This is a genomic window from Amaricoccus solimangrovi, assembly GCF_006385685.1.
Classification (GTDB): Bacteria; Pseudomonadota; Alphaproteobacteria; order Rhodobacterales; family Rhodobacteraceae; genus Amaricoccus; species Amaricoccus solimangrovi.
Genome location: NZ_VFRP01000001.1, coordinates 166722 through 390916 on the forward strand (window position 1 = coordinate 166722; position 224195 = coordinate 390916).

Sequence of the window (224195 nt, forward strand, 5' to 3'; positions counted from 1 at the left end):
GCGCCTGCACCCCGCTCCAGAGCGCGGTCGCCACCATGAGGCCGACCAGCAGCGTCGCGAGTTCGAGCGGATGGCGCCGCCAGTAGCTTGCGAGCGCCTGGGCGAGCGCGGCGGTCATGCGACCGGCTCCGCCCCGATCCGGCCGGCGTGGAGATGGGCGCGCGCGTCGAGCCGGGCGGCGAGCCGCGCGCTGTGCGTGACCATGAGCAGCGCCGCGCCGCTTTCCGCCACCAGCGCGAGCAGCAGGTCGAGCACCGCGTCGCCGGTCGCCTCGTCGAGATTGCCGGTCGGCTCGTCCGCGAGGATGAGGCGGGGCCGGGCGGCGAGCGCGCGGCCGATCGCGACACGCTGCTGCTGCCCGCCCGAAAGCTGCTCGGGGTAGCGGGCGAGAAGCGGGGCGAGGCCCAGCCGCTCGGCGAGCACCGCCTGCCAGTCCGGATCCGCCCGCCCCGCGAGCCGCGCCTGGAAGGCGAGGTTGCGGCCGACGTCGAGGCTCGGGATCAGGTTGAACTGCTGGAAGACGATGCCCACGGTCTCGCGCCGGAGCCGGGCGCGGCCGGCGTCGTCGAGGCCGGTGACCGGCGCGCCGTCGATCGCGATATGCCCCGAGTCGGCCTTCTCGAGTCCGGCGGCGAGATGGAGCAGCGTGCTCTTGCCGCTGCCCGACTCGCCGGTGAGCGCGAGGCTCGTCCCGCCGGCGAGGTCGAGCGACACCCCGCGCAGCACCGCGAGCGGTCCCTGGGCGGTCGGATAGGTCTTGGCGATGTCGCGGATCTCGAGCATGGCCCTGCTACCTAGCACGCCGAGGCGACCCGGACAGCGCCCCCGGGGACGGGGTGCGCGAAACCCTTCGTGAACGCCCCGGTTGGGACTTGCGGCGGCGGGGCGGCGCGGCCAGCATGCGCCACCCCGGACAGGAAGGCGCCGATGACGATCGCTCCGACAGAGCCCTACAAGCCGCTGCCGCGCAGCCTCGTCGCGCTGGTCGTGGTGATCGCCGCGATCGAATGCCTGCTCTCGGCGGCCGACGCGGGGCTGATCGCGGATCCGACGCTGCGCGCGCGGCTCCTCGGGACCGGGGCCTTCTGGACGCAGCTCCTCCATGGCGCGGAACCGGTCTTCGCGGCCCAGCCCTACACGATGTTCCTGAGCCACGCGCTGCTCCACGGCGGCTTCACGCATATGACGATGAACATGGTGATGCTGCTCGCGCTCGGGCGTTTCGTCTCCGACCGCTACGGGAGCGGGACGATCCTGCCGCTCTTTCTCGTCGGCGCGGTGGCGGGGGGCGCGGCCTACGGGCTGCTCGCCACGGGCGGGGCGCCGATGGTCGGCGCCTCCGGCGCGGATTTCGCCTTCATCGGCGTCTGGACCGTCTGGGACCTGCGCCGCCACCGCGCGGCGCGCGTCCCGACGAGCCCGGTCTGGCGCCGGGTCGCGGTCCTCGCGCTGCTCAACGTCGTGATGTACTGGTGGCTCGGCGGCATGCTCGCCTGGCAGGCGCATCTCGGCGGCTTTCTCGCCGGCTGCGCCTTCGGCGCGGCGCTCGAGGCGCGGGCCTCGGCCCAGGCGCTGCGCGCGCGGGCGGAGGCGCGCCGCGCCCGGCGGGGGGGAGCCGAGTAGCCTCCCGCGCCAGCCCGCGCCCGACGGGTGCCCCGCGACGGGCGCCCCACGACGGCGCCCGACGACGGCACCCGACGACGGCACCCGACGACGGCGCGCGCTTTTTCGCTCTTTTGCAGGTATGCTGGATCGGCACGCCGCTTTGGGCGTTGAGGGAGCGTGCGCCGCTTCGAGGCGCGGAGGGAGAGATCGACATGCAAGGATTTGGCTGGCTCAGCTTTCTGCTCATCGGGCTGATCGCGGGATGGATCGCCGAACAGGTGATGAACCGCAGCCACGGGCTCTTGACGAACCTCATCGTCGGGGTGATCGGGGCCTATCTCGGCGCCTTTCTCTTCAGCCTGCTCGGGCTCGGCGCCAGCGGCTTCATAGGCGCGCTCGTGGTCGCGACGATCGGCGCGATCGTGCTGCTCGCGATCGTGGGTTTCGTGCGCGGCCGAACCTGATCCGATGGCCGGGACCGGCCCGTCCGCCGGCGGCGCGCCCGCCGGCGGAGCCTACGGCGCCGACGCGCCCGCGATCCTCGAGACGGCGCTCTACGCCGAGGATCTGGGCGCGGCGGAGGCCTTCTACGGCGGGCTGATCGGCCTGCCGGTCGTGGCCCGCGTCGCTGGCCGGCACGTGTTCTTCCGTGTCGGCGCGGGCATGCTTCTCGTCTTCGATCCGCGCGCCACCGCGACGCCGGCGCGCTCCGGCCCGCCGGTTCCCGTCCATGGCGCGCGGGGGTCCGGGCATGTCTGCTTCGCCGCCGACGCCGCCGGGCTCGACCGGCTGGCGCGCGCGCTTCCGGCGGCGGGAATCCCCCTCGAGGCCGATTTCGACTGGCCGAACGGCGCGCGCTCGATCTATGTCCGCGATCCCGCGGGCAATTCGGTCGAGTTCGCCGAACCCCGCCTCTGGCAATAGGCGGTTCTTCACTCATTTTCATCACGGGCGCTGACAGGGGCTTGAGGCGGCGATAGTGTCGCGGCAAGTCAAGGGAGCCCTTCGCCTGAATATACGGCGACGGGGATCATGTATCAGCGAGTTGCGACCCTCGGCGTCGTCCGTGGTAACAAAAGTTAATATTCAATTAACGGATGTGTAATCTGCTTCCAGTGCGACTAATTTCGTATCCTTGAGGTGCCGTGTCATCAAAACCTTATCAGATCGGTCCAGCGATGGTAAAAGAAATCACTAATCGTAAAAATACAATCGCAGAGGTCGTCCGGGTCGGCGTCACCAATGAAGACCGCGGAACGATAGAACTCGCGACGGAGGAGGGGGATCTGATCTCTCTCGATCTGTCGGTGGCGACGATCGCGCCGGTGATCATGGCGCTGTTCTCGGCCGCTTCGGCGTTGCAGGACCGGCGTTACGCGGCGACGCGGGAGCGCACGGTCCTGGCGCTGCCGGTGCGGGAGGCGGCGGCGACGGCGGTGGCGGCGGGCGGGGCGCGACACGTCGTCGTGTCGCTCCGGCTCGGCAACGAGGCGATCTTCCGATTCTCGCTCCCCTCCGGGACCGCCGCCGAACTCAGCCGCTCGCTCGCCGAGGCGGTGGGATCGGGGCTGAACTGAGCCGGGGCGGAGGCCCCGCGCGGGGCGGAGCGGCATGATGCCGCCGGAGGGCGACGAAAACGTGATCCGAAGACGTTTTCGGGCCGCCCGCGCGCGATCTTGGTTGATCCGCGCGGAGACCTGCCTATATCTGCCCTACCGAAGGCAAGGCCGCCTATTCGATTGACGCATGACTGCCATGTGATATTGGCACTCCCCGAATGTCGCGAAATCGTCATAGTGCGCCGAAAATTCGACGGATCGAGAGGAAGAAGGAAAAGCGTAATGTTCGATTACGTGGATCAGGTCGCGCTGACGAATGACCAGGGAGCCCGGGCGCAGAAGCTGTTCGCCGCGGTCGTGCTGGCGGCGCTTGACGATGCGATCGCGGATGACAAGAAGTATGGGAACGGCGCCGAGGTGATCGCGCGCTGGGCGCGGTCGCGCGACGGCCGCGAGGTGCTGATGTGCGCGGGCATCGACCCGAACGAGCGCTGCGTGAACGGCATGATGGAATTCGTCCGCCGCGGCGTGCGGACCTCGGTGGCGCTGAGCCGCGAGGAGAGCGAGCGCCAGGCGCATCGCGCCGAGGCCGAGGCGGCCTGATCATCGGAACGGCCTGACGGGATCGCGGTCCCGTTCATCGCAAAGGGGCATCGCGGTGCGATGCCCTTTTTCGTTGGCGGCTCACCCGCCGAGCGCCGACAGCCCGTCGCCGAGGACCTTGGCGCCGATGACACCGAGCAGCACGATCATGATGACGTGGTTGTTGCGCAGCATGAAGCGCTTCACCGCCTCGAGCCGGCGCGCGCCCCCGGCCCCTCCGGTCCGGCGCAGGATCAGCGCCGCCAGCACGCTCGCCGACGACAGAAGCACGAAGACGAGGCCGGCGAGGAGCGCGCGGCGCCCCTCGAGCCCGCGCTCACCGATCGTGGCGGCGGCGGCGAAGGCGAGCGCGAGGCTCTTGGGATTGACGCCGCCGAGCACGGCCCCGACCAGCGCCGCGCGCGCCGGCGAGGCGCGGTCGAGCGCGGCGGCCCAGCCTGGCAGCTTCGCCGGCGCCCCGCCGCGCGGGCGCCCGCGCCATTTCCCCGCGGCGGCGGCGAAGAGCCCGAGGCCGAGCAGGATCCGGAGCCCCGCGCCGAGCTCGAGCGAGGTCCGTTCGATCTCGCCCACCACCAGCACGAGGAGCAGCGTCACCGCGCCGAGGCCGCCCAGCCAGCCGATCGCGAAGGCGGTGCCCGCGCGCCCCCCGTCGGGGCGGCCGAGCAGCATCACGATCGCGATGATCGGGAAGGGGCTCAGCGCCAGCGCCATCGCCAGCGGGAGAAAGTCGCCTATCGCCCCGACCATGCCATCCCTCCGCGCGCGCCCGGCTCAGAATTCCTCGACTAGCACCACGCCCGAGACCGACTTGACCGCGCCGATCACGCGCGGCGAGACCGGGTACGGATCCTTCAGCGCGAGCACGGTCTCCCCCGGCAGGTCGGGCGCCATCACCACGATCTCGACCGGCCCGGGCCGCGCGCCGCCGTCGCGCGCGATCGCGCCGAGGCGGGTCGCGAGCGAGGGCGCGGCGCCGGCGTCGTTGACGAAGATCCGCAGGCCCGCGGCCGCGGCCCCCGCCACGGCCTCGTCGACCGGCTGGGCGCCGCGGGCGAGCAGCTTCATCTCGTCGCCGTCGGTCTCCGCCTCGACCGTGAGCACGACGTTGCAGCCGGGTTCGAGCCATTGCCGCGCCGCCTCCAGCGTGTCGGAGAAGACGGTGACCTCGAAGAGCCCGGTCGGATCCGAGAGGCGGACGAAGGCGAAGCGGTTGCCGCGGGCGGACTTGCGTTCCTCCTTCGCCGCGACCGAGCCCGCGATCCGCGCGCTCGCCGCCCGGTTCTCGCGTGCGCGGCGCAGGAGTTCGGCATGGGTGAGCACGCCCTGGCGCCGGAGCGCGCCGGCGTAGTCGTCGAGCGGATGGCCGGAGAGATAGAAGCCGATCGCCAGATGCTCCTGGCCGAGCCGCTCGACCGGGGTCCAGTCGTCGGGCGCGGGCAGGCGCGGCGCGGGTAGGCTGTCCGCCGCCTCGCCGAAGAGGCTGACCTGGGCCGAGGCGCGCTCCTGATGCGCGGCCGCGGAATGGGCGACCAGCGCCTCGAGGCTCTCGAAGACCTTGCGCCGGTTCGAATCGAGCCCGTCGAGCGCGCCCGCCCGCGCCAGCATCTCGAGCGCGCGCTTGCCGACGCGCTTGAGATCGACGCGCGCGGCGAAATCGAAGAGGCCGGTGAAGGCCCCGCCCGCCGCCCGCGCGTCGGTGATGAGGCGCATCGCCTCGACACCGACGTTCTTGAGCGCGCCGAGCCCGTAGACGATCTCGCCGTCGCGCACGGTGAAGGTCGCCTCGGAGCGGTTCACGCAAGGGGGCACGACGCCGATGCCGAGCCGGTCCACCTCCTGCTTGTAGGCGCCGAGCTTGTCGGTGAGATGGATGTCGCAGTTCATCACGGCGGCCATGAACTCGACCGGATGGTTGGCCTTCAGCCAGGCGGTCTGGTAGCTCACCACCGCGTAGGCGGCGGCGTGGGACTTGTTGAAACCGTAGTTCGCGAACTTGTCGAGCAAGTTCCAGACTTCCTCGGCCTTCGCCTTGGAAACCCCGTTCTTCGCCGCGCCGTCGAGAAAGAGCGGCTTCTGCGCGTCCATCTCGGCCTGGATCTTCTTGCCCATCGCGCGGCGCAGCAGGTCGGCGCCGCCGAGCGAATAGCCCGCCATCTTGCGGGCGATCTCCATCACCTGTTCCTGGTAGACGATGATGCCCTGCGTCTCGTCGAGGATGTCGTCGATCGAAGGATGGAGGTTGTCGCGCTTCTCCCGACCGTTCTTCACGTTGCAGAACTTCGGGATGTTCTCCATCGGCCCGGGCCGGTAGAGCGCGACGAGCGCGATGATGTCCTCGATGCAGGTGGGCCTCAGCTGCCTGAGCGCGTCGCGCATGCCCGAGCTTTCCACCTGGAAGACCGCGACGGTCTGGGCGCTGGCGTAGAGTTCGTAGGTCTTCGCATCGTCGATCGGGATCGCGGAGATGTCGACGCTCTCGCCGCGCAGCGCCAGCAGGTCGAGCGCGTTCTGGATCACGGTCAGCGTCTTCAGCCCGAGGAAGTCGAACTTCACGAGGCCCGCGTCCTCGACCCATTTCATGTTGAACTGCGTCGCCGGCATGTCCGAGCGCGGGTCGCGGTAGAGCGGCACGAGTTCGACGAGCGGCCGGTCGCCGATCACCACGCCCGCGGCGTGGGTGGAGGCGTTGCGCAGCAGCCCCTCGATCTGCTGGGCGATGTCGAGGAGCCGCTTGACCTGCGGCTCCTTGCGCGCCTCGTCGCGGAGCCGCGGTTCCTCGGCGAGCGCCTTCTCGACCGAGACGGGCTTCACCCCCTCGACCGGGATCAGCTTCGAGAGCCGGTCCACCTGACCATAGGGCATCTGCAGCACCCGGCCGACATCGCGCACCGCCGCCTTGGAGAGCAGCGCGCCGAAGGTGATGATCTGCGCGACGCGGTCGCGCCCGTAGCGCTCCTGCACATAGGCGATGACCTCCTCGCGCCGGTCCATGCAGAAGTCGATGTCGAAATCGGGCATCGAGATGCGCTCTGGGTTCAGGAACCGCTCGAAGAGAAGGCCGTAACGCAATGGATCGAGGTCGGTAATCGTCAGCGCGTAGGCGACGAGGGAGCCGGCGCCGGAGCCCCGGCCCGGGCCGACCGGGATCGAATGCTCCTTCGCCCACTTGATGAAGTCGGCCACGATCAGGAAGTAGCCGGGAAAGCCCATTCCCTCGATCACGCCGAGTTCGAATTCGAGCCGGGCGCGGTATTCCTCCTCGCTCGCCGCCTTCGGGATCACCGCGAGCCGGGCGGCGAGCCCCTCGCGCGCCTGGCGGCGGAGTTCCTCGACCTCGTCCTCGGCGAAGCGGGGCAGGATCGGCTTGCGCTTCCTCGGGCGATAGGCGCAGCGGCGGGCGATCTCGACGGTGTTCTCCACCGCCTCGGGCAGGTCGGCGAAGAGCGCGACCATCTCGTCCTGGGACTTGAAGTAATGCTCCGGCGTCAGCCGCCGCCTCGGCGCCTGCTGGTCGACATAGGCGCCCTCCGCGATGCAGAGCAGCGCGTCATGCGCCGGATACATCGCCGGCTTCGGAAAGTGCACGTCGTTGGTCGCGACCAGCGGCAGGTCGAGTTCGTAGGCGAGTTCGACGAGGGTTGGCTCGGTCGCCGCCTCGGCCGGGGTGCGGGGCGCGCCGTTCTCCGGATGGCGCTCGATCTCGACGTAGAGCCGGCCGGGAAAGAGGCCGGCGAGCCGGATTAGCAGGTCGCGCGCCTTTCCCGGCTGGCCGTCGCGGATCATCTGCCCGACCGCGCCCTCCGCGCCGCCGGTGAGGCAGATGAGCCCGGCCGCGCGCGCCTCGAGCAGGGCGAGCGGAACATGCGGCTCCAGCGCGCCGGCGTCGAGGTAGTTGGCCGAGGTGAGCCGCAGCAGGTTGCCGAATCCCTCGGCGTTCTGGGCGAGCAGCACGACGGGCCGGGGCCGCGGCGCCTTTTCCCCCGGGGCGGGAGCGGCATGGGCGATCGCGAGCTGGCAGCCCATGATCGGCTGGATGCCCTCCTTCGCGAGGACGTTGGAAAATTCCTGCGCGGCGAAGAGGTTGCCGGTGTCGGTCAGCGCGACCGCGGGCATGCCGGCGGCGGCGCAGAGGCCGGGCAGCTTCTTCACCTGGATCGCGCCCTCGAGCAGCGAATAGGCGGAATGGAGGCGGAGGTGGATGAATCGCGGCTCGGTCATCGGCGATCTCTAGCACCGGCCGCGGGCCGCGGCCAAGCGCGCGTCGCGCCCCCGCGCCCGCGTCCGCGAAATGGCGCGAACTTGGGCAGCGCGGCCGGCGCGGGGCGGGCAAACGCGCATTGGCGCGGCGGTTAACGATGAGTTGCGTGTCGCGCTTGCGTCGCCGCCGGTTTCCATGCCTGTTACCGAGGCGAACCAGAAGGAGCCCCGCCGCGATGCCGTTTCGCGCCGCGACCTGCAAGACCTCCGGGACCCCGCCCGCATGACGCCGCTGATCGAGATCGACGGGCTGTCGAAATCCTATCCGGGCGTCAGGGCGAACGAGGATGTCCGCTTCTCGATCGCCCCCGGCGAGGTCCACGCGCTTCTCGGTGAGAACGGGGCGGGGAAGTCGACGCTCGTCAAGATGATATACGGCCTCGTGCGGCCCGACGCCGGGACGATGCGGCTCCGGGGCGAGCCCTACGCGCCGCCGAGGCCCTCGGTCGCGCGCGAACGGGGCGTGGCGATGGTGTTCCAGCACTTCTCGCTCTTCGACGCGCTCGACGTGGCGGAGAATGTCGCGCTCGGGATGGAGAACCCGCCGCCGATGCGCGCGCTGGCGAAGCGGATCCGCGAGGTGAGCGAGGAATACGGCCTGCCGCTCGATCCCGCCCGGCTGGTCGGCGACCTCTCGGCGGGCGAGCGGCAGCGGGTCGAGATCGTGCGCTGCCTGCTGCAGGATCCGAAGCTCCTGATCATGGACGAGCCGACCAGCGTGCTGACGCCGCAGGAGGTCGAGATCCTGTTCCGCACGCTGCGCCAGCTTTCCGCCGAGGGGACGGCGATCCTCTACATCAGCCACAAGCTCGAGGAGATCCGCGCGCTCTGCGACGGCGCGACGATCCTGCGCCGGGGCAGGGTGGTCGGAAGCTGCGCGCCGAGGGAGAAGACGGCGCGCGAGCTCGCGGAGATGATGGTCGGCCAGACGCTGACGCCGCCCGCGCGGGCGGAACGGGCGCGGGGGCCGATCGCGCTCGAGGCGGCGATGCTCGACCTCGACTCGCCCAACCCGTTCGGCGTCGGGCTGCGCGGGGTGAGCTTCCAGGTGCGCCAGGGCGAGATCCTCGGCGTCGCCGGGGTCGCGGGCAACGGGCAGGACGAGCTGCTGCTGGCGCTCTCGGGCGAGATCCGCTCGCCGACCGACGCGGTGCGGATCGACGGGCATGGCGTCGGCCATCTCGGCCCGGTGGCGCGGCGGCGGCTCGGCCTCGTCGCCGCGCCGGAGGAGCGGCTCGGCCACGCGGCGGCGCCGGACATGAGCCTGACGGAGAACGCGCTGCTCTCGGGCGGGCCGCGCCGGGGTCTCGTCGCGCGCGGGCTGATCGACTGGGCGAAGACGAGGATCTTCGCCCGCGAAATCGTCGAGCAATACGATGTGCGCACCCCGGGGATCGAGGTCGCCGCGCGCTCCCTCTCGGGCGGCAATCTGCAGAAATTCGTGATCGGGCGGGAGCTGTCGCAGGACCCCTCGGTCGTCGTGGTGAACCAGCCGACCTGGGGCGTCGACGCGGCGGCGGCCGCGGCGATCCGGCAGGCGCTGCTCGACCGCGCGGCGGCGGGGGCGGCGGTCGTGGTGATCAGCCAGGATCTCGACGAACTGCTCGAGGTCGCGGATCTCTTCGCCGCGCTGAACGGCGGGCGGATGACGAAGCCGCGCCCGACCCAGGGCCTCACGGTGGACGAGATCGGACTGATGATGGGCGGCGCGCACGGGATGGAGGAGGCGCATGCTCATCACGCTTGAGAAACGGCCCACGCCCTCGCGCGGCTGGGCGATCGCGACGCCGGTCCTCGCGGTGATCCTCACGATGATCGCCGGGGGCGTCATGTTCGCGCTCCTTGGCAAGAACCCGGTCGAGGCGATCCGGACGATCTTCTGGGATCCGCTCTTCAACCCCGACGTCGCGAGCTATTCGCGGCCGCAGCTGCTCGTGAAGGCGGCGCCGCTCATCCTGATCGCGACCGGGCTCTCGCTCGGCTTCCGCGCCGGGATCTGGAACATCGGCGCCGAGGGGCAGTACATCATGGGCGCGATCTGCGGCGCCGCGGCCGGGCTCGCGCTCTATCCGCTGGAGGCGCGCTGGATCGTCTTTCCGCTGATGATCCTCGCGGGCGCGCTGGGCGGCCTGCTCTGGGCGATGATCCCGGCGATCCTGAGGACGCGGTTCCGCACGAACGAGATCCTCGTCTCGCTGCTCCTCGTCTATGTCGCCCAGGCGCTCATGGCCTCGATGGCGCTCGGCGCGCTGCGCAACCCGGAGGGCGGCGGCTTTCCGGGCTCGCGCAACCTCTCGCAGTGGCCGGCGGCGGCGAACGGGGAGCTCGTCGCGAACACCGGACTCCACTGGGGCGTGATCGCGGCGATCCTCGCCGTCATCGCGGCGGAGTTCCTGCTGCGCCGGCACATCCTCGGCTTCGACATCCGCCTGACCGGGCTCGCGCCGCGCGCCGCGCGCTTCGCGGGCGTCAATCCGGACCGGCTGATCCTGCTCTGCATGGGAATCTCGGGCGCGCTCGCGGGGCTCGCCGGGCTCTTCGAGGTGGCGGGGCCGGCGGGGCAGATCTCGATCGATTTCGCCTCCGGCTACGGCTTCACCGCGATCATCGTCGCCTTCCTCGGCCGGCTCTCGCCGGTCGGCATCCTGCTCGCGGGGCTCCTGATGGCGCTCACCTATATCGGGGGCGAACTCGCGCAGTTCATGCTGAGCCTGCCCTCCGCGGCGATCCAGGCCTTCCAGGGGATGCTGCTCTTCTTCCTGCTCGCGGTCGACGTGCTCTCGAACTACCGGATCCGGCTTGCGACGAAGGGGGCCGCCTGATGCTCGGAGGAATCAATCTCGCGACGCTCATCGCCTCGCTCATGGTCGCGGCGGTGCCGATCCTGATGGCCGCGACCGGCGAACTGGTCGCGGAGAAGGCCGGGGTGCTCAACCTCGGCGTCGAGGGGATGATGATCATCGGCGCGGTCTGCGGCCTCGTCGCCGCCGTGCACAGCGGCAGCCCGGCGCTCGGCTTCCTCGCCGCGGCGGCGGCCGGGGCGGCGCTCTCGCTCGTCTTCGCGCTGCTCACCCAGGTCTTTCTCGCCAACCAGGTCGCAACGGGGCTGGCGCTGACGCTCTTCGGGCTCGGCCTCTCGTCGCTGATCGGCCAGGGCTATGTCGGGGTCAAGCCGCCGCCGACCGGGCGGCTCGAGATCCCGGGCCTTTCCGACATGCCGGTGCTGGGGCCGATCCTCTTCCATCACGACGTCTGGGTCTACCTCTCGATCGCGATGGTGGCCGTCGTCGCGGCGGTGCTGCGCCGCACCCGCGCCGGGCTGATCCTGCGCGCGGTGGGCGAGAACCACGACGCGGCCCACGCGCTCGGCTACAAGGTGACGCGGGTGCGGCTGCTCGCGATCCTCTTCGGCGGCGCGATGGCGGGTCTTGGCGGCGCCTATGTGAGCCTCGTGCGCGTGCCGCAATGGACCGACGGGATCACCGCCGGCGCGGGCTGGATCGCGCTCGCCATCGTCGTCTTCGCGAGCTGGAAGCCCTGGCGCGTGCTGATCGGCGCCTATCTCTTCGGCGGCATCTCGGTGCTGCAGTTGAACCTGCAGGCGGCGGGCGCGCGCATCCCGGTCGAGTATCTCGCGATGTCGCCCTATGTCGTGACGATCCTCGTGCTCGTCCTCATCTCCGCCGAGCGGGGCGGCCGGGGCGGCAACGCGCCCGCCGCGCTCGGCCGCAACTTCCACGCCGCGCGCTGACGGGCCGCGGCATCCGGTGAACCATGGAGTCCATCACATGAAACGCAGAACCCTTCTCGCGGGCGCCGCGCTCGGCCTCGGCCTCGGCCTGTCGCTCGGGAGCGCGGCCTTCGCCCTCGACAAGGTGAAGGCCTGCTTCATCTACGTCGGGCCGATCGGCGACGGCGGCTGGAGCTTCCAGCACGACCAAGGCCGGCTCGCGCTCGAGAAGGAGCTCGGTGACAAGGTCGAGACGGTCTATCAGGAGAGCGTCCCGGAGGGCGCGGATTCCGAGCGGGTGATGACGCAGATGGCGCTGTCCGGATGCAACATCGTCTTCGCGACCTCCTTTGGCTACATGGACGCGGTCAACAACGTCGCGAAGAAATTCCCGAAGGTGATGTTCGAGCACGCGACCGGCTACAAGCGCGACAGCCCGAACGTCTCGACCTATGACGCGCGCTTCTACGAGGGCCGCGCGGTGATGGGCACGATCGGCGGGCTGATGACCAAGTCGAACAAGATCGGCTACATCGGCTCCTTCCCGATTCCGGAGGTGATCCAGGGGATCAATTCGAGCTATCTCGCGGCGAAGAAGGTGAACCCGGAGGTCACGATGTCGGTGGTCTGGGCCTATACCTGGTTCGATCCGGCGAAGGAGGCGGACGCCGCCAAGGCGCTGATCGAGCAGGGCGTCGACGTGATCCTGCAGCACACCGACTCGACCGCGCCGCTCGCGGAGGCGGCGAAGACGCCGGGCGTGATCGGCTTCGGTCAGGCCTCCGACATGGCGGAGTACAAGCCGAGCCCCCGGGTCTCGGCCATCATCGACAACTGGGGTCCGTACTACATCAAGCGCGTGGGCGAACTGCTCGACGGCACCTACGCGCAGGGCGCGACCTGGGCCGGGATCGGCGACGGCGAGGTGAAGATCGGCGAGATCACCGAGGCGGTGCCGCCGGAGGTGAAGGCCAAGGCCGAGGAGGTGCGCGACGCGATCGCGGCCGGCACGCTGCATCCCTTCACCGGACCGATCAACAAGCAGGATGGCACGCCCTGGCTCGCGGACGGCGAGACGCCGGATGATGCCACGCTCGCCGGGATGAACTTCTACGTCGAGGGGATCGAGGGGGTGATCCCGCAGTGACGGGCGCCCCGGCCCGGTTCCGGCCGGGCCGCCGCCTTCCACCCGCGGGCCGTCCGCGCGACCTGGGCGCGCCCTCCCTTGCGGAGGGCCGCGGCCGCGGTGCAACATCGGGGACATGACCGAGAAGCTCAGCATCGCCGTCGTCGAGCAGGATCACGAGCGCGCGCTCATGATCATCGACGGGCTGCGCGACGCGGGCGATTACGAGATCAGCGTGATCGGCGACGTGACGGGACTCGCCCGGCGGCTCGCGGCGCTCGCGCCCGATGTCGTGCTGATCGACCTCGAAAGCCCCGACCGCGACGTGGTGGACGCGCTGACCCTCGCCTCGGCGCCGGGGGACCGGCCGGTGGCGATGTTCGTCGACCGGTCCGACAGCGGCGTCATGCGCGCCGCGATCGAGGCCGGGGTCAGCGCCTATGTCGTCGCGGGATTGAGCCGCGAGCGGATCAAGCCGGTGCTGGAGGCCGCGATCGCGCGGTTCCACGTCGTGGCAAGGCTCCGGACCGAACTCGCCGCGACCAAGGCCGCGCTCGAGGAGCGCAAGACCGTCGACCGGGCCAAGGGCATGCTGATGAAGGCCAAGGGCATCGGCGAGGAGGAGGCCTACGCGCTGCTGCGCAAGACCGCGATGGCGCAGGGGCGCAAGGTCGTGGAGGTGGCGCGGGCGCTCATCACGGCGGCGGATCTGCTCAAATGAGCCGGGCGGTCAACTGCGGCTTCGTGCCGCTCGTCGACGCGGCGCCGCTCGTCATCGCGGCCGAGATCGGCTTCGCCGCCGAGGAGGGGCTGAGCCTCGCGCTGCACCGCGAGGTCTCCTGGGCGACGCTGCGCGACAAGCTGATCTGGGGCGGCTACGACGCGGCGCACATGCTGGCGCCGGTCATCGTCGCGCAGAGCGGCGGCGTCGGCGTCGGGGACGAGCCGCTCGACGCGCTGATGATGCTCTCGGTCAATGGCCAGGTGATCGGCGTCGGCCCCGATCTCGCGGCGGGAATGCGCGCCCGCGCGCCGGGCTTTCTCGACGCGCGGGCGACCGGCGCGGCGCTGCTCGCCGCCTCCGAGGGGCGGCGGCTTCGCGTCGGCGTGCCGTTTCCCTTCTCGACCCACGCGCTCCTGATGGCGCGCTGGTTCGAGGGGCTCGGCGCGGGGCGGGTCGAGCTTGCCACCGTGCCGCCGCCCCGGATGGCGCGGGCGATGGCGGCGGGGGAGGTGGACGCCTTCTGCGTCGGCGAGCCCTGGGGCAGCGTCGCGGTCGAGCAGGGGACGGCGGAACTGATCCTGCCCGGGGCCGCGATCTGGCAGTTCGCGCCCGAGAAGGCGCTCGCGATGCCGCGCGCGGCGGTCGAGGCGGAGCCGGAGATCGCCGCGGCGCTGATGCGCGCGGTCTGGCGCGCGGCGCGCTGGCTGGGCGATCCGGCCAATCTGATGACGGCGGCCGAACTGCTCGGGCGGCCCGCCTGTCTCGACCTTTCGCCCGAGATCATCGAACGCGCGCTGCGCGGCCGGCTGGTGATCGACCGGGACGGGGCCGAGGCGCCGGTGCCGCGCCTTGTCGAGTTCTTCGACGCCGCCGCGACCTTTCCGTGGCGGAGCCAGGGGCTGCTGATCGCCGACTGGCTGGCGCGGCTCACCGGCGCGGACCGCGCGCGGCTGCGCGCCGCCGCGCGCGCCGCGTTCCGCACCGATCTCTACCGCGCCGTCCTGGGCCCGATCGGCGCCGACCTGCCCGGCGCCTCGGAGAAGCTCGAAGGCGCGATGGCGGTGCCCACGGCGGTCGCCTCCACGCTCGGCGGGCTGGTGCTCGGGCCGGACCGCTTCTTCGACGGAACGGTGTTCGATCCGTCGGACGCGTGAATCGCGCGCGAAGGGCGGGGGTTCGCGCGCAAATTCTGGTCAGTCGCGCCGCGGAACTGCCTCACGTGTGAGCAGACGCGCATAAACGCGGCCTCCGGAGCTTTTCCGGGATTGCGCGGCGGAAACGATTCGGACTAACCAGGAATCACAGGCGGCCCAACGAGGGGCCTGCCTTCAGAGATACCGCCCCGACGCGGGGGCACAGGCAAAGCCGCCTGATCCGTGCGAAGCAACGCGCAGGATCGGCGGCTTTTTTCGTTTCTGCCCAGCCCTCGGAGTCCGGCAAGGCCCGGATCCCGATCCAGCCATACGGGACAGCCATGCGCCATATCCTCCCGGGCACAGCCCTTGTGCTCATCACCGCCCTCGCCGCGCGCGCCGAGCCGCTGCCGGTCGAGAAGGACGAACTCACGCTCGGTTTCATCAAGCTCACCGACATGGCGCCGCTCGCCATCGCCTACGAGAAGCATTTCTTCGAGGACGAGGGGCTCTACGTGCGTCTGGAGGCCCAGGCGAACTGGAAGGTGCTGCTGAACCGCGTCATCTCGGGCGAGCTCGACGGCGCGCAGATGCTCGCGGGCCAGCCGCTCGCCGCGACCGTGGGCTACGGCACCAAGGCCCATATCGTGACGCCGTTCTCGATGGACCTGAACGGCAACGCGATCACGGTCTCGAACGCCGTCTGGGACCTGATGGCGCCGGAGATCCCGGCCGGCCCCGACGGCAAGCCCGCGCATCCGATCTCGGCCGCGGCGCTCGCCCCGGCGATCCAGGCGGCGCACGAGGCCGGCAATCCGTTCAACATGGGCATGGTCTTTCCGGTCTCGACCCACAATTACGAGATCCGCTACTGGCTCGCCGCGGGCGGGCTGAACCCGGGCTTCTACGGCAAGGGCGATGCGAAGGGGCAGATCGGGGCCGAGGTGCTGCTCTCGGTCACGCCGCCGCCGCAGATGCCGGCGACGCTCGAGGCGGGCACGATCGCGGGCTATTCGGTGGGCGAGCCGTGGAACCAGGCGGCGGTGTTCAAGCGCATCGGCCGGCCGGTGATCACCGACGAGGAGATCTTCGAGGACAATCCCGAGAAGGTCTTCGGGCTGACGGCGGAATTCACCGAGAGATATCCCAACACCACGCTCGCGCTCACCAAGGCGCTGATCCGCGCGGTCGAATGGCTCGACGCCGACAATGGCGCCAACCGCGCCGAGGCGGCGGAGATCCTGTCGCATTCCGCCTATGTCGGCGCCGACGAGGAGGTGATCGCCAATTCGATGACCGGCACCTTCGCCTTCGGCGCGGATGACGTGCGCCCGGCGCCGGACTTCAACATCTTCTTCCGCGACCACGCGAGTTATCCCTACTATTCCGACGCGGTCTGGACGCTGACGCAGATGCGCCGCTGGGGGCAGATCCCCGAGGCGAAGCCCGACGCCTGGTACGACGAGACCGCGAAGGCGGTCTACAAGCCCGCGATCTACGAAGAGGCGGCGCGGCTGCTGATCGGGGAGGGCCGGGCGCGGGCCGAGGACTTTCCCTTCGGCACCGACGGCTACAAGCCGCCGAGCGCGGCCTTCATAGACCATGTCGAATACGACGGCCGCCTTCCCAACGACTACCTCGCGAAATTCCCGATCGGGCTCAAGGGCGGGCAGACCGTCACCAGCGCCGGCGTGCAGGGCTGATGGAGATCTGACATGACCCTCGTTCTCGACACCACCGAAGCCGATCACCGCCGCGCCCGGCGCGTGGCGCGGGCGGCCAGGATCGCCGGCGTGCTGGAGACGCTCGGCCTCGGCTTCCTCGCCCCGCTCGTGAAGGCGCTCGCCGGCGACGATCCGGCCGGCAACCTCAGGAGCTTCGCCCGCCTGCTCGGCATCCCGCTGATCGCGATCGCGCTCTTCCTTCTCGCCTGGGGCCAGCTCGCGCCCCGGGTGCAGACCTCGCTCGGCGCGCTGCCGGGGCCGGGGGCGGTCTGGGAGCAGGCGGTCGCGCTGCACGGCGACTACCTGATCGACCAGCAGAAGCGCGCCGAGTTCCACGCCCGCGAGGCCGCGCGCAACGCGGAGCTCGCGGCGGCGGGCAAGCCGGTCAAGACCCACGCCTATACCGGCGCGCCGACCTTCTACGCGCAGATCTGGACCTCGATCCGGACCGTGCTCTTCGGCTTCGCGATCGCCACGCTCTTCGCGGTGCCGGTCGGCATCCTCTGCGGCCTCTCGCCCACGGTGAACCTCGGGCTGACGCCGCTCATCCAGATCTTCAAGCCGGTCTCGCCGCTCGCCTGGCTGCCGATCGTCACGATGGTGGTCTCCGCGCTCTACCACACGACGAGCGGCGGGCTGCCGAAGAGCTTCCTCGTCTCCGCGATCACGGTGACGCTCTGCTCGCTCTGGCCGACGCTCATCAACACCGGGGTCGGCGTCGCCTCGATCGACAAGGATCTGCTGAACGTCAGCCGCGTGCTCCGTCTCTCGACCTGGACCAAGATCACCAAGCTCGTGCTGCCCTCGGCGCTGCCGCTCATCTTCACCGGGCTCAGGCTCTCGCTCGGCGTTGGCTGGATGGTGCTGATCGCCGCGGAAATGCTCGCGCAGAACCCCGGTCTCGGCAAGTTCGTCTGGGACGAGTTCCAGAACGGCAGTTCGAACAGCCTGGCGCGGATCATGGTCGCGGTGCTGACGATCGGCATCATCGGCTTCCTGCTCGACCGGATCATGTTCGCGATCCAGTCGGCGGTCTCCACCTCGACCCGGCGGTGAGCGCGATGGCGATCCTCGAATTCCGCGGCGTTTCCAAGGGCCACGGGGGAACCCCGGTCCTCAGGGACATCTCCCTCTCGGTCGAAAAGGGCCAGTTCGTCGCGATCCTCGGCTTCTCGGGAACCGGCAAGACCACGCTCATGAACCTCGTCGCCGGCCTCACGGCCCCCGACGCCGGCGAGGTGCGCTTCAAGGGCGCGCCCGTGACCGAACCCGCCCCCGAGCGCGCGCTCGTGTTCCAGTCCTACGCGCTGATGCCCTGGCTCTCGGTCGCCGACAACATCGGCCTCGCCGTCGACGCGGTGCACAAGGGCAGGCCGAAGGCCGAGCGCCGCGCCCTCGTCGACCGCTACATCGCGATGGTGGGCCTCGCCCACGCCCGCGACCGCAAGCCATCCGAGCTTTCGGGCGGCATGCGCCAGCGCGTCTCGGTCGCCCGCGCGCTCGCGATGGAGCCGGAGATGCTGCTGATGGACGAGCCGCTCTCGGCGCTCGACGCGCTGACGCGGGCCAATCTCGCCGACGAGATCGAGCGGATCTGGGAGGCGGAGCGGCGCACGGTCGTGATGATCACCAACGACGTGGACGAGGCGCTGATCCTCGCCGACCGCGTGCTGGTGCTGAACCCCGACGGCACGCTCGGCCCGGACGTGACGGTGACGCTGCCCCGGCCGCGCGACCGGATGGCGCTGAATGACAACCCGGTGTTCAAGGCGATGCGGGCCGAGATCACGCAGTATCTGATGGACGTGGGCATCGCCGCGAAGGCGCCCGCGGTCCGCCAGCTTCCCGTCGTCACCCCCCGGCACGCGCTCCCCGCGGCCTATGCCCAGGCGGCGAAGGGCGTGGCGGACGAGCGCTATCTCCAGTTCTCCCAGCTCTACAAGACCTATGCGACGCCGAAAGGGCCGCTCACCGTCGTGAAGGACTACAACCTCACGATGAAGAAGGGCGAGTTCGTCTCGGTCATCGGCCATTCGGGCTGCGGCAAGTCGACCGTGCTGACGATGGCCGCCGGGCTCAACGCGATCTCCTCCGGCGCGATCATCCTCGACGGCACCCACGTCCAGGGCGCCGATCCCGAGCGCGCGGTGGTGTTCCAGAGCCCGAACCTGATGCCCTGGCTGACCGCGCGGGAGAATGTCGCGATCGGCGCCGACCGGGTCTATCCGAAGGCGAGCCGCGCCGAGCGGCAGGAGGTGGTGGAATACTATCTCGAGAAGGTCGGCCTCGGCGATGCGATGAACCGGCTCGCCTCGGACATGTCGAACGGGATGCGCCAGCGCGTCGGCATCGCCCGCGCCTTCGCGCTCTCGCCGAAGCTCCTGCTGCTCGACGAGCCCTTCGGGATGCTCGACAGCCTGACCCGCTGGGAACTCCAGGAAGTGCTGATGGAGGTCTGGAGCCAGACCCGCGTCACCGCGATCTGCGTCACCCACGACGTCGACGAGGCGATCCTGCTCTCCGACCGCGTCGTGATGATGACGAACGGGCCGGAGGCGACGATCGGGCGGATCGTCGAGGTCGACCTCGCCCGGCCCCGCACCCGCAAGGCGCTGGTCGAGCATCCCGACTACTACCGCTACCGCGCCTCGGTGCTCGGCTTCCTCGAGGAATACGAGCATGGCGCCCATTCGAAGAAGGAGGTGGCGTGATGGCCCCGCTCGATGCCCGCGTCACGGGGGCGTTCCTCCAGGCGGCGGAGGTCTGGATCCCGGATCCGGCCGGCGAATATCTGGTCCGGGCCGAGGGCGCCTATGGCCCGCACGAGAGCTTCGGCGGCGTCAGCGGCGAGCATGGCTTCGCCCGGGGCGAGGGGCTGCCGGGCCGGGCCTGGGCCGAGGCGCGCCCCTTCGTGCTGACCGATCTCTCCGACCCGCGCTTCTTCCGCGCCGAGGCGGCGCGCTCGGCCGGGCTCGGCGCGGCGGCGGCGCTGCCGGTCTTCTCGGACGGCGCGCTCAAGGGCGTGCTGGTGCTCTTCTGCGGCGCCGATCCCGGCCATGCCGGGGCGCTCGAACTCTGGCACGCCGGGGATGCCCCGGACGCGGTGATGCGGCTCGAGGGTGGCTATTACGGCGCGGACGACACCTTCCGCGAGGTTTCGGAGCGGACCACCTTCGCCCGCGGCAAGGGCCTGCCGGGCGGGGTCTGGGGCGCGCGCGCGCCGATGCTGATGCGTGACCTGAGCGCCGCGCGCGGCTTCCTGCGCGCGGAGAGCGCGGCGAAGGCCGGGCTTACCACCGGCCTCGGCATCCCGGTATTCACGCCCGGGAAGGACGCCTGGGCGGTGACGCTCCTCTCCGCCGCCCGCTCGCCTGTGGCGCGCCGGTTCGAGATCTGGGACGTCACCGCCGGGCGCGGCGGCCAGAAGGCGGTCGCGACGCTCGTTGACGGGCTCTGCGACACCGAGGGCGCGCTCTGGACGCGCGAGCGGCGGATCGAGCCCTGGCAGGGTCCGGTCGGCCGCGCGCTCGCCACCGCCGCGCCGGTCGTCGAGGCCAATCCCGCCACCGCGCCGGCCGGTGTCCGCTACGAGGGCATGGTCGCGCTTCCGATCCATCCGCAGGGCGAGGTGGCGCGCGTCGTCGCCTGGTTCTTCTGACATCCGAGGGAAACTGACATGACGGAGAAACTCGTCGTCATCGGTGCCGGCATGGCCTCGGGCCGCGCGCTGGAGCACCTGTTCGAGACCGATCCCGGCGCCTACGAGGTGACGCTGTTCAATGGCGAGCCGAGGGGCAACTACAACCGCCTGATGCTCTCCCCCGTGCTCTCGGGCGAGAAGAGCTACGAGGAGATCGTCACCCATGACGATGCCTGGTACGCGGAGAACCGGGTCACGACCCGCTTCGGCGAGGCGGTGACGAAGATCGACCGCGAGCGCAAGGTCGTCGTCTCGAAGGGCGGCGAGACGCCCTATGACAAGCTCCTGATCGCGACCGGTTCCTATCCGTTCATCCTGCCGCTGCCGGGCAAGGATCTCGACGGGGTGATCGCCTTCCGCGACATCGACGACGTGGGCAGGATGCTCGGCGCCGCGGAACTGCCGGAGGCGAAGGCGGTGGTGATCGGCGGCGGCCTCCTCGGCCTCGAGGCCGCGGCCGGACTCCGGCTGCGCGGCATGGAGGTCACGGTCCTGCACGTGATGGGCCATCTGATGGAGCGCCAGCTCGACCCCTCCGCCGGCTATCTGCTGGCGAAGGATCTGGAGCGCCGCGGCATCCGCGTGCATTGCAAGGCGCAGACCAAGGCGATCCTCGGCCAGAACCGCGTCGAGGGCGTGCTGCTCGAGGACGGGACCGTCTACGAGGCCGACATCGTCGTGATGGCGGTCGGCATCCGCCCCGAGACCCGGCTCGCCCGCGACGCCGGGATCGAGATCGAGCGCGGCATCACCGTGGACGACGCGATGCGCACCTCCGATCCGGATATCCTCGCGATCGGCGAATGCGTCGAGCACCGGGGCATGCTCTACGGGCTGGTCGCGCCGCTCTACGATCAGGCGAAGGTGGTGGCCCGGACGCTGCTCGCGGACGAGGCGGTCTTCCTGCCGGTCGAGCTCTCGACCAAGCTCAAGGTCACCGGCTGCGACCTCTTCTCCGCCGGCGATTTCTCGGAAGGCCCCGACCGCGAGGAGATCGTGTTCCGCGACGCGGCCCGCGGCGTCTACAAGCGGCTGGTCCTGAAGGACAACACGATCATCGGCGCGGTCATGTACGGCGATACCGCCGACGGTTCGTGGTTCCTCTCGAAGATCAAGGCGAAGGAGGACATCGCCGCCGAGCGCGACACGCTGATCTTCGGTCCCGCCTACGCCGGGGGGGCCGCGCTGGACCCTATGGCGGCCGTTGCAGCCTTGCCGGATGAGGCGGAGATCTGCGGTTGCAACGGCGTCTGCAAGGGCAAGATCGTCCAGGCCATCACCGGAAGCGGCCTCTCCACGCTCGAGGAGGTGCGCTCGGCCACCAAGGCGAGTTCCTCCTGCGGCCAGTGCACCGGCCTCGTCGAGCAGGTGCTGGCCTCCACGCTCGGCGACGGCTTCCAGCTTCCGACCGCGAAGCCGGTCTGCAAGTGCACCGACTTCACCCATGAGGACGTGCGCCGGCTGATCAAGGCGGGCGAGCTGAAGTCGATGCCCGCCGTCTGGCAGGAACTCGGCTGGAAGACCTCCTGCGGCTGCCACGTCTGCCGGCCGGCGCTGAACTTCTACCTGCTCGCGGACTGGCCCGACGACTACGTGGACGACGCGCAGTCGCGCTTCATCAACGAGCGCGCGCATGCCAACATCCAGAAGGACGGCACCTTCTCGGTCATGCCCCGGATGTGGGGCGGCGTCACCACGGCGGCGGAACTGCGCGCCATCGCCGACGCGGCCGACAAGTTCGACGTGCCGATGGTGAAGGTCACCGGCGGCCAGCGCATCGACCTGCTCGGCGTGAAGAAGGAGGACCTGCCCGAGATGTGGGCGGATCTCAACGCCGCCGGCATGGTCTCGGGCCACGCCTATACCAAGGGGCTCCGCACGGTGAAGACCTGCGTCGGCACCGATTTCTGCCGCTTCGGCACGCAGGATTCGACCGGGCTCGGCATCCGGCTCGAAAAGCGGCTCTGGGGCTCCTGGACGCCGCACAAGGTGAAGATGGCGGTCTCCGGCTGCCCGCGGAACTGCGCCGAGGCGACCTGCAAGGACGTGGGCATCGTCTGCACCGACGCCGGGTTCAACATCGGCGTCGGCGGCGCGGCGGGTCTCGACCTGAAGCAGACCGAGGTCATCCATACCGCGCGGACCGAGGAGGAGGCGATGGATGTCACGGTCGCCTTCGTCCAGCTCTACCGCGAGAACGCGAAATATCTCGATCGGCCCTACCGCTGGATCGAGAAGGTCGGGCTCGACTGGGTGAAGAGCCTCGTGGTGGACGACCTGCAGAGCCGCATGGCGCTGGTCGCGCGGTTCGACCACAGCCAGTCGATCTACCAGAAGGATCCCTGGGCGGAACGTGTCGAGGGCGAGAAGCGGCGCGAATTCGAGCCGCTGGCGGATCTGAGGCTCAAGGCGGCGGAGTGAGGCGGGGGGGGCGGACAGATGTCCGCCCTACGCCATCCCGCGCGAGGGACAAACGGAGAGACCATAGCCATGAACGCGATGACCGACGACTGGCTCGACATCGGCGCCCTGACCGACATTCCCGCCCGCGGCGGCCGGGTGGTGAAGACCCCGCGCGGCTGCCTCGCCGTGTTCCGCGCCGCGGACGACACCGTCTTCGCCCTCGACGACCGCTGCCCGCACAAGGGCGGGCCGCTCTCGGACGGGATCGTGCACGGGCACAACGTCACCTGCCCGCTGCACAGCCTTGTGATCTCGCTCGAGACCGGCGCGGCGGCGAACCCCGAGGAGGGGCGGGTCCGGACCCATCAGGTGCGCGTCGCGGAGGGCCGCGTCCTGCTCGATCCCGCGGCGCTCCGGAGCTGAGGCCGATGAGCGGCGCCCCCATCCGCACGACCTGCCCCTATTGCGGTGTCGGCTGCGGCGTGCTCGCCACGCCCGACGGCGCGGGCGGCGTCGCGATCGCAGGCGATCCGGAGCATCCGGCCAATTTCGGCCGGCTCTGCTCCAAGGGCTCCGCGCTCGGCCAGACCGTCGGGCTCGACGGGCGGCTGCTCGCGCCCCGGATCGACGGGGCGGAGGCGGGCTGGGACACGGCGCTCGACCTGATCGCCACGCGCATCGGGGCGGCGATCGAGACGCGGGGGCCGGAAAGCGTCGCGATCTACGGCTCGGGCCAGATGCTGACCGAGGATTACTACGTCGCGAACAAGCTGATGAAAGGCTTCATCGGCGCGGCGAACATCGACACGAATTCGCGGCTCTGCATGGCCTCCTCGGTCGCGGGGCACCGCCGCGCCTTCGGGAGCGACACCGTGCCCGGCACCTACGAGGACCTCGAGGAGGCCGATCTCGTCGTCCTCGTCGGCTCGAACCTCGCCTGGTGCCACCCGGTGCTCTACCAGCGCCTCGCCGCCGCCAAGGCCGCGCGGCCCGCGCTCCGCGTCGTCACGGTCGATCCGCGCCGCACGGCCACGACCGATCTCGCGGACCTTCACCTTCCGCTCCGCGCCGATACCGACGTGGCGCTCTTCAACGCGCTGCTCGCGGAGATCGCCCGGCGCGGCGCGGTCGACGCCGATTACCTCGCCGCGCATGTCGCGGGGTTCGACGCCGCGCTCGACGCCGCCCGCGCGACCGACGCGGCCGTGACCGGGCTCGCGGCGGAGGACCTCGCGGCCTTCCTCGACCTCTGGATCGGCACCGAGCGCGTGGTGACCGTCTACAGCCAGGGCGTGAACCAGTCCGCCGCCGGCACCGACAAGGTCAATGCGATCATCAACTGCCACCTCGCGACCGGCCGGATCGGCCGTCCGGGCATGGGGCCGTTCTCCGTCACCGGCCAGCCGAACGCGATGGGCGGGCGCGAGGTCGGCGGGCTCTCGAACATGCTCGCCGCGCATCTCGATCTGGAGAACCCGACGCACCGCTTCCTCGTCGGCCAGTTCTGGAACGCGCCGCGGCTCGCTGCGACGCCGGGGCTGAAGGCCGTCGATCTCTTCCGCGCCTGCGGCCGGGGCGAGATCGAGGTGCTCTGGATCATCGGCACCAACCCCGTCGTCTCGCTGCCGGAGGCCGACGCGGTCGCGGAGGCGATGGGCCGCGTGCCGCTCGTCATCGTCTCCGACATGTTCGCGACCACCGATACCGCGCGGCGCGCCCATGTGCTGCTGCCCGCGCTCGGCTGGGGCGAGAAATCGGGCACCGTCACCAATTCCGAGCGCCGCGTCTCGCGCCAGCGGCCTTTCCTGCCCGCGCCGGGAGAGGCGAGGCCCGACTGGTGGGCGCTCGCCGAGGTGGGCCGCAGGCTCGGCCATGCCGAGGCCTTCGCCTACGAGAGCCCGGCCGAGATCTTCCGCGAATACGCCGCGCTCTCCGCGCTCGCCGCGGCCGAGGGGCGTGATTTCGACATCTCCGCGCTCGTCGAGGCCGATTACGACGCGATGCCGCCCGCGCAATGGCCGGTGGGCGGACCGGCCCGGTTCTTCGCCGGGGGCGGGTTCTTCACCCCCGACCGCAAGGGCCGGATGATCGCGGTCGCCCAGGCCGCCCCGGAGGCGCGCGCGCCGCGTTTCCCCTTCACGCTCAACACCGGCCGCGTGCGCGACCAGTGGCACACGATGACCCGGACCGGGCGCTCCTCCCGGCTCGGCCAGCACATCTCCGAACCCTTCGCCGAGATCAATCCGGAGGATGCCGGGGCGCTCGGGATCGGTGCCGCCGATCTCGTCGAGGTGACGAGCCCGCACGGCACCGCCCTCCTGCGCGCGCTCGTCACCGACCGGGTGCTTCCGGGCGATGTCTTCGTACCCATGCACTGGTCGGGCGAATTCGCCGCCCGCGCGCGGGTCGACGCGCTGGTTCCGGCGGTGGTCGATCCGCATTCCGGCCAGCCCGCCTCGAAGATGGGCCGCGTCGCGCTCCGCCGCCACGCCGCCGCCTGGTACGGTTTCGCCGTGTCACGGGCCCGGCCGGAGGCTGCGACCGACTACTGGGCGCTCGCGCCGACGCCGTTCGGCTGGCGGGCCGAACTCGCGGACGCGGCGGCGCCGGACGACTGGGCCGCCTTCGCCCGCGCGCTCTTCGCCGCGCCCGAGGCCGAGGTGGTGATCTCGGAAGACCGCGCCCGGGGGACGGCCCGCGTCGCGCTGGTCGGGGAGGGCGGGGTGATCGCCGCGCTCTTCGCCGCGCGGGAGCCTGTCGAGGTCGCGCGCGCGCACATCGTCTCCGCCTTCGGGACCGAGGATCCGCCGCGCCTGCTCGCCGGCCGTCCCGGCGCGGCGCAGGAGGACCGGGGTGCCATCGTCTGCGCCTGTTTCGACGTCGGCGTGAACACGATCACCGCCTCCATCGCACGGGGCGAGGCGACGAGCGTCGAGACGATCGGCGCGCTGCTCCGGGCCGGCTCGAACTGCGGCTCCTGCCGCCCCGAACTGAAGTCGCTGCTCGCCACCCATGCGCCGCGCGTCGCGGCGGAATAGACCGCCTACCCGAAGGAGATCCGTGATGAAGACCTTCCCGATGTTCCTGAAGATGGCCGGCCGCCGGGTGGTGATCCTCGGCGGCGGCGAGGAGGCGGCGCGGAAGGCGCGGCTGATGCTCAAGACCGAGGCCGAGATCGTGCTCTGCGCGCCGGCGCTCGAGCCCGAACTCGCGGCGCTCGTCGCGCGCGGCCGCGCCACCCATGTGACGAAGCCGACGCCCGATCTCTTCGCGGGAGCGGCGCTCGCCTTCGTCGCGACCGGCGCGCCGGAGGAGGACGCGCGCCTCGCGGGGGTCTGCCGCGAAGCCGGCGTGGTGACGAACGTCGTCGACGCGCCCGAGCTTTGCGACGCCTTCACGCCCTCGATCGTCGACCGCGACCCGCTCGTGGTCGCGATCGGCACCGAGGGCGCGGCGCCGGTGCTGGCGCGGCAGGTCAAGACCGCGGTCGAGACCATGCTCGAGCCCCGGCTCGGCGATCTCGTGGCCCTTGCCGGGCGGCTCCGCGACGAGGTGGCGGCGCGGGTCGCACCGGCGAAACGCCGCGCCTTCTGGGCCTGGGCCTTCCAGGGCGGGCCGCGGCGCGCACATGCGCGGGGCGCCGAGGACGAGGCGGCGCGGCTCCTGAAATCCGCGATTGCCCGGGGCGGCGCGGGCGAGACCGGCGGTTTCGTCAGCCTCGTCGGCGCGGGGCCGGGCTCGCGCGATCTCATCACGCTGCGCGGCGTCCAGCGGCTGCAGGAGGCGGATGTGATCTTCTACGACCGGCTGGTCGATCCCGACCTGCTCGAACTCGCCCGCCGCGACGCGGAGCGCGTCTATGTCGGCAAGGCGCCGGGCGCGCATTCCTGGCCGCAGGACCGGATCAACGGGGTGATCACCGCCGCCGCCCGCGCCGGCAAGCGCGTGGTCCGGCTCAAATGCGGCGATCCCGGCGTCTTTGCCCGGGGCGCGGAGGAAGGCGCGGCCTGCGAGGCGGCGGGGATCGCCTGGGAGATCGTGCCCGGCGTCACGGCGGCCTCGGCGGCGGCGGCGGAACTCGGCGGCTTTCTGACCGAGCGCGGGCTCTACGACAGCCTCGTGCTGACGACGGGCGTGGTCCGCCCCGGCGATCCCGCGCCCGACTGGGGCGGGCTCGCCCGGCCCGGCACCACGCTCGCGCTCTACATGAGCGTCGGCGCCGCGGGGGCGATCCGCGACGCGCTGATCGGCGCCGGCGCGCCGGAGGGGAGCGCGGTCGAGATCGTGAGCGGGGCGGGAACGGCGGAGGCGCGGATCTGGCGGACATCGCTCGGCGGGCTCGCCGAGACGGTCGCGGCGGAGCGGGTGGAGAACCCGGCGATCATGCTGGTCCGCCTGCCGAAGGCCGCCGTCGTCGCGGCGCGCGCGGCGGCCTGAGCGGCCGGTCTCAGAAGACGTGCAGCAGGTAGAGGATGATGATGATCGGGATCGGAATGCCGATCAGCCAGGCCAGGACGCCTTTCATGCGATGATCTCCCCATGGGCCCGGACCTGCGCGTCCGGGCCTGCCAAGTCCTTGTGTTGCTTCGTGCTTTCAGAACGCGGATCGGCCCGCCGGGTTCCGGAGGGGCGCCGCCGCGGCCAGTCGCTCGCGCCCTCGTCTCGTCAAGGTGACCGGCGTGTGCGTTGCTCCGCCGCCACAGTCCGCCTAGTTCCTGGGTAGTACGACCATTGCCCCTCTGAGCCGGAAGGGTGAGTCGGGCGTAGCATGATCTCGCCGCCGCCGGGAAAGGACGGGGCGGCCCGAGGGGTGGATGTGGAGTGACCGCGATGGAACGCGCGAAGACGGGTGAGACGAACAAGGAGGCGGAGCCTCCGTCCAAGGGCGCCCCCGCGCCGGCGAAGCCGGACGGGTGGCGATTCAGCGACTGGGCAGCGATCTGAGGGGCCCCGGGACCCCGCGCGCCCGGTGGGGTGGCACCCCGGGCGCGCGGCGCCTCATTCCGGTGCCAGCGCCTCGAGTTCCGGCAGCAGCACGACGCTTTCCTGCTCGTTCGGATCGGTCCGGGCGATGACCGCGACCGCGGGCTCCGGTCCCCGGTTCATCGGCAGATGCGGCATCCCGGCGGGGATGTAGAGCATTTCTCCCGCCTTCACGATCATGTGCCGCTCCAGCCGCGGCCCGTAATACATCTCCGACACGCCCGAGAGCATGTAGATCGCCGTCTCGTGGCGCGCGTGCAGATGCGCCTTCGCCCGGCCGCCGGGCGGGATCGTCAGCAGATGCATGCAGATCCCCGTCGCCCCCGCGCTCTCGGCGGTGATGCCCGAGGCATAGTCGAACCCCTGCTTGCCGTGGTAGCTCTCCGCCCCCGGCCGGAACAGGCGGCAGTCCGGTTCATCCGTCATCAAGGGCCTCCCGTCGCTCACGGGGCGCAGCATACGCCAGGGCGGCGCGCGGCGCGAGCGGCCAGACCGGAGGGAACCGGGGGCGGTGTCGGCGGTTCGATCCTGAGAGGAGAGCGGCGCGCGGGGACGCGACGCGTCGCTCCGCACCGAGAGCAAGGAGAAGAGCCATGGCGAATGCGAGCCGCAAGCAGCACGGCGAAGGTGTGCAGGGCAAGGGAGACGGCACGGGCGCGATGAGCGACATTCCCGCCGACCTGCCGGAGAACATGGTGCTCTCGAACCGCGACAAGAAACAGCACAGCGACGCGCGCGGGCTCGACAGCAAGCATGTCGAGACCGAGCAGCGCCACGACCACGCCGCGAACCGGCAGCCGGAACTCGAGAAGGAGAGCCGGCGGGATCGGGAATGACGAAGGAGCCGAAGGTCGGCGAAAGGGTCGCCTGGAACACGAGCCAGGGCGAGACCCGGGGCACGGTCGAGAAGAAGCAGACCAGCCGGACCCGGATCAAGGGCCATGACGTCGTGGCTTCGGAGGAGGATCCCCGCTACATTGTCCGAAGCGAAAGATCGGGCGAGAAGGCCGCGCACAGGCCGGAGGCGCTGAGAAAGGCCTGAGCGCGCGGGACGGGGAGCGGGACGGAGCATGACGCTCGCGCAGGTGACCGCCGTTTTCGGATGGATGACGGTGATCAACCTCGCCGTCTACGCCTTCGCGGCCGCCTGCGTGATCCTCGGCGGCGACCGCCTCGCCGCGTTCCAGTCCCGCCTCATGGGCGTACCGCCCTCGGACTGGCCGCGGCTCTACGTCGATTATCTCGGCCGCTACAAGATCGCGATCATGGTGTTCAACCTCGCCCCCTGGCTGGCGCTCCGGATCGTCGGTTAGGCGAGGGACGATTTTGGCCGCCGGGAGGCTTCCGGCCGCGCCGCGGGCCGCCTATCTGAGGGCGGAACAGGCGGAGGGCGGGCGATGACGAAACTGACGTGCCTCGAATGCGGACAGGTGAACCGGGTGCCCGACGCGCGGCTCGGCGCCGGTCCGAAATGCGGAACCTGCGGCACGCCGCTTCTCGACGGCAAGGCGCGGGCGATCGATCCCGCGATCCTCGACAAGGCCACGCGCAACGACGACCTGCCGCTCGTCGTCGATTTCTGGGCCTCCTGGTGCGGGCCCTGCCGGATGATGGCGCCGGAATTCGCGAAGGCCGCCGCCACGCTCCGCGCGAGCGCGCGCTTCGCCAAGCTCGATACCGAGGCGCATCCGGCGGTCTCGGCCCGCTTCGGCATCCGGGGCATCCCGCTCCTGATCGCCTTCCGGGGCGGGAGGGAGGCGGGGCGCCAGGCGGGCGCGCAGCCCGCTTCGGGGATCGAATCCTTCGTGCGCGGGGTGGCCGGGGCGTGACGCCGCGCCCCCGGTGGGTGGATCGGGCGATCCTTCGCTGTTATCGTGAAGGTCCGGGCGGCGGTGACGGCTGGCGTTTTCAGGCCCCGCGCCGCCTTGACCCGAGGGTTAAGAGGGGGAGTCTGACATGGCCGGATTTGCGCGGAAAACGGTTGGCGCGGCGCTGCTGCTCGCCTCGCTGGCGGGCGGCGCCCTGGCGCGGGACGCCAGTTGGCCGATGAGCCCGGACCAGGTCCTGCTCGACAATTCCTCCGACCGCGAACTGGTCTATTCGGTCCGCGCGCCCGGCGGCGGCTGGGCGGATTTCCGGATCGGCGCCGGGAAATCGGTGATCGTCAGCTGCCGCGGCTGCTACTCGGCCATCTTCAACTTCTCGATCAAGTCCGAGACCAAGACGATGAATTACGACTTCGTCGGCGGCCGCCACTACCGCATCTTCTGGAACACCTCCGCCGACGCCTGGGACGTCGGCCGCGTTCTCGAATACTGGGATACCGGCAGCTTCTTCGAATAAGGGGGCAGGTGGATCGGGGCGCGGCGCCACTGGGGCTTCGGAGTCTGGGGGGAGATTCATCAACGCCGCCGACGCCGCGCGCCATGTTGCCTTATCGCCGCGCCGCCGTTCCCGGAGCCATCTGCTCCTTCACCGCCGTGCTGGCGGACCAGCGGTCGCGGGCGCGGCCCGTGGCAGCGGCGTTACCGGGAACACCCGAGCCGCGACGGCGAGGATTGGCGGCGGCATGTCGAATATTGCTGGATCAACCCCGTGAAGCACGGCCCTGTCCGCCGCGTCGCCGACTGGCCGCGGTCGTCGTTCCACCGCGACGTCCGGCGCGGCCTGGTGCCGGAGGATTGGGCCGGCGAGATCCCGGAGGGCGATTTCGGAGAGTAGGGTGGGCAATCCGCCCACCCTGGCATGGAGTGTCGGAAGCGGTGGGCAGATTGCTCACCCTACTCTTGCTAACGCGTCGCATCGATAAGAGCGTCCACAACGATTTTTGCATCAAAGAATCTCTGTTGCAGAGTGGAGCTACCGATGCCCATTGTTCCTCCGTGGGCCACAGAGTTTCTGACACTGTAGATCGACTTGAGCGACTCGCTTGCCGCCTCATTCGACTGTATCGCGCGCTCGAAACGCGCCTTCCATTCACCATCGAAGCGTTCGAGGAGCGATCCAATTGCAGCACAGTCGTAGTTTGTACCACGCTTGAAATGAGATTTTATAAAGGCTAGAACTTGTGGCTGCGCACGGTTGCGAAGCCGTTCTAAAACAACAATTTCCACCGACCTCTCTACAAACCCGCAAATCAGAACAGCTGCGAATTTACGAAGGGTTGCCTTCTGCTCATCATCTGGTCTTCCAGTACAAACTTCTCGCACGAATTTGTTGAGTTCTTGGTAACGATTATCTATCTGTAGCATCTATGAAGCATCGATCGCCTGCGAAGCTACTTCTAATCTCTTTTGGACGCTTTCCTCGTCAGAAGTTGCTCTCTCCCACCCTTCTCGGAACCTTGCGTCTTTCATAAGAGAGTTGTAAGCACTTCGGACTTGATCAACACTTAGGTCTTCGCCCGCTGCAAGATGGCGAGCAAGCGCTGCCATGAACCCATCCAGCACAGCGGCATTGAGCGTTCGAACCGGACGGAAGGCGGATTGGCCCAAGGCATCCCAAGAAAGTTGCACTGTACGCTTAAATATTTTTGCAAGACGGTCGAGATCTTTGTCCGAAGATTTGTTCATCTTTTCGGAAAACTTTGTTAGAAAAGTGGCCATCGGGCGCTCGTATTTGTCACCATCTTCAGAAAGAGCCAGAACGCGGATTATGAGTTCTTGATCTTTTGCTCGGCCGCTTTCCGGTCCATATATGTGGCGCCAAGAGGGATCTTTGTTCAACGCCACGGTCAGGTCCGTGAATTTCCCGGAGGTGATGCAGTTCCTTATCTCTTGAGGTGATAGTCTAATACCTCCAGAGTTAACCCTCTCAAATACAAAATGGATGCTATCAACATCATCCTTAGGACTTTTCTGGCTAAATATTATTGTATGAATAATCGAGTCGTCGAGTCGAAGCTGATCATCTGCATCGAGTTCATCGTAAGCTAAGCCATTCCACGGCTCACGAACTCCCGTTAGCCTGAACTTAGATTCCCCAAAAAGTCCATTGTAGTAGGCTTGCAGGCTCTTTAGCCGCTGTTGGCCGTCGATCACTAGATGCTTGCTATCCTCTGTCCTCTTGTAAAGGAATATCCCAGGCACGGGCAGTCCGAGCAGCAGTGACTCTATAAAGCGGGATGCATGCGTCCTGGACCAGACAAACTTTCTTTGAAACGGTGGAACAATAAATGCGCCCTGATTCATCCGTTTTACTAACGTATCTACCGTATAATCTGCCCCATAGCTGTCTATCTGGTATCTTTTTTTCGAAAGAGGTTCGGATTCTGTCTCGTCATCAACCCCCTCCGCAAGACTGAGATCGGTGTCATCTTCCGATGGCAGCTGGTCGTTATGGGCGCTGTTGTCATGTGCCATCGATTTACCGCGCGAACTTCTTGTACTTGATCCGCTTCGGCTCCACCGCGTCCGGCCCCAGCCGCCGGATCTTGTCCGCCTCGTAATCCTCGAAATTCCCCTCGAACCACTCGACATGCGCGTCGCCCTCGAAGGCGAGCATGTGGGTGCAGATGCGGTCCAGAAAGAACCGGTCGTGCGAGATCACCACGGCGCAGCCGGCGAAATCCACCAGCGCGTCCTCGAGCGCGCGCAAGGTCTCCACGTCGAGGTCGTTGGTCGGCTCGTCGAGCAGCAGCACGTTGCCGCCGGCGCGCAGCAGCTTCGCGAGGTGGACGCGGTTGCGCTCGCCGCCCGAGAGCATGCCGACCTTCTTCTGCTGGTCGGAGCCCTTGAAGTTGAAGGCCGAGCAATAGGCGCGGGAGTTCATCTCGGCGTCGCCGAGCTTCACCACGTCGAGCCCGTCGGAGATCTCCTCCCAGACGGTCTTCGCGGGGTCGAGCGCGTCGCGCGACTGGTCGACGTAGGAGAGCTGCACGCTCTCGCCGTATTCGATCGCGCCGGCGTCGGGCTGCTCCTGACCGGTCAGCATCCGGAAGAGCGTGGTCTTGCCGGCGCCGTTAGGGCCGATCACGCCGACGATGCCGCCCGGGGGGAGCTTGAAGGTGAGGTCCGAGATGAGTTCGCGGTCGCCGTAGTGCTTCTCGATCCCCTCGACCGAGATCACGTTCTGCCCGAGCCGGGGGCCGTTCGGGATCACGATCTGCGCGGTGGTGATCTTCTCGCGCTCGGATTTCGAGGCGAGGTCGTTATAGGCGTTGACGCGGGCTTTCTGCTTCGCCTGGCGCGCCTTGGCGCCCTGGCGGATCCATTCGAGCTCGCGGGCGAGCGTCTTCTGCCGCGCCTTGTCCTCGCGCGCCTCCTGCTCGAGGCGCTTGGCCTTCTGCTCGAGCCAGGCGGAATAGTTGCCCTCGTAGGGGATGCCGCGGCCCCGGTCGAGCTCGAGGATCCAGCCGGTGATGTCGTCGAGGAAGTAGCGGTCGTGGGTGACGATCAGGATCGTGCCCTTGTACTCGATCAGGTGCTTCTGCAGCCAGGCGATGGTCTCGGCGTCGAGGTGGTTCGTCGGCTCGTCGAGCAGCAGTACGTCGGGGTTCTCGAGCAGGAGCTTGCAGAGCGCGACCCGGCGCTTCTCGCCGCCCGAGAGCGAGTCGACCTGCGCGTCGTCCGGCGGGCAGCGCAGCGCCTCCATCGCGATGTCGACCTGGGAGTCGAGATCCCAGAGGTTCTGCGCGTCGATCTGGTCCTGAAGGGCGGTCATCTCCTCCATGAGCTCGTCCGAGTAATCCTCGGCGACCTTCATCGCGACCTCGTTGTAGCGCTCGATCAGGCCGCGCTTGGCGGCGACGCCCTCCATCACGTTGCCGCGCACGTCGAGCGCGGGGTCGAGTTCGGGCTCCTGCGGCAGATAGCCGACATGGACGCCCTTCGCCGCCCAGGCCTCGCCCTGGAAGTCCTTGTCCTGGCCCGACATGATCCGGAGCAGCGAGGACTTGCCCGAGCCGTTGACGCCGACGACGCCGATCTTGACGCCGGGCAGGAAGGAGAGGCGGATGTTCTCGAACACCTTCTTGCCGCCCGGATAGGCTTTCGTCAGCCCGTCCATGTGGAAGACGTATTGCGGCGTGGCCATGGCGGGATTCCTCGGTGGCAAGAGTCGCGGGGTCCGAGGGATGTAGCGGTTCGGGCCACCGGGTGCAATCGAGGGCGCGGCGGCGGGCTCCGCCACGGGCGGAGTTTCCGAAGCGCGCCGCGGGCGCGGCGCCGGCCAGCGGCGCGGCGGGGGACGCGGCGCCCCCGCCCGGAGGGCCAGCCTCCACCTTCGGGTACGGGCCGGCGCGGCCTTGAGGCTCGGGGCGCGGCGTGGCAAACCCGGGCCCGCCCGGAGCCTCGCAGGAGACATGAGATGACCCCGCTCGCCGCGCCCTTTCCGCATGGCCGTCCGCGCCGGTTGCGCCGCGCCCCCTGGATCCGCGATCTCGTCGCCGAGCACCGGCTGACGGCGAAGGACCTGATCTGGCCCATCTTCGTGCGCGAGGGCGTCGATCTCGAGGAGCCGGTGGCCTCGCTCCCCGGCGTGTCGCGGCTCTCGGTGGATCGGGCGGCGCGGGCGGCCGAGCAGGCGGCGGAGCTCGGCATCCCCTGCGTCGCGCTCTTTCCCTATACCGAGGCGGCGGACAAGAATCCCGAGGCGACCGAGGCCTGGAACCCGGAGAACCTCGTCAACCGCGCGACGCGCGCGATCAAGGCGGCGGTGCCCGAGGTCGGCGTGCTGCTCGACGTGGCGCTCGATCCCTACAATTCGGACGGGCATGACGGGCTGGTGCGCGACGGGGTGATCCGGAACGACGAGACGCTGATCGCGCTCGGCAAGATGGCGCTGGCCCAGGCCGAGGCGGGGGCGGACATCCTCGGGCCCTCGGACATGATGGACGGGCGCGTCGGCTACATCCGCCAGCTGCTCGAGGAGCAGGAGTTCCAGGACACGCTCATCATGTCCTACGCGGCGAAATACGCCTCCTGCTTCTACGGACCGTTCCGCGACGCGGTCGGCGCCACCGGCGCGCTCGGCGCCGGGGACAAGAAGACCTACCAGATGGATCCGGCGAATGGCGACGAGGCGCTCCGCGAGGTCGCGATCGATCTCGCCGAGGGCGCGGACATGGTGATGGTGAAGCCCGGCATGCCCTATCTCGACGTGATCGCGCGGGTGAAGGCGGAGTTCCGGGTGCCGACCTACGCCTATCAGGTCTCGGGCGAATACGCGATGCTCCAGGCGGCGGCGCTGAACGGCTGGCTCGACGGGGACAGGGCGGCGGTCGAGAGCCTCCTCGCCTTCAAGCGCGCCGGCTGCGACGGCATCCTCACCTATCTCGCGCCGCGCGTCGCCGGGTTGATCGCGGGTTGATCGCGGGCCGAGGCGGTTTTTCCGCGGGCCGCCGGCATGAGCCCGCTTGGCCCGCTCGCGGGTTTCGTCTAGTGTTTCGCCTCGGGAAACCGGCGTGCGACCGGTGAGGCCGAGGCCCGAGCAGAAGGATCCCTGCATGACGTCGCTAACGAGACGCGGCTTTCTCGCGGTGGGCGGGGTCGCCCTCGCCGCCTGCACCTCGCGGACGCCCGAGGACGCGGCCGAGCGCCGCCAGGCGCTGAACGCCGAGATCGAGGCGGCGCGCCAGCAGCTCCTCGGGATCCGGGGGGCGCCCGAACTCATCGCCGCCGCGCAGGGCGTGCTGATCATTCCGAACGTGCGCCAGGTCGGTTTCTTCGCCAGCGGCGCCTATGGCGAGGGGGCGCTCTTCATCGGCCCGGCGATCGTCGAATACTATTCGCTGTCGCTCGCCTCGGTCGGCTTCACCTTCGGCGCGGCCGCCTACAACCAGGCGCTCTTCTTCATGACGAGCCAGGCGCTGCAGGATTTCCGCCTCGCCGACGGCTGGCAGCTCGGCGCGGGCGTGCAGGTCGTGGGCGGCGAGGATGGCGTGTCGGCGGGGGTCACCACGACCCGGATCAACCGTCCGATCCAGGAACTGGTCTTCGGTCAGCGCGGCCTGATCGCCGACGCGAGCTTCGCCGGGGCGAAGTACAACCGCATCGTGCGCTGAGGGAGGCCCTCCGGGCGGGGGCGCCGCGTCCGGCGTCGCGCCCGTGGCACGGCTCCGCCCGCGGCGCGCTTCGCGACCTTCGCCCGTGGCACCCGCCGGCTCTTCGCCCGGCCGGCTGGTCCGCCGGAAGCTCGCTTCTACCCGTGTTTCATATGGGCATGAAATCTATCGGGCAGTCCGCGCAGGCCCGAGGGGCCGGAGCGAGGGGCCCCGCCAACAGGCGGGGAGAAAAGGGACTCGCGGGCAACGGCCCGCTCCGCCGCGTCCCGGAGGGACGCGCCCGCTCAGTGCCCGACGCTCTTCGAGAGCAGGTTGACGACCAGGATGCCGGCGATGATGAGGCCGAGGCCGATCATCCCGGGCATGTCGAGCCGCTGCCCGTCGCGCGCCCAGGCGAGCGCCGCGACCAGCACGATGCCGAGGCCCGACCAGATCGCATAGACGATGCCGGTCGGCAGCGTGCGCACGGTGAGCGATAGCAGATAGATCGCCACCGCGTAGCCGACCAGGCAGAGAAGGCTCGGCAGCGGACGGGTGAAGCCGTCCGCGGCGCGCAGGGCGGATGTCGCGACCACCTCGCAGAGGATCGCGAGCCCGAGCATCAGGGCGATGTTCATGGATAACTCCCGGTTGCGCGCCATTTTATCAGGGCGGCGGCCCCGGCGGCAAGGGCGGGCTGGACTTGGCGCGCCGCCTCGGCGAAGGCTTGGGGGACGGAGCAGAGCAGGCGGAGGCGCATGGAAGAGGCCCTGAGGCGCGCGGTCGCGGCCCGCCGCGCGGAGACGATCGGGCGGGCGGGCGCGCTGATCCGCGTGCCGACCCTGAACCCGCCCGGCGATCGCTATCGCGAGATCTGCGAGCTGATCGCGGGCTGGCTCGAGCCGATGGGATTCGACTGCGCCTTCATCCGCGCCGAGGGCACGCCCGGCGACGGCGCGCGGCATCCGCGCTGGAATCTCCTCGCCCGGCGCGAGGGGACGGGCGCCGGGCCATGCGTCCATTTCAACGGCCATGTCGACGTGGTGGAGGTCGGCCGTGGCTGGACCCGTGACCCGTTCGGCGGCGAGCTCGTCGACGGGCGGATCTACGGGCGGGGCGCCTGCGACATGAAGGGCGGGATCGCGGCGGCGATCACCGCCGTCGCGGCCTTCCTCGCCGTCCGGCCCGACGCGCCGGGCGCCATCGAGATCTCGGCGACGGCGGACGAGGAGACCGGCGGCTACGGCGGCGTCGCCTATCTCGCCGAGCGCGGCGTCTTCGCGCGCGTCGATCACGTGATCATCCCCGAGCCGCTGAACAAGGAGCGGATCTGTCTCGGCCACCGCGGCGTGTGGTGGGCGGAGCTCGAGACCCTCGGCCGGATCGCGCATGGCTCGATGCCCTTCCTCGGCGATTGCGCGATCCGGCACATGGGCGCGGTGCTGGCGGAGATGGAGGAGAGCCTCTATCCCGCGCTCGCCGCCCGTCGCACGGCGATGCCGGTGGTGCCGGAACCCGCGCGCGCCTCGACGCTCAACGTCAACTCGATCCATGGCGGGCAGGCCGAGCCGGAGCCCGGTTTCGACGGGCTGCCGAGCCCCGTGGTGGCGGACAGCTGCCGGATGATGATCGACCGCCGCTTCCTCGCCGAGGAGGAACTCGGCGCGGTGAAGGCGGAGTTCCGCGCGGCGGTCGAGCGGGCGCGGGCGCGGCGGCCCTTCGACTACCGGCTGCGCGACGTGCTCGAGGTGCGGCCCAGCATGACCGACCGCGACGGCCCGGTCGCGCGGGCGCTGGCGGAGGGGATCCGCGCCGTGCTCGGGCGCGAGCCCGATTACGTCGTCTCCCCGGGGAGTTACGACCAGAAGCACATCGACAGGATCGGGCGCCTGCGCGACTGCGTCGCCTATGGCCCGGGACGGCTCGATCTCGCGCATCAGCCGGATGAATATGTCGAGGTCGAGGACATGCTGGAGAGCGCGCTGGTGATGGCGCTGGCGCTCGGGCGGCTGCTCGGTCCGGGGGACGAGGTTGGCGGCGCGCGCCGCGGGTGACGGAGGACACATGAAGCGGTTTCTGTTGGGTCTGGCGCTGGCGCTCGCCGCCGGCGCGGCGGGCGCGGCCCCCCGCGCGGATATCGTGATCGGCATGCAGCTCGAACCGCCGCATCTCGATCCGACCGCCGGCGCGGCGGCGGCGATCGACGAGGTGACCTATGCGAACGTGTTCGAGGGGCTGACCCGGTTCGGCCCGGACGGCGAGGTCGAGCCCGATCTCGCGGAAAGCTGGGAAATCTCCGACGACGGGCTGTCCTGGGTGTTCCACCTGCGTCCCGGCGTGAAGTTTCAGGACGGCACGCCCTTCAGCGCGGACGACGTGGCCTTCTCGATCGAGCGCGCGATGGAGGCGGAGTCGCAGAACGCGCAGAAGGGCCTCTTCGACGGGATCGCCTCGGTCAACGTGATCGACGACCAGACGGTGGAGATCGCGCTCGACGTTCCGAAGTCGTCGCTGCTCTCGAGCCTCGCCTGGGGCGACGCGGTCATGGTCTCGCCCGCGACGGCGGAGAAGAACAGGACCGAACCGGTCGGCACCGGCCCGTTCAGCTTCTCGAACTGGGTGCAGGGCGACCGGATCGAGCTCGTGAGGAATCCCGACTACTGGGGCGCGCCCGCGAAGCTCGACAAGGTGACCTTCAAGTTCATCTCCGACCCGACGGCGGCCTACGCGGCGGTGATGGCGGGCGACGTCGATGCCTTCCCGGTCTTTCCGGCGCCGGAGAATCTCGAGCAGTTCAAGGCCGATCCGCGGTTTCTCGTGATGGTCGGCACGACCGAGGGCGAGACGATCCTCGCGATGAACAACGCGCGCGCCCCCTTCGACGACATCCGCGTGCGCGAGGCGGTCGCCCATGCGATCGACCGCGCCGCGATCATCGACGGGGCGATGTTCGGCTATGGCGTGCCGATCGGCAGTCATTTTCCGCCGCATAACCCGGCCTACGAGGATCTGACCGCGCTCTCGGCCCACGACCCGGAGAAGGCGAAGGCGCTGCTCGCCGAGGCGGGCCACGCCGGCGACATCTCCGTCACGCTGACCCTGCCGCCGCCCTCCTACGCGCGGCGCGGCGGGGAGATCGTCGCGGCGCAGCTGCGCGCGGTCGGGATCGACGTCGCCATCGCCAATGTCGAATGGGCGCAGTGGCTGGAACAGGTCTTCACCAACCACGACTACGACCTGACCATCGTCGCCCATACCGAGCCGAACGACATCGATATCTACGCCCGCGACGACTACTACTTCGGCTATCACGACCCGGTCCTGAAGGCGCTCTGGGACGGCTACCAGCAGGTGACCGACGCGGCGGACCAGCGCGAGCTTCTGCGCGCGATGCAGGAGCGGATCGCGGGGCGCTACGTCAACGGCTTCCTGTTCCAGCTCGCCAAGACCGGCGTGGCGGACAAGCGGATCAAGGGCCTGTGGATCAACGCGCCGACACCGGCGAACGACATGACGGCGGTGGAATGGACCGAATGAGACCCTTCGGAACCGCCGGCGCGTCATGAGCCGGCGCGGGGGCGGGCGCCGGCATCTCGGCCGGCACCTGCGCTTCTACGTCGCCGTGCTCGGCGGCGCGCTCGCCTTCGCGGCGGGCGGGGAACTGCGCGCGCCCGCGCGGATGCTGCTCGCGGGGGACGCGTTCTTCCTGCTCTACCTCGGCCTGATGCTGCGCCTCGCCCTCGCGACCACGCCCGCGATGCTCCGGACGCGGGCGGCGACCGAGGACGAGGGAATGCCGATCATCCTCGGCCTCACCGGCTTCGCGGTCGTATTCGTGCTCGGCGCGGTCTTCGTCGTGGTGAACGATCCGCGCCACGGGGCGCCGGTGATCCGGGGGCTCGCGGTGCTGAGCGTGCCGCTCGGCTGGGCGGTGGCGCATCTGCTCGCGACCTTCCGCTACGCCGATCTCTACTACACGCCGGCCGAGCGCCGGCGGGAGGGGGACCGGGACGAGGGCGACGCGGGCGGGCTCGACTTTCCCGGGACGCCGGAGCCCGGGATCGGCGATTTCGCCTATTACGCCTTCGTCGTCGGCATGACCGCGCAGGTCTCGGACGTGGCCGTCTCCTCCGGGGCGCTGCGCCGGGCGACGCTGGCGCACGGGATCTTCTCGTTCTTCTACAACACGGTGCTGATCGCCTTCACCGTGAACGCGGCGGTCAGCTTCGCGAACTGACGCGGCGGAGCGCGATTGTAGGGAGCCGGGCGAGGGTATAGACTGTCGCGATTATCACGACCGTGCCTGATTTGATCCCGCCGGCCTCCTCGCCGGATCCTTGAAATCCCATGCTTTCACTCTCCGGCCGCGCGCCGGATTTTCAGGGACGTGCTCCGATGGGCGTCTATATCGATATCGCTCTCTCCCTCGTCTTCGTCTACCTCGTGCTGAGCCTCGTCGTCAGCGCGGTGAACGAACTGATCTCGATGTGGATCAGGAAGCGCCCTGCGATGCTCGCGAAGTCCATCCTGTCGCTGATCGACGATCCCGGACTCTGGCGCTCGTTCTACGATTCCGGAGTGCTCGTGAATCCCCGTCTCGCATCGCAAGGCGCCGCGCAGTCGCGCTGGACCTCTTCGGAGGAGGCGTCGCCGGGGCCGGGCGCCGACGCGCCCGCCTTCGGTCGTGGGCTCGACTGGAAATGGAAATGGTATCTCTTCCCGACGCGGAGCACGACCGAGGGACACCCTTCCTTCATAGATGGAACGACTTTCGCCCGGGCGCTCACCATGGGTGTGCTCAAGCAAGCAGCCGGCGGTAAGCTTCCGGGTAGCTATGTCCTCGACGATGTCAGGAAGGCGGTTGGGAAGCTCGATCCGGTCAGTGGCCGGGGCAGCCAGATCAGGGAAGTTCTCATCTCGGCGCTCTCGAACGCGGAGGGAGAACTGCGCCTTTTCGAGAAGGAAGTCGGTGCCTGGTACGACCGCGCCCAAGACCGGCTTACCGGCGAATATACCCGCTGGGCCAAGATCGTGACGCTCATCATCGGCGCGGCGCTGGTGTGTCTCATCAACGTCGATACCGTCCGCATCGCTCGGGAGTTGCGGCTCGATACGGACACACGCGAGAAACTTGTCGCAAGCGCGCTCGATGCTGCCCGCCCCGGGTCCGACAGCCCGGTGAGCGAGAACTGCGAGCCGCTGACCGCCGTCCCGGCGGCCACGCCCGACGAGCAGCGGATCGAGGCAGAGAAATGCCAGTTGCTGCGCGCGCAGCGCCTGATAGCCACGCTGGGTCCCGACCTGATTGGCTGGCAGAATGATGATCTGAGGCGAACCGCGCTCCGATGGCCCTTGCCGGCCGAGGTCGTGGGTCATGCGTTCAACAAGCTTCTCGGGCTGCTCATCACGATCTGCGCCATCTCGCTCGGCGCGCCGTTCTGGTTCGACATGCTGTCGAAGGTGGTGAATATCCGCGCGGCGGGGCTGAAGCCGGAGAGCAGTTCCGGAGCGAAGCCCTGACGGGGTTGGCAAGGGCCTCGGCGCGGGGATAGGGTCCGCGCAGCGGAAGGACTGACCGGACCCGTGATACGCTATCTCGCCACCCGAGGCCTGTCGCTGGCGCTGAGCCTGCTCGTCGCCAGCCTCGTGATCTTCCTCGTGCTGAACGTCGTGCCCGGCGATCCCGCGCGCTACATGCTCGGCATGAACGCCCGGCCCGACACGGTGGCCGCGCTCCGGGCCGAGCTCGGGCTCGACCAGCCGGCGGCGGCGCGCTACCTCGCCTGGCTCGGCGGCATGGCGCGCGGCGATTTCGGCACCTCCTACACCTATCGCACGCCGGTCGCGGGGATGATCCTCGACCGCGTCGGCGTCTCGCTGCCGCTCGCGCTCTACGCGCTCGCGCTCTCGACCGCGATCGCGATCCCGCTCGGGCTCTTCGCCGCCGCGCGGCGGGGCAGGGCGGCGGATACCGGCGTGATGGCCGCGACCCAGCTCGGGATCGCGGTGCCGAACTTCTGGCTCGCCATGCTGCTCGTCCTCGTCTTCGCGGTCCGGCTGCGCTGGTTCGCGGCGGGCGGTTTCCCGGGCTGGGGGGCGGGGATCCTCGCGGGGATGAAGGCGCTGACGCTGCCCGCCATCGCGCTCGCCGCGCCGCAGGCGGCGATCCTCGCCCGCGTCGCCCGCGCCGCGCTGATCGAGACGCTGGGCGAGGATTTCATCCGCACCGCGCGGGCCAAGGGGCTGACGGGCGGGCAGGCGCTGACGCGCCATGCGCTGCGCAACGCGATGATCCCGGTGCTCACGATCATCGGGCTGCAATTCTCCTTCCTGCTCGCGGGGGCGATCATCATCGAGAACGTCTTCTTCCTGCCCGGCCTCGGCCGGCTGGTCTTCCAGGCGATCAGCCAGCGCGACCTCGTCGTGGTGCAGTCGGTCGTCATGCTGCTCGTCTGCGCGGTGATCCTCGTCACCTTCCTCGTCGACATCGCCTATGTCCTCGTCGATCCGAGGCTGCGCCGGACATGAGCCGGGGACTCGTGACCGGCGGCGCGCTCTGCGCGCTCTTCCTCGGCGCGGCGCTGCTCTCGCTCGTCTGGACGCCGCATGACGTGGCGGCGATCGACATCGCGGCGAAGCTCCGGGGGCCGTCCGCCGCCCACTGGCTCGGGACCGACCATTTCGGCCGCGACCTCTTTTCGATGATCCTGGTCGGCGCGCGGGTCTCGCTCGCCGTGGCGCTGGTCGCGGTCGGCATCGGCGCCGGGATCGGCGTGCCGCTCGGCCTGCTCGCGGCGGCGCGGCGCGGCGGGGTGGTGGACGAACTGGTGACGCGGGCGAACGATCTCGTCTTCGCCTTCCCCTCGCTCCTGATCGCGATCCTGATCACCGCCGTCTTCGGCCCCTCCGCGATCAACGCCATCGTCGCGATCGGGATCTTCAACATCCCCGTCTTCGCCCGGCTGACCCGGGGCGCCGCGCTCGCGCTCTGGCAGCGCGATTTCGTGCTGGCGGCGCGCGTCGCGGGCAAGGGCGAGGTCCGGATCTCGGTCGAGCACATCCTGCCGAACCTCGCGGACCTCCTGATCGTGCAGGCGACGATCCAGTTCTCGCTCGCGATCCTCGCGGAGGCCGCGCTCTCCTATGTCGGGCTCGGCGCGCAGCCGCCGACGCCGTCCTGGGGGCGGATGCTCGCCGAGAGCCAGACGATGATCGCGATCGCGCCGCGCCTCGCGCTGGTGCCGGGGCTCGCCATCGTGCTCGCGGTGCTGGGGCTGAACCTGCTCGGCGACGGGCTGCGCGACCTGCTCGATCCCAGGGTCAGGCGGGCGCGCGCGTGAGCGGGGGGCTCGTGATCGAGGGGCTCGCGGTCACCATCGCGGGCCGCCGGGTACTCGGCGGGCCCGAGGGGGTCTCGCTCGCCGTGGGTCCGGGGGAGATCCTCGGGCTGATCGGGGAGAGCGGCTCGGGCAAGTCGATGACGGCGCTCGCCGTCTCGCGCCTCCTGCCGAGGGGCGCGGTCGCGACGGGCGCGGCGCGGCTCGACGGGCGCGAGCTGATGGCGCTGTCGGAGCGCGAGATGTGCGGCGTGCGCGGGCGCGACATCGGCATGATCTTCCAGGAGCCGATGACGGCGCTCAATCCGCTGATGCCGATCGGCGATCAGGTGGCGGAGACCGCGCGCGTCCATGGCGGCGCCTGGCGGGCGGAGGCGGGGCGGCTCGCGCGCGCCGCGCTCGACCGCGTGGGGCTCGGGGAGATCCCGGCCTCCCGCTTTCCGCACGAGCTTTCGGGCGGGCAGCGGCAGCGGGTCGGGATCGCGATGGCGATCGCGCTGCGGCCGAAGCTCCTGATCGCGGACGAGCCGACCACCGCGCTCGACGTGACGAGCCAGGCGCGCGTCCTCGACCTGATCCGGCGGCTCGTGCGCGAGGACGGGATGGGCTGCCTGATGATCACCCATGACCTCGCGGTGGTGGCCGAGATGGCCGACCGGCTCGCGATCATGACGGAGGGCCGGATCGTGGAGACCGGGCCGACCGCCTCGGTGCTCGGCGCGCCGATCCATTCCTATACCCGCGCGCTCATCGAGGCCGCGACCCATCGCCCGGCGATGCCGGAGCGCGCGCGGGGCGCCGTGCTGGCCGAGGGGAAGGGCCTCGTGCGCGACCATCCCGCCGGGCCGCGCCGGCTCCTCGGCGGGCGGGCGCGCTTTCACGCGCTGAAGGGGGTGAGCTTCGAACTCGCGGAGGGCGAGAGCCTCGGCCTCGTCGGCGAGAGCGGGTCGGGCAAGTCGACGCTCGGCCGCGCCGTGCTGGGGCTCGAGCGGCTCCGAAGCGGCGTGGTGCGGATCGACGGCGCGGAGATCGGGCCGCATGCGCGCATGGCGCCGGAGACGCGGCGCGCGGTCCAGGCGGTGTTCCAGGATCCCTACGGCAGTTTCGACCCGCGCCACCGCGTCGCCCGGCTGGTCGCGGAACCCTTCCACCTCGTGCCCGGCGCGCCGAAGGGGGCCGCGCGGCGCCGCGCGGTGGAGGAGGCGCTGGGCGCGGTCGGGCTCGCGGCCTCGGACGCCGGGAAATACATCCACGAATTCTCCGGCGGGCAGCGGCAGCGGATCGCCATCGCCCGCGCGCTCATCACACGGCCCCGGCTCATCGTGCTCGACGAGGCGGTCTCGGCGGTCGACGCGCGGGCGCGGGCGCGGATCCTCGATCTGCTCGCGGAGCTCGCCGGGCGCTTCGGCCTCAGCTATCTCTTCATCAGCCACGACCTGACCGTGGTCCGCGCGATCACCGACCGGGTGATGGTGATGAAGGCGGGCGAGATCGTGGAACGCGGGCCGACGGAGGCGGTGCTGACCCGCCCGGCCCATCCCTATACGCGCGCGCTGATCGCGGCGGCGCCGAGGCTGGAGACGACGCGATGATGAGCCCGGGGCCGAGGAACCTGATCACCGACGTGCCGGGGCTCGTCGTCGGCAACGCCTCCGACGCCGGGCTGAAGTCGGGGGTGACGGTCCTGACGGCCGAGGCGCCCTTCACGGCGGCGGTCGACATCCGGGGCGGGGCGCCGGGCACGCGGGAGAGCGCGCTGCTCGAACCGGGACGGCTGGTCGAGACGGTGGACGCGCTCGTGCTCTCGGGCGGCTCGGCCTTCGGCCTCGACGCGGCCTCGGGCGTGATGGAGGAGCTGCGCGCGCGGGGGCGGGGCTTCGCCGTCGGCGACACGCGGGTGCCGATCGTGCCGGCGGCGATCCTCTTCGACCTGCTGAACGGCGGGGCGAAGGACTGGGCGGAGAACCCCTATCCCGCGCTCGGCCGCGCGGCGCTCCGGGCGGCGGGGGAGGATTTCGCGCTCGGGACCGCGGGCGCGGGCACGGGCGCCACGACGGCGACGGTGAAGGGCGGGCTCGGCTCGGCCTCGCTGGCGCTGCCGGGCGGGGCGACGGTGGGCGCGCTGGTCGCGGTCAATGCGATGGGCGGCGTGCTCGTGCCGGGCACGCGGAAGTTCTGGGCGGCGCCCTTCGAGATCGGCGACGAGTTCGGCGGGCTCGGCGCCCATCCCGATCCGGTGCCGCCCTTCACCGCGCGGCCGATGAAGCCGGGGCCGGAGGAGGAGCCGGCGCGCGCGAACACGACCATCGCCATCGTCGCGACCGACGCCGGTCTCGACAAGGCCGGCGCGTTCCGGCTGGCGGTCGCGGCCCATGACGGGCTGGCGCGGGCGATCGTGCCCGCGCATACGCCCTTCGACGGCGATCTGGTCTTCGGCGTCTCGACGGGCGCGCGCCCGGTCGAGGGGCCGCTCGAACAGATGCGCCTCTGCCACGCGGCGGCGGTCTGCCTCGCCCGGGCGGTGGCGCGCGCGGTCCACGCGGCGGCGCCGGAGCGGGGCGACCGGATGCCCTGCTGGTCGCGGCTTCCGGACTGAGGTCCGGCGTGGTTGCCGGAAGCTGAACGCGATCGCGCGCATTCTCGCTACATGGCGCGACGGTGGTAAGAGCGGGTTCAGCATGGCCGGGTTAGGCAGTCCCCGGGGAATGGGGGACATGATGGACAAGGCTGCGAACATCACGATCATCAAGCGGCGCAAGGTCGTCGGCGAGGAGCACCATGGCGGCGCGTGGAAGGTCGCCTACGCCGATTTCGTCACGGCGATGATGGCGTTCTTCCTGCTGATGTGGCTTCTGAACGCCACCGACGCGGGCACGCGCAAGGGGCTCGCGGACTACTTCAGCCCGACGGTGCCGATCCACCGGATCAGCGGCGGCGGCGACGGCCCGTTCGAGGGCGTGAGCATGTTCGGGCGCGAGGCGGCGGTGGTCGCGCCGGAGACGGAGCCGGGCCGGCCCGAGGCGCGGGGCGAAGGCGGTGACGCGCGAAGCCTCGCGGAGATCCGGAAGGCGCTGGCGGCGACGAGCGGCGACGCCGCGCGCGCCGATCCGCTGCTGCGCCACATCGCGACCCGCGTCACCGACGAGGGGCTCATCATCGACATCTTCGACGTGCCGGGCTCGCCGCTCTTCGACGCGCGGAGCGCGCGGCCGAACCCGATCCTGGACCGGCTGCTCGGCATGATCGGCCGCGTGGTCGCGCGGACGCGCAACGCCGTCGCCGTGACCGGCCATCTCGCCCCCGGCGACGCGATGGGCGAGGACGGCGGCGCGGGCACCGACCCCTGGGTGCTGAGCGGGGACCGCGCCCAGGCGGCGCGCCGGCTTCTCGTCGCCGCCGGCGTCGCCGAGGACCGCCTCGCGCGGATCACCGGCAAGGCCGCCCGCGCGCCGGCGACGGACCGGCCCGACGACCCGCGCAACCGCCGGATCGAGGTCACGCTGCTGCGCGCCTTTCCGCCGCGTTAGCCCCTTCTTAAGGGCGCGCGCCCCATGGTGGCCCCGGACGGCGCCGCGCCGCGCATCTCCGAGGCTTGCCCCCGAGGGATGGCGCCCGACCCCGGCCCGGGCGATTCCCAACGGCTAGCAGGAGCATTCATGGGCATTTCTTCCTCGATGAACGCGGGCGTGTCGGGGCTCAACGCGAATGCGAACAAGCTCTCCACCATCTCGGACAACATCGCGAACGCGCAGACCAACGGCTACAAGCGCGCCGACGTGGATTTCTACGCGCTGACGGTCGGATCCGGTTCGGGCGGCGGCTATTCGGCGGGCGGCGTCACCACCTCGGCCATCATCGACATCGAGGGGAAGGGCTCGATCACCGGCACGACGAACGCGACCGACATGGCGGTGGCGGGCCGCGGGCTGCTGCCGGTCACCTCGCTCGCCTCGGTCGAACCCGGCGCGGGCGTGCGCGACCTGCGGCTCACCTCGACCGGATCCTTCGCGCTCGACGCCGACGGATACCTGACCACCTCCTCGGGCCTCGTCCTGCTCGGCTGGGCCGCGGACGGTTCCGGCAAGGTTCCGGAGGTCGCGCGCGACACGGTCGCGCCGCTGACGCCGGTGCGGGTGAACCTCGCGGGCGCCGCCTCGCAGCCGACATCGAGCATCACCCTCGGCGCGAACCTGCCCGCGACCGCGACCATGGCGGGCGCGGATGGCGCGGCCAAGACCGTGACGGTCGAGTATTTCGACAATCTCGGCACGTCCAGAAGCCTCTCGATGCAATTCACCCCGACCGTGCCGGCCTCGGGCGCCAGCAACGCCTGGACGCTCGAGATCACCGACCAGGCCACCGGCCTGCCGGCGGGCACCTACGAACTCACCTTCGGCGCCGCCTCCGGCAATGCCGGAAACCTCGCCTCCGTCGCCATGGTCTCCGCCGGCTCCGCCCCGCCTTCGACGAGCTACGACGCCGCCTCCGGCACGATGACGCTCGACCTCGGCGACCAGACGATCGCGATGGGGCTCGGCTCGACCGACCCCGCGGGGCCGCGCTACCTGACGCAGCTTTCCTCCGGCTTCTCGACCTCGGGCATCACGAAGGACGGCAGCGCGGCGGGCACCTTCACCGGGCTCACCATCGACGAGAAGGGGATGCTGAGCGCGAACTATTCGACCGGCTTCACCCGCGTCCTCTATCAGGTGCCGGTCGCGGACGTGCCGAACCTGAACGGGCTGCGCGTACTCGGCGGCCAGACCTTCGGCGTCTCCGCCGAGAGCGGGCCGGTCTTCTTCTACGACGCGGGCTCGGGCCCCGCGGGCGCGATCGAGGGTTTCGCGCTCGAACAGTCGACCGCGGACACGGCGGCGGAACTGACCCAGCTCATCCAGACCCAGCGGGCCTATTCGTCGAATGCCAAGGTCATCCAGACCGTCGACGAGATGATGCAGGAAACCACCAACCTCAAGCGGTGACCGCCCAGGAGAAGGCCCGGCCATGAGCATATCCAGTGCGCTGAACAACGCCGCCTCCGGTCTGCGCGCGGCGTCGAAACTCGCGGGCACGATCTCGGGCAATGTCTCGAACGCGCTCACGGCGGGCTACGCGGCCCGCGCGACCGAACTCTCCTCGCTCTCCGCCGGCGGGCTCGGCTCCGGCGTGCGGGTCGTCGCGACGACGCGGGCGGAGAACGCCTATCTCACCTCGGAGCGGCGGCTCGCCCAGGCGTCGGCGGCGGCGAGCGGCGCGCGCTCGGACGCCGAGGCGCGGCTCGTCGCGGCGATGGGCGAGGCGGGCGCGCGCGGATCGCTCTCGGCGAGCGCCACCGCGCTCGAGACCGCGCTCATGTCCGCGAGCGCCTCGCCGCAGTCGACCACGCTCCTCACCGCCGCCGCGGACGCGGCGCGGACACTCGCGGGATCGCTCGCCGCGGCGGCCGCCGAGGCGGCGGAGACGCGTACCGAGGCGGACAGCGGGATCGCCCGGCAGGTGGCGGCGCTGAACGAGACGCTCCACCGCGTCGAGGATCTCAACGGCCGGATCACCAGCCTCTCGCTCCAGGGCGTCGACACGCTCTCGCTTCAGGACCAGCGCGCGACGCTGATCGACCGGATCTCCACCATCGTCCCGGTCAGGACGGTCAACCGCGAGAACGGCGCGGTCGCGATCCATACCCAGGGCGGGGCCACGCTGCTCGACGGGGTGGTCTGGGAACTGGGCTTCACGCCCACGCCGAACGGCGTGACCGCGGAGATGACGCTCGGGAACGGCGCGCTCTCCGGGCTCAGCCAGAAACAGGGCACGGCCATCGTCGGCCTCGCGGCCGGCACCGGAAGCGGCGCGCTCGATGGCGGCTCCCTCGGCGCGCTCTTCGAGGTACGCGACACGATCGTGCCCGGCTTCACGGGCGAGCTTGACCTCTACGCCGCCGATCTGATGTCCCGCTTCCGCGATCTCGCCCCGGCGGGCGCGCTCGACGCGGGCGGGGAGGGGCTCTTCGTCGATGCGACCGGCGCGGGCGGAACAGCGGGGCTCGCGGGACGGATCGCGCTCAACGCGGCCGTCGATCCCGACCGGGGCGGCGCGGTCTACCGGCTCCGCGACGGGCTCGCCGCCGCCAGCCCCGGGGTCGAGGGAAACGGGAGCCTTCTCCAGGCGCTCGCCGATGCGATGGCGGCGGCCCGCGAACCCGCCGGCTTCGTCTCGCAGACCGCGAAGGCCGGTTCCGCCACGATGGCCTCCGAGATCTCGGCCTGGTTCCTCGGCCGTTCGGCCCGCACCGACGACGACCTCGCCTTCCAGACCGCGCGCGCGGATACGCTCGCCGAGGAGGAGTTGAACGCGGTCGGCGTCGACAGCGACGGCCAGCTCCAGTTCCTCACCGTCGTGGAGCAGGCCTACGCCGCCAATGCCAGGGTCCTGTCGGTGATCGACGACCTGATGCGAACCCTCCTGGAGATCTAGGACGATGAAAGTGACGGGAAGTTCGGATCTGGGCCGCCTCGCCGGGCTGAGGCGCGCCGCGGCGGAGACGCGCGCGGGGCTCGACCGGGCCGCGACGGAAATGACCACGGGCGAGAATACCAGCCGCTACGACGCGACCTCCGGCAACATCACCCGGATCTTCGCGATCGAGCGCGAACTCGACCGCAACGCGGTCTTCGCCGGCACGATCGCGCTCACCACCGTGCGCGTCGACACGGCGCAGAACGTGCTCGGCCTGATCCTCTCGCCGCTCCAGAGCCTTTCGAGCGACCTGCCGAGCGCGGTCAGCATCGGCGACGTTTCCTCGAGCCTCGTGCATGCGCGGGCCGCGCGGAACGCCTTCGCCGATACGGTGAACGCGCTCAACACCCAGACGGGCGGGCTCTCGCTCTTCGCCGGCGCCGCGACCGACTCCCCCGCGCTCGCCTCCGCCGAGACGATCCTCGGCGAACTCGACGGGCTCGCGACCTCGGCCGGCACGGCGGCGGAGGCGATCGCGGCGATCGACGCCTATTTCACCGCGCCGGACGGCGGTTTCTTTACCCGCGGCTATCTCGGCTCCACCGACGACCTCGCCGCGGTCGACATCGGCGCGGGGCGGCGCCTCGACTACGCGCCGCGGGCCGACGCGGCCGAACTCGTCGACGCGCTCCGGAGCGAGGCGCTCGCCGCCGTGGTCGCGGGCGGCGCCTTCGCGGGGGACGAGGCGGCGCGCATGACGCTGCTCGGCGCCGCCGGGACGGCGATGCTCGGCGCGAAGGAGGGGATCCTCGACCTGCGCTCGGCCGTCGGCGTCACCCAGGAGGCGCTGGAGAATGCGAAGGCGGCGCGCACCGCGGAGAAGGACACGCTCGATCTGGCGCGGAACGCGATCATGACCGTCGATCCGACCGAGGCGGCGGCGACGTATCAGGCGCTCGAGACGCAGCTTCAGGCGATCTACACCGTCACCGCGCGTCTGGGCGAACTGTCCTACGTCAGGTACATGTAGGCCCGCGCATGCGTCACCTGTTCTTCGCGGGCAGAATGCTCGCAACCTGCGCGGTCCTGCTCTGGATCTTCGGCGCGCCGGCCCCGGCCTCGCCCGCGCGGATCAAGGATCTCGTCGATATCGACGGGGTGCGCGGCAACGACCTGCTCGGCTACGGGCTCGTGGTCGGGCTCGACAACACCGGCGACTCGCTCCGGAACTCGCCCTTCACCGAGGATGCGATCGTCAACCTGCTGGAGCGGCTCGGCGTCAACGTGACGGGCGAGCAGATCCGCGCCCGCAACGTCGCGGCCGTGCTCGTCACCGCCGCGCTGCCGCCCTTCGCCCGCGCGGGCAGCCAGATCGACGTCACCGTCTCCGCGATCGGCGACGCGTCGAGCCTGCTCGGCGGCACGCTGGTGATGACGCCCCTGAACGCCGCCGACGGCCAGATCTACGCGGTGGCGCAGGGCTCGATCATCGCGGGCGGCGTCAGCGCGGAGGGGCAGGCGGCGAAGGTGACGCAGGGTGTGCCGACCGCGGGGCTCATCCCCTCGGGCGCGCGGGTCGAGCGCGAGGTGGCTTTCGATTTCTCCACCGTCCGCGATTTCCGGCTCGCGCTGCGCGACCCCGATTTCACCACGGCGGCGCGGATCGCCGCCGCGATCAACCGCGACGTCGGTGCCCGGATCGCACAGATGCTCGATTCCGGCACCGTCCGGCTCGATCTCGCGCGCGCGGGAATCGACACGCCGGCGCTCCTGATGGCCCAGATCGAGAATATCGAGGTGCAGACATCGACCCGGGCGCGGGTGGTCGTCGACCAGCGGTCCGGCACGATCATTCTCGGCTCGGATGTGCGGATCAGCCGCGTCGCGGTCACCCAGGGCAACCTGACGCTCCGCGTCGAGGAGGCGCCGATGGTGGTCCAACCCAATCCCTTCGCCGAGGGCGCGACCGTCGTCATCCCCCGCACCACGGCGGAGATCGCCCAGCAGCCCGGCAACGGCCTCGCCATCGTCGACAATTCCGTCGCGCTGCCCGATCTCGTCGCCGGGCTGAACGCGCTCGGCGTCTCGGCGCGCGACATGATCGACATCCTGAAGTCGATCAAGGCCGCCGGCGCCCTCCACGCCGAATTCATCGTCCAGTAGGGCGGACCTCGGTCCGCCTTTCCCGACCCGCGTAGGGCGGACCTCGGTCCGCCTTTCCGGCGCCTGAAGGAAGGCGGACAGATGTCCGCCCTACGGGAGCTGGATCTCGTCGAGGGGGAGGCCGATCATCTCGGCCAGCACCTCGACGATGAGCTTGTGGTCCTCCCGCTGGGGCAGGCCGGAGACGATCACCGCGCCGACGCAGAGCCCGCTCATCAGGAAGATCGGAAAGCCGCCCCCCGCCGTCGCGTAGTCGCGCGGGTCGAGGCCCAGGCGCTGGTGGATCGTGCCTTCCTCCGAGGGCGACAGGCCGACGCGGTAGCTGCTGCGCTCGAGCAGCGCGACCGTGTTCGCCTTGCGCCGGGCCCAGTCGGCGTTCTCGGGCGTCGTCCCCGGCATCGCGCTCAGGAAGACCGTCCGCCCGCCGAGCCTGACCTCGATCAGCACGGCGGCCTCGCGCGCCTCCGCGAGCGCGCGAAGCCGGGTGCCGAGTTCCCAGGCGGTGCCGAGGTCGAAGCTCTCGAACCGCAGCCGCAGTTCCTGCGCCTCGATGATATCGGTGTCGCCCGGTGCTTTCATCGCTGGCCTCCCGTCGCCGTGACCCCCGCCGCGCCCGTCGCCGCCGACCCCCTCCCGGCGTGAACCGGATCCTCGAAGGCGGCCGCGAGCAGGGCGCGGGTATAGTCCGTTTTCGGCGCCTCGAAGATCTCGTCGCCGGTGCCCGCCTCGATCACGTCGCCCTCGCGCATGACGAGCACGCGATGCGCGAGCGCGCGCACGACGCGCAGGTCGTGGCTCACGAAGATGTAGGCGAGGCCGAATTTCTCCCGCAGCCGGCGCAGCAGGTCGACGATCTGCACCTGCACCGTCATGTCGAGCGCGCTGGTCGGCTCGTCGAGCACGACGAGCCGCGGCTGGAGGATCATCGCGCGGGCGATGGCGATGCGCTGGCGCTGGCCGCCGGAGAATTCGTGCGGATAGCGGTGCCGCGTCTCTGGATCGAGCCCGACCTCGCGCAGGATCTCCACGACCTTGCCGCCCGGATCGCCCGCGTGGCCATGGAGCCCGAGCCCCTCGGCCACGATCTGCTCCACCGTCATGCGCGGGGAGAGCGAGCCGTAGGGATCCTGGAACACCATCTGCATCTCGGCCCGGACCGGGCGCAGCGCGCGGTTGCGCAGACCCTGGAGGTCGCGGCCGAGAAAGACGATCCGCCCCTGCGACGAGATGAGCCGCAGGATCGCGAGCGCGAGCGTCGTCTTGCCCGATCCGCTCTCGCCGACGATGCCGAGCGTCTCGCCCGCGCGCACCGAGACGTCGGCGTGGTTCACCGCCTTCACATGGCCGACGGTCCGGCGCAGCAGCCCCGCCTTGATCGGGAACCAGACGCGCAGCGCCTCGGTCCGGACGATCTCCTCCGCCCCCGCCGGGACCGGGCCGGGCGTGCCCGACGGCTCGGCGGCGAGAAGCGCCCGGGTATAGGCGTGTCTCGGGTCGTCGAAGATCGCCTCGGTCGGGCCGGTCTCGACCACCTCGCCGGATTTCATCACCGCGACGCGGTCCGCGATGCGCCGCACGATGCCGAGGTTGTGGGTGATGAAGAGCATCCCCATCCCCTCCCGCGCCTGGATCTCCGCGAGCAGCGTCAGGATCTGCGCCTGGATCGTCACGTCGAGCGCGGTCGTCGGCTCGTCCGCGATCAGCACGTCGGGGCGGTTCGCGAGCGCCATCGCGATCATCACCCGCTGCCGCTGGCCGCCCGAAAGCTGGTGCGGATAGGCGCCGAGCCGCTTCTCGGGATCGCGGATGCCGACTTGGGTCAGCAGTTCCACGATCCGCGCCCGTGCCGGCTCGCCGGTCAGCCCCTGGTGCAGCGCGAGGCTCTCGCCGATCTGGCGGGCGATCGTGTGCAGCGGGTTGAGGCTCGTCATCGGCTCCTGGAAGATGAAGCTGATGTCGTTGCCGCGGATCCGGCGCAGCACCCTGTCCGGCGCCGCGCCGAGGTTCTCGCCCCGGTAGAGGATGTCGCCCGTCACCTCGGCGTTCTCGGCCAGGAGCCGCACGGTCGAGAGCGCCGTCACCGACTTGCCCGAGCCGGATTCGCCGACGATGGCGAGCGTCTCCCCGGCATGGAGGTCGAAGCTGACGCCCCGGACCGCCTCGAACCGGTCGCCGCCCTGGGAGAAGGCGACGCGCAGGTCGCGGACCGAGAGCAGGGCGCTGTCCGTCGCGCCGCTCATTTGAACGTCTTCCGGGGGTCGAACGCGTCGCGCACGCCTTCGAAGATGAAGACGAGCAGCGACAGCATGATGGCGAAGGTGAAGAAGGCGGTGAAGCCGAGCCAGGGCGCGTTCAGCCGGTTCTTGCCCTGGAGCGCGAGTTCGCCCAGCGAGGGATAGGAGGCGGGCAGGCCGAGCCCGAGGAAGTCGAGCGCGGCGAGCCCGCCGATCGCGCCGGTGATGATGAAGGGCAGCAGCGTCAGCGTCGCTACCATCGCGTTCGGGAGCAGGTGGCGGAACATGATCGTCACGTCGCCCACCCCGAGCGCGCGGGCGGCGCGCACGTATTCGAAGTTGCGCGCGCGCAGGAATTCCGCGCGCACCACATGGACGAGGCTCGTCCAGCTGAAGAAGGCGATCAGCAGCGTCAGCAGCCAGAAGCTCATCGTGAACATCGCCGAGAGGATGATGATGATGTAGAGGCTCGGCATGTTCTGCCAGATCTCCACCAGCCGCTGGGCGGTGAGGTCGATCCAGCCGCCGAAATAGCCCTGCGTCGCCCCGGCGGCGATGCCGATCGCGCTCGAGATCACCGCGACGACGAGTGCGAAGAGGACCGAGATCCGGAAGCCGTAGATCACCCGCGCCACCACGTCGCGCGTCTGGTCGTCGGTGCCGAGCCAGTGGACGCGGTCCGGCGCGGAGGGGGCGGAGGCGACGTCGTAGTTGATCGTGTCGTAGCTGAACGGGATCGGCGGCCAGAGCATCCAGCCCGGCGCCGCGACCGGCGTCCCGTCGACGGCGCCGGTCTCCGCGGCTTGGCGGTAGACGCCCTCGGGATCGTCGAGACAGGCCTCGAGCCCGCCGGTCCGGATCAGGCAGCGCACCTCGGGCGAGTGGTATTCCGCCTCGGTCTCGAATTCCCCGCCGAAATCCGCCTCCGAATAGAAGGAGAGGACCGGGAAGCGGAACTCGTCCTGGTAGCGGACGACGAGCGGCTTGTCGTTCGCGACGAATTCGGCGCAGAGCGTCACGAGGAAGATGACGAGGAAGATCCGGAACGACCAGAGGGCGCGGCGGTTCGCCCTGAAATTCGCGAGCCGGCGGCGCTGGAGGGGGTTGAGCTTCATCAGGTTTCGCGGCTCTCGAAGTCGATCCGGGGATCGACCCAGACATAGGTGAGGTCGGAGAGGAGCCCGACGACGAGGCCGAGCAGGCCGAAGACGTAGAGCGTGCCGAAGACCACCGGGTAGTCGCGCTGGATCGCGCTCTCGTAGGCGAGCCGTCCGAGCCCGTCGAGCGAGAAGATCGTCTCGATGATCAGGCTGCCGCCGAAGAAGACGCTGATGAAGATCGCCGGGAAGCCCGCGATCACGATCAGCATCGCGTTGCGGAACACATGGTCGTAGAGCACGCGGCCCTCGGTCAGCCCCTTGGCGCGGGCGGTGATCACGTACTGCTTCTTGATCTCGTCGAGGAAGGAATTCTTCGTCAGCAGCGTCATCGTCGCGAAGGCGCCGATGGTCGAGGCGGTGACCGGCAGCACGATGTGCCAGAGATAGTCGAGCGCCTTGCCGATCAGGCTGAGATCGCTCCAGTCGTCGGAGGTGAGCCCGCGGAGCGGGAAGATCCGCCAGTAGGATCCGCCGGCGAAGAGGACGAGCAGCATGATCGCGAAGAGAAAGCTTGGGATCGCGTAGGCGACGATGATCGTCGCCGAGGTCCAGGTGTCGAAGGTCGAGCCGTCCCGCATCGCCTTGCGGATGCCGAGCGGGATCGAGATCAGGTAGGCGAGCAGCGTCGACCAGAGCCCCAGCGTGATCGAGACCGGCATCTTCTCGAGGATGAGGTCGAGCACCGAGATCGAGCGGAAATAGCTCTGGCCGAGATCGAATGTCAGGTAGTTCCGGAGCATGAGCAGGAAGCGCGTCAGCGGCGGCTTGTCGAAGCCGAACTGCTTCTCGAGCCCGGCGATGAACTCGGGCGGCAGGCCCTTCGCGCCGTGATAGCCGCTGTCGTCGCCGGTGCCCCCGCCGCCGCCGCCGATCCGGCCGGGCTGGTTCGCCGCGTCGTCCTGGACCTGGGCGATGATCTGTTCGATCGGTCCGCCCGGCATGAACTGCGTGAGCGCGAAATTGACGAGCAGGATGCCGACGAGCGTCGGGATCATCAGCGCGACGCGGCGGAGGATATAGGCGCCCATCTCAGCGCAGCGCGCCCTGCGCCCTGAGCTTGTCGAATTTCGCCTGGTCGAACCACCAGAAGGCGTCTCCGCGCGAATAGGGTGGCGGCTGGTCCGGGCGCCCGTAGATGTCCCAGTAGGCGATCAGGAACTTGCCCGAATACCAGTTCGGCACCCAGATCTGCTTGGAGCGCAGCACCCGGTCGAGCGCCTGCGCCCGCGCGTCGAGCTCCTCGCGGCTCTTCGCGGCGATCACCTGCTCGATCAGCGCGTCCACCACCGGATCGGCGAGCCCGGTCAGATTGGCGGTGCCCTGCGCGTTGGCGGCGGCGGAGCCGAAGATCTCGCGCAGCTCGATCGAGGGGCTCATCGACATGACGAAGCGGGTGGGGATGATGTCGTAGTCGAAGGTCTTCAGCCGCTGCTGCATCTGCGCCGCGTCGATCCGGCTGAACCGGGCGTCGACGCCGATCCGGCGCAGGTTCGCGACATAGGGGTTGATGATCCGCTCGAAGGTCGGCGCGTCGTCGACGAATTCCACGCCGAGCGTCGCGCCCCGCGCGTCGCGCCGGAGTCCGTCCTTTCCGACCGGCCAGCCCGCCTCGTCGAGCAGTTTCGACGCGCGGCGCAGCGCGGAACGGTCGATCTGCTGCTCGCCGCTGACCGGCGGGGTATAGGGGGGCTCGGTGAAGATCTCGGGCGGAAGCCGGTCGCGGAACGGCTCGAGCACCGCCAGTTCCTCGCCCCCGGCCACGCCCTCCGCCTGCATCGGGGAATTCTCGAAGAAGGAGTCGGTGCGCTGGTAGAGGCCGTAGAACAGCGTCGCGTTCGTCCATTCGAAGTTGAACATCAGGCCGATCGCCTCGCGCACGCGGGGATCCTGGAACTTCTCGCGGCGCAGGTTGAACCAGAACCCCTGCGTTCCCGAGGGCGTGTTGTCCGGGATCTCCTCGCGCTTCACCCAGCCCTCGTCCATGGCCGGGAAGTTGTACCCGGTCGCCCAGAGCGCGGAGTAGAATTCCTGATGGAACTGGTAGTCGCCGACCTTGAACGCCTCGAAGGCGGCGTTGTCGTCGCCATAGTATTCGTACTGGTAGCAGTCGAAATTCGACGAGCCGATATTCACCGGAAGATCCTTGCCCCAGTAGTCGGGATTGCGGCAGTAGCGGATCGAGCGGCCGGGCTGGGCGTTCTCGACGTGATACTGCCCCGACCCCACCGGCGGGGTCATCGTGGACTCGCCGAAATCGACCTCGTCGTAATAGTGCTTCGGCAGGATGGCGAGCCCGCCGACCATGGCCGGCAGGTCGCGGCTCGGCACGCCGGGCCTGAAGGTGAACTTGACCCGATGCGGATCGAGCGCCTCGACCGAGGCGATGTCCCTGAGCGTGATCTGGTAGGAGGGCTGACCCTTCTCCATCAGCGCGTCGTAGGTGAAGACGACGTCCTCGGCCGTGATCGGCGCGCCGTCCGAGAACTTCGCCTCCGGCCGCATGTCGAAGATCACCCAGGAGCGGTCCTCCGGGTATTCGATCCCGCGCGCGATCAGCCCGTAGCTGGCGTCGGGCTCGTCCGGGGCGCCGGTCAGCAGGCTGTCGTAGAGCAGACCCAGCCCCTGCGCCGGTTCGCCCTTCAGGATGAAGCTGTTCAGGCTGTCGAAGGTCTTGCTCGCGCCCGTCCCCCGGAACACCATCGTGCCACCCTTCGGCGCGTCGGGATTGACGAAGTCGAAATGCGCGAAGTCGGGGGGATATTTCAGATCGCCGAAGGTCGAGATCCCGTGGCTCCGGATGATCGTCCCGCCCCCGGCGGTCTCGGCGGTAGCGGTCTCGGCGGCGGCGGTCTCCTCGGCCCGCGCCTCCGGCGAGAGGAAGGCCGCGCCGAGCGCGAGGCCCGCCGCGAGGCCGAGCATCCCGCGTCGCGTCCCGCGAAGCCCGGCCCGATCGTCCGGGGTTCCGGCGGGGGAGGGATCGGCGGAGACCCCGGGGAGCGGGGGGCGGGTCGGGCCTGCGGTCATCGCGTCGTCCTGTCGTGGCGGCGTCTCGTCACCGTCACTTTACTTGCCCGCGGCCGGCGGTAAAGGCCCGGCCCGCGCGCGAAGACCGCGGGAAATCGTGATCGGGATCGCGCGACTGTCGCGCGACCCCGCGGGAGGGTCCGGGTCGCAGTCGCGGGGATCGCGGCCGGCCCCTACTTCTCGAGCGACTCGAGATAGGCGATCACGTTCGCCCGGTCCTCCGGCTTCGGAAGGCCGGCGAAGGACATCTTGGTGCCGGGCACGAAGGCCGAGGGCTTCTGCAGGAAGTGGAACAGGTTCTCGGGCGTCCAGTCGCCGCCGTGGCCCTTCATCCCGTCCGAATAGGAGAAGCCGTCGACCGAGCCGACCGGCCGGCCGACCACGTTCTCGAGATGCGGGCCGACCGCGTTGGAGCCGTCGATCTTGTGGCAGGCGGCGCATTTCTTGAACACGCCCTCGCCCTTCGCGGGATCGGCCGCGGCGACCAGCGCGGCCACGTCGACCTCGGGCTGCGCCTCGCCGCCGCCTTCGCCCGCGCCGGCCTCCGGCACGTTGATGACATAGGCGACTTCCTCGCTGTGGGTATTGAAGATCTCGCCCGCGAAGAAGTTCAGGAGGAGCAGGACCAGCAGGCTGCCGCAGAAGGCGCCGACGAGCTTGGTAATTTCCATCGTATTCATGAGGCGGTGGGCACCTTTCGCGGCGGCTGGGGGCCGGTTGTTCCGATCACGGGTGTTTTACCCGCATCCTCGCCGCGCGCGCAAGACCGGGCGCGCCCTTCCCGTGCGACGCTTCGTCCGTCGCGAAGGGCGGGGACCCGGCGCGCCCGCCCGCGGCTTTCCATCCGCCGCTTTCGCGCCTATGGTCCGCCGCCGATTCCAGATCCGCGGGGAGCGAGGGCCGATGCGCCAGAAGACCAATGTGATCTCCTTCCAGGGCACGCGCGGGGCCTATTCGCACCAGGCCTGCGCCGAGGTGCATCCGGAGATGGAGGCGATGCCCTGCGCGACCTTCGAGGATGCGATCGCCGCGGTCTGGGAGGGGCGGGCCGACCTCGCCATGCTGCCGGTCGAGAACTCGACCTACGGCCGCGTCGCCGACATCCACCACCTTCTGCCCGAATCCGGCCTTCACATCGTGGGCGAGCATTTCCTGCGCGTGCACATCAACCTGCTCGGCGTGCCGGGGGCGCGGCTCGAGGATGTGAGATCGGCGATGAGCCATACCGTGCTGCTCGGCCAGTGCCGCGCCTTCCTGCGCGAGCACGGCATCGCGCCGCGCACCGGCGCCGACACCGCCGGCTCCGCAGAGATCGTCGCCGCGACGGGTGACAGGAGCCTCGCCGGGCTCGCCTCGGAACTCGCGGGCCGGATCTATGGGCTGAACGTGCTCGCCCGCCACATCGAGGACCACAAGAACAACACCACCCGCTTCCTCGTCATGGCGCCCGAGCCCCGGATCGCGCCGCGCGGCGGCGACGTGCTGACCACCTTCGTCTTCCGCGTGCGCAACATTCCCGCCGCGCTCTACAAGGCGATGGGCGGCTTCGCGACCAACGGCGTCAACATGATCAAGCTCGAGAGCTACATGGTCGACGGCCATTTCACCGCGACGCAGTTCTACGCCGACATCGAGGGGCATCCCGAGGATCCCGCGGTCGCGCGCGCGCTCGAGGAACTGCGCTACTTCACGTCGAGCCTCAGGATGCTCGGCACCTATCCCGCGCATCCCTACCGCCGGGAGCAGGAGCGGACGGAGCGCGAGCGCCTGGCCCAGACGGTCGCCTGACAAGGCCGCCTGAGAAGGCCGCCGCCCGGAGCGGGCGGCGGCCCCTTTCGTACCGGCGCCGCCGTTACGGGACGAGACGCGTCACGCCGTTGCCGCTCTGGACCACCTGCACGCGCTGGCCGACCGCGAAGGCGGGCGAGGCCTGGATGACCGAGATGTTCTGGCCGCTGTCGAGGCGCACGAACCATTCGGTCGAGGCCTGCTGCGTCGCGGAGCCCGCGACGCGGTTGCCGACCGCCGCGCCAGCGGTCGCGCCCGCCCCGGTCGCGAGCACGTTGCCGGTGCCCTTGCCGATCTCGTTGCCGAGCAGGCCGCCGACGATGCCGCCCGCGATGGTGCCGACAACCTCTCCCGGCTTGTTGCCACCCTGCACGGTGACCGCCCGGCTGCCGGTGATCGTGCCCATGTTCACCGACTGCGCGACCTGGGCTTGGTTGGCGGAGACGACATCGCCGCTGTTGGGGGATGCGCAGGCCGTCAGCGCGAGGGCCGCCGCGGCGGAAAGGGCGAGGCCGCGAAGAATGTTTGTCCGCATGTCCTTCATATCCATATCTGTTCGGGCGCCGACCGCGCCCATCAAGTATCCGTGGTATAAGGGCTTCCCATTCCCGATGGGATAACGATTTCGCGGGAAACCGGCGTTTTCGCGCCGGCGCCGCGTCGTGGGGGTCCGCCTCAGCCCTCGATTTCCTCGCGCAGCGCCTCGAGGCGGAGCCATTCCTCCTCCGCCGCGTGCAGCGCGCCCTGCCGCGCCACCAGCGCGTCGGTCGCCTTCCGGAACTTCGCCGGCTCGCGCGTGAAGAGCGCGGGATCGGCGAGCAGCGCCTCGAGCTTGCCGATCTCGGCCGTGAGCCGGTCGATCTCGCCCGGCAGGGTCTCGAGCCGATGCGTCTCCGCGAAGCCGAGCTTGCCGCGCGGCTTCGGCTTCGGCGCCTCGCGGGGCGCGGCGCGGGCGGGTTTCGGCTCGGCCTTCGGCTCCGGGCCGGCGTCAGGGGGGCGCTGCGCCTGATAGTCGCTCCAGCCGCCGGCGTAGATCGTCGCGCGGCCGTCGCCCTCCATCGCCACCGTCGTCGTCGCGACCCGGTCGACGAAGTCGCGGTCGTGGCTGACGACGAGCACCGTGCCCTCGTAATCGTCGATCAGCTCCTGCAGCAGGTCGAGCGTCTCGACGTCGAGATCGTTGGTCGGCTCGTCGAGGATGAGCAGGTTCGAATCCTTCGCCATCAGCTTGGCGAGCAGGAGCCGCGCCCGCTCGCCGCCCGAGAGCGCGGAGACCGGGCCTCGCGCCTGGATCTCGGGGAACAGGAATTCCTTCAGATAGCCCACGACGTGGCGCGGCCTGCCGCGCACCATCACCTGGTCGTTGCGGCCCGAGACGCCGAGTTCCGCGTCGCCGGTCAGCGTCTCCCAGAGCGAGACGTCGTCGCGAAGCTCCTGGCGGTTCTGGTCGAAGAGCGCGGGCACCAGATTGGTGCCGAGCCGGACCTTGCCGCCGTCCGGCGCGATCCGCCCGGTCAGGATTCCGAGGAGCGTGGTCTTGCCGACGCCGTTCGGCCCCACCAGCGCGATCCGCTCGCCCCGGTTCACCCGGATCGAGAAATCCCTCAGGATCACGCGTTCGCCATAGCCTTTCGAGACATGCTCGGCATCGACGACGAGCTTGCCCGAGCGCGTCGCGCTCTCGAACTCCATCTTCGCCGTGCCGGTCCGCGCGATCTGGGCCGAGCGTTCGGCCCGCAGGTCCGCGAGCCGGCGGACGCGCCCCTGGTTGCGCTTGCGCCGCGCGGAGATACCCTCGACCGCCCAGCGCGCCTCGGCCTTGATGAGCCGGTTCAGCTTGTGGCGCTGCTGGTCCTCCTCCTCGTAGACCTTGTCGCGCCATTCCTCGAAGGCGGCGAAGCCCCGGTCGAGCCGCCGGACCTCGCCCCGGTCGACCCAGAGCACCCGGTCGGTGAGCTCGCGGAGGAAGGCGCGGTCGTGGCTGATCACGACGAAGGCGGTCCGCGTCTCCCGAAGCCAGCCCTCGAGCCAGGCGATCGCGGCGATGTCGAGATGGTTCGTCGGCTCGTCGAGCAGCATCAGGTCGGGCGCCTCGGCGAGGATCTTCGCCAGCGCCGCCCGCCGCCGCTCGCCGCCCGAGGCGGCCTCCGGCGCGAGCGAGGGATCGAGCTTCACGCCCTCCATCGCCATCTCGACCCGCCAGTGCTCGGCGGGATCGACATGCGCCCCGGCGAAATCGCCGAGCGTCGCATAGCCGCCGAAATCCGGATCCTGCGCCATGTAGCCGACGGTGAGCCCGGGGCGCAGGAAGCGGGCGCCGCTGTCGGGCAGCGTCAGCCCGGCCATGATCCTGAGCAGCGTCGACTTGCCCGAGCCGTTGCGCCCGACGAGCGCGATCCGCTCCCCCGGATGCACCGAGAGCGCGAGATTGGAAAAGAGCGGGTCGCCGCCGAAGGTGAGCGCGATGTCGGCGAGGGTGAGGATGGGTGGTTCGGCCATGCCGCCCGCGTAAGTCGGCGCCGGCCGCGCGTCAAGCCGACAGGCCGCCGGCGGCGGAGCTTCGCAGCGCATCATCGGGGTTGATGCGCGGCGCAAGTCGATCACGGGATTTCGAATTTAAAGCAAATGGATATTCATGAAATTTATCGGATACGGAGAAAAATGCGGCGCAATATCATGAAATGAAACATTCTTATATATTGATATGAATTGCCAATTCGCAAAGCAGGCGTAAACTTGCCGTGCTCGGCACCGGGCCGCGGGATTGTGAGGTCCGCGAAAGCTCTCTGGTCCCCAGGCGTATCCCGAGCGGCGCATGTTTGTGTGAGGGGAAAGACGATGAACATCACTGGGACGCCGAACGGCGACACGCTCCCGGGTACGGGCGCGGCGGACGTGATCCGCGGGCTCGGCGGCGATGACGACCTGTCCGGGCTGGGCGGCGCGGACCGGCTCGAGGGCGGCGGCGGCGACGACTTCCTCGATGGCGGCGCGGGGAACGACACGCTGCTCGGGGGCTATGGCAACGACACGCTCTTCGGCGGCACCGGCACGGACTCGCTCGTTGGCGGGCGGGGTTTCGATATCGCGGTATATGACGTGAACTGGAGCCCGCTTTACGTCGATCTCTCGGCGGGAAGGATCACCTTTCCCGGTCAGTCCTGGTCGCCGGAACACCTCCGGTCGATCGAGGGCCTGATCGCCGGCTCGGGCTCGGACCACCTGGCCGGCAGTAGCAGGGCAAATCTGCTCGTCGGCGGTCTCGGGGACGACACGTTGCTCGGCGGCGACGGGAACGACACGCTGGCCGGCGGGCAATACGACCCGCACGGGAGGAACATCGTCTTCGATGATCCGTCCCTGCCTTTCGACGGCCGCGACGTGATCAACGGCGGGAAAGGGACGGACACGCTGGTCTACGCCAACTTCGTCGTAGGCGACGACTTTCCGAACGAATCGATCGCGCCCGACGTGCTGGTGGACCTCGGCGCCGGAAGGGCGCGCACGGCGGGCTTCGTCGGCAGCGACATCATCAGGTCGATCGAGAACGTCGTGACCGCCGACGGCGATGACACCGTCATCGGCAACGGGGCGGCCAACGACATCCGCGTCGCCTACGGGTTCAACACGGTCGAGGGCGCCGGAGGGAACGACACCATTCATGGGGGAGGGGGTATACGCTTCCTTGAGGATGATGGCAGCGAGCCCCGCCTCGGAATCTCCGACACGATCGAGGTCCTGCGCGGAGGCTCCGGAAACGACGTGATCGATTCCGGCGGCTCCCTCGCCTATTACGACTATTACATAACCAACGGCGACCCGACGGCGACATACTTCACGACGGACGTGCTCGGCGGTGGCGCGGGGGCCGATCGCCTCATCGCGGGGACGGGCAACTTCCTGATGACCGGCGGAAGCGGCGCGGACAGGTTCGAGTTCTCGACCGAGCTGCTCTGGACGGATTTTCCTCGTATCGACGACAGATACTCGCAGCATGCGACGATCACCGACTTCAGCCGGTCGCAGGGGGACAAGATCGTGATCGACGGGGCGGTGGACGATGGGGTGACCTTCGTCGGCCGGGATGCGAATCCGGACTTCCACGAACTGGCCTGGCACCACGTCTCGGACGGCGGTGAAACCGACACGGTGGTCGAACTGCCGCTGACTCATGATGACAGCGACATCGGGACGCTGACGCTGACCCTCGAGGACTATTCCGGCGCGCTGAGGGCGAGCGACTTCATCCTGCTCTGACCTCGGGGGGAGCCGGTGGCGCGCCGGCTCCCTCCGGTTCTCAGCGGGTCGCGGCGGCGAGCGCCTGGTCGAGGTCGCGGATCAGGTCGTCCGCGTCCTCGATCCCGATCGAGAGCCGCACCACGTTCGGCGCGGCGCCCGCGGCCTCCTGCTGGGCGGGCGAGAGCTGGCGGTGCGTGGTGGAGGCGGAGTGGATGATGAGCGAGCGTGTGTCGCCGAGATTGGCGACGTGGCTGAAGAGCCTCACGTTGTCGACGAGCTTCACGCAGGCGTCGTAGCCGCCCCTGACCGCGAAGGTGAAGATCGCCCCCGCGCCCTTCGGATAGAGCCGCGTCGCCCGCTCGTTCCAGGGCGAGGAGGCGAGCCCGGCATAGGTGACGAACTCGACCCGCGGATCCTTCTCGAGCCAGCTCGCCACGCGGACCGCGTTCTCGACATGCCGCGCCATCCTGAGCGACAGCGTCTCGGTGCCGAGCAGCGTCAGGAAGGCGTTCTGCGGCGACTGGCACATGCCGAGGTCGCGCAGGCCGATGGCGATGCCGTGGAAGGTATAGGCCATCGCGCCGAAGGTCTCCTGGAAGCGGAGCCCGTGATAGGCGGGCTCGGGCTCCGTCAGGCTCGGGAACTTGCCCGAGGCGGCCCAGTCGAAATTGCCGGAATCGACCACGACGCCGCCCATAGCGGTGCCGTTGCCCGAGAGGTATTTCGTCGTGGAATGCACGACGATGTCGGCGCCCATCTCGATCGGACGGCAGAGGAAGGGCGTGGCGGAGGTGTTGTCGACGATGAGCGGCACGCCGAGCCGGTGCGCGACCTCGGCGACGGCCGGGATGTCGGTCACGTAGCCGCCCGGATTCGAGACGCTCTCGCAGAAGATCGCGCGCGTGTCGTCGCAGGCCGCGTCCTCGATCGCCGCGAGATCGTCGAAATCGACGAAGCGCGCGTCCCAGCCGAAACGCTTCATGCTCTGCGAGAACTGGGTGACGGTGCCGCCGTAGAGCCGGGTCGAGGCGATCACGTCCTTGCCCGGCGCCATCAGCGGGAAGAGTGCGAGGATCTGCGCCGCGTGGCCCGAGGAGCAGGCGACCGCGCCGACGCCCCCTTCGAGCGCGGCGATCCGCTCCTGCAGCACCGAGACGGTCGGATTGGTCAGGCGGGAGTAGATGTAGCCCACCTCTTCCAGATTGAAGAGTTTCGCCGCGTGATCGGCGTCGCGAAAGACATAGGCCGTGGTCTGGTAGATCGGCGTCTGCCGCGCGCCGGTCGCCGGATCGGGCCGCGCGCCCGCGTGGATCTGCAGCGTGTCGAAGCCGAGCGTGGGTTCGGTCATCATTCTTCCTCCGCTTTCCGGCCGCGTCGGCCCGGGGCGGCGAGGCTAAGCCGGGCCGGGGCACGGGTGCAAGCGGGTGGCGGGCCGGCGCGCGCCTCAGCCTTCGTCCTCGAGGAAGGGAGTCATCTCGGCGACGATGACCGCGTTCTCGGCGAGGGCGCGCGCCATCAGCTTCCGCTCCTCCTCCGGAACCTCGTGGCCCTCGGCGAGCCGGTCCTCCAGCGTGCCGTAGCCCGTGACGTCGAGCGGCGCGAGATCGGCGGCCCTGAGCAGCGCCACGGTCTCGCGCACCGCCTCCTCCTCGTCGACGCCGGTCGCGTAGCAGAGGATCCCCGCGCCGGTCGCCCCCTTCGGCAGCCCGTCGCCGGGCTTGCGCCCGACCTGGACCAGCAGCGTGTAGACCTGTTGCGGGCGCTTCGGCTTTTCCGTCTCTGTCATGTGTCCTCGCTGCGGTGGCGGACCGGGTCCGCCCTAGGATTCGGGCGCGGTCCAGCGGTGGGAGGCGCAGTAGGGGCAGGCCCCGTCGGGCACCACCTCGGGCGCGGGCGAGAGGCCGCCGCAGATCACGCAGCAGGCCATTCCGCCCGGCGCCAGCGCCGGATCCTCGAGCGGCTGGGGCGGGTGAAGCTCGTGCGGCGGCGCGATGCGCAGGCCCGGCGCCGGTTCCGCGCGGCGGAAGACGCTGACGCGGCCGTCGGGCTCGATGAAGGCGGTCTCGATCTCGCCGAGGTTGCGCACCCCCTCGATGCGGAGCCGCGACAGGAATTCGTCGGGACCGAGCCCGTCGCGGTCCAGCGTCGCCACGTGGATGCGCCCGCCCTCGATGGCTATGACCGGCAGGCCGTCGACCAGGTTCTTGGCCCGCTGCCAGCGGATGATCGCGAGGTCGAGCCCCTTGTTGACGAGCACGACCACCGTCACCGCCAGAAGCGCGGGGACGAGCGGCACGTCGGGATAGAAGAGCGAATCACCGACCGCCGATCCGAGCGCGATGACGAGCAGGAACTCGACCATCGAGAGCTGCGCCACGGTCCGCCCGCCGATCCAGCGCAGGAGCAGCAGCGTGTAGCCGTAGACGATCAGCGTCCGGACCAGCACCTCCAGAAGGAAGAGCGGTTGCGCCTCCCCCATCAGGATCCGGCCGATGTCGAAGGCCTGGAAGGGCTGATCCACCGCCGCCGCCCCCGGGCGCCGCCTCCGCGCGCCCTAGTCGCGCAGCAGCTCGTTGATCGAGGTCTTGGACCGGGTGCGCTCGTCCACGCGCTTCACGATGACGGCGCAGTAGAGGCTCGGACCCGGCGTGCCGTCCGGGAAGGGCTTGCCGGGCAGCGCGCCCGCGACCACCACCGAATAGGGCGGCACTTCGCCATAGAAGATGTCGCCGGTCGCGCGGTCGACGATCTTCGTCGACTTGCCGATGAAGACCCCCATGCCGAGCACCGAACCCTCGCGCACGACGCAGCCCTCGACCACTTCGGAGCGCGCGCCGATGAAGCAGTTGTCCTCGATGATCGTCGGCCCCGCCTGCATCGGCTCCAGCACGCCGCCGATGCCGACGCCGCCCGAAAGGTGCACGTTCTTGCCGATCTGCGCGCAGGAGCCGACGGTCGCCCAGGTGTCGACCATCGTGCCCTCGTCCACGAAGGCGCCGAGATTGACGAAGGAGGGCATCAGCACCACGCCCGGCGCGATATAGGCCGAGCGGCGCACCACCGCGCTCGGCACCGCGCGAAAGCCCGCGGCGCGCCAGTCGGGCTCGGCCCAGCCCTTGAACTTCGAATCGACCTTGTCCCACCAGCCGCCGCCCTGCGGCCCGCCCGACTGCGGCCCCATGTCCTGCAGGCGGAAGCCGAGCAGCACGGCCTTCTTCGCCCACTGGTTGACGTGCCAGGCGCCGTCCGGCCGCGGCTCGGCGACGCGGATCTTGCCTTTGTCGAGCCCTTCGAGCACCGTCTCGATCGCGGCGCGGGTCTCGCCGCCGGTGCGCGGCGTGATCGTGTCGCGCGCGTCCCACGCGGCTTCGATCGCGGATTCGAGGGTCGCGGGGTCAAGATCGGTCAGGGTCATCACGGCGTTCCAGTTCCGGCTGGCGGGGATCGGCGGCAAGCTATAATTGCGTAACGCGGGGCTGGCAATCTCGCCGACACCGCCTTCGACCATTCGGCAGACCGGGCAGGAGTACATGGCAGGACCGAGCAAGACGCAGCGACGCTTCCCCGACGCGGCGGAGGATCAGGCGACCTGGGAGCGGCAGCTCGACACGCCGCAGACGCTGTCGCCGAGCTACCGGCTCGCCTTCGCCGATTTCGATTTCCTCAAGCGCGACGAGCTGCGCCCGGTCCGGCTGCAGCTCGAACTGCTGAAGCCGGAAATGGAACTCCAGGACCGCGGCATCGTCTCGACCGTGGTGATCTTCGGCGGCGCGCGGATCCCAGAGCGGCCCGAGGATGCCCGCCGGCCCGGCCTCGCCAAGCTCGCGCATTACTACGAGGTGGCGCGGGAATTCGCCCGGCTGGTCACGCTCACCTCGCTCGAGAGCGGCTGCGCCGAGAACGTGATCTGCGGCGGCGGCGGTCCCGGCGTGATGGAGGCGGCGAGCCGGGGCGCGGCCGAGGCGGGCGGCGTCTCGATCGGGCTCAACATCGTGCTGCCGCACGAACAGGCGCCGAACCTCTACGGCACGCCGGAACTGAGCTTCAACTTCCACTATTTCGGCATCCGGAAGATGACCTTCCTGATGCGCGCGAAGGCGGTCGCGGTCTTCCCCGGCGGCTTCGGCACGCTCGACGAGCTCTTCGAGACGCTGACGCTGATCCAGACCGGGCGGATGGAGCCGATGCCGATCCTGCTCTTCGGCGAGGAATTCTGGCGGCGGATCGTGAACTGGGAGGCGCTGGCGGAGGCGGGCACGATCTCGCCGGCGGATCTCGACCTCTTCCGCTTCGTCGAGACGGCGGAGGAGGCGATGGCCGCGATGCGCGACTGGAGGGCGGGGCCGGAGGGCGCGGCCGACTGAGTTCCGTGAGGGGAGCGGGGCGCCGCAACCCGCCGCGCCGCCCGCGCCCCGGACGTCAGGCCACCGAGCCGTGGACGATGAATTTCGGCATCCGGGGCGGCTTGCCGCGCCGGTCGGGATCGAACTCGCGCAGGATCCGCGCCAGTTCCGGGTCGCGCACCTTGCGCGCCGCCTTGCCGCGCTTGAACCATTTCACCCGCCGCTGTCCGGTCTCCGGGTAATGCCTCAGCCGCTCGCGCGCCTCGAGCGGGTAGACGCGCACGACGCAGGGCATGCTGAGCCCGCCCTTCACGCCCTTGCGGTATGTGTAGAAGCCGATGCTCTTCTCCGAGACGGTGCCGAGGATGCCCGCTTCCTCATAGGCTTCGCGCGCCGCCGCCCAGGCCTCGGAATGCTTGCGGGTGGGCCAGCCCTTCGGGATCACCCAGCGCCCGGTGTCGCGGCTGGTGATGAGCATGATGCGCACCCCCTTGCCCGCGCGGCGGAAGCAGATCGCGCCCACCTGGAGCGAGGGCGGGTGCTTGCCCCGGCAGAGGGTCAGCACGGTGCGCGGACTGGGCTTGAGCTCCTGTTTCTTCGGCATCGGGCGGTCGGGTGGCTCCGTCGCTGGAACGTGGCTGATCAAGGTCTAGTGCATCGGACGGCGGTGTAAACCCGTCGCCGGGATTAGCTGCGGGGGCGCGCGGCGCTTGGAGCCGCCGGCCCCGGGTGCTAGGGAGCCGGAGAGCGGACCGGAGTGGATCTTGGATACGAACGAAGCCCTCGCCTGGCTGGAGCGGCGCCCCGAAATCACCAGCCTGCGCGCCGCCGTCTGCGACCTGAACGGCATCCTGCGCGGCAAGCGCGTGCCGGTAGCCCAGGCGCGCAAGGTGCTCGAGGGCCAGACGCGGATGCCCTATTCGATCGCCTGCCTCGACATCTGGGGCGAGGACTGGAAGGGCAATCCGCTCGTCTACCAGATGGGCGACGTCGACGGGCTCTGCGCGCCGACGGGGCGGGGCTTCCTGCCGATGAACTGGCTCGGCTCGCCGACCGCGCTCCTGCCGCTCTGGATGGTCTGCGAGGACGGCGCGCCCTTCCTCGGCGATCCCAGGCGCGCGCTCGCGGAGATCTGCGCGCGCTACGCCGCGCTCGGGCTGACGCCGGTCGTCGCGACCGAGCTCGAATTCTATCTCGTCGACACCTCCGCCGAGGTGCCCTCGCCGCCGAAATCGCCGGTGACGCAGCGGCTGCTCGACGGCGACGGCGCGCTCTGCATCGACGATCTCGACCATTTCGAGGCCTTCTTCACCGATGTCTACGCCGCCTGCGACGCGCACGGGATTCCCGTGGACAGCGCGATCTCCGAGAATGGCGGCGGACAGTTCGAGATCAACCTGCTCCATGTCGCCGATCCGCTGAAGGCGGCCGACGACGCGCTCTATTTCAAGCGTTTCGTGAAGGGGATCGCCCGGAAATACGGGCTCGCGGCGAGCTTCATGGCGAAGCCCTTCCTCGATCGGGCCGGCAACGGGTTCCACGTCCATTTCAGCCTGCTCGACCGCGAGGGGCGCAACGTCTTCGACAACGGCGGGCCGGAGGGGTCCGAGACCATGCTCCACGCGGTGGGAGGGCTTCTCGACGCGATGCGCGGGTCGAGCCTTGTCTTCGCCCCGCATCTCAATTCCTACAGGCGGTTGCAGCCCGACGCTCACAGCCCGTCTCAGGTCTGCTGGGGCTATGAGACGCGCTCCGCCGCCGTCCGGATCCCGGGCGGCTCGGGCGCGGCGCGCCGGATCGAGCATCGCGTCGCCGGCGCGGATGCCAACCCCTATCTCGTGCTCGCCGCGATCCTCGGCGGCGCGCTCTACGGGATGGAGCGGCGGATCGCCCCGCCCGAGCCGCTGGTCGCCGCCGAGGACGCGCGGTCCGGCGCGACCCTGCCCGCCGACTGGAAGCTCGCGATCGAGGCTTTCGAGCAGTCCGGCAGCACCGGCCGGATCTTCGCCCCGATCCTGCGCGAGCAGTTCGTCGGCATGAAGCGCCAGGAGTTGCAGGTGTTCAGCCAGCAGATCAGCCCGTTCGAGCACGACACCTATCTGGAGACGGTCTGATGGCGGAGACCGACTACCCGCCGAGCTACTACGCGGCGAGCGCCAATCCCGCGCCCGCGCGCCCCGCCTTCGCGGGGGAGGCGGCGCCCGAGGTCTGCGTCGTGGGCGCCGGGTTCACCGGCCTCTCCGCCGGGATCGACCTCGCGGCCAAGGGCCACGAGGTCATGATCCTCGAGGCGGCGAAGGTCGGCTGGGGCGCGTCGGGGCGCAACGGCGGGCAGATCGTCAACGGGCTGAACGCCGGGCTCGACACGATCGAGCGGCGCTACGGCGCCGAGACCGCGCGCTTCGTCGCCTCGCTCGTCCGGGAGGGCGGAGAGATCATTCGCGAGCGCATCGCGAAATACGCGATCGACTGCGACCTGCGCGACGGCAATCTCTTCGCCGCGCTGACCGACAGGCACATGCGGATGCTCGCGGAGAAACAGGCGCTCTGGCGGCGCTACGGGCTCGACGATTTCGAGATGCTGGACGCGGCCGGGATCCGGAAGCACGTGGCGACGGACTTCTACGCGGGCGGCATGCTCGATCCGACCGGCGGCCACATGCACCCGCTGAACCTCGCGCTGGGCGAGGCGAAGGCCTTCGAGAGCGAGGGCGGCGTCATCCACGAGGAAAGCCGCGTGGAGCGGATCGAGGCGCTCGACGGCGCGCCGGTGCTCCGCCTCGCCTCCGGCGTGGTCCGGCCCCGGATCCTCGTCCTCGCCGGCAACGCCTATCTCGGGCCGGTGGCGCCGGCGCTCGACACGCGCGTCATGCCCTTCTCGACCCAGATCATCGCGACCGAGCCGCTCGGCGCGCGCGGCCAGGCGCTGCTTCCGACCGGGGTCTGCGTCGAGGACGTGCGCTACGTGCTCGACTACTACCGGCTGAGCGCCGACGGCCGGCTGCTCTTCGGCGGCGGCACGGTCTATGGCGGCGCGGATCCGGCCGACATCCGGGCGAAGATCCTGCCCAATCTCGAGAAGGTATTCCCCGATCTGCGCGGGGTCCGGATCGATCACGCCTGGTCGGGCAACTGCGCGATCTCCTTCAGCCGGGTGCCGCAGATGGGACGGCTGGGGCCGAACACCTATTTCGCCGCCGGCTACAGCGGGCACGGCGTCGTCGGCAGCCATCTCTTCGGCCGGATCATCGCGGCGGCGGTCGATGGCGACGCGGGCCGCTTCGACACCTTCGCCGCCGTGCCCTGGATCCCGTTTCCCGGCGGACAGCGTTTCCGCGTACCCTATTCCATGCTGGGATCCTGGTGGTACGGTCTGCGCGACCGCCTCGGCCTCTGACGGGGCCGCCCCCGCATCCAACCGACGAACAAGGAACCGTTGATGATCCGCAGTCTCAGCCTCGCAGGCTTACTCGCCGCGGCCGCGGCGCTCCCGGCGCTCGCCCAGGACAAGGTCGTGCATATCTACAACTGGTCGGACTACATCGCCGAGGACACGATCCGGAAGTTCGAGGCGGAGACCGGGATCAAGGTCGTCTACGACGTCTACGATTCCAACGAGACGCTCGAGGCGAAGCTGCTCGCGGGCCATTCGGGCTACGACGTCGTGGTGCCGACCTCGAACTTCCTGCAGCGCCAGATCGCCGCCGGGGTCTACCAGCCGCTCGACAAGTCGAAGCTGCCAAACCTCGAGAACATGGACCCCGAACTGATGAAGGCGGCCGCCGCCTACGATCCCGACAATACCTACGGGGTCATCTACATGTGGGGGACGAACGGCATCGGCTACAACGTGGCGAAGGTGGCCGAACGTCTGGGCGAGGACGCGCCGACCGACAGCTGGTCGCTGATCTTCGATCCGAAATACGCGGAAAAGCTCGCCGATTGCGGGATCACGCTGCTCGATTCCGCCTCCGAGGTGTTCCCGAGCGCGCTGACCTATCTCGGCCTCGACCCGCTCAGCAAGAAGCCCGAGGATCTGGAGAAGGCGGCGGGGGTGATCGAGGCGATCCGGCCCTACATCCGCTACTACCATTCCTCGCAGTACATCTCCGATCTCGCGAACGGCGAGGTCTGCGTCTCGCTCGGCTATTCGGGCGACGTCTTCCAGGCCGCGGCGCGCGCCGAGGAGGCGGGCAAGGGCGTCGAGATCGCCTATTCCGTGCCGGAGGAAGGCGCGCAGCAGTGGTTCGACATGATGGCGATCCCGGTGGACGCGCCGAATCCGGAGGCGGCGCTCGCCTGGATCAACTTCATCATGAAGCCCGAGATCACCGCCGACATCACCAACTACGTCTGGTACGCGAACGCGAACACGGCCTCTCTGCCTCTGGTGGATCCCGAGATCCGCGACGATCCGGCGATCTTCCCCGGACCCGACGTGCTCGCGAAGCTCTATCCGGCCCAGGTCTATGACGCGCGGACCGACCGGCTGATCACGAAGCTCTGGACCAGGGCGAAGACCGGCCAGTAAGCCGCTGGGAAACCTGGGGGCGCCGCCTTGGCCGCGGCGCTCCCGGAACGCCCGGGGGCGGGGCTCGTCCCCGGCCCGGAGGGCTTTTCCCGCGTCCGCGAAGGCTGGACAGGCGCGCGGCGCCCCGCCTAATCTCCGCCCGACCGGCGCGTCCGACGCGCCGCCCCCGTCGCGGAGCAGGCATGAACACTCCCGTCCCCGTCGCCACGTCCAAACCCTGGATCACCGGCGCCGAACCGCCGTTCATCCGGATCTCGAAAGTCACCAAGCGTTTCGGCGATTTCTACGCGGTCGACGACGTCAGCCTCGACATCTACAAGGGCGAGCTCTTCTGCCTGCTCGGCGGCTCGGGCTGCGGCAAGTCCACGCTGCTGCGGATGCTCGCCGGGTTCGAGACGCCCACCGAGGGCCGGATCGAGATCGACGGCCAGGACATGGCGGGCAAGGCGCCCTACGAGCGCCCGACCAACATGATGTTCCAGTCATACGCGCTCTTCCCGCACATGACGGTGGAGAAGAACGTCGCCTACGGGCTCTATCGCGACGGCATGAAGAAGGCCGAGGCGATGGAGAAGGTGGCCGAGATGCTGCGCCTCGTCCAGCTCACGCCCTTCGCCAGCCGCAAGCCGCACCAGCTCTCCGGCGGCCAGCGGCAGCGCGTCGCGCTCGCGCGCTCCCTCGTGAAGCGGCCGAAGCTCCTGCTGCTCGACGAGCCGCTCGGCGCGCTCGACAAGAAGCTGCGCGAGGAGACGCAGTTCGAGCTGATCAAGATCCAGGAATCGCTCGGCGTCACCTTCATCGTCGTGACGCATGACCAGGAGGAGGCGATGACGCTCGCCTCCCGGATCGGGGTGATGAACGCGGGCCAGATCGTCCAGGTCGGCGAGCCGCCGGAGATCTACGAACATCCGAACTCGCGCTTCGTCGCCGATTTCATCGGCTCGGTGAACATGTTCGAGGGCCGCGTGACCGAGGACGAGCCGGATTACATCCGCCTCGGCGTCGCCGATCTCGGCGGCTCGATCTATGTCGGCCACGGCGTCTCCTGCGTGCTCGACCAGCAGCTCTGGTACGCGGTCCGGCCGGAGAAGATCCGCATCTCGAGAACGCGGCCGGACAAGACCGAGAACGTCTTCCGCGCCGTGGTCGACGAGATCGCCTACATGGGCAACATCTCGATCCACCGGCTGAAACTGCCGACGGGGCGGCTCCTGAGCGCCACCAAGGCCAATCTGACCCGCCACGACGACGAGGCGATCACCTGGGGCGACGAGGTCTGGGTGACCTGGGACGACACGGCCGGCGCGGTGCTGACCCGATGAGCGCGGTGATCGAGCGCGTGGCGCCGCTGCGCTGGACCGCCGCGCTCCTCGCGGCGCTCGGCCTCCGCGGGCGGACGCTGGTGATCGCGGTGCCGATGCTCTGGCTCCTGATCTTCTTCCTCGTCCCGTTCCTCGTCGTCGCCAAGCTCTCGGTCTCGGAACCCGCGATCGCGATGCCGCCCTATCTCCCCCTCGTCGAGCGGGACGGGGCGCGGATGACGATCTCGCTCAGCTTCGAGAATTTCGGCTATCTCTTCGACGACCCGCTCTACATCAAGGCGTATTTCTTCTCGATCCGGCTCGCCTTCTTCTCGGCGGTGCTGACGCTGCTCATCGGCTACCCGATCGCCTATTACATCGCGCGCAGTTCCGAGGCGCGGCGCTCGGTCCTGCTCATGCTGGTGATCCTGCCGTTCTGGACCTCGTTCCTGCTGCGCGTCTACGCCTGGCAGGGGTTCCTGCGCTCGAACGGGGTGATCAACAACTTCCTGCTCTGGACCGGGATCATCGACCAGCCGCTCGTGATGCTGCAGACGAATTTCGCGGTCTATCTCGGCATCGTCTATACCTATCTGCCGTTCATGATCCTGCCGCTCTACGCCAATCTCGTGAAGCTCGACGAGGCGCTGCTCGAAGCCTCCGCGGATCTCGGCGGGCGGCCGCTGCCGACCTTCTTCCACGTGACGCTGCCGCTCTCGATGCCCGGCATCATCGCGGGGTTCATGCTGGTCTTCGTGCCGGCGATCGGCGAATTCGTGATCCCGGAACTGCTCGGCGGACCGGACACGCTGATGATCGGCCGGGTGCTCTGGAACGAGTTCTTCTCGAACCGCGACTGGCCGACCGCGAGCGCGGTGGCGATCGCGATGCTGATCGCCCTCGTGATCCCGATCATGATCCTGCGGACCGCGCAGCAGCGCGTCGAGGAGGAGTGAGGGATGCGCCGGAACGTCTGGCTGCCCGCCTTCGTCATCCTCGGCTTCGTCTTCCTCTACGCGCCGATCCTGTCGCTGATCGTCTTCAGCTTCAACGAGAGCAAGCTCGTCACGGTCTGGGGCGGTTTCTCGACCAAGTGGTACGGGGAACTGCTGCGCAACCCGCAGATCCTCTCCGCCGCCTGGATCAGCCTCAAGGTCGCCGTGACCTCGGCGACGCTCGCCACCGTGCTCGGCACGCTCGCGGCCTTCGTGCTGACCCGGTTCGGGCCGTTCAAGGGGCGGGCGCTGCTGACGGGGATGAGCGCGGCGCCCCTCGTGATGCCCGACGTGATCACCGGCCTCTCGCTGCTCCTGCTCTTCGTCGCGATGGAGCAGCTGATCGGCTGGCCGGCGGGGCGGGGCATGACCACGATCATCATCGCGCACACGACCTTCTGCATGGCCTATGTGACCGTCGTGGCGCAGAGCCGCTTCGCGAGCCTCGACGAGAGCCTCGAGGAAGCGGCGATGGATCTCGGCGCGCGGCCCGCGCGGGTGTTCTTCGACGTGACGGTGCCGGTGATCGCGCCGGCGCTCGTCGCGGGCTGGCTGCTCTCCTTCACCCTCTCGCTCGACGATCTCGTCGTGGCGAGCTTCGTCACCGGACCGGGCGCCTCGACGCTGCCGATGGTGATCTTTTCCAAGGTGCGCCTCGGCGTCAGCCCGGATATCAACGCGCTGGCGACGATCATCATCGCGATCGTCGCGGTGGGGGTGGGGATCGCCACCTGGCAGATGCGGCGGGGGGCGCGGAAGAATGGCGGATAGCGGCGATCAGGCGTTCCGGGCGCGGGAGAACCGCGCGCACTGGGCGGAGATGACCTATGGCGGCGCGCTCTCCTTCCTGCGCCGGCGCTACACGCGCGATCTGACGGGGGTCGACGTCGCGGTCTGGGGCGTGCCCTACGACGCCTCGGTGACCTATCGCCCCGGCTGCCGGCTCGGTCCCCGCGCGATCCGCGCGGCCTCGGTCCAGCTCGCCGAGCTCAGGGCCTTTCCCTTCGGCTTCGACCTCTTCGAGGAACTCTCGGTGATCGACCACGGCGATGCCTGGATCGATCCGCACCACCCGGAGACGGTGGCGCCCGCGATCGAGCGCCAGGCGGCGGAGATCCTCGCGACGGGGACGAAGCTCCTGACGCTCGGCGGCGATCACTTCATCGCCTGGCCGCTCCTCAGGGCGCACGCCGCGGTTCACGGTCCGCTCGCGCTCATCCAGGTCGACGCCCATGGCGACCTCTGGCCCGACGATCCGGGCCGGATCGACCACGGCACGATGATGGGCCGGGCGATCCGCGAGGGGATCGTCGATCCGGCGCGCTCGACCCAGGTCGGCATCCGCACCTTCCACGATTCCGACGAGGGGTTGCAGGTGCTGACCGCGCCCTTCATCCACCGCGAGGGGATCGGCGCCGCGATCGAGGCGGCGCGGGCGCGGGCCGGCGACGCTCCGGTCTATCTCTCCTTCGACATCGACGGGCTCGACCCGGCCTTCGCGCCGGGCACGGGCACACCGGTTCCGGGCGGGCTCGCGAGCTGGCAGGCGCTCGAATTCGTGCGCGGCCTCGGGGGGTTGAATCTCGTCGGCATGGATCTCGTCGAGGTCTCGCCGCCCTTCGACCACGCCGAGATCACCGCGCTCGCCGCCGCGCATCTCGCGCATGACTGGCTTTGCCTGCTGGCGGAGGCGGGTGGCGCCGCCCCGGTGCCGGTCGGCCGACTCTGAGGAACACAATGGCAACGGCGTCCCGCGACGAATTCCTGGCCCGCCTTCCCGAGACCTTCCGCGACTGGCTCGGCGGGCGGCGGATCGAGGAGGTCGAGTGCATCGTGCCCGACATCGCCGGCATCTCGCGCGGCAAGGCGATGCCGGCGGCGAAATTCGTGCGCGAGGACCGGATGTTCCTGCCGACCTCGATCTTTCACCAGACGATCTCGGGCGATTACGTCGACATGCACGACGTGATGCAGTGGACCGAGAGCGACATGGTGCTGAAGCCCGATTACGCGACGGCGACGGCCGCGCCCTGGGCGGACGACGTGACGCTGCAGGTGATCCACAATGTCGAGGATCTGAGCGGCCGGCGGGTTCCGGTCGCCCCGCGCAACGTGCTGAAGCGCGTGGTCGATCTCTACGAGAAGAAGGGCTGGCGCGCCGTGGTGGCGCCCGAGATGGAATTCTACCTCATCAAGCCCAATCTCAACCCCAACGAGCCGATCGAGCCGCCGGTCGGGCGCACCGGCCGGCAGATGGTCTCGCGCCAGGCCTATTCGATGTCCGCGGTCGACGAATACGGCAAGGTGATCGACGACATCTACGAATTCGCGGAGGCGCAGGGGTTCGAACTCGACACGATCATCCAGGAGGGCGGCGCCGGGCAGGTGGAGATCAACTTCCTGCACGGCGACCCGATCAAGCTCGCCGACCAGGTGTTCTTCTTCAAGCGCACGATCCGCGAGGCGGCGCTGCGCAACAACTGCTTCGCGACCTTCATGGCGAAGCCGATGCAGGACGAGCCGGGCTCGGCGATGCATATCCACCAGTCGGTGATCGACACGGGGACAGGGCGCAACATCTTCACCGGCGGCAACGGCGGGCCGACCGACGCCTTCCATGGCTTCATCGCGGGGCTGCAGCGCTACGTGCCGACGGTGCTCTGCATGTTCGCGCCCTATGTGAACAGCTACCGCCGCTTCGTGCCGGGGGGCGCGGCGCCGATCAACCTCGAATGGGGGCCGGACAACCGCACCACCGGGATCCGGGTGCCGATCAGCCATCCCGACGCCCGCCGGGTCGAGAACCGCGTCGTGGGCATGGACTGCAATCCCTATCTCGCGCTCGCGGCCTCGCTCGCCTGCGGCTATCTCGGAATGACGCAGGGGCTGCGGCCGCGCGAGGCGGTGGCGGGGGAAGCCTACCACCGGCCCCGCGCGCTGCCGCGCGACCTGCTCGCGGCGCTCGATCATTTCGACGAGGCGCCGGAACTGACCGAGGTGCTCGGGTCCGAATTCTGCTCGCTCTACCAGACGATCAAGCGCGACGAGGTGGAGACCTTCCTGCGCGTGATCTCGCCCTGGGAGCGCGATCATCTGCTCCTGAACGTCTGACGCGTGGCCCGGCTCGATCTCCTGACCGCCAACGACGCGCCCGGCGCCTATCCGGCGAGCTGGTACGCCGAGACCGCGATCGGCGCCGCGCCGCGCCCGGCGCTCCGGGGCGCGGAACGGGCCGATGTCTGCGTGATCGGCGGCGGCTACGCCGGGCTCTCGGCCGCGCTCCATCTGCGCGAGCGCGGCTACGACGTCGTCCTGATCGAGGCGCAGCGGCTCGGCTGGGGCGCCTCGGGGCGGAACGGCGGCCAGATCGGCTCGGGCCAGCGGCGCGATCAGGACTGGCTCGAACGGACCGCGGGCCGCGACCAGGCGCGGATGTTCTGGAACCTCGCGGAGGAGGCCAAGGCGACCGTCCGGGGCCTGATCGAGCGCCATGCGATCCCCTGCGACTACCGCGCCGGCGTCGCCCACGCGGCGCTGCGCCCCGGCGACGTGGCCGAGGCGCGCGCGGCGGCGGAGAAGCTCGCGCGCGACTACGGCTACGCGGACTGCGCGCCGCTCGACCGGGCGGGGATCGCGGAGCTGCTCGGCACCGACGCCTATCAGGGCGGCGATCTCGACATGGGCGCGGGGCATCTGCATCCGCTGAACTACGCGCTCGGCCTCGCCGGCGCGGCGGAGGCGGCGGGCGCGCGGGTCTACGAGCGGAGCAGGGCGGTCTCGGTCGAGGCGGGCCGCGTCCGGACGGCGGAGGGCGAGGTCAGCGCCGGGCACATCCTCCTCTGTTGCAACGGCTATCTCGGCGATCTCGTCCCCCGCGTCGCGGAGCGGGTGATGCCGATCAACAATTTCATCATCGCGACCGAGCCGCTCGGCCCCGAGCGCGCCGCCGCGCTGATCCCGACGGGGGTGGCGGCGGCGGATTCGCGCTTCGTGGTGAACTACTGGCGCCTCTCCGCCGACGGCCGGATGCTCTTCGGCGGCGGCGAGAGCTACGGCTACCGCTTCCCGCGCGACATCGCGGGCCTCGTCCGGCCGCGGATGCTCGGCGTCTATCCCGGCCTCGCGGATCTGCGCGTCACCCATGCCTGGGGCGGGACGCTCGGCATCACGGCGAGCCGGATGCCGGCCTTCCAGCGCCTGCCGGGCGGGATCTTCTCGGCGGCGGGCTTCTCCGGCCATGGCGTCGCGATGGCGACGCTCGCGGGGAAGCTCCTCGCCGAGGCGGTGGCGGGCACGGCGGAACGCTTCGACCTCTTCGCCGGGCTGCCGCCGCCGGCCTTCCCCGGCGGCGCCGCGCTGCGCTGGCCGCTGCTCGTGCTCGCGATGAGCTGGTACAGCCTGCGCGACCGGCTCTGAGCCGCGGGCTCGACAGGCCCGCCGGCCCACGCGATGGTGGGGAAGGGTTACGGAGGGGAGAGGCACGTGACGCGATCGGATGGTGACCGCCTGAAGATCCTGCTCCTGCTGGTGGCGCTCCTCGGCCTTCTCGCCGGGCTGGCATCGCGCATCGCGGGCTTCCCGGGCGCGGCCGGCATTCTCTGGACGATCGGGGTCCTGCCGGTCCTGGCCGCGCTCGTCGTCGAGATCCTGCGGAGCCTGCGCCAGGGCGAGGTCGGGCTCGACATCGTGGCCGCGCTCTCGATGTCGGCGGCGCTTCTCTTCGGCGAGACACTCGCGGCGGCCGTGGTCGCGGTCATGTATTCGGGCGGCACCTTCCTCGAGAGCTTCGCCGAGGGGCGCGCCCGGCGCGACATGAGCGACCTGCTGTCGCGCGTCCCGCGCAGCGCGACACGTCACCGGAACGGCGCGCTCGAGGAGGTGCCGCTCGACGGGATCGCGCCCGGCGACCGGCTGCTGATCCGGCAGGGCGACGTGGTGCCGGTCGATGGCCGCGTCGCCTCGCGCGCGGCCTTCCTCGATACCTCCGCGCTCACCGGCGAGTCGCTGCCCGTCCGGCTCGCCGAGGGGAGCGAGGCGATGAGCGGTTCGACCAACGCGGGCGACGCCTTCGACCTCGTCGCCAGCCACGCCGCGCGCGACAGCACCTACGCCGGCATCGTCCGCCTGGTCGAGGCGGCGCAGCGCTCCCGGGCGCCGATGTCGCGGCTCGCCGACCGCTGGTCGCTCGGCTTTCTGGCGCTCACCGTCGCGATCGCCGCCGCCGCCTGGGCGGCCACCGGCGATCCGATCCGCGCCGTCGCGGTGCTCGTCGTGGCGACGCCCTGTCCGCTCATCCTCGCCGTGCCCGTCGCCCTCGTCGCGGGGCTGTCGCGGGCGGCGCGGTTCGGCGTCCTGATCAAGGGCGCCGCGCCGCTCGAGGCGATGGCGCGCATCCGCGTGCTGATCCTCGACAAGACCGGAACCCTGACCGACGGGCGGCCGCGCATCGTCTCGATCGAGAGCGCGGGCGCGGCGCCCGACGAGATCCTGCGCTACGCCGCCGCGCTCGACCAGGCCTCGAAACATCCCGTCGCGCAGGCCATCGCCGCGGCGGCGCGGGAGCGGGGGCTCGACCTGCCCGCGCCGGAGGAGGTGGCGGAGATCCCGGGAGAGGGGGTGGCGGGCCTCGTCGAAGGCCGCCCCGTCCTCGTCGGCGGGCACGGGTTCGTCGCGCGCCGGCTCGGCGCCTCGCCGGAGGCCGGGGCGGCGCCGCCGGCCGGTTCGGTCGTGGTGGCGGTGGCGCTCGACGGCCGGCCGGCCGGGCGCCTCGTCATGGCCGACCCGCTGCGCGAGGGCATGCGCGACATGCTGGCGGGGCTTCGCGCGGGCGGGATCGAGCGGATCCTGCTCGCGACCGGCGACCGGGCCGATGTCGCGGAGCGCGTGACCGAGGGGCTCGGCCTCGACGGGCTGCGCGCGGGTCTGACGCCGGACCAGAAGGTGCTCGTGGTGCTGAGCGAGCGCAAGAACGGCCCGGTGATGATGGTCGGCGACGGGGTGAACGACGCGCCCGCGCTCGCCGCCGCGGATGTCGGCGTCGCGATGGGCGCGCGCGGCGCCGCCGCCTCGGCCGAGGCGGCCGATGTCGTGCTGCTCGTCGACCGCGTCGACCGGCTGGGCCCGGGGATCCACATCGCCCGCCGCGCGCGCGCGATCGCGCTCGAGAGCGTCGCCGCCGGGATCGGCCTCTCGGTGCTCGGCATGCTGGCGGCGGCCCTCGGCTACCTGACCCCGGTCCAGGGCGCCCTGCTGCAGGAGGCGATCGACGTGGCCACGATCCTGAACGCGCTCCGCGCCCTCGCCATCAGGCCGGCGGGCCTGACCGCGCCCCCGGCCGAGGGGGGCGGCTCCGCCGCGGCGGCGGCGTAACGCGTTCTGTTGTCTGGGATATCTGGTAGCGGAGGAGGGACTTGAACCCCCGACACGCGGATTATGATTCCGCTGCTCTAACCAGCTGAGCTACTCCGCCACTGGCGCGCTTCCTATAGGGGGGTCCGGGCGGCGTCAAGGCGGTCCGAAGGCAAAAAACGCGCCGGGCGGCGGGTATTTTCGCCGGGGGCGCGGAGGCGTTCCGGCGCCGGTCACATCGCGACGTACCAGTCGCGGCGGTGGTTGATCATGATGACGAGATTCATCGCCACCGCGCCGCAGAGCGACCAGAGCACCGAGGCGGCGGGCAGGGTGAGAAGGGCGAGGGCGAAGACGACCGCGTCGACGAGAAGCTGGGTCCAGCCGGCGCGGAAGCCGAAACGGTCCTGCAGGTAGAAGGCGACCACGCCGACGCCCCCGAGGCTCGCGCCGTGGCGGAAGACGCCGAGCAGGCCGAGGCCCATGCAGATCCCCGCGATCACAGCGCCGGCGAGCGGCTGGACATGGCCGAAGGTGATGAGATGGGGCCGCGCGATGGAGAGAAGCGTGAGACCCCCGACGCAGGCGAAGGTCTTAAGCGTGAAGCTCCAGCCCAGCCGGCGGATCGCGAGCCAGTAGAAGGGCAGGTTCAGCGCGAAGAAGACCGGACCGAACGGCAGTCCGGTCCAGGTCGCGACGAGGAGCGCGAGCCCGGCGATCTGGCCGGTGACGAGCCCGGTGCTCTGCAGGATCGCGAGGCCGAGGGCGACGACCGCGGTGCCGATGAAGAGCCCCTGGGCGTCGTCCAGCGCCGAGTGGCGCCGGACCGGGTCCGGCGCCCCCATGCTCAGGCCAGGGCCTTGTTGAGGTTCTCGTCGACCTTCTCGAGCCAGCCGGTCGTGGTCAGCCACTTCTGGTCCGGGCCGACGAGAAGCGCGAGATCCTTGGTCATGAAGCCCGACTCGACCGTGTCGACGACGACCTTCTCGAGCGTCTCGGCGAAGCGCAGCAGTTCCGCGTTGTCGTCGAGCTTCGCGCGGTGCTTCAGCCCGCCGGTCCAGGCGTAGATCGAGGCGACCGAGTTGGTCGAGGTCTCGTTGCCCTTCTGGTGCTCGCGGTAATGGCGGGTGACGGTGCCATGCGCGGCCTCGGCCTCGACGGTCTTGCCGTCGGGCGTCATCAGCACGGAGGTCATCAGGCCGAGCGAGCCGAAGCCCTGCGCCACCGTGTCGGACTGCACGTCGCCGTCGTAGTTCTTGCAGGCCCAGACATAGCCGCCCGACCATTTCAGCGCCGAGGCGACCATGTCGTCGATCAGCCGGTGCTCGTAGGTGATGCCGGCCTTCTTGAACGCGTCGGCGAATTCGGCGTCGAACACCTCCTGGAACAGATCCTTGAAGCGGCCGTCATAGGCCTTCATGATCGTGTTCTTGGTCGAGAGGTAGAGCGGCCAGCCGAGGTTCAGCGAGTAGTTCATCGAGGCGCGGGCGAAGTCGATGATCGACTGGTCGAGGTTGTACATCGCCATGGTGACGCCCGAGCCCGGCGACTTGAACACCTCGCGCTCGATCACCTCGCCATCCTCGCCGACGAACTTCAGGGTCAGCGTGCCCTTGCCCGGGAAGCGGAAGTCGGTCGCGCGGTACTGGTCGCCGAAGGCGTGGCGGCCGACGACGATCGGCTTGGTCCAGCCGGGCACGAGACGGGGCACGTTCTGGCAGATGATCGGCTGGCGGAAGATCACGCCGCCGAGGATGTTGCGGATCGTGCCGTTCGGCGACTTCCACATCTGCTTCAGGCCGAATTCCTCGACGCGGGCCTCGTCCGGCGTGATCGTCGCGCATTTGACGCCGACGCCGTATTCCTTGATCGCATTCGCCGCGTCGATGGTGATCTGGTCGTTGGTGCGGTCGCGTTCCTCGATGCCGAGGTCGTAGTATTTCAGGTCGATGTCGAGATAGGGCAGGATGAGCTTCTTCTTGATGAAATCCCAGATGATCCGGGTCATCTCGTCGCCGTCGAGCTCGACGACCGGGTTGGCGACTTTGATCTTGCTCATGAACCTTCCTTCCGGGCTTCCATCCGAACCAATTCCTTCGCTGCCTAGCCCATCTCGCGCCGCAAGAAAAGACGGTATACCGTGGCATACGTCATTCCGCCGCGCTCTTGTGGCCGGGGCCGGGCCCGCGTATGACCGCCGCTTGCGAGAGGGAGGCGTCGGGTGAACGCGGAGACGGAGCCAGGGGAAGAGCGCGCGGGACCGGTCTTCGTGCTGGTCGCGCCGCAGATGGGCGAGAACATCGGCGCGGCGGCGCGGGCGATGTGGAATTTCGGCCTCGACCGGATGCGGCTCGTGAGCCCGCGCGACGGCTGGCCGAACCCGAGGGCGGAGGCGATGGCGAGCGGCGCGGCGCGCGTGCTCGACCGGGTCTCGGTCTTCGAGGATACCAACGCCGCCTGCGCCGATCTCTCCTTCGTCTTCGCGACCACCGCGCGGGAGCGCGCGCTGACGCGCACCGTGATGACGCCGGCGCGCGCCATGGCCGAGGCGCGGGCGATGATCGCGGCGGGGGAGAAGGTCGGCGTGCTGTTCGGGCCGGAGCGCGCGGGGCTCGAGAACGCCGACATCGTGCGGTCGAACGCGGTCATCACCGTGCCGGTCAATCCGGAATTCGCCTCGCTCAACCTCGGCCAGACCGCGCTGCTCGTCGCCTATGAATGGATGCGCGCCGCGGACGAGACGGCGCCGGCCACCTACGCGCTGGCGGGCGCGAGCCGGGCGACGCGGATCGAGGTCGACAGGTTCCTCGAACATCTCGTCGCGAGGCTCGACGCGGTCGGCTTCTTCTTCCCCGAGCACAAGCGCGACAGCATGATCGTCAATCTCGAGAACCTGTTCCGCCGCGCGCCGCTGACGGACGTGGACATCCGCACGCTGCACGGGATCGTGCGCGCGCTCGCGGTCAAGGTTCCGGGGCGGAAGTAGGCGGAGGGGAGGCGCTCAGTCCGCCTCTCCGGACCGGGCCTCCTCCGGCGCGTCGGCGGGATCCTCGGCGAGCGGGTGGTGGTCGAGCACGAGGTCGCGCATCTTCGTCTCGAGCACATGGGTGTAGATCTCGGTGGTCGCGATGCTCGCATGGCCGAGCAGGGTCTGGATCACGCGCAGATCGGCGCCGTTGGCGAGCAGATGCGTCGCGAAGGAATGCCGGAGCGCGTGGGGCGAGACCGCGCCCGGATCGAGCCCGGCGAGGCGTGCGAGCTCCTTCAGCCGGATGAAGAAGGTCTCCCGGCCGAGATGGCCGAGCTTGCCGCGCGCCGGGAAGAGGAAGGGCGAGCCCGCGCGGCGCCCGGGCAGCGGGCCGTCCTGGGCCGCGTCGCGGAGTTCGAGCCAGGCGAGGATCGCCGCGCGCGCGGGGGGCGAGAGCGGCACCATCCGCTCCCGGCCGCCCTTGCCGCGCACGAGGATCATCCGCGGATCGCCCCTGACCGCGGCCACCGGCAGCGAGACGAGCTCGCTGACCCTGAGCCCGGTCGCATAGAGCAGTTGCAGCAGGCAGATGTCGCGCCGGCGCCGGGTCTCGTCGCGGCCATGGGCGTCGGCGGCCGCGATCAGCCTGTCGATCGCCTCCTCGCCCAGTTGCCGGGGCAGGGAGCGGGCGCGTTTCGGCCCCTTCACCGGCGCCGCCGGATCGTCCGGGCGCCAGCCTTCGAGATAGGCGAAGCGGTAGAGCTGGCGGATCGCCGAGAGCCTGCGGGCGCGGGTCGCCCGCGCCATGCCGCGGGTTTCGAGATCGACGATGTAGGATTCGATGTCCGCCCGGTCCGCCGTCGCGAGGTCGCGGTCGCGCGCGGTGAGAAAGGCCGTGAAATCCTCGATGTCGCGGGCGTAGGAGAGGACCGTGTTGCGGGCCGCGTCGCGCTCGGCCTGGATGGCTTCGAGAAAGCGGGGCAGCCAGCCGCGGGACATCGCCGGCTCCGTCAAGGCGCCGGCCGCGCGAGGAGGGTCTGGACGGCGATCTCGCGCGCCGCCTTCTCCTCGCCCGCCGCGCGGAGCGCGAAGAGCGCGGCGCGCAGCGAGGGCGGGTCGGCCTCGGCCCCGGCGGAGACGAGGTCGAGCGCCTCGAGGATCGTCTCGCCGATCTGGCCCGATTTCGCGAGTTCGGCGAGCCGCGTCTCGCGGTCGTCCGCCGGCGCGCCCGCCCCGAGCCCGGCGAGCGCCGCGCGGAAGCGTTCCGAAGGCGCGGGATCCTCGGGAACCGCCTCCGGCGCCCCGCCCGCGGCGACCGCGACCAGCGCGGTGAGCTGGCCGTTCCCGAGCGTGCGCGCCACCGCGTCCGCGGCCTCGGTCTCGCCCGCGAGGATCAGGAGTTCCGCGAGGCGCGCGCGGGCCGTCTCCGACAGCACCGCGGGATTGAGCACGCGCAGCGACTCCGCGTAGCCCTTGGCGAGCCCGACGCGAAGGCCGCGCGCGCTCATCGCGTCGTCCGCTGCGACGAGCGTGGCGCCGACGGTCTCGGCATAGCCCTTGGCAAGCGCGGCGTCGAAGGCCTGGATCGCGCGCGCGCGGTCCCAGACGCCCCCCGAGGCCGCCGGCTCGCCGCCGCGATAGGCGTCGAGCAGGCCGGAGGCGGTGAGCGAACCCGCGAGCCAGAGCCGTTCGGAGGCGTCGATGCGCGCGCGCATCGGCGCGTGCTCCTCGAGATCGCCGCGCAGGAAGGCGAGGGGCAGCGGCCCCGGGGGCCGGGGCAGGCCCACCGCCTCGCGCAGCAGGAAGTCGAGCGGGGTCAGCGGATCGGGGATCGGCGGATCCTCGGTCTCCTCGAACAGCACCGGATCGAGGAAGCGCGCCAGCAGTTCCTCCTGCGCGTCCGGGATCGAGCCCACGCCCTTGCCGAGCGTCAGCGTGATCTCCGCCGCGTTCCAGTCGCCGCCCCGCGCGAGGCAGAAGACGCGCGCGGGCAGGGTGGGCGAGAGCGAGGGATTGCCCTTCAGCGCGTCGCAGGCGGGCTCGGCCCGGTCGAGCAGCAGGCCGAGGTCGAACCAGCGCCGGAAGAGGTCGGGCGAATTGGGCCCCGCCGCCTCGACCAGCGCCTCGGCCTCGTCGAGCGCGCCCATGTCGAGCAGGCGGTCGATCCGCGCGATCAGGAGCGCGGATCCCGCGTCCGAGCCCGGCGGCGGATCGGCCTCGGCGAGCAGGATCTCGCGAAAGAGCGCGATCGCGGCGGGCACGCCCGACCCGCCCGCCCCGAGCACCAGGTCGCGCACCTCCGCGACCGCGCGCTCGCCCCAGAGGTCGCGGGGGAAACCCGTCCGTTCGGGCGGGAGCAGGCCGACCGCGTCGCGGCTGACATCGCCGAGCGGCGCGACGGTGATCGCGTCGGGATCGGCGGGCGCCTCGCCCCGGCCGGGCGGGGGCGGCGCCCCGGTGACGATGCTCTCGGAAAGCCAGGGAATGGCCGAGCGCGGCGCCTCCGCCATCGCGAGACCTGGCGCGAGGGCCGCGCAGGCGAGCAGCGGGAGGCATGCGCGGCGCGCGCTCACTTCGCCGTCACCGGCAGTTCGACCGGCCGCTTCGGCGCGGGCAGGTCGGAGAAGATCGCGTATCCGAGGATACCGATCACGCCAAGCACAAGGAGGCCCAGCACCGCCTTCAGCAATAGTCGCATGTCACCTGCTCGATCCCGCGGCTTCGGGGCCGCCGTTTTTCGCCGTCTGACCGGGTGCTGTCCCCGGCGCGGCCACCATGGACAATAGACCGGCCGAGGCGTTACAGCAATTCCGATGATCGAAGGACCCGGCCTGTTGCAGGAGCTGAAAGCGAAAATCCCGCGCTTGCGCCGCCCGCTGGTGCTGGTCGGACTGATGGGCGCGGGCAAGACGAGCGTCGGCAAGCGCCTCGCGCATCTGCTCGGCGTGGGCTTCGTCGATTCCGACGCGGAGATCGAGCGCGCGGCCGGGATGACCATCCCCGAGATCTTCGCGAAACTGGGCGAGCCGGCCTTTCGCGACGGGGAGCGGCGCGTGATCGCGCGGCTTCTCACCGAGCAGCCGGGCGTGCTCGCGACCGGCGGCGGCGCCTTCATCGAGCCGCGCACGCGCACCGAGATCGCGGCGCACGGCACCTCGGTCTGGATCCGCGCCGATCTCGAACTGCTCTGGGACCGGGTGCGCGACCGGCCGGGCCGGCCGCTGCTGCGCGCCCCCGATCCGAAGACGGTGCTGGGCGACCTGCTCGAGCGCCGCTATCCGATCTATGCCGAGGCCGACGTCGTCGTCGACAGCCGCCCCGGCGTGTCGCAGGAATGGATGGCGCGCGACATCGTGCGCGCCGTGCGGGAATGGGACGCGGGCCGTCCCGGAAGCCCCGCGACTTTCGAGGAGTGCGTGGGATGAGCGGACTGGCCGAGCGGGTCGAGACGGTCACGGTGCCGCTGGGCGCGCGCGCCTATGACATCCTGATCGGCCCGGGTCTGATCGACGCGGCCGGGGCGGCGGTCGCGCCGCTCCTGCGCCGGCCGCGGGTCGCGATCCTGACCGAGGAGCGCGTGGCCGCGCTCCATCTCGACCGGCTCGAAGCCGCGCTCCGCCGCGCGGGCATCGAGAGCGCCGCGCTCGAACTGCCGCCGGGCGAGGGCACGAAGGGCTGGCCGGGGCTGGAGCGCGCGGTCGAATGGCTGATCGCGAAGGAGGTCGCGCGCGACGATCTCGTGATCGCCTTCGGCGGCGGCGTCATCGGCGATCTCGGCGGCTTCGCGGCGGCGATCCTGCGCCGGGGCGTCGGCTTCGTCCAGATCCCGACCACGCTGCTCGCCCAGGTCGACAGTTCGGTCGGCGGCAAGACCGGGATCAATTCGAAACAGGGCAAGAACCTGATCGGCGCCTTCCACCAGCCCCGGCTCGTGCTCGCCGATACCGCGCTGCTCGGCAGCCTGCCGGAGCGCGACTTCCTCGCGGGCTACGGCGAGGTGGTGAAATACGGCCTGCTCGGCGACGCAGAGTTCTTCGGCTGGCTCGAGGCCAACGGCGCCGCGCTGGTGAGGGGCGATTCCGCGGCGCGCGCCCGCGCGGTGCGGCGGTCCTGCGAGATGAAGGCCGGGATCGTCGCCCGCGACGAGACCGAGCAGGGGGACCGCGCGCTGCTCAATCTCGGCCATACCTTCGGTCACGCGCTCGAGGCCGCGACCGGCTATTCCGACCGGCTGCTGCATGGCGAGGGCGTGGCGATCGGCTGCCTGCTGGCCTTCACCCTCTCCGCCCGGCTCGGCCTCTGCCCCCAGGAGGCGCCGAGCCGGGTCGCGGCGCATCTGGCGGCGATGGGCATGAAGCGCGACCTCGCCGACATCCCGGGCGAACTGCCCGACGCGGACGGGCTCGTCCGGCTGATGGCGCAGGACAAGAAGGTGCGCGACGGCCGGATCGCCTTCATCCTCGCCCGCGACATCGGCCAGGCCTTCGTCTCCCGCGCGGTCGATCCGGCGGCGGTCCGGGACCTGCTCGCCGAGGCGCTCGCGCGGCGGTGAACGCGCCTCCGCCCGCTCGGGTGGCGATCATGCTTGCGCCGGCGCGCGGCACCCGGCGATAAGGAATCCAGATCCTTGCGTGACTCGCGGAGCGATCGGCGTAGGATTGGCCGAGGAAGACCGAAGACCCCGGGGGGACACGCGCCTGCGAATGCTGTTCTGGACCGCCCCCGCTTCCACGGCCCTGGCCCGCGCGCTGGCACCCGCGGCGCGCGCCCTGATCCTCGGCGCGCTGCTCGCCGGGGCGGCGCGGGCCGAGGAGCCGACCCTGGCCGCCCCGCCGGCCGGCGGGGCGCCGGCGGTGGATCCGACGCCGGGAAGCTGGATCGGCACCGCCCATCCGCTCGATGATCTCTACGCGGACGTCTACGAACTGGTACGGCCCCCGGTCCTGGCACCGGGCGCGCGCACCACGGGGATCCTGCCCGCCTTCATCTACGGCAACGGGATGTTCGACGCGGAGCAGCCCGATTTCGTCGCGACGATCCGGGGCGGCGTGCGCTTCTCGCCGGCCTATTTCGGCTCCACCACGATCCGGAGCGGCCCCGACATCGGCCTGCGGCTCGACCGGCTCGAACTGCCCGGCGGGGTGACGCTCGGCTCGAACGACGCGGTGGGCTTCCTGCGCGGCTTCGGCCCCCGGCTCTCCGCGCGCTACATCCGCGCGCGGAACTCGGACGATTACGACGAGATCCGGGGGCTCGACGATGTGCCCTTCTCGCTGGAACTGGGCGGGGGCCTCGGCTACGAGCGCCACTACTATCGCGCCTATGCCGACCTGCGCTACGGCGTGATCGGCAACCATGCCTGGTCGGGCGAACTCGGCGCGGACGGGATCGCCTATCCCTACGAGGGGCTGACGCTGACGCTCGGCCCCCGGGTCTCCTTCGGCTCGCAGCGGTTCATGGACACCTATTTCGGCGTCTCCCCCTCCGAGGCCGAGACCTCGGGCCTGCCCGCCTACCAGCCGGGCTCGGGCGTCTACGGCGCCGGCATGGAACTCGGCGCGCGCTACCTCTTCAACGAGCGCTGGGGCATCGAGGGCGCGGCGCGCTGGACGCGGCTCACCAACGGGGCGGCGGATTCGCCGATCGTGGAGAACGGCTCGGACGACCAGTATACCGTGCGCTTCGACCTCTCGCGGCGCATCAGCCTGGATTTCTAGCGCGGCTCAGGGCGGCGCGTGACCGAGCAGCTTCCGCGTCCGGGCGACCGATTCCCGCACCTCGCCCTCCTGCTCCTCCGAAAGCGGCGCCGGCGGCGTGTTGAGCCGCCCGGCGAGCTCCGCGTCGAGCCGGATCACCGCCGCGATCGGGAAATGGTCGGAGCCGACGTAGCGCAGCCGTTCGAAGCCCACGACGGCCACGTCGGGCGTCGCGTAGAACTGGTCGATCGGGAAGCGCCAGAACGGCTTTTTCGCATCGAAACTCGCGAAGAAGCCGCGGCCGATCCGGGGATCGACATACTGCCCGACATGCTTGAAGAGCCGCGAGGTATCGGACCAGGCGACGTCGTTGAAATCACCCGTCACGATGAGTGGAACGCCGGATTTCGCGGCGAAGCGCGCGGCGTAGTAGATCTGGGCGTCGCGATCCCTGGTGCTCTGCCCGGGCATGGGCGGGCGGGGGTGCAGGCCGACGAAGCGGAAGGTCCGCCCGCCGGGGCCGGTCAGTTCGGCGAAGACCGAGGGCGTGTCGTCGGTGGTCAGCCGCGTGATCCGCGCCGCCTCGACCGGGAGCCGGGTCGCGAAGACCATGCCGTAGTGATTGTCCTTCGGCTCCCGCAGCACGGTGTCGTAGGTCTCCAGCACCGGCGCGAGCGCGTCGACCCATCTCTGGTCGGTCTCCATCAGGAGCAGGATGTCGGGCGCGCGCTCCCCGATCAGCCGCGCCACCGCGTCGTGGTCGCGGTTTTCCATCAGCACGTTCGCGGAGAGGATACTGACCGAATCCGGCGCGTCGGGGGCGAGGCCGATCTCGGTCGGGGCCAAGGGAGTATAGGGAAAGATCCGTGCGATCTGATAGCCGCAGGCGGCGATCATCAGCGCCGGGACGAGCCAGCGTCCCGGCCCGGGCAGCAGGAACAGCGCCGCGATCAGCATGGCGCCGCCGAGGATCGCGATCTGGAGCCGCGGGAAATCGAGGATCCGGACCCACCAGCGGTTGGAATCCCAGAGCGGGAGCAGCGTCGCCACGAGAATCGCGGACGTGGCGATCCAGATCGCGACCCGCGCGAGCCTCAGCGCCAGGTCAGCCATGCGCGCCACTCCGCCGGCGGCGTTCGGGGACGGGGGCCAGCACGGTCAGGCGCCCGCGCCGCGGACGTGCCGCAGGCTTTCGATCGGCCCGTCCGCTGTTCCGGTGACGACGCTGAGCGATCCGTCGGTCTCCAGCACCACGGCGCCGACCTCCGCGGGCGCCGACGCGCCCGCGCCGCGCATCGCCGCCAGGATCTCCTCCCGCGTGATCCGTTCGGCGCGGAGGGCCGAGTCGACGAAGGCGCCGCGGTAGAAGAGCAGGCTCGGCTCCGACTTCACCAGGTCCCGGAACCGGCGCGACCGGAGCGAAAGCGCGGCGACGCCGTATTGCAGCCCGCAGAGCAGCGCGAAGGCGAGAAGCGCCTCGGAGAGCGACACATCGCTGCTCAGGATCGCGGAGGCGAGCGTGGAGCCGAGCGAGACGGTGACGACGAGATCGAAGGCGTTCATCTTCGAGAGCGTGCGCTTGCCCGTCGTCCGGAGAAAAAGGATGAGCCCGGCATAGGCGAGGGCGCCGACGACCACCAGACGCAGCAGATCATACCACCCATCGAAGAACATCGCGCGCCTCCCCCTGGCAAGCCCTCCCGTTCGCGGATCGCATGCGCGCCCGCGCGGACCGGACCCCGGCTTGGCCAAAGCGCCGCCGGAGGTCAAGGGGGCTCGCGGAGCCCGGGACGGCGCGCGCCTTACCCCCGTTCCGCCCGCCGCCGCGCCAGCCCGCTCTCCTGATCGGAGACGCCGAGCAGGTTCGCCACGAGGCGCAGGACGCCGCGCTCCTCCGCGTCGATCCCGTCCGCGGCCGCGACGCGCCACAGCGTCTCGACCACGCCGACGCGCTCCTCGTAGGGCACGTCCTCCTTGACCACGCGCGTGAACTGCACCGTGTCCTGCGCGGAAGCCTCCGCCTCCTCCGCCTCGCCGCGGAGCCGGGCGACCTCCGCGGGTGGCAGGCGGTAATGCGCGGCGAGAAGCGCGTCGATGCGCGCGCGCTCGCGGTCGGAATAGCTGTCGTCGCTGCGGGCCACGCGCACCATCAGCGCGGCCATCGCGACGCGCGCGGAATCCGCCCCGAGCGGCCGGGCTCCGGGGATCGCGTTCAGGCGGCGCAGCAGATCGGCGAACATGGGCGTCTCGTCACGGGGAAGGGGTCCGCGCCAAGGAAAACCCGGAAGCGCGGGGAAAGACAAGAAAAGTCGCCGTGAACGCGCCGCGCCTCAGACGAGGCGCGACTGCTCGACCGCCGCGCGGATGAAGTCGGCGAAGAGCGGATGCGGGGCGAAGGGTTTCGACTTCAGCTCCGGATGGAACTGCACGCCGATGTACCAGGGGTGGCCCGGGATCTCGACGATCTCCGGCAGCCGCCCGTCCGGCGAGACGCCGGAGAAGCGCAGCCCGCAATCCTCGAGCTTCTCGCGATACTTTATGTCCACCTCGTAACGGTGCCGGTGGCGTTCGGAAATCGCCGTCGCGCCGTAGATCCCGGCGACCTGGCTCCCGTCCGAGAGCACCGCGTCATAGGCGCCGAGCCGCATCGTGCCGCCCTTGTCGTCGCCGACCTCGCGCTGGATGGTGCGGTTGCCCTCGACCCATTCCTTGAGATGGTAGATCACCGGCGTGAAGCGGCGCTGCCCGGCCTCGTGGTCGAATTCCTCCGACCCCGCGTTCGGCACGCCGAGCAGGTCGCGCGAGGCCTCGATCACCGCCATCTGCATGCCGAGGCAGATGCCGAGATAGGGCACCTTGCGCTCGCGCGCGAAGCGGGCGGCGTGGATCATCCCCTCGGTGCCGCGCACGCCGAAGCCGCCGGGGACGAGGATCGCGTGGTAGTCCTCGAGCAGCGGGGGGATCTCCTCGTCCTTCTCGAAGAGTTCGGAATCAAGCCATTGTGTGCGAACCTTCACCTTGTTCGCGATGCCGCCGTGGGTCAGCGCCTCGGCGATCGACTTGTAGGCGTCCTCGAGCTGGGTGTACTTGCCGACGATCGCGACCTTCACCTCGCCCTCGGGGTTGTGGATCCGGTCGACCACGGTCTCCCATTTCTCGAGATTGGGGCGCGGCGCCGGCGAGATGCCGAAGGCGTCGAGCACCGCCTGGTCGAGCCCCTCGCGATGATAGGCGAGCGGCGCCTCGTAGATCGACTTGAGGTCCTGCGCCGCGATCACGCTGTCGGGGCGCACGTTGCAGAAGAGCGCGAGCTTCTCGCGCTCCTTCTTCGGGATCGGTCCCTCGGAGCGGCAGACGAGCACGTCGGGGGCGATGCCGATGGCGCGCAGTTCCTTCACCGAATGCTGCGTCGGCTTGGTCTTGAGCTCTCCGCTCGCGGCGATGAACGGGAGCAGCGTCAGGTGCATGTAGATGCACTGGCCGCGCGGGCGCTCCTGGCCGAACTGGCGGATCGCCTCGAAGAAGGGCAGGCCCTCGATGTCGCCGACCGTGCCGCCGATCTCGCAGAGCATGAAATCGACCTCTTCCTCGCCGACCCGGAGGAAGTCCTTGATCTCGTTGGTGACGTGCGGAATGACCTGGATGGTCTTGCCGAGGTAGTCGCCCCGGCGCTCCTTCTCGAGCACGTTCGAATAGATCCGGCCGGAGGAAACGGAATCGGTCTTGCGCGCCGCGACGCCGGTGAACCGCTCGTAATGGCCGAGATCGAGGTCGGTCTCCGCGCCGTCGTCGGTCACGAAGACCTCGCCATGCTCGAAGGGCGACATGGTTCCCGGATCGACGTTGAGATAGGGATCGAGCTTGCGGAGCCGGACCGAATAGCCCCGCGCCTGCAAGAGCGCGCCGAGCGCCGCAGAGGCGAGGCCCTTGCCGAGCGAGGAGACCACACCGCCGGTGATGAATACGTATCGCGCCATGGAGATGAGGTTCCCGTGCCTTCGCTTCAGTCAGAATCAGGATGAAGCCGCGCTTCACGGGGCTCCATCCATAGGTGATCCGGCCCGCCTCCACAAGGGCGGCGGGCCGGATGGGGAGGGGTGTCGCAAGAGCCGGGGCCGGCCGCGGGCCCCGGTCGTGGCGGGCGCCCCGGCGCCTACCGCGCCGGGGGCGGAGTCGCCGGATCCTCGCCGGCCGGCGCCGGAGCGGGCGCGGCGGGCGTGGGCGCGGCGGGCGTGGGCGTGGCGGGAGCGGGCGTGGCGGGCGCGGGGGCGGCCGGCGTCGCCGCGCCATCCGCGTCCGGCGCCGGCGGCGGCGCGAGATCGGGGGCGGGCGCGGTCGGGGCGGGGGCCGGGGCCGGCACCTGGGGCTGCTCCGTCCGGAGCGGCGCCTCGACGCCGAGCCGGTCGAGCACCGATCCCGCGCCGCCCTCGCGCGCGGCGATGATCGTGAGCGCGATGCTCGTCACCACGAAGGCCGCGCCGAGCAGCCAGGTGACCTTGGAGAGCGCGGTGGCCGCGCCGCGGCTGGTCATCAGCCCGCCACCGCCGCCGCCGCCGACCCCGAGGCCGCCGCCTTCCGAGCGTTGCAGCAGCACGACGACGATCAGCGCGATCGCGATGATGAGGTGGATGGTCAGGATGATATTCTGCATCTCGCGGGCCTTCGCGCTCCGGGTCCGGGACCCTTTCCATACGCGCGGGCTTCTAGCGGAGGCTTCGGGGAATGTCGAATGTCATTTGCCACGCCGAAAACCGGTTTGCACCGGCCGCGCGGGAATGCTGTATCGGGGCGGGCGTGGAACGCGCGCGGCCCGGCCGGGTTCGGATCCCGGGGGCCGGTGCGATCCGGCGCCGCGGGGGAGGCGGGCGATGAACGGAATCGATGGCGATGTTCTGATCGCGGGCGGCGGCGTCGCGGGGCTGAGCGCCGCGGCGATTCTCGCCGCGCGCGGCTTCTCGGTGATCTGCGCCGATCCGGTGCCGCCGGTGACGAGCCCCGGCGCCGCGGGCGCCGATCCGCGCTCCACCGCCTTCCTCGGCCCCTCGGTCGCGCTGCTCCGGGGCTGCGGCCTCTGGGACCGGCTCGGAGGCGAGGCCGCGCCGCTTCGCGTGATGCGCATCGTCGACGCCGGGGGCGCGGCCGAGCGCCGGGCGGATTTCGACGCGGGCGAACTGGGGGCCGAGCCCTTCGGCTACAACCTCCCGAACTGGCTGCTGCGGCGGGAGATGGTCGCCCATCTCGAGGCGACGCCGGGCGCGCGGCTGCTGGCGCCGGCCCGGGTCGCGGGCGTCGTGGCGCGCGCGGATCGCGCCATGGTCCGGCTCGGCGACGGCGAAAGCCTGAGCGCGCGCCTGGTGATCGCCGCGGACGGGCGCGACAGCGGGCTGCGCGCGGCGGCGGGCATCGGCGCGCGGCGCTGGGGCTACGGGCAGAAGGGCCTCGTCTTCACCGCGCGCCACGACCGGCCGCACGACGGCGTCTCGACCGAGGTGCATCTCACCGGCGGCCCCTTCACGCTGGTGCCGCTGCCGGACGACGCGCGGGGTCATCGCTCCGCCGTGGTCTGGATGGAGCGGGGGCCGCGGGCGCTCGAACTCGCCGCGATGCCCGAGCAAGACTTCGAGGCGGAGATGAACGCGCGCTCGGCCGGCGTGCTCGGGCGGCTCACGCTCGAAGGCGGCCGCGCGGTCTGGCCGATCGTCGCGCAGATCGCCGACCGGCTCGACGCGCCCCGGATGGCACTGATCGCCGAGGCCGCCCATGTCGTGCCGCCGATCGGGGCGCAGGGGCTCAACATGAGCCTCGCCGACATCGGGACGCTCGCCGACCTGCTCGCCGCCGCGCGCGACGCGGGCGAGGATATCGGCGCGCCCGCCGTGCTCGCCCGCTATCACCGCGCGCGCCACGGCAGGGTGCTGGCGCGCATCCTCGGCATCGACGCGCTCAACCGCGCCGCGATGGCGGAGGCGCGGCCGCTCCGCCGGCTGCGGCGCCTCGGCCTCGGTGTGCTGAGCGGCGTCCCGCCGCTTCGCCACGCCGCGATGCGCCTCGGCCTCGGGTAGGGCGGACCTCGGTCCGCCTTCCGCTGCGGCGCCAGAACGCCCGCCCCCTCAGAGCGGCGGCGGCGCGTTCTTCTCCTCGCGCAGCATCACGTTCGACTCGACCTGGCCCACGCCCGGCAGCGTCATGATCCGCCGCCGCAGGATCCGCTCGAAATCGCTCAGGTCGCGGGCGACGACGCGCAGCCGGTAATCGTGGACCCCGATCACCTGCTGGACCAGCTGCACCTCGGGGATCGCCTGCACCGCGCGCTCGAAGGTCTCGAGATCGAGCCGGCCCTTGGCCGCGAGCTTCACGCCGAGAAAGACCACGACCCCGAAGCCGAGCTTCTCCCGGTCGAGGATCAGGCTCCGCCCCCGGATCACCCCCGCCTCCTCGAGCCGCCGGATCCGCCGCCAGGCCGCGGGCTGGCTGAGGCCGACCCGCAGCCCGACCTCCTTCGCGCCGAGCGCGCCGTCGGCGAGCAGGGCGCGCAGGATGGCGCGGTCGGTATCGTCGATTTCCGCCATGCTCTCCTCAGATCGGCAGCCGCGCGCTGTTCTTCAGCTCCGAGACCAGCATCAGCGCGTCGATCTCGGCGATGTGAGGCAGGGCGAGGATCCGGTCGCGGTAGATCTCCTGGTAATGCGCCAGATCGCGCGCGACCACGTCCATCCGGATGTCGACGCGCCCGAGCAGCGTCTCGATCGCGATCACCTCCGGCAGCGCGCGCGCGGCGGCGAGGAAGTCGTCGAAGGCATGGCTCGCCGCCTTGTCGAGCACGACGCGCAGGAAGACCCGCACCTCGTAGCCGAGCGCGCGCGGATCGATGTCGATCGCCCGGCCGAGGATCACGCGCGCGCGCTCCATCTTCTCGATCCGGCGCCAGCACGCCCCGGCGGAGACGCCGGCGCGCTCCGCGAGCTCGGTGACGGGCAGGCCCGCCTCCTCCTGCAGGAGCCGGAGCAGCCGGCGGTCGATGTCGTCGAGGCTGTGCATGGATTCTCCGGAGAACGCCGTTCCCGCGAATGGAATTTCCGGATTTCTAGCAGATGCCGCGAAAATAGAAACCCGATTGCGCGGGAGGCGCCTATGCTCCCGGCACGAAACCGAGAGTGGAGGGAAACCACCATGCGCGTCTATTACGATCGCGACTGCGACATCAATCTGATCAAGGACAAGAAGGTCGGCATCGTCGGCTACGGGTCGCAGGGCCACGCCCATGCGCTCAACCTGCGCGATTCCGGCGTGAAGAACGTCGCCGTCGCGCTGCGCGAGGGCTCGCCCTCGGCGAAGAAGGCCGAGGGCGAGGGGCTGAAGGTGATGGGCATCGCCGAATGCGCCGCCTGGGCCGACGTGCTGATGATGACCATGCCGGACGAGCTCCAGGCCGACACCTACCGCAAGTACATCCACGACAACCTGCGCGAGGGCGCGGCGATCGCCTTCGCCCATGGCCTCAACGTGCACTTCGGCCTGATCGAGCCGAAGAAGGGCGTCGACGTGATCATGATGGCGCCGAAGGGTCCGGGCCATACGGTGCGCGGCGAATTCGTCAAGGGCGGCGGCGTTCCCTGCCTCGTCGCGGTCGAGAACGACGCCTCGGGCAACGCGCTCGAGATCGCCAAGTCCTACTGCTCGGGCATCGGCGGCGGCCGGTCGGGCATCATCGAGACCAACTTCCGCCAGGAATGCGAGACCGACCTCTTCGGCGAGCAGGCGGTGCTCTGCGGCGGCCTGGTCGAGCTCATCCGCATGGGCTTCGAGACGCTGGTCGAGGCCGGCTACGAGCCCGAGATGGCCTATTTCGAGTGCCTGCACGAGGTGAAGCTGATCGTGGACCTGATCTACGAGGGCGGCATCGCGAACATGAACTACTCGATCTCGAACACGGCCGAGTACGGCGAATACGTGTCGGGCCCGCGCGTCCTGCCCTACGCGGAGACCAAGGCGCGGATGAAGGAGGTCCTGCGGGACATCCAGACCGGCAAGTTCGTGCGCGACTTCATGCAGGAGAACGCGGTCGGACAGCCGTTCTTCAAGGCGACGCGCCGCCTCAACGACGAGCACCAGATCGAGCAGGTCGGCGAGAAGCTCCGCGGCATGATGCCCTGGATCTCGTCGGGCAAGATGGTCGACAAGTCGCGGAACTGAGGCGCGGCGCTGGGCGGGCGTTTTACGCGCGCCCGGCTCGGAGACGGCGGACCGAGGTCCGCCCTACGGTCCGGTGGCGCATGCATCGCCCGCGCCCCCGAGCCGTGCCCGCGTAGGGCGGACCTCGGTCCGCCTTCCTTCGCGCCTCACGCCAGCAGCCGCAGGAACTCCGTCAGGTCGTCCGTCTGGTGGTGCACATGCGGCGCGATCTCGGCCGGGCCGACGAGCACGGTGCGCATGCCGAGGCGATGGGGAACCGCGAGATTGCGCGGGTCGTCCTCGAACATCGCCGCGCGCCGGGTGTCGAGCCCGTCGAGCGCGAAGACCGTCGCGAAGGCGGTGGCCTCCGGTTTCGGCACGTGGCGCGCATCCTCGAATCCGTAGAGCGCGTCGAAGGCGCCGTCGAGGCCGAGCGCCTTCGTCACCCGCCGCGCATGTTCGCGCGAGCCGTTGGTATAGACGATCCGCCGCCCCGGCAGCGCCGCGAGCGCGGCCCGGAGTTCCGGGCTCTCCGCGATCATCGAGAGGTCGATGTCGTGCACATCGGCGAGATAGGGTTCGGGGTCGAGCGCGTGCACCGCCATCAGCCCCGCGAGCGTCGTGCCATGTTCGCGCCAGTAGGTCGCGCGGAGCGTGTTCGCCCGGTCCCGGTCCACGCCGAGCGCGCGCATCACATAGGCGGTCATCCTCGCCTCGATCTGGTCGAAGAGGCGGATCCCGGGCGGATAGAGCGTGTTGTCGAGATCGAAGACCCAGGTCTCGACATGGGCGAAGAGGTCGCGTGCCATGATCCGGAATCTATCCCGCCCCGGCCGGCACCGCAATCGCATGGCTCGCTTTCGCCCGCGCGAGCGGATAGGGTCGGCGCGCAACTGCGGATGGAATGCATGGCGGGCTTTGCTCAGGGTCAGAAGGATGCCTTCTACCTGGTTCTGGAGGCGATCGATCAGGGCGAGTTCCGCCCGGGCGAGCGTCTGGTCGAGGCGGAACTGGCGGAACGTTTCGGCGTCTCCCGCACGCCGATCCGCGAGGCCCTGCAGCGGCTGGAGACCCAGGGCGTGCTCGCGCGCGACGGGCGCAGCCTCGTCGTCGCGAGCCTCAACCACGATCAGCTGGGCGAGCTCTATGTCGTGCGCGCCGAACTCGAGGGGCTGGCCGCCCGGCTCGCCGCGCAGCACGCGGCGCCGGAGGAGATCCGGGTGCTCTGGGAAATGGTGCGCAAGGACCGCGAGCTGATCGCGCGGCCCGAGCTGCTCGCCCGCGCCAACAAGCGTTTTCACCGCCAGATCCACATGGCGAGCCACAACCGCTACCTGATCCAGCAGCTCGACATGGTGCACCGGGCGATGGTGCTGATCGCGACGACCTCGCTGGTGGCGGAGGGGCGCGGCGAGAAGGCGCTCGAGGAGCACGAGCGGATCGTGCGCGCGATCGAGGCGCGCGACGGCGACGCGGCCGACCTCGCGCTCCGCGAGCACATCAGCCAGGCCTTCGAGACGCGGCTGAGGCTCGAGGCGGAGCGCTAGGGCGGGGCGCTAGGCGGGGCTCTCGGCGAGGGGCGCGGGGCCGAGCCCGTGCTCGGTCTTGTGCCAGTGGAACGGCGCTTGGAAGATTTCCAGCACCGCGCGATAGGCCGCGACCGCGCCGAGCGGCCAGTAGAGGCAGAGCGTCGGCACCCAGGGCAGCAGCCGGAGCCGGCCGGCGTCGCGCGCCGCGATGAAGGCGATCGCGAGCATGATCGCCTGCCCCGCGATCATCGAGACGAAAAAGGCGAGCCGGAGCGACCAGGGCAGCCCCTGCCAGACCGGGACGTGGAAGCCGTAGGTGAGCGCGCCGGTGAGCCAGAAGAGCGGGATCGCGAGGTAGGAGGTCAGCGCGCCGAGGAACAGCACCTGGAAGCCGAGAAAGCCGCGCGCGCCGAGATCGCGCCAGAGCGCCCAGGGGTCGCGCATGTGGCTCGCCCAGGTGATGGCATAGCCCTTCAGCCAGCGCGAACGTTGCCGGATCCAGGCGGGTACGGTCAGCGTCGCCTCCTCCATCGTGGTGGTCGGCAGCATTTCGCAGCGGTAGCCGAAACGGGCGAGCCGCATGCCGAGGTCGGCGTCCTCGGTCACGTTATGGGCGTCCCAGCCTCCCATCATCTCGAGCTGGGCGCGGCGGAAGAAGACGGTCGTGCCGCCGAGCGGGATCGGGATGCCGAGCCGCTGCACGCCGAGCAGGATCACCCGGAACCAGATCGCATATTCGAGCGTGAAGCAGCGCGCGAGCCAGCCCCGGTCGGTATTGTAGATGTCGAGATAGCCCTGCAGGCAGGCGACCTCCGGCGGCGCCTCGGCGAAACGCGCGACGACGGCGCGGATCTGGCCCGGATCGGGCCGGTCCTCCGCGTCGTAGACGCCGACGATCTCGCCCCGGCAGAGTGGCAGCGCGTAGTTCATCGCCCGCGGCTTCGTCCGGGTCGCGTCGGCGGGCACGCTCACCACCTCCATCGTCGGCGGCAGCGGCGTCTCCTCGATCGCGGCGCGGGTAAGGGTGTCGTGCTCCTCCAGCACCAGCTTGATGTCGAGGAGCGCGGGGGGATAGTCGAGCGCCTGGAGCCCGGCGAGCAGGCCGCGGGCGACCCGCGCCTCCCGGTAGAGCGGAACGAGCAGCGAGACCCGCGGCAGCCTGCGCGCGCGGATCCGGCGGATCCCGCCCGGCGGCGGCTCCAGCACGGTCGGGCCGAGCCTGTAGCGGGCGAAGAGCGCGGTCAGGCGCAGGGCCATCGTCGCCGCGTTCGCGATCAGCACCCAGACGAGCAGCAGCCGCAGCGCCACGAGGGGCGCGGCGCAGGCGGAGGCGGCGACCAGCCCGGCGGCGAGGCGTGGCCACCAGCGCCGCGAGGCGCCGAGCCAGTCGCGGCAACTGAACCGGGCGGGGCAGAGCTCGCGCGCGTCGTCGCGCAGCCGGTCGCGGAACACCTCGGTGATCGCCGCGCGGATCGCGGTGGGGGCGGCCAGCGCGACGGTCACCTCGCCGGCGCCCGCGCCGAAGGCGGCGGCGGCCTCCGCGCGCCGCCGCGGGTCGCCGATCACGATGACGCGGAGCGGCCCGAGATCGCGCCAGGGAATCGCCTCGAGCGCGAGGCAGAGATAGGGATCGAATCGCGCGACCAGGTCCGGATCGGCGGGCGCCGCGTCGAGATCGATCCGGCCGAGCCCGGACTGGCGCGCCAGCGCGTCGCCGAGAGCCTCGGCGCTGATCAGGCCGTCCGCGACGAGGATCCGGCCGAGTGGCGCGTCCTGCGTGCGCTGCGACTCGAGCGCGCGCGCGAGGGCCTCGGCGCCGATCGCGCCCGCGCCGACGAGCACGTCTCCGAGCCGCCCGGGAGGGGCGGGTTCCGCCGGAGAGGCGGCGGGTCCCGGCTCGGCCGGGGCGAAGGGAAGGACATGCGCCATGATCGGACGGGTTTGCCGCGGTCCGCGCAATCCCGCCAGTCCGGCGTGAAACTCCGGTTAACGCCGCCGTCCGCCGTCACCGCCGGCCGTTCGCCGCGCCGGACGCCCGCCCCCGGCGGGCGCATGGCTCATTTCATCGAGGCGACGAAGCGTTCGAAGAGATAGAAGCTGTCCTGCGGCCCCGGGCTCGCCTCCGGGTGGTGCTGCACCGAGAAGACGCGGCCATCGGTCGTCGCGATCCCGCAGTTCGACCCGTCGAAGAGCGAGATATGCGTCTCCACCACGCCCGCCGGCAGCGTCTGGCTGTCGACGGTGAAGCCGTGGTTCATCGAGGTGATCTCGACCTTGCCGGTGGCGATCTCCTTCACGGGATGATTCGCGCCGTGATGGCCGTGGTTCATCTTGATCGTCCGCGCGCCGAGCGCGAGCGCGAGCATCTGGTGGCCGAGGCAGATGCCGAAGACCGGGATGTCGGATTTCGCGAGCACTTCCTGGATCATCGGCACCGCGTAGGCGCCCGTGGCCGCCGGGTCGCCCGGGCCATTGGAGAGGAACAGCCCCTCGGGCTCGTGCGCGAGCACCTCGGCCGCGGTCGCGGTCGCGGGCAGCACCGTCACGTCGCAGCCGGCCGAGGCGAGGCAGCGCAGGATGTTGCGCTTGGCACCGTAGTCGATCGCGACCACGCGCCGCCCCGGCGCCTCGCGCCGCCGGTAGCCGTCGGGCCAGGCCCAGCGCATCTCGTCCCAGCGGTAGCTCTGCGCGCAGGTCACGTCGCGCGCGAGGTCCATGCCGGTCAGGCCGGGGAAGGCGCGCGCGCTCGCGACCAGCGCGTCGAGGTCGAATTCGCCGCGCGGGTCATGGGCGATCGCCACGTGCGGCGCGCCCTGCTGCCGGATCGCGCGGGTGAGGCGGCGGGTGTCGATCCCGCCGACGCCGATCCGGCCGCGGCGGGCGAGCCAGTCCGGCAGGTCGCCGGTCGCGCGCCAGTTCGAGGGCTCGGTCGGGTCCCATTTCACCACCATCCCGGCCGCGACCGGCTCGCCGGTCTCGTCGTCCTCGAGATTGACGCCGACATTGCCGACATGGGGGAAGGTGAAGGTCACGATCTGCCCGGCATAGGAGGGATCGGTCATGATCTCCTGATAGCCGGTCATCGCGGTGTTGAAGCAGAGCTCGGCGACCGCGGCGCCGATCGCGCCGAAACCCTTGCCATAGAAGACCTGGCCATCGGCGAGCACAATGCAGGCAGTGGCGCGGAGCGCGCCGTCGGGCGCGGCGGCCAGCGCCTGTTCGGAAGGGGCTGCACGTTCGGTCATCATCGAATCCTGATCGGAGGTCGCGCGCAACCTACGCCCGGCCGACATTGGGGTCAACCCGAAGTCTCCCGCGGGCAAGTGGCAGGCAAATCAATGGCTTGCTCCCCGCGCCGCGACTTGCGTCTCAGCGCGCGGAGGAGTATGAGGGCGGTTTACGCGGCGCTGGCCGCCAGAGACAGCAAGGTGTGCAATGCTTCGCACGAGGCTTTCGAGCGATCTGAAGGAGGCGATGAAGTCGAAGGACACGGTCCGTCTGTCGACGCTTCGCCTGATCTGCGCGGCGATCAAGGACCGCGACATCGATGCGCGCATCGCCGAGGGCGGCGACGCGGAAACCTGCGAGGGCTGTTCGGAATCCGAGATCCGGTCGATCCTCGCGCGCATGATCAAGCAGCGCCAGGAGAGCGCGCGGGCCTATGACGAGGCCGGGAGGCCGGAGCTCGCGGCGCAGGAACGCGCCGAGATCACGGTGATCCAAGGCTATCTGCCCAAGCAGCTGAGCGAGGCCGAGGTCGAGCGCGCGGTCGCCTCCGCCATCGCGGAGACGGGCGCGAGTTCGGTGCGCGACATGGGGCGGGTGATGGCGCATCTGAAGGCGCGCCACACCGGCCAGATGGATTTCGCGCGCGCCGGCGCCGCGGTCAAGGAAGCCTTCCGCTGAGGGCGGGCGGCGCTTCGCCCTTTGCCTCCGGCCGCCCGGCGGGCTAGCCTTCGCGCGTGTCCGCCGGGGCCGCCCGGGACGATCCGCTCGTACCGATGAAGCGGGGCGCGGCGCGACGCGCGTCTCGGACATCGTGAGGATCGGTAAGGCGGCATGAGAAAGAAGAAGTTCGGCGAACTCGAGGGGCGGAGCGTCGACGCGGTCACGCTCGAATCGGCCGACGCGGCGGTCACGATCCTGAGCTTCGGCTGCGTCACGCAGGACTGGCGCGTGGACGGCCCCGCCGGCAGCCTGCCGATGGTGCTCGGCTTCCCGGTCTTCGAGAGCTATCTGACCGCTTCCCGCTCGCATGGCGCGATCGTCGGGCGGATCGCCAACCGGACGAAGGATGCCCGGTTCGACTTCGACGGCCGGACCTGGGAGCTGACGCCGAACCACGGGCCCGGGCTCCGGCACCATATCCACGGCGGCGCCATCGGGCTCGGCAAGCGGAACTGGGCGATGGAGACCGACGGCGCGGCCGGGACGGTCCTGCTCTCCTACCGGAGCCCGGATGGCGAGGAGGGGTATCCCGGCGCGGTGGATTTCACCGTGACCTTCCGGCTCGACGGGCCGGCGCTGACCTGCGAGATGCGCGGCGTCCCGGACCGGCCGACGCCGATCAATCTCGCGAGCCACACCTATTACAACCTCGGCGGCGGCGGGAGCGTGCGCGACCATACCCTCTTCGTCGATGGCGCCGAGATCACGGTGCTCGATGCCGAGAGCATCCCGACCGGCGAGATCAGGGCCGTCGAGGGAACGCGCTACGACTTCCTCGAACCGCGCGAGATCGAGGCGAGCGATCCGGGCCGCGAAGGGCTCGACATCAACTACGTGCTTCGTCCCGGCCGGGACCAGAGCACGCCCGCGGGCTGGGCGCGCTGCCCCCGGACCGGCATGATGATCCGGGTCTTCACCGACCAGCCGGGGCTGCAGATCTTCGACGCGCCGACGATGACGGTCGCGGCGCCGGGGCACGGGGGCGAGCAATACCTCCCCTATGCCGGCCTCTGCTTCGAGGCGCAGCATTTCCCCGACACGATGCATCATCCGGACTGGCCGGGCATCGTGGCGACGCCGGAGGCGCCCTATTTCCAGCGCCTCGCGGTCGAGATCGCCAGGGGCTGAGCCCTCAGCCGGCCTCGATCGCCTCCAGCGCCGCGGCGAGCTGCAGGGCGAATTTCGCCGAGGCGACCGGCAGCGCGCGGCCCCGCATCTGCCCGAGCAGCAGCAGGCCCGGGCGGATGTCGCGCGCGGGCAGGGGGCGGACCACCAGACGCGGATGGGCGGGCGGCAGCCCGATCGGGATCTGGAAGCTCACCACCCGCTCCCGCAGCACGTATTCGCGCATCATCTCGAAACTGTCCGCCTCCAGCGCCGGGGCGAGGCGGCGCGAGCGGCCGTGGGTCGCGAGGTCGAGCAGATGGCGCACGCCGTATTCCTCCGACGGCACCACATGGGGCACGTCGAGGCAGTCGCGCAGCCGCAGGTCGGGGCGCTCCGCCAGCGGATGATCGGCGGCCATGATCGCGCAGACCGGCTGCGGGATCGCCTTGATCACCTCGAAATCCGCGAGATGGACCGGCTCGAAGACCAGCGCGAGATCGGTGGAGAAATTCGAGAGCTCACGCTCCGCCGCCGCGCGGTCGCGCACGCGCACCGAGAAGGTCACCGCCGGATGGTCGGCGCGGTAGCGCGCGATCTGCTCGGGCAGGAAGATCGGGTTCAGCGCCTGGGAGCAGGCGATGGAGACATGGCCGCGGCGGCTGCCGGCGAGATCGGCCACCTGCGAGCGGACGCGTTCCAGATCGCCGATCTGGCTCCGGATGTGATGCATCAGCAATTCGCCCGCCGGATTGAGCCGCACCCCGCGCGGCAGCCGTTCGAAGATCCGTGCGCCGAACTCCTCCTCGAAGGCCTGGATGCGCCGGTTGAGCGCGGAGGAGGTCAGGTTCATGTCCTCGGCCGCCTTCCGGATCGAACCGGCGCGCGCCACGTCCTGGATGAGCCGCAGGGTGCGAAGATGTCTCATGATCGTTCCGCAACTGGTTGAACGGATGGTGTTTCGCTACCGCCGTGGCGCCTCTCGTCGAAGCCGGCGGCTTGTGCGCTGCGAAAAACGCACCGGATCGCTGAAATCTTAGCAGTAGATGTCACCGCTCCGCGACCGCAATCTCGCAGCCGGCTGCCACGTCAGAGCGGAGAGGCAATGGAGCTTCCGGACGACCCGAGGACCGCTCCCGGCGCGCGAGACGGCGCGCCGCGCCCCCGGCCGGGGCCGGGGGGAGACGGAAAATGCCCGGGGCGTGCCGGGGCGGGGCGCTCAGCCGGCGGCGCCGAGGCTCACATGGGCCGAGGCGATGCGCCATCCCTCCGGCCGGCGAACCCAGACCTGGCTCTGCGCGCCGCGCCGGCCCGAGCCGCGGCGCCGGTATTCGGCGGTGGCGACGGCGACGTCGGGGCCGAGCGCGACGATGTCGACGCGCAGCAGGTCGCGGGCGATGTCGGAGACGTCGCGGCCCTTCCGGAAGGCGGCGATCGCCTCGATCCCGTAGAGCCCGCCCTCGGTCATCAGCCGGACGGCCTTCGGGCTCTGCCAGAAATAGCCGGTGAGCGCCGCGACGTCGTTGGCGCCCAGCGCCGCCTCGTAACCGTCGAAGGCGGCGCGAACCTCCGCCTCCACGGCGCCCGTATCGAATTCCATCCCGAACCCTCCGCGGTTTCCCGCCGCGAGCCTAAGCGAAAGGTGCGCGCATGAGCCAGACACTGGATGCCGAGCCGGGGCCGCTCTCCTTCGAGATCGGCAAGACGGCGCTCGTCGTCATCGACATGCAACGCGACTTCCTCGAACCCGGCGGCTTCGGCGAGACGCTCGGCAACGACGTCTCGCTGCTCCAGGCCGCCGTCGGCCCCTGCGCCGCCGCGCTCGCCGCCGCGCGGGCGGCGGGGATGCTCGTCATCCACACGCGCGAGGGACACCGGCCCGACCTTTCCGACGCGCCGCCGGCGAAGATCGCGCGCGGCGAGCCCTCGAGGCGGATCGGCGATCCGGGGCCGATGGGCCGCATCCTGGTCAGGGGCGAGCCGGGGCACGACATCGTCTCCGCGCTCTATCCGGCGGAGGGCGAGGTCGTGCTCGACAAGCCGGGCAAGGGCGCGTTCCACCAGACGGATCTGGAGCAGATCCTCAGAAACAACGGCGTCGACACGCTGCTCGTCTGCGGCGTGACCACGGAAGTCTGCGTGCATACCACGATCCGGGAGGGCAACGACCGCGGCTATCGCTGCGTGGCGATCGGCGACGCCTGCGCCTCCTACTTCCCGGAATTCCACCGCGTGGGCCTCGAGATGATCAAGGCCCAGGGCGGCATCTTCGGCTGGGTGAGCGACAGCGCCGCCCTGACCCGCGCGCTCGACGCCGCGCGGGCGGCGGCCTGACCGAAACAAGGGGATAGCGAAATGACCTCGACGACGCTGGGGCGGAGCGGCCCCAAACTCTGGGTTCCGGGCGACTGGAACGCCTTCTTCGGCTTCGGCACCAACATCCTCGTCAACCTCTTGGTGCTGACGGGGCTGCTGCAGTTCGTGTTGAAGATGCCGACCGAACTCATCTTCGGCCGCATTCTGCCCGCGACCGGGCTCATGATGTTCCTCTCGACCGGATACTACGCCTGGCTCGCCTGGAGCTATGCGAAGCGGACCGGGCGGGACGACGTCTGCGCGCTGCCCTCGGGCATCAGCGTGCCGCACATGTTCGTCGTCACCTTCGTCATCATGCTGCCGATCGCGATCGAGACCGGCGACCCGGTGATGGGCTGGGAGGCGGGCCTGGTCTGGGTGTTCTTCCAGAGCTTCATCCTGATGATCGGCGGCTTCATCGCGCCCTTCGTGCGCCGGGTGACGCCGCGCGCCGCGCTGCTCGGCGCGCTCGCGGGCGTCTCGATCGCCTTCATCTCGATGAAGCCCGCCTTCGACATGTTCCTCAACCCGGTGATCGGCATGGTCTCCTTCGGGATCATCCTCGTCGCCTGGTTCGGCGGCGTGCGCTACCCCCGCGGCATCCCGGCGGGCCTGATCGCCATCGCCTTCGGCATGGCCGTGGTCTGGATCGCGGCGATGTTCGGCTATTCGATCGCGGGCATCAGCCCGGAGGGCTTCCGCGCGGCCTTCTCGAACTTCGGCTTCTCCTTCCCGATCCCGGCGATCGACCATGTCCAGGACGGGTTCAAGTATCTCGGCGTGATCCTCGTCACCGCGATCCCCTTCGGCATCTACGACCTCGTCGAGGCGATGGACAATGTCGAGAGCGCGGAGGCGGCGGGCGACCACTATCCGACCACCCGCGTGCTGACCGCGGACGGCGTCGTGAGCCTGATCGGCTGCCTGATGGGCAATCCCTTCATCAACGCGGTCTACATCGGCCATCCGGGCTGGAAGGCGATGGGCGGGCGCATCGGCTATTCCTTCGCCACCGGCGTCATGGTCATCCTGCTCTGCTGGTTCGGGATCATCTCGGTCATGCTCGCGCTGATCCCGGTGGTCGCGATCTCGCCGATCCTGCTCTACATCGGCATGCTGATCGGCGCGCAGGCCTTCCAGAGCACGCCCGCGCGCCACGCGCCGGCCGTCGTGCTCGCGCTGCTTCCGAGCATCGCGGCCTGGGCCCAGACCATGGTCGACGGCGCGCTGGGCGCGGCCGGGGTCCAGGTCACGCCGGACCTCGTCGCCGCGATGGCGGGCAACGGCGTGCTCTACCAGGGGCTGCACATCCTCGGCGGCGGCGCGATCCTCTCCGGGCTGATCCTCGCCTCGATCGCGGTCTTCATCATCGAGAAGAAGCTCGAGACGGCGGCGGTCTTCGCCTTCGTCGGCGCGGCGCTCACCTTCTTCGGCTTCATGCATGGCTCGGCGATCGGCATCAACGTGACGCCGCTGGTGGCGCTCGCCTATGCGATGCTGGCGGGCTTCCTCTATCTCTGCGGCCGGCTGGAGACGGTGGAGACACCCGCGCCCCAGCCCGACGCGGCGCTCGAGCCGGCGGAGTGAGCGCGATGGGGCCGACCGACTGGGAGACCTACCTCGACGCCATGACCCCGGCGGTCGGCCTGACGCTCGATCCCGCCTCGCGCGCCGGGGTGATCCGCTTCCTCGGCCTCGCGGCCGAGATGGCGGCCCGGCTCGAGGCGGTGGAGTTCGCCCCAGACGCGCTCGATCTCGACGCGACGCTGGCGCTTCCGGAGCCTCGGCGATGACCGGCGCGCTCGATCCCTTCGCCTCGGCGACCGAGATCGCCCGGGCGGTCCGCGAGGGCGCGGTCCCGGCCGTCGCCATCGCCGAGGCGGCGCTCGAACGCGTCGCGGGGCGGAACGCGGAACTCAACGCCTATACCACCGTGACGCCGGCGCGGGCGATGGAGGAGGCGGCGGCGATCGACGCCGCCGTCGCCGCCGGGCGCCCGGTCGGGCCGCTCGCGGGCGTGCCCTTCGCGGTGAAGAACCTCTTCGACGTCGCGGGCCTGCCGACGCGCGCGGGCAGCCGGATCAACCGCGAGCTTGCCCCGGCGGCGGCCGACGCGGTGCTGGTCCAGCGCATGAACCGCGCGGGCGCCGTTCTGCTCGGAACGCTCAACATGGGCGAATACGCCTATGACTTCACGGGGGAAAACGCGCATGACGGCATCTGCCGCAACCCGCATGATCCCGCCCGGATGAGCGGGGGCTCCTCCTCGGGCTGCGGCGCGGCGACCGCGGCCGGCCTCGCGCCGGTCTCGCTCGGCTCCGACACCAACGGGTCGATCCGGGTGCCGGCCTCGCTCTGCGGCGTCTTCAGCCTCAAGCCGACCTACGGCCGGCTGCCCCGGGCGGGATCCTTTCCCTTCGTCGACAGCCTCGACCATCTCGGCCCCTTCGCGCGGACGGCGGAGGATCTCGCCCGCGCCTATGACGCGCTCCAGGGCCACGATCCGCGCGATCACGGCTGCGTCGCGCGGCCGCCCGAGCCCACGCTGCCCGGGCTGACCGCGCCGCGCCCGCTCCGCGTCGGCGTGCTCGGCGGCTGGTTCCGGGAGAACGCGGGCGAGGAGGCGCGGGCCGCGCAGGCGCGCGTCGCCGAGGCGCTCGGCCGCGACGCGGAGGTCGGCCCGCTCCGGCTCGACGCGGCGGAGGCGGGACGGGCGGCGGCCTATCTGATCACCAATTCCGAGAGTTCGGAATTCCACCTGCCGCGCCTGAGGGAGCGCGCGGCCGAATACGATCCCGACACGCGCGACCGCTTCCTCGCCGGCGCGCTGCTGCCCGCCGCCTGGGTCGCCCGCGCGCGGCGGGTGAGGCGCTGGTGGCTCGACCAGGCGCTGGCGGCCTTCGCGCGCTTCGACCTGCTCGTGGCGCCCGCGACGCCCGTTCCCGCGCCCGCGGTCGGCCAGAAGACGCTGGAACTCGGCGGCCGGACCGTGCCCCTGCGCCCGAGCCTCGGCCTGCTCGCGCAGCCCTTCTCCTGCGTGGGCCTGCCCGTCACCTGCGTCCCGGTCTTCGGGGAGCACCGGCTGCCGGTCGGAGTGCAGATCGTGGCCCCGCCCTGGCGCGAGGATCTCTGCCTGCGCGCGGCGCATCTGCTCGAACAGGCGGGCGTCGCCGTGGCGCGGCCCCCGGCCGACGCCGCGGAGCCGCGGACGGTGGCGACGCGGGCCTGAAGGATCGCCCGGCACCGGCCTTGGCCGGGCCGGGCGCGTCCCGAAGGCTCAGGCGAAGACGAAATCCGACGCGCCGAGCTCACGCAGGTCGTGGAGGCCCGTCAGCGTGACGCTGTCGCCGCTCGCGCCGAACTCGATCCGGGTGTCCGCGCCGAGGTCGGCGAGGGTCATGTCGGACAGTTTCGAGAACCCGTAGGCGCTGACGTCGATCTTGTCGCCGTCGCAGGTCCGGAAGTCCCAGATGTCGTCCTTCCCGCCGCCGGGCAGGAAGACGAAGGTATCGGCGCCGCCGGTGGCATGGCCGGACATGGCGTAGCCGTCGCCGACCATCAGGTCGCAGGACTCGCCCCCGACCAGCGTGTCGTCGCCGCCGGTGGCGTGGCCGGACAGGCGCTCGCCGTCGCCGTAGAGCCGGTTCTCGCCGCTGTTCGCGGCGAAGATCAGGTCGTCCCCGCCCCGGGCATGGCCCGAGAGCTTGTCGGCGTCCCCGAAGAGCAGGTTGAGCTTCGTCCTTTCGCCGCCGATGATCGTGTCGTCGCCGCCGCGCGCATGGTCCAGGAGATGGCCCGCGTCGCCCCGGATCGCGTTGACGCGGCCGTGCTCGCCGCCGAGCATGGTGTCGTCGCCGCCGCGCGCGCGGTCGTACATCCATTCGGCGTCGCCGAAATCGTCGGCGTAGGCCGCCCGGGCGCCGCCCTGCGTCACATCGTCGCCGCCCCGGCTCTCGCCATACATCCGCTCGCCTTCGCCGCGCAGCGTGTTGTGGGTCGCGTCGTCGCCGCCGACGAGGATGTCGTCGCCGCCCCGGCTCCGGTCGTGCATCTGCGCCCCGTCGCCGTTCAGGATGTTGTGCCCGGCATGGGCGCCGCCGGCGAGCCCATCCGCGCCGCCCTGGCTCCGGTCGCGCATCTCCGCCCCGTCGCCCGTCAGGATGTTGAGCCTGACATGGACCCCCCCGGCGAGCAGGTCGTCGCCGCCCCGGCTCTCGTCATGCATCGCGAAGGCGTCGCCGGTCAGGATGTCGCGCCTCGCATGATCGCCGCCGGCCAGGACGTCGTCGCCGCCGCGCGCGCCGTCGTACATCTCGGACGCGTCGCCGCTCAGGAGGTTGCGGTCCGCGTGCCCCCCGCCCGAGAGCACGTCCGCGCCGCCCCGGCTCCGGCCCGCCATCAGGAAGGCGTCGCCGGTCAGTTCGTTATGGCCGGCGCGCGCGCCGCCGCTCAGCACATCCGCGCCGCCGAGGGCGCGGTCGTACATCTCCGCGGCGTCGCCGGTCAGGACGTTGCGGCCGGCACGGTTCCCGCCGGCCAGCACGTCGTCGCCGCCCCGGCTCCAGGCGTACATCAGGAAGGCGTCGCCGGTCAGTTCGGTGCGATGGGCGTGAGTCCCGCCGGTCAGCACATCCGCGCCGCCCCGGCTCCGGCCGAGCATCTCGGAGGCGTCCCCGACCAGGATGGTCCGGTTCGCGTGATTCGCGCCGGTCATCACATCGTCGCCGCCCCGCGCCTTCTGCCGCAGGGCGGCGGTCGCGTCGCCATAGGCGATGGCGCTCATCCCGTCGGGCAGTGCCAGAACCTGGTCGCCGCCGCGTTGCCGCCCGATCAGATCGCCGTCGATGTCCCCGAAGAATAGCCGCATGCGTTTCCTCCCCTTTGCTTCTTGGCCGAGCCTGGTTCGTTGAGGCCCAACTTGAATTGAACCCGTTTCATTTGGCAAGGCTCGACGCATTGACACAGATCATTGCGTCGCCTCTAAAATCGGGAACGGTTCGCGGCCGGGCCGCGTGAGGAGCCCGCGATGGCGAAGCCGACCTTCAACGATATCGCGCTTCGCGCCGGGGTCGGCGTCGCGACCGTCGAACGCGTGCTGAACGGCCGGGGCGGGGTGCGGCCCGCGACCGTCGAGCGCGTGATCGCCGCCGCCCGCGCGCTCGACTATCCCCGCCGCCTGCCGGAGGTGCACCGCGGGCTCCTCCGGATCGAGATCCTGCTGGTGCGGCCCGAGACGGGGTTCTACGCCCGTCTCTCGCGCGCCTTCGAGCGGATCGCGGCGACGCTCGACCCGACGGTGCGCGTGCATCGCACCTTCCTCGACGAGGCCGATCCGGAGGGAATCGCGCGCCGCGTCGCTCAGCGCGAGCCGCGCCGCGCCGGGCTCATCCTCGCCGTGCCCGACCACGCCGCCATCCGCGCCGCCGTCGCCGGGCTCGGCCCGGACACGCCGATCGTGCATGTCGTCACCCGCGCGCACGAGAGCGTCGGGGAACTCGTCGCGATCGACAACCGCGCCGCCGGGCGCAGCGCCGCGATGTTCATCGCCCGGATGCGGCAACGGCCCGGCACCGTCATCGCGGTCTCCCACCACATCTACGAGGTCCACCGCGCCCGCCTGCGCGGCTTTTCCGACTATTTCGCCGAGCACGGGCCGGAGGGGCTGGCCTTCCGCTGGATCGGCTTCACCCGCGACGACCGGCGCGTGGCGGGCGACCTGCTGTTCCGCGCCTTCGACCTCTGGCCCGACCTCGTCGGGATCTACAACGCCGGCGGCGGGAACACCGGCCTCATCGACGCGCTGAGGCGCCACCCGCGCGGGCGCGAGCTCTTCTTCGTCGGGCACGAACTCAGCGAGGCGACGGAGGCGGCGCTGCGCGACGGGATCATGGACATCGTGCTCGACCAGGCGCCCGAGGCGCAGGCGCGGCGCGCGATCGACCTGATGCTGCGCCGGATCGGCCTGCTCGGGATGGAGCCCGACACGCGTCCCATCCGCTTCACCACGGTGACAGCCGAGAGCCTTTGATCTGATCTGATCAAGCGAGTCGTGGATCCCGGGCCGCGCGAGGCGTATCTCCATTCCCATCAACGAAGACAACGGGACGCGCCCCGAAGGGGACGGGCGGCAAAAAGCCGCGCGGCGGGCGCCTGTCTCCCGCACCGACGCGGAGGAGCACGCGATGGACGACCTCGAATACGGCAAGAGGAACAAGCGGGGCGACTGGTCCCCGAACGAGCCCGCGGCGCTCGCGCCGCTCTTCACGACGCCCTTCGACCTGAAGGCGCTCGCGAAGTGGCTGCCGCACTACTTCTTCCCTTGGAACATTCTCTTCGCGCTCTCGGCCGTCGCATACTGGGCCTGGATCATCCCGCCGGTCGAGACGATGGCGACGCTCTCCTGGGGCTGGGCGCTCTGGCTCTACGCGGTGAACGCGGTCGCGACCTTCCTCTTCTTCGGCGCCTTCGAACTGCATCTCTACGTGCTGCGGCGCCAGGCGAACCGCTTCAAGTACAATGGCAAGTTCCCCTCGGAACAGAAGAGCGGCGTGTTCTGGTTCCAGAGCCAGAACCTCGACAACATCCTGCGCACCTTCCTCTCCGGCGTGACGATCTGGACCGCGATCGAGGTCGTCACCCTCTGGGCCTTCGCCAACGGCTACGCGCCCTGGCTGGGCTTCGCCGACCATCCGGTCTATCTCGCCGCGCTCGCGCTCGTCGTGCCGGTGATCCACGAATTCCACTTCTTCTGCGTGCACCGGCTCATCCACACGCCCTTCCTCTACAAATGGGTGCATTCGGTCCACCACAACTCGGTCAACCCGTCGCCCTGGTCCTCGCTCTCGATGCATCCGGTCGAGCATCTGCTCTACTTCTCGACGATGTTCTACCACCTGATCATCCCGTCGAACCCGATCATCGCGCTCTACCAGCTGAACTACGCCGCCTTCGGCGCGATCCCGGGCCATGTCGGCTTCGACAAGGTCGAGGTGGGCGAGGACCACGTCGTCGACAGCCACGCCTATGCCCACTACCTCCACCACAAGTATTTCGAGGTGAACTACGGCGACGCGCTCATCCCGCTCGACAAGTGGTTCGGCACCTGGCACGACGGCTCCCCCGAGGGCGAGGCGCGCATGAACGAACGCTACCGCGCCCGCAAGGCGAAGCTCGCCGCGGCCGAGGCCCGCAGGGCCGCCCGTAATCCCCAGCCCCAAGTCAAGGAAGCCGCGCAGTGAGCACCCTCGCCGACACCTGGATCACCGTCTGCCGTCTCGACGACATCGAGCAGGAGGGCGCCTTCCGCTTCGACCACGGCGCGCGCACCTTCGCCGTCTACCGCGCCCCCGACGACAGCGTCTGGTGCACCGACGGGCTCTGCACCCACGAGGCGGTCCATCTCGCCGACGGGCTGGTGATGGGTTACGAGGTCGAGTGCCCGAAACATTCCGGCGCCTTCGACTACCGCGGCGGCGAGGCGATCCGCCTGCCGGCCTGCAAGGATCTCAACACCTATCCCGCCGAGATCGTCGGCGACGAGGTGCGGATCCGGATCGGCTGACCTCCACCTTCCGGGCCCTCCGGGGCCCGGCCTTTCGCATTCCCCTGGACCGACCCCGGCGCCGCGCGCCGGGATCATTGCTTTCCGAGTTCCTCCGCCCGCGCGAAGGCCGCCCGGACCGCCTCGGTCATCAGCCGGGTCAGCCGGTCCTCGCCCATCAGCACGTCGAGCGCCGCGGCCGTGGTGCCGCCCGGGCTCGTCACCGCCCGGCGCAGCGCCGCCGCGTCCTCGGGCGCGGCTTCCGCGAGCGCGGCGGCGCCGAAGACGGTCTGGCGCGCCGCCTCGGTCGCGACGTCGTCGGGCAGGCCGATCGCCCGCGCCGCGTCCGCCAGCGCCTCGATGAAGTGGAAGAGATAGGCCGGGCCGGAGCCGGAGACGGCGGTGATCCGGTCGATCATCGTCTCGTCGTCGAGCTCGAACACGCGCCCCGAGGGTTCCAGAAGCCGGCGCACCAGCGCCCGCTGCTCCGCCGTGACGGCGGCGTTCGCGGTGAAGCCGAAGACGCCGCGCCCGATCGCCGCCGGCGTATTGGGCATGCAGCGCACGATCGCGGCCTCCCCGAGCCCGCGGGCGAGCGCGGCCATCGTCGTGCCGGCGGCGATGGAGACGAAGCAGCCGTCGCGAAACCGCGCGTAACCGGGCAGGACCTGCTCCATCATCTGCGGCTTCACCGCGAGGATCGTCACGTCGGGCGCGAAGCCTTCCGGGATGCCGGAGTGGTCCGCGACCGCCAGGGCGCCCGTCGCCTCGGCCCGTTCCCGGAGCGGGGCGGCCGGTTCGACCACGACCACCTCGGGCGCATCGGCCATCTTCATCCAGCCCGCCAGCATGGCATGGCCCATGTTGCCGCAGCCGACGAGCAGAAGCCGGATCGTCATCTTGTTCCTCCCTCCGCGCCAAACGCGGGAAATCCCTGATCTTTCCCCGCGCGGCCGGGTCCGGCCGGTCCGCCCGGGACGGGGAGGGGATGGGCGAAAACGGCTGGCGCGTCAACGTTCCCGGGGCCGGCCGAGGCGATACACGTTTCGCGTGTGGTAGAAGGCGCGGGAGCTCCCGCCGCGCCCAAAAAAAAGCCAAAAATAAACCCTATTTGAGAAGTTTCCCTCGCAAGCGTTTGCGCGCTGCAAAAAAACGTTGACACAAAGGTGATCTGACGGAACCTTCGAGAGACGATCGATGGCTCCGTAGTTGAGATTTCGATTGAACAGCCGGATGGCCACGATCGGTGGGGGAGTGGTTCGGCTCGCATACCTGCTTGTCGCGCGGGAGCAAGATCGCCCGCGCGTGTGATGTCGGCTTCGCGCCGGCGCGCCGGTCACCGGAGGTGAGCGGACGGGGCGCGAATGAGTGAAGCGGCTGATGGATCAGAGGCCGGTGGTTCGCTGAGAGGGGATAGGTGGTATGGCGGATATCGTTGTTTTCGGTGGAGACGGTTACATTGGCTGGCCGCTGGCGCTCGAGCTGGCGACGTCCCATCCGCAGAAGAAAGTGCTGATCGTAGACAACTACCTGACGCGCGCCCATGCCGAGGCGCTCGAGGGGGGGTCGCTCCTGCCGATCCGGCCGCTGCCGGAGCGCGTCGCCGCCTACCGGGACGCCTTCGAACTCGACAATCTCGACTATCTCGAACTCGATTGCGCCAATTCGGACCAGATGACCGAGTTCATGCGGAGCATCTCGCCCGAGGTGGTCTATCACCTCGCCCATCAGCGGGCCGCGCCCTATTCGATGCTCGGCCTGAAGGAATGCGTCGAGACCATCACGAACAACGAGGTCGGTTTCCTCAACCTGATCTGGCTGCTCCGGGACTATCACCCGAACTGCCACCTCGTGAAGCTCGGCAGCTTCGGCGCCTATGCCAAGGCCGGGCTCGACATTCCGGAAGGCAACGCGGTCATGTCGTGCAACGGCAAGACCTCGGCCGGACCGATGCCCTTCCCGCGGGCGAGCGACGACTTCTATCACATCACCAAGATCAACGACGGCAACTTCGCCGGTCTCGCGGCCCGCAAATGGGGCTTGCGCGTGACGGACGTGATGCAGTCGACCGTCTTCGGCGCGATGACCGACAAGACGCTCGCGGACGAGCGGATGCACACCCGCTTCGATTATGACGAGATCCTCGGCACCGTGCTGAACCGGTTCTGCGCCCAGGCGCTCTGCGGCGTGCCGCTGACGGTCTACGGGCTCGGCACGCAGACCTCGGGCATCATGACGCTCGAACACTGCATCGCGGTGCTGGTCTCGCTCGCCGACGCGCCCTGCGCGCCCGGCACCCACCGGATCATCAACAACTGCCCGAAGGTCTATTCGATCAACGAGCTCGCGGAGATGGTCCGGCTCGAGGGCACGAAGCTCGGGCTCAACGTCAAGGTCGCGCGCAACCGCTACAATCCCCGGTTCGAGGACGGGGTCTCCCACGACTATTCGGTGGAGACGTCCTATCTCTCGAAACTCCCGGACCCGATGCCGATGCGGCTCGCGGTCGCGCGGAGTCTCGAGGTTCTCGGCCGGCACCGCGACCAGATCCGCGTCGCCTGCGTCGAGCCGAGGCACGACTGGATGGGCACCGGCGGCGCGGCGCAGGCCGAGGAGCCCGTCGCCCACAGCGGCTGAGTTCGCCGCCAGGAAACCCGTCGAGCACCGGAAACAGGAAGGCCAGCGCAACAGCGCTGGCCTTTCGGCTTGCCGCGCCCCCGGGGCGGGGAGTCTCGACCTCGGGACCGGCCGGGCACGCGCTCCGCCCGTCGGGGCGGGCGCCGTCAATCCGAGTCTTCGGAATGAGATCAAATTTAATAAACAAAAATAGCATATTGCGATCGTTTATTCATGCTATGTCCGGCCTCCCTTCCGGCTGTCGGGCCAGGACCGTGGCGCGGTCGCTTGCCGCGCTCCGGCGCCGCGGCCCGTCGCCAGCGCGGCGCCCCCCCGGCCTTGGTAGGGTATGGCCTCGGCGCGGCTTGGATTTTCCCGGGGCCTGCGCGAAACTCCGCCGCGATGTGGCGGGCCAAACCGATCCGGGGACGCCGGGGGCGATGTGAACGCGCCGCCGGTCCAACCTCCGGGCGCGGGAAGCCCCTGGAGGGAACGATCATGCCGACGACACCGTCTCCCTATGCGAGCGGCCTCGACAGGAACGCGGCGAATCATGTGCCACTGACGCCGACGAGCTTTCTCGACCGCGCGGCCGATGTCTGGCCGGAGCGGACGGCGGTCGTGCATGGCGCGGTCCGGCGGAGCTGGGCCGAGACGGCGGCGCGCTGCCGCGCGCTCGCCTCCGCGCTCCGGCGCCGGGGAGTCGCACCGGGCCAGACCGTGGCCTTCCTCGCCGCGAACACGCCCGAACTCTTCGAGGCGCATTTCGGCGTGCCCGGCATGGGTGGCGTCCTGAACGCGATCAACACCCGGCTCGACCCGGAGGCGATCGCCTTCATCCTCGGCCATGGCGAGGCGCGGATCCTGTTCGTGGACCGCGAATTCTCCGCCACCGCGCGCCGCGCGCTCGCGTTGCTCGGCCGGCGGATCCCGGTGATCGACATCGACGATCCGGCCTTCGAGGGCGGGGAGCGGATCGGGGAGACGGATTACGAGGCCTTCCTCGCCGAGGGCGACGCGGCCGAGCCCCTCGCCGGCCCGTCCGACGAATGGGATCCGATCGCGCTCAACTACACCTCCGGCACCACCGGCAATCCGAAGGGCGTCGTCTACCACCATCGCGGCGCCTATCTGAACGCGGTCTCGAACGCGCTCTCCTGGGAGCTTTCCGGCGCGCCGGTCTATCTCTGGACGCTGCCGATGTTCCACTGCAACGGCTGGTGCTTCCCCTGGACCATCGCCGCGGTCGCGGGCGTCGCCGTCTGCCTGCGCGCGGTGCGCGTCGAGCCGGTGCTGGAGCTGATCCGGACCGAGAAGGTCACGCATTTCTGCGGCGCCCCGATCGTGCTCAGCCTGATCAGCAACGCCCCCGCCGAACTGCGCGCGGGCATCACCCACAAGGTGAAGGCGATGGTCGCGGGCGCCGCGCCGCCCGCCGCGATCATCGCCGGGATGGAGCGGATGGGCTGGGAGGTCACCCATGTCTACGGCCTCACCGAATGCTACGGCCCGACCGTCGTCAACGTCTGGCACCACCGCTGGGACGGGCTCGACCTGACGGAGAAGGCCGCGATCAAGGCGCGCCAGGGCGTGCGCGGGCCGATGCTCGAGGCGGTGATGGTCGCCGATCCCGTCACGCTGGAACCGAGGCCGAAGGATGGCGAGACGATCGGCGAGATCCTGATGCGCGGCAACAACGTCAGCGCGGGCTACCTGAAGAACCCGACCGCGACGGCGGAGGCCTTCGCGGGCGGCTGGTTCCATACCGGCGATCTCGCGGTCTGGCACGAGGACGGCTATGTCGAGATCAAGGACCGCTCGAAGGACATCATCATCTCGGGCGGCGAGAACATCTCGTCGATCGAGGTCGAGGACGTGATCTACCGCCACCCGGACGTGCTGGAGGCCGCCGTCGTCGCGCGGCCGGACGAGAAATGGGGCGAGACGCCCTGCGCCTTCGTGACGCTGCGCGAGGGGGCGCGGGTGACGGAGGCGGAGCTCATCGCCTTCTGCCGGACGCAGCTCGCCGGATTCAAGATTCCGAAGGCGGTGGTCTTCGGGCCGCTGCCCCGGACCCAGACCGGCAAGGTGCAGAAATTCGTGCTGCGCGCCGCGGCGCGCGATCTCTCCGCGGAACAGGGCTGACGGCCCGCCCGGGTCTCGCCGAACAAGGACGCCATTCCATGACCGACTATACCCCGCCGCTCCGGGAGATCCGCTTCGCGCTCGACACGCTGGCCGGCCTGCCGGAGATCGCGGCCCTGCCGGGCTACGAGGAGGCGACGCCCGACCTGACCGAGTCCATTCTCGAGGAGGCGGCCAGGATCGCCTCGGGCGTGCTGGCGCCGCTCAACCGGGCCGGCGATCTCGACGGGGCGAAGCTGACCGGGGAGGGGGTCCGGACCACGCCCGGCTGGCGCGAGGCCTGGGCCACGCTGATCGAGGGCGGCTGGAACGCGCTGCCCTATCCGGCCGAATTCGGCGGCATGGCGCTGCCCGGCGTCCTGAACCTCGCGGTGCAGGAGATGTGGCAGACCGCGAACATGGCCTTCGCGCTCTGCCCGATGCTGACCCAGGGCGCGGCCAACGCGATCGCGCTCTACGGCTCCGATGACCAGAAGGCGCGGTTCCTGCCGCGCATGGTGACGGGCGAATGGACCGGCACGATGAACCTCACCGAGCCGCTGGCGGGCTCCGACCTCGCCGCGGTCCGGACCCGGGCGGTGCCGGAGGGCGGCGCGTACCGGATCACCGGGCAGAAGATCTTCATCACCTACGGCGACCACGACCTGACGGAGAACATCGTCCATCTCGTGCTCGCGCGCCTTCCCGACGCGCCGGCGGGGGTGAAGGGGATCTCGCTCTTCATCGTGCCGAAGGTCCTGCCCGACGGCGCGCCGAACGACGTCTCCTGCGTCTCGCTCGAGCACAAGCTCGGCATCCACGGCAGCCCCACGGCGGTCCTCGCCTTCGGCGAGAAGGGCGGCGCGCTCGGGGAACTGGTGGGCGAGCCGAACCGCGGGCTCGAATACATGTTCTCGATGATGAACCACGCCCGTCTGAACGTCGGCCTGCAAGGCCTTGCGATCGCGGAGCGTTCCTATCAGCAGGCCCGGGCCTACGCGCGCGGGCGCCAGCAGGGGCGGCCGGTCGGCTGGCAGGGCGGGCCGGTCGGCATCGTCGAGCACGCGGACGTGCGCCGGATGCTGATGAGCATGAAGGCGCGGATCGAGGCGATGCGCGGCCTGCTCTACCGCGTCGCAGCCGACTCCGATGTCGCGCATCGCCATCCCGATCCGGCGACGCGGGCCGAGGCACAGCGGCGCGTCGACCTGCTGACCCCGGTCGCCAAGGGCTGGTGCACCGAGACCGGGATCGAGATCGCCTCGCTCGGCGTGCAGGTCCACGGCGGCATGGGCTATATCGAGGAGACCGGCGCGGCGCAGCACTGGCGCGACGCGCGGATCACGACGATCTACGAGGGAACGACCGCGATCCAGGCCAACGCGCTGGTCGGCCGCGGCGTGCTGCGCGACGAGGGCGCGGCGGCGGGCGCGCTCATCGCGGAGATCGCCGCCGAGGGCCGCGCGCTCGCCGGCGGGCCGCTCGCCGCCGAGGGCGCCGCGCTCGCGGAGGCCGCCGACACCGCGGCGCGCGCGGTCGTGGCGCTGCTCGCCGCGAGCGAGGAGGAGCCGCGCCGCGCCTTCGCCGCCGCCGTCCCGTTCCTGACGATGCTCGGCACGCTCGCCGGGGCGCAGATGCTGCTGCGCGCCGCCGCCGCCGCGCTGGCCGAGACCGGGCGCGGCGACGCGGATCCCTGGTGGTCCGCCCGCGTCGGCCTCGCACGGTTCTACGCCGCGCATGTCCTGCCCCGCGTCGGCGCGGAACTCGCGGCGACGCGGGAAGGGGCGGGGGCGGTCTTCGCCTTCGACGAGGAGCTGCTCTGAGCGAAGGCCCGCGGCGGTCCGCCGTCAGGCGGCGCCGGTGAGCCGCGCCTCGACCAGCCGCGCCTCGATCAGCCGGGGGCCCGGCGTCGCCATCGCCTCGCGGAAGGCGTCGAGAAAGCCCTCCGCGTCCTCGACGCGCCGCCCCGGCACCCCGTGCCCGGCGGCGAGCGCGACCCAGTCCAGTTCCGGATCGTCCACGTCGAGCATGCGCGCGGCGTTGCGGCCCACCTCCGCGACGCCGAGGCTCGCGAGTTCGCCCCGCAGGATCCGGTAGCCGCGATTGGCCAGCACGACCACGGTCACGTCGAGCCGCTCCCGCGCCATGGTCCAGAGCGACTGGAGCGTGTACATCGCCGAGCCGTCGCCGGTCGGCGCGATGACCTTGCGCCCGGGACAGGCCACCGCCGCCCCGACCGCGAGCGGCAGCGCCGCGCCGATCGCGCCGCCGGGATTGGCCAGCCAGTCATGGCGCCGCGCGCACCGCGTCGCATCCGCGATCGGCTGCCCGGCGGTGATCGCCTCGGCGCAGAGGATCGCCCCCTCGGGCATCAGCGCCGCCATCGCCTGGCCGACCGCGGTGGGCGTCAGCGGCCCCGCCGGCGGCGGCGGGAGGTCGAGCGGCAGCGTCTCGGGCTCCGCGCCCGCCGCCCCGGTCTCCTCCGCCAGCGCGTCGAGCGTCCAGCCGATGTCCATCTCCGGGTCGCAGAGATCGAGGATTCGGCAGCCGGCCGGCGTCGGCGTCGAGGGCCTGTCGGGATAGGCGAAGAAGGCCACCGGCTCTCCCGCGCCGAGGAGCACCATGTGCCGGACGTCGCGCAGGATCGCGACGTTCTCCAGCACCGGATAGCGCAGGCATTCGATCGCCACCGCCCCCGCGCCGCGCTCGATCCGCGGCACGAAGAGATCGGTGACGAGCCGGCAGCCGGTCCGCCGGGCGATCGCGCCGGCCTTGCGCGCGAACGCCCCGTGGAGGACCGGCCCGTTCACGAAGAGCGCCGCCCCGGCTTCGCGAAGCGCCTCGGCCGCGGCGCGGACCTGATCGGGCCGGGGGCGGTGGAGACGCACGGGCGGAAGCATCGGCGCCGCCGCCTCCGCCGCCTCCCAGGCCGTATCGGCCGGCAGGATGAGCGTCGCGATCCGGCCGTTTCCCGCGCGCGCCGCCCGGATCGCCTCCGCGCCGTCGGTCGCGACGGCGCGCGCGTCCGCGCTCACCCGCCACCAGTGCGAGACACCCCGCGCGACGCTCTCGATATCGCCCCGGAGCGGCGCGTCGTAGCGCAGGTGATGGCTCGCATGCTCGCCCACGACATTGATCATCGCGCTCCGCGCCTTGCGCGCGTTGTGAACACTGGCATAGCCGTTGCCGAAGCCCGGCGCGAGGTGCAGGAGCGTCGCGGCCGGCCGGCCGGTCATCCGGTGATAGGCATCCGCCGCCCCGGTCACGCCGCCCTCGAAAAGCCCGAGCACGCAGCGCATCTCCGGGTTCCGGTCGAGCGCGGCGACGAAATGCATCTCCGACGTGCCGGGATTGGCAAAACAGACATTCACCCCGCCCGCGAGAAAGGTCTCCACGAGCGAGTCCGCGCCATTCATCATCCCTGCCTCCGGCCTGCACTGGGTGGTCCGGTGACCTTCCTAGTCCATGGCGCCGCCCGGCGCCACGGCGCGGAGAGGGAGGGGGATGGCTGGGGCGGCAGGATTCGAACCTGCGAATGACGGTACCAAAAACCGTTGCCTTACCGCTTGGCGACGCCCCAATCGGCCCGTGTTCTATTGCCCCGGAAGGCACGCCACAAGAGGAAAGGCGCCGCCCCGCGGGCCGGCTCAGACGGCGAGCGGATCGGCCTTCGCCAGCCGGTCGAAGGCGGCGAGGCTCGCGATCAGCGCGGGCATGCGCTCGAGATGGATCATGTTCGGCCCGTCCGAGGGCGCGTTGTCGGGATCCTCGTGCGTCTCGATGAAGATCGCGCCCACGCCGATCGCGGCGCCCGCGCGCGCCATCACGGGGGCGAATTCGCGCTGCCCGCCGGAGGTCGTGCCCTGGCCGCCCGGCTGCTGCACCGAATGGGTCGCGTCCATCACCACCGGATAGCCGGTGCGCGCCATGATCGGCAGCGAGCGCATGTCCGCGACCAGCGTGTTGTAGCCGAAGGAAGCGCCGCGCTCGCAGAGCAGGATGCGCTCGTTCCCGGTCGAGGCGATCTTGGCCGCGACGTTCACCATGTCCCAGGGCGCGAGGAACTGGCCCTTCTTCACGTTGATCGCCGCGCCCGTCGCGCCGGCGGCGAGCAGGAGGTCGGTCTGGCGGCAGAGGAAGGCCGGGATCTGCAGCACGTCGACGGCCTCCGCCACCGGCACGCAGTCGCTCGGCAGATGCACGTCGGTCAGCACCGGACAGCCGAGCCGGTCGCGCACGCCCTGCAGGATCGCGAGCCCCTCGTCGCGTCCGACGCCGCGCTTCGCGTCGAGCGAGGTGCGGTTGGCCTTGTCGTAGGAGCTCTTGAAGATGAAGCCGACGCCCGCATCGGCCGTCGCCTTCGCCAGCCGCTCCGCGATCATCAGGCAGTGATCGAGGCTCTGGATCTGGCAGGGTCCGGCGATCAGGGTGAAGGGATTGGCGTTGGAAACCTCGATCGCGCCGATCCGCACGGTCCTTGGAGCTGTCATGCGCGCCTCCCTCCGGGTTTCCGGAGCGATACGCGCCGGGCAGGCGGCTGTAAAGCCCGGGCGGGGCGTGACAAGCCCGCGCCGCGCCGCTAAGCCCGGCGGGCGGCACGGGCGGGGGAGGCTTGCGCGATGAGCGAGACGGCGATCGACGAGGCCTTCCGCGCGATGGAGGCGGATCCCGGCGACGAGGCCGCCCGCGCGCGGTTCCACGAACGCGTGCTCGACGCGGAGCTTCACCTGCTGCTCGCGGAGGAGCCGGAGACCGACGACGCGCTGCGCCCCCAAATCTTCGAGATCCCCGAGGGGCGTTTCGTCCTCGCCTTCGACCGGGACGAGCGGCTGGCGGCCTTCCTCTCCGAACCGATGCCCTACGCGATCCTGCCCGGGCGGCGGCTCGTCGCGATGATCGCGGGCCACGGGCTCGGGCTCGGGCTCAACCTCGGCGAGGCGCCCTCGGCGACGCTGCTGCCGGCGGCGGCGGTGGACTGGCTGGCGGAGGCGGCCGATGTCGCGCCGGAACGCCTCGAAGGCGCCGCCCGCCGCTTCGGCCCGCCCGCGGCCGCGACGCCCGCGCTGATCGCCGCGCTCGACCGCAAGCTCGCGGCGATGGCGGGCGTGATGGCCGCCGCGCATCTCGTCGAGGCGGAATACGCCGATGGCGCGCGGGGCCTGCTGCTCCTTCTCGCCGGCGTGCCCGAGGCCGCGCGGGAGGGCGTCGCGGCCGGGATCGCCGAGACCGCCCGGCTCGGCGGCGGCGCCACGCTCGACGTCGCCTTTCCCGAGGCCGGCGCGCCGGTCCTCGCCGCCGCGCGCCGCGGCGGGCTGACCTTCGACCTGCCCGCGCCCTCCGCGCCGGAGACCGCCGCGACCCCGCCCGCGCCGGGCATGGATCCGGCGAAACCCCCGATCCTGCGCCGCTAGCGGCGGGGGCGTTTTCGCTCTCGTCCCCGGCCGCGCGCGCCGCTATCCTCTCCGCCGCTGCCCCGGAAGGAACGATCGGCCCGCGCCATGCAGGATCCCTACGCCACCCTCGGCGTCCAGAAGACCGCCACCGACAAGGAAATCCGCTCCGCCTTCAAGAAGCTGACGCGGAAGCATCATCCCGACCTCCATCCCGGCGACAAGGCCGCGGAGGACAGGTTCAAGGAGATCTCCGCCGCCTACGACCTGCTCGGCGACGCGGAGAAGCGCCGGCGCTTCGACGCGGGCGAGATCGACGCGACCGGCGCCGAGCGGCCGCGCGAGCAGTTCTACCGCGACTTCGCCGAACAGGGCGGCGGGCGGAGCTGGAGCCGCTCCTCCCACGCCGCCGCCGACGGATTCGCGAGCGACGAGGATCTCGAGGATCTGCTCAACCGCGCCTTCGGCGGCATGGGAGGCATGGGCGGAGGCATGGGTGGCATGGGTGGAATGGGCGGAGGCCGCGGCGGCGGGCGGGCGGAGTTTCGCGCCCGCGGCCAGGACGTGAGCTACGCGCTGCCCGTGGCCTTCCTCGACGCGGTGAACGGCGCGAAACGTGCGATCACGCTGCCCGATGGCAAGACGCTCGCCGTGACCATCCCCGAGGGCGCGGTCGACCGCCAGATGCTGCGCCTGCGCGGCCAGGGCGGCCCCGGCTTCAACGGCGGTCCCGCCGGCGACGCCTATGTCGAGCTTCATGTCGAGCCGCATGCCTTCTTTCACCGCAAGGATACCGACATCCATGTCGAGGTGCCGGTGACGCTCACCGAGGCGGTGCTCGGCGCGCGGATCGAGGTGCCGACGATCTCGGGGCCGGTCTCGCTCACCATCCCGAGGAATTCCAACACCGGGCGCAAGCTCCGGCTGCGCGACAAGGGCGTGCTCGATCCGAAGGGCGGGACGCGCGGCCATCAGTACGTGACGCTCAGGGTCGTGCTGCCCGACGGCGAGGAGCCGGAACTCGAGGCTTTCCTGAAGGGCTGGACCCCGGTCCATGCCCGCGATCCGCGCAAGGAGATGCTGTGATGATGCGCGCCACCGACCTGATCGCCGCCAACAGCCCGCTGAGTCGCGACGAACTCGAAAGCTGGATCCGCGAGGAAATCGTCGTCGCGACCGCCGACGCCGGCGACTTCGTCTTCACCGACCGCGAATGCGCGCGGGTGCGGCTCGTCTGCACGCTGCGCTACGAGCTCGAGGTCGAGGTCGAGACCCTGCCGGTGGTGATGTCGCTCCTCGACCAGCTCTACGAGACCCGCGCGCGGCTGCGCGCGCTGGGCGCGGCCGTGGCGGCCGAGGATCGTGCCACGCGCGAGGCGATCCTCGCGCGCCTCGCCCCCGTCGGGGAAGACTGACCCCGGCCCCCGGATCCCGGGGGCTGACCAATGTGGGGGTGCTCCGCCCCCCGGCCCTCTGCCATCAAGTTCCGAACAAGCCTCCGCGCGAAGCCGGGGGGACAAGAGACAGGGGGAAGGAAATGGCTCACCGCGCCATGGCGCGCCCATGATCGCGCCCGATGGTCCGGGGTCCGGCGACGAGGACGATCCGCGCCGCCTTGCACCCGCCCCCCGCGCCGGGGATACTGCCGCCGACCACAATCTGCTCGGCGCGGACATGCCCCAACGTTTCCTGATCGCGGACGACCACCCGCTGATGCGCTCCGCGCTGCGACAGGCGGTCGGCCAGGCCTTCGCCGGCGTCGAGATCGCCGAGGCCGCGCGCTACGAACAGCTCCGCCGGATCCTGGAGGAGGAGCCGGAGCCCGATCTGGTGCTGCTCGACCTGCACATGCCGGGGACGAGCGGCTTCATCGGGCTGATGATGCTGCGCTCCGAACATCCCGCGATCCCGGTCATCGTCGTCTCCGCCGCCGAGGATCCGGTGACGATCCGCCGCTCGATCGACTATGGCGCCTCGGGCTTCGTGCCCAAGTCCGCGCCGATCGGCCAGGTGGCGGAGGCGATCCGCGCCGTGCTCGACGGCCAGATCTGGACCCCGGCCTCGGAGGACGCGGGGGAGGGGGCCGATGGCGGCCTCGCCGAGCGGGTGGTGAACCTGACGCCGCAGCAGCTTCGCGTGCTCGCGGGCATGGCCGAGGGCAAGCTCAACAAGCAGATCGCCTACGAGATGACCATCGCCGAGCAGACGGTGAAGGACCATGTGACGGTGATCCTGCGCAAGCTCGGCGCCGGGAACCGGACCCAGGCGGCGGTGATCGCGAGCCAGCTTTCGCTGCGCCCGCCGCCGGAATAGCGCTCAGCCCTCCGCCGCGCGCGGCGCCTCGCCCGTCTCCGCCTCCGCCAGCATCCGCGTCAGCAGGGCGCGGAGCGCGCCGGGGCGGATCGGCTTGCTCAGCAGATGGCAGCCGGCCGCGTGGGCGGCGGCGCGGATGCCCGGGTCGCGGTCCGCGGTGATGATCGTCGCCGGGATCCCGGTCCCGAGCGTCCCGCGCAACTGGTCGAGCGCCTCGAGCCCGGTCCGGCCGTGGTCGAGGTGGAAATCCGAGAGGATCGCGTCGGGCCGGGCGCCCGCGAGCGCGGCGAGCCCCTGCTCCGCCGTCGCGGCGGAGACGACCGCGCAGCCCCAGCCGCCGAGCAGGTCGCGCATCGCCTGGGCGATCGAGGGATCGTTCTCGATCAGGAGCAGCAGCGCGCCGCCGAAATCGCGCGCGACGCGCCGGGGCGCGGCGACGCGGCGCGGCGCCTGCGTCCGCGCGAGCGGCACCCGCACGAGAAAGCAGCTGCCGCGCCCGATCTTCGAGCGCACGCCGAGTTCGTGGCCGAGCAGCCCCGCGAGCCGCTCGACGATCGCGAGGCCGAGGCCGAGCCCCTCGCCGCCGCATCCCGTCTCCGTGCCGAGCCGGCGGAACTCGACGAAGATCTCGTCGAACTTGTCGGCCGGAATCCCCGGCCCGCTGTCCCAGACGCTGATCTCGAGCGTCTCGCCCCGCTTGCGGCAGCCGAGCAGCACCCGGCCCGTGACCGTGTAGCGCATCGCATTGCCAAGGAAATTCTGCAGGATCCGCCGCAGCATCGCCGGGTCGCTTCGCACCGAGGCGGCGCATTCGACGAGGTGGAACGAGATCCCGCGGCGCGCCGCCAGCATGCCGAACTCGGCCCCGAGCGGCAGCAGCACGTCGGCGACGCGGAAATCGGTCACGACCGGCCGAGTCACGCCGCTGTCGAGCTTGGAGACTTCGAGAAGCTCGCCCAGCAGATGCTCGACCGACTTGAGCGAGGCGTCGATCTGCGGGATGGCCGGGTCGCTCACCCGCTCGGACAGCGCCGAGAGGAAGAGATGCGCGGCCTGGAGCGGCTGCAGCAGGTCGTGGCCGGCGGCGGCGAGGAAGCGCGACTTGCCGAGATTGGCCCGCTCCGCCTCGCCCTTCGCCGCCGACAGCGCGCGGGTGCGCTCGGCGATCTTCTGCTCCAGTGTCTCGTTCGCCTCGCGCAGCGCGGCGGCGGCCCGGTAGCGGTCGCTCACATCGGTGAAGACCGCGACGAAGCCGCCGCCCGGCAGCGGGTTGGTCGCAATCTCGAGCACGGTCCCGTCGGGCCGGCGGCGTTCGTAGACATCGGGCTTGCCGCGCCGCTCCGGATCGAGCTGGCGGGCGAGCAGCGTGTCGTAGCGCCCCTCGTCCCCACCGTATTCCCGCCGGTCCTCGTTGAAGCGCACCATCTCGCGCAGCGGGGTCCCGACCGCCATCCGTTCGGGCGGAAAGGCGAGAAGTTCGAGGAAGCGGCGGTTCCAGAGCGTGGCGCGGAAGCCGTCGTCGAAGACGCAGATCCCCTGGCGGATGTTCTGGAGCGTGTCGCGCAGCAGTTCGTGCCGGCTCATGATCGCGCGGGACGCATCGTCGATCAGCCCGCGCGCGTCGGCGTTCGAGAAGCGGCGGTTGGCGAGCAGGCTCGCCACCACGACCCGGGCCGAGGCCGGGCCGATCGCGCCCGCGAGCAGCCGTTCGGTCATCTGCGCCGCCTCCGGATCGACGCGCGCGCGCAGCACCTCCTCGACCTCGGTCATCGGCCCCTGCCGGGTCGCGGCCAGCGCGGCGAAGGTCTCCTCCGCCCGGCCCTCGCCGACGAATCGCGCCGCGAGATCGCGCAGATCGGCGAGCGAGGCGACCTTGCCGGAGGCCGCGGGCTCGGCGCGGGCGGGCAGGGTGGCGACGAAGCGCTCCGCCTGGACCCGCTCCGCCGCGTCCGCGCGCGAGGCGAGCGAGACGGCGACGAAGCAGAGGAGGTTGGGGCCGAGGCTCCACAGCATCCCGTGCACCAGCGGATCGAGCCGGAGCCCGAGCAGCGCGCGCGGATTGAGCGCCGCCACCCCCGCCGGCCCGTGCGCGAGCCAGTCGCCCGGCAGCCAGCCCGCCGCGACGAAGGCCGGCACGACCACGGTATAGAGCCAGCCGAGGAATCCGGCCGAGATCGCGACGAAGGCGGCCCGGCCGGTCGCCCGGCGCCAGACGAGCCCGCCGAGGAGCGCCGGCGCGAATTGCGCCACGGCGGCGAAGGACATCATGCCGATCTTCGCCAGCGGAAAGGCCGGGCCGATCAGGAGATAGCAGAGATAGCCGAGCGCGATCGTGCCCACGACCGCCGCCCGCCGCGCGCGCAGCACGATCGGCGCCGGATCCGCGTCCCAGCGCCGGCCGAGCAGGCGCGAACTGGCGAGCGCGGGCAGGATCACGTCGTTCGAGATCATCGTGCCGAGCGCCAGCGTCGAGACGATGATCATCCCCGTCGCCGCCGAGAGCCCGCCGAGGAAGGCCGCGAAGGCGAGCCAGTTCCAGCCGAGCGCGAGCGGGATGGCGAAGAGGAAGCTGTCGGCCTGCGCCGTCCCGCCGGGAAGGAGCGCGAGCCCGACCAGCGCGACCGGCGCGACGAAGATGTTGATCGCGATCAGATAGATCGGAAAGGCCCAGGCCGAGGTCCGGATATCGTCGAGATGCGTGTTCTCGACGATGGCGACGTGGAACTGCCGGGGCAGGCAGAGGAAGGCCAGCGCCGAGAGCAGCACCGCGCCCCAGAACGAGGGATCGAGCGGGTCGAAGGCGGGCAGCGCGGGCCGGGGCGCCTCGGGCGGGACCGCGCCGAGCGCGAAGAAGGCGATGGCACCGCCGACGAGCAGCGCCGCGGCGAGTTTCACCAGCGATTCCGTCGCGATGGCGAGCATCAGGCCCCGGTGATGCTCGTTCGCATGGATGCCGCGCACGCCGAAGAGCACGGCGAAGGCCGCGAGCGCCAGCGCGACGAGAAGCGTGGTCCCGCCCGGCAGCGGCGCCTCCGCGCCGCTCCCGGTCAGCGCCTCGAAACTGATGGTGATCGCCTTCAGCTGCAGCGCGAAATAGGGCATCAGCCCGATCACCGCCGTCACCGTCACCAGCGCCGCGAGCGCGCGGCTCTTGCCGTAGCGCGCCGAGATGAAATCGGAGATCGAGGTGACGTTCTCGGCCTGCGCGATGCGCGCGATCCGGCGCACGAGCGGCCAGCCGAGCAGCATGACCAGGATCGGCCCCACATAGATCGCGAGGAAATCCATGCCGTTGGCGGCCGCTTCTCCCACCGCGCCGTAGAGCGTCCAGGAACTGCAATAGACGGCGATCGTCAGCGGATAGACGAAGGGCGCGCGCCGCGCCGCCGTGCCCCCCGCCCGCGGCCGGTCTCCCGCCCAGGCGATCAGGAACAGGCTGAGCAGATAGGCGAGCGAAAGCGCCAGCACGGCCCAGTCGCGCATTCCGGTTCTCCCTCCCCGCGCGCTGCCGGCGCCTTGATCCCGTATCCTGCGCGAAACCGCGCGCTTGTCCAGCGACGCGTCGGGATCTGGGTCTGGATCGGGGTCTGGTTCGGGGGCCCATGGTCGCCGCGAGAACCCTGTGGTCGGTCTCGCGGCGACGGGGAGCCCGCGCGGCGGTCCCGGCCCCCTGGCCGGACCGGAGCGCCGTCGTGGGGGGATCGACGGCGGCGCGGGAGACGCGACCTAGCGGTGCGCGTCGTAGCCGAGAAGGCTCGAGATCTCGGCGGAAAGCGTGTCGGCCGTGCGCGGCCCGCCCATCCGCGCGCCGTCGAGCTGGGCGAGGCGCCCCGCCATGGTCGAATTCAGCGCCGCGCGGAAGCCGTTCTCGCGCGTGGCGAGCACGAAGCACCAGGAGCGGCCGACCATCCGGATCTCGCCGAGCACATGGACGCGGCGCCCGGTCGTCGCCTCGACGACGCGGACCTGCCGGTCCGGCTCGACCCGGACGCGGTGGAGCGGCCCGGCCAGCGGTTCCTCCTCCGGCTCGATCAGAAGCGCGTCCCAGAAATCGGGCGCCAGCGCGCGGGCGCAGGCCGGGCGCGGCCCGAAGGGGTCCAGCCTGTCGCTGATCCAGGCTACCTCGCCGTCCGGACCCGGCGGTGGTCCGCCGGCGGCATCGCGGCGACGCGGGCGAACCCGCTTCGAGATGATGTCCACTTGCGTCTCCTCCCGGCGACCCGTCTGATTCGCGGCGTCTGGCCGAAACGATAGCACCGTTTGCCGCGGACGCGACCCGGCAATATTCTTGCTCGCGCGTTTTCGCCGATTTTCGGATCTGGCGCGGCCGCTCTCCGGCGCGCCGCGCCGGATTTGAAAGCAGGAAGCGGAGCGCGCGGGCGGCCGGGCGGGATTATGTCTCGCGGATCGCCGCGAAGGAGACGAAGATGGAGACGATGGCACCGGAAGAGACAGAGACGCGCGACGCCCCGGAGGCGGCCGGGGAGGGGCGCTGGCGCGCGGTCGCCGCGCGCGACGCGGGCGCGGATGGCCGGTTCGTCTTCGCCGTGACGACGACGGGGATCTATTGCCGCCCCTCCTGTCCGGCGCGGCGGCCCCGGCGCGCGCATGTCCGCTTCTTCGACACGCCCGCGGCGGCGGAGGCGGCGGGCTTCCGCCCCTGCCTGCGCTGCCACCCGAAGGGTCCGTCGCGGGCCGAGGCGAACGCCGCGCTCGTCGCCGCCGCCTGCCGCGAACTCGACGCGGCGGAGACCGCGCCGGACCTGCCCGAACTCGCCCGCCGGATCGGCCTCAGCCCCGCGCATCTGCACCGGCTGTTCAAGGCGGCGACCGGGCTCACGCCGCGCGCCTACGCCGCCGGGCGGCGGGCGGGGCGGCTGCGCGCGGAACTCTCGGGCGGCGCCGGCGTGACGGAGGCGCTCTACGCCGCGGGCTACGGCTCGGCCGGGCGGCTCTATGCCGAGAGCGACGCCGTGCTCGGCATGACGCCCGGCGCCTATCGCGACGGCGGCGCCGATGTCGCGATCACCTGGGCGGTCGGCGCCTCCGGCCTCGGCCCGGTGCTCGTCGCGCGGACGGAGCGCGGCGTCTGCGCCATCCTGATGGGCGCGGAGGCCGAGGCGCCGGAGGCCGCGCTCGCCCGGCGCTTCCCGAAGGCGCGGCTCGTGCCGGGCGACGCGGATTTCGCGGAGCTGGTCCGCCTGGTGATCGCCTTCGTCGAGGCGCCGCGCACCGGGCTCGACCTGCCGCTCGACCTGCGCGGCACCGCCTTCCAGCGCCGCGTCTGGGAGGCGCTGCGCGCGATCCCGCCCGGCGAGACGGCGAGCTACGCCGAGATCGCGCGGCGGATCGGCGCGCCGGGCTCCGCGCGGGCGGTCGCGGGCGCCTGCGCCGCCAATCCCGTCGCCGTCGCCGTGCCCTGCCACCGCGTGCTGCGCGGCGACGGCGCGCTCTCGGGCTATCGCTGGGGCGTCGAACGCAAGCGCGACCTGCTCGCGCGCGAGCGCGGGTGACGCGTCAGCCGCCCGGGGCGAGCAGCGGGGCCGGGCCGACCGGCACCGGCCCCAGCATCGTCTCGCCGTCGCGGAACTCGAGCGGCGCCCTGAGCGTGTCGCCCCCGCCCGAGAGCGAGGCATAGAGCCCGAGCGCGCCGCGCAGGCCGCGCGCCAGCCCCTCGCCGATCGCGCCCGCGCGTTCCGCCACGTCGAGCATCCCGCGCCAGTCCTTCGCCACCAGATCGAGCCGCCCCTCCGCGAAGCCCCGCGCGTCGACGCCGAGTTTCCCCGAGGCGGTGAGGTCGAGATCGCCCCAGCTCACCCGCGCCTCCGCGAGATCGACCGCGCGCAGCGCCGGCGCCTTTCCCTCGATCGCGGGCCGGTCCCAGGGCTTGTCGAAGGTCAGCGTCGCGGCGAGATGGCCGAGATCGACCGTGCCGGGCAGCAGTTCCGCGATCCGCGCGGTCCACGCCTCCGGCGGGCTCAGCCGCTTCGCGTTGAAATCGACGTCGTAGCTGAAGGGCGCGGCCTCCGCGTCCGGGCTCCGGCGCACCGAGAAGAGCGCCTCGCCGAGCCCCGCCTTCCAGCCCGTCGTCCCCGCCAGCGCCACGTCGCGCAACTCCACCGTCGAATGATCGAGGCCGAGCCGGAGGTTCGGCTCGAAGACGACGGAGCCCACCATGCGCGAACTCGTCACCGCGATGCTCTCGGCGGGCGTCGCGACGCTCTGCTGACCGGGCCAGACCGCGATGATGTGATGCGGCTTCCAGGTCTGCGAGAGGATCTGGAGCTCGGCCGCCGTCCAGGACCAGCCCTCGGCGGGATTGGCGAGGTCGAGCCCGGTCACGATGGAATCGACGCGGTTCGGAAAGCCGGTGACGCGCACGTCGCCCTCCGCCACCCAGCCCGCCGCCCGGCGCTCCTCGAGCCACTGGCTCAGCGCGCGCTCGCGCATCGACGCGTTCCAGTACCAGAACCCGCCCCAGCCGAGCGCCGCCAGAACCACGATTGCCAACAGAACGCGCATGTCCTACCCCCGGATTGTCTTCGGGAAATAGCGCGTCGGCGCGGGCGGGAACAGTCGATTGCCTGGGAAACACGTGGACGGGAAACGGGAAGCGCGGACGCCGGTCTGGATCTTCGCCTATGGCTCGCTGATCTGGAAGCCGGGCTTCGACTTCGCCGAGCGCGCGCTGGCGGAGATCGTCGGCTACCGCCGCGGCTTCTGCATGACCTCGATCCACTACCGCGGCACGCCCGAGGCGCCGGGCCTCGTCCTCGCGCTCGACGCCGACCCCGCCGGCCGCTGCTCCGGCGTCGCCTACCGCCTGCCGCCCGAGACCTCCGAGGCGGGGCTCGCTTACGTGCGCGAACGCGAACTCGTCTCCCGCGCCTATGACGAGGCCCGCCTGCCGCTCCGGCTCGACGACGGGCGGGAGGTCGACGGCTATGTCTATGTCGTGAACCGCGACCACGCGCAGTACCGGGGCGGGCTGACCCCGGAGCAGCAGGCCGAGGTGATCGCCCGCGCGGAAGGCCCGATGGGCACGAACGCGGAGTATCTCGTCAGCACGGTGGCGAGTCTGGCGGCGCTGGGGCTGGAGGATCCGGAGCTGGTCGCGCTGGCGGCGATGGTTCGGGCGCGGCGGGGGGATCCGTAGCTGGCGGGGGGCGGCGTCAGTTATACGCCAAAGCGAGGGTCTCCATCGTTACGTCCTTGGCAAGAAGCCGAAAAGCAGCCAATGATTTGGAAAGTATGTGCCGGCTTCCACTCCGAATGATACCCGCGTGAAGCAGCGCCGGCACAGCAAAGAGTCGAGAAGCGATGAGATTAAAAAAAGCTCGCGTCACCAGCTACCGCAGCATTCGCGATACCGGATGGATTGATTTTGAGTCCGATAAGACCATCCTCGTTGGGCCGAATGAATCTGGAAAAAGCGCAATACTTAAAGCGTTGCAGCAGATCAATGCTCCGGCCGATGCTGTCAAGTTCGACCCTCTTCGCGACTATCCGCGGGCCGATTACAACGATATCACGCGAGGCCGCGTAGAACCTGCTAAGACTGTCGTGGTCGAAGCGCACTTTGAACTAGAACCTGAAGACGCGGTAGCGGTAGGTGCCGAGTTTGGTGAGGCGACGTACGTATTGAAGCGTTGGCTTGATAACAAATATAGTGATGAGATTCTCGGTGCGCCGCCCAATCCCACACTGGGTGAGGTTCGGAAGGATCTTGCTCGTCTGGTGTCCCACATCGATGGCCGGGTTACGGAAAAGAGTCCTACGGCGGCCGAGCAACTGGCCGAGATCACCAAGGATTGGGAGGACGAGCACTACATCCAATCTGGCTTAGCGACGGAACTTAAGAAATGGCTTCAAAGCCGCCTAACCGATATCGATGAGCAGAATGAGAAAGAGGAGGAGCGTTACGATCGCTTGCTGGAAAAATGCGACGTATATCCGAGATATTTAAGAAACAAATCTATATTACATGCACGATTGCCGATATTTGTGTTGTTTAGTAATTATCATAGAGTCAGACCTTTAATACATCTGGCGCATTTGGCGAAGCGCATCGATCAGAATCTCTTGGACGATGATCAGTACGACTACGGCAACGAGTGTCTATTGAGGCTTTTGGGCTTCACGGCCAAAGAGCTCTCTGAACTAGGCAACGCTGGAGAACCGAGCGCGGCAGATCAAGATGCGATGAAGGCATACCGAGATCAACTCGACAACCGATCGTACCAACTCAACGCGGCAAGCGTCCGTTTGACCGACGAGATTATCAAAGTCTGGAATCCGAATCCAGATCGTGCCGAAGCCAATCGACTCCGAATTACCGCAGACGGTCAGTATCTAAAAGTGGTCGTTGAGGATGAACTAGGCGTTGAGATTGAACTTGATCAGCGGTCAGAAGGCTTCCAATGGCTCGTATCGTTCTTTGTTGTCTTTTTTGCGGAGACAGAAGGTGCGCATGAGAATGCGATCCTTTTGTTGGACGAGCCCGGTTTAAGCCTTCATGCCTTGAAACAGCGGGATTTCCGAGAGACGATTTCAATATTAGCGAAATCGAACCAAACGGCCTATACAACCCATTCTCCATTCCTCGTTGGACCGAATGAACTGGACCTTGTTCGTGTCGTAGAAATGAAAGACCGAAGAACGGGGACTAAAGTTCATACAACTATCACGGCAGGTGATCCAGCTGCCCTGCTACCATTGCAGGAAGCTCTCGGATACGATCTTGCACAAAGCCTTTTTATGCAGCAGCGCAACTTGATCCTCGAAGGATTGACGGATTTCTGGTACCTGGAAGCAACAGCCGAACTCATGCGCGATGGCGGCTTTGCTGATCTGAATCGCAAGATTGCGCTGATCTCAGCAAACGCGGCCAGTAAAGTTGTTTATTATGCCACTATTCTGCATGCACACAATTTGAAGGTTGCTGCGTTGCTCGATTCTGACGCTGCTGGTGAGCAGGCGGCTCGACAAGATGTACTTGTGAACGCTCTTAGCAACAAGCGTATTCTGCGCACCCGTGACGTCTATAAAGGGCCGGTGGCGACGCCAGAGATAGAGGACCTGCTTCGCGACACACTGACTGAGATAGCGAAATCATCTCTTGGCTGGGATGTGACGGCCAAAGCTGCGACGCAGCCAAAGCGTCCAATTGTGGACTTGTTGGGCGGAGAGATTCCCGAATTCTCAAAGTACAAGCTCGCTAAGGCCTATGTGCGGTGGACTCGCGACAATGACGCTGGCGCCCTTAAGCAGGAAGAGCGCGATCAATGGAGCAGCCTAATCGGCAAGATTAATGCGGCAGTGAAGTAAGCTGCCCCCCTACTTCGTCGTCGGCAACTCGATCGCCGCGACCTGGTCCACGATCGTCGCGCGGTCGCCCTGGCGGCGGTTGATCGCGCTGAGGTCGGTTTCGGGCAGGAGGCTCCAGCGGCCCTCGTAGAAGATCTCGAGCGGGTGGTAGCGGGCCTTGTAGTCCATCTTCGCGCTCCCCGGCACCCAGTAGCCGAGATAGACGAAGGGCAGGCCCGCCTCGCGCGCGATCTCGATATGGTCGAGGATCACGAAGGCGCCGAGGCTGTCGCGCGTCATCTCCGGGTCGAAGAAGGAATAGACCATCGAGACGCCGTCGGTCAGCAGGTCGGTGAGGCAGACCGCGACGAGTTCGCGCCCGGTCCCGTCGGGGCGGCGGCGGTAGTATTCGATCACGCGGCTGCGGACCGGGGTTTCCTCGATCATCGCGGCGAATTCGTGCATGTCCATGTCGGCCATGCCGCCGGTTGCGTGGCGCGCGTCGAGATAGCGGCGGAAGAGCGCGTATTGCGGCTCCGTCGCCCAGGGGCTGGTGACGACGCGCTCGATCCCGGCGTTGCGCTTCATCACCCGGCGCTGGCCCTTGCCCGGCACGAAGCCGTCGACGACGATCCGCGCCGAGAGGCAGGCGGAGCAGCCCGCGCAGGAGGGGCGGTAGAGCACGTTCTGCGAGCGGCGGAAGCCCTGGTGCGAGAGCACGTCGTTCAGGTGCGAGGCGCCCTCGCCCTGCAGCGCGGTGAAGAGCTTGCGTTCGACACGCCCGGCGAGGTACGGGCACGGCTGCGGCGCCGTGACGTAGAACTGATGCGACTGCGGCAGGCTGTGGCGCATGATGGGCCCCGAACTCGTCCCCCGGAAAGGAAAGCTAACAACAGCCTCCCGCGGCGGGCAACAGGATTCTCGCGCCGCCGGAGGCTCGGGCCTCGGTCAGTCGACCGGACGGTTTATCGCGGTGGTCCTGAGCACGATGTCGGGCAGGCCCTGGCCGTAGCGCGTGCCCAGCATCGCGAGGCAGCTGACGAGCTGGACCAGCACGAAGGCCATCGAGAGCGTGTAGATCGCGACATGGCCGAGCGCGGTCACGAAGTCGAACCGCTGGCCGTCGCCGCGGCGGAACTCGATCCCCATGACCCGCATCCCCCAGGTCGCCGAGCGGTCGGAGATCGTGCCGACGCGGTAGGCGAAGCCGATGGCCGCGAGGATCAGCGGGAAGATCATGAAGCCGATCCCGAGCGTCAGCACCCCGAAGAGGAGCGCGACCGGCACGCCGACGCAGAGGATGATCGCGACGTCGATCAGCCAGGCGGCGAAGCGCCGCGCGGGCACCCCGCGGTAGAACTGCGGGTCGAGCTCGGGATCCGGCAGGCCGGCGAGCGTGAAGCGGTAGGTTCCGGAATCGGCGTACATGGGCGCGGGCTCTGGTCCGTGTCTGGGGTGGTCCCTCCGGGGACACACATGCGATCGAGATGGGTGCGCCGGGCGCCCCGCGCAAGGGGCGCGAATATGCATATGCATATCGCGCGCCCCTAGGCCGGCCCCGCGACGGCGTGGCGAATATGCATATGCATATTCGCTCAGCCCTCGCGGCGGCGGAGGATCTCGGGTCCGCCGCAGATCAGCGGATCGGGGGGCGTGACCGCCTTGTCGGGATAGTCGAGCCGGCTCAGGATCGCGCGCATCGCCGCGATCCGCGCCCGGCGCTTGTCCTCGGCCCAGACCACCGTCCAGGGGGCGAGCGCCGAATGGCTGCGCGCGAAGGTCTCCTCGATCGCGGCGGTATAGTCGTCCCAGCGCGCGAGACCGTCGATGTCGGTCTGGGAGAGCTTCCACTGCTTGAGCGGGTTCTTCTCGCGCTGCTGGAATTGGCGCAGCTGCTCGGCGCGGCCGATCGCGATCCAGGTCTTCATCAGGATGATCCCGTCGCGCACCAGCATGTCCTCGAATTCCGGAAGCTGGGCGAAGAACCGCTCCCGCTCGGCCGGCGTGACCCAGCCGAAGACATGCTCGACGACCGCGCGGTTGTACCAGGAGCGGTCGAAGAGCACCATCTCGCCCGTGCTCGGCAGGTGCTCGATGTAGCGCTGGAAATACCACTGGCCGCGCTCGGTCTCGTCGGGCGCGGGGAGGGCGACGACGCGCGCGCGCCTCGGGTTCAGGTTCTCGGTCAGCGCCTTGATCGTGCCGCCCTTGCCGGCGGCGTCGCGGCCCTCGAAGACCAGCACGATCCGCTGGCCCGTCGCGCGCAGCCAGCTCTGGACCTTGATGAGCTCGAGCTGGCAGACCTCGTCCTCGGCCCGGTATTCCTCGAGCGAGATCCGCTCGGCATAGGGATAGGCGGGGTCGAGCAGGTCGTTCTTGCCCGCCTCCTCCAGCGCGTGGCGGATCTCGGGCGGCGCGTCCTTCTCGATGAAGCGGCTGACCGCGCCGCCGAAGGGCGGACGGAATTCCGGCGCCTTCCTCTCCTCGGCGAGCGCCTCCCTCAGCGCCTTCTTCCCGGCCTTGGGCTCCGCCTTCGTCTCCGGGCCGCGCTTCTTCTCGGACTTGGCCATGCCGGTCTCCCTCGTTGCCTCGGGATGGACTATGGGGCAGGGCGGGGGCGCCGGCAACGGCGCCGGAGGCGGGCCTCAGCCGGCGGCGAGCCGGGCGAGGGCGCGCTCCACCTCCTCGGGGGCGGCGTGGTGGACCATGTGGCCGACCCCCGGGAGCGGCGTCAGCCGGGCGCGCGGGATCATCGCCGCGAGCGGTGGCGCGTGGAAGCCGTAGGAGACGACGCCGTCCTCGGTGCCGTGCAGGATCTCGACCGGCACCCGGATGCCCGGATAGCGCGGCACCATCGCGAGGAGCTGGCGGCGCAGCGTCTGGAGCTGCACCGCGTTGGCGCGCAGCGTCTCGGGCGTGAAGATCCGGCCGGGGCCGACATGCGCGATCAGCCCCCGGGGCGGGCGCTGCGGCGCAAAGAGCACGTCGACGAGGCGCGAGACCGTCATCCGGTTCATGAGCCCGGGCAGCGTCCAGGAGAACCAGGGCGCGGTCACCGGATGGGCGAGCAGGTCGTTCGCGAGCCCCATGCCGCCCTCCCACCCCTGGCTCGGCGCGCCGAGCAGCAGGAGGCCCGCGACGCTCTCGGGAAATTCGAGCGTCCAGGCGAGCGCGACCGCCCCGCCATAGCTGTGGCCGACGAGGATCGCCCGCTCGACGCCGAGTTCCGACAGCGCGGCGCGCAGCATCCGCGCCTGGTGTTCGAGCTGCTCGCCGCCCCGCGCCGGCCAGCCGCTGCCGCCATGGCCGGGACGGTCGAAGGCCACGACCGTGTAGCGCGCGGCGAGCCGGGGCAGCAGGCCGAAGCTCATGTCGCCGAGATTGGCGCTCGCGCCATGGATCAGCGCCACGGCGGGGCCGGAGCCGCTTCGCACGTAGCGGATCGGCGTGCCGTCCAGGATGACGGCGCCTTCCTCGACGCCGGGCGGGATCTCGTCGCGCATGTCTTGCTCCGGATGGGGGAAGGCGCCTCAGGCGCCGATCATCTCGATCTCGTAGGAGGTCGTCTGATAGATCTGGTTGATCCAGTTGCCGTAGAGCAGATGCCCGTGGGCGCGCCAGAGGTTCGGCGGGGCGACACCCGGATCGTCCCCGGGGAAGTAGTCGACCGGGAGCGGGATCGGCCCGCCCTTCGCCTTCAGGTCGCGGTCGTATTCCTCCTGGAGCGTGGTCGAGTCGTATTCGAGATGGTTGAACATGTAGAGCGCGCGATGGTCCGCGTCCTCGATGAGGCAGGGGCCGACCTCCTCGGAGTCGACGAGGATCTCGAGCTCGGGATGCAGCCGCACGTCCTCGCTCCGGATCTCGGTCCAGCGGCTCACCGGGACGGCGAAGCGGTCCGAGAAGCCGCGCAGGAAGGGCGAGGCGGAGTCGCGCGCGCGGTCATGGGCGAAGCAGCCGAAGGCCTTCGCCGGCAGGCTGTGTTTCGGCACGCCGTGGAAATGGTTGAGCATCGCCATGCCGCCCCAGCAGACGGCCATCGTGTGATGCACGTTGGTCTGGGTCCAGTCGAAGAGCTCGCGCAGCTCGTCCCAGTAGGAGACATCCTCGAAATCGAGATGCTCGATCGGCGCGCCGGTGATGACCAGCCCGTCGAACTTCCGCGTCTTCGCCTCGGCGAACGTCTCGTAGAAGGCCTCGAGATGCCGGGCGGAGGTGTTCTTCGAACGGTGCTCGGTCATCCGGATCAGCGTGAGCTCGATCTGGAGGGGGGTCGCGCCGATCAGCCGGGCGAACTGCGTCTCGGTCTGCACCTTCTTCGGCATCAGGTTGACGAGGCCGATCCGGAGCGGGCGGATGTCCTGGCGAAGCGCGGTTTCCTCGGACATGACCATCACGCCCTCGCGCCGGAGCACGTCGTGGGCGGGCAGGGTCGCGGGAATCTTGATCGGCATCGTCGGGCGCTTTCGTGAAACGAGAGCCGTCAGATAGACGCTGCCGGGCCTCCGGGCAACCGCGGGGCGCGGTCGGCCCGGATCATTCGGCGTGAATTTCGACCGTGGTGTGGTCGATTTCGAACCGTTCGGCGAGGCGCGCCTTGATCGCGCGGCGGGTGGCGGCGTGATCCGCCCCGTCCGAGACCACCGCTTCGAGCGTCGCCATCGGCCGCTCCTCGCTGATCGACCAGGCATGGACGTGGCGCACGGCGACGAGGCCCGGGATCGCCTCCGCCAGATCGGCGGCGACCGCCTCGGGATCGAAGCCGCGCGGGCTCGCCTCGAGCAGGATATGCGCGCTGTCGCGCACGACGTGGAAGGCGGAGCGCAGGATCAGGAGCAGGACGAAGACCGAGAGGATCGGGTCGATCGGCGTCCAGCCGGTCCAGAGGATCACGAGGGCCGCGACGATCGCGGCGACCGAGCCGAGCAGGTCGCCCGCGATGTGCAGGATCGCCGCGCGCATGTTGAGGTTGTCGCGATCTCCCCGGGTGAGGATCCAGAAGCCGGCGATGTTGACGGCGAGCCCCGCCACCGCGACCCCGAGCATCGTGGCGCCCGCGACGGGGGCGGGGGAGGACAGCCGGTGCCAGGCCTCGACGCCGATCCAGATCGAGATCGCGAAGAGCGCGAGGCCGTTCACGAAGGCGGCGAGCACGGCGAGCCGGTCGAACCCGTAGGTCCGGCGCGCGTCCGCCGGGCGCTGGGCGATCCGGACGGCGGCCCAGGCCATCGAGAGCGCGGCGAAGTCGGTCAGCATGTGGCCCGCGTCGGCGAGAAGCGCGAGCGAACCGGAGAGGAGGCCGCCGACGACCTCCAGCACCATGAAGCCTCCGGTCAGCAGCGCGACGATGCCGAGCGAGCGCGCATTCGCCGCGTGGTGGTGCCCGTGCCCGCCGTGCCCGTGGCCATGCCCGCCGCCTTGATCGTGCCCGTTGCCATGGTCGTGCCCGCGCGCGTGGGTCTTGTCTCCCCGCGCGGTCTCGCAGCGGATCACCGCGTCGCGCTCCGAGGGCTCCCGCGCGGTCACGCGCCTTTCCTCGCGATCGCCTCGGCCACCAGCGCGGTGAAATCGGCCGGGTCGCGGACGGCGGCGATCTCCGCCGCCTCGACGGTGACGCCCCAGTTCTCCGCCATCGCCGCGTAGCGGGGCAGGCGGTGGTTGATGAGCGCGCGGAAGCCGTGGCGGATGAACGCGTCGGGATCGACCTCGTCGGGCGTCCGGCCGGTTGCCGCGAGATGGTCGTCCCAGAGCTTCAAGAGGAACTCCTCCTGGTAGTACATCGGTTTCGGGGCGCGGTCGAAGCGCGCCACCAGAGCCTCAACGTCCGCGTCGCTGCCCCGGATCCAGACCGGAAGCGAATGTCCCGCGAGGTCGCGCAGCACCGGATCGGCCGGGTTCCAGGGATCGACCACCTCGCAGAGCGAACCGGAGCAGTCGCAGACGAAATGGCTGTAGCCGTAGATGTCGCGCGCCTTGCCGATGAAGGCCACCACGTCGCGGGTCGCGGCGATCTCGGCCACGAGGTGCTGGCGCTGGCGCGTCAGGTACTCCTCGAAGGGAATGCCGCCCTTCGCCGGATCGCCCGGCTTGCCGAGATAGGTCGAGAGCGGCGCGAGGTTCTGGAAGGTGATGTTGGAGCCGATGAAGATCGAATCCGAGCGCAGCAGTTCGCGCAGGAACGGGTTGCGCATCGCCTCGCGCTTGAAGTTGTCGACGATGTGCTCGCCCATGTAGCGCGTACCGACGCGGAAATCGACCGAATAGTGAAACCAGTCGCCTTCGTCGCGCAGGATCGACGAGATCCGGGTCTTGCCGAGACCCGACATGCCGAAGAGCGCGACGCGCCTGTGGCTGGCTCCGCGCCAGTCCGCCGGGGTTGAGTAGATCATCCGAGACCCTTTTGTTCCGCCCGAGTGCTAGCGGGAGCGGGCGCGGGTGGCAATGCGCGTTTGCGACCGCGACATGACGCTTTCGCGCGCGCGGCGTCTGCGGGCCTGGCCTAGGATACGCGCCCCGGCGGCCGCGGTTGTCGCGGTGGCGCGTCGCGCCCGGGCATTTCGAGGAAAAGGATCATGGCCGCGTATTTCGTGGACGCATTGCGCAACACCTATGAGGAGGACGCGGACTGGCGTCCCTATCCGAACGCCGAGGACGGGACGCCGGCGCGGCTGACCTACGCCTTCCTGACCAGCGTTCCCGACTGGACGCCGGACGAGTTCGGCGATCCCCATGACGGATTCGCGCGCTACACGGCGCGCCAGATCGACCGCGTCGAGCGGGCGATCCATGCCTACGAGGCGGTGGCGAACGTTCATTTCACCCGCGTGGAGGGGACCGCCGACGTCAATTTCGGGCAGTTCGACATCGGGGAAGCCGATGTGCAGGGCTATTCGTGGAACACCTGGACCTACAAGCCGACCGGGGATCTCTACGGCTATCCGGACGATGACGGGCTCATGCGGCCGAACGAGGTCTGGTACGACACGAAGATCGGCGTCATCCATTACGACGTGGTGCTGCACGAGGTCGGCCATACGCTGGGACTGAAGCATCCGGTCCAGTACAGCGACGCCGATCCGGCCGAGCCCGTCCTGCCGCCTTGGGAGGATAAGGGCGAGAACACGATCATGTCCTACAACCGCGAGGCCGGGACCGACGAGCTCGGCCTCTACGACATCATCGCGCTCCAGAGCATCTACGGCCCCGCCCAGTCGCGGCGCGGCGACAACGTCTATGTCTTCGGCGAGGACAAGCTCATCTGGGACGGCGGCGGCGAGGACCGGATCACCGCGCGCGACGCCGAGGAGGGGGTGCGCCTCGACCTCGGCGGCGGAACCTGGAACTACGAGGGGGCGAAGGGACGCTCGCTGCTCTGGGGCGGGCAGGTCTTTCTCGGCTACTACACCGAGATCGAGAACGCGGACGGAAGCGCGTTCGACGACCGCCTGACCGGCAACGGCCTCGCCAACCGCCTGCTCGGCCTCGACGGCGACGATTTCCTGCGCGGCCTGCGCGGCCCGGACCGGCTCGTGGGCGGCGACGGGGACGACACGCTCTCGGGCGGCGACAACCGCGACCGGCTGCTGGGGGGCGACGGGGACGACTGGCTGACGGGGGGGCGGAACCTCGACCAGCTCCGCGGCGGCGAGGGGGCGGACCGCTTCATCTACACGGCGGCGGCCGATTCGACGGTGCGCTTCCGCGACGTGGTGCTCGACTTCCACCGCAGCGAACGCGATCTGGTCGACCTCTCCGGGCTTGCCAAGGACGGGCCGGCGCTGCGTTTCGTGGGGACCGCGGGTTTCTCGGACAGGGCGGGGGAGGTGCGCTACGATCACCACGCGGCCGAGGGGACGCGGATCGTGGCCGATCTCGACGGCGACGGGACCGCGGATTTCGCGATCGGGCTCGAGGGGCACATCGCGCTGCGCGAGGCGGACCTGATCCTCTGAGGCGGGGCGCGCCTGGCCCGAACGAAGCGGCCCGCGCGGGAGGCGCGGGCCGGTCCGGAGTTACTTCTTCACCGCGTCGAGCGAGGTCTTCAGGATCGATTCGGCCTCGGCCTTGTCGCCCCAGCCGATGACCTTCACCCACTTGCCTTCCTCGAGGTCCTTGTAGTGCTCGAAGAAGTGCTTGATCCGGTCGCGCGTCTTCTGCGGCACGTCGTCGAGGTCCTTGATATGGGCCTGGAACGGGTCGACCTTGGTGACGGGCACGGCGATCAGCTTGTCGTCCATGCCGCCGTCGTCCTCCATCTTCAGGACGCCGACCGGACGGCAGCGGATCACGACGCCCGGATGCAGCGGGAAGTCGCAGAGCACGAGCACGTCGGTCGGGTCGCCGTCGGCGTGCAGCGTGTTCGGGACGAAACCGTAGTTGCAGGGGTAGAACATCGGCGTGTTCACGACCCGGTCGACGAAGACGGCGCCCGACTCCTTGTCGATCTCGTACTTGACCGGCGCGCCGCCGGCGGCGCCGCCCGTGATCTCGATCACGACATTGATGTCCTCGGGCGGGTTCTTGCCCGCCGGGATCGCGTCGATCTGCATATCCGTCTCCTCGTTCTTCCGGACCGGTTCAAATCCGGGCGTCCGACTAGCACGGCCCCGGGCAAGGCGGAAGGGGGCGCGCGGTAGGGGGAGGCCCCGCCGCCGCGGGGCCGGTCAGGCGGTCCGGATCCGCCGGGCGCCGTCGCGCAGGTTCACGACATTGGCGCAGACGATGATCGCGGCGCCGACCGCGACCATCGGGCTCAGCGTCTCGCCGTAGAGCAGCGCGCCGACGAAGGCGATGAGCGGAAGCCGCGCGAAATCCATCGGCGCGACGATCGTCGCCGGCGCCCAGCCGAGCGCCGAGGTCAGCGCGAAATGCGCGCTGACGCCGGTCACGCCGACGACGAGGATGTAGAAGAGATCCCCGGCCGAGGGCAGCGGAATGCCCCCCGGCAGCGACAGGACGAGGCTCCCCGCGCCCTGCGTGAGCGTCATGTAGAAGATCACCGTCAGCACGTGGTCGTGGCGCATGATCTGCTTCGTGTAGATCGTGTTGAGCGCGTAGCAGAGCGCGGCGACCGCGACCGCGACCTGACCCGGCCCGATCGGCGCGCGGCCGGGCTGCGCCACGATCAGCACGCCGATGAAGCCGAGGAGCGCGGCGATCAGCCGCGCGCGCGTCAGCCGCTCCCCGAGCAGGAAGGGCGCGAGCAGCGCGACCCAGATCGGGTTGGTGAATTCGATCGCCACGACCTGGCTCAGCGCGATGAGCGAGATCGCGTAGAACCAGAGATTCTGGCCGGTGTAGTGAATGGCGTTGCGCAGCAGATGCAGCCGGAGGTTCCGGGTCCGGACGAGCGAGAAGCCCGCGGGCCGGAGCGCGATGATCGCGCAGACGCAGACGAAGCCCACGCCCGAGCGGTAGAGCATGAGCTCGAACGTGTTCATGTCGACGAGAAGCTCGCGGCCCGCCACCGCCATGGCCGAGAAGGAGAGAACGGCGGCGCCCATCCAGAGGGCCGCCTTGAAGAGATTCTGGTGCTGCATGGACAGGCCCTCCGCGCGCTCCTCTATCGCCCGGCCCGTTCGGCGACAAGGGCGCGCGGGACGAAGCGGTTTCTTCCCGCGCGCGACGATCGCCGGTCAGGCCGCGAGGGCGCGCGCGGCGCGCAGATCCTCGACGAAGCGCGCGTATTCGCGCGCCTTCGCCTCCGCGTCGGGCAGGCGCAGCAGATAGGAGGGATGCACGGTCAGGTAGCCCGGCCGGTCGCCGAACCGCCAGGGACCGCGGTTCTTCGTCACCGGCACCGCGCGGCCCGCGAGCGCCAGCGCCGCGGTGGCGCCGAGCGCGACCGTCAGCCGGGGCGCGACGAGGTCGAGTTCGGTCTCGAGCCACCAGCGGTAATGGCGCACCTCGCCCGCCGTCGGCGTCTGGTGCAGCCGGCGCTTGCCGGTCTGCCTGAACTTGAAATGCTTGACGGCGTTCGTGAGATAGCAGGCGGCGCGGCCGATTCCCGCCTCGGCCAGCGCGCGGTCGAGAAGCTGGCCGGCGGGGCCGACGAAGGGCCGGCCCTGGCTGTCCTCCTGGTCGCCCGGCTGTTCGCCCACGAAGGCGATGGCGGCGTGGTCCGGCCCTTCGCCGAGCACGGCGCGCGTCCCGCCCTCCACGAAGGGATCGGAGCGCGCGATGATCGCGTTGAGTTCCGCGAGGCTCGCGGGCCTCTGTTCGGCCATCGCCGCCACGGCGCGGGCCGGGTCGCGTTTGCGGGGCATCTCCGCCTCCTTCTCGATCATCTCGCGCGCCCGCGCCGGGGCCTCCGCGATCAGCCCGGGGATCGTCGCCGCCTCGGGCAGGTCGCGCCAGTAGCGCCGCGGCATCTCCTGGCGCATCCGGGCGGGATTGACCCGCGCGGGATTGAACGTCGCCGCGTAATAGCCGGTCCAGGCGGCCTCGACGGGATCGCCCGCCGGCGCCTCGTCCCGCGTCGCGGGCGGGCCGAAGGCGAGGCTCTCGCCGTTCCAGCGGACGGAGCCGACGGGCGTCAGGATCGTCCAGTCGAGCGCGCGGAAACGGTCGCGGAAGAAGGGCGCCGCCGCTTCGAGGATGAAATGCTCCGGCTCGAACCAGGCGACGTAGCGTTCGAGCCCCGCCTCCTCGACGCGGCGGAAGCGGACGAAGGCGTGCATCTTGTGGATCTCGCGCCGGATCTCGCGCGCCATGGCCCCGAGCCGGTGGACGAGCGGGTCGGACGGGTCGTCGAGCAGCGCCGCCTCGCCATGGGTGAGGCGCCAGCAGAGGTCGTGGAGCCGCGCGTAGCGTTCGGGGGCGCGGTGCATAACGACGGTTGCGATCAGATCGACCGCCGCCCGGGGCAGCGGGACCGCCGGTGCCTCCGGATGCGGAACGAGGGGCCGGGCGTGCAGATCGGCGGGCGCGCCCTCCTCCTGCCAGACCACCTCGGCGGGCGGGACGCCCTCGGCCATCAGCGCGCGCAGCGCCGCGCGGAAGCCCGCGAGATTGGCCCCGGCGCGGAGCGCGACGGACCGCATCAGAAGAGCTCCAGCTGGCGCGGCTTCGCCGTGAGCCGCGCGCGCAGGTCGAGCCGGTCGAGCCCGGGCGCGCGATGGTCGGGCGTCACGATGAAGGGCAGGGGCCTGCGCGAATTGCGGGTCAGCCGTGCCAGGTCGGCGAGGCGGAGCGCGCCGTGGCGCCGCGCGGCGAGGATGCGGTCCACCACCCGGATCCCCAGCCCCGGCACGCGCAGCAGTTCCGAACGGCGCGCGCGGTTCACGTCGACCGGGAAGCGCTCGCGATGGCGCAGCGCCCAGGCCAGCTTCGGATCGATGCCGAGGTCGAGCATGCCGCCCTCGGTCGCCGCCGCGATCTCCGCGAGCGTGAAACCGTAGGACCTGAGCAGCCAGTCGGCCTGATAGAGCCGGTTCTCGCGGCCAAGCGGCGGCGCCTCGGGCGGCAGCGCGCTGCTCGGCTCCGGGATCGGCGAGAAGGCGGAATAGTAGACCCGCGCCAGCCGGTGCTCGCGGTAGAGCCGGTCGCTCGTCGTCAGCAGCTCGGTATCCGTCGCCACGTCGGCGCCGACGATCACCTGCGTGCTCTGTCCGGCGGGGGCGAAGCGGCGGCGCTCCTCCCGCGCCTCGGCGATGCGCGCGCGGGTCTGGGCCATCGCGCCCTCGATCGCGGCGGCCGATTTCTCCGGCGCGAGCCGCCCGAGGCTCGCCGCGCTCGGCAGTTCGAGATTGACCGAGAGCCGGTCGGCCCAGAGCCCGGCCTGTTCGATGAGCCAGGGGCTCGCCTCCGGGATGGTCTTCAGGTGGATGTAGCCGGCGAAACCGTGGTCGCGCCTAAGGCCCCGCGCGATCCTGAGCATGTCCTCCATCGTCCGGTCGGGCGAGCGGGCGATGCCGGAGGAGAGGAAGAGCCCCTCGATGTAGTTGCGCTTGTAGAAGTCGAGCGTGACGGCGATGACCTCCTCGACCGTGAACCGCGCGCGCGGCGTGTTGGAGGAACGCCGGTTCACGCAATAGGCGCAGTCGAACAGGCAGTAGTTCGTCATCAGGATCTTCAGGAGCGACACGCAGCGCCCGTCGGGCGTGTAGGAATGGCAGATGCCGTTCGAGGTCGAGCCGAGGCCGCCCGGCCCCGCGCGGCGTTTCGGCGCCCCGGAGGAGGCGCAGGAGGCATCGTATTTCGCCGCGTCGGCGAGGATGCGGAGCTTCGTGGCCAATCGGTCGTCCATCGCTAATGTTCACCATATGTTCGCGTGAAGCGCAATTCACGCTGGCGTGCCCGGAGAGAACGGAGCAGGATCGCGCCGGTTCCCGGGCGGAGGGCGGGATCATGGCGGGACGCATCCGGAGGGCTGTTCGGAGGCCGGGTTCGATCTCTGGGCCGCCCGCGGTCAGACGCGCTCAGTGCGTGAGCCGCACCGAAAGCTGGCGCAGCGCCGAGCGGTCGGCGGCGCTGAGCCTGGGCAGGCCTGCGGTTTCCGCGTGGAGCCGCGACAGCAGATCCTCCAGCTCCTCGATCTCGAAATCCTCGTAGTCGCGATCCGCGCGGGCGAAGCTCGCGATGGTGCGGGTTCCGTCGGGCATGATCGCGATGGTGGCGCCGTTCATCAGCCCGTGGTTCTTCGCCGCGTTGAGCACGCCGGCGCTGTCGATCCGTTCCAGATCGCTCCAGCGGACATGGCCCAGATTCTGCACGCCCCAGCGCACGGTCGGGTCGTTCACCACCATCCCGTGCTCCGAATAATGATCCATCCAGCGCTTCGGATAGGTCTGGAAAAGATAGGCCGGTGCGGTGAAGCGGATGTGGAGCGCGATGGCGAATCCGGCCGGGCTGCGGCGGTCGAGCTCCCGCAACAAGCCGGCGATGCTCGTCCGATGAGCCATTTTCCCCCCTTTGCTCGCGACATGGTTGCGAGATGGCGCGGATCCGCCTAATCTCCATCCGATGGAAACTAGTTCCATGGCGGCGGCGGTGAAAGAACTTTCGCGGGCGCCAGTGGCAAGTGGGTTGAATGATAGCGCAGGACTTTCAGGAACTCGCCCCGGCAGGCTTCTACATCGCCTTGCGCGTGGGTTTCGCCTTTCCCATGGTCGAGCAGAATCGCCTTCCGGAACTCTGGGTGCGCGAATACACGATGAGCGGCCTGATCGTGCACGATCCGGCCATCGCCTGGTGCTACCGCAACGACGGCGCCGCGCGCTGGAGCGAGCTCGGAATCGAGGATGAACTCGGCGTGCTCGAACTCGCCAAGGCCCATGACCTGCTCTTCGGCGCGGCGGTCAGTTGTCGCGACGCGGGTGATTCGGGACAGCGGAGCTTCGGCATCTTCTGCCGCTCCGACCGCGAGTTCGAGACGGAGGAACTCGAGCGGCTGACCGCGCTCCTGCGCGCCGAGCACGCCGCGCTCGAACAGCCGCGGAAGCTGACGCCGGCGGAGCTCGAGACGCTCGGGCTCGTCAAGAACGGGTTGCTGATGAAGGAGATCGCCTGCGCGCTGGGCGTTTCGGAAAGCGCGATCAAGCAGCGGCTGAAGAGCGCCCGGCTGAAGCTCCGGGCCAAGACAGGGACCCAGGCCGCCGCCCGGGCGACCATGCTGGGCATGATCTGAGCCGTTTTCAGCCGAATTCTACTCCTTTCGAGCGTATCGCCCTGCGACAGTGATTAACACGACGCGCGTCGCGGGCATAGCTTGGCTCATCCAAACAGAGGATGAGTCATGCGCAACATCACTTTCGCCTTTCTTGACCAGCATCGCCACGGCGCCGCCTTCCACGACTTCCTGCGGCTCCGCAAATCCTTCTTCGTCGATGAACTGGGATGGGACATTCCCCATGACGACGAAGTGGAAATGGACCAGTACGACAACCCGCTCGCGCATTACTCGCTGGTGCTGCGCGGGGGCGCGGTCATCGGCGGCGCGCGCTGCATGCCGACCACCGCGCGCTGGGGCAATCACACCTATATGTTGCGCGACGCGCTGCGCGGCGGGCTGCGCCACATCCCGCCCGAGGTGATGCCGGCCGACATCGCGACGCCCGAGGTCTGGGAATGCACCCGGCTCGTGATGTCCCACGACGTCGCGGGCCATGCCGAGCGCGCGACCTGCCTGTCGCTCATCGTCGACGGGCTGGTGCGGGTCGCGCGGTCGCGCGGCGCCGAGGCGCTGGTCTCGCTGTCGCCGCTGCCGCTGATGCGGGGGCTGCGCCAGCTCGGCTTCGACGCGCAACGCCTCGGCGAGCCCTATCTCAACGAGAACGACGGACGCAAATACGCGGTGCTGCAGATGTCCGCCACCCCCGCGCCCGAACAGCTGATGGCGGCCGAGTAGGAACGCCTGTCCCGCGATCGCGTCTGTACAATAGGACAGGTTTCGCGAGTAGAGCGTCGGCGGGATAAGACGGGACGGGGGCGGGACCAGATCCCGCTCCTCCTCCCCGAGAGGGGCCGTGGCGGCGGAAGGGGGCGCCCGGCCGCCGCCACGAAAACGTTTGAACGAAAAAGATGATTGAAAAGGAAGGGGGCGCAGCCACTATGAATGAACTCCCGATGCAGGCGAGCAAGACGAGCCAGGTCGACGCGCATGTCGGCCGACGCATGCGGCAGCGGCGCGAGTATCTCGGCATCAGCCAGAGCCGCCTTGGACAGCATCTGGGGCTGACCTTCAGCCAGGTGCAGAAATACGAGAACGGTTCGAACCGGATCGGCGCGGGCCGGCTCTATCTGATGGCGCGCATCCTGCAGGTGCCGGTCCAGTACTTCTACGAAGGGCTCGGATCCCGGCCGGGATTCGAGGCGGAGACCGAGGGTCCGAAGGAGGCCGAGCTGACCATGCTCGACGACGCCTTCCTGTCGATCCCCGATCCCGATACGCGCGCCTCGCTGATCGCGCTGGTCCGTTCGCTGGCCGAACAGGGCGGGGCGGCGGCCTCGACCGCGTCCCGCGCGGGCGCGCGGCGTCTCCGCCGGGCCGAGATGATCTGACCGGCCGCGCCGGCGCGTCTCGCGCGGGCGCTGGCCTGATCGGGCGGCGATCCGGGCCTTGGGTCCGGACCGCGCGGAGCGGGCCGTTGCCCGCGAGTCCGGTTCTCCCCGCCCGTTGGCGGGGCCCCTCGCTCCGGCGCTTCGGGCCGGCGCGGACTGCCCGATAGATTTCATGCCCATATGAAGCACGGGGAAGAAGCGAGCTTCCAGCCGAGCAACCGGCGGCTCGAACAGCCGGCGGGTGCGACGAGGCGTGCCGTCTCCGGCGAGGCGCCCTGACGGGCGAAGGTCGTGAAACGCGTCGCGGGCGCGGCCTTGCGAAGGGCGCCGCCCTCGCCGCGGCGCCACCGCCCGGAGGGCTTGGATTTCGCAACGTTCAAGCTTGGTGGACGGGCGCCCGGTCGCGGGCTCAGTAGGTGCGGAGCAAGCCGACGAGCCTGCCCTGCACCCGGACCTGGTGATCCTGGTAGAGCCGGGTTTCGTAGGCGGGATTCGCCGCCTCCAGCGCGATCGTGCCGCCCCGGCGGCGGAAAGTCTTCAGCGTCGCCTCCTCGCCGTCGATCAGCGCCACGACGATGTCGCCGTTGTTCGCGGTCGACTGCTCCTGGATCACGACCAGGTCGCCGTTGTTGATCCCGGCGTTGATCATCGAATCGCCCCGCACCTCGAGCGCGTAGTGCCGGCCCTGGTGCGCGAGCATCGCGGCCGGAACCGCGACGTTGCGCGACACCTGCTGGATCGCCTCGATCGGCGTGCCGGCGGCGATCCGGCCCATGACCGGCAGTTCGAAGAAGGCCGCGGCCGTAGGCGTCGCGACCGGCGCCTCCGCCTCCCGGGCGGAGGGAAGCGCCGCGCCCGCGCTCTCGAAACTGTCGGGCAGGCGCAGGATCTCGATCGCGCGGGCCCGGTGGGCGAGTCGGCGGATGAAGCCGCGCTCCTCGAGCGCGGTGATCAGCCGGTGGATCCCGGATTTCGAGCGGAGGTCGAGCGCCTCCTTCATCTCGTCGAAGGAGGGGGGGACGCCGTCCCGGCGCAGGCGATCGTGGATGAAGTGCAGCAGATCATATTGCTTGCGCGTCAGCATCGCCCGTTCCCTCTTACCCGCATTCGGCTAGTGTTCTAGAAACGTTCATGTTTTGTGTCAAGGAATATTCTCAAATTGCAACTCTGGGTTGTTCAGATCCAGAGGAATTCGACCCGGTCCCCGCTTGCCCGGGCCGGGTCGTGGGGCGGGCGGACCAGGAGCGCGTTGGCCCGCGACAGCACCGAGAGCAGCGAGGAATCCTGCCGCCCGAAGGCCTCGATCCGCCAGCCGCCCGGCTCCGGCTCGGCGCGCGACATCATGTAATGCGCCCGGGGGCCGTTCGGCTCCAGCGCCGCCTCGAGCCTGGCGGGAAACCGCAGGGCCGCCTCCTCGGGCAGGCCGAGCATGCGCCGGACCGCGGGCAGGACGAAGAGCAGGCCGCAGACCATCGCCGAGACCGGATTGCCAGGCAGGCCGATCATCGGTGTCGTCCCGAGCCGGCCCGCCATCAACGGTTTTCCGGGCCGCATCGCGATCTTGTAGAAGGAGAGGTCGAGCCCGCGGCCGAGCGCGGTGGCGCGCACGAGGTCGTGCTCGCCGACCGAGGCGCCGCCGAGCGTCACCACGAGATCGGCGCCGGCGGCGAGGTCGAAGGCGGCCGTCAGGCTCTCCGGCGTGTCGCGCGCGATCGGGAGCATCCGCGCCTCGGCCCCCGCCGCTTCGAGCATCGCCTTCAGACCGAAGTTGTTGGAGCAGAGGATCTGGTCCGGCCCCGGCGTCTCGCCCGGCATCGCGAGTTCGTCGCCGGTCGCGATCAGCGCGACGACCGGCCGGCGCCGGAGCACCGGGCGGGCGATGTTCATCGCCGCGAGCAGCGCGAGATCGGCGGGGGCGAGCCGGCGCGGCGCCGCGATCCGGTCGCCGGGCATGAAGTCGCCGCCGGCGGGGCGGATGTTGGTGCCCCCCGGCGCGGCCTCGTCGAGCGTGACGGAATCCTCGACGCGGGTCGTGTTCTCCTGGATCACCACCCGGTCGGCGCCATCGGGAACCGGCGCGCCGGTGAAGATCCGGACAGCGGTGCCGGGGCGGACCGCGCCCTCGAACCGCGCGCCGGCGGCCGAGGCGCCGATCACCGCGAGCCGGTTGCCCGCGCGGTGGTCCTCCTCGCGGATCGCGTAGCCGTCCATCGCGGAGGCGTCGAAGGGCGGCTGCGGACGCGTCGCCACCGCGTCCTCGGCGAGCACGCGGCCGCCGGCCGCGGCGAGTGGCACGGATTCGGTCCCGACCGGGGAGAAGAGGGCGAGGAGGCGGGCGCGCGCCTCCTCGACGCTGAGAAGCCCGCTCATGGCGCCTCGAACCGTCCGGAGGTGCCGCCCTCCTTCATCACGACGCGGATCTCGCCGATCACCATGCCGCGGTCCACCGCCTTCAGCATGTCGTAGACGGTGAGCGCGGCGACCGAGACGGCGGTCAGCGCCTCCATCTCGACGCCGGTCGGACCCGTCGTCTTCACCCGCGCCTCGATCACCACGCGGTTCGCCTCGGGCTCGGGCGTGAGGTCGACGGCGACGCGGGAGAGGGCGAGCGGGTGGCAGAGCGGGATCAGCTCCGCGGTGCGCTTCGCGGCCATGATGCCGGCGAGCCGCGCCACGCCCGCGACATCGCCCTTCCTCGCCGTGCCGGCCATGAACAGCGCGAGCGTCGCGGGGGCCATCGCGATCGCGCCGCGTGCCACCGCCTCGCGCGCGGTCGCGGGCTTCTCCGAGACGTCGACCATCGCGGCCGCGCCGGTCGCGTCGAAATGGGTGAGGCCGGACATCAGCCCGCTTCCGGCGTCCAGGGGTTGCGCAGCAGCGCGCGCGTCGCGCCCTCGACGTTCTCCTCGCGCATCAGCGTCTCCCCGACGAGGAAGCAGCGCACGCCGTAGCTCGCGAGCTTCGCGAGGTCCCGCCGCGTCGCGATCCCGGATTCCGAGATGATGAGCCGGTCCGGCGCCACGTCGCGCGCGAGGCGGCGGGTCACGTCGAGATCGGTGACGAAGGTCCTGAGGTCGCGGTTGTTGATGCCGACGAGGTTCGAGCGCAGCATCTTCGCGCGCGCCAGTTCCTCCTCGTCATGCGTCTCGATCAGCACGTCCATGCCCCATTCGATCGCCTTGGCCTCCAGCGCGGCGGCCTCGGCGTCGGTGACGGCGGCGAGGATGATCAGGACGCAATCGGCGCCGAGCGCGCGCGATTCCACCACCTGCCAGGGGTCGAACAGGAAGTCCTTGCGCAGCACCGGCAGGCTGGTCGCATTGCGCGCCATCGCGAGGAAGCCGTCGTCGCCCTGGAAGCTCGGCCCGTCGGTCAGGACCGAGAGGCAGGCGGCGCCGCCGGCCTCGTAGGCGCGGGCGAGGGCCGCGGGGTCGAAATCCTCGCGGATCACGCCCTTCGACGGGCTCGCCTTCTTGATCTCGGCGATGAGCCCGTAGCCGCCGGCCATCGCCGCGCGCCCCAGCGCCTCGCCGAAGGGGCGCACCGGCCCCGCCGCGCGGGCGAGCGTCTCGATCTCGGCGAGGGAGCGGGCGGCCTTGCGCTCGGCCACGTCGGCGAGCTTGTAGGCCTTGATCTCGTCGAGAATGGTCATCGTCCCCGTCCTTCCTGGGCGCCCTCGGCCGCGAGCCGGGTCAGCGTCGCGAGCCGTTCCGCCTTTTCGCGCGCCGCGCCCGAATCGATGCTGGCGCGCGCGACCTCGACCCCCTCGGCGAGATCGGCCGCGCGTTCCGCGACGACGAGCGCGGCCGCGGCGTTGAAGAGCACCGCGTCGCGATAGGCCGAGGCCGCGCCGTCGAGCAGGTCGCGCAGCGCGGTGGCGTTCTGGGCCGGCGTGCCGCCCCGGATCGCCTCGAACGGATAGCTCGGCAGCCCCGCGTCGGCCGGGGTGACGTCGAACTCGGCGATCTCGCCGTCGCGGAGCTCGGCCACGTGGGTCACGCCCGCGATCGAGAGCTCGTCGGTGCCGTCGCCGCCGTGGACGAGCCAGGCCCGGTCGGAGCCGAGCGCGCGCAGCGTCTCGGCCATCGGCCGGATCACCGCGCGGGAATAGGCGCCGGTCAGCTGGCGCCGCACGGCGGCGGGATTGGTGAGCGGCCCGAGGATGTTGAAGATCGTGCGCGTGCCGAGCTCGATGCGCGCCGGCATCACGTGGCGCATCGCCGGGTGGTGCATCGGCGCCATCATGAAGCCGATGCCGACGGTCGCGAGCGCCTGCTCGACCACCTCGGGGCCGGACATCACCTGGATCCCGAGCTCGCCCAGCACGTCGGCCGAGCCCGATTTCGACGAGAGGTTGCGGTTGCCGTGCTTGGCGACCGGCACGCCCGCCCCCGCGACGACGAAGGCGGCCGCCGTCGAGATGTTGAGCGTGCCCTTGCCGTCGCCGCCGGTGCCGACGATGTCGATCGCCCCCTCGGGCGCGTGGACGCGGACGCATTTCGCCCGCATCACCGCCGCCGCGGCCGCGTATTCGGTGACCGTCTCGCCCCGGGTGCGCAGCGTCATCAGGAAGCCGCCGGTCTGCGCCGGCGTCGCCTCGCCCTCCATGATCGTCTGGAAGGCGGCCTCGGCCTGTTCGCGCGACAGCGGGCCCTCGACCGCCTTCGCGATCAAGGCTTTCAGACGGTCGCTCATGCCGGCACGCGCGCGAGCTCGAGGAAGTTCCCGAGCAGCGCGTGGCCGTGTTCCGAGGCGATCGATTCGGGATGGAACTGGACGCCGTGGATCGGCAGATCGCGATGCTGGAGACCCATGATGGTCCCGTCGGCCAGTTCCGCCGTGACCTCGAGCACGTCCGGCAGGCTCGCGCGCTCGACGATCAGGCTGTGGTAGCGCGTGGCGTGGAAGGGCGAGGGCAGGCCCCGGAAGACGCCCTGGCCGGAATGGGTGATCGTGCCGAGCTTGCCGTGCACGATCTCGCCCGCGCGCACCACCTTGCCGCCGAAGGCCTGGCCGATCGCCTGGTGCCCGAGGCAGACCCCGATGAGCGGCGTCCGCGTCTCGGCGGCGGCGGCGATCAGCGCGAGGCAGACGCCGGCCTGATCCGGATCGCAGGGCCCGGGCGAGAGCAGGATAGAGGAGGGACGCATCGCCATCGCCTCCTGCGCGTCGATCTCGTCGTTGCGGCGCACGACGATCTCGGCCCCGAGCTGGCCGAGGTAATGGTAGAGATTGTAGGTGAAGCTGTCGTAATTGTCGATCAGCAGCAGCATTTGGCGGACTTTCCAAGGCTTTTCGGCTGGCACGGGCGCTCGCGCGCGCTATACATGGCCCCGCCGGTCAGATGGGGTCAAGGGCCAGCGGGAAAGGAACGGGGATTTGCGGGTCCGGAGGCGCCGTCGGGGAGACGGATTCTGGAAGGGAGTGGCGCTCGGCCTCGCCGCGGCGCTGGTCGCGGTGCTCGCGCTGGCCTGGATCTTCCCGCCGATCCGCTATTTCGCCCCCGCCGTTCCGGGCGACACGGAGCGCGCGCCCGAGGCGCCGAAACGCCCGGCGCTGGTGCCGGGCGGCCCGGTCATCAGCGGGGACGCGGCCCGGCCGATCCTTCCGCGCCTCGGCCCGCCGCCGGCGCCCGAGGCGGCGCGTCCCGCCCCGCCGGTCCGCGACGCGGCCGGGAACACTCCCTCGCTCGTCCCGCTCCCGCCGCCGCCCGACTGAGGCGGGCGGCGCCGGGGTGGTCCCGCGAAACGCGGAACCCGCCGGTGTCAGACGATGTCGGTATTGTCCGCGAAGACGAAGTTGTAGGTATGGAGCCTGTGGCCGGCGTAGTCGTCGAGGATCACGGCGCCGTCCTCGAGATGGATCGTCTGGTTGCCGTGGCGCTCGGTCACATGGTCCCTGACGTCGGCGAGCGACTGGAACTCCGAATAGGCGGAGAGGTCGATCGTCTCGTTCCAGCGGAAATCCGCGACGTGATCGTAGCCGCCGCCCTTGAAGACGAAGGTGTCGCGGCCCGCGTCGCCGAAGAGCAGGTCGCTTCCCGTGCCGCCGTCGAGCGTGTCGCCATGCCGGCCGCCACGCAGCGTATCCATCGCGGCGCCGCCCCAGAGCATGTCGTGCCCGCCGTCGCCGAAGAGCGCGTCCCGGCCGTCGCCGCCGTAGAGATCGTCCGAGACCGCCCCGCCGGACAGCGTGTCGCGGCCGTTGAAACCGATGATCAGGTCGGCGCCGTCGGTGCCGTTCAGCGTGTCGGACGCCGATGTGCCGCCGATCCGCTCCGCCGCGACGAAGGCGTCGTGGTAGAGGCGGTTGATCCCGGTGGTGCGCGCGATGATGTCCGCGAGGCTCGTGTCCTGGATCTGGCGGATCAGCTCGGGATGGTCGGCGAAGCGTTCCTGGTACCAGAACCGGTCGCCGTCGCGCGTGTTCTCGAATTGCGTGACCGTCAGGATCGTCGCGGTCTCGCCGAGCATGGAGCCTTTGGCCTCCTTCTCGAGCAGGACGCCGACGATCGAATCGAGTTCGCCGATGCTGGAGCCGTAGACCGAGCGCAGCGCCGAGAGCGTCGCGGCGTCGACGTCGTTGGCACGGGCGAAGGCGCCGAGGCTCGAATAGGTCGAGAGGCCGAGCCCCGCGCGCAGCGCGTTGTAGTCGCCGACGCCATGATCGTCGCCGCGCGCGATGTCGACGGCGGCGAGGTCGAAGCCGAGGCCGAAGAGCTCGTTGCGGACGCCGTCGCTGACCTTGCCGTCGATCTCCTGCGCCGCCTGCGCGAGTTCGCCGCGCACCCAGAGGTCGAGATCGGCGCGGGAGGTGATGCCGTTGCCGGCGAGGAAGGACTGGGTGAAGTTGTCGCCGAGCCCGACGGTCGTGCCCGACCCGTCCTCGGCGAGTTTCGCATCCGAGGCGCTGGCCTGGTCATGGCCGAAGCGGAAGGCCACCGTCGACCATTCGTTGATGATCCTCGGATCGACCCTGGCGTCGAAACCCGAATAGGCGCTGAGCGCGTGCTTGCCAACCAGTTTCGCCAGGTACTCGTCGTAGACGACGTGCTGGAAATCCGCCTCGTTGAGCGCGCGGGCGGTCTGGTAGACCTTCTCGGTGCTCCAGCCGGGATAGAGCTTCTCGAGCTGGTCGACGTGCCAGTTGTGGTTGCGCAGGAAGATCGTCTGGTCGGCGAGCAGCTGCGCCTGCTGGTTCATCCGCGCGTCGCCGCCGACGGTGCCGACCGGGCCACCGCCGAAATCGACCGCGCCGAGCGTGCCCGCCGCCGCCTCGGCCGCGGTGATCCCGTGCGCCGCGGCCAGATCGTCCGCGTGGGGCAGCAGGCCGCCGGAGCCCGTGAGGAGCTTCGCCGAATCCGGATCGCGCAGCAGCGCGTTGATCTCGTCGGACGGCCCGTAGACCTGGGAGAGGTCCATGAAGGCGGTCTGGCTGTCGATCTGCTCGCGCACATTCGCGTTGAGCGGAGCCTCGTCGGACATCACGAAGGCGTCGCGCGAGAAGGTACCGCCGAAGACATGCGGGTCGAGGCTGGCGACCCGCTCGTCCGAACCGCTCTGCGAGCCGGCGATGTCATGGGTGATGAACTGGCCGAAGAACTGGAAGAGCTCGTTCACACCCTCGTGCGCGGGCCGGTCCTGCGAGGTCGCGAGCACCCGGTCGCTGATCGCGCGGGGGTCGTTCGCGCCGCCCTCCGCGTCGGGCCGGTCCCAGACCGATCCGTCACTGGCGCCGTAGCTGTTCGGGGTGACCCGGACGTAATGATCGAACCGCGCGCCGCCCTGGCTGTTGTTGCCGGATCCGTCGTTTTCCCGCGCGGTGACGGAGAGAGACGAGAAACCGACCCTCGACTTCGTGGCCATACGTAAGAGACCTCGCAAACTGGTTACGCGCGCACCAATCCCGCTCCCCACGATGGAGAGTTTCGCCTGCTCGCCTGCCTGACAGGTGGAGCACCCCGCAGCGAAACGCCGCGTTGATTCCGCACCCCCGCCGAGTTCCGTAGCATTACCCGCGAATTGTCTCAATCACTCCGTTGACGGCGTGGTCGAGAGGTGGCGCGTCCAGGGCCGGGAGCCAAGGAACCCCCACGAGCCTGGACGCGCCGGCGTCAGAGCAGGATGTCGGAAGCGTCGAGCGTGCCGCGGACACCGATCTCCAGGTCGTAGCGGCTGTCCCCGTCCACGTCGGCGCGCAGCAGCCTCAGTCCGTCCTCGCGGACGAAGTAGAGTTCGCCGGTGTCGCCCGTCTCCGCCTCGCCGATAAACGTGAACCGCTGGTTGCCGCGGACGTCCTCGTTCGCATCGATGTCGCTCAGCCTGATCCTGTCGGCGTGGTGGCGGAAGTCCGCGATCAGGTCATAGTCGCCCCGGTTGGACTGGCTGACCGTCTCGAAGACGTAGGTGTCGCGCCCGCCCTCGCCCTCCAGCAGGTCCGCGCCGCCCCCGCCGATGAGCCGGTCGCTGCCGGAGCCGCCGATCAGCGTGTCGTCGCCCGCGTTGCCCAGAAGGCGGTCCGCGCCGAAGAGGCCGCGGAGCTCGTCGTCGCCGCGGCCGCCGATGAGCTCGTTGTCGACGCTGTTGCCGCGGATCACGTCGTCGAACCGGGTTCCCTCGGCGATGTCGATGGAGGTCGAGGTCGCGACGGTCGCGGCGTCCCGGATCGCCGCCACGACGTCGCTCGATTCGTCGTTGATCGAGACCACGCCGCCAAAGCCGAGCCGGTCCACCAGGTCCCCGTAGGTGCTCTGGAGGCCCTCCGTCACCGCGAAGACCGGCAGGATGCCGGCGGAGGCCAGCGCATCGCGAACCTGGTTCACGCTCGGGTAATCCTCCGCCGATCCCGGCGGATCGCCCTCCACCACGCCGTCGCCGTCGTTCGCGGGCAGGTCCGGCGCGTCGCCGGCCTCGTGATACTGGTCGTCGGTGAAGAGCACGACGAGGCGCAGCGTGTCGGAGCGGAAGCCGACCTCGTCGTCGGCGTGCCGGGCGATCTGGAGCAGGACTTCGAGCTGGCTTTCGGGAAGGTCGCCGCCATTGCCGATCGTCATCGCGGCGTAGGCGTCGGTGAGCGCCGAGGCCGACGTCGTCACGTCCTGATAGACCTTGTAGACGTAGTCCGTGGAGCCGCCGAACACGCCGTAGGGCTTGTCGATGAACGCCACGGCGCCGAAGGCGCTGTCGGAATTCACGTCGCGGACGCTGTCGACGATCTCGGGCACCAGCGCGCGCACATTGGCGATGTCCGTGCCGAAGGAGCCGGAGAGATCCTGGGCGAAGACGAGATCGATCGGCAGCGCGCTGCTGCCCGTCCTGGCGATGCGCAGCGTGTAGTCTTCCGCGATCGACGCCTCGCCGATGCCGAGGTCGATCCGCGCCGCCGCGCCGGCGCCCGACGCGTCGAGCTTGTCGCGCAGGCCCACCGCGTCCTCGATCACGCCGCCGCCCGTGCTTCGCCCGAGAACGTAGGTGTCGTCGCCGGCGCCGCCGATCAGCCTCTGGTTCGTGCCGGATCCCGCGTTCAGGACGTCGTCACCGGTTCCGCCGATCAGCGTGTCCGCGCCATCGCCGCCGATCAGCGTGTCGTCGCCCTCGCCCCCGGACAGTGCGTTGTCGCCTCTCGATCCCCTGAGGACGTCGTCCCTCGTCCCGCCGCTCACGTTCTCGATGCTCCGGAAATGGTCGGTGCCGGCGCCCCGGTTCGTCTGCACTTCCTTCCCCAGGTCGATGCGCAGCCGGACGGAGCGGCCCGAGTAGTCGGCCCAGTCCGAACCGGCGCCGCCGCTCAGCCAGTCGTCGTGCGAGCCGCCGGAAAGGGTATCGTTGCCGCGCCCGCCGATCAGGGTGTCGTCGCCCTGCTCGCCGATCAGCAGGTTGCCGCGGCCGTCGCCGCTGATCCTGTCGTCGCCCTGGCCACCCCGGACCGCCTCGATCGAGATGAGACGGTCATCGCCCGCCGCGCCCGAGGCCCCGCCCGAGAGCGACACGTCCAGCGCGCCCTCGTGCGCGGAATAATCGGCGAGATCGAAGCCTCCGCCGCCTGAAAGAGTGTCGTCGCCAAGTCCGCCGATCAGCGTGTCATCGCCCGCGCCGCCTGACAGGACGTTGTCGTCCTCCGCCCCCGCGAGCCGGTCGTCGCCGCCGCCGCCGCGCGCGTTCTCGATCCCGCTGAGGCGGTCCCGGCCCATGCCGGTCCATTGCCCGTCGCCGCGAGCGAGATTGACACGGACGTCGAGGGTCGCGTCGGAATAGTCGGCGGTATCGGTCCCCGCGCCGCCGGCCATGCGATCGTCGCCGAGTCCGCCGCGCAGGGTCTCGTCGCCGTCGCTGCCGGTCAGGGTGTCGTCGCCCGAACTGCCTTCGACGCCCTCGATGCTCAGCAGCGTGTCGGTCTCGAAGGCGGAGATCTCCTGTGTTTCCTCGCCAAGGTTGATATGCACGCCTTCCGTGGAGCCGAAGGCGGGGATGAAGGTGGCGTAGCTGACGAAGTCGTCGCCCGGACCGCCCGCGATCGTGTCCGACCCGTCGCCGCCCAGCAGCGTGTCGTCGCCGGTGGAGCCTGTGAGGGAGTCGTCGCCCCCGCCGCCGTCGATCCGGTTGTCACGCCCGTCACCCGAAAGCGTGTCCGCGTAGGCGGTTCCGATCACATGCTCGAAGCCGAGGAGTTCCACCGTGCCGGAACTCGTGACCACGGAAGCATCGCCGATCCGGTAGGTCACGCCTGGAAAGAGGTTCTCGAAGGAGACCGTGTCCTGCCCGGAACCACCGCTCAGCAGCGCCGAATCCGCGCGGGCGAGCAGCGTGTCGTCGCCGTTCCCGCCGAAAAGCTCGTCCGCGCCGCCCAGTCCGTCAAGCCGGTCATCGCCGTTGCCGCCGCGCAGCGTATCGGCGCCGGAAAAGACGCCGCTCAGCGTGTCATCGCCGTTGCCGCCACTCAGCAGGTTGTCTCCGGAATAGCCGGCGTCGAGGCTGTCGTCGCCATCGCCGCCGTCGAGCGTGTCGCTATCGTAGGAGCCGTTCAGCGTGTCATCGCCGTCGCCTCCGCTCAGCGTATCCTCTCCGAAACCGCCGTCGAGCGAGTCCCTTCCGCCCTCGCCGTTGAGCACGTCATCGCCCGAGTCGCCGACCAGCGTGTCGTTGCCGGCTCGTCCGTTGAGCGTGTCGTCCGTTGCCTCTCCTGACAGGTAGTCATTGGCGTCGGTGCCTGTACGGGTGACCATTCCAGGGATTCCTTCTCGAAATAGGCAGATACTTGAAAATGGGGTGCGGCAATCCTATCACGGCACCGTGATCCTCGCCAGCGTCACAACCGCCCCAACCGACGTGCCACCGGGCCCTCCGGCGCGCCCTCCCGCCTCCGCTTGCCAATCCCCGGCCCCGCGGCTAGTGTCCGCGCGCAATTCGAGCGGGGGGTCGGGCCAGGGGCCGGGCCGCGCGCGCAAGACGAGGAACGACCGATGTTTGCAACGCCCGCTTTCGCCCAGGCGGCCGCCTCCGGGGGAGGCGCCGCCGGCCTGATCCAGTTCGCCCCGATCGTCCTGATCTTCGTGATCATGTATTTCCTGATGATCCGGCCGCAGCAGAAGAAGGTGAGGGAGCACAAGGCGATGATCGACGCGCTGCGCCGCGGCGATCAGGTGGTGACCGCCGGCGGGCTGATCGGCAAGGTCGTCAAGGTCGGCGATACCGAGCTCGAGGTGGAACTGGCGCCGAGCGTGAAGGTGCGCGTCGTGCGCTCGACCGTCACCCAGGTGCTGAGCAAGACCGTGCCCGCCGAGGCGTGACACCCCGCGCCTCCGGCCGGTCCGGAGGCGATCCCAGGGATGGACCCGAATGCTGCAATTTCCGCTCTGGAAGCGCCTGATCATCATCGCGATCTGCGTGATCGGGATCGTGATCGCGCTGCCCAACCTGTTCTATTCCCGCGTGGAGACCTCGAACGACGCCGTGACCGCGATGGAGCGCGGCGCGGCGGAGACGCCCGAGCTCGCCGCGCAACGCGCGGAATGGCCGCGGTGGATGCCGCGTGAGCTCGTCAACCTCGGCCTCGATCTCCGGGGCGGGGCGCATGTGCTGGTCGAGGTCCATACCTCCGACGTGCATGCCGAGCGGCTGGAGGGGCTCTGGCCCGACCTGCGCGACCGGCTGCGCGGCCTGCGCGACCAGGTCGGGACCGCGCGCCGGATGACGGGTACGCCGGACGAGCTCCGGATCCGGATCTCGAACCCGGCCGGAATGGACGCGGCGCTCCAGGCGGTGCGGGACGCGGCGCAGCCGGTCTTCTCGCTCACGAGCGCGGGCAGCCGGGAATTCGAGGCGCGCGCCGACGGCGACATGATCGTCGTCACGCTGAGCGACGCCGAGAAGGCCGCGGTCGACGACCGCACGATGCAGCAGAGCCTCGAGATCATCCGCCGCCGCGTCGACGAGACCGGCACGCGCGAACCCTCGATCCAGCGCCAGGGCGCGGACCGGATCCTCGTGCAGGTGCCGGGCATCGGCTCGGCAGACGAACTGCTGCGCATCATCGGCAAGACGGCGCGGCTCTCCTTCCATCCGGTGGTGAGCCAGACCACGGATCCGAAGGCCGATCCGGGTCTCGACAACCTGCTCCTGCCGATGATGGACCAGCAGGGGCTCTATTACATCGTCGAGCGGCGGGCGGTGGTGACGGGCGAGCAGCTCGTCGACAGCCAGCCCTCCTACGACCAGAACGGCATGCCCTCGGTCTCCTTCCGCTTCAACCCGGCCGGCGGGCGGGCCTTCGGCGACTATACCGCCGCCAATATCGGCAAGCCCTTCGCCATCGTGCTCGACAACCAGGTGATCTCGGCCCCGACGATCCAGAGCCACATCGCCGGCGGCTCGGGCATCATCACCGGCAACTTCACCGTCGAGGAGGCGCAGCGCCTCGCCGTGCTCCTGCGCGCGGGCGCGCTGCCCGCCGAGATCAGCGTGCTGGAGCAGCGGACCGTCGGGCCGGAGCTCGGCCAGGATTCGATCAACGCGGGCATGCTCGCGGGCGTCATCGCGCTCGGCGCGGTCGCGGTCTACATGATCGTGACCTACGGGCTCTTCGGCCTCTTCGCCAACGTGGCGCTGGTGCTCAACATCGTACTGATCTTCGCGCTCATGGCGATCATCGGCGCGACGCTGACGATGCCCGGCATCGCCGGCATCGTGCTCACCATCGGCATGGCGGTCGATGCGAACGTGCTGATCTTCGAGCGTATCCGCGAGGAGATGCGCACGGCGCGCGGCCCGGCGCGGGCGATCAACCTCGGTTTCGAACGCGCCTTCGCCACGATCATGGACGCCAACATCACCACGCTGATCGTCGCGGCCATCCTCTATGTCATGGGCTCCGGTCCGGTCCGGGGCTTCGCCGTCACGCTCGGCCTCGGCATCCTCTGTTCGATCTTCACCGCCGTCTGGGTGACGCACATGCTCGTCGCCGGCTGGTTCGACTGGCGCCGGCCGAAAACCGTGACGGTCTGAGGAGCTTCCCGCGATGCGTTTCCGTCTCGTTCCCGATACCACCAACATCGACTTCTTCCGCTACATGCGGTTCTGGCTCGCCGTTTCCATCATCGGCGTGATCGGCTCCTTCGTCTCGCTTGCGATCTTCGGGCTCAACTACGGCGTCGACTTCCGGGGCGGCACGCTGATCATGGCGGCGACGCCCGAGGCGCATGAGGTGGGCGAGTTCCGGACGCTGCTGACCGGGCTCGACGTCGGCGAGGTCGGGGTGACCACCGCCTCCGACGCGACCGGGGCGGGGCGCCATGTCGTGCTGATGCGCCTCGGCGTGACGGGAGAGGACGCGACGAACCAGCGCGCGGCGATCGCGACGGTTCAGGGCGCGCTCGACAAGGCCTTTCCGGGCATCACCTACCTGCAGGTCGACAGCGTCGGCGCGAAGGTGTCGGAGGAACTGGTGCGCGACGGGGTGATCGCCGTCCTGCTCTCGGTCGTGGGCATCATGATCTACGTGTGGCTCCGGTTCGAATGGCAGTTCGGCCTCGGCGCCGCCGCCTCGCTGCTGCACGACGCGATCGTGGTGGTCGGCCTGTTCAGCGTGTTCCAGCTCGAGTTCAACCTCACGATCGTCGCCGCGGTGCTGACCGTGCTCGGCTATTCGATCAACGACACGGTCGTGGTTTTCGACCGGGTGCGCGAGGTTCTGCGCAAATACAAGAAGATGCCGCTCCGCGACGTGCTGAACCTCGCCCTGAACGAGACGCTGAGCCGGACGGTCATGACGGTGCTGACCACGCTGCTGGCGCTGATCGCGATCCTGCTCTTCGGCGGGCAGACGGTGCGCGGCTTCGCGATCGCGGTGATCTTCGGCATCCTGATCGGCACCTATTCCTCGATCTACGTCGCCTCCGCCGTCGTGCTCCGGCTCGGCGTCCGGCGCGACTGGGGCGCGCAGAAGGCCGAGGCGGATGCGAAGCGCGACGCGCGGGCCTGAGGCGGGCATGCGCGTCACCGAGGTCCATTATCCGGGCGGCCCGCCGGTCGAGGGCTACGGCCCCGGCTTCTTCCGCGTCGCGGGCGCGGTCCACGAGGGCGCGCTCCTGCTCCTGCCCGACGCGATGGCGGGCTGGGGCGGGTTCGGCGATCTCGCGCCGATCCTGGAACGGAGCGATGCGATCGACGTTCTGCTGATGGGGATGGGGGCGGAGATCCGCGCCCTGCCCGGGGACGTGCGCGCGGCGCTGGAAGGAGCGGGGATCGGTGTCGAGATCATGGCCACCCCGCCGGCCTGCCGGACCTACAACGTCCTGCTCGGCGAGGGCCGCCGCGTCGCCGCCGCGCTGCTGCCGGTGTGAGGCCGCGTCCCGCCGTCCTGGGATGCCAGAAACTTCCCGTCGAGCCTTCCCCCCGACTTCCCGCCGGACTAGAACCGGAGCGGGCGAACTCTGACTGAAAGAAAGGGTACTCAAATGGCCTTCGAACTTCCCGATCTCCCCTATGCTCACGACGCGCTCGCCGGCGCGGGCATGTCGAAGGAGACGCTCGAATTCCACCACGACATCCACCACAAGGCCTATGTCGACAACGGCAACAAGCTGATCGCCGGCACCGAGTGGGAGGGCAAGTCGGTCGAGGAGATCGTCAAGGGCACCTATCAGGCCGGCGCGGTCGCCCAGTCGGGCATCTTCAACAACGCCTCCCAGCACTGGAACCACACCGAGTTCTGGCAGATGATGAGCCCGAATTCCGGCGCGATGCCGGGCGCGCTCGAGAAGGCGCTGACCGAGGCCTTCGGCTCGGTCGACAAGTTCAAGGAGGAATTCGGCGCGGCCGGCGCGGGCCAGTTCGGCTCCGGCTGGGCCTGGCTCGTGAAGGACGGGGACGGCGCGCTCAAGGTCACCAAGACCGAGAACGGCGTGAACCCGCTCTGCTTCGGCCAGACCGCGCTCCTCGGCTGCGACGTGTGGGAGCATTCCTACTACATCGACTTCCGCAACAAGCGCCCGGCCTATCTCACCAACTTCCTCGACAAGCTGGTGAACTGGGAATACGTCGCCTCCAAGCTCTGAGGCTCCCGGACTCCCGCCCCCTCGGCGGGAGTCCACCCGCGGCGCTTCGCCTCGCGCGGGTGGGCTTCTGTCCCTCCGGGGGGTGTGATAGGAGCGACTCTCCCCGGGGTGGGGTGATCGCGTGGGGACATCGATGATCAAGGCGGTTTGTCTGGGCTTGGCGCTGGCTTCCTGCGCCGGAATGGGACTGGCTCAGGACGAGGCCGCCGATACGCCTGCGACGACGGGGCCGGTCAGCGTCGTCTCGGGCACGGCGAACCGCCTCTCCGACCGGCTGAGCCTCGAGACCTACCTCGGCTACCTGAGCGGCGAATCGAATGAATACGTCTACAATAACGGCGCGCGGACCAGCCGGCTGACCTGGACGATCGAGGATGCGATGATCGTCGGCAGCCGGGTCAATTTCGCCGCGACGAACTGGCTCAGCCTCGGCCTCGGCGGCTGGGCGAGCCTCGCCTCCGACAACACGATGGACGACTACGACTGGCTGCGGGACGACATCGACTCCTGGAGCGACTGGTCGCACCATCCGGACACCGACCTGGAACGCGCCTTCGAATTCGACCTTTCGGCCCAGGCACGGGTGCTCGAGTGGCGCGGGATCTGGTTCGACGGGCTGGCCGGCTATCAGGTCCGCAACTACAAATGGCGCGCCTCGGGCGGGCACTACGTCTATTCCGACTATGACTTCCGCGATTCCGAGGGCAATTTTAGCGGGCCGCAGGTGGACTACCAGCAGTGGTGGCGCACGCCCTATCTCGGCGTCGCGGCCGGCTACGCGCTGCCCGGGCTCCGGCTCAGCGGGCGGGTGATCGCGAGCCCCTTCGCCCAAGTCTCCGACAAGGACGTGCATATCGAGAACGGGCAGAGCTTCACCGGCGATTTCGGGAACACGCAGATGGCGGCGGTGACGCTGCGCGCCGAGCACGACCTGACGCCGAGCTGGACGCTGAGCGGCGAGGCCAACTACCAGCGGTTCTGGGAGGCGCGCGGCGACATGACGGTCAACTACCTCAATCTCGACGGCTGGAACAGCGAACTGAGCGACGCCGCCGGGGCGAGCAACGATGCGATGATCCTGTCGCTGGGGCTCAACTACCGCTTCTGATCCTCCCGCGGTCGTGACGCCGGTCGCGGGCGACGCGGCCCTCCGGTTGTGCTAGGGTCGACTCACGCGGGCGGCGGCTCGCGGGGAGATCACAAGCGGTCCGCCGCCCATAACCCTAGAAGAAGGGGGAGGGTAGGTTCATGACAACGACCATCGGCAACCCGCTGTCCTGGAGCGTGGATACCGCGCGGGCGGCGGGGCATCACATCGGCGCGGTCGCCGACCGCGTCGCCAGTCACGACCTGGAGGCGTCGCACGCGCCCCGGGTCAGGCGGATCGGCATCGAGGATCTGCGCGCGGCGCTGCGCGAGGGGGTGGAGGATTTCGCGGCCTGCCGCTCCGACGTGATCTTCCTCTGCCTGCTCTATCCGCTGATCGGCATCGCGATGATCACCGCGGCGCTCAACGGCAACATGACGCCGCTGATCTTCCCCGCGATCGCGGGCTTCGCGCTGATCGGGCCGGTCGCGGGCGTCGGCCTCTACGAGATGAGCCGCCGCCGCGAGATGGGCGAGACGCCGAACTGGGGCGACGCCTTCGGCGTGCTGCGCTCGCCCCGTTTCGGCGCGGTGCTGGTGCTCGGCCTGCTGCACTGCGCGATCTTCCTCGCCTGGATGATCACCGCCTTCTCGCTCCACAACGCGATCATGGGGCCGGCGCGCCCGGCCTCGCTCCTCGATTATCTCGGCACGGTTCTGAGCACCGGGGCGGGCTGGACGCTGATCGTCGTCGGCTGCGGCGTGGGCTTCGTCTACGCCGCGGTGGTGCTCGCGATCAGCGTGGTCTCCTTTCCGCTGCTGCTCGACAGGAACGTCGGCTTGCCCGTCGCCATCGCGACCTCGATCCGCGTCGCGCGCGAAAATCCCGCGACCGTCGCCGTCTGGGGGCTGATCGTCGCGGCGGGGCTCGCCATCGGCTCGATCCCGTTCTTCCTCGGGCTGATCGTGATCCTGCCGATCCTCGGCCACGCGACCTGGCACCTCTACCGCCGCGCGGTCGAGCCCGCGCCGCGCTGAGCGGGGCCCGCGCGCGGGTCTCAGAGATCCGCGCGCAGCGCCGCCATCAGTTCGGGCACCGTGGCATAGACGTCGAGCATCTCGAGAAAGGAGAGCTCGGCGAAGCCGTTCTCCACGAGATGCATGAGAAGCGTGATGAGCGGCGTCCAGTATCCCCTTGTATTGAGAAGATAGACCGGCTTCGCATGCAGGCCGAGCTGGCGCCAGGTCAGCACCTCGAACAGTTCGTCGAGGCTGCCGGGGCCGCCCGGCAGGGTCACGATCGCGTCGGCGTTCATGAACATGACCTTCTTGCGCTCGTGCATCGTCTCGGTGACGACGAAGGCGCCGAGATCGCGCTTGCCGACCTCGCGGCGCAGCAGGTGCTCGGGGATCACGCCGAAGGTGTCGCCGCCGGCGCGGATCGCCGCCCGGGCGACGGCGCCCATCAGGCCGATGTCGCCCGCGCCATAGACGAGGCGGTAGTTCTCCTCCGCCAGCGCGTGGCCGAGTTCGCCGGCCGCGGCGACGAAGGCCGGGTCGTTTCCTTCCCGCGAGCCGCAGAAGACACAGACGGATTTGCGCGCGCCCAGGGGCATCTGGAAATCTCCTCGGCTGGCGGAAGGACCTTTTGCGGCATGTGCCTTTTGTGACAGGCTCATTGGCTAGCAGGTCGCCGGCGCGACGGCCAGACCCGAGGGGGGACCGGTCCGCCGGTGCGAGGGCCGAGGAAAGGACAACCGAATGGACACGACCACCCCTGAGCCCCGACGCCCCGGGCGCGGCCGCGCCGCGCTCGCCATCGGCGCCTGTCTCGCGGTGGCGGTGGTGCTGGTCCAGCTCCTGACCCGCGGCCGGGAGGAACCCGCCGTGACGCCGCCCGCCGCGACGCCGCCGGCCGCGACGCGGGAGGTCGCGACGGGCAAGGTCGCGGCTCCGGCTGACCGGCCCGCGGAGACGGCGGGCGAGACGCCGAGCGTCGAGGTGATGCGCGTCTCGGCCAGCGGCTCCGGCGTGGTGGCGGGCCGGGCGCGGCCTGGCGCCAATGTCGCGGTGCTGGCCGGCGACCGCCCGCTCGCCGAGGTGAAGGCGGACGAGGCGGGCAGGTTCGTGGCGATGTTCGAGGCCGGCGCGTCGGCCGAGCCGCGCGCGCTGACCGTCGAGACGAGGGGGGCGGACGGGACCACCCACCGTTCCCAAGAGGTGCTGGTGATCCTGCCCGGCCACGAGCCCGCCCCGCCCGCCGGCTCGGAAACACCCGCCGGCGCGGCCGCCCCGGGGGCGGAACCGGCGGCGGAACCGGCGGCGGCGCCGGTCGCCGCGACCGCGCTCATCACGCCCGGGACGGCCGAGGTGACGCCCGTGGCCCGGCCCGCGAACCTCGCCGAGGGGCAGGTCGCCTTCGCGAGCATCTCCTATGGCGAGGCCGGCGCGGTCGCGCTCCAGGGTTTCGGCGACCCGGGGGCGGCGCTGCGCGCCTATGTCGACGGCGCGCTCGCGGTCGAGGGGCGGGTCGGTCCCGACGGCCGCTGGACGCTGACGGTGCCCGAGGCGGCGCCGGGCACCTACACCATCCGCGTCGACCAGCTCGACGCGACGGGCCGGGTGGTGAGCCGGACCGAGACGCCGTTCCGCCGCGACACCGGCGGCGGCGCGCCGCCCCGGCCGGGCGAGGTCTCGATCGTGGTCCAGCCGGGCAACAACCTCTGGACGCTGGCGCGGATCCATTACGGCACCGGCATGCGCTACACCCAGATCTTCGAGGCCAACCCGGAACTGATCGCCGATCCCGATCTCATCTATCCCGGCCAGGTCTTCCGCGTGCCGGAATCGGCCCGGTGACCGGCGCGGAGCGGCGCGGCGCCCGGGCCTTCGGGCTTGGCACCGCGCGGGGCGGGCGGTATATCCCGCGCCGGACCGATCGGAGAACGGCGTGAGCCAGAGTGATTCCTTCTTCAACGAGGTGGACGAGGAAGTCCGCCGCGACAGGTTGCGCCGCGGACTGGGCCGTTACGGCTGGCTGATCGGCCTCGTGATCCTCGGACTGGTCGGCGGCGCCGCCTTCGTGGAATGGCGCAAGCACGCCGAGCAGGTGGCGGCTGAGAAGGCCGGCGACGCGCTGCGCGCCGCCTCTCTCGAAAGCGATCCCGCGAAACGCGCCGAGGCGCTCGCCACCGTCGCGGGTGACGAGCCGCGCGCGGCCGCCGTGGCGCGCCTGGCCGAGGCGGGAAGCCAGATGGAGGCGGGCGACACCGGGGCCGCGGCCGCGACGCTCGCGAGCCTCGCGGAGCAGGGCGATACGCCGGAACTCTACCGCTCGCTCGCCGCGCTCTTGCGCGTCATGCTGCTCGGCGACGCGATGGACCCGGCCGAGCGGAACGCGACGCTGGAGACGCTGAGCGACGGCGAGTCGCCCTTCCAGGCGCTCGCGCTCGAGCAGCGCGCGCTCGGACGCCTCGCCGCCGGCGACCGGGAGGGCGCCTTCGCCGATCTCGGCACGATCCTGAAGCTGCCCCAGGCCCCCGAGCAGGTCTCGACCCGGGCGCGGCAGCTTCTCCAGGCCGCGGGCGGCGAGGCGCCGGCGGTTCCGGCCCTTCCGGCCACCCCGTCGGAAGGCTGAGCCGGAACAGGAATTCCCCCGATGCGTCTGAAGATCCCGCATGCCCGCCCGGTTCACCTCGCGCTCGCCGCGGCGCTGCTCGCCGGCTGTTCCGGCGAGGACATCCTGCCGGGCGACCGGATTCCGATCCGTCAGGTCGAGCAGCCGCTGAGCGAGACCGATCCCTCGGCGGTGCGCCCGGTCGCGATCCCGGCGGCGCGGATGAACGCGGACTGGACGCATCACAACGGCTCCGCCGCCGGGCGGCTCGTCAATCCCGCCTTCTCGACGGCGCCGAGCCCGCGCTGGTCGGTTCCGATCGGCGAGGGCGACGCGCGGCGCCGGCGCATCCTGACCGCGCCCGTCGTCGCGGGCGGCCTCGTCTACACGATGGACGCCGGCGGCGTGGTGAGCGCGCTGCGCCAGAGCGACGGCCAGCCGGTCTGGAGCCAGAGCGTCGTGACCCCGGGGCAGCAGGCCGACAACGGCCCGGGTGGCGGCTTCGCCTATGCCGACGGCGTGCTCTACCTGACCACCGGCTTCGGCCAGGTGATGGCGCTCGATCCCCGGACCGGCGGGCGGATCTGGACCCAGACCATGGAAGGCCCGGTCCGCGCCGCGCCGACCGTCTCGGGCGGGCAGGTCTTCGTCGTGGTGCGCGACGATACCGGCTACGCGCTCGACGCGACCACGGGCGAGACCAACTGGATCGTGCGCGGCGTCGGCGGAACCGGGCTTCTCGGGGGCGCGAGCGTCGCGACCGACGGCACGCTCGCGGTCTTCCCCTTCGCCTCGGGCGAGGTGCTCGGCATCGTCGCGCGCAACGGGCTGCAGGTCTGGGGCACCGCGGTGACCGGCGGGCGGCGCGAACTGGCGCGCAACGCCATCGTCGACGTGAGCGGGGAGCCGGTGATCGCCGGGGGCACCGTCTACGCCGCGAACCAGAGCGGGCGGGCGGTCGCGCTCGACGCGGAGACCGGCGAACGGCGCTGGACCGCCTCCGAGGGCGCCTACGGCCCCGCCTGGCCGGTCGGGGGCGCGGTCTTCATGGTCTCCGACGAGGGGGCGCTGCTGCGCCTCGACGCCGCCACCGGACGGGTGATCTGGCGCACGGTGCTGCCGGAATACTGGAACGAGGAAAAGCGGATCGAGGCCATCGCCCATTACGGGCCGATCCTCGCCGGCGGCCGGCTCTGGGTCGCGAGCGGGGACGAGACGCTGCGCTCCTTCGACCCGACGACGGGACGCCAGCTTTCCTCGGTGCCGCTGCCGGGCGGCGCGGGCGCGCCGCCGGCGATCGCGGGCGGCGTGATGTACATCGTCTCGCGCGACGGAAAGCTTCTGGCTTTCCAATGACGGGCGGAGGCGGTAAGGATCGCCTTCCTTCGCGAATGGTTACCGCCCCATGTCCTTCACGCTCGCCATCGTAGGCCGCCCGAATGTCGGCAAGTCGACGCTGTTCAACCGGCTGGTCGGCAAGCGCCTCGCGCTCGTCGACGACCAGCCCGGCGTCACCCGCGACCTGCGCGAGGGCTCGGGCCGGCTCGGGCCGCTGCGCTTCACGGTGATCGACACCGCGGGGCTCGAGGAGGCGACGGACGAGAGCCTGCCGGGCCGGATGCGCGCGCTGACCGAGCGCGCGGTCGACATGGCCGACGTCTGCCTCTTCCTGATCGACGCGCGCGTGGGCGTGACGCCGACCGACCGGATCCTGGGCGAGCTGCTGCGCAAGCGCGCGCCCCAGGTGATCCTCGCGGCGAACAAGGCGGAGGGGCGCAAGGGCGAGCAGGGGTTCTACGACGCCTATGAACTCGGCCTCGGCGAGCCGCTCGCGATCTCGGCGGAGCACGGGATCGGCATGGACGACCTGCTGCGCGCGCTCGAGCCGGTGGCGGAGCGGTTCGAGGACGCGACCGCGATCGTCGACGTCGATCTCGACGAGATCGATGACAGCGTGAACGAGGAGGGCGAGGGCGCGATCCTGCCGCCCGGCCGGCCGATCCAGATCGCCGTGGTGGGCCGGCCGAACGCGGGCAAGTCCACGCTCGTCAACGCGATCCTCGGCGAGGACCGGCTGCTGACCGGGCCGGAGGCGGGGATCACGCGCGATGCGATCGCGGTCTCGGTCGACTGGGACGGCGTGCCGTTCCGGATCTTCGACACCGCCGGGATGCGCAAGAAGGCGAAGGTGCAGGAGAAGCTCGAGAAGCTCTCCGTCTCCGACGGGCTGCGCGCGGTCAGGTTCGCCGAGGTCGTCGTCGTGCTCCTCGACGTGCAGATCCCGTTCGAGAGCCAGGACCTGCGCATCGCCGATCTCGCGGAGCGCGAGGGACGCGCGGTCGTCGTCGCGGTCAACAAATGGGATCTCGAGGAGGAGAAGTCCCACAAGCTCAACGAGTTGCGCGAGGCCTTCGGCCGGCTGCTGCCGCAGCTGCGCGGCGCGCCGATGGTGATGGTCTCGGCGCTGACCGGCAAGGGTCTCGACCGGCTCAGGGCCGCGATCGTCAAGGCGCATTCGGTCTGGAACGCGCGGATCTCGACGGCGCGGCTCAACCGCTGGCTCGCGGGCCAGATCGCGGATCACCCGCCCCCCGCGCCTGGCGGGCGGCGGATCCGGCTGCGCTACATGACGCAGGTGAAGACGCGGCCGCCGACCTTCGTCGTCTTCTGCTCGCATCCCGAGGGGGTGCCGGACGATTACAAGCGCTTCCTCGTGAACGGGCTCCGGCGCGACTTCGACATGCCGGGCACGCCGATCCGGCTCTATCTGCGCGCGGGCGAGAATCCGTACAAGGATCGCAAGAAGCCGAACGTCACCGCGCTCGACAAGCACAAGGCCCGCCGCGTCCGCGACTGACGGCGCCGGGCGCCGCGGTCTCGCCCGGCCATTGATCCTTTCCGGCCATTAACCCTTTGGGGAATACGCGCGCCGCGCGTATCATACCGCCCGCGAGCCGACCATTCCCGGCTGGCGGCGCATCTTCTCATATGCATTTACATATTCGAGGAATTTGCGATGAAGCGGATTGTCGTCTGTTGCGACGGGACGTGGAACCGTCTCGATTCGGAAGAGCATACCAACGTGGGCCGGCTCGCCGCCGCGATCCTCGGCACCGCGACCGGGGCGGACGGGACGCGGGTCACGCAGATCGTCCACCACCTCGACGGCGTGGGGAGCGGACGGGGCACCGGGCGCGCGTCGCAGACGGTGGACCGGCTCTTCGGCGGCGCCTTCGGCTGGGGTCTCGACGCGCTGATCACGGAGGCCTACCGCTTCCTCGCGCTGAACTACGAGCCGGGCGACGAGATCTACGTCTTCGGCTTCTCCCGCGGCGCCTATTGCGCGCGCTCGCTCTGCGGGCTCATCGGCCGGGCGGGCATCGTCGAGCGGCGCCATGCCGACCGGATCGACGATGCGACGCGGCTCTACCGCGATCCGGCGAAAGGATCGGCCAGCGAGGCGGCGCGGGTCTTCCGCGCGCGCTACGCGAGCCATGTGACGACGATCGACGGCGAGGCGGCGTGGCGGGAGCGGGAGGGCCTCGGCGATCATCCCGACCCGGTCCGGCTCCGCCTCGCCTATCTCGGGGTCTGGGACACGGTCGGCTCGCTCGGGGTGCCGAGGGGCCTCTTCGGGATGATGCCCGGCGGCGGGAGGGCGGTGCGCCGCCACAGCTTTCACGACACGAAGCTGAGCCCGCTCGTCGCCGCCGCGCGCCACGCGGTGGCGATCGACGAGCGGCGCTGGGATTTCGAGCCGACGCTCTGGCAGCTCGACGACATCCTGGGCAAGCCGGGGCTCGATCCGGGCGACTATCCGCAGCAGTGGTTTCCCGGCGTGCACGGGGCGGTCGGCGGGGGCGGACCGGACGCGGGGCTCTCCTCGGCGGCGCTGCTCTGGGTGCTGGAGGGGGCGGAGGCGCGGGGGCTGAGGGTCGACGGCGGCATGCGGAAGGCCTGGGTCCGGGAAGCGGCGTTCGACGGGCCGCTCGACGCCGGGCGGACCGGGCGAAGCCTGGCGGACAGGGTCTTCCGCCTGCGCTCGCGCGACCGGACGGCGGTTCCCGGTTTCGACAACGTCTCGGAAACGGCGCGGCGGCGCTGGAAGGGGGTCGCGGCCTATCGTCCGAACCCGCTCGCCGCGCTCCGCGACCGGCTCGACGGCTGGGACGCCGGGGTTCCGGAGGGAGAGGCGACCCCGCCGAGGCCGGGCGAGCCGCCGCTCGCCGCCGAATAGGCGCGGGGGGCGGACCGAGGTCCGCCGCTGCGCGAGGCTGTAGGGCGGACATCTGTCCGCCGCGGGCGCGGGGGTGTGGGGCGGACCGAGGTCCGCCCTACAGGAAGAGGTTCAGCACCAGGATCAGGACCGAGGTCAGCGCGCCGTTCAGCCCGAGCGCGATGCCGGCGAAGGTGCCGGCCTCCTGGCTCACCTGGAAGGCGCGGGCGGTGCCGATGCCATGGCTCGCCACGCCGACCGCGAAGCCGCGCGCGGCGTAGTCGCGGATCCTGAGCGCGTTCATGAGCGGCGTCACGACGATCGAGCCGAAGACCCCGGTCAGCACCACGAGCACCGCGGCGAGCGCCGGGATGCCGCCGATCGTGTCGGTCAGCGCCATCGCGATCGGCGCCGTCACCGATTTCGCCGCGAGCGAGGCGATGACCTCCGACGGCGCGCCGAAGACCCAGGCGATGGCGCAGGCCGAGCCGATCGCGGTCACCGAGCCTGCCACCAGGGCGGCGCACATCGGGAGCAGGTTCGCCCGCACCTGGGCGCGGTTGCGCCAGAGCGGCACGGCGAGCGCGACCGTGGCCGGGCCGAGCAGGAAGTGCACGAACTGCGCGCCCTCGAAATAGGTCTGGTAGGAGGTGCCGGTGAAGCCGAGCAGCGCGATCAGCAGCCCCGCCGAGATCACCACCGGATTGGCGATCGGATTGCGCCGGAACCGGAGCGAGACGAGATCGCCGAGCGAGAAGGCGGCGAGCGTCACCGTCAGCCACAGGAGCGGCGTGGTCGAGAGATAGACCCAGATCCGATAGAGATCGCCCGTATCGGGCAGCGCGCCGCTCACAGGACCGGCCTCGCGGTCAGCCGCGCCACCGCGCGGAAGGTCAGCACCGTCACGACGAGGGTCAGCAGAGTCGAGACGACGAGGGCGGCGGCGATCGCGAACCAGTTCTCCCGGATCAGGCCGATCTGCTGCACCACCCCGACCGAGGCGGGAACGAAGAGCAGCGAGAGATGGCCGAGGATCGTGTCCGCCACCTTCTCGAGCGGGCCGCCGGCGCGGCCCGCGGCCAGCATGCCGAGAAAGAGCAGTCCCATGCCGACCACGGGGCCGGGAAAGACGATGCCGAGCGAGCGGACGAGGAACTCGCCCGCGAGCTGGCAGAGGAAGAGCAGGGTCAGGGCTTGGATCATGGCAGGCTCCGCTGGTCTCGGGAATGGCGCTGTTTCCCGCGGGCCGCGCCGGCGCGCAACCGGCCGCGACCGCGGGTCCGTCATGCGTTCTCGTACCGGTTCGGTTTGCCAACCCGGCGGGGGCAGAGTATTGCTACGCGGCAAAAGGGCAAGAAAGGCAGGTTCGCGATGGCTGGTGTTCGACCCGTCGTGCTTTGCATCCTCGATGGCTGGGGGCTCCGCGCGGAGACCGAGGCGAACGCGGTGGCGCTCGGGAACACGCCGAACTTCGACCGGATCTGGCGGGAATGCCCGCATGCCCAGCTCGCCGCGCACGGCCCCGATGTCGGCCTGCCCGAGGGGCAGATGGGCAATTCCGAGGTCGGGCACATGAACATCGGCGCCGGCCGCGTGGTCTGGATGGACCTGCCCCGGATCGACAATGCGATCGCGGACGGAAGCTTCGCCGCCAATCCGGCGCTCGCGGAATTCATCGCGAAGGTCAGGGCTGGTACCGGCGTCGCGCATATCGCCGGGCTGACCTCGCCCGGGGGCGTGCACGCGCATCAGCGCCACATGACCGCGCTCGCGGAGGCGATGGTCGCCGCGGGGCTGCGCGTCGAGGCGCATTGCTTTCTCGACGGGCGCGACGTGCCGCCGAAATCCGCCGCCGAGCAGATCGCGGCCTTCGAGGCGAGCCTGCCGGAAGGCGCGCGGATCGCGACGATCTCGGGCCGGTTCTACGCGATGGACCGCGACAACCGCTGGGAGCGGGTGGCCGCGGCGGTGGCGGCGATCCTGAGGGGCGAGGGCAAGCACGCGGCGAACGCGGCGGAGGCGGTCGCCGGCGCCTACATGGCCGGCGAGACGGACGAATTCGTGACGCCGACGGTGATCGGCGACTACGCGGGTGTTCGGGACGGCGACGGGCTCGCCTTCGCCAATTTCCGCGCCGACCGCGCGCGCGAGATCCTCGGCGCGCTGATCCTGCCCGGTTTCGACGGCTATGACGTGGGCGCGCGGCCGGCCTTCGCCTCGGTGCTCGGCATGGTCGAATATTCCGACACGCTGAGGGAGCACCTGCTGGTGATGTTCCCCTCCGGCGAGATCGTGAACACGCTCGGCCACTGGGTGGCCACGCATGGCAGGAAGCAGTTCCGCATCGCGGAGACCGAGAAATACCCGCATGTGACCTTCTTCCTCAACGGCGGAGTCGAGGTGCCGGAGGGCGGCGAGGAGCGCTACATGGCGCCGAGCCCGAAGGTACGGACCTATGACCTGCAGCCCGAGATGTCGGAGCCGGAGGTGGCCGAGCATCTCGTCGCGGCGATCCGCTCGGGCGAGATGGATCTCATCGTCTGCAACTTCGCCAATCCCGACATGGTGGGCCATACCGGCTCGCTCGAGGCGGCGATCAAGGCGGTCGAGGCGGTGGACGAGGGGCTGGGCGCGGTGCTGGCGGCGGTCCGGGACATGGGCGGCGCGCTCATCGTCACGGCGGACCACGGCAATTGCGAGACCATGGTCGATCCCGAGACCGGCGGCCCCCATACCGCGCATACGCTCAACCCGGTCCCGGTGATCCTCGTCGGCGGCCCGGAGGGCGCGGGGCTCCGGAACGGGCGGCTTTCCGACCTGGCGCCGACGCTTCTCGAACTCATGGGCATGCCCCGGCCCGCCGAGATGACCGGGCAGAGCCTGATCGTTCCGGCGTGAGGGCTGGCACGCTCTCCCGCGCGCGGCGGGCGCTCGCGGCCTCCGCTCTCGGTCTCGCGCTCGCGCCCGGCGCGCTGGGCGCCACGCCGGCCGAGGACATGGCGGAGGCGGCGAAGCGCATCGACGCCGCCGGCGCCGATCTCGCCGCCGCGTCCGACCCGGCGACGCGGGTCGGCGCGCTGACGCGCGCGATCGGCGCCTATCAGGCCGCGCTCGACATCCTGCGCGCGGGCGTAAGCGGGGCCAATGCGCGCGAGCGCGAGCTCTCGGAGGAGCTCGAGACGCGGCGGAGCGAGATCCAGCACCTGATCGCCGCGCTCGAGACGATGGCGCGCACGCCGCCGCCCGCGCAGGGGATGATCCATCCGGGCGGCCCGGTCGCCGCCGCCCGCGCGGCCGCGACGCTCTCGAAGCTGACGCCGGCGCTGCGCGACGAGGCCGGGGAGCTGGCGCGCGAATACGACGCGCTGACGGAGCTGCGCCGGCTGCGGCTCGACGGCGAGCGCGACCTCGCCACGGGCATCGCCGCGCTCGGCGCCGCGCGGACCGAGCTCGAGGACAGGCTGAGCGACGAGGCGCCGCCGCAGCCGCGCGAGACCGAGGATCCCGCCATGGCCGCGATCCTGCGCGGCAGCGACACGCTGACGACGCTCGCCGCGAAGCTCGCGGCGCAGGGGGGGGGCAAGCGCGTGGCGAGGGACGCGCCGGCGCCGAGGCTGGCCCGGCCGGTGCCGGGCGAGATCGTGCGCCGCTTCGAGGAACCCGACGCCGCGGGCGTGCGGCGGCCGGGGATCACGATGCGCGCCCCGCCGCTCTCGCTCGTGAGCGCGCCCGCTGACGGGATCGTGCGCTACGTCGGGCCGTTTCTGGATTATGGCTATGTCGTGGTGGTCGAGACCGACGACGGCACGCTCGTCGTCCTGGCCGGGCTCGCGCGGGTCCAGGTCGAGACCGGCGCGGCGACGCGGCGGGGCGACCTGCTCGGCCAGCTTGGCGGTCCCGCCTACGAGGGGGCGGACGCCTCGCGGCCCGCGCCCGGCGCGGGGCTCGCGCTCGCGGATCCGGCCGGGGAGGCGGAGGCCGAGGACGGCCCCTCGGCGGCGGAGCTCGCGGAGGATATCGCCGCCGGCGGGGAGGACGGGGACGCGGGACCCGACACCGAAGCGGTGGAGACGGAGGCCGCGCCCGGGGCCGGGGAGGAGCCGGCCACTGGCGCGGACGAGATGCTCTATATAGAAGTGAGGCGCGGACAGGGGCCGGTCGACCCGGCCGGACTGTTCGAGAGCGAGAACGGATAGGAATGGCTCGATGAGAAAATTACTGCTGGCGAGCGCGGCCGGCGCGGTCCTGGGAGTGATTGTCAGCACGCAGTTCGCCGGGCCGCTGGTCGCGCAGGAGGCTGACAAGGACAAGTCGGTCTACGAGGAGCTCGACCTGTTCGGCGACGTGTTCGAGCGCATCCGGACCTCCTATGTCGAGCCGGTGGACGACAAGAAGCTCATCGAGGCGGCGATCAACGGCATGCTCTCGTCGCTCGATCCGCATTCGAGCTACCTGCCGCCGGACGATTTCGACGACATGCAGGTGCAGACCAAGGGCGAGTTCGGCGGGCTCGGCATCGAGGTCACGCAGGAGAACGGCGTGGTCAAGGTCGTCTCGCCGATCGAGGATACCCCGGCGGACAAGGCCGGGATCAAGCCGGGCGACCTCATCACCCAGGTGGACGGGGAGAGCGTCGTCGGCCTCAACCTCAACGACGCGGTCGACCTGATGCGCGGCCCCGTCGGCTCCGAGATCACGATCACGATCCAGCGCGAGGGCACGCCCGATCCGTTCGACGTGAAGCTGACGCGCGAGATGATCAAGACCTCGCCGGTCAAGAGCCAGCTCATCGACGGCGTCGTGGTGCTGCGCGTCTCGACCTTCAACGAGCAGACCTATCCGAACCTCGAGAAGCAGCTCAGGGAGCAGGTCGAGGCCGCGGGCGGCATGGACAAGGTCACGGGTTTCATCCTCGACCTGCGCAACGATCCGGGCGGGCTCCTGAACCAGGCGATCTCGGTCGTCGACGCCTTCCTCGATTCGGGCGAGATCGTCTCGACGCGGGGCCGCGACCCGCGCGACAGCGAACGCTACAACGCGACGCCGGGCGACCTGACCGAGGGCAAGCCCATGGTCGTGCTGGTGAACGGCGGTTCGGCGAGCGCGTCGGAGATCGTCGCGGGCGCGCTGCAGGACCATCGCCGCGCGGTGATCCTCGGCACGCAGAGCTTCGGCAAGGGCTCGGTCCAGACGATCATGCCGGTGCAGGACGACGGCGCGCTCCGGCTCACCACCGCGCGCTACTACACGCCCTCGGGCCGCTCGATCCAGGCGCTCGGCATCGCGCCGGACATCGTCGTCGAGCAGCCGGCCCCGGGCGAGAAGCCCGAGGACGAGGCCGAGGCGCAGCCGACCGTGCCGCAGATGCGCTCCGAGGCGGATCTGCGCGGCGCGCTGACCAACGACCAGCTGACCGAGGACGAGAAGAAGCAGCTCGAGGCGGCGAAGAAGCACCAGGAGGAGACCGCGAAACTGCGCGCCTCCGACTACCAGCTCAGCTACGGCGTCGATCTGCTGCGCGGCATGTCCTTCATGCACGCCGAGAACTGATGGCCGGGGAAACGGCCATCGATCCCGCCGCGCTGCCCTACCGGCCCTGCGTCGGCGTGGTGCTGATGAACCGCGAAGGCCTCGTCTTCGCGGGACAGCGGCTCGACACGCCCGGCGCCTGGCAGATGCCGCAGGGCGGCATCGACAAGGGCGAGGAGCCGCTGGAGGCGGCGCTGCGCGAACTGGGCGAGGAGACCGGGGTCGGGCCGGGGTCGGTCGAGTTCCTCGCGCAGACGCGCGACTGGCTGACCTACGACCTGCCGCCGCGTCTGCTCGGCAAGGTCTGGAACGGCAGGTTCCGGGGACAGCGCCAGATCTGGGCGCTGTTCCGCTTCCACGGCTCGGACGACGAGGTGCGGCTCGACCAGCCGCACCCGGAATTCGGGGAATGGGCCTGGATGCGCCCGGCCGATGTCGTCGAGCGCATCGTCCCGTTCAAGCGCGCGATCTACACGCGCGTCTTCGCGGATTTCGCGGACCGCCTCGCCCCCGGCTGACGGTCCCGGGCGTCCCGGGCCGGGCCCGGGATCGCGGCGCGCGGATCAGGCGCGCTCGACGTATTCCATCGTCTCCGTCGAGACGATGACCGCCTCGCCCTCGCCGACGAAGGGCGGGATCATGATCCGCACGCCGTTGTCGAGGATCGCCGGCTTGAAGCTGTTGGCCGCGGTCTGGCCCTTCACCGCCGGCTCGGTCTCGGTGACGGTGCAGGTCACCTTGTCCGGGAGCTGCGCGTTCAGCGCCTCTTCCTCGTAATACTCGACGACGATGGTCATGCCGTCCTGCAGGAAGGGGCGGCGGTCGCCGAAGATGTCGGCGGGGATCGTCACCTGCTCGAAGGTCTCGGCATCCATGAAGTGGAGCAGGCCGTCGCTCTCGTAGAGGAACTGCTGGTCCTTCTGCTCGAGGCGCACGCGCTCCACCTTGTCGGCCGAGCGGAAACGCTCGTTGAGCTTGCGGTTGTCGCGGATGTTCTTCATCTCGACCTGGGCGAAGGCGCCGCCCTTGCCGGGCTTCACATGCGCGACCTTGACCGCGACCCAGAGCCCGCCGTCATGTTCGAGGATATTGCCCGGCCGAATTTCATTGCCGTTGATCTTGGGCATCGCCGCCAGTTCCATTCATGAGTTGGAAATCGCGGCTCGCTATATGCTGAACTTCGCGCGCTGGCAAGTTGCCGGCACGCGGCCCCAGCGACCCGAGGCCCGTCCCGAGGCCGCGCCTCGCCGGCCGCGCCGCCCTCCGAACCGCCGGAAGCGGGTCGCGTTTCTCCAGTTCATGAGTGACGATGACCCCGATCGAAGGCGTTCCCTCCGCGCTCGCGCTTGCCATGCGCGCGCATGGCTTCACCGGACTGACCGAAATCCAGGCGGCGATCCGCGATCGGCCCGATCCCCGCCGCGACCTCCTCGTCTCCGCGCCCACGGGATCGGGCAAGACCGTCGCGATCGGCCTCGCCCTCGCGCCGGATCTCTCCGAACCCGGTCCGGCGCCCCGCGCGCTGGTGCTCGTCCCCACGCGCGAACTCGCGGCGCAGGTGCGCGGCGAACTGGCCTGGCTCCATCACGCGGCGGGGATACGGGTCGCGCTCTGCGCCGGCGGCGCGGATCCCGGCGCGGAGGCGCGCGCGCTCGGCCGGGGCGCCGATCTCGTCGTGGCGACGCCGGGGCGGCTCCTCGCGCATCTGCGGAGCGGCGCCTTCGATCCGCGCGGGCTCGCCACGCTGGTGCTCGACGAGGCGGACGAGCTGCTCGCCCGCGGCTTTCGCGAGGATCTCGGGCGGATCCTCGCCCGGGCACCGGCGGGACGGCGGCTCTGCCTCTTCTCGGCGACGCTGAGCCCGGCGGTGGTCGCGCTGGCGGCGCGCCACCAGCGCGACGCGCGCAGGGTCGAGATCGCGGGCGGCGCGCGGCCGGGCGTGGTCCACGAGGCGATCGCGGTCGCGGCGGCGGAGCGCGACCGCGTGACGGGCAACCTGCTCTGCCTGACGGATCCCGCGCGCGCGCTCGTCTTCGCCGGGCGCCGCGACGGGGTGGCGCCGCTCGTCCGCCATCTCGAGGGGCGCGGCTTCCGGGCGGTGGCGCTCTCGGGCGCGCTCGACCAGGGCGCGCGCGACGCGGCGCTCGCGGCGCTGCGCGGGGGCGGCGCGCGGGTCTGCGTCGCCACCGACCTCGCCGCGCGCGGGCTCGACCTGCCGGGGCTCGATCTGGTGATCCACGCCGATCCGCCGGTCTCCCCGGAGGCCCTGGCGCATCGCTCGGGCCGGACCGGGCGGGCCGGGCGGGCCGGGCACGTGGTCCTGCTCGCGCCCCCGTCCGGGCGGCGGCGGCTCGTGGCGCTGGCGCGGCGGGCGGGGATCGCGCTCCACTGGCGGGCCGAGCCAGCCGCGGAGGAAGTCGCGGCGCGGGAGCGCGCGCGGCTCCTCGGCTCGGTCGGGGCGGAAGCGCCGGAGGCCGCGGGGTCCGACGCGGCGCTTCTCGAGGCGCTGCGCGGGCGGGGCGCGCACCACCTGGCGCGCGCGTTCGCGGCGGGCTGGCACGCCGCGCGGCCCCGGTTCGCGCCACCCGCCACGCCGTCCGCCGCCCCATCCGCCGCCCCATCCGCCCCGCCGTCCGCCGTGCCACCCGCCGCGCCGGCCGGTGGCCCGGTCTGGTTCAGCCTGAACCGGGGCGGCGGCCAGGGCGACCTGCGCCGGCTGCTGCCGCTCATCCGCCGGATCGGCGGCGCCCGGCGCGAGGATATCGGCCGGGTGCGGGTCTTCGCCGCCGAGACGCATTTCGAGGCGCTGGCCCCGGCGGTCCCGGGCTTTCTCACCGCGCTCGGCCGCGAGTCGGACGGGCCGGCGCTCCGCCTCCTGAGCGGGCATTGACATCGCCCGCGCGATCGGTAGAAGGGCGCGGCTCGCCATCCGTTGGGTTGGCGGGATCGACTGGCGTTCGCGGACCCCGCAAGGGGAAACCTGTCGGCGAGGGGCAACCCTCGGCAAAGGAGGACGCCGCCCATATTCTGACGGATAGGAAGAGACCGTGACCAAGCGCACGAGTGCGAAATACAAGATCGATCGCCGCATGGGCGAAAACATCTGGGGCCGTCCGAAGTCCCCGGTGAACAAGCGTGAATACGGCCCCGGCCAGCACGGCCAGCGCCGCAAGAACAAGATGTCGGACTTCGGCACCCAGCTCCGCGCGAAGCAGAAGCTGAAGGGCTACTACGGCGACCTGACCGAGAAGCAGTTCCGCAAGATCTACGGCGAAGCCGAGCGGATGCGCGGCGACACGTCGGAGCAGCTGATCGGCCTGCTGGAGCGCCGGCTCGACGCGGTGGTCTACCGCGCGAAGTTCGTGCCCACCATCTTCTCCGCGCGCCAGTTCGTGAACCACGGCCATGTCCAGGTGAACGGCCGCCGGGTCAACATCGCCTCCTACCAGGTGAAGGAAGGCGACGTGATCTCGATCCGCGAGAAGTCGCGCCAGCTCGCCATCGTGCTCGAGGCCGCGGGCTCGGCCGAGCGCGACACGCCGGAATACCTCCACGTCGATCACTCGAAGATGACGGCGGAATTCGTCCGCACCCCGGCGCTCTCGGACGTGCCGTACCCGGTGATGATGGAACCGAACCTCGTCGTCGAGTTCTACGCGAAGAACTGATCTCCGGTCCCGCGAGGGATACCGGGAAGGGCCGTCCCTCGGGGCGGCCCTTTTTCGTCGCGCGGCGCGACCGCTCAGGCGCGGGGCGCCGGGGCGCGGTGGCGCCACTCGTGCCAGACCAGCCAGCAGACCACGAGATCGAACACCGTCAGGACGATCAGCGCCGGCGCGTGGGTGTAGGAATAGCGGTAGAGCTGGTAGAGGATGAAGACGCCGAGCGCCGCGAGCGAGAGCGGATAGGCGAGCGGCTTTTCCCTCAGGAGGCCGAGGACGAGCGCGATCTTTATCGCGCCATGGCTGATCAGGTAGAAGGCGTAGAAGTTCTCCGTCGCCCCGGTCAGGCTCTGCGCGGCGCCGAGCAGATGCGTCGCCACGAAATCCCGCGGATCCTCGGTGAGTTCCTCCCGCGTGAGCAGGTTGACCCAGGAGAGGATCGTCGCCGTGCTCACGAGGTAGAAGAACAGCCCGCCGACGATCTCGATGAGCGCATGGGCCCCCTTGAGGAGGATGCTGACCTCGAAGGTCTGGTGGATCCTGTTCTCGGGGATCTTCATGGAGGCCGATCCCTACAGGATCCCCGTCACGATCCGGTCGAGGCGCGTGCCCTCCGTGTAGAGCCGCGCGACGAGGAGCGCCGCCAGGACCGCGGTGAGCGCCCCGCCCAGCACGTCGCCCGCGTAATGCGTGCCGACATAGATCCGCGAGAAGCAGACGAGCAGCGCGGCGAGCCCGAAGGCAAGCCCCATCCGCCGCGTGCCGTGCAGGAGGAAGGCCGCGGCGATCGCCACGGTCGCCGTGGCGTGATCGGAGGGGAAGGACACGTCCGCGCTGCGCTCGATCAGCAGCCGGCTCACGCCCGCGTCGTAGGGGCGGACGCGGTGGACGAGATGGACGATGATCTGGTTGAGGAAGAGGCCGAGCAGGAAGGTGAGCCCGGCCGCCACCAGCACGTGGCGCGAATGCCGCCGGTCCGCGCCCCGCCACCATCGCAGCGCGACCGCGAGGACGAGGAGCGGCACGCCGATCCTCGATGTCCAGATCATCAGCGCGTCGAAGGCGGCGGAGCCGCCCGCCAGCCCGTTGATCGCCCGCGTCAGCGTCACGTCGAGATGATACATTCCCGTCCTTCCTGTTGTCCCGTCCCCCGGGAAAAGCCTCAGCCGCGCCCGTCCTCGGGGGCGGGGCGGTTCTCGTCATGCGCCTCGAAGACGCGCCGGGCATAGTCGTCGAGCATGGCCTTGCTCCGCGCCAGCCGCTCCCCGGCCAGCGCGCCGAGATCCGCGCCGTGGAAGTCGAGCTTGCGGATCTTCTCGAGCCAGTTCTCGAGCTTGCGGAACTCGGCATCCTCCTCCTCGAGTTCCGCGTAGGTGAACTTCGCGATCCGGATCTCCTTCTCGATCTCCCGCTGGAACGCCTCGCACTTGCCGAGGAACTCGCGGTATTCGTCGTCGCGGTCGGCCTTGAACCGCTCGACGACCTTGGCATGCTGCGCCGCGTCGAGCCCGTGGGTCCGGAGCAGGATGCACTCTCCCCGGATCTCGCCGATCTCGTTCTCGATGATCTTCAGCCGGCGCAGGTGGTCGTCCGTCGCGGGCAGCAGGCAGACCCCGCTCTGCAGGTAGACCGCCCCCAGCCCCTTCAGCCGCCGCCACAGGCTGACCCGGCGCGAGGTCGGCTCGCTCGGAACCTTGTAGACGAGAAGCAACCAGTGGATGTCGTCCATGACCACGCTCCCGACGATTCTGTTGTAACCACCGTTACATTCCGACACCCGTCCGCGTAACTCACAACTGCGTGTTCCCCCGCCCCCGGCGCGGGGAGGGCGTTTCGTGCTATGATCGCGGCCACCTGCCCCTTGAGGAAAGGAGGACGTCATGCGTGAGGAGGAGGAGGCCAGGAAAGGCCAGATCACGGCCGAGGCGGCCAAGGTCTACGAGGATTTCTTCGTTCCGGCGCTTTTCGGCCAGTTCGGACCCTGGCTCGCCGAGGCGGCCGGGATCGGCGGCGGCCGGGTGCTCGACGTCGCGACCGGGACCGGCGTGGCCGCCCGCGCGGCGCGCGACCGGGGCGCCGCGGTGACGGCGGTGGATATCAACGAAGGCATGCTGAGCGTGGCGCGGCGGCTCGCGCCGGGGATCGAGTTCCTGCGGGCGGCCGCGGAGGCGCTCCCCTTCGGGGAGGACGCGTTCGACGCGGTGACCTGCCAGTTCGGGCTCATGTTCTTCGACGACCGGAGCCGGGCGCTCACCGAGATGGCGCGGGTCTGCCGCCCCGGCGGCCGCGTCGCCGTCGCGGTCTTCGCAGGCTGGCGCGAGTCGCCGGGCTATCGCGACCTCATCCCGCTGATCGGGGAGATCGTCGGGGCCGAGGCCGCCGAGGCGCTGAAGGCGCCGTTCGTGCTCGGCGGCGCGGGCGTGCTGGAGGCGCTGCTGGCGGAGGCGGGGCTCGGCGGCGCCGCGGTTTCCGAGCGGATCGGCCGGATCCGCCACGCGTCCCTCGACGCCTGGCTCGACACGGAGATCGGCGGATGGACGCTGGCGAGCATGGTCGACGCGCCGACCCTCGCGGCGCTGAAGTCGGCCGCGCGGGACAGGCTTTCCGCCTGTTGCCAGCCCGACGGCGCCGTCTCCTTCGATGCCCCCGCCCGCTTCGCCGTCGCGACGGTGTGAGGCGGGCCGGAGGGAAGCGCGCCGGATCACGCCGCGCGTTCCGGACGGCGCCGGGGGGACAGGCGGTCCCTGACCCGCGTCGGCCGGGATTTCCGCGCCCGCCGCGCTTTCCTTCCGCGCCGAAATTCCTATGGTGGCGCCGGGTGCCGGCGGGGCCGGCGGGGATGCAGGGGAGTGCCCAGGAAGTGACGCGGACCTATCCGAATTATGGCCGGATCGACGGGCCGATCGTGATCATCGGCTTCGGCTCGATCGGGCAGGGGACGCTGCCGCTCATAGAGCGGCACTTCACCTTCGACGCGGACGACGTGCACGTGATCGAGCCATCGGACGAGCACAAGACCTTCCTCGAGCAGCGCGGCGTGCATTTCGTCCATACCGAGCTGACGCGCGACAACTATCGCGCGCTGCTCGGGCAGTTCTTCGCGGGCGGCAAGGGATTCTGCGTCAACCTCTCGGTCGACACGAGCTCGCTCGACATCATGAAGCTCTGCCGCGAATTCGGCGTGCCCTACATCGACACGGTGGTCGAGCCCTGGGCCGGGCACTACTTCGACCTCTCGCTGACCGACGCCGACCGCACGAACTACGCGCTGCGCGAGACGGTGCGGCGGGAGAAGGCGGCGAACCCGGGCGGCACCACCGCCGTCTCCTGCTGCGGCGCCAATCCCGGCATGGTGTCCTGGCTCCTGAAGGAGGCGCTGCTCGTCCTCGCGCGCGACACCGGCCAGGACGCGACCCCGCCGAAGGACCGCGCCGGCTGGGCGAAGCTCATGCAGTCGCTCGGCGTCAAGGGCGTGCATATCGCCGAGCGCGACACCCAGGCCGGGCGCGACGCGAAGCCGCTCCACACCTTCGTCAACACCTGGTCGGTGGAGGGCTTCATCTCCGAGAGCTTCCAGCCCGCCGAGCTTGGCTGGGGCAGCCACGAGAAATGGTTCCCGCCGAACGGCCACCGGCAGGAAAAGGGCTGCAAGGCGGCGATCTATCTCGACACGCCGGGGCTGCTCACGAAGGTCCACACCTGGACGCCGGAGGCCGGGCCGCAATACGGCTTCCTCGTCACCCATAACGAGGCGATCTCGATCTCGGACTACTACACGGTGGGCGAGGGCGACACGCCGGAATTCCGGCCGACCTGCCACTACGCCTATCACCCCTGCGGCCAGGCGGTGCTGTCGCTCCATGAGATGCTCGGCGCGGGCAAGGTCCAGGAGGCGCAGAAGATCCTCGACGAAAACGAGATCCTCTGGGGCGAGGATTGCCTCGGCGTGCTGCTCTACGGCCATGAGAGGAACGCGCTCTGGTACGGCTCGCGGCTCTCGATCCAGGAATGCCGCGACCTCGCGCCGTTCCAGAACGCGACCGGGTTGCAGGTGACGAGCGCGGTGCTCGCGGGCATGGCCTGGGCGCTGCGCCACCCGACGTCCGGGATCGTCGAGACCGACGAGATGGACCATGCCTTCTGCCTCGACGTGATGCGGCCCTATCTCGGCCGGATCGAGGGGCATTACACCGACTGGACGCCGATCTCGACCCGCTGGGCGCAGTTCGCCGAGGAGATCGACGAGAGCGATCCCTGGCAGTTCCAGAACGTGCTCGCCACCTCCTGACGGGCGCCCCCCGCCGCTCGCCGCCCGAGCGGGCGGGGAACCGCCTGTGGAAGAAATCCGCCGAGAAGAAAGTCTCCGCTCGCCAAACGGCGGGCGGAGCATTAGTATCGTCCGATACCCCGCGCATTTGTCAGGTTAATTCGTGCATCCAGTATCCCCGCGCGCGACGCGCTCCCGGTTCCCACACGGCCGCTCTACTCGTATGGCGAGCAAGGAGGCGCGCTGATGCCCCAGGCCCGCTTCCTCGAAGGCTCGACGATGAGCCATGTGATCCGGATGACGCTGACCGGCGCCGCCGCGCTCACCTTCATGTTCCTGATCGACACGGCGACGCTCTTCTGGATCTCGCGGCTGCGGGACGAGGCGCTGATGGCCGCGCTCGGCTTCGCCTGGACGATCCAGTTCTTCATCATCTCCACCGGCATCGGCCTCGCGATCGCCACCACCGCGCTGGTGAGCCGCGCCTTCGGCGAGGGCGACATCGCCGGCGCCCGGCGACTCGCCACCGCCTCGGTCGTGATCACCCTCGCCTCGCAGGTCCTGCTCGTCGTCGCGGTCATGCTCTGGCGGCGGACGATCCTGCATTACGCGGGCGCGAGCGGGGCGACGCTCGACATCGCGGACCGCTTCCTCGTCATCACGCTGCCGTCGATGCCGCTGATGGCGATCGGCATGTGCGGCGGCGCGATCCTGCGCGCGATCGGCGACGCCTGGCGGGCGATGCTGGTCACGATGATCGCGGGCATCGTCGCGATGCTGCTCGATCCGGTCTTCATCTTCTGGCTCGACCTCGGCATCGACGGCGCCGCCTGGGTGATGCTGATCGCCCGTGTCGGCGTCGGCGTGCTCGCGCTCTGGTATCTGATCGGCGCGCACCGGATCCTCGGCCGGGTCGGGCCGGGCGATCTGAAGGCGATCCTCCATCCGTTCGGCCTGATCGCGGTCCCCGCGATCATGACGCAGATGTCGACGCCCTTCGGCAACGCGCTGCTCACCCATTTCATCGCCGCCTTCGGCGACGGCGCGGTGGCGGGCTTCGCGGTGATCTCGCGCCTCACGGTCCTCGCCTTCGGCGGGATCTTCGCGCTCTCGGGCGCGATCGGCGGCATCCTCGGCCAGAACTACGGCGCGGGGCTGATGCCGCGCGTGCGCCGGGTCTATCGCGACAGCGTGCTCTTCTGCTTCGCCTATACGCTCGCCGCCTGGGCGATCCTGTTCGCGACGCGGGAGCGGGTGGTGGAGCTCTTCCGCCTCGGCCACGAGGGCGCGGTGGTGATCGACGCCTTCGTGGGCATCGCCGCCGGCGGCTTCGTCTTCACCGGCGCGCTCTTCGTCGCGAATTCCGCCTTCAACACGCTTGGCAAGCCGCTCTGGTCCACCGGTTTCAACTGGGCGCGCGACGGCTTCGTGCTGCTCCCCTTCGCCTGGGCGATGTCGCGCGCCTTCGGGGCGCCGGGCGTGCTCTACGGCCAGGCGGCGGCGGGGGTGGTCGTCGGCACGATCGCGGCCTGGGCTGGCTGGCGCTTCGTCGCGGGGCTCATGCCCGCGCGGCTCGGCGTCTTGGAAACCGGCGCCGAGGACCTACATCATCGCGCGAGATGAACCCCCGCGATGAAGGAGACACGGGCATGGTATTCGGCCTCTTCAAGCCGCGTGAAATGCCGGCGAGGGGCGAGGCCCTGCCGGGCCGCCCCGACCCGATCCCGACCGCCGAGACGCATTTCGTCAACCACCGCGCGCTCCAGGGGCCGGTGCCGGACGGGTTCGAACGGGCGATCTTCGGCATGGGCTGCTTCTGGGGCGTCGAGCGGATGTTCTGGCGCCAGCCGGGCGTCTGGATGACGGCGGTCGGCTACGCCGGCGGCGAGACGCCCAACCCGACCTATCAGGAGGTCTGCACCGGGCGCACCGGCCACAACGAGGTGGTGCTCGTCACCTACGACCCGTCCGTGACCAGCTACGAGGCCTTGCTGAAGGTGTTCTGGGAGGGCCACGACCCCACGCAGGGCATGCGCCAGGGCAATGACCACGGCACGCAGTACCGCTCCGGCATCTATACCTTCACCCCGGAGCAGGCGGACGCGGCCGAGGCCTCGAAGGCGGCCTTCCAGGCGCGGCTGACCGGGGCCGGCTACGGGCCGATCACCACCGAGATCCTGCCGGCGGCGGAATTCTACTACGCCGAGGACTACCACCAGCAGTATCTGGCGAAGAACCCCGGCGGCTATTGCGGCATCGGCGGCACGGGCGTGAGCTGCCCGATCGGGCTCGGCGCCGCCGCCGGCGCCTGACTCGCGCTTGACCTCGGCCCCGGGGCGGCATAGGCGCGCGCGAACGCCGCCACACACGCGCGCGCGCCCCGGGAGACGCCGATGCCCCTCTACTATGCCAGCACCGTCCTGAAGGGCGAAGACGCCGCCCGCGCGCTCGGCGACGCGCTCGAGAGCCTCGACCCGCTCGCGACCGAGGTGCGCGACCATGACGACGGCTCCGGCCGCTGGGACGTGGGCGCGCATTTCGACGGCCGGCCCGACGCGGCCGGGCTCGCGCTCGTCGCGGCGCTCCACGGCGCGCCCGACTTCGCCGTCTCGAAGGTCGAGGAGCGCGACTGGATCGCCCAGGTCCGTTCCGAACTCACCCCTGTCGAGGCGGGCCGCTTCGTCGTCTACGGCGCGCACGACCGCGACGCGGTGCCGACGAACCGCGTGCGCCTCGAGATCGAGGCGGCGCAGGCCTTCGGCACCGGCCACCACGCCTCGACGCAGGGCTGCCTCACCGCGCTCGACCGGCTCGCGCGCGCCGGGCTCGTCGCGCGGCGCGTGGCCGATATCGGCGGCGGCACCGGCGTGCTCGCGATGGCGGCGGTCTCGATCTGGCCCGCCCGCGCCATCGCCTCGGACATCGACCCGGTGGCGACGCTGACCGCGCGCGAGAACGCGGCCGCGAACGGCCTCGGCCCGGACATCCTCTGCCTGACGGCGCCGGGCTTCAACCATCCCGTCCTCGCCGCCCGGGCGCCCTTCGACCTCGTCTTCGCCAATATCCTCGCCGCGCCGCTGAAACGCCTCGCCCCGGCGATGGCCCGCCACCAGGCGCCGGGCGGCGTCGCGATCCTCTCGGGGCTCCTGACCCGCCAGGCGCCGGGCGTGCGCGCGGTCTACGAAGGCTGGGGCTACCGCCGGATCGACCGGGTGGTGATCGGGGAATGGACGACGCTGGTGCTCCGGCGCGGCTAGCGGGGTCGCGCGTTCCCGCGTCGCGCGAATCCCTTTCCCGGGCGACCGGACACGGCGCCCCGTTCCGGCCGGCGCCGGATGCAGCGTGAATCCGCTTGCCGGAATTCCCGGCCCCCGCTTCAATCGAAGCATTGATCGACGACTTTGCTTCATTGATTCGGAAAGGATTTGGCCGTGGCACAGGTTGCTTCGGACGGCGACGATTTTGTCGTGATCGACACGGAAAACACCACATTCGACGCGCTCGGGGGGGAATGACCGCGTGCGCGTCCTCGCGACGGGGGCGCGCGTTCTCGGCAATACCGGCGACGACTGGCTGACGGCCGGGCTGCGCGTCGTGGCCGACGGGCACATGAGCCTGACGACCGATCTGCGCGGCGGCGCGGGGGACGATCATCTGCGCGCCACGCTGGTGCTGGAGGACGCCGATATCGACTTCGACAATCTGGTATCGGCGCATCTCTCGGGCGGGGCCGGGGACGATCTGCTGCGGCTGCGGCTGGGCGCCTCGGACGCCTCGCTGCGCGGCGTCGTGGATGGCGGCGCGGGCGACGACCGGATCACCGTCACCGACGAACCCGTTTCCGGCGGATTCGGGCCGCTCGGGGAGGATCTCGCGGTCCGGGGCGGCGCGGGAGACGACGTGATCCGCCTCGATCTCTATCTTTCGAGCCTGAGTTCCGAACTCGCGGCCGCGATCGGGGGCGGCCGGGGCGAAGACCGGATCTTCGCCCATCTGCGGGCGAGCGGCGACGACGGCGGGGAGGCGGCTGGCCGGATCGGCGGCGGCGGCGGCGACGACCACATCCGCCTGATCGTCGAGGGCGTCGAAACGGGCGTCGGCGGCGATGAGCATGCCATGGCGCGCGGTGGCGCGGGCGACGACCGGATCGCGATCGTCGCGCGGGGGTTCAACGCCTTCGAGACGGCGCAGACGCGGGGAACGGGCGACGGCGGCGACGACGTGGTGACCGCCCTCTGCGCGCTGACGGGCGACTACGGCGAGGCTTCGAACCGGCTCGACGGCGGCCGCGGCGACGACCGGCTGACCGCCCGGCTCGACCTCGGCTCGGCCTTCGGGAGCAGCGGGCTCAACCTGCTGCGCGGTGGCGCGGGCGACGACCGGCTGCTCGCGATCGTGAAGCTGGAGGAGGGCCATGACACGGCCGCCCATTCGGAGCTTTCCGGCGGCGCGGGCGATGACTGGCTGACCGTTCGGGGCGGCGACGGCAACATCCTCGATGGCGGCGGCGGCGACGACGCGCTGCGGGGCGGAGCGCGGGCGGACCGGCTGATCGGCGGGCGGGGCGCGGATGATCTCCTCGGCGGCGGCGGCGACGACGCCTTCGTCTTCCGCCCCGGCGACGGCCCGTGCCGCGACCGGGTCGCGGATTTCGCGCATGGCCACGACGTCATCGACTTCTCCGGCTTCGACGCCGACGCCACCCGGGAGGGCGATCAGGCCTTCGCCTTCGGCGGCGGCCATGGCGCCGGCCACGTCTGGCTGAGCGCCGGGGCGGGGGGCGCGAGCCTCATCCATGCCGCCGCCGGAACGGAAACGCTCGTCGTCGCGGTGCTCGACGGGCAGGCCGGAGGCGGCTGGTCGGCGGAGGATTTCATCCTCTGACGCCACCCATACCCCCCGGACCGGCCTTCGGGTCGATCCGGAGGCTCGTCACGTTCCTGTAGGCGCCGAGAGACGCGGCGCGCCGGGACACATGCCCGGCCCGCGACGGCCGCGTCGTTTCCGGGTTTGCCGATCCCGGGCCGGGAGGGTAAATCCCGGCCGACAAAGCATCAGGGATCGTGATGGACGAGTTTTCGCCAACCAAGATCAACCAGTGGAAGACCCTCGACAAGGATCTCGGCCGGATCGCCCTTCTCGAGAGCGCCTCGGCCGCGATCGCGCGGCCGAGGGTGGCGATCGGCATCGCGGTGGTCTTCATCCTGGTCTGCGGTTTCGCCGCCGCCGCCTTCGTCGGCGCCGGGCCCGGCACGCTCACAATCGTCGTCGCCGCGGCCTTCGGCGCCTACATGGCGCTCAACATCGGCGCGAACGACGTCGCCAACAACATGGGCCCCGCCGTGGGTGCGAACGCGCTCACCATGTCGGGCGCGCTGGCCATCGCCGCGGTCTTCGAGACGGCGGGCTCGCTCATCGCCGGGGGCGACGTGGTCTCGACGATCTCGGGCGGGATCGTCGCCCCCTCCGCGGTCGCCGGCCCGGGCGTCTTCGTCTGGGCGATGATGGCGGCGCTGATCGCCTCCTCGGTCTGGCTCAATCTCGCCACCTGGCTCGGCGCGCCGGTCTCCACCTCGCATGCGATCGTCGGCGGGGTGATGGGATCGGGCATCGCCGCCGCGGGTTTCGCGGCGGTGCAATGGGGCACGCTCGGCCAGATCGCCGCCTCCTGGGTGATCTCGCCGGTCATGGGCGGCGCGATCGCCGCCGTCTTCCTCGCCTTCATCAACCGCTACATCAAGGACGCGCCCGACAAGCTGGCCGCGGCGCGGCTCTGGGTGCCCGTGCTCATCGGCCTGATGGCGGGCAGCTTCACCGCCTATCTGGCGATGAAGGGGCTGAGGAAGGTCGTCGACGTCTCGCTGGCGCAGGCGCTGCTCCTCGGCCTCGCGGCGGGGGTGGCGGTCTGGCTCGTCTTCCTGCCCGTGGTCCGCTGGCAGGCGACGGGAATGCACAACCGCAAGCGCGACCTGAAGCAGCTCTTCGGCCTGCCGCTGATCGTCTCGGCCGCGCTGCTTTCCTTCGCGCACGGGGCGAACGACGTCGCCAACGCGGTCGGGCCGCTCGCGGCGATCGTGCACGCGGTGACGTCGATGGACGCGGGCGACAAGGTCGCGATCCCCCTCTGGGTCATGGCGATCGGCGCCTTCGGCATCTCCTTCGGCCTGCTGCTGTTCGGGCCCCGGCTCATCCGCCTGGTCGGGCAGGAGATCACCAAGCTCAACCAGATGCGCGCCTATTGCGTGGCGCTCTCGGCGGCCATCACGGTGATCGCCGCCTCCGGCCTCGGCCTGCCGGTCTCCTCGACGCATGTCGCGCTCGGCGGCGTGTTCGGCGTCGGCTTCTTCCGCGAATGGGAGGAGGAGCGGCGGGCGCGCGCGCTGAACCTGAGGAAGGGCAAGCCCGTCGCGGCCGATGAGCGCAAGCGCCGCAAGCTGGTCCGCCGGGCGCATGTGCTCGGCATCGCCGCCGCCTGGGTCGTCACGGTGCCGCTGACCGCGCTTCTGTCCGCCGCGATCTTCCGCGCGATCCTGTTCCTCGTCTGACCGGCGGGGCGCGGGTTCCGCGGCCCTGCGCCCCTTTTCAAACCCCCGGAATCAAGAGACCGCCCCGATGGGCGGTCCCTCCGATGAAAAAGGCCGCCCCGGGGCGGCCTCGCGTCCCGCGGTCGGGCCGGCGCTCAGCGCCGCGCGAGGTCCTGGGCCACGGCCGCGATGTGGCGGCGGTTCACCCCGATGTCCTCGAGCTGGGCGTCGGTCAGCCGGGCGAGGGCGCTCTCGGTCGCGCGCGCGTTCCGCCAGCGAAGGGCGGCGTCGTACACGCGCTCGAAGAGATTCACGACACGGAGGGTGGCAACGGAGCCGAGCGGCGCCGCCTGACGGGTGATTTCATAGACAGCCATTTCCAGTTTCCTCAAGGCGGGAACCCCTGACGATCCCGGGTTCCGAATACGTCTCGAATATCAGTTTTCATTCTGTCCAAACAATGAGCATTCCTGCATCCCATCCATGCATCCAACGCATATCTCCTGTCAAAAGATTAATATCCACAGTCTGTTACAGGTTTTCATGCCTGTTCCCCCGCGCGCCATGCTTGGCGGATGTTCCGGGTTCGTGCTAATGAGGGCGCGAGGCAGGAAGCAGGAGCGCGCATGCGCGTCATCGGAATCGACCCGGGTCTGCGCAGGACTGGCTGGGGCGTCGTGGATGTGGAGGGCGCGCGGCTCATCCATGTCGCGAACGGCGTCTGTCTGTCGGAGGGCGAGACGCTCGCCGAGCGGCTGCGCAGCCTGCACGACGCGCTGACCCGCGTGCTCGCCGCCTGGCGGCCGGAGACGGCCGCGGTCGAGCAGACCTTCGTCAACAAGGACGCCGCCGGCACGCTGAAGCTCGGCCAGGCCCGCGGCATCGCGCTGCTCGTTCCCGCGCTCTTCGGGCTGCCGGTCGCCGAATACGCGCCGAACGCGGTGAAGAAGGTCGTGGTCGGCGTCGGTCACGCGGAGAAGCATCAGGTGGAGCACATGGTGCGGCTGCAGCTGCCGCTCGCCACGATCGCGGGGCCGGACGCCGCGGACGCGCTCGCGATCGCGCTCTGCCACGCGCATCACGCGCGTTTCGCCGGGCGGCTCGGCGCGGCGATCGCGCGGGCGGAGGGACGGGCATGATCGGCAAGGTGACGGGCCGGCTCGACCACCGCGCCGCCGACCACGTGCTGATCGAGACGCAGGGCGGGGTCGGCTATCTGGTGCATTGCTCGGACCGCACGCTGATGGCGATGCCGGGGCCGGGCGGCTTCGTCTCGCTCTATACCGACCTGCTGGTGCGCGAGGATCTGTTGCAGCTCGTGGGTTTCCTGACGCTTGGCGAGCGGGAATGGTACCGGCTGCTCGTCTCGGTCCAGGGGGTGGGGGCGAAGGCGGCGCTCGCCATCCTCGGCGCGCTCGGGACCGAGGGGCTGGCGCGAGCGCTCAGCCTCGGCGATTCCGCCGCCTTCCGCGCCGCCCCCGGCATCGGGCCGAAGATCGCGCAGCGCCTGGTGCTGGAACTGAAGGCGAAGGCGCCGGCGATCATGGCGCTGGGGGCCGCGGGCGCGCGCCCGGCGATGACGGGCGAGGTGATCGAGGCGGCGCCGGCGGAGGTGCCCCGGCGCGCGCGGCCCGCGCCGCCGCCCGAGCCCCCGGCGGCGGCCGTCGCCCAGGCCGACGCGCTCTCGGCGCTCTCCAATCTCGGCTACGCGCCGGGCGAGGCGGCGGCGGCGGTGACGGAGGCGATCGGCGCCGAGCCGGGGCTCGACACCGCCGGGCTGATCCGCGCCGCGCTGCGCCTGCTCGCGCCGAAGGGCTGAGATCATGGCCGATTCCGATCCCACGCTCCGGCCCGAGCCGCTGCCCGAGGACACCGACCGGGCGCTGCGCCCGCGCGCGCTCGACGAATTCATCGGCCAGCGCGCGGCGCGGGCCAATCTCTCGGTCTTCATCGAGAGCGCGCGCCGCCGCGGCCAGGCGATGGACCACACGCTCTTCCACGGGCCGCCCGGCCTCGGCAAGACCACGCTCGCGCAGATCGTCGCGCGCGAGCTTGGCGTCAACTTCCGGATGACCTCCGGGCCGGTGCTGGCGAAGGCGGGCGATCTCGCCGCCATCCTGACCAATCTCGACACGCGCGACGTGCTCTTCATCGACGAGATCCACCGGCTCAATCCCGTGGTCGAGGAGATCCTCTATCCCGCGCTCGAGGATTTCCAGCTCGACCTCGTGATCGGCGAGGGGCCGGCGGCGCGCACGGTGCGCATCGAACTCCGCCCCTTCACCCTCATCGGCGCCACGACCCGGCTCGGCCTGCTGACGACGCCGCTGCGCGACCGGTTCGGCATCCCGACGCGGCTCGAATTCTACGAGGAGGACGAACTCGTCCAGATCGTCACCCGCGCCGCCGGGCTCATGCGCGCCGATGCGACGCCCGAGGGCGCGCGCGAGATCGCCCGGCGCGCCAGGGGCACGCCGCGCGTCGCCGGCCGGCTGCTCCGCCGCGTCGTCGATTTCGCCATCGTCGAGGGCGAGGGGCGGGTGACGCGCGAGATCGCCGACGCCGGGCTCCGCCGGCTCGGCGTCGACGAGCTTGGGCTAGACGCGGCCGACCGGCGCTATCTGACGCTGCTCGCGGAGAACTACGGCGGCGGGCCGGTCGGGGTCGAGACGATCGCCGCCGCGCTCTCGGAAGCTCGCGACGCGGTCGAGGAGGTAATCGAGCCCTTCCTGCTGCAGCAGGGCCTGATCCAGCGCACGCCGCGCGGCCGGATGCTGGCGCCGCGCGCCTGGACCCATCTCGGGCTCGCCCCGCCGCGCCCGGCGCCGGGGCAGGGCGATCTCTTCGGCTGAGGACCGACCCCCGTCAGCGCCGGGCGAGCAGGCGCTGGTTGAGCACGAAGGATTCGGTCGCGAGCTTCACGATGGTGCCGAGCGCGAGCAGGAGCTGTTCGTCGTGGTCGAGTCCCTGCGCCTCGTAGGCGCGGAACATCTCGGCGATCTGCGAGGCCATGAGCTCGTAGGCCGCGCCATGGTCGAGCGTGAGACCGCCCCAGTCGATCGGGTCGTCGCCCTCGGCCTCGCGGGCGAGGCGGGCCAGCAGCGCGGGATTGGCGAGGAACCGGGCCAAGCGCTCGGCGGAGGGCAGGTCGCGGGAAGGTGTCTCGGGCATCTCGATCTCGGGTGGTCTTCGGGAGGGCCATGGTTTCAAGGCCGGAGCGCGGATGCAAGCGGCGCTCCTTCGCCGATTCCGGCGCGGGCCTTGTCACGCGCCCGCTCTTCGGCGCAGGCTCGGCGCGCCGTTCCTCGCGAGGGTGCGGCGGTTTGAAGGGAGATGACCCATGACGATCCTCCGTGTTCCCGCGCGTTTCGCCGCGCCCGCGCTGATCGGCGCCGCGCTCGCGCTCGGCGCCTGCGCGAAAAAGGCGCCCGAGCCGACGCCCGTCGCGCTCACGCCCCAGGAGCAGGCCTGCGTCGATCGCGCCGCCGCCGTGACCGCCGCCGATCCGGCCGGCATCACCGTCATGCCGAGCACGTCGACCAAGACCGGCGACATGGTCTATACGGTCGGCGCCGCCGGGGTGAACTACACCTGCGTCGTTTCGCCGGGCGCCCAGGTCTCGAGCTTCTCCGCCGTCACGGCGCCCTGATCGGGGCGGCAGGAGTCCGGCGGGCCAGGCGCGTCCGCGGGGCTCCGGCCCCTTCCAGTCGAAAGGTCCTCATGGCGCACGAGTTTCCGGTCCGGGTCTATTACGAGGACACCGATCTGGCGGGTTTCGTCTATCACGCGAACTACCTGCGCTTCATCGAGCGGGGCCGGACCGAGGCCCTGACCGAGGCGGGCATCGACCAGCGCGCGCTGAAGGCCGAGGCCGGGATCGTCTTCGCCGTGCGCCGGATGGACTGCGACTGGTTCGCCCCCGCCTTCCTGCTCGACCGGCTCCGCGTCGTCACCGCGCTCGGCGCGCTCGGGGGGGCGAGCGCCGAACTCGACCAGCGGATCTGGCGCGGGGCGGACTGCCTGTTCCGCGCGCGGGTGACCGTCGTCGCGATCGGGGCGAACGGGCGCGCGACGCGCATCCCCGAGGCCGCGCGGGCGGCGCTCGCCGCGCTGGGGCCGACGGAAGGGACGGACGACACGGGCGTGTGATACACGCACCGGTTGAAAATCCCGCCTGCCCGGCGGTGCCCGGACTGGACAAGCCCGGGGATTTTCGCCACAAGTCGCGCGAATGGGCGTAGGATGTGGCCGGTGAGCCGGGTGAACACGGCCGAGGCATTTCGAGCAACGTAACAGCAGGCACCATGCAACCCGATACCCTCGTCGCCGCGCAGACCCTCGATTTCTCGCTCTTCGCGCTGTTCCTGCGCGCGACCTTCACGGTGAAGATCGTGATGGTGCTGCTGCTCGCGGCCTCGTTCTGGTCCTGGGCGATCATCCTCCAGAAACATTTCGACCTGCGGCGGGCGAAGGAGGAGGCGCGCGACTTCGACCAGGCCTTCTGGTCCGGCGATCCGCTCGATACCGTCTTCGACACGCTCGGGCCGGAGCCGCGCGGCGGCGCGGCGCGCGTCTTCGCCGCCGGCATGACCGAGTGGCGCCGCTCGCATCGCGCGGACGGCGGGCTGATCGCTGGCGCGCAGAGCCGGATCGAACGGGCGATGAACGTGGCGATCGGGCGCGAGGCGGAGATCCTGCAGAAGGGGCTCACCTATCTCGCGACCGTGGGCTCGATCGCGCCCTTCGTCGGCCTCTTCGGCACGGTCTGGGGCATCAAGGGCTCCTTCGAGGAGATCGCGGCGCAGCAGAGCACCAATCTCGCCGTGGTGGCGCCGGGCATCGCCGAGGCGCTGGTCGCCACCGCGCTCGGCCTGCTCGCGGCGATCCCGGCGGTGATCTTCTACAACAAGCTCAACCAGGACGCCGAGACGACGATCGGAAGCTACGAGAGCTTCGCGGACGAATTCGCGCTGATCCTGTCGCGGCAGCTCGACCGGACCGCGGCCTGAGATGGGCGCCTCGCTTCAGGGCGCCGGCTCCGCGCGCGGCCGGCGCCGCCGCGCCGGCCGCCGGCCGATGGCCGAGATCAACGTCACCCCGATGGTCGACGTGATGCTGGTGCTGCTCATCATCTTCATGGTCGCGGCGCCGATGCTGACGGTCGGCGTGCCGGTCGAACTGCCCGAGACCGCCGCCTCCGCCCTGCCCGCGGAGCAGCAGGAGCCGCTGACCGTCTCGCTCACCCGCGACGGCAAGATCGTCGTGCAGTCGACCGAGGTCGAGCGCGAGGGCTTCATCCCGCTGCTGCGCTCGGTCGCCGCCGAGCGCGACAACGACAAGGTCTTCCTGCGCGCCGACGGCGGCATCCCCTACGCCGATGTGATGCAGGTCATGGGCGCGCTGAACGCGAGCGGGTTCCACGACATCGGCCTCGTGACCGAGCAGGGCGGGCCGGGCTTCGGCGGACAGGACGGGTGAGCCATGGCCGGGGCGACGCGCGCGCGCGATGCTGACCGGAACGCCGCCCGCCCGTCGGGCGGCGCGTAGGGGCGACGCATGAGGACCGGCGCGGCGATATCGGGACTGGCGCACGCCGTGTTGATCGCGGTGATGATCATCGGCCTGCCGTGGTTCCCGCGCCGCGAGCGGCCGCCGATCCCGGTGACCGACGTGAGCTTCGTGAGCGAGGCGGATTTCGAACGCGCCCAGGCCGCCGCCCGCGGGCCGCGCGACGAGGCCGCGCCGCCCGAACAGGTGCGCGCCGAGCCTTCCGCGCCGGAGCCCGCCGCCCGGCCGCCCGAACCCGCGCCCCGGGCCGAGGCCCCGCCGGCGCCTCAGACGCCCGCCGAGCCCCCCGCCGAGACGGCGCCCGAGACGCCCGCGCCCGAGGTGACGACGCTCGCGCCCGAATTCGATCCCGACCGGCCGCTCTCGCCGCCGGCCATGGCGCCGGGCGCGCCGGCGCCGCCCGCGAACCCGTCCGCGGAACTCGCCGCCGTGGCGCCGCCGCGGGCGCGGACCGCGGCGACGATCGCCCCGATGCCCGCGCCGCCCGCGCCCGAGGCGCCTTCCGAGGAACCCGCCGCCGCGCCGAGCCCGGCGAGCCGCGAGGAACCGCGCCCGCCGGCGCCAAGTCCCGACGCCGCGCCGGCACCCGGGCAGCCGGACGAGGCGGCGCCGCCGCTCGCGCTCGCCACCTCGGCCCGGCCGCTCGCGCGCCGCGGCAATATCGAGACCGCCGCGGTGGCGCCCGAGCCCGAGCCGGCGCCCGCGCCGGCGGCCAAGCCGAAACCCGCGCCCGAGGCGAAGCCGAAGCCCGTTCCGGCGGCGAAGCCCGAGACGGAGGCGAGCCCGAGCCCGAGCGATCTGGTGAGGCAGTTGCGCGAGGAGGTGGAGCGCGAATCCGCCCGCCGCGCCGGGGCGACGCCGCCGACCGAGCCGACGCCGCCGAGCGACGGCGCCCGGACGGCCACCTCGCTGCCGAGCGGCCCGCCGATCACGGGCGCGGAGCGCAACGGGCTCGTGCTCGCGGTGCAGAAATGCTGGAACCTGCCGGCGGGGCTGCGCGACGCGGGCGAACTCAAGGTGACGGTCGGGGCGCGACTCAACGCCGACGGCTCGATCGTCGGCGGCTCGGTCCGCCTCGTCGAACCCGATCCGGCGCCCGACGCGCGCTTCCGGCAGGCCTACGAGGCCGGGCGCCGGGCGCTGCTGCGCTGCGCGCCCTATTCCGGCCTGCCGCGCGAGAAATACGCGCAGTGGCAGGAAATCGAAGTCGTCTTCAACCCCGAGGGGATGGTCTCATGGTAAACCGGCTCCGCCGCACGCTGATCCTCGCCGCGCCGGCGGCGCTCGCGCTTCGTCCCTTCGCGAGCGTGGCGCAATCGCCGCTGCGGATCGAGATCACGCAAGGGGTGGTCCAGCCGATGCCCTTCGCGGCGCCGGTCTTCGTCGCGGACACGCCGATGGCGGCCGATCTCGCCCAGCGCATCACCCAGGTCGTGATCGACGATCTGACCGGCACCGGCCTCTTCCGCGAGATCCCGTCGTCGGCGCATATCGGCCGGATCACCAATTTCGACGCGCCGGTCCAGTTCTCCGACTGGAAGGCGATCGGCGCGCAGGCGCTCGTCACCGGCGCGGTCGGGGTGACGGGCGACCGGGCGCGGGTGCGCTTCCGCCTCTGGGACGTCTTCGCCCAGACCGGGCTCGGCGAGGGGCTGCGGTTCCAGGGCCCGGCGTCGAGCTGGCGGCGGCTCGGCCACAAGGTCGCGGACCAGATCTACATGCGCCTCACCGGCGAGGGCGGCTATTTCGACAGCAAGGTCGCCTATGTCGCCGAGAGCGGGCCGAAGGCGAGCCGCCAGAAGCGCATCGCGGTGATGGATTACGACGGGGCCAACGCCGTCGCGGTCACCGATGGCTCGGCGCTGGTGGTCACGCCGCGCCTCTCGATCAAGGCGCGGCGGATCCTCTACACGAGCTACGAGCAGGGCGCGCCGAAGATCTTCATCATGAACGTCGATGGCGGCGGCCGGCGGGTGCTCGACAAGACGGCGGCGATGAGCTTCGCGCCGCATTTCTCCGCCGACGGTTCGCGCGTCGTCTACTCGGTCTCCGAGGGCACGGGCTCGGATCTCTACGTGACCGGCACCGATTCCGGCGCCCCGGCCCGGCTGACGCGCACCGCCTCGATCGACACCGCGCCGAGCTTCTCGCCCGACGGCTCGCGGATCTGTTTCGAGAGCGACCGCTCCGGCAACCAGCAGATCTACGTGATGCCCGCCGGCGGGGGGGAGCCCAAGCGGATCAGCTTCGGCGAGGGGCGCTATGCGACGCCGGTCTGGTCGCCGAGGGGCGACATGATCGCCTTCACCAAGATTGTCGGCGGGCGGTTCCACATCGGCGTCATGCGGGTCGACGGCTCCGGGGAGCAACTCCTGACCGCGAGCTATATCGACGAGGGACCGACCTGGGCGCCGAACGGGCGCGTGCTGATGTTCTTCCGGGAGAGCCCGGGCGAGAGCGGCGGCCCGCGGATCCATTCGGTCGACATCACCGGGCGCAACCTTCGCGAGGTGCCGACGGCGGGTTTCGCCTCCGATCCGTCCTGGTCGGGGCTTCTCGAATAACTCCACGCATATCGCACGCGCCCGCCTGAAGGGCGCGGAACAAGCATATGCATGTTTCAATGACATGAGCGGGCAGGGAAAAGTGAGATGAAGGAAAAGATGCGGGGCGGTATCCTGAGCGGCGGCCTCCTCGCCGCGGCGCTGGCGCTCGCGGGCTGCGCCGGGGAACCGATCAGCGTGCCGACGAGCCCCGACGCGGGCTACAACGGCCTCGGCGGCGCCGGGGGCGCGGGCGGGCTCGGGCTCGACGGGGTGAGCGGCGGCGCGCTCGGGGGCGGCACGCTGCCCGGCACCTCGATCAGCGACCGGGTGTTCTTCACCGTCGACCAGAGCACGTTGTCGGCGGAGGCGATCGGCACGCTCAACCAGCAGATCGGCTGGCTGACCCAGAACCAGGGCCAGATCACGATCGAGGGCCATGCCGACGAGCGGGGCACGCGCGACTACAACTTCCAGCTCGGCTCGGCCCGGGCGAGCGCGGTGCGCAACTACATGGTGAGCCAGGGCATCCCGGACAGCCGGATCTCGATCATCACCTTCGGCCGCGAGCGCCCGGTCGCGACCTGCGCCGAGGAAAGCTGCTTCGCCCGGAACCGCCGCGCGGTGACCGTGGTGGCGCGGCCGGGCGCGTGAGCCGCCTTAACCGGTTCGTGAAGACGCGGGCGAGGCGGGTTCCGCCGGCCCGCGGCTTCGTCTAGATTCGCCGCGATCACTCGGAGCGAGAAGGCCCATGCTGGCGAATTGGCGATCCCTCGGCGGCGCGTTCGGCGTCCTCATCCTCCTCGCGTTCGCGCCGCTCGCGCGGGCCGAGAACGTGGCCGACGTCCGCGCGGAACTGGCGAAGCTCAACGGCCAGATCGACCAGTTGCGGCAGGAACTCGTCAAGACCGGCCCGGCGAAGGGCCTGCCCGTCGCGCCGGCGACGGCGCTGACCCGGCTCGACCAGCTTCAGGCGGAACTCCGGCGGCTGACGAACCGCACCGACGTGCTCGCGAACGACATCGGCCGGATCGTCGACGAGGCGACGAACCGCGTCGGCGACATCGAGTTCCGGCTGACCGAGCTCGAGGGCGGGGACACGAGCACGCTCGGCAAGCCCGAGCCTCTCGGCGGCGGGCTGACCGCGATCGCGCCGCCGCCCCCGCGCGGGACGGTGCCCGCCGCGCCGGAGGCGGACGGCGCCGACGCGCCGCAGCTCGCCAAGACCGAGCGGGGCGATTTCGACGCGGCCGTCGCCGCCGCCGAGGCCGGCGACAACGCGAAGGCGGCGGAACTCTTCGGCGCCTTCCTCGCCACCTATCCCGGCGGCCCGCTGTCGAGCGAGGCGCAGTATCGCCGGGGCGACGCGCTGGCCGCGACCTCCGACTGGCGCGGCGCGGCGCGGAGCTATCTCGACGCGTTCAGCGGCGCGCCGGAGGGGCCGGTGGCGGCGAAATCGCTCTACCGGCTCGGCGTCAGCCTCGGCGAGCTCGGCCAGACCGAGGAGGCCTGCCTGACGCTGGCCGAGGTGGACAGCCGCTATCCCGGCTCCGAGGTCACGACCGATGTCGCGACCGAGAAGCGGGCGCTGAACTGCCAGCCTTGAGGCTTCCCGTGACCGGCGCCGCCCCGCTTCTCGACGCCGTCTCGACGGTCCTGGCGCGCGCGCCGGCGGGGCCGCTGGTGGTCGGCTTCTCGGGGGGCGGCGATTCCACCGCGCTGCTGCTGCTGACACTGCTCTGGGCGCGGGAGCGGGGGCGCGAGGTCATCGCGGCGACCGTCGATCACGGGCTCCGGCCCGAGAGCGCGGCGGAGGCACGGGAGGCCGCCGCCTTCGCGGCGGCGCGCGGCATCGCCCAGGCGACGCTGCGCTGGACGGGCTGGGACGGCGCGGGAAATCTCGAGGACGCGGCGCGGCGGGCGCGGCGGCGGCTGATCGGCGGCTTCGCCCGGGCGCGGGGCGCGGGCGCGGTGCTGCTCGGCCACACGCTCGACGATCAGGCGGAGACCTTCCTGATGCGGCTCGCGCGCGGATCGGGCGTGGACGGGCTCTCGGGGATGCGCGCCGAGACCGACTGGGACCGGCTGCCGGTGCTGCGCCCGATGCTCGGGCTCCGGCGGGAGGCGCTGCGCGACTTCCTGCGCGCCGAGGGCGTCGGCTGGATCGAGGATCCGAGCAACCGCGACCCGCGCTTCGCCCGGGTCAGGTTCCGCGAGGTGCTCGGCACGCTCGACGCGCTCGGCCTCGGCGCCGGGCGCCTCGCGGAGACCGCCGCCGCGATGGGCCGCGCGCGCGAGGCGCTGGAGACGGCGACGGCCGAGCTGGCGCGGGGCGCGGTCGAGGCGGGGCCGGCGGGGGACGCGCTTCTCGATCTGGCGCCGACGCTGGCCGCGCCGCGCGAGATCGGCCTGCGGCTTTTCGCCGCGACGCTCGGCTGGGTGTCGGGCGCGCGCTACCGGCCGCGGCTCGCGAGCCTCGAACGCGCGTTCGACGGGCTGGCGGGCGGCGCGGAGACGGGGGCGACGCTGCACGGCTGCCTGATCCGGCGGCGCGGAACGCGGCTCGCGATCCGGCGCGAACCCGCCCGCGTGGCGCCGGCCGTGCCGCTGGCCGAAAGGCGTTGGGACGGGCGCTGGGAATGGGCCGGGGGCGCGGTCGAACCGGGGCTGAGCATCGGCGCGCTCGGGGCGGCGGGGCTCGCCGAATGCGGCGACTGGCGCGCGCGCGGCGCGCGGCGGGAGGCGCTTCTCAGCACGCCCGCGCTCTGGCGCGGGTCCGAGCTCGTCGCGGCGCCGCTGGCCCGGCCGGAACCGGCGGCGCGGTTCGCGCGGATTTCCGCGCTTCCGCCGCCCTGGGATGCCACGTTATTGCGTTGAATCCCCGGTTCCAGAGCTTATGTTAGAGATCAATGAACGCGGGCGGCCCATCGTCGCCTCGCGAGAGGGAGTGTCCCGTGGGCAACACCAAGAATATCGCGTTCTGGATCATCCTCTTCCTGCTGATGGTCGCGCTGTTCAACGTCTTCTCGAGCGGCAGCAGGACCAGCATGGGCCGGGAGATCAGCTATTCCGATTTCCTGAACCGCGTCGATGACGGCCAGGTTTCCTCCGTCCGCCTCGACGGCGAGCGGGTCTACATCACGACGAAGGACGGCGTCTCCTACCAGACGGTGCAGCCGCGCGGGAGCGACGTGATTCCGGATCTGCGCGAGAACGGGGTCGAGATCCAGGCCGCGCCGCAGGAACAGTCGGGCTTCATGTCCGCGCTCGGCCTCTGGCTGCCGTTCCTCTTGCTGATCGGCGTCTGGATCTTCTTCATGAACCGGATGCAGGGCGGCGGGCGCGGCGGCGCCATGGGCTTCGGCAAGTCGAAGGCGAAGCTGCTGACCGAGAAATCGGGCAAGGTGACCTTCAACGACGTCGCCGGCATCGACGAGGCGAAGGAGGAACTGGAGGAGATCGTCGAGTTCCTGCGCGACCCGCAGAAGTTCTCCCGCCTCGGCGGCAAGATCCCGAAGGGCGCGCTGCTCGTCGGGCCTCCGGGCACCGGCAAGACGCTGCTCGCGCGCGCGATCGCGGGCGAGGCGGGCGTGCCGTTCTTCACCATCTCGGGCTCGGACTTCGTCGAGATGTTCGTCGGCGTGGGTGCCTCCCGCGTGCGCGACATGTTCGAACAGGCGAAGAAGAACGCGCCCTGCATCGTCTTCATCGACGAGATCGACGCGGTCGGCCGCCATCGTGGCGCGGGCTACGGCGGCGGCAACGACGAGCGCGAGCAGACGCTGAACCAGCTTCTCGTCGAGATGGACGGGTTCGAGGCGAACGAGGGCGTGATCCTGATCGCCGCGACCAACCGTCCGGACGTGCTCGACCCGGCGCTCTTGCGCCCCGGCCGGTTCGACCGGCAGGTGCAGGTGACCAATCCCGACATCAAGGGCCGCGAGAAGATCCTCGCCGTCCATGCCCGCCGCGTGCCGCTGGCCGCCGACGTCGATCTCCGCATCATCGCGCGCGGCTGCCCCGGCTTCTCGGGCGCGGATCTCGCCAATCTCGTCAACGAGGCGGCGCTGATGGCGGCGCGCACCGGCAAGCGTTTCGTGATGATGGAGGATTTCGAGAACGCCAAGGACAAGGTCATGATGGGCGCGGAACGGCGTTCGATGGTCATGACCGACGAGGAACGCCGCCTGACCGCCTATCACGAGGCGGGTCATGCGATCGTCGGCCTCAACGTCCCGCAGCACGATCCGATCCACAAGGCGACGATCATCCCGCGCGGCCGCGCGCTCGGCCTCGTCCTCTCGCTGCCGGAGCGCGACCAGCTCTCGGTCACCAAGACCAAGTACAAGTCGATGATCGCCATGGCCATGGGCGGCAAGGTCGCCGAGGAACTGACCTTCGGCCCCGACCAGGTGACCTCGGGCGCGGCCTCCGACATCCAGCAGGTGAGCCGGATCGCCCGGGCGATGGTGACGAAGTTCGGCATGTCGGAGAAGCTCGGCAACATCGACTATGCGAACGAGCAGTTCTCCTATCTCGGGCCGCAGGGCGGCGGGCTGAACGCGGGGCCCGACACGCACGAGCTGATCGACGCGGAGGTGCGCAAGCTGGTCGACGAGGGCTACGAGACCGCGAAGCGCATCCTGACCGAGAAGAAGGACGATCTGGAGCGCATGGCGCAGGGGCTGCTGGAATACGAGACCCTGACCGGCAAGGAGATCGCGCGCGTGATCGCCGGGCAGCCGCTCAATCGCGGCGGTGGCGACGACGACGGCGGGGAGCGCGAGGAGAGCGGCATCTCCGCGATCCCGAAGGCCGGCAAGCCCGGCCTGCCCGGCCGGGGCGACAAGGGCCTGGAACCCGAGCCGGTGGCCTGAGCCGGTCCCGCGCCCCCGAAATCCGCGCCGCGTCCCCGCCGGGGGCGCGGCGTTTTTCGTCCCATCTCACCCGGAGCGCCCGCGCATGGCCATTCTCAATCCGACCGACCTCGCCGGCCGCGTCGTCTTCCTCGGCGTGGTCCCGGACCGGGCGCTGTCGCTCCGCTCGGTGGCGCTGGAGCGGGCGCGGGCGCGGTTCGACGGGCTCGAGGGGGAGAGCCATGGCGGGCTGACGCGGGCCTCCTGCTCGCGCGTCGGCCAGCAGTATCCGAAGGGCACGACGATCCGGAACACGCGGCAGATCTCGATCCTGTCGCGGGAGGAGATCGCGGCGACGGCCTCCGCGATCGGCCTCGCCGAGCTCGACCCGCGGCTGCTCGGCGCCAACATCGTCTTCGAGGGGCTGCCGGAACTCACGCTGCTGCCGCCCTCGTCGCGGCTGATCTTCGAGAGCGGCGCCTCGCTCGTCATCGACATGGAGAACGGTCCCTGCGCCTTCCCCGCGAAGGAGATCGAGGCCGAGCATCCGGGCCACGGCGTGCGCTGGAAATCGGCCGCGATGGGGCGCCGCGGCGTGACCGCCTGGGTCGAGGCCGAGGGCGAGATCGCGCTCCACGCGATCGCCTCGCTGCACTGCCCGCCGATCCGGCTCTATCCGCCGCTGAGCTGAGGGGGTGGCGGACAGATGTCCGCCCTACCGCGGGGGCGGATACGACCTTCGATGCGATACCTTTTGATTGTCGCGTCGCGGCGAAGTCGCGGATATGCTGCCCTGGTTCGTTTTCCGCATGTATGCCAGGAGGCCGCCACCCGATGGGGTATTTGAGCGATATCGAGATTGCACGCGCGGCCACCAAGCGGCCGATCCTGGAAATCGGCGCCGCGCTCGGCATCCCGCCCGAGGCGCTGCTGCCCTTCGGCCATGACAAGGCCAAGATCACCGCCGATTTCATCGCCAATATCGAGACGCGGCCGGCGGGCAAGCTCATCCTCGTCACCGCGATCAATCCGACCCCGGCGGGCGAGGGCAAGACCACGACCACCGTCGGGCTCGGCGACGGGCTGAACGCGATCGGCAAGCGCGCCGCCGTCTGCATCCGCGAGGCCTCGCTCGGCCCCTGTTTCGGCATGAAGGGCGGCGCGGCTGGCGGCGGGCGGGCGCAGGTGGTGCCGATGGAGGACATCAACCTCCATTTCACCGGCGATTTCCACGCGATCACCAGCGCGCACAACCTGCTCGCGGCGATGATCGACAACCACATCTACTGGGGCAACGAACTCGACATCGACCCGCGCCGCGTGACCTGGCGCCGGGTGATGGACATGAACGACCGGGCGCTGCGCGAGGTGGTGGCCTCGCTCGGCGGCGTCTCGAACGGCTATCCGCGGCAGACCGGCTTCGACATCACCGTCGCATCCGAGGTGATGGCGATCCTCTGCCTCGCGCGCGATCTCGAGGATCTGCGCGCGCGGCTCGGCGAGATCATCATCGGCTATACCCGGGCGAAGGCGCCGGTCACGGCGCGCGACCTGAAGGCGGACGGGGCGATGGCGGTGCTGCTCGCCCAGGCGCTGCTGCCGAACCTGGTGCAGACGCTCGAATACACGCCCGCCTTTGTCCATGGCGGCCCCTTCGCGAACATCGCGCATGGCTGCAACTCGGTCATGGCGACGCGGACCGCGCTGCGCCTCGCCGATTTCGTCGTGACCGAGGCGGGGTTCGGCGCCGATCTGGGCGCGGAGAAGTTCCTCGACATCAAGTGCCGCCAGGCCGGTCTCGCCCCCGACGCGGTGGTGATCGTGGCGACGGTGCGCGCGCTCAAGATGAATGGCGGCGTGACGAAGGACGCGCTCGGCAGCGAGAATGTCGAGGCGGTCCGGCACGGCTGCGCCAACCTCGGCCGCCACATCGCCAATGTGAAGAGCTTCGGTCTGCCCGTCGTCGTCGCGATCAACCATTTCGTGACCGATACCGAGGCGGAGGTGCGCGCGGTCCAGGAGTTCGTCGCGGGCCACGGGTCCGAGGCGATCCTCTGCCGCCACTGGGCCGAGGGATCCGCCGGGATCACCGAGCTTGCGACCCGCGTCGCGGAGATCGCCGAGCGCGGCGCCGCGCAGTTCGACTTCCTCTATCCCGACGACATGCCACTCTTCGAGAAGATGGAGACGATCGCGAAGCGGATCTATCGCGCCGACGAGGTGGTGGCCGACGCCTCGATCCGCGAGCGGCTCGAGGTCTGGGAAAAGGCGGGCTATGGCCACCTGCCGATCTGCATGGCCAAGACGCAGTATTCCTTCACCACCGATCCGGCGCGCCGCGGCGCGCCGACCGGGTTCCCGATCCCGATCCGCGAGGTGCGGCTCGCCGCCGGGGCGGGGTTCATCGTCGCGATCTGCGGCGAGATCATGACGATGCCGGGCCTGCCGCGCGTCCCGGCCGCGGAGACGATCGGGTTCGATGCCCGGGGCGAGATCCATGGGCTGTTCTGAGCACGCGGCCGCGGGGCGGGGCGCGATTGCATCCGGGCGCGCGGGAGGCTACGCCGTGGATCATGAAGAGAGATCCGGCCGCCTGCGCGGACATGACAGAGCTTCGCGCCGAGATCGATCGGCTGGACCGCGAACTGGTCGCGCTGCTGGCCGAGCGGCGCGGCTATATCGAGCGGGCGGCGGAGCTGAAGCGCGGCAATGGCTGGCCCGCGCGGATCGAGGAGCGTGTGGAGGAGGTCGTGGCACGCGCCCGCGCCTCGGCCGCGGCGCATGAGCTCGATCCCGACCTGGTCGAGGCGCTGTGGCGCCGGCTGATCGACTGGTCGATCGCGCTCGAGGAGAGCCGGCTCGGCGCAAAGGGCTGAGCGGACCGCGCCTCATGTCGCGATCGTCCCGGAATCCGGCGCGAACGTCCGCGCGGATCCCGAAGATGGATTCCATGAACGGTGAGGAAAGCGGGCGGCGACCCGGCCCGACGGCGAGGAGCGATCGATGACGGCGCGGAGCAAGGAACTGACTGGGGCGAAACTGATCGACGGCAAGGCCTTCGCCGCGCGGATCAGGGCGCGGGTCGCGGAGGAGGTGGAGCGGATCCGCGCCGAGGCGGGGATCGTCCCGGGCCTCGCCGTCGTGCTCGTGGGCGAGGATCCGGCGAGCCAGATCTATGTGCGCAACAAGGCGAAGCAGACGGTCGAGAGCGGCATGCATTCGGTCGAGCACCGGCTGGACGCCTCGGCCACGCAGGACGAGCTGCTGGGGCTGATCGGGACGCTGAACGCCGATCCGGCGATCCACGGCATCCTGGTCCAGCTGCCGCTGCCCGGACACATCGACGAGGAGCGGGTGATCAACGCGATCGCCCCGGCGAAGGACGTGGACGGGTTCCACATCTCGAACGTCGGCCTGCTCGCGACGGGACAGAAGGCGATGGTGCCCTGCACGCCGCTCGGAAGCCTCATGCTGCTGCGCGATGAACTCGGCGATCTCTCCGGTCGCAACGCGGTGGTGATCGGCCGGTCCAACATCGTCGGCAAGCCGATGGCGCAGCTGCTGCTGCGCGAGAGCTGCACCGTGACGATCGCGCATTCGCGCACGAAGGACATCGAGGAGGTGGTGTCGCGCGCCGATATCGTCGTCGCCGCCGTGGGGCGGCCGCGGATGGTGAAGGCGAGCTGGATCAAGCCGGGCGCGACCGTGATCGACGTCGGCATCAACCGGATCGAGGGGCCGGAGGGCAAGCCGATCGTGGTCGGCGACGTCGATACCGACGACGTGGCGGCGGTCGCGGGGGCGATCACCCCGGTGCCGGGCGGGGTCGGGCCGATGACCATCGCCTGCCTGCTCGCGAACACGGTGACCGCCTGCTGCCGCGCGCATGGGCTCGCGGAGCCGCGGGACCTGACGGCGTAGGGTTTTCGCAGGACGGACCGGGACGGGCGGATCGGGGGGCGGACCGAGAGGGCGGACAGATGTCCGCCCTACGCGGATGCGCGGAAGGCGGGGAGGGTGACGCAGGGGGCGCCCGTGAGGATCGCGCGGGCGTCGGGTTCGATCAGCGCGGCGAGCGCGGGCGAGGATCCGAGGTCGAGCCCGCCGGTATAGGCGCCGAAGGCCGGCAGGATCAGCCGGCGCCGGTCGCAGAGAAAGCAGGGGCGGCTGAGCGTGCCGGTCCTGAGCGCGACCCGCAGCTTCGGGTGGTAATGGCCCGAGATCTCGCCCGGCTCCGCTTCCGGCAGGGCGGCGTGGCGGAAGGTGAGCGGGCCGAGGGCCAGCGTCTCGGCGCGGCCGCCGTCGAGCCCGTGCGGCGCGGGATCGTGGTTGCCGGCGAGCCAGATCCAGTCGCGCCCCCGCGCGAGCGCGGCGAGGGCGGCGCGATCGGCCTCCGGCAGGGCGTCGGCGCTCGCCATGTCGTCGAAACTGTCGCCGAGGCAGAGCACGGTGGCGGGATCGAGCGCCGCGATCTCGGCGGCGAGCCGGGCGATGGTCTCGCGCGTCTCGTAGGGCGGCAGCAGGGCGCCGCCGCGCCGCGCGATCCGCTCCGATTTTCCGAGATGCAGATCCGCGACGCAGATGAGCCGCCGCTCCGCCCACCAGAGCGCGCCGGAGCCGCGCGCGGTGAGCCTCGCGCCGGCGAGGGTGACGGTCTGCTCGATCATGTTCACGCCTTGCCCCGTCCGGCGCGCGGGCGCAAGCGGGCTCAGCGGGCGAGCCCGGCCTCGGCCATCAGCGCCTCGGCGGCTTCCGCGAGCATCCGCGCCTCGGCCTGGCCCCGGATCGGCACGCGGCCGGTCTCGAGCAGCAGCGGCGCGGCGAAGGGCGTCACATGCGGTGCGCGGACCGCGTCGATCCGGCCGGAGACGCGGGCGAGCATCTCCTCGATCCGGTCGAAATCGACGAGACCGTGCGCGGCCTCGGCGCGGGTGACGCGCAGGAGCAGGTGCTCGGGATCGTGGCGGCGCAGCGTGTCGTAGAGGATGTCGGTCGAGAAGGTCGCCTGCCGGCCGGACTTGCGCCGGCCGGGCAGGTTCCTCTCGATGAGCCCGGCGATGGTGGCGGCGGCGCGGAAGGTGCGCTTCATCACCGCGTTCTCGCCGAGCCAGCCTTCGAGCCCCTCGCGCAACCCCTCGGGCGAGAGCAGCGCGGCGGGGTCGGTCACCTCGTCGAGCCCCCAGATCAGCAGCGCGTAGTCGTTGGCGACGAAGCCGAGCGGATCAAGCCCCGCCGTCTCCATCCGCCGCGTGACGAGCAGGCCGAGCGTCTGGTGCGCGTTGCGCCCGGCGAAGCCGTAGAGGCAGAGGTGCCAGCGCCCGCCGCGGCGGAAGCGTTCGGCGAGCAGCCGGCCGGGTTCGGGTAGCCGGCTGACCTCGGCCTGGGTCGCGAGCCAGTCGCGCGTGTGGGGCGGCAGCCCGTCCCAGCGGGCCGGGTCCGCGATCAGGTCCATCACCCGGTGCGAGAGCCGGGTCGAGGTGGCGAGCTTGGTGCCCATGTAGGCGGCGATCTTCGGATCCTTCGACGGATGCTTCGTGACCTCCACCACCATCTCGCGCAGGCTCTCGAAGCGCACGGTCTGGCCGCCGAAGAGGAAGGTGTCGCCGGGCGAGAGGCTCGCGGCGAAGCTCTCCTCGATCTCGCCCAGCGTGGCGAACTGGCCCTTCATCCGGACGCTCAGCGTCTCGGTGTCGGCGATGGTGCCGACGTTCATCCGGATCGCCTTCGCGCGGCGCGGGTCGCGGAGTTGCCAGAGCCCGTCGCGCTCCATCAGCCGCCGCCAGCGGTCATAGGCGCGGAGCGCGTAGCCGCCGGTGGCGCAGAAATCGAGGCAGGCGTCGAAATCGGCGCGGCTGAGCGCGGCGTAGGGGCCGGCGGTCCGGATCTCGGCGAGCAGCGCCCCGGCCTCGAACGGGCCGGCGCAGGCGGTGAGCAGCATGTGCTGGCAGAGCACGTCGAGCGGGCCGGGCGGGCGCGGCGCGCCGTCGAGATCCCGGGCGCGGACCGCTTCGAGCGCGGCGTGGCATTCGAGGAGTTCGAAGCGGTTCGCGGGCACCAGCACGGCGCGCGAGGGCGCGTTGTAGCGGTGATTGGCGCGGCCGATGCGCTGGACGAGGCGCTTGACGTTCTTCGGTGCGCCGACCTGGATCACGAGGTCGACGTCGCCCCAGTCGATGCCGAGATCGAGGCTGCCGGTCGCGACGATGGCCCTGAGCTCGCCCCGCGCCATCGCCGCCTCGACCCGGGCGCGCGCCTCGCGGCCGAGCGAGCCGTGGTGCAGGCCGATCGGCAGGGCTTCCGCGTTCTCGGCCCAGAGCGCCTGAAAGAAGAGCTCGGCCTGGGCGCGGGTGTTGATGAAGACGAGCGTGGTCCGCGCCGCCCGGATCAGCTCCATGACCCGGGGCGCGGCGTAGCGCGCGCCCTGCGTCGCCCATGGCGGCGGCGTCTCGCTCTCGAGGATCGAGATGTCGGGGTCGGGTCCGGGATCGGCGACGAGAAGCCGCGTCTCCGGGCCGAGGAAGCGGGCGAGGGCGGGCGGATCCTCGACCGTGGCGGAGAGGCCGACGCGCCGGAGGCGGGGTGCGAGGCGCCGGAGCCGGGCGAGGCAGAGCGCGAGCTGGTCGCCGCGTTTCGATTCGGCGAGCGCGTGGATCTCGTCGAGGACGACGCGGGCGAGGCCGCCGAAGAGGCGCGGCGCCTCGGGATAGGAGAGGAGCAGCGCGAGCGATTCCGGCGTCGTCAGCAGGATATGCGGCGGGTCGACCCGCTGCCGGGCGCGGGCGGCGGCGCCGGTGTCGCCGCTGCGGTCCTCGACGCGGATCGCGAGACCCATCTCGGCGATCGGGACTTCGAGGTTGCGCCGGATGTCGGCCGCGAGCGCCTTCAGGGGCGAGACATAGAGCGTGTGGAGTCCGGGGGCCGGCGCGGATCCGAGTTCGATCAGGCTCGGCAGGAATCCCGCGAGCGTCTTGCCGCCGCCGGTGGGCGCGATCAGCAGCGTGGCGGGATCGGCCGCGCGCGCGAGCAGGGCGCGCTGGTGGGCATGCGGCGACCATCCCCGCCGCGCGAACCAGCCGGCGAAGGGTTCGGGCAGCGCGGTCTCGGGAATGTCGGGCATCGCGGATCCGGGGGCCAGGTCGGGCTTCAGGTAACGCGGGCGCGGCCGATGGCCAGACCGGACGCGGCGCCGGGTCCAGGCAGGCATGCCTCCGGCATGCCGCGGACGGCCCTTTGGCCGGAGCCGGTTTCTCCCCGCCTGTTGGCGGGGCCCCTCGCTCCGGCCCTTCGGGCCTGCGCGGACTGCCCGATAGATTTCATGCCCATATGAAACACGGGGAAGAAGCGAGCCTCGGGCGGAGCGCCCGGCGTGCGAACAGCCGGCGGTGGCGGCGCGGCGCCACCGCCGGCTGTTGGTTCAGAACGGGATTTCGTCGTCGAGCCCGCCGGCCGGCCCCCGGCTCTCGCCGCCGTAGCCGCCCCGGCGGTCGTCGGAATAGCCGCCTCCGCCCCGCCGTTCCTCGCCGTAGCCGCCACCGCCGCCGGCGCCCGCGCCTTCGCCCCGGCCGTCGAGCATCGTCAGTTCCGAACGGAAGGGCCGCAGCACCACCTCGGTGGTGTAGCGGTCCTGGCCGGACTGATCCTGCCATTTGCGGGTCTCGAGCTGGCCCTCGATGTAGACCTTCGAGCCCTTGCGCAGATACTGTTCCGCGACGCGGACCAGCGGCTCGGAGAAGATCGCGACCGAATGCCACTCGGTCCGCTCGCGGCGCTCGCCCGAGTTCTTGTCGCGCCAGGTCTCGGAGGTCGCGACGCGGAGGTTGCAGACCTTGCCGCCGTTGCCGAAGGTCCGCACCTCCGGATCCTGGCCGAGATTGCCGATCAGGATCACCTTGTTCACGCTGCCTGCCATCGGTTCGTCCTTTTCTCCCGAATGCGAGGGCCCGTCGGTATCGCGCCGCGGCGCCGCTGTCACGTCCCCGCGCGTCTCGCGCTCAAGTTAGGGGCTCGGCCGCCATCTTCCAATGCGCGCCCTGGCCGGCCCTGCGATTAGAAGGCTGACATCGGATTAAAAGCTTGGCATATTGCCGCGCAACCGGCGCCGGCCGGGCGGTGGCGAGCAGTCCGCCGTAACCAAGACGAGGGACGATGAGAACAAGACTGATCGCGCTCGGCGTGGGTCTGGCCGTGGCGGGACCGGCGATGGCCGATGCGTCGCTGAGCGCGCTGCTGCGCAATCAATCGAGCCTTTCCCCGGAATACCGCCAGCTGATCCGGCAGCCCGTGCCGGGTCTTCTCGAAGGCCAGCCGCGGCGGCCGCGCGGCATCGAGACCGACGACTACGCCGGCATTCCCGCCTTCACCGGCTCGCCCGGCGCCTTCGAGGCGATGGCGCGGGCCGCGGCGCGCAAGCATCACGTGCCCGAGGACCTGTTCCTGCGCCTCGTGCATCAGGAATCGAAGTTCCGCCCGGGAGCGAAATCGACCAAGGGGGCGATCGGGCTCGCGCAGCTCATGCCGGGCACGGCGCAGGTGCTGGGCGTCGATCCGCACGATCCGCGCGAGAATCTCGAGGGCGGCGCGCGCTATCTCAGCCAGCAGTACCGGAAGTTCGGCGACTGGCGCCTCGCGCTCGCGGCCTATAACGCGGGCCCCGGCGCGGTCGAGAAATACAAGGGCGTGCCGCCCTACGCCGAGACGCAGCAATACGTGAAGAAGATCCTCGGGCGCTGAGCCGCGCCCGGCGGAACGCCTCCCGTCGGCGGATTCGCGCGGCGACGTGATCGGGTCCGGACCGCGAGGGCTGGCCCTTCGGCATCGCAGGTGCGATATTGCCGCCCGCGCGCGGTGAGGCGAGGCCCGCCGCGCCGATCGGAATGCCCGGGTCCTCTCCCGACAGGACCCGCGCGAAGACGCGGACGCGCGGGAGGAACGGCACATGCGGCGCTACGAGATCCTGGACGGGTTCCGGGGGTTCTTCCTCATATTCATGTCGATCGCGCATTTCGACGGGCTGCTGCGCAGCTGGCTCGGCGTGCTCCACCACAAGAATTTCGGCTGGGTCGAGGACGCGCAGGGATTCGTCTTCCTCTCGGGCACCGTCGCCGGGCTGGTCTATGGCCGGCGGTTCCTGGCGCGGCCGGAGATCCGCGCGAGCCTCGCGCTCACCGCGCATCGGGCGCGCCAGATCTACACGCATCAGGTCACGCTGATCCTGATGGCGCTCGCCGCCGCCTTCGCGCTCGGCACCCACGCGCCGGTCGATCTCCAGCCCTATCTCGAGGCGCCGGTGACCTTCACGATCGGCAGCCTGCTGCTCGTCTCCTCCTCGGCCAACATGGGCATCCTGCCCATGTACATCGTCTTCCTGCTCGTCACCCCCTTCGCGCTCCGGCTGCTGCACCGGGAGATGATCGCGCCCTATTTCGCGCTCGTCCTGCTCGCCTGGCTCGCCGCGCAGACGAGCCTGACCGGCAAGGGCATGTACGCGCTGGAAAATTTCATGATCGCCGAGGGGATACCGGCGCGGTTCGGCCTGTTCTTCAACATGCTCGGCTGGCAGGCGCTGTTCTTCGTCGGTCTCTTCGTCGGCTTCCGGGTGGCGCAGGGGCGGCTCCGGCTGGACTTCCTCGACCAGCCGCAGTTCCGGGTCACCTTCTTCATCGCCGTCGCGGGGATGGCGCTGCTCGGGATCTTCGATCTCATCGTCGAACTGCGCGTGCTCGGCGACGCCTACAGCGAGCGCATCGCGCTGCGCAGCCCCCGCTCGGTACTCGGCGTCGTCTATCCGCTCGCCTTCCTCGTCGATCTCTTCATCGTCGTCTGGCTCGCCCGCAACGGGGCGAGCGACCGGCTGGCGGTGATCCGCAAGCTTTCGGCGGGGGTGAACTGGCTCTTCACCCGGCCCGCGCTCACCCTGCTCGGGCGGCATTCGCTGCAGGTCTTCTCGTTTCACATCATCGTCTATTACGCGCTCGCGACACTGCTCAACGTCTACGAGCCCTCGGCGGTGGGGCGCGAACTCCTGCTCGTGGCCGGGATCGCCTCGCTCTTCCTCTGCGCCGGCGGCCGGGACTGGTGGGTGAACCGGGGGCGGCCGGCGGTGGCCTGAGCGCGCGCCCGACCGGCTGGTTTCCGCCACCGGGCGCCCGCGGCGCCCCGGCGGGGCTTGCGGACGATCCCGTTTTGTTCTCTTCTCCCGCGGGACTCGTAAATCCGGCGAGGGACGCTATCTAACGCCTGTCCCAATGGAACCCTGGCATGGCCGAGCAGAAGTTCATCGAGATCCGCGGCGCGCGCGAACACAATCTGAAGTCGATCGACCTCGACATCCCCCGTGACGAACTGGTGGTGATCACCGGCCTCAGTGGGTCCGGCAAGTCGAGCCTCGCCTTCGACACGATCTACGCCGAGGGGCAGCGGCGCTATGTCGAGAGCCTGAGCGCCTATGCGCGGCAGTTCCTCGACATGATGCGGAAGCCGGACGTCGATCACATCTCCGGCCTCAGCCCGGCGATCTCGATCGAGCAGAAGACGACCTCGAAGAACCCGCGCTCCACCGTCGGCACGGTGACGGAGATCTACGACTATCTCCGCCTGCTCTTCGCCCGGGCGGGCACGCCCTACAGCCCCGCGACCGGCCTGCCGATCGAGGCGCAGCAGGTCTCCCAGATGGTCGACATCACGATGGCCTTGCCGGAGGGGACGCGGGCCTATCTGCTCGCGCCCATCGTCCGCGACCGGAAGGGTGAATATCGCAAGGAATTCCAGGAGCTTCTGAAGAAAGGCTTCCAGCGCGTCAAGGTGAACGGCGAGTTCCACGAACTCGACAGTCCACCGACGCTCGACAAGAAGTTCCGCCACAACATCGACGTGGTGGTTGACAGGCTCGTGGTGCGCGAGGGGCTCGAGACGCGGCTCGCGGACAGCCTGCGCACCGCGCTCGACCTCGCCGACGGGATCGCCATCCTCGAGACGGCGCCGCCGCCGAACGACGACGGGACCACGCCGGAGCCGGAGCGGATCACCTTCTCGGAGAATTTCGCCTGTCCGGTCTCGGGATTTACCATTCCGGAGATCGAGCCCCGGCTCTTCTCGTTCAACGCGCCTTTCGGCGCCTGTCCGGAATGCGACGGGCTCGGGGTGGAACTGTTCTTCGACCCGCGGCTGATCGTGCCGGACGAGAGCCTTCCGCTCCTGAAGGGCGCCATCGTGCCGTGGTCGAAGGGGCAGTCGCCCTATTACCGGCAGACGATGGAGGCGCTGGCGAAGCATTACGGTTTCGACGCGAAGAAGCGCTGGCGCGACCTGCCCGAGGCGGCGCGGGACGTGCTGCTCTACGGGTCGAAGGGCGAGAAGATCACCTTCCGCTACGACGAGGGCGGGCGGGTCTACGAGATCGAGCGCACCTTCGAGGGCGTGATCCCGAACATGGAGCGGCGCTATCGCGAGACCGATTCGAGCTGGTCGCGCGAGGAGATGGAACGCTACCAGAACAACCGCCCCTGCGGCGTCTGCCACGGTTACCGGCTGAAGCCCGAGGCGCTGGCGGTGAAGATCGCCGGGATCCACGTCGGCCAGGTGGTCGAGAAGTCGATCCGCGAGGCGCTCGACTGGGTCGAGACCGTGCCCGAGAGCCTGACGGCGCAGAAGAACGAGATCGCCCGCGCGATCCTGAAGGAGATCCGCGAGCGGCTGGGCTTCCTCGTCAATGTCGGGCTCGACTACCTGACGCTGGCGCGCAACGCCGGCACGCTCTCGGGCGGCGAGAGCCAGCGGATCCGGCTCGCGAGCCAGATCGGCTCGGGGCTGACGGGCGTGCTCTACGTGCTCGACGAGCCCTCGATCGGGCTGCACCAGCGCGACAACGGGCGGTTGCTCACCACGCTCAAGAATCTGCGCGACGCGGGGAACACGGTAATCGTGGTCGAGCATGACGAGGAGGCGATCCGCGAGGCGGACCATGTCTTCGACATGGGGCCGGGCGCGGGCGTCCATGGCGGCGAGATCATCGCCTCGGGCACCCCGGCCGAGGTCGCGGCCAATCCGGACTCGATCACCGGCCAGTACCTGACCGGCGCGCGCGAGATCGCGGTTCCGGCCGGGCGGCGCAAGGGCAACGGCAAGTCGGTCGTGGTGCGGAACGCCACCGGCAACAACCTGCGCGGCGTCACGGCGGAATTTCCGCTCGGCACCTTCACCTGCGTGACCGGCGTTTCGGGCGGGGGCAAGTCCACGCTCACGATCGAGACGCTGTTCAAGACCGCCTCGATGCGCCTCAACGGCGCGCGCCAGACGCCCGCCCCCTGCGACGAGGTGCGCGGGCTCGAGAATCTCGACAAGGTCATCGACATCGACCAGTCGCCGATCGGCCGCACTCCGCGCTCGAACCCGGCGACCTATACCGGCGCCTTCGGCCCGATCCGCGACTGGTTCGCGGGGCTGCCGGAGGCGAAGGCGCGCGGCTACAAGCCCGGGCGGTTCTCGTTCAACGTCAAGGGCGGGCGCTGCGAGGCCTGCCAGGGCGACGGGGTCATCAAGATCGAGATGCACTTCCTGCCCGACGTCTACGTGACCTGCGAGACCTGCCAGGGCAAGCGCTACAACCGCGAGACGCTGGAGGTGCTGTTCAAGGGCAAGAGCATCGCCGACGTGCTCGACATGACGGTGGAGGACGCGGAGGCGTTCTTCTCCGCCGTGCCGTCGATCCGCGACAAGATGACGACGCTGATGCGGGTGGGCCTCGGCTACATCAAGGTGGGCCAGCAGGCGACGACGCTCTCGGGCGGCGAGGCGCAGCGGGTGAAACTCTCGAAGGAGCTTGCCCGACGCTCCACGGGCCGCACGCTCTACATCCTCGACGAGCCGACCACGGGGCTGCATTTCGAGGATACGAAGAAGCTCCTCGACGTGCTGCACGAACTGGTCGAGCAGGGGAACACGGTCGTGGTGATCGAGCACAATCTCGACGTGATCAAGACCGCCGACCACATCATCGACATCGGCCCGGAGGGCGGCGATGGCGGTGGCGCGGTGGTCGGGACCGGCACGCCCGAGCAGATCGCGAAGATCCCCGCGAGCCACACCGGGCATTACCTCGCACCGCTCCTGGCCGCGCGCAGGGTGGCGGCGGAATAGGGCGGAACAGGGGCGGGGCGGAGGGCGGACAGATGTCCGCCCTACGGGATCTGTCCGGGCTGGCCGGCGTCGGGCGGGGCGACGGAGAGGAAGCGGCCGTCGCTCCAGACCACCGCCTCGTAGCAGCGTTCGGCGCCGATCCCGCCGCACCAGCCGCCGTCGCGGCCGATGAGCAGGATCCGGTCCTCGCCCCAGTCGATGAGCCGCCAGCCGGTCGCCTGCCAGCTCGTCACCCGGTCGCCGACCACGGCGTGGAGCGCGCAGCCGCCGGAGCCGCAATAGGCGGAGGCCGCGGTGGAGCAGCGGAGCCGGCTCTCGTCCACCAGCGCCTCCGCCACGCCGTCGCCGGTGAGGTCGACCCGGGTGACCGTGCCCTCCGGCGCCGTCATCTCGCCGCCGTCGAGATAGGCGCAGGCGGCGGAGGCTTTCGCGAGCAGCCGGTCGACGAGGTCCTGGGCCGCCCCCGGCAGCGGCGCCAGCAGCCCCGCGGCGAGGCCGAGCGCGCGGAGCGCGGCCGCGGGCCTCACGCCGCGCCCCCGCCCGCGGTCAGATCCAGTTCCCGCGCGCCGAGCGGCGCCAGCATCGCGGCGACTTCCTCGGCGCGGAGGCTGCCGATCGAATCGCGCCAGACCGGGGCGCGGTCCTTGTCGATCACCGCCGCCCGGATGCCTTCGAGCAGCTCGCCCTGGCTCGCGGCGCGGTAGGTGAAGCGGTATTCGCGCCGGAGCGCGGCCTCGATCCCGGGCTCCGCGCGCGCGGCGCGCACCAGTTCCAGCGCGCAGGCCAGCGAGAGCGGGCAGGAGCCCCGGAGCCGGCGCAGCACCTCATGCCCCCAGTCCGTCGCCTCCAGCCGGCCGGCGAGGGTGCGGAGGTCGGGCGCGGAGAACGCGTCGTCGATCGTTTCGAGACGCGCGGCGAGCCTCGCCTCCGGCGCGGGTTTCTCGAAACGCGCGATGGCGCCCGGATCGCCGGAGCCCACCAGTTCGGCGGCGAGCGCCGGCCAGTCCGCCTCCGGCACGAACCGGTCGAAGAATCCGGCGAGGATCGCGTCGCCCGGCTCCATCCGATGCGCCGAGAGGCCGACGAACTCGCCGAGGCGTCCGGGGGCGCGGGCGAGCAGCAGGCTGCCGCCGACGTCGGGGACGAGGCCGATCGGGCATTCCGGCATCGCCACCCGCGTCGATTCGCCGAGCACGCGGTATCGCGCATGGCCCGACAATCCGACGCCGCCGCCGAGCACGAAGCCCTGGGCGAGGGCGACGATGGGCTTCGGATAGCGCGCGATCGCCGCGTTCATCCGGTATTCCTCGGTGAAGAAGCGCCGGCCGGTCTCGAAATCGCCTTCGCGCCCCGCGTGATAGATCCGGGCGATGTCGCCGCCGGCGCAGAAGGCGCGCGCGCCCTCGGCATCCATCAGCACCAGATCCACCGTCGCGTCCTCCCGCCAGGCATCGAGCGCCGCCTGGATCTCCAGCGCCATCGACAGGCTGAGCGCGTTCAGCGCCTTCGGGCGGGTGAGGGTGATCCGGCCGGCGCGGCCCTCCTTGCGTGTCCAGACGTCGCTCATCCCGCTCTCCCGTCGCTTCGCACGCGCCGGCGCGCGGTGATTCCCGCCGGCGCCGACGCATCTTAGCGGCCCGGTCCGCGCGGCGCGACCGCGCGGCGCCAATCGGCCCCCTCCGCGACCAAAGGCCGGTCTTGCGAAAAACGCCAGCGTGCTATGATCCGAATCGGGGAGAGACCATGCAAAAAAGTACGGTTCGATGGGATGACTTCCGCGTGTTCCTCGCGGTCGCGCGGCAGAAGCGGCTCGGCGCGGCCGGGCAGACGCTCGGGCTCGACCCGGCGACGGTCGGGCGCCGGATCGCGGGGCTCGAGAAGGCGCTGGGGCGCGAGCTCTTCGACCGCGGTCCGCGCGGCTACCTGCTGACCGAGGCGGGGCGGGGCCTGATCGAATGCGCGCAGACGATGGAGAGCCAGGTCGGCGAGGCGGTGGAGCTTTCGGGCGGCGATCCGGAACAGCTGTCGGGCGTGGTGCGGATCGGGGCGCCGGACGGGGTGTCGCATTACCTGATGATCGACGCCTGCGACATGCTGTCCCGCGACAATCCGGGGTTGCGCGTCGAATGCGTGTCGCTG

At 70.6% G+C, this 224195-nt stretch carries 210 protein-coding genes and 2 tRNA genes (2 of these 212 cut by a window edge); 130 read left to right on the plus strand and 82 right to left on the minus strand.

Translation table 11 applies throughout. The features are described 5' to 3' along the window. Both FJM51_RS00745 and FJM51_RS00750 read right to left on the minus strand, forming a co-directional pair. Positions 1–118 carry the 5' portion of an FtsX-like permease family protein gene (locus tag FJM51_RS00745; protein WP_140452189.1) on the minus strand. Its footprint begins 2276 nt before the window's first position, so only the first 118 of its 2394 coding nucleotides appear in the window; it begins with the start codon at positions 116–118; the stop codon falls past the left edge of the window. Next, positions 115–783 (minus strand): ABC transporter ATP-binding protein, encoded by a 669-nt coding sequence (locus FJM51_RS00750; protein WP_140452190.1) that lies wholly within the window; start codon positions 781–783, stop codon positions 115–117. The genes FJM51_RS00745 and FJM51_RS00750 overlap by 4 nt, the downstream gene beginning before the upstream one ends. Positions 784–927: 144 nt before the next feature. Here FJM51_RS00750 and FJM51_RS00755 point away from each other — a divergent pair, with 144 nt between their 5' ends. The 5 genes from FJM51_RS00755 to FJM51_RS00775 all read left to right on the plus strand — a co-directional run bounded on the left by FJM51_RS00755 (position 928) and on the right by FJM51_RS00775 (position 3767). Beyond that, a complete protein-coding gene (locus tag FJM51_RS00755) occupies positions 928–1623 on the plus strand; it encodes a rhomboid family intramembrane serine protease (RefSeq protein ID WP_140452191.1) in 696 nt (231 codons plus the stop codon). Positions 1624–1817: 194 nt separating this feature from the next. Beyond that, positions 1818–2069 carry a GlsB/YeaQ/YmgE family stress response membrane protein gene (locus tag FJM51_RS00760; protein WP_140452192.1) on the plus strand — a complete coding sequence of 84 codons (252 nt, stop codon included), beginning with the start codon at positions 1818–1820 and terminating at the stop codon, positions 2067–2069. Between the two features lie 4 nt (positions 2070–2073). After that, a complete protein-coding gene (locus FJM51_RS00765) occupies positions 2074–2529 on the plus strand; it encodes a VOC family protein (RefSeq protein WP_140452193.1) in 456 nt (151 codons plus the stop codon). 254 nt (positions 2530–2783) lie between these two features. Next, positions 2784–3182, plus strand: coding sequence for a hypothetical protein (locus tag FJM51_RS00770; protein ID WP_140452194.1), 399 nt, complete (start codon positions 2784–2786; stop codon positions 3180–3182). Between the two features lie 264 nt (positions 3183–3446). Next, positions 3447–3767 carry a DUF6280 family protein gene (locus FJM51_RS00775; protein ID WP_140452195.1) on the plus strand — a complete coding sequence of 107 codons (321 nt, stop codon included), beginning with the start codon at positions 3447–3449 and terminating at the stop codon, positions 3765–3767. A gap of 81 nt (positions 3768–3848) precedes the next feature. Here FJM51_RS00775 and FJM51_RS00780 read toward each other — a convergent pair whose 3' ends face one another. Together FJM51_RS00780 and dnaE are read right to left on the minus strand one after the other, a co-directional pair. Next, positions 3849–4514, minus strand: coding sequence for a GAP family protein (locus tag FJM51_RS00780; protein WP_140452196.1), 666 nt, complete (start codon positions 4512–4514; stop codon positions 3849–3851). A 24-nt stretch (positions 4515–4538) separates the two neighbouring features. After that, the gene (gene dnaE, locus FJM51_RS00785) at positions 4539–7985 is read right to left on the minus strand and encodes a DNA polymerase III subunit alpha (protein ID WP_140452197.1); all 3447 of its coding nucleotides are present in this window, start codon (positions 7983–7985) and stop codon (positions 4539–4541) included. Positions 7986–8247: 262 nt separating this feature from the next. On the opposite strand from dnaE, the gene FJM51_RS00790 reads away from it, so the two are divergent. The 14 genes from FJM51_RS00790 (at position 8248) to cysG (ending at position 27001) form a co-directional block, all read left to right on the plus strand. Beyond that, entirely contained in the window at positions 8248–9771 is a 1524-nt protein-coding gene (locus tag FJM51_RS00790; RefSeq protein ID WP_140452198.1) for an ABC transporter ATP-binding protein, read from the plus strand. Then, the gene (locus FJM51_RS00795; protein WP_140452199.1) at positions 9755–10846 is read left to right on the plus strand and encodes an ABC transporter permease; all 1092 of its coding nucleotides are present in this window, start codon (positions 9755–9757) and stop codon (positions 10844–10846) included. The genes FJM51_RS00790 and FJM51_RS00795 overlap by 17 nt, the downstream gene beginning before the upstream one ends. Beyond that, positions 10843–11775, plus strand: coding sequence for an ABC transporter permease (locus tag FJM51_RS00800; RefSeq protein WP_438502745.1), 933 nt, complete (start codon positions 10843–10845; stop codon positions 11773–11775). The genes FJM51_RS00795 and FJM51_RS00800 overlap by 4 nt, the downstream gene beginning before the upstream one ends. Positions 11776–11812: 37 nt before the next feature. Further along, positions 11813–12901 carry a BMP family ABC transporter substrate-binding protein gene (locus FJM51_RS00805; protein WP_140452201.1) on the plus strand — a complete coding sequence of 363 codons (1089 nt, stop codon included), beginning with the start codon at positions 11813–11815 and terminating at the stop codon, positions 12899–12901. Between the two features lie 115 nt (positions 12902–13016). Next, a complete protein-coding gene (locus tag FJM51_RS00810) occupies positions 13017–13601 on the plus strand; it encodes an ANTAR domain-containing response regulator (RefSeq protein WP_140452202.1) in 585 nt (194 codons plus the stop codon). Continuing rightward, entirely contained in the window at positions 13598–14758 is a 1161-nt protein-coding gene (locus FJM51_RS00815) for a CmpA/NrtA family ABC transporter substrate-binding protein (RefSeq protein WP_140452203.1), read from the plus strand. The genes FJM51_RS00810 and FJM51_RS00815 overlap by 4 nt, the downstream gene beginning before the upstream one ends. Before the next feature lie 320 nt (positions 14759–15078). Beyond that, positions 15079–16440, plus strand: coding sequence for a CmpA/NrtA family ABC transporter substrate-binding protein (locus tag FJM51_RS00820; protein WP_140452204.1), 1362 nt, complete (start codon positions 15079–15081; stop codon positions 16438–16440). A gap of 12 nt (positions 16441–16452) precedes the next feature. Continuing rightward, positions 16453–17517 (plus strand): ABC transporter permease, encoded by a 1065-nt coding sequence (locus tag FJM51_RS00825; protein WP_140452205.1) that lies wholly within the window; start codon positions 16453–16455, stop codon positions 17515–17517. A gap of 5 nt (positions 17518–17522) precedes the next feature. After that, entirely contained in the window at positions 17523–19172 is a 1650-nt protein-coding gene (locus tag FJM51_RS00830) for an ABC transporter ATP-binding protein (protein WP_140452206.1), read from the plus strand. Continuing rightward, positions 19172–20119: a GAF domain-containing protein gene (locus tag FJM51_RS00835; RefSeq protein ID WP_233712919.1), complete on the plus strand. Its 948-nt coding sequence runs from the start codon at positions 19172–19174 to the stop codon at positions 20117–20119. The genes FJM51_RS00830 and FJM51_RS00835 overlap by 1 nt, the downstream gene beginning before the upstream one ends. Positions 20120–20137: 18 nt before the next feature. Beyond that, the gene (gene nirB / locus FJM51_RS00840) at positions 20138–22582 is read left to right on the plus strand and encodes a nitrite reductase large subunit NirB (RefSeq protein ID WP_140452208.1); all 2445 of its coding nucleotides are present in this window, start codon (positions 20138–20140) and stop codon (positions 22580–22582) included. A gap of 78 nt (positions 22583–22660) precedes the next feature. Beyond that, positions 22661–22987 (plus strand): nitrite reductase small subunit NirD, encoded by a 327-nt coding sequence (nirD, locus tag FJM51_RS00845; protein WP_140452516.1) that lies wholly within the window; start codon positions 22661–22663, stop codon positions 22985–22987. A gap of 5 nt (positions 22988–22992) precedes the next feature. Continuing rightward, positions 22993–25602, plus strand: a complete 2610-nt coding sequence (locus FJM51_RS00850) for a nitrate reductase (RefSeq protein WP_140452209.1) — start codon at positions 22993–22995, stop codon at positions 25600–25602. Positions 25603–25627: 25 nt separating this feature from the next. Further along, positions 25628–27001 (plus strand): siroheme synthase CysG, encoded by a 1374-nt coding sequence (gene cysG / locus FJM51_RS00855; RefSeq protein ID WP_140452210.1) that lies wholly within the window; start codon positions 25628–25630, stop codon positions 26999–27001. Between the two features lie 561 nt (positions 27002–27562). Here cysG and FJM51_RS00860 read toward each other — a convergent pair. After that, on the minus strand, positions 27563–27973 hold the full coding sequence (locus FJM51_RS00860; protein WP_140452211.1) for a cupin domain-containing protein: 411 nt from the start codon (positions 27971–27973) through the stop codon (positions 27563–27565). Positions 27974–28140: 167 nt separating this feature from the next. Between FJM51_RS00860 and FJM51_RS00865 the strand changes: the two genes are divergently transcribed. The 6 genes from FJM51_RS00865 to FJM51_RS24655 all read left to right on the plus strand — a co-directional run bounded on the left by FJM51_RS00865 (position 28141) and on the right by FJM51_RS24655 (position 30268). Continuing rightward, positions 28141–28383: a hypothetical protein gene (locus FJM51_RS00865; protein WP_140452212.1), complete on the plus strand. Its 243-nt coding sequence runs from the start codon at positions 28141–28143 to the stop codon at positions 28381–28383. Beyond that, positions 28380–28589, plus strand: a complete 210-nt coding sequence (locus FJM51_RS00870) for a hypervirulence associated TUDOR domain-containing protein (RefSeq protein ID WP_140452213.1) — start codon at positions 28380–28382, stop codon at positions 28587–28589. The genes FJM51_RS00865 and FJM51_RS00870 overlap by 4 nt, the downstream gene beginning before the upstream one ends. A gap of 28 nt (positions 28590–28617) precedes the next feature. Beyond that, positions 28618–28860: a DUF6868 family protein gene (locus FJM51_RS00875; protein WP_140452214.1), complete on the plus strand. Its 243-nt coding sequence runs from the start codon at positions 28618–28620 to the stop codon at positions 28858–28860. An 84-nt stretch (positions 28861–28944) separates the two neighbouring features. Then, positions 28945–29376: a thioredoxin TrxC gene (gene trxC, locus FJM51_RS00880; protein WP_140452215.1), complete on the plus strand. Its 432-nt coding sequence runs from the start codon at positions 28945–28947 to the stop codon at positions 29374–29376. 127 nt (positions 29377–29503) lie between these two features. Continuing rightward, positions 29504–29890: a hypothetical protein gene (locus tag FJM51_RS00885; RefSeq protein WP_140452216.1), complete on the plus strand. Its 387-nt coding sequence runs from the start codon at positions 29504–29506 to the stop codon at positions 29888–29890. A 252-nt stretch (positions 29891–30142) separates the two neighbouring features. After that, the gene (locus FJM51_RS24655; RefSeq protein WP_267901340.1) at positions 30143–30268 is read left to right on the plus strand and encodes a hypothetical protein; all 126 of its coding nucleotides are present in this window, start codon (positions 30143–30145) and stop codon (positions 30266–30268) included. Between the two features lie 68 nt (positions 30269–30336). Here the strand turns inward: FJM51_RS24655 and FJM51_RS00895 are convergent, their stop codons facing one another. From FJM51_RS00895 to ettA, 3 genes are read right to left on the minus strand one after another with little or no spacing between them, the layout of a single operon-like run. Further along, entirely contained in the window at positions 30337–30798 is a 462-nt protein-coding gene (locus tag FJM51_RS00895; protein WP_140452217.1) for a HEPN domain-containing protein, read from the minus strand. Then, positions 30799–31908, minus strand: a complete 1110-nt coding sequence (locus FJM51_RS00900; protein ID WP_181164403.1) for a DUF262 domain-containing protein — start codon at positions 31906–31908, stop codon at positions 30799–30801. It abuts the gene before it with no gap. 4 nt (positions 31909–31912) lie between these two features. After that, positions 31913–33580: an energy-dependent translational throttle protein EttA gene (gene ettA, locus FJM51_RS00905; RefSeq protein ID WP_140452219.1), complete on the minus strand. Its 1668-nt coding sequence runs from the start codon at positions 33578–33580 to the stop codon at positions 31913–31915. 273 nt (positions 33581–33853) lie between these two features. Between ettA and hemB the strand changes: the two genes are divergently transcribed. Continuing rightward, a complete protein-coding gene (hemB, locus tag FJM51_RS00910; protein WP_140452220.1) occupies positions 33854–34855 on the plus strand; it encodes a porphobilinogen synthase in 1002 nt (333 codons plus the stop codon). A gap of 136 nt (positions 34856–34991) precedes the next feature. Further along, a complete protein-coding gene (locus tag FJM51_RS00915) occupies positions 34992–35549 on the plus strand; it encodes a lipid-binding SYLF domain-containing protein (protein WP_140452221.1) in 558 nt (185 codons plus the stop codon). Between the two features lie 284 nt (positions 35550–35833). Here FJM51_RS00915 and FJM51_RS00920 read toward each other — a convergent pair whose 3' ends face one another. After that, positions 35834–36166 carry an SMR family transporter gene (locus FJM51_RS00920; protein ID WP_140452222.1) on the minus strand — a complete coding sequence of 111 codons (333 nt, stop codon included), beginning with the start codon at positions 36164–36166 and terminating at the stop codon, positions 35834–35836. 120 nt (positions 36167–36286) lie between these two features. Here FJM51_RS00920 and FJM51_RS00925 point away from each other — a divergent pair, with 120 nt between their 5' ends. The 13 genes from FJM51_RS00925 to FJM51_RS00985 all read left to right on the plus strand — a co-directional run bounded on the left by FJM51_RS00925 (position 36287) and on the right by FJM51_RS00985 (position 51481). Then, positions 36287–37582, plus strand: coding sequence for an acetylornithine deacetylase/succinyl-diaminopimelate desuccinylase family protein (locus tag FJM51_RS00925; protein WP_140452223.1), 1296 nt, complete (start codon positions 36287–36289; stop codon positions 37580–37582). Between the two features lie 10 nt (positions 37583–37592). After that, positions 37593–39065, plus strand: a complete 1473-nt coding sequence (locus tag FJM51_RS00930) for an ABC transporter substrate-binding protein (protein ID WP_140452224.1) — start codon at positions 37593–37595, stop codon at positions 39063–39065. A 25-nt stretch (positions 39066–39090) separates the two neighbouring features. Continuing rightward, complete coding sequence (locus FJM51_RS00935; protein ID WP_140452225.1) at positions 39091–39765, plus strand: DUF1345 domain-containing protein; 675 nt, start codon at positions 39091–39093, stop codon at positions 39763–39765. Between the two features lie 158 nt (positions 39766–39923). After that, positions 39924–41048 (plus strand): hypothetical protein, encoded by a 1125-nt coding sequence (locus FJM51_RS00940; protein ID WP_140452226.1) that lies wholly within the window; start codon positions 39924–39926, stop codon positions 41046–41048. A gap of 63 nt (positions 41049–41111) precedes the next feature. Then, on the plus strand, positions 41112–42056 hold the full coding sequence (locus tag FJM51_RS00945) for an ABC transporter permease (RefSeq protein WP_140452227.1): 945 nt from the start codon (positions 41112–41114) through the stop codon (positions 42054–42056). Then, the gene (locus tag FJM51_RS00950) at positions 42053–42868 is read left to right on the plus strand and encodes an ABC transporter permease (protein ID WP_140452228.1); all 816 of its coding nucleotides are present in this window, start codon (positions 42053–42055) and stop codon (positions 42866–42868) included. Before FJM51_RS00945 ends, FJM51_RS00950 begins: the two co-directional genes overlap by 4 nt. Then, positions 42865–44457, plus strand: coding sequence for a dipeptide ABC transporter ATP-binding protein (locus FJM51_RS00955; RefSeq protein WP_140452229.1), 1593 nt, complete (start codon positions 42865–42867; stop codon positions 44455–44457). The genes FJM51_RS00950 and FJM51_RS00955 overlap by 4 nt, the downstream gene beginning before the upstream one ends. Beyond that, entirely contained in the window at positions 44457–45461 is a 1005-nt protein-coding gene (locus tag FJM51_RS00960) for a P1 family peptidase (RefSeq protein WP_140452517.1), read from the plus strand. The genes FJM51_RS00955 and FJM51_RS00960 overlap by 1 nt, the downstream gene beginning before the upstream one ends. Positions 45462–45579: 118 nt before the next feature. Then, positions 45580–46392 (plus strand): flagellar motor protein MotB, encoded by an 813-nt coding sequence (locus FJM51_RS00965; RefSeq protein ID WP_306419400.1) that lies wholly within the window; start codon positions 45580–45582, stop codon positions 46390–46392. A 129-nt stretch (positions 46393–46521) separates the two neighbouring features. Continuing rightward, entirely contained in the window at positions 46522–47847 is a 1326-nt protein-coding gene (locus tag FJM51_RS00970) for a flagellar hook protein FlgE (RefSeq protein WP_140452230.1), read from the plus strand. Between the two features lie 22 nt (positions 47848–47869). Beyond that, a complete protein-coding gene (gene flgK, locus FJM51_RS00975) occupies positions 47870–49336 on the plus strand; it encodes a flagellar hook-associated protein FlgK (protein WP_140452231.1) in 1467 nt (488 codons plus the stop codon). A 4-nt stretch (positions 49337–49340) separates the two neighbouring features. Then, the gene (locus FJM51_RS00980; protein WP_140452232.1) at positions 49341–50348 is read left to right on the plus strand and encodes a flagellin; all 1008 of its coding nucleotides are present in this window, start codon (positions 49341–49343) and stop codon (positions 50346–50348) included. An 8-nt stretch (positions 50349–50356) separates the two neighbouring features. Continuing rightward, on the plus strand, positions 50357–51481 hold the full coding sequence (locus FJM51_RS00985; protein WP_233712920.1) for a flagellar basal body P-ring protein FlgI: 1125 nt from the start codon (positions 50357–50359) through the stop codon (positions 51479–51481). 90 nt (positions 51482–51571) lie between these two features. Here the strand turns inward: FJM51_RS00985 and FJM51_RS00990 are convergent, their stop codons facing one another. From FJM51_RS00990 to FJM51_RS01015, 6 genes are all read right to left on the minus strand, one after another. Next, a complete protein-coding gene (locus FJM51_RS00990; protein ID WP_140452233.1) occupies positions 51572–52060 on the minus strand; it encodes a heme-degrading domain-containing protein in 489 nt (162 codons plus the stop codon). Beyond that, on the minus strand, positions 52057–53721 hold the full coding sequence (locus FJM51_RS00995; RefSeq protein WP_140452234.1) for an ABC transporter ATP-binding protein: 1665 nt from the start codon (positions 53719–53721) through the stop codon (positions 52057–52059). The genes FJM51_RS00990 and FJM51_RS00995 overlap by 4 nt, the downstream gene beginning before the upstream one ends. Next, entirely contained in the window at positions 53718–54830 is a 1113-nt protein-coding gene (locus tag FJM51_RS01000; protein WP_140452235.1) for an ABC transporter permease, read from the minus strand. The genes FJM51_RS00995 and FJM51_RS01000 overlap by 4 nt, the downstream gene beginning before the upstream one ends. Further along, on the minus strand, positions 54830–55903 hold the full coding sequence (locus FJM51_RS01005) for a microcin C ABC transporter permease YejB (RefSeq protein WP_140452236.1): 1074 nt from the start codon (positions 55901–55903) through the stop codon (positions 54830–54832). Before FJM51_RS01005 ends, FJM51_RS01000 begins: the two co-directional genes overlap by 1 nt. A 1-nt stretch (position 55904) precedes the next feature. After that, entirely contained in the window at positions 55905–57899 is a 1995-nt protein-coding gene (locus tag FJM51_RS01010; RefSeq protein ID WP_140452237.1) for an extracellular solute-binding protein, read from the minus strand. Between the two features lie 173 nt (positions 57900–58072). Next, complete coding sequence (locus tag FJM51_RS01015; protein WP_140452520.1) at positions 58073–58570, minus strand: c-type cytochrome; 498 nt, start codon at positions 58568–58570, stop codon at positions 58073–58075. 232 nt (positions 58571–58802) lie between these two features. Here FJM51_RS01015 and FJM51_RS01020 point away from each other — a divergent pair, with 232 nt between their 5' ends. After that, a complete protein-coding gene (locus FJM51_RS01020; protein WP_140452238.1) occupies positions 58803–59687 on the plus strand; it encodes a prephenate dehydratase in 885 nt (294 codons plus the stop codon). Between the two features lie 64 nt (positions 59688–59751). Here FJM51_RS01020 and FJM51_RS01025 read toward each other — a convergent pair whose 3' ends face one another. Beyond that, positions 59752–60222: an outer membrane lipoprotein gene (locus FJM51_RS01025; RefSeq protein WP_181164404.1), complete on the minus strand. Its 471-nt coding sequence runs from the start codon at positions 60220–60222 to the stop codon at positions 59752–59754. Positions 60223–60362: 140 nt separating this feature from the next. Then, entirely contained in the window at positions 60363–62186 is a 1824-nt protein-coding gene (locus tag FJM51_RS01030) for an ABC-F family ATP-binding cassette domain-containing protein (RefSeq protein WP_140452240.1), read from the minus strand. Positions 62187–62525: 339 nt separating this feature from the next. On the opposite strand from FJM51_RS01030, the gene FJM51_RS01035 reads away from it, so the two are divergent. Then, positions 62526–63944 (plus strand): calcium-binding protein, encoded by a 1419-nt coding sequence (locus FJM51_RS01035; RefSeq protein WP_140452241.1) that lies wholly within the window; start codon positions 62526–62528, stop codon positions 63942–63944. Between the two features lie 40 nt (positions 63945–63984). Here FJM51_RS01035 and FJM51_RS01040 read toward each other — a convergent pair whose 3' ends face one another. The 4 genes from FJM51_RS01040 to dapD all read right to left on the minus strand — a co-directional run bounded on the left by FJM51_RS01040 (position 63985) and on the right by dapD (position 67341). After that, positions 63985–65277, minus strand: a complete 1293-nt coding sequence (locus FJM51_RS01040) for an O-acetylhomoserine aminocarboxypropyltransferase/cysteine synthase family protein (RefSeq protein ID WP_140452242.1) — start codon at positions 65275–65277, stop codon at positions 63985–63987. A 93-nt stretch (positions 65278–65370) separates the two neighbouring features. Then, on the minus strand, positions 65371–65712 hold the full coding sequence (locus tag FJM51_RS01045; protein ID WP_140452243.1) for a DUF8846 family protein: 342 nt from the start codon (positions 65710–65712) through the stop codon (positions 65371–65373). Positions 65713–65745: 33 nt separating this feature from the next. Continuing rightward, entirely contained in the window at positions 65746–66447 is a 702-nt protein-coding gene (locus tag FJM51_RS01050) for a DUF421 domain-containing protein (protein ID WP_140452244.1), read from the minus strand. Positions 66448–66480: 33 nt separating this feature from the next. Then, the gene (dapD, locus tag FJM51_RS01055; RefSeq protein WP_140452245.1) at positions 66481–67341 is read right to left on the minus strand and encodes a 2,3,4,5-tetrahydropyridine-2,6-dicarboxylate N-succinyltransferase; all 861 of its coding nucleotides are present in this window, start codon (positions 67339–67341) and stop codon (positions 66481–66483) included. Positions 67342–67456: 115 nt separating this feature from the next. On the opposite strand from dapD, the gene FJM51_RS01060 reads away from it, so the two are divergent. Continuing rightward, positions 67457–68290, plus strand: a complete 834-nt coding sequence (locus tag FJM51_RS01060; RefSeq protein ID WP_140452246.1) for an LOG family protein — start codon at positions 67457–67459, stop codon at positions 68288–68290. A gap of 55 nt (positions 68291–68345) precedes the next feature. On the opposite strand, the gene FJM51_RS01065 is transcribed toward FJM51_RS01060, so the two are convergent. Further along, on the minus strand, positions 68346–68873 hold the full coding sequence (locus FJM51_RS01065; RefSeq protein WP_140452247.1) for an NUDIX hydrolase: 528 nt from the start codon (positions 68871–68873) through the stop codon (positions 68346–68348). Positions 68874–69033: 160 nt separating this feature from the next. Between FJM51_RS01065 and FJM51_RS01070 the strand changes: the two genes are divergently transcribed. The 10 genes from FJM51_RS01070 (at position 69034) to FJM51_RS01115 (ending at position 81465) form a co-directional block, all read left to right on the plus strand. After that, complete coding sequence (locus FJM51_RS01070; protein ID WP_140452248.1) at positions 69034–70383, plus strand: glutamine synthetase family protein; 1350 nt, start codon at positions 69034–69036, stop codon at positions 70381–70383. Further along, a complete protein-coding gene (locus FJM51_RS01075) occupies positions 70383–71666 on the plus strand; it encodes an NAD(P)/FAD-dependent oxidoreductase (RefSeq protein WP_140452249.1) in 1284 nt (427 codons plus the stop codon). The genes FJM51_RS01070 and FJM51_RS01075 overlap by 1 nt, the downstream gene beginning before the upstream one ends. 42 nt (positions 71667–71708) lie before the next feature. Further along, positions 71709–72800: a polyamine ABC transporter substrate-binding protein gene (locus tag FJM51_RS01080; protein ID WP_140452250.1), complete on the plus strand. Its 1092-nt coding sequence runs from the start codon at positions 71709–71711 to the stop codon at positions 72798–72800. Positions 72801–72982: 182 nt separating this feature from the next. Continuing rightward, positions 72983–74122: an ABC transporter ATP-binding protein gene (locus tag FJM51_RS01085; RefSeq protein ID WP_140452251.1), complete on the plus strand. Its 1140-nt coding sequence runs from the start codon at positions 72983–72985 to the stop codon at positions 74120–74122. Between the two features lie 95 nt (positions 74123–74217). After that, positions 74218–75057 (plus strand): ABC transporter permease subunit, encoded by an 840-nt coding sequence (locus tag FJM51_RS01090; protein ID WP_233712941.1) that lies wholly within the window; start codon positions 74218–74220, stop codon positions 75055–75057. Positions 75058–75060: 3 nt separating this feature from the next. Further along, entirely contained in the window at positions 75061–75867 is an 807-nt protein-coding gene (locus FJM51_RS01095; protein WP_140452253.1) for an ABC transporter permease subunit, read from the plus strand. Further along, positions 75857–76825, plus strand: coding sequence for an agmatinase (gene speB, locus FJM51_RS01100; RefSeq protein ID WP_140452254.1), 969 nt, complete (start codon positions 75857–75859; stop codon positions 76823–76825). The genes FJM51_RS01095 and speB overlap by 11 nt, the downstream gene beginning before the upstream one ends. Before the next feature lie 8 nt (positions 76826–76833). After that, complete coding sequence (locus FJM51_RS01105; protein WP_140452255.1) at positions 76834–78207, plus strand: glutamine synthetase family protein; 1374 nt, start codon at positions 76834–76836, stop codon at positions 78205–78207. A 3-nt stretch (positions 78208–78210) separates the two neighbouring features. Next, positions 78211–79512, plus strand: a complete 1302-nt coding sequence (locus tag FJM51_RS01110; RefSeq protein WP_140452256.1) for an NAD(P)/FAD-dependent oxidoreductase — start codon at positions 78211–78213, stop codon at positions 79510–79512. Between the two features lie 66 nt (positions 79513–79578). Beyond that, positions 79579–81465: a heavy metal translocating P-type ATPase gene (locus tag FJM51_RS01115; RefSeq protein WP_140452257.1), complete on the plus strand. Its 1887-nt coding sequence runs from the start codon at positions 79579–79581 to the stop codon at positions 81463–81465. Positions 81466–81488: 23 nt separating this feature from the next. Here the strand turns inward: FJM51_RS01115 and FJM51_RS01120 are convergent. The 3 genes from FJM51_RS01120 to FJM51_RS01130 form a co-directional block, all read right to left on the minus strand. Beyond that, positions 81489–81565, minus strand: a tRNA-Met gene (locus FJM51_RS01120). A 112-nt stretch (positions 81566–81677) separates the two neighbouring features. After that, positions 81678–82289, minus strand: a complete 612-nt coding sequence (locus FJM51_RS01125; protein ID WP_140452258.1) for a YitT family protein — start codon at positions 82287–82289, stop codon at positions 81678–81680. Positions 82290–82291: 2 nt separating this feature from the next. Then, positions 82292–83503, minus strand: a complete 1212-nt coding sequence (locus FJM51_RS01130) for an NADP-dependent isocitrate dehydrogenase (RefSeq protein ID WP_140452259.1) — start codon at positions 83501–83503, stop codon at positions 82292–82294. A gap of 162 nt (positions 83504–83665) precedes the next feature. Here FJM51_RS01130 and FJM51_RS01135 point away from each other — a divergent pair, with 162 nt between their 5' ends. Then, on the plus strand, positions 83666–84430 hold the full coding sequence (locus tag FJM51_RS01135; protein ID WP_267901342.1) for an RNA methyltransferase: 765 nt from the start codon (positions 83666–83668) through the stop codon (positions 84428–84430). 15 nt (positions 84431–84445) lie between these two features. On the opposite strand, the gene FJM51_RS01140 is transcribed toward FJM51_RS01135, so the two are convergent. From FJM51_RS01140 to FJM51_RS24660, 3 genes are read right to left on the minus strand one after another with little or no spacing between them, the layout of a single operon-like run. Next, the gene (locus FJM51_RS01140; RefSeq protein WP_140452260.1) at positions 84446–85411 is read right to left on the minus strand and encodes a tyrosine recombinase; all 966 of its coding nucleotides are present in this window, start codon (positions 85409–85411) and stop codon (positions 84446–84448) included. Positions 85412–85422: 11 nt separating this feature from the next. Next, the gene (locus FJM51_RS01145) at positions 85423–86985 is read right to left on the minus strand and encodes a hypothetical protein (RefSeq protein ID WP_140452261.1); all 1563 of its coding nucleotides are present in this window, start codon (positions 86983–86985) and stop codon (positions 85423–85425) included. Beyond that, positions 86982–87110: a hypothetical protein gene (locus FJM51_RS24660; protein ID WP_267901343.1), complete on the minus strand. Its 129-nt coding sequence runs from the start codon at positions 87108–87110 to the stop codon at positions 86982–86984. Before FJM51_RS24660 ends, FJM51_RS01145 begins: the two co-directional genes overlap by 4 nt. Before the next feature lie 115 nt (positions 87111–87225). Between FJM51_RS24660 and FJM51_RS01150 the strand changes: the two genes are divergently transcribed. From FJM51_RS01150 to FJM51_RS01160, 3 genes are all read left to right on the plus strand, one after another. Beyond that, positions 87226–87837, plus strand: a complete 612-nt coding sequence (locus tag FJM51_RS01150; RefSeq protein WP_140452262.1) for a shikimate kinase — start codon at positions 87226–87228, stop codon at positions 87835–87837. Further along, positions 87834–88964 (plus strand): 3-dehydroquinate synthase, encoded by a 1131-nt coding sequence (gene aroB, locus FJM51_RS01155; protein WP_140452263.1) that lies wholly within the window; start codon positions 87834–87836, stop codon positions 88962–88964. Before FJM51_RS01150 ends, aroB begins: the two co-directional genes overlap by 4 nt. Before the next feature lie 151 nt (positions 88965–89115). Continuing rightward, positions 89116–90129, plus strand: coding sequence for a MipA/OmpV family protein (locus FJM51_RS01160; protein ID WP_140452264.1), 1014 nt, complete (start codon positions 89116–89118; stop codon positions 90127–90129). Between the two features lie 6 nt (positions 90130–90135). Here FJM51_RS01160 and FJM51_RS01165 read toward each other — a convergent pair whose 3' ends face one another. From FJM51_RS01165 to secG, 5 genes are all read right to left on the minus strand, one after another. Further along, positions 90136–91221, minus strand: a complete 1086-nt coding sequence (locus tag FJM51_RS01165) for an endonuclease/exonuclease/phosphatase family protein (protein ID WP_140452265.1) — start codon at positions 91219–91221, stop codon at positions 90136–90138. 45 nt (positions 91222–91266) lie between these two features. Then, entirely contained in the window at positions 91267–91782 is a 516-nt protein-coding gene (locus FJM51_RS01170; RefSeq protein WP_140452266.1) for a DUF421 domain-containing protein, read from the minus strand. Positions 91783–91910: 128 nt separating this feature from the next. Continuing rightward, the gene (locus FJM51_RS01175) at positions 91911–92348 is read right to left on the minus strand and encodes a tellurite resistance TerB family protein (protein ID WP_140452267.1); all 438 of its coding nucleotides are present in this window, start codon (positions 92346–92348) and stop codon (positions 91911–91913) included. A gap of 90 nt (positions 92349–92438) precedes the next feature. Then, positions 92439–94085: a CTP synthase gene (pyrG, locus tag FJM51_RS01180; protein ID WP_140452268.1), complete on the minus strand. Its 1647-nt coding sequence runs from the start codon at positions 94083–94085 to the stop codon at positions 92439–92441. A 176-nt stretch (positions 94086–94261) separates the two neighbouring features. Next, positions 94262–94759, minus strand: coding sequence for a preprotein translocase subunit SecG (gene secG / locus FJM51_RS01185; RefSeq protein ID WP_140452269.1), 498 nt, complete (start codon positions 94757–94759; stop codon positions 94262–94264). Between the two features lie 217 nt (positions 94760–94976). On the opposite strand from secG, the gene FJM51_RS01190 reads away from it, so the two are divergent. Then, positions 94977–96170, plus strand: a complete 1194-nt coding sequence (locus tag FJM51_RS01190) for an FAD-dependent monooxygenase (RefSeq protein ID WP_140452270.1) — start codon at positions 94977–94979, stop codon at positions 96168–96170. 48 nt (positions 96171–96218) lie between these two features. Here the strand turns inward: FJM51_RS01190 and FJM51_RS01195 are convergent, their stop codons facing one another. After that, positions 96219–96677 (minus strand): Lrp/AsnC family transcriptional regulator, encoded by a 459-nt coding sequence (locus FJM51_RS01195; RefSeq protein ID WP_140452271.1) that lies wholly within the window; start codon positions 96675–96677, stop codon positions 96219–96221. A gap of 7 nt (positions 96678–96684) precedes the next feature. Continuing rightward, entirely contained in the window at positions 96685–97146 is a 462-nt protein-coding gene (locus FJM51_RS01200; RefSeq protein WP_140452272.1) for an Lrp/AsnC family transcriptional regulator, read from the minus strand. Between the two features lie 132 nt (positions 97147–97278). Here FJM51_RS01200 and ilvC point away from each other — a divergent pair, with 132 nt between their 5' ends. Further along, positions 97279–98301 carry a ketol-acid reductoisomerase gene (ilvC, locus tag FJM51_RS01205; RefSeq protein WP_140452273.1) on the plus strand — a complete coding sequence of 341 codons (1023 nt, stop codon included), beginning with the start codon at positions 97279–97281 and terminating at the stop codon, positions 98299–98301. A gap of 146 nt (positions 98302–98447) precedes the next feature. On the opposite strand, the gene FJM51_RS01210 is transcribed toward ilvC, so the two are convergent. After that, positions 98448–99089: a pyrimidine 5'-nucleotidase gene (locus tag FJM51_RS01210; protein ID WP_140452274.1), complete on the minus strand. Its 642-nt coding sequence runs from the start codon at positions 99087–99089 to the stop codon at positions 98448–98450. A gap of 99 nt (positions 99090–99188) precedes the next feature. Between FJM51_RS01210 and FJM51_RS01215 the strand changes: the two genes are divergently transcribed. Beyond that, positions 99189–99827: a GntR family transcriptional regulator gene (locus FJM51_RS01215; protein ID WP_140452275.1), complete on the plus strand. Its 639-nt coding sequence runs from the start codon at positions 99189–99191 to the stop codon at positions 99825–99827. Positions 99828–99836: 9 nt separating this feature from the next. Here the strand turns inward: FJM51_RS01215 and FJM51_RS01220 are convergent, their stop codons facing one another. Further along, positions 99837–101738: a glycosyltransferase gene (locus FJM51_RS01220; RefSeq protein WP_140452276.1), complete on the minus strand. Its 1902-nt coding sequence runs from the start codon at positions 101736–101738 to the stop codon at positions 99837–99839. A 128-nt stretch (positions 101739–101866) separates the two neighbouring features. Continuing rightward, a complete protein-coding gene (carA, locus tag FJM51_RS01225) occupies positions 101867–103054 on the minus strand; it encodes a glutamine-hydrolyzing carbamoyl-phosphate synthase small subunit (RefSeq protein ID WP_140452277.1) in 1188 nt (395 codons plus the stop codon). Positions 103055–103244: 190 nt separating this feature from the next. On the opposite strand from carA, the gene FJM51_RS01230 reads away from it, so the two are divergent. Next, positions 103245–103715: a GatB/YqeY domain-containing protein gene (locus FJM51_RS01230; RefSeq protein ID WP_140452278.1), complete on the plus strand. Its 471-nt coding sequence runs from the start codon at positions 103245–103247 to the stop codon at positions 103713–103715. Positions 103716–103868: 153 nt separating this feature from the next. Continuing rightward, positions 103869–104885 (plus strand): aldose epimerase family protein, encoded by a 1017-nt coding sequence (locus FJM51_RS01235; protein WP_140452279.1) that lies wholly within the window; start codon positions 103869–103871, stop codon positions 104883–104885. Positions 104886–104889: 4 nt separating this feature from the next. On the opposite strand, the gene FJM51_RS01240 is transcribed toward FJM51_RS01235, so the two are convergent. Continuing rightward, a complete protein-coding gene (locus FJM51_RS01240) occupies positions 104890–105789 on the minus strand; it encodes a LysR family transcriptional regulator (RefSeq protein WP_140452280.1) in 900 nt (299 codons plus the stop codon). Positions 105790–106080: 291 nt separating this feature from the next. Continuing rightward, positions 106081–106461, minus strand: coding sequence for an AtzH-like domain-containing protein (locus FJM51_RS01245; protein WP_140452281.1), 381 nt, complete (start codon positions 106459–106461; stop codon positions 106081–106083). 50 nt (positions 106462–106511) lie between these two features. On the opposite strand from FJM51_RS01245, the gene FJM51_RS01250 reads away from it, so the two are divergent. The 4 genes from FJM51_RS01250 to FJM51_RS01265 are packed head-to-tail and all read left to right on the plus strand — an operon-like array spanning position 106512 to position 110445. After that, positions 106512–107195 (plus strand): cysteine hydrolase family protein, encoded by a 684-nt coding sequence (locus tag FJM51_RS01250; RefSeq protein ID WP_140452282.1) that lies wholly within the window; start codon positions 106512–106514, stop codon positions 107193–107195. A gap of 21 nt (positions 107196–107216) precedes the next feature. Then, positions 107217–108803: a regulator gene (locus FJM51_RS01255; RefSeq protein ID WP_140452283.1), complete on the plus strand. Its 1587-nt coding sequence runs from the start codon at positions 107217–107219 to the stop codon at positions 108801–108803. A 5-nt stretch (positions 108804–108808) separates the two neighbouring features. Next, the gene (locus tag FJM51_RS01260) at positions 108809–109009 is read left to right on the plus strand and encodes a DUF4089 domain-containing protein (RefSeq protein WP_140452284.1); all 201 of its coding nucleotides are present in this window, start codon (positions 108809–108811) and stop codon (positions 109007–109009) included. Further along, a complete protein-coding gene (locus FJM51_RS01265) occupies positions 109006–110445 on the plus strand; it encodes an AtzE family amidohydrolase (RefSeq protein WP_140452285.1) in 1440 nt (479 codons plus the stop codon). The genes FJM51_RS01260 and FJM51_RS01265 overlap by 4 nt, the downstream gene beginning before the upstream one ends. Before the next feature lie 48 nt (positions 110446–110493). Here FJM51_RS01265 and FJM51_RS01270 read toward each other — a convergent pair whose 3' ends face one another. Further along, positions 110494–112083: a hypothetical protein gene (locus FJM51_RS01270; protein ID WP_140452286.1), complete on the minus strand. Its 1590-nt coding sequence runs from the start codon at positions 112081–112083 to the stop codon at positions 110494–110496. A gap of 159 nt (positions 112084–112242) precedes the next feature. Here FJM51_RS01270 and FJM51_RS01275 point away from each other — a divergent pair, with 159 nt between their 5' ends. The 3 genes from FJM51_RS01275 (at position 112243) to FJM51_RS01285 (ending at position 114777) form a co-directional block, all read left to right on the plus strand. Then, positions 112243–113244 (plus strand): LacI family DNA-binding transcriptional regulator, encoded by a 1002-nt coding sequence (locus FJM51_RS01275; RefSeq protein ID WP_140452287.1) that lies wholly within the window; start codon positions 112243–112245, stop codon positions 113242–113244. A gap of 154 nt (positions 113245–113398) precedes the next feature. Further along, positions 113399–114454 carry a sterol desaturase family protein gene (locus tag FJM51_RS01280; protein ID WP_140452288.1) on the plus strand — a complete coding sequence of 352 codons (1056 nt, stop codon included), beginning with the start codon at positions 113399–113401 and terminating at the stop codon, positions 114452–114454. Continuing rightward, positions 114451–114777 (plus strand): MocE family 2Fe-2S type ferredoxin, encoded by a 327-nt coding sequence (locus FJM51_RS01285; RefSeq protein WP_140452289.1) that lies wholly within the window; start codon positions 114451–114453, stop codon positions 114775–114777. Before FJM51_RS01280 ends, FJM51_RS01285 begins: the two co-directional genes overlap by 4 nt. A gap of 74 nt (positions 114778–114851) precedes the next feature. Here the strand turns inward: FJM51_RS01285 and proC are convergent, their stop codons facing one another. Beyond that, positions 114852–115655 (minus strand): pyrroline-5-carboxylate reductase, encoded by an 804-nt coding sequence (gene proC, locus FJM51_RS01290; protein ID WP_140452290.1) that lies wholly within the window; start codon positions 115653–115655, stop codon positions 114852–114854. A 523-nt stretch (positions 115656–116178) separates the two neighbouring features. Between proC and FJM51_RS01295 the strand changes: the two genes are divergently transcribed. The 3 genes from FJM51_RS01295 (at position 116179) to FJM51_RS01305 (ending at position 121319) form a co-directional block, all read left to right on the plus strand. Beyond that, the gene (locus tag FJM51_RS01295) at positions 116179–117393 is read left to right on the plus strand and encodes an NAD-dependent epimerase/dehydratase family protein (protein ID WP_140452291.1); all 1215 of its coding nucleotides are present in this window, start codon (positions 116179–116181) and stop codon (positions 117391–117393) included. A gap of 477 nt (positions 117394–117870) precedes the next feature. Further along, positions 117871–119517, plus strand: a complete 1647-nt coding sequence (locus tag FJM51_RS01300) for an acyl-CoA synthetase (RefSeq protein WP_140452292.1) — start codon at positions 117871–117873, stop codon at positions 119515–119517. A 38-nt stretch (positions 119518–119555) separates the two neighbouring features. After that, positions 119556–121319 (plus strand): acyl-CoA dehydrogenase, encoded by a 1764-nt coding sequence (locus FJM51_RS01305; protein WP_140452293.1) that lies wholly within the window; start codon positions 119556–119558, stop codon positions 121317–121319. Positions 121320–121343: 24 nt separating this feature from the next. Here the strand turns inward: FJM51_RS01305 and FJM51_RS01310 are convergent, their stop codons facing one another. The 3 genes from FJM51_RS01310 to kdsA all read right to left on the minus strand — a co-directional run bounded on the left by FJM51_RS01310 (position 121344) and on the right by kdsA (position 123986). Then, positions 121344–122912: an acetolactate synthase large subunit gene (locus FJM51_RS01310; protein WP_140452294.1), complete on the minus strand. Its 1569-nt coding sequence runs from the start codon at positions 122910–122912 to the stop codon at positions 121344–121346. Between the two features lie 89 nt (positions 122913–123001). After that, positions 123002–123076: transfer RNA gene (locus FJM51_RS01315), tRNA-Gln, on the minus strand. Positions 123077–123143: 67 nt separating this feature from the next. After that, positions 123144–123986, minus strand: coding sequence for a 3-deoxy-8-phosphooctulonate synthase (gene kdsA, locus FJM51_RS01320; RefSeq protein ID WP_140452295.1), 843 nt, complete (start codon positions 123984–123986; stop codon positions 123144–123146). Positions 123987–124115: 129 nt separating this feature from the next. Between kdsA and FJM51_RS01325 the strand changes: the two genes are divergently transcribed. The 4 genes from FJM51_RS01325 to FJM51_RS01345 all read left to right on the plus strand — a co-directional run bounded on the left by FJM51_RS01325 (position 124116) and on the right by FJM51_RS01345 (position 127199). Then, positions 124116–124907: an SseB family protein gene (locus FJM51_RS01325; protein WP_140452296.1), complete on the plus strand. Its 792-nt coding sequence runs from the start codon at positions 124116–124118 to the stop codon at positions 124905–124907. 87 nt (positions 124908–124994) lie between these two features. Then, on the plus strand, positions 124995–125972 hold the full coding sequence (locus FJM51_RS01335; protein ID WP_140452297.1) for a DnaJ C-terminal domain-containing protein: 978 nt from the start codon (positions 124995–124997) through the stop codon (positions 125970–125972). Beyond that, the gene (locus FJM51_RS01340) at positions 125972–126301 is read left to right on the plus strand and encodes a hypothetical protein (RefSeq protein ID WP_140452298.1); all 330 of its coding nucleotides are present in this window, start codon (positions 125972–125974) and stop codon (positions 126299–126301) included. Before FJM51_RS01335 ends, FJM51_RS01340 begins: the two co-directional genes overlap by 1 nt. A 259-nt stretch (positions 126302–126560) precedes the next feature. Continuing rightward, the gene (locus FJM51_RS01345) at positions 126561–127199 is read left to right on the plus strand and encodes a response regulator transcription factor (protein WP_140452299.1); all 639 of its coding nucleotides are present in this window, start codon (positions 126561–126563) and stop codon (positions 127197–127199) included. 3 nt (positions 127200–127202) lie between these two features. Here the strand turns inward: FJM51_RS01345 and FJM51_RS01350 are convergent, their stop codons facing one another. Both FJM51_RS01350 and FJM51_RS01355 read right to left on the minus strand, forming a co-directional pair. Then, complete coding sequence (locus FJM51_RS01350) at positions 127203–130682, minus strand: PAS domain-containing hybrid sensor histidine kinase/response regulator (RefSeq protein WP_140452300.1); 3480 nt, start codon at positions 130680–130682, stop codon at positions 127203–127205. A gap of 243 nt (positions 130683–130925) precedes the next feature. Further along, on the minus strand, positions 130926–131399 hold the full coding sequence (locus tag FJM51_RS01355; protein WP_140452301.1) for a hypothetical protein: 474 nt from the start codon (positions 131397–131399) through the stop codon (positions 130926–130928). A gap of 227 nt (positions 131400–131626) precedes the next feature. Between FJM51_RS01355 and ada the strand changes: the two genes are divergently transcribed. Beyond that, on the plus strand, positions 131627–132712 hold the full coding sequence (gene ada, locus FJM51_RS01360) for a bifunctional DNA-binding transcriptional regulator/O6-methylguanine-DNA methyltransferase Ada (protein ID WP_306419402.1): 1086 nt from the start codon (positions 131627–131629) through the stop codon (positions 132710–132712). A 4-nt stretch (positions 132713–132716) separates the two neighbouring features. On the opposite strand, the gene FJM51_RS01365 is transcribed toward ada, so the two are convergent. Continuing rightward, complete coding sequence (locus tag FJM51_RS01365; protein ID WP_140452302.1) at positions 132717–133721, minus strand: DUF2125 domain-containing protein; 1005 nt, start codon at positions 133719–133721, stop codon at positions 132717–132719. 58 nt (positions 133722–133779) lie between these two features. On the opposite strand from FJM51_RS01365, the gene FJM51_RS01370 reads away from it, so the two are divergent. Then, positions 133780–134355, plus strand: a complete 576-nt coding sequence (locus tag FJM51_RS01370; protein WP_233712923.1) for a gamma-glutamylcyclotransferase — start codon at positions 133780–133782, stop codon at positions 134353–134355. A gap of 164 nt (positions 134356–134519) precedes the next feature. Further along, entirely contained in the window at positions 134520–136526 is a 2007-nt protein-coding gene (locus FJM51_RS01375; RefSeq protein WP_140452304.1) for an AAA family ATPase, read from the plus strand. A gap of 9 nt (positions 136527–136535) precedes the next feature. Here FJM51_RS01375 and FJM51_RS01380 read toward each other — a convergent pair whose 3' ends face one another. The 7 genes from FJM51_RS01380 to FJM51_RS01410 form a co-directional block, all read right to left on the minus strand. Beyond that, entirely contained in the window at positions 136536–137357 is an 822-nt protein-coding gene (locus tag FJM51_RS01380) for an arginyltransferase (RefSeq protein ID WP_140452305.1), read from the minus strand. Positions 137358–137453: 96 nt separating this feature from the next. Continuing rightward, positions 137454–137933, minus strand: a complete 480-nt coding sequence (locus tag FJM51_RS01385; protein ID WP_140452306.1) for an RDD family protein — start codon at positions 137931–137933, stop codon at positions 137454–137456. A 167-nt stretch (positions 137934–138100) separates the two neighbouring features. Continuing rightward, positions 138101–139075: a polyphosphate kinase 2 gene (gene ppk2 / locus FJM51_RS01390; protein WP_140452307.1), complete on the minus strand. Its 975-nt coding sequence runs from the start codon at positions 139073–139075 to the stop codon at positions 138101–138103. 75 nt (positions 139076–139150) lie between these two features. Further along, the gene (locus FJM51_RS01395) at positions 139151–140008 is read right to left on the minus strand and encodes an alpha/beta fold hydrolase (RefSeq protein WP_140452308.1); all 858 of its coding nucleotides are present in this window, start codon (positions 140006–140008) and stop codon (positions 139151–139153) included. Positions 140009–140035: 27 nt separating this feature from the next. Beyond that, the gene (locus tag FJM51_RS01400; RefSeq protein WP_140452309.1) at positions 140036–140959 is read right to left on the minus strand and encodes a homoserine O-succinyltransferase; all 924 of its coding nucleotides are present in this window, start codon (positions 140957–140959) and stop codon (positions 140036–140038) included. Positions 140960–141041: 82 nt separating this feature from the next. Then, on the minus strand, positions 141042–142031 hold the full coding sequence (locus FJM51_RS01405) for a cation diffusion facilitator family transporter (protein ID WP_233712924.1): 990 nt from the start codon (positions 142029–142031) through the stop codon (positions 141042–141044). Further along, a complete protein-coding gene (locus tag FJM51_RS01410; protein WP_140452310.1) occupies positions 142028–142894 on the minus strand; it encodes an ATPase in 867 nt (288 codons plus the stop codon). Before FJM51_RS01410 ends, FJM51_RS01405 begins: the two co-directional genes overlap by 4 nt. 183 nt (positions 142895–143077) lie before the next feature. Here FJM51_RS01410 and FJM51_RS01415 point away from each other — a divergent pair, with 183 nt between their 5' ends. Then, positions 143078–144457, plus strand: coding sequence for a M10 family metallopeptidase C-terminal domain-containing protein (locus tag FJM51_RS01415; RefSeq protein ID WP_140452311.1), 1380 nt, complete (start codon positions 143078–143080; stop codon positions 144455–144457). A 60-nt stretch (positions 144458–144517) separates the two neighbouring features. Here FJM51_RS01415 and ppa read toward each other — a convergent pair whose 3' ends face one another. The 5 genes from ppa to FJM51_RS01440 all read right to left on the minus strand — a co-directional run bounded on the left by ppa (position 144518) and on the right by FJM51_RS01440 (position 149407). Continuing rightward, positions 144518–145054 (minus strand): inorganic diphosphatase, encoded by a 537-nt coding sequence (gene ppa / locus FJM51_RS01420; protein ID WP_140452312.1) that lies wholly within the window; start codon positions 145052–145054, stop codon positions 144518–144520. A 114-nt stretch (positions 145055–145168) separates the two neighbouring features. Further along, positions 145169–146044, minus strand: coding sequence for a DMT family transporter (locus tag FJM51_RS01425; RefSeq protein ID WP_140452313.1), 876 nt, complete (start codon positions 146042–146044; stop codon positions 145169–145171). Between the two features lie 96 nt (positions 146045–146140). Continuing rightward, a complete protein-coding gene (locus tag FJM51_RS01430; protein ID WP_140452314.1) occupies positions 146141–147547 on the minus strand; it encodes a UdgX family uracil-DNA binding protein in 1407 nt (468 codons plus the stop codon). Then, a complete protein-coding gene (locus tag FJM51_RS01435) occupies positions 147547–148752 on the minus strand; it encodes a putative DNA modification/repair radical SAM protein (protein ID WP_140452315.1) in 1206 nt (401 codons plus the stop codon). Before FJM51_RS01435 ends, FJM51_RS01430 begins: the two co-directional genes overlap by 1 nt. A 172-nt stretch (positions 148753–148924) precedes the next feature. Next, positions 148925–149407: an autoinducer binding domain-containing protein gene (locus tag FJM51_RS01440; RefSeq protein ID WP_181164405.1), complete on the minus strand. Its 483-nt coding sequence runs from the start codon at positions 149405–149407 to the stop codon at positions 148925–148927. A 128-nt stretch (positions 149408–149535) separates the two neighbouring features. On the opposite strand from FJM51_RS01440, the gene FJM51_RS01445 reads away from it, so the two are divergent. From FJM51_RS01445 to FJM51_RS01455, 3 genes are all read left to right on the plus strand, one after another. Next, positions 149536–150132 (plus strand): helix-turn-helix transcriptional regulator, encoded by a 597-nt coding sequence (locus FJM51_RS01445; RefSeq protein ID WP_140452317.1) that lies wholly within the window; start codon positions 149536–149538, stop codon positions 150130–150132. A gap of 108 nt (positions 150133–150240) precedes the next feature. Then, the gene (locus tag FJM51_RS01450; protein WP_140452318.1) at positions 150241–150852 is read left to right on the plus strand and encodes an acyl-homoserine-lactone synthase; all 612 of its coding nucleotides are present in this window, start codon (positions 150241–150243) and stop codon (positions 150850–150852) included. 203 nt (positions 150853–151055) lie between these two features. Then, the gene (locus FJM51_RS01455) at positions 151056–151505 is read left to right on the plus strand and encodes a helix-turn-helix domain-containing protein (RefSeq protein WP_233712925.1); all 450 of its coding nucleotides are present in this window, start codon (positions 151056–151058) and stop codon (positions 151503–151505) included. A gap of 409 nt (positions 151506–151914) precedes the next feature. Here FJM51_RS01455 and lexA read toward each other — a convergent pair whose 3' ends face one another. The 6 genes from lexA to FJM51_RS01485 form a co-directional block, all read right to left on the minus strand. After that, on the minus strand, positions 151915–152589 hold the full coding sequence (gene lexA, locus FJM51_RS01460) for a transcriptional repressor LexA (protein WP_140452319.1): 675 nt from the start codon (positions 152587–152589) through the stop codon (positions 151915–151917). Positions 152590–152681: 92 nt separating this feature from the next. Then, complete coding sequence (locus tag FJM51_RS01465) at positions 152682–153875, minus strand: molybdopterin molybdotransferase MoeA (RefSeq protein WP_140452320.1); 1194 nt, start codon at positions 153873–153875, stop codon at positions 152682–152684. Beyond that, a complete protein-coding gene (gene moaC / locus FJM51_RS01470) occupies positions 153872–154348 on the minus strand; it encodes a cyclic pyranopterin monophosphate synthase MoaC (RefSeq protein WP_140452321.1) in 477 nt (158 codons plus the stop codon). Before moaC ends, FJM51_RS01465 begins: the two co-directional genes overlap by 4 nt. Beyond that, positions 154348–155157, minus strand: coding sequence for an indole-3-glycerol phosphate synthase TrpC (trpC, locus tag FJM51_RS01475; RefSeq protein ID WP_140452322.1), 810 nt, complete (start codon positions 155155–155157; stop codon positions 154348–154350). The genes moaC and trpC overlap by 1 nt, the downstream gene beginning before the upstream one ends. Then, complete coding sequence (gene trpD, locus FJM51_RS01480; RefSeq protein ID WP_140452323.1) at positions 155154–156200, minus strand: anthranilate phosphoribosyltransferase; 1047 nt, start codon at positions 156198–156200, stop codon at positions 155154–155156. Before trpD ends, trpC begins: the two co-directional genes overlap by 4 nt. Then, positions 156197–156778 (minus strand): anthranilate synthase component II, encoded by a 582-nt coding sequence (locus FJM51_RS01485; RefSeq protein WP_140452324.1) that lies wholly within the window; start codon positions 156776–156778, stop codon positions 156197–156199. Before FJM51_RS01485 ends, trpD begins: the two co-directional genes overlap by 4 nt. Positions 156779–156929: 151 nt before the next feature. On the opposite strand from FJM51_RS01485, the gene FJM51_RS01490 reads away from it, so the two are divergent. Beyond that, the gene (locus FJM51_RS01490) at positions 156930–157223 is read left to right on the plus strand and encodes a hypothetical protein (protein ID WP_140452325.1); all 294 of its coding nucleotides are present in this window, start codon (positions 156930–156932) and stop codon (positions 157221–157223) included. Positions 157224–157270: 47 nt separating this feature from the next. On the opposite strand, the gene FJM51_RS01495 is transcribed toward FJM51_RS01490, so the two are convergent. Next, positions 157271–159370 carry a peroxidase family protein gene (locus FJM51_RS01495; protein ID WP_140452326.1) on the minus strand — a complete coding sequence of 700 codons (2100 nt, stop codon included), beginning with the start codon at positions 159368–159370 and terminating at the stop codon, positions 157271–157273. Positions 159371–159618: 248 nt separating this feature from the next. Further along, positions 159619–162726: a M10 family metallopeptidase C-terminal domain-containing protein gene (locus tag FJM51_RS01500; protein WP_140452327.1), complete on the minus strand. Its 3108-nt coding sequence runs from the start codon at positions 162724–162726 to the stop codon at positions 159619–159621. 237 nt (positions 162727–162963) lie between these two features. Here FJM51_RS01500 and yajC point away from each other — a divergent pair, with 237 nt between their 5' ends. The 7 genes from yajC to FJM51_RS01535 all read left to right on the plus strand — a co-directional run bounded on the left by yajC (position 162964) and on the right by FJM51_RS01535 (position 169179). Next, on the plus strand, positions 162964–163290 hold the full coding sequence (yajC, locus tag FJM51_RS01505; protein ID WP_140452328.1) for a preprotein translocase subunit YajC: 327 nt from the start codon (positions 162964–162966) through the stop codon (positions 163288–163290). Positions 163291–163339: 49 nt separating this feature from the next. Next, entirely contained in the window at positions 163340–165004 is a 1665-nt protein-coding gene (gene secD / locus FJM51_RS01510) for a protein translocase subunit SecD (protein ID WP_140452329.1), read from the plus strand. A gap of 13 nt (positions 165005–165017) precedes the next feature. After that, complete coding sequence (secF, locus tag FJM51_RS01515; protein ID WP_140452330.1) at positions 165018–165980, plus strand: protein translocase subunit SecF; 963 nt, start codon at positions 165018–165020, stop codon at positions 165978–165980. Between the two features lie 7 nt (positions 165981–165987). Further along, positions 165988–166341 (plus strand): Mth938-like domain-containing protein, encoded by a 354-nt coding sequence (locus FJM51_RS01520; RefSeq protein ID WP_140452331.1) that lies wholly within the window; start codon positions 165988–165990, stop codon positions 166339–166341. Between the two features lie 114 nt (positions 166342–166455). After that, positions 166456–167055 carry a superoxide dismutase gene (locus FJM51_RS01525; RefSeq protein ID WP_140452332.1) on the plus strand — a complete coding sequence of 200 codons (600 nt, stop codon included), beginning with the start codon at positions 166456–166458 and terminating at the stop codon, positions 167053–167055. 133 nt (positions 167056–167188) lie between these two features. Then, a complete protein-coding gene (locus FJM51_RS01530; RefSeq protein ID WP_140452333.1) occupies positions 167189–168163 on the plus strand; it encodes an omptin family outer membrane protease in 975 nt (324 codons plus the stop codon). A 140-nt stretch (positions 168164–168303) separates the two neighbouring features. Then, positions 168304–169179, plus strand: a complete 876-nt coding sequence (locus FJM51_RS01535) for a DUF2189 domain-containing protein (protein WP_140452334.1) — start codon at positions 168304–168306, stop codon at positions 169177–169179. 20 nt (positions 169180–169199) lie between these two features. Here FJM51_RS01535 and FJM51_RS01540 read toward each other — a convergent pair whose 3' ends face one another. Beyond that, positions 169200–169757 (minus strand): LOG family protein, encoded by a 558-nt coding sequence (locus tag FJM51_RS01540; protein ID WP_140452335.1) that lies wholly within the window; start codon positions 169755–169757, stop codon positions 169200–169202. Between the two features lie 145 nt (positions 169758–169902). Between FJM51_RS01540 and FJM51_RS01545 the strand changes: the two genes are divergently transcribed. From FJM51_RS01545 to FJM51_RS01565, 5 genes are all read left to right on the plus strand, one after another. Further along, the gene (locus tag FJM51_RS01545) at positions 169903–171000 is read left to right on the plus strand and encodes a LysM peptidoglycan-binding domain-containing protein (RefSeq protein WP_140452336.1); all 1098 of its coding nucleotides are present in this window, start codon (positions 169903–169905) and stop codon (positions 170998–171000) included. A 91-nt stretch (positions 171001–171091) separates the two neighbouring features. Further along, a complete protein-coding gene (locus tag FJM51_RS01550) occupies positions 171092–171778 on the plus strand; it encodes a tetratricopeptide repeat protein (RefSeq protein WP_181164406.1) in 687 nt (228 codons plus the stop codon). A gap of 21 nt (positions 171779–171799) precedes the next feature. After that, on the plus strand, positions 171800–173113 hold the full coding sequence (locus FJM51_RS01555) for a PQQ-like beta-propeller repeat protein (RefSeq protein WP_140452338.1): 1314 nt from the start codon (positions 171800–171802) through the stop codon (positions 173111–173113). A 49-nt stretch (positions 173114–173162) separates the two neighbouring features. Continuing rightward, the gene (gene der / locus FJM51_RS01560) at positions 173163–174614 is read left to right on the plus strand and encodes a ribosome biogenesis GTPase Der (RefSeq protein ID WP_140452339.1); all 1452 of its coding nucleotides are present in this window, start codon (positions 173163–173165) and stop codon (positions 174612–174614) included. A 159-nt stretch (positions 174615–174773) separates the two neighbouring features. Beyond that, positions 174774–175994 (plus strand): T6SS phospholipase effector Tle1-like catalytic domain-containing protein, encoded by a 1221-nt coding sequence (locus FJM51_RS01565; RefSeq protein ID WP_140452340.1) that lies wholly within the window; start codon positions 174774–174776, stop codon positions 175992–175994. Positions 175995–176091: 97 nt separating this feature from the next. On the opposite strand, the gene FJM51_RS01570 is transcribed toward FJM51_RS01565, so the two are convergent. Both FJM51_RS01570 and FJM51_RS01575 read right to left on the minus strand, forming a co-directional pair. Then, positions 176092–176826, minus strand: a complete 735-nt coding sequence (locus tag FJM51_RS01570) for an LrgB family protein (protein ID WP_233712926.1) — start codon at positions 176824–176826, stop codon at positions 176092–176094. Then, positions 176823–177176 carry a CidA/LrgA family protein gene (locus FJM51_RS01575; protein ID WP_140452341.1) on the minus strand — a complete coding sequence of 118 codons (354 nt, stop codon included), beginning with the start codon at positions 177174–177176 and terminating at the stop codon, positions 176823–176825. The genes FJM51_RS01570 and FJM51_RS01575 overlap by 4 nt, the downstream gene beginning before the upstream one ends. A gap of 168 nt (positions 177177–177344) precedes the next feature. On the opposite strand from FJM51_RS01575, the gene gpmI reads away from it, so the two are divergent. The 4 genes from gpmI to FJM51_RS01595 are packed head-to-tail and all read left to right on the plus strand — an operon-like array spanning position 177345 to position 182020. Further along, complete coding sequence (gene gpmI / locus FJM51_RS01580) at positions 177345–178871, plus strand: 2,3-bisphosphoglycerate-independent phosphoglycerate mutase (protein ID WP_140452342.1); 1527 nt, start codon at positions 177345–177347, stop codon at positions 178869–178871. Next, a complete protein-coding gene (locus FJM51_RS01585) occupies positions 178868–180169 on the plus strand; it encodes a peptidoglycan DD-metalloendopeptidase family protein (RefSeq protein ID WP_140452343.1) in 1302 nt (433 codons plus the stop codon). The genes gpmI and FJM51_RS01585 overlap by 4 nt, the downstream gene beginning before the upstream one ends. 10 nt (positions 180170–180179) lie before the next feature. Next, positions 180180–181523 carry a S41 family peptidase gene (locus FJM51_RS01590; protein WP_140452344.1) on the plus strand — a complete coding sequence of 448 codons (1344 nt, stop codon included), beginning with the start codon at positions 180180–180182 and terminating at the stop codon, positions 181521–181523. Continuing rightward, positions 181523–182020 carry an RNA pyrophosphohydrolase gene (locus FJM51_RS01595; RefSeq protein WP_140452345.1) on the plus strand — a complete coding sequence of 166 codons (498 nt, stop codon included), beginning with the start codon at positions 181523–181525 and terminating at the stop codon, positions 182018–182020. Before FJM51_RS01590 ends, FJM51_RS01595 begins: the two co-directional genes overlap by 1 nt. A 45-nt stretch (positions 182021–182065) precedes the next feature. On the opposite strand, the gene efp is transcribed toward FJM51_RS01595, so the two are convergent. Continuing rightward, complete coding sequence (efp, locus tag FJM51_RS01600) at positions 182066–182629, minus strand: elongation factor P (RefSeq protein WP_140452346.1); 564 nt, start codon at positions 182627–182629, stop codon at positions 182066–182068. Between the two features lie 182 nt (positions 182630–182811). Between efp and FJM51_RS01605 the strand changes: the two genes are divergently transcribed. Together FJM51_RS01605 and rpsD are read left to right on the plus strand one after the other, a co-directional pair. Next, positions 182812–184392 carry a DEAD/DEAH box helicase gene (locus tag FJM51_RS01605; protein WP_140452347.1) on the plus strand — a complete coding sequence of 527 codons (1581 nt, stop codon included), beginning with the start codon at positions 182812–182814 and terminating at the stop codon, positions 184390–184392. Positions 184393–184549: 157 nt separating this feature from the next. Then, positions 184550–185170 (plus strand): 30S ribosomal protein S4, encoded by a 621-nt coding sequence (rpsD, locus tag FJM51_RS01610; protein ID WP_140452348.1) that lies wholly within the window; start codon positions 184550–184552, stop codon positions 185168–185170. Between the two features lie 74 nt (positions 185171–185244). Here the strand turns inward: rpsD and FJM51_RS01615 are convergent, their stop codons facing one another. The 3 genes from FJM51_RS01615 to FJM51_RS01625 are packed head-to-tail and all read right to left on the minus strand — an operon-like array spanning position 185245 to position 186893. Continuing rightward, entirely contained in the window at positions 185245–185724 is a 480-nt protein-coding gene (locus FJM51_RS01615) for a DUF2127 domain-containing protein (protein ID WP_140452349.1), read from the minus strand. 12 nt (positions 185725–185736) lie between these two features. After that, positions 185737–186288, minus strand: coding sequence for a phosphatase PAP2 family protein (locus FJM51_RS01620; protein WP_140452350.1), 552 nt, complete (start codon positions 186286–186288; stop codon positions 185737–185739). Between the two features lie 38 nt (positions 186289–186326). Further along, positions 186327–186893, minus strand: a complete 567-nt coding sequence (locus tag FJM51_RS01625) for a Chromate resistance protein ChrB (protein WP_140452351.1) — start codon at positions 186891–186893, stop codon at positions 186327–186329. Between the two features lie 151 nt (positions 186894–187044). On the opposite strand from FJM51_RS01625, the gene FJM51_RS01630 reads away from it, so the two are divergent. The 7 genes from FJM51_RS01630 (at position 187045) to FJM51_RS01660 (ending at position 195976) form a co-directional block, all read left to right on the plus strand. After that, the gene (locus FJM51_RS01630) at positions 187045–187839 is read left to right on the plus strand and encodes a class I SAM-dependent methyltransferase (RefSeq protein ID WP_140452352.1); all 795 of its coding nucleotides are present in this window, start codon (positions 187045–187047) and stop codon (positions 187837–187839) included. 185 nt (positions 187840–188024) lie between these two features. Then, positions 188025–189452, plus strand: coding sequence for a homospermidine synthase (locus FJM51_RS01635; RefSeq protein ID WP_140452353.1), 1428 nt, complete (start codon positions 188025–188027; stop codon positions 189450–189452). Between the two features lie 225 nt (positions 189453–189677). After that, positions 189678–191054 (plus strand): MATE family efflux transporter, encoded by a 1377-nt coding sequence (locus FJM51_RS01640; RefSeq protein WP_140452354.1) that lies wholly within the window; start codon positions 189678–189680, stop codon positions 191052–191054. 26 nt (positions 191055–191080) lie between these two features. Then, positions 191081–191743 (plus strand): peptide-methionine (S)-S-oxide reductase MsrA, encoded by a 663-nt coding sequence (gene msrA, locus FJM51_RS01645; protein WP_140452355.1) that lies wholly within the window; start codon positions 191081–191083, stop codon positions 191741–191743. 81 nt (positions 191744–191824) lie between these two features. Further along, positions 191825–192688 (plus strand): 50S ribosomal protein L11 methyltransferase, encoded by an 864-nt coding sequence (locus FJM51_RS01650; RefSeq protein WP_140452356.1) that lies wholly within the window; start codon positions 191825–191827, stop codon positions 192686–192688. A gap of 262 nt (positions 192689–192950) precedes the next feature. Beyond that, positions 192951–194315: a calcium-binding protein gene (locus tag FJM51_RS01655; RefSeq protein ID WP_140452357.1), complete on the plus strand. Its 1365-nt coding sequence runs from the start codon at positions 192951–192953 to the stop codon at positions 194313–194315. Positions 194316–194497: 182 nt separating this feature from the next. Then, complete coding sequence (locus FJM51_RS01660) at positions 194498–195976, plus strand: inorganic phosphate transporter (RefSeq protein ID WP_140452358.1); 1479 nt, start codon at positions 194498–194500, stop codon at positions 195974–195976. 134 nt (positions 195977–196110) lie between these two features. On the opposite strand, the gene FJM51_RS01665 is transcribed toward FJM51_RS01660, so the two are convergent. Beyond that, the gene (locus FJM51_RS01665) at positions 196111–196332 is read right to left on the minus strand and encodes a YjiS-like domain-containing protein (RefSeq protein ID WP_140452359.1); all 222 of its coding nucleotides are present in this window, start codon (positions 196330–196332) and stop codon (positions 196111–196113) included. A 249-nt stretch (positions 196333–196581) separates the two neighbouring features. Here FJM51_RS01665 and ruvC point away from each other — a divergent pair, with 249 nt between their 5' ends. Genes ruvC through ruvB form a run of 3 tightly spaced genes read left to right on the plus strand, consistent with a single transcriptional unit; the run spans position 196582 to position 198807 of the window. Continuing rightward, positions 196582–197094: a crossover junction endodeoxyribonuclease RuvC gene (ruvC, locus tag FJM51_RS01670; RefSeq protein WP_140452360.1), complete on the plus strand. Its 513-nt coding sequence runs from the start codon at positions 196582–196584 to the stop codon at positions 197092–197094. Then, positions 197091–197774 carry a Holliday junction branch migration protein RuvA gene (gene ruvA, locus FJM51_RS01675; protein WP_140452361.1) on the plus strand — a complete coding sequence of 228 codons (684 nt, stop codon included), beginning with the start codon at positions 197091–197093 and terminating at the stop codon, positions 197772–197774. The genes ruvC and ruvA overlap by 4 nt, the downstream gene beginning before the upstream one ends. Before the next feature lie 4 nt (positions 197775–197778). Further along, positions 197779–198807 (plus strand): Holliday junction branch migration DNA helicase RuvB, encoded by a 1029-nt coding sequence (ruvB, locus tag FJM51_RS01680; RefSeq protein WP_140452362.1) that lies wholly within the window; start codon positions 197779–197781, stop codon positions 198805–198807. Between the two features lie 13 nt (positions 198808–198820). On the opposite strand, the gene FJM51_RS01685 is transcribed toward ruvB, so the two are convergent. After that, positions 198821–199126, minus strand: coding sequence for a hypothetical protein (locus FJM51_RS01685; RefSeq protein ID WP_140452363.1), 306 nt, complete (start codon positions 199124–199126; stop codon positions 198821–198823). 169 nt (positions 199127–199295) lie between these two features. Between FJM51_RS01685 and FJM51_RS01690 the strand changes: the two genes are divergently transcribed. The 14 genes from FJM51_RS01690 (at position 199296) to folD (ending at position 212843) form a co-directional block, all read left to right on the plus strand. Further along, positions 199296–199604: a hypothetical protein gene (locus FJM51_RS01690; RefSeq protein WP_140452364.1), complete on the plus strand. Its 309-nt coding sequence runs from the start codon at positions 199296–199298 to the stop codon at positions 199602–199604. A 71-nt stretch (positions 199605–199675) separates the two neighbouring features. Further along, entirely contained in the window at positions 199676–200104 is a 429-nt protein-coding gene (gene ybgC, locus FJM51_RS01695) for a tol-pal system-associated acyl-CoA thioesterase (protein WP_140452365.1), read from the plus strand. Positions 200105–200259: 155 nt separating this feature from the next. After that, the gene (tolQ, locus tag FJM51_RS01700; protein WP_140452366.1) at positions 200260–200964 is read left to right on the plus strand and encodes a protein TolQ; all 705 of its coding nucleotides are present in this window, start codon (positions 200260–200262) and stop codon (positions 200962–200964) included. 1 nt (position 200965) lies between these two features. Next, positions 200966–201433: a protein TolR gene (tolR, locus tag FJM51_RS01705; protein WP_140452367.1), complete on the plus strand. Its 468-nt coding sequence runs from the start codon at positions 200966–200968 to the stop codon at positions 201431–201433. Positions 201434–201550: 117 nt separating this feature from the next. Beyond that, complete coding sequence (gene tolA, locus FJM51_RS01710; protein WP_181164407.1) at positions 201551–202765, plus strand: cell envelope integrity protein TolA; 1215 nt, start codon at positions 201551–201553, stop codon at positions 202763–202765. Continuing rightward, positions 202759–204087 (plus strand): Tol-Pal system beta propeller repeat protein TolB, encoded by a 1329-nt coding sequence (tolB, locus tag FJM51_RS01715; RefSeq protein ID WP_140452369.1) that lies wholly within the window; start codon positions 202759–202761, stop codon positions 204085–204087. Before tolA ends, tolB begins: the two co-directional genes overlap by 7 nt. Positions 204088–204174: 87 nt before the next feature. Continuing rightward, positions 204175–204720, plus strand: coding sequence for an OmpA family protein (locus FJM51_RS01720; RefSeq protein WP_233712927.1), 546 nt, complete (start codon positions 204175–204177; stop codon positions 204718–204720). A gap of 97 nt (positions 204721–204817) precedes the next feature. After that, entirely contained in the window at positions 204818–205672 is an 855-nt protein-coding gene (locus FJM51_RS01725; RefSeq protein WP_140452370.1) for a tetratricopeptide repeat protein, read from the plus strand. A gap of 8 nt (positions 205673–205680) precedes the next feature. Next, positions 205681–206943: a tRNA lysidine(34) synthetase TilS gene (tilS, locus tag FJM51_RS01730; protein ID WP_181164408.1), complete on the plus strand. Its 1263-nt coding sequence runs from the start codon at positions 205681–205683 to the stop codon at positions 206941–206943. 77 nt (positions 206944–207020) lie between these two features. Next, positions 207021–208943, plus strand: a complete 1923-nt coding sequence (ftsH, locus tag FJM51_RS01735) for an ATP-dependent zinc metalloprotease FtsH (protein WP_140452371.1) — start codon at positions 207021–207023, stop codon at positions 208941–208943. Between the two features lie 85 nt (positions 208944–209028). Beyond that, positions 209029–209613: an MOSC domain-containing protein gene (locus FJM51_RS01740; RefSeq protein ID WP_140452372.1), complete on the plus strand. Its 585-nt coding sequence runs from the start codon at positions 209029–209031 to the stop codon at positions 209611–209613. A 143-nt stretch (positions 209614–209756) separates the two neighbouring features. Beyond that, positions 209757–211433 (plus strand): formate--tetrahydrofolate ligase, encoded by a 1677-nt coding sequence (locus tag FJM51_RS01745; RefSeq protein WP_140452373.1) that lies wholly within the window; start codon positions 209757–209759, stop codon positions 211431–211433. A 62-nt stretch (positions 211434–211495) separates the two neighbouring features. Beyond that, on the plus strand, positions 211496–211798 hold the full coding sequence (locus FJM51_RS01750; protein WP_233712928.1) for a chorismate mutase: 303 nt from the start codon (positions 211496–211498) through the stop codon (positions 211796–211798). Between the two features lie 127 nt (positions 211799–211925). Next, positions 211926–212843 (plus strand): bifunctional methylenetetrahydrofolate dehydrogenase/methenyltetrahydrofolate cyclohydrolase FolD, encoded by a 918-nt coding sequence (gene folD / locus FJM51_RS01755; protein ID WP_140452374.1) that lies wholly within the window; start codon positions 211926–211928, stop codon positions 212841–212843. 68 nt (positions 212844–212911) lie between these two features. Here folD and pdeM read toward each other — a convergent pair whose 3' ends face one another. The 3 genes from pdeM to ssb form a co-directional block, all read right to left on the minus strand. Then, the gene (gene pdeM, locus FJM51_RS01760) at positions 212912–213589 is read right to left on the minus strand and encodes a ligase-associated DNA damage response endonuclease PdeM (RefSeq protein WP_140452375.1); all 678 of its coding nucleotides are present in this window, start codon (positions 213587–213589) and stop codon (positions 212912–212914) included. Between the two features lie 41 nt (positions 213590–213630). Next, positions 213631–216039: a ligase-associated DNA damage response DEXH box helicase gene (locus tag FJM51_RS01765; protein WP_140452376.1), complete on the minus strand. Its 2409-nt coding sequence runs from the start codon at positions 216037–216039 to the stop codon at positions 213631–213633. Between the two features lie 297 nt (positions 216040–216336). Further along, complete coding sequence (gene ssb / locus FJM51_RS01770) at positions 216337–216831, minus strand: single-stranded DNA-binding protein (RefSeq protein ID WP_140452377.1); 495 nt, start codon at positions 216829–216831, stop codon at positions 216337–216339. Between the two features lie 236 nt (positions 216832–217067). Between ssb and FJM51_RS01775 the strand changes: the two genes are divergently transcribed. The 3 genes from FJM51_RS01775 (at position 217068) to uvrA (ending at position 222056) form a co-directional block, all read left to right on the plus strand. Then, on the plus strand, positions 217068–217652 hold the full coding sequence (locus FJM51_RS01775; protein ID WP_140452378.1) for a lytic transglycosylase domain-containing protein: 585 nt from the start codon (positions 217068–217070) through the stop codon (positions 217650–217652). A gap of 205 nt (positions 217653–217857) precedes the next feature. Then, on the plus strand, positions 217858–219030 hold the full coding sequence (gene opgC / locus FJM51_RS01780) for an OpgC domain-containing protein (protein ID WP_140452379.1): 1173 nt from the start codon (positions 217858–217860) through the stop codon (positions 219028–219030). Positions 219031–219179: 149 nt separating this feature from the next. Beyond that, on the plus strand, positions 219180–222056 hold the full coding sequence (gene uvrA, locus FJM51_RS01785; protein WP_140452380.1) for an excinuclease ABC subunit UvrA: 2877 nt from the start codon (positions 219180–219182) through the stop codon (positions 222054–222056). A 41-nt stretch (positions 222057–222097) separates the two neighbouring features. Here the strand turns inward: uvrA and FJM51_RS01790 are convergent, their stop codons facing one another. Both FJM51_RS01790 and FJM51_RS01795 read right to left on the minus strand, forming a co-directional pair. Continuing rightward, positions 222098–222583: a hypothetical protein gene (locus FJM51_RS01790; protein WP_140452381.1), complete on the minus strand. Its 486-nt coding sequence runs from the start codon at positions 222581–222583 to the stop codon at positions 222098–222100. Then, positions 222580–223623 (minus strand): enoyl-CoA hydratase/isomerase family protein, encoded by a 1044-nt coding sequence (locus FJM51_RS01795; protein WP_140452382.1) that lies wholly within the window; start codon positions 223621–223623, stop codon positions 222580–222582. The genes FJM51_RS01790 and FJM51_RS01795 overlap by 4 nt, the downstream gene beginning before the upstream one ends. A 176-nt stretch (positions 223624–223799) precedes the next feature. Between FJM51_RS01795 and FJM51_RS01800 the strand changes: the two genes are divergently transcribed. After that, on the plus strand, positions 223800–224195 hold the start of the coding sequence (locus tag FJM51_RS01800; protein ID WP_140452383.1) for a LysR family transcriptional regulator. It continues 507 nt past the right edge of the window; only the first 396 of its 903 coding nucleotides appear in the window; the start codon lies at positions 223800–223802; the stop codon falls past the right edge of the window.

Bases quoted from the DNA above. Each gene is read 5' to 3' on its own strand.
- FJM51_RS00750 (WP_140452190.1), bottom strand. From the start codon at position 783: ATGCTCGAGATCCGCGACATCGCCAAGACCTATCCGACCGCCCAGGGA.
- FJM51_RS00755 (WP_140452191.1), top strand. From the start codon at position 928: ATGACGATCGCTCCGACAGAGCCCTACAAGCCGCTGCCGCGCAGCCTC.
- FJM51_RS00760 (WP_140452192.1), top strand. From the start codon at position 1,818: ATGCAAGGATTTGGCTGGCTCAGCTTTCTGCTCATCGGGCTGATCGCG.
- FJM51_RS00765 (WP_140452193.1), top strand. From the start codon at position 2,074: ATGGCCGGGACCGGCCCGTCCGCCGGCGGCGCGCCCGCCGGCGGAGCC.
- FJM51_RS00770 (WP_140452194.1), top strand. From the start codon at position 2,784: ATGGTAAAAGAAATCACTAATCGTAAAAATACAATCGCAGAGGTCGTC.
- FJM51_RS00775 (WP_140452195.1), top strand. From the start codon at position 3,447: ATGTTCGATTACGTGGATCAGGTCGCGCTGACGAATGACCAGGGAGCC.
- FJM51_RS00780 (WP_140452196.1), bottom strand. From the start codon at position 4,514: ATGGTCGGGGCGATAGGCGACTTTCTCCCGCTGGCGATGGCGCTGGCG.
- dnaE (WP_140452197.1), bottom strand. From the start codon at position 7,985: ATGACCGAGCCGCGATTCATCCACCTCCGCCTCCATTCCGCCTATTCG.
- FJM51_RS00790 (WP_140452198.1), top strand. From the start codon at position 8,248: ATGACGCCGCTGATCGAGATCGACGGGCTGTCGAAATCCTATCCGGGC.
- FJM51_RS00795 (WP_140452199.1), top strand. From the start codon at position 9,755: ATGCTCATCACGCTTGAGAAACGGCCCACGCCCTCGCGCGGCTGGGCG.
- FJM51_RS00805 (WP_140452201.1), top strand. From the start codon at position 11,813: ATGAAACGCAGAACCCTTCTCGCGGGCGCCGCGCTCGGCCTCGGCCTC.
- FJM51_RS00810 (WP_140452202.1), top strand. From the start codon at position 13,017: ATGACCGAGAAGCTCAGCATCGCCGTCGTCGAGCAGGATCACGAGCGC.
- FJM51_RS00815 (WP_140452203.1), top strand. From the start codon at position 13,598: ATGAGCCGGGCGGTCAACTGCGGCTTCGTGCCGCTCGTCGACGCGGCG.
- FJM51_RS00820 (WP_140452204.1), top strand. From the start codon at position 15,079: ATGCGCCATATCCTCCCGGGCACAGCCCTTGTGCTCATCACCGCCCTC.
- FJM51_RS00825 (WP_140452205.1), top strand. From the start codon at position 16,453: ATGACCCTCGTTCTCGACACCACCGAAGCCGATCACCGCCGCGCCCGG.
- FJM51_RS00830 (WP_140452206.1), top strand. From the start codon at position 17,523: ATGGCGATCCTCGAATTCCGCGGCGTTTCCAAGGGCCACGGGGGAACC.
- FJM51_RS00835 (WP_233712919.1), top strand. From the start codon at position 19,172: ATGGCCCCGCTCGATGCCCGCGTCACGGGGGCGTTCCTCCAGGCGGCG.
- nirB (WP_140452208.1), top strand. From the start codon at position 20,138: ATGACGGAGAAACTCGTCGTCATCGGTGCCGGCATGGCCTCGGGCCGC.
- nirD (WP_140452516.1), top strand. From the start codon at position 22,661: ATGACCGACGACTGGCTCGACATCGGCGCCCTGACCGACATTCCCGCC.
- FJM51_RS00850 (WP_140452209.1), top strand. From the start codon at position 22,993: ATGAGCGGCGCCCCCATCCGCACGACCTGCCCCTATTGCGGTGTCGGC.
- cysG (WP_140452210.1), top strand. From the start codon at position 25,628: ATGAAGACCTTCCCGATGTTCCTGAAGATGGCCGGCCGCCGGGTGGTG.
- FJM51_RS00860 (WP_140452211.1), bottom strand. From the start codon at position 27,973: ATGACGGATGAACCGGACTGCCGCCTGTTCCGGCCGGGGGCGGAGAGC.
- FJM51_RS00865 (WP_140452212.1), top strand. From the start codon at position 28,141: ATGGCGAATGCGAGCCGCAAGCAGCACGGCGAAGGTGTGCAGGGCAAG.
- FJM51_RS00870 (WP_140452213.1), top strand. From the start codon at position 28,380: ATGACGAAGGAGCCGAAGGTCGGCGAAAGGGTCGCCTGGAACACGAGC.
- FJM51_RS00875 (WP_140452214.1), top strand. From the start codon at position 28,618: ATGACGCTCGCGCAGGTGACCGCCGTTTTCGGATGGATGACGGTGATC.
- trxC (WP_140452215.1), top strand. From the start codon at position 28,945: ATGACGAAACTGACGTGCCTCGAATGCGGACAGGTGAACCGGGTGCCC.
- FJM51_RS00885 (WP_140452216.1), top strand. From the start codon at position 29,504: ATGGCCGGATTTGCGCGGAAAACGGTTGGCGCGGCGCTGCTGCTCGCC.
- FJM51_RS00895 (WP_140452217.1), bottom strand. From the start codon at position 30,798: ATGCTACAGATAGATAATCGTTACCAAGAACTCAACAAATTCGTGCGA.
- FJM51_RS00900 (WP_181164403.1), bottom strand. From the start codon at position 31,908: ATGGCACATGACAACAGCGCCCATAACGACCAGCTGCCATCGGAAGAT.
- ettA (WP_140452219.1), bottom strand. From the start codon at position 33,580: ATGGCCACGCCGCAATACGTCTTCCACATGGACGGGCTGACGAAAGCC.
- hemB (WP_140452220.1), top strand. From the start codon at position 33,854: ATGACCCCGCTCGCCGCGCCCTTTCCGCATGGCCGTCCGCGCCGGTTG.
- FJM51_RS00915 (WP_140452221.1), top strand. From the start codon at position 34,992: ATGACGTCGCTAACGAGACGCGGCTTTCTCGCGGTGGGCGGGGTCGCC.
- FJM51_RS00920 (WP_140452222.1), bottom strand. From the start codon at position 36,166: ATGAACATCGCCCTGATGCTCGGGCTCGCGATCCTCTGCGAGGTGGTC.
- FJM51_RS00925 (WP_140452223.1), top strand. From the start codon at position 36,287: ATGGAAGAGGCCCTGAGGCGCGCGGTCGCGGCCCGCCGCGCGGAGACG.
- FJM51_RS00930 (WP_140452224.1), top strand. From the start codon at position 37,593: ATGAAGCGGTTTCTGTTGGGTCTGGCGCTGGCGCTCGCCGCCGGCGCG.
- FJM51_RS00935 (WP_140452225.1), top strand. From the start codon at position 39,091: ATGAGCCGGCGCGGGGGCGGGCGCCGGCATCTCGGCCGGCACCTGCGC.
- FJM51_RS00940 (WP_140452226.1), top strand. From the start codon at position 39,924: ATGGGCGTCTATATCGATATCGCTCTCTCCCTCGTCTTCGTCTACCTC.
- FJM51_RS00950 (WP_140452228.1), top strand. From the start codon at position 42,053: ATGAGCCGGGGACTCGTGACCGGCGGCGCGCTCTGCGCGCTCTTCCTC.
- FJM51_RS00960 (WP_140452517.1), top strand. From the start codon at position 44,457: ATGAGCCCGGGGCCGAGGAACCTGATCACCGACGTGCCGGGGCTCGTC.
- FJM51_RS00965 (WP_306419400.1), top strand. From the start codon at position 45,580: ATGATGGACAAGGCTGCGAACATCACGATCATCAAGCGGCGCAAGGTC.
- FJM51_RS00970 (WP_140452230.1), top strand. From the start codon at position 46,522: ATGGGCATTTCTTCCTCGATGAACGCGGGCGTGTCGGGGCTCAACGCG.
- flgK (WP_140452231.1), top strand. From the start codon at position 47,870: ATGAGCATATCCAGTGCGCTGAACAACGCCGCCTCCGGTCTGCGCGCG.
- FJM51_RS00980 (WP_140452232.1), top strand. From the start codon at position 49,341: ATGAAAGTGACGGGAAGTTCGGATCTGGGCCGCCTCGCCGGGCTGAGG.
- FJM51_RS00985 (WP_233712920.1), top strand. From the start codon at position 50,357: ATGCGTCACCTGTTCTTCGCGGGCAGAATGCTCGCAACCTGCGCGGTC.
- FJM51_RS00990 (WP_140452233.1), bottom strand. From the start codon at position 52,060: ATGAAAGCACCGGGCGACACCGATATCATCGAGGCGCAGGAACTGCGG.
- FJM51_RS00995 (WP_140452234.1), bottom strand. From the start codon at position 53,721: ATGAGCGGCGCGACGGACAGCGCCCTGCTCTCGGTCCGCGACCTGCGC.
- FJM51_RS01000 (WP_140452235.1), bottom strand. From the start codon at position 54,830: ATGAAGCTCAACCCCCTCCAGCGCCGCCGGCTCGCGAATTTCAGGGCG.
- FJM51_RS01005 (WP_140452236.1), bottom strand. From the start codon at position 55,903: ATGGGCGCCTATATCCTCCGCCGCGTCGCGCTGATGATCCCGACGCTC.
- FJM51_RS01010 (WP_140452237.1), bottom strand. From the start codon at position 57,899: ATGACCGCAGGCCCGACCCGCCCCCCGCTCCCCGGGGTCTCCGCCGAT.
- FJM51_RS01015 (WP_140452520.1), bottom strand. From the start codon at position 58,570: ATGGAAATTACCAAGCTCGTCGGCGCCTTCTGCGGCAGCCTGCTGGTC.
- FJM51_RS01020 (WP_140452238.1), top strand. From the start codon at position 58,803: ATGCGCCAGAAGACCAATGTGATCTCCTTCCAGGGCACGCGCGGGGCC.
- FJM51_RS01025 (WP_181164404.1), bottom strand. From the start codon at position 60,222: ATGCGGACAAACATTCTTCGCGGCCTCGCCCTTTCCGCCGCGGCGGCC.
- FJM51_RS01030 (WP_140452240.1), bottom strand. From the start codon at position 62,186: ATGGCCGAACCACCCATCCTCACCCTCGCCGACATCGCGCTCACCTTC.
- FJM51_RS01035 (WP_140452241.1), top strand. From the start codon at position 62,526: ATGAACATCACTGGGACGCCGAACGGCGACACGCTCCCGGGTACGGGC.
- FJM51_RS01040 (WP_140452242.1), bottom strand. From the start codon at position 65,277: ATGATGACCGAACCCACGCTCGGCTTCGACACGCTGCAGATCCACGCG.
- FJM51_RS01045 (WP_140452243.1), bottom strand. From the start codon at position 65,712: ATGACAGAGACGGAAAAGCCGAAGCGCCCGCAACAGGTCTACACGCTG.
- dapD (WP_140452245.1), bottom strand. From the start codon at position 67,341: ATGACCCTGACCGATCTTGACCCCGCGACCCTCGAATCCGCGATCGAA.
- FJM51_RS01060 (WP_140452246.1), top strand. From the start codon at position 67,457: ATGGCAGGACCGAGCAAGACGCAGCGACGCTTCCCCGACGCGGCGGAG.
- FJM51_RS01065 (WP_140452247.1), bottom strand. From the start codon at position 68,873: ATGCCGAAGAAACAGGAGCTCAAGCCCAGTCCGCGCACCGTGCTGACC.
- FJM51_RS01075 (WP_140452249.1), top strand. From the start codon at position 70,383: ATGGCGGAGACCGACTACCCGCCGAGCTACTACGCGGCGAGCGCCAAT.
- FJM51_RS01080 (WP_140452250.1), top strand. From the start codon at position 71,709: ATGATCCGCAGTCTCAGCCTCGCAGGCTTACTCGCCGCGGCCGCGGCG.
- FJM51_RS01085 (WP_140452251.1), top strand. From the start codon at position 72,983: ATGAACACTCCCGTCCCCGTCGCCACGTCCAAACCCTGGATCACCGGC.
- FJM51_RS01090 (WP_233712941.1), top strand. From the start codon at position 74,218: ATGCTCTGGCTCCTGATCTTCTTCCTCGTCCCGTTCCTCGTCGTCGCC.
- FJM51_RS01095 (WP_140452253.1), top strand. From the start codon at position 75,061: ATGCGCCGGAACGTCTGGCTGCCCGCCTTCGTCATCCTCGGCTTCGTC.
- speB (WP_140452254.1), top strand. From the start codon at position 75,857: ATGGCGGATAGCGGCGATCAGGCGTTCCGGGCGCGGGAGAACCGCGCG.
- FJM51_RS01105 (WP_140452255.1), top strand. From the start codon at position 76,834: ATGGCAACGGCGTCCCGCGACGAATTCCTGGCCCGCCTTCCCGAGACC.
- FJM51_RS01125 (WP_140452258.1), bottom strand. From the start codon at position 82,289: ATGGGGGCGCCGGACCCGGTCCGGCGCCACTCGGCGCTGGACGACGCC.
- FJM51_RS01130 (WP_140452259.1), bottom strand. From the start codon at position 83,503: ATGAGCAAGATCAAAGTCGCCAACCCGGTCGTCGAGCTCGACGGCGAC.
- FJM51_RS01140 (WP_140452260.1), bottom strand. From the start codon at position 85,411: ATGTCCCGCGGCTGGCTGCCCCGCTTTCTCGAAGCCATCCAGGCCGAG.
- FJM51_RS24660 (WP_267901343.1), bottom strand. From the start codon at position 87,110: ATGCGACTATTGCTGAAGGCGGTGCTGGGCCTCCTTGTGCTTGGCGTG.
- FJM51_RS01150 (WP_140452262.1), top strand. From the start codon at position 87,226: ATGATCGAAGGACCCGGCCTGTTGCAGGAGCTGAAAGCGAAAATCCCG.
- aroB (WP_140452263.1), top strand. From the start codon at position 87,834: ATGAGCGGACTGGCCGAGCGGGTCGAGACGGTCACGGTGCCGCTGGGC.
- FJM51_RS01160 (WP_140452264.1), top strand. From the start codon at position 89,116: ATGCTGTTCTGGACCGCCCCCGCTTCCACGGCCCTGGCCCGCGCGCTG.
- FJM51_RS01165 (WP_140452265.1), bottom strand. From the start codon at position 91,221: ATGGCTGACCTGGCGCTGAGGCTCGCGCGGGTCGCGATCTGGATCGCC.
- FJM51_RS01170 (WP_140452266.1), bottom strand. From the start codon at position 91,782: ATGTTCTTCGATGGGTGGTATGATCTGCTGCGTCTGGTGGTCGTCGGC.
- FJM51_RS01175 (WP_140452267.1), bottom strand. From the start codon at position 92,348: ATGTTCGCCGATCTGCTGCGCCGCCTGAACGCGATCCCCGGAGCCCGG.
- pyrG (WP_140452268.1), bottom strand. From the start codon at position 94,085: ATGGCGCGATACGTATTCATCACCGGCGGTGTGGTCTCCTCGCTCGGC.
- secG (WP_140452269.1), bottom strand. From the start codon at position 94,759: ATGCAGAATATCATCCTGACCATCCACCTCATCATCGCGATCGCGCTG.
- FJM51_RS01190 (WP_140452270.1), top strand. From the start codon at position 94,977: ATGAACGGAATCGATGGCGATGTTCTGATCGCGGGCGGCGGCGTCGCG.
- FJM51_RS01195 (WP_140452271.1), bottom strand. From the start codon at position 96,677: ATGGCGGAAATCGACGATACCGACCGCGCCATCCTGCGCGCCCTGCTC.
- FJM51_RS01200 (WP_140452272.1), bottom strand. From the start codon at position 97,146: ATGCACAGCCTCGACGACATCGACCGCCGGCTGCTCCGGCTCCTGCAG.
- ilvC (WP_140452273.1), top strand. From the start codon at position 97,279: ATGCGCGTCTATTACGATCGCGACTGCGACATCAATCTGATCAAGGAC.
- FJM51_RS01210 (WP_140452274.1), bottom strand. From the start codon at position 99,089: ATGGCACGCGACCTCTTCGCCCATGTCGAGACCTGGGTCTTCGATCTC.
- FJM51_RS01215 (WP_140452275.1), top strand. From the start codon at position 99,189: ATGGCGGGCTTTGCTCAGGGTCAGAAGGATGCCTTCTACCTGGTTCTG.
- FJM51_RS01220 (WP_140452276.1), bottom strand. From the start codon at position 101,738: ATGGCGCATGTCCTTCCCTTCGCCCCGGCCGAGCCGGGACCCGCCGCC.
- carA (WP_140452277.1), bottom strand. From the start codon at position 103,054: ATGACCGAACGTGCAGCCCCTTCCGAACAGGCGCTGGCCGCCGCGCCC.
- FJM51_RS01230 (WP_140452278.1), top strand. From the start codon at position 103,245: ATGCTTCGCACGAGGCTTTCGAGCGATCTGAAGGAGGCGATGAAGTCG.
- FJM51_RS01235 (WP_140452279.1), top strand. From the start codon at position 103,869: ATGAGAAAGAAGAAGTTCGGCGAACTCGAGGGGCGGAGCGTCGACGCG.
- FJM51_RS01240 (WP_140452280.1), bottom strand. From the start codon at position 105,789: ATGAGACATCTTCGCACCCTGCGGCTCATCCAGGACGTGGCGCGCGCC.
- FJM51_RS01245 (WP_140452281.1), bottom strand. From the start codon at position 106,461: ATGGAATTCGATACGGGCGCCGTGGAGGCGGAGGTTCGCGCCGCCTTC.
- FJM51_RS01250 (WP_140452282.1), top strand. From the start codon at position 106,512: ATGAGCCAGACACTGGATGCCGAGCCGGGGCCGCTCTCCTTCGAGATC.
- FJM51_RS01255 (WP_140452283.1), top strand. From the start codon at position 107,217: ATGACCTCGACGACGCTGGGGCGGAGCGGCCCCAAACTCTGGGTTCCG.
- FJM51_RS01260 (WP_140452284.1), top strand. From the start codon at position 108,809: ATGGGGCCGACCGACTGGGAGACCTACCTCGACGCCATGACCCCGGCG.
- FJM51_RS01265 (WP_140452285.1), top strand. From the start codon at position 109,006: ATGACCGGCGCGCTCGATCCCTTCGCCTCGGCGACCGAGATCGCCCGG.
- FJM51_RS01270 (WP_140452286.1), bottom strand. From the start codon at position 112,083: ATGCGGCTATTCTTCGGGGACATCGACGGCGATCTGATCGGGCGGCAA.
- FJM51_RS01275 (WP_140452287.1), top strand. From the start codon at position 112,243: ATGGCGAAGCCGACCTTCAACGATATCGCGCTTCGCGCCGGGGTCGGC.
- FJM51_RS01280 (WP_140452288.1), top strand. From the start codon at position 113,399: ATGGACGACCTCGAATACGGCAAGAGGAACAAGCGGGGCGACTGGTCC.
- proC (WP_140452290.1), bottom strand. From the start codon at position 115,655: ATGACGATCCGGCTTCTGCTCGTCGGCTGCGGCAACATGGGCCATGCC.
- FJM51_RS01295 (WP_140452291.1), top strand. From the start codon at position 116,179: ATGGCGGATATCGTTGTTTTCGGTGGAGACGGTTACATTGGCTGGCCG.
- FJM51_RS01300 (WP_140452292.1), top strand. From the start codon at position 117,871: ATGCCGACGACACCGTCTCCCTATGCGAGCGGCCTCGACAGGAACGCG.
- FJM51_RS01305 (WP_140452293.1), top strand. From the start codon at position 119,556: ATGACCGACTATACCCCGCCGCTCCGGGAGATCCGCTTCGCGCTCGAC.
- FJM51_RS01310 (WP_140452294.1), bottom strand. From the start codon at position 122,912: ATGAATGGCGCGGACTCGCTCGTGGAGACCTTTCTCGCGGGCGGGGTG.
- kdsA (WP_140452295.1), bottom strand. From the start codon at position 123,986: ATGACAGCTCCAAGGACCGTGCGGATCGGCGCGATCGAGGTTTCCAAC.
- FJM51_RS01325 (WP_140452296.1), top strand. From the start codon at position 124,116: ATGAGCGAGACGGCGATCGACGAGGCCTTCCGCGCGATGGAGGCGGAT.
- FJM51_RS01335 (WP_140452297.1), top strand. From the start codon at position 124,995: ATGCAGGATCCCTACGCCACCCTCGGCGTCCAGAAGACCGCCACCGAC.
- FJM51_RS01340 (WP_140452298.1), top strand. From the start codon at position 125,972: ATGATGCGCGCCACCGACCTGATCGCCGCCAACAGCCCGCTGAGTCGC.
- FJM51_RS01345 (WP_140452299.1), top strand. From the start codon at position 126,561: ATGCCCCAACGTTTCCTGATCGCGGACGACCACCCGCTGATGCGCTCC.
- FJM51_RS01350 (WP_140452300.1), bottom strand. From the start codon at position 130,682: ATGCGCGACTGGGCCGTGCTGGCGCTTTCGCTCGCCTATCTGCTCAGC.
- ada (WP_306419402.1), top strand. From the start codon at position 131,627: ATGGAGACGATGGCACCGGAAGAGACAGAGACGCGCGACGCCCCGGAG.
- FJM51_RS01365 (WP_140452302.1), bottom strand. From the start codon at position 133,721: ATGCGCGTTCTGTTGGCAATCGTGGTTCTGGCGGCGCTCGGCTGGGGC.
- FJM51_RS01375 (WP_140452304.1), top strand. From the start codon at position 134,520: ATGAGATTAAAAAAAGCTCGCGTCACCAGCTACCGCAGCATTCGCGAT.
- FJM51_RS01380 (WP_140452305.1), bottom strand. From the start codon at position 137,357: ATGCGCCACAGCCTGCCGCAGTCGCATCAGTTCTACGTCACGGCGCCG.
- FJM51_RS01385 (WP_140452306.1), bottom strand. From the start codon at position 137,933: ATGTACGCCGATTCCGGAACCTACCGCTTCACGCTCGCCGGCCTGCCG.
- ppk2 (WP_140452307.1), bottom strand. From the start codon at position 139,075: ATGGCCAAGTCCGAGAAGAAGCGCGGCCCGGAGACGAAGGCGGAGCCC.
- FJM51_RS01395 (WP_140452308.1), bottom strand. From the start codon at position 140,008: ATGCGCGACGAGATCCCGCCCGGCGTCGAGGAAGGCGCCGTCATCCTG.
- FJM51_RS01400 (WP_140452309.1), bottom strand. From the start codon at position 140,959: ATGCCGATCAAGATTCCCGCGACCCTGCCCGCCCACGACGTGCTCCGG.
- FJM51_RS01410 (WP_140452310.1), bottom strand. From the start codon at position 142,894: ATGATCTACTCAACCCCGGCGGACTGGCGCGGAGCCAGCCACAGGCGC.
- FJM51_RS01415 (WP_140452311.1), top strand. From the start codon at position 143,078: ATGGCCGCGTATTTCGTGGACGCATTGCGCAACACCTATGAGGAGGAC.
- ppa (WP_140452312.1), bottom strand. From the start codon at position 145,054: ATGCAGATCGACGCGATCCCGGCGGGCAAGAACCCGCCCGAGGACATC.
- FJM51_RS01425 (WP_140452313.1), bottom strand. From the start codon at position 146,044: ATGCAGCACCAGAATCTCTTCAAGGCGGCCCTCTGGATGGGCGCCGCC.
- FJM51_RS01430 (WP_140452314.1), bottom strand. From the start codon at position 147,547: ATGCGGTCCGTCGCGCTCCGCGCCGGGGCCAATCTCGCGGGCTTCCGC.
- FJM51_RS01435 (WP_140452315.1), bottom strand. From the start codon at position 148,752: ATGGACGACCGATTGGCCACGAAGCTCCGCATCCTCGCCGACGCGGCG.
- FJM51_RS01440 (WP_181164405.1), bottom strand. From the start codon at position 149,407: ATGGCTCATCGGACGAGCATCGCCGGCTTGTTGCGGGAGCTCGACCGC.
- FJM51_RS01445 (WP_140452317.1), top strand. From the start codon at position 149,536: ATGATAGCGCAGGACTTTCAGGAACTCGCCCCGGCAGGCTTCTACATC.
- FJM51_RS01450 (WP_140452318.1), top strand. From the start codon at position 150,241: ATGCGCAACATCACTTTCGCCTTTCTTGACCAGCATCGCCACGGCGCC.
- FJM51_RS01455 (WP_233712925.1), top strand. From the start codon at position 151,056: ATGAATGAACTCCCGATGCAGGCGAGCAAGACGAGCCAGGTCGACGCG.
- lexA (WP_140452319.1), bottom strand. From the start codon at position 152,589: ATGCTGACGCGCAAGCAATATGATCTGCTGCACTTCATCCACGATCGC.
- FJM51_RS01465 (WP_140452320.1), bottom strand. From the start codon at position 153,875: ATGAGCGGGCTTCTCAGCGTCGAGGAGGCGCGCGCCCGCCTCCTCGCC.
- moaC (WP_140452321.1), bottom strand. From the start codon at position 154,348: ATGTCCGGCCTCACCCATTTCGACGCGACCGGCGCGGCCGCGATGGTC.
- trpC (WP_140452322.1), bottom strand. From the start codon at position 155,157: ATGACCATTCTCGACGAGATCAAGGCCTACAAGCTCGCCGACGTGGCC.
- trpD (WP_140452323.1), bottom strand. From the start codon at position 156,200: ATGAGCGACCGTCTGAAAGCCTTGATCGCGAAGGCGGTCGAGGGCCCG.
- FJM51_RS01485 (WP_140452324.1), bottom strand. From the start codon at position 156,778: ATGCTGCTGCTGATCGACAATTACGACAGCTTCACCTACAATCTCTAC.
- FJM51_RS01495 (WP_140452326.1), bottom strand. From the start codon at position 159,370: ATGGCCACGAAGTCGAGGGTCGGTTTCTCGTCTCTCTCCGTCACCGCG.
- FJM51_RS01500 (WP_140452327.1), bottom strand. From the start codon at position 162,726: ATGGTCACCCGTACAGGCACCGACGCCAATGACTACCTGTCAGGAGAG.
- yajC (WP_140452328.1), top strand. From the start codon at position 162,964: ATGTTTGCAACGCCCGCTTTCGCCCAGGCGGCCGCCTCCGGGGGAGGC.
- secD (WP_140452329.1), top strand. From the start codon at position 163,340: ATGCTGCAATTTCCGCTCTGGAAGCGCCTGATCATCATCGCGATCTGC.
- secF (WP_140452330.1), top strand. From the start codon at position 165,018: ATGCGTTTCCGTCTCGTTCCCGATACCACCAACATCGACTTCTTCCGC.
- FJM51_RS01520 (WP_140452331.1), top strand. From the start codon at position 165,988: ATGCGCGTCACCGAGGTCCATTATCCGGGCGGCCCGCCGGTCGAGGGC.
- FJM51_RS01525 (WP_140452332.1), top strand. From the start codon at position 166,456: ATGGCCTTCGAACTTCCCGATCTCCCCTATGCTCACGACGCGCTCGCC.
- FJM51_RS01530 (WP_140452333.1), top strand. From the start codon at position 167,189: ATGATCAAGGCGGTTTGTCTGGGCTTGGCGCTGGCTTCCTGCGCCGGA.
- FJM51_RS01535 (WP_140452334.1), top strand. From the start codon at position 168,304: ATGACAACGACCATCGGCAACCCGCTGTCCTGGAGCGTGGATACCGCG.
- FJM51_RS01540 (WP_140452335.1), bottom strand. From the start codon at position 169,757: ATGCCCCTGGGCGCGCGCAAATCCGTCTGTGTCTTCTGCGGCTCGCGG.
- FJM51_RS01545 (WP_140452336.1), top strand. From the start codon at position 169,903: ATGGACACGACCACCCCTGAGCCCCGACGCCCCGGGCGCGGCCGCGCC.
- FJM51_RS01555 (WP_140452338.1), top strand. From the start codon at position 171,800: ATGCGTCTGAAGATCCCGCATGCCCGCCCGGTTCACCTCGCGCTCGCC.
- der (WP_140452339.1), top strand. From the start codon at position 173,163: ATGTCCTTCACGCTCGCCATCGTAGGCCGCCCGAATGTCGGCAAGTCG.
- FJM51_RS01565 (WP_140452340.1), top strand. From the start codon at position 174,774: ATGAAGCGGATTGTCGTCTGTTGCGACGGGACGTGGAACCGTCTCGAT.
- FJM51_RS01575 (WP_140452341.1), bottom strand. From the start codon at position 177,176: ATGATCCAAGCCCTGACCCTGCTCTTCCTCTGCCAGCTCGCGGGCGAG.
- gpmI (WP_140452342.1), top strand. From the start codon at position 177,345: ATGGCTGGTGTTCGACCCGTCGTGCTTTGCATCCTCGATGGCTGGGGG.
- FJM51_RS01590 (WP_140452344.1), top strand. From the start codon at position 180,180: ATGAGAAAATTACTGCTGGCGAGCGCGGCCGGCGCGGTCCTGGGAGTG.
- FJM51_RS01595 (WP_140452345.1), top strand. From the start codon at position 181,523: ATGGCCGGGGAAACGGCCATCGATCCCGCCGCGCTGCCCTACCGGCCC.
- efp (WP_140452346.1), bottom strand. From the start codon at position 182,629: ATGCCCAAGATCAACGGCAATGAAATTCGGCCGGGCAATATCCTCGAA.
- FJM51_RS01605 (WP_140452347.1), top strand. From the start codon at position 182,812: ATGACCCCGATCGAAGGCGTTCCCTCCGCGCTCGCGCTTGCCATGCGC.
- FJM51_RS01615 (WP_140452349.1), bottom strand. From the start codon at position 185,724: ATGAAGATCCCCGAGAACAGGATCCACCAGACCTTCGAGGTCAGCATC.
- FJM51_RS01620 (WP_140452350.1), bottom strand. From the start codon at position 186,288: ATGTATCATCTCGACGTGACGCTGACGCGGGCGATCAACGGGCTGGCG.
- FJM51_RS01625 (WP_140452351.1), bottom strand. From the start codon at position 186,893: ATGGACGACATCCACTGGTTGCTTCTCGTCTACAAGGTTCCGAGCGAG.
- FJM51_RS01630 (WP_140452352.1), top strand. From the start codon at position 187,045: ATGCGTGAGGAGGAGGAGGCCAGGAAAGGCCAGATCACGGCCGAGGCG.
- FJM51_RS01640 (WP_140452354.1), top strand. From the start codon at position 189,678: ATGCCCCAGGCCCGCTTCCTCGAAGGCTCGACGATGAGCCATGTGATC.
- msrA (WP_140452355.1), top strand. From the start codon at position 191,081: ATGGTATTCGGCCTCTTCAAGCCGCGTGAAATGCCGGCGAGGGGCGAG.
- FJM51_RS01650 (WP_140452356.1), top strand. From the start codon at position 191,825: ATGCCCCTCTACTATGCCAGCACCGTCCTGAAGGGCGAAGACGCCGCC.
- FJM51_RS01660 (WP_140452358.1), top strand. From the start codon at position 194,498: ATGGACGAGTTTTCGCCAACCAAGATCAACCAGTGGAAGACCCTCGAC.
- FJM51_RS01665 (WP_140452359.1), bottom strand. From the start codon at position 196,332: ATGGCTGTCTATGAAATCACCCGTCAGGCGGCGCCGCTCGGCTCCGTT.
- ruvC (WP_140452360.1), top strand. From the start codon at position 196,582: ATGCGCGTCATCGGAATCGACCCGGGTCTGCGCAGGACTGGCTGGGGC.
- ruvA (WP_140452361.1), top strand. From the start codon at position 197,091: ATGATCGGCAAGGTGACGGGCCGGCTCGACCACCGCGCCGCCGACCAC.
- ruvB (WP_140452362.1), top strand. From the start codon at position 197,779: ATGGCCGATTCCGATCCCACGCTCCGGCCCGAGCCGCTGCCCGAGGAC.
- FJM51_RS01685 (WP_140452363.1), bottom strand. From the start codon at position 199,126: ATGCCCGAGACACCTTCCCGCGACCTGCCCTCCGCCGAGCGCTTGGCC.
- FJM51_RS01690 (WP_140452364.1), top strand. From the start codon at position 199,296: ATGACGATCCTCCGTGTTCCCGCGCGTTTCGCCGCGCCCGCGCTGATC.
- ybgC (WP_140452365.1), top strand. From the start codon at position 199,676: ATGGCGCACGAGTTTCCGGTCCGGGTCTATTACGAGGACACCGATCTG.
- tolQ (WP_140452366.1), top strand. From the start codon at position 200,260: ATGCAACCCGATACCCTCGTCGCCGCGCAGACCCTCGATTTCTCGCTC.
- tolR (WP_140452367.1), top strand. From the start codon at position 200,966: ATGGGCGCCTCGCTTCAGGGCGCCGGCTCCGCGCGCGGCCGGCGCCGC.
- tolB (WP_140452369.1), top strand. From the start codon at position 202,759: ATGGTAAACCGGCTCCGCCGCACGCTGATCCTCGCCGCGCCGGCGGCG.
- FJM51_RS01720 (WP_233712927.1), top strand. From the start codon at position 204,175: ATGAAGGAAAAGATGCGGGGCGGTATCCTGAGCGGCGGCCTCCTCGCC.
- FJM51_RS01725 (WP_140452370.1), top strand. From the start codon at position 204,818: ATGCTGGCGAATTGGCGATCCCTCGGCGGCGCGTTCGGCGTCCTCATC.
- FJM51_RS01740 (WP_140452372.1), top strand. From the start codon at position 209,029: ATGGCCATTCTCAATCCGACCGACCTCGCCGGCCGCGTCGTCTTCCTC.
- FJM51_RS01745 (WP_140452373.1), top strand. From the start codon at position 209,757: ATGGGGTATTTGAGCGATATCGAGATTGCACGCGCGGCCACCAAGCGG.
- FJM51_RS01750 (WP_233712928.1), top strand. From the start codon at position 211,496: ATGAAGAGAGATCCGGCCGCCTGCGCGGACATGACAGAGCTTCGCGCC.
- folD (WP_140452374.1), top strand. From the start codon at position 211,926: ATGACGGCGCGGAGCAAGGAACTGACTGGGGCGAAACTGATCGACGGC.
- pdeM (WP_140452375.1), bottom strand. From the start codon at position 213,589: ATGATCGAGCAGACCGTCACCCTCGCCGGCGCGAGGCTCACCGCGCGC.
- FJM51_RS01765 (WP_140452376.1), bottom strand. From the start codon at position 216,039: ATGCCCGACATTCCCGAGACCGCGCTGCCCGAACCCTTCGCCGGCTGG.
- ssb (WP_140452377.1), bottom strand. From the start codon at position 216,831: ATGGCAGGCAGCGTGAACAAGGTGATCCTGATCGGCAATCTCGGCCAG.
- FJM51_RS01775 (WP_140452378.1), top strand. From the start codon at position 217,068: ATGAGAACAAGACTGATCGCGCTCGGCGTGGGTCTGGCCGTGGCGGGA.
- opgC (WP_140452379.1), top strand. From the start codon at position 217,858: ATGCGGCGCTACGAGATCCTGGACGGGTTCCGGGGGTTCTTCCTCATA.
- uvrA (WP_140452380.1), top strand. From the start codon at position 219,180: ATGGCCGAGCAGAAGTTCATCGAGATCCGCGGCGCGCGCGAACACAAT.
- FJM51_RS01795 (WP_140452382.1), bottom strand. From the start codon at position 223,623: ATGAGCGACGTCTGGACACGCAAGGAGGGCCGCGCCGGCCGGATCACC.